This window comes from Rickettsia endosymbiont of Nabis limbatus (assembly GCF_965196655.1).
Classification (GTDB): Bacteria; Pseudomonadota; Alphaproteobacteria; order Rickettsiales; family Rickettsiaceae; genus Rickettsia.
Window position 1 is genome coordinate 1210172 of sequence record NZ_OZ239771.1, and the last position, 230686, is coordinate 1440857.

Genomic DNA, 230686 nt, shown 5'->3' on the forward strand with positions numbered 1-230686 from the left:
TCTATTATTATTGAAGCTATCAGATGTTATCTAAAATATAAAAATAGATATCGTACAATAAATATGTTAAGGGATAAAAGTAGAAGTTTAGTAGATGGCGTAAGCGATCAATTTTCGGATTTAATTCCTAATAAAACCTTGATTAAATATTTACCAACAATTATCCGCTATGTTCCAACCACCATGTTAACATTTTTAATAGGTGTTTATATAAAAAGAAAATTTGTAAAAAATATCACAAATCCACTTTTAGGTAAATGGTAATAAAATAAGATAATAGTAATTTGAAAGTTACTATTATCTTATAAATTATATTCCTCCTCCTTGAGATTGCTTTGATTGTTATCTTGTGCCAATAACCTTTCTTGATGAGTAGCCTTACTGACTTCTTTTTGCTCTAAAGGTTTATTATGTGTTGGTGATTTTCCAGCAAGGGCATAGGCACCGTCAAGTTAAGAGAGATGTAAATTAAGTATTGAGCAAATGCATGGAATAATTTATAGAATAGCAGTAACCATTTATCTCTAAATTTCACCATTATGCGTATTACTCAAGCTCCGAAGAGACATCGTTTTCCAGCAAGCATCATTAGCCATGCAGTATGGTTATATCATCGTTTTAATAGTAGCTACCGAGATGTTCAAGAACAGATGGCATATCGAGGTATTATTTTGAGTCATGAGACAGTAAGATTTTGGTACAACAAATTTGCAGTTTATTTTCAAGATGTTATCAGAAGGAGAGAGCGGAAGCCAACTGATAAATGGCATTTAGATAAAATGAACATTAAGATTAAAGGTGAAGTATTCATACTATGGAGGGCTGTTGACTCTGAGGGACATGAATTAGAAGTATTGCTACAGAAGCGACGCAACAAGAAATCAGCTATTCGCTTTTTATTAAGATTATTGGGCAATTACCCAGCTCCAAGAGTAATTGTTACTGATAAGCTCAAGAGTTACATTAAACCGATTAAGCTTATGTGTCCTAGGACTAAACATCGAACTAATAAGAGATTAAATAATCGCGTTGAGAATGCACATCAACCAACTAGGCGAAAAGAGAAGATATTGATTAAATTTAAGCATCCTAATGCAGCACAATGTACATTATCACTGATGGGAAAAGTTAGAAATATATTTGCCGTAAATGTTGGAAGATATACTAAAACAGCACCTGACCAAAGAATTGCATTTGCATCCGCTAAATCCATTTGGGATGAAGCTACTCAAAGACTTCTTGCTGCCTGAAATCTAAAAATATTACTCTTTTTGACACTATGTTACTTAACTTGATGGTATGGACGCCAATGATAAGAAAGAACTTATCAACGGTTTTAAGTGATATTAAGATATCAAAGAACCAAAACCTAAGATAGGTTTGTAATTTTTAATAATTTTATAAAGGAGTCCATACCATGAGTAATTATAAAGTAATAGGAATTGATTTAGCAAAAAGAAAGTTGCATTTTGCAGCAATAAATTTAGACAATAAAGTTGTATTAAAAAAAGCAATGGATCGAAGAAGCTTTTTTGAAAATTTATCAACAATGTTTCCAGAGTCAGAAACCTTTGTATTTGAAGCTTGTGGTGGAGCTCATTATATGGCTCAAAGGCTTGAATCAATAGGACATAAAGCCATCTTGCTTAAACCTAAAGATGTGAAAGCATATGCAAAAACTCGACAAAAAAATGACATTAATGATTCAATTGCAATTTGCAAAGCATCATGTGATCCCGATTTAATACACGTCAAAGCTAAAACAATAGAAGAGCAAGAAATATCTTACCTGCATAAAGCAAGACAAAATATAATACAACAAAGGATTCAGTACAGCAACTCTCTGATGACTTCATTATTTGAATTTGGCTATTTGGTAACATGCGGAAAATCTACATTTGCAAAATCTTGTCAAAATTTTGTAAATTTTGCCCTAGAAGAAGGATTTATTAACAACACTATTGCTGAACAAATGTTGCTGGATTGTAAAGAAATTGAACAATTGATGATTCGTGAACAAAGCTTAGATAAAGAATTAGCAGCAAAGAATCGGAGTTCCAAGAAGGCAAAAATTTTAGAAACTATTCCAGGAATTGGTACAATTAACGCAAGTATTTTAAGCATCAAACCGGTTGAAGCATACGATTCTGCTAAGGATTTTGCTGCTTCACTTGGAATTGTCCCGAAACAAAATAGCACTGGAGGTAAGATTATTCTAGGAAGAATAACCAAGCAAGGTGATAGATATGCAAGAACAATGCTAATACAGGCTGGTAGGTCTTTATTGATGAGAAGCTATAAAACTAATCAGACATCAGGAGCGTTATCAGAATTTATTGAAAGATTAAAAGAAAAAGGGAAATCGTTCAATGTAATTGCAGTAGCTACAGCTAATAAATTGGCTAGAATCGCTTATGCCTGTCTGGTAAAGAACAGAAATTACCAATTGGTATAATAGTACTTAAGATTTAGGATAAATTATAAACTATATAATTTTTAAACTAGATAGGGGTAAAGAAATAAAAACAAAGTAGAATAATAAAACGGCGGGTTAAAGAGATAATACATAATCATTCTGGATGAAATCCGAGCTAACGTCATGGTACCTAGATACCGCTAACTTGAGTGAATCTCTCTAGGATCTTAGGCAGAATGCAGAAACCATTATGGCACTTTGATGCCGAATATATGACTGCTTCATTTATCATTAACTGTTTTTTATTTTTAGTACTTGTTTTTAACCAGGCGTCCATATATGACGATGCCGTATGTTGTTATGAGTAAGTTTTTTAAATTCAATATTATTTGTATATTTTATTATGTTAGTTATTTTACAAAATCCAGAAGAAGTACAAGGAGCAGATTTAGTCCTAGATAGAAATGATGAAAAAATTTTTACGCATATATATGATAATCAAATATGGCAAAAAGGTTCTGGAACTGGTTCTTATAAAGAATATACAGAGGAATATAGAAAAATTTTACAAGAATATTTCTATGATCCAAAATTTCATACTATTGTTGATTACGGTTGTGGGGACTTCCAAATAATGGAATTAATAGATATTCCAAACGATAAAGTTTATATAGGTCTTGATGTAGTAAAAAGTGTTATAGAGAATAACAAAAAGTTATTTGCTAAGGATAATGTAAGGTTTTATAAAATATATGATTTTGATAAAATTGAAGACCTAAATTTACTATCAGGGGATTTATTAATAGTTAAAGATGTTTTTATACATTGGCCAAATGCTAAAATTCAAAAATTTTTAGACACAGTTTTACCAAATTTTAAATACGCTTTAATAACTAACGATTCACTAAAAGAAGAATTTACTAGGGATATACAATTAGGGAATTTTAGGGCGATAGATATTACAAAAGAACCTTTCAATTTTAATAAAAATATTAGGCTAATTAAAGAATATTCTTATTATAGTACTGAATATAACCAAGATATACCAAAAACTATTTACTTATATACTAACCCTTCTCAAATCCAAAATTGATATTTAAAGATGCACTAAAATTTATAACATAGGTAGCATTATGAGTATTTTAATTAAAGAGTTAATTACGAATCTAGAGAATTTTGTTTATTGTTTTCAAATCGAGTTAGCTAGCGGTGAAGAGCTAAACTTAACAAACAGCGATCACATTATAAAAAATGAAGAGATAATTTTTTTACCTAATTCTGGTTTAGATTTAAAAGAAGCAGAATTCAATGATTCAGCACAAAATCAAGTAATTATTGAGGGTGTTTTTGAAGAAAAAGGCATTACGGCAGAAATGAATTTAAATAATGCTGTTGTTAAAATAACAATACAAAACTTACGCTATGAGTGGAAGAGTGATAAATTATTGTAAGAATAAATGATACTCCTCGCAGCAGAGCTACGAGGTATCTATCCAAAAAGTTTTAACTGTTTTTGTTGAAATGCTTTATAAGAAGGTTTGCCTGAACCTTGATTTTTTACATAATTAACGCGAGTTTCGTATTCAAAAAGTCGCTGTATAGCTGATAAACAGTGGGTTACGGGGATATTGATAATACTGTTTTTGTTATAAAGTGAGTACAAAATACAAATTGCTAATTAAAATATGGTATTTATAGTATAAGAAAAAAGTTTATAGGTTATTGAAAAAACTTTAAGAGCAATAACCTATGATAATGGATTTTACAGAAATATTTTGTTACGTCGATGATTTTTTTCAAGAATTAGACAAGCATACAAATTCAATTACTAACCATAACAACAAATCTGGTCCTAAAAGTCGACTTAACAGAAGTGAGGTAATAACAATTATAATAGGCTACTGGCAGTCATCTTATGATTGTTTTAAGAATTATTATCTGAAGCAAATATGGATTTATCATCAAAGAGATTTTCAATTAGTAAGCTATAGTCAATTTATAAAAATAATAGGTCCACATTTACCACTATTAGTACTGATATTCAATTCTATTTTGGATCAGTGTGATGGCCTTTCTTTTGTAGATTCAAGTAGTATAGAGGTATGTAAGAGATACCGTATTTCAATGAATAAAGTGTTCGCCGGCATAGCAGCACGCAGTAAGACAACAAAAGGTTGGTTCTATGGACTTAAACTACATCTAATAATTAATAGAGCCGGTGGTATAGTTAAAGCATCTTTTAGCCCTGGCAATAAGGATGATAGAAAACAGCTGGAACTGATGATCAAAAATCTTTTTGGTAAAGTATTCGGAGATCGTGGTTATATTTCACAACAATTATTTCAACAACTTTTAGAGCAAGGAATTTTTATGGTAACTAGGGTAAAGAAAAATATGAAAAATAAACTTATGTCTATGTTGGATAAAATATTATTGCTTAAAAGAGCATTAATAGAATCTGTGTTTAGTAAAATTAAACTATTGGGGAAGTTTGAGCATTCAAGGCATAGATCAGTTACAAATGCCTTTGTGCATATGGTTGCAGCACTGATAAATTATCAAATGTCTGATAATAAACCTTCTATTACATCTCTCTTGATATGCTAAATCCTATGCTATATTAATTCGAAACTCGCGTTAATTACGTAATTTCCGCTCATCACCATGTTTACATACTGTGCTCATAAAATATCCTTTACTCCAAAACTCACTTCCCCATAATTTTTCTTTAAGATTTGGATATTTCTTAAACATTTCCTTAGATGTAATACTTTTTATGATTTGAGTTATTTTTGTTGGGCTATACATTGGTATTGACTGTAGTAAAAAATGTACATGATCTTTATCTACTCCTATTTCCAAAAATCTAATTTCATAACGAGCTTCTATGTCCTCACAAATTTTACATAAATAATCGTCTAGTTCCTCTTTGAATATTACTCTTCTATACTTTGCCGGTGTTACTAAATGATATATTAGTACTGTGACATTATCACTTTTATGTATATAACTGCTTTCTTCCATGCATCTAGTATATCACGAAGCAGAGCTTCGGGGAATTAAACCCTAAGAGATTAAACATGTCAAAGAGGAACAGATTGCAAGCAATACCAATTAATAGAACAGATTACTGTCAATTTTTAACAATTAGCCAAAAGAATTATAGGGACTGTTGCGAGATGAGAGGGTAGCAGGTATAATAAAAAAATAAAAAATATGTTTATATGTCAGAGTATCAAATGCTAATGGTAAGTTTAGATGAGTTAGTAAATGCGGATCATCAATATCGTAAATTCAAAAGTTTATTCAAATTCAAAGCAGTTGAAGCTGAGTTATTAGCATTAGAATGCGAAGCTAATTATAAAGGATATGGTATAGAGAGGCTGTTTAAATGTTTGCTGCTACAATTTATGGAAGACTTATCTGATCGGGAATTAGAACGTTATTTAGCTGATAGCACAGCGGCGAAATGGTTTTGTAATTTTGCTCTTACAGAAAAGACACCTGATTATAGTGTATTTAGTAAAATACGTAAAAAAATAGGTACTAATTTACTATCAAAAATATTTACAAAATTCCGCGATCAACTACGAGTACAAGGCTATATGGGTGAAGTATTTACCTTTGTAGATGCTTCTCATTTAATCTCAAAAGCTAATCTCTGGGAGGAACGTGATAAACTAAGAGCACAAAAATATGATAAATTGAATAATGAGACTTTGCCTAAGGTTGCAAAGGATAAACAAGCCAAAATTGGCTGTAAGGGAGGGAATAAATTTTGGTATGGTTATAAAAAACATGTGAGTGTTGATATTCAATCAGGCATGATCAATAAGGTTGCAGTTACCCCTGCAAATGTTACCGATAGCAAAGGTTTTAAGCATGTTATGCCAAGTTCTGGTGCTACATATGTTGATAAAGGTTATTGTACAATCTCTACCAAGAATGCAGCAGCTAAAAAGGGAGTCCATCTTTGTGCAATAAAGAAAAATAATATGAAAGATAAGAATTTTGACCTTGATAAATATTATACGAAAATCAGAGCACCTTTCGAGATGGTATTTTCAAAAGATAATAAGCGGGTTAGATATATAGGAATTGCCAAAAATCAATTCTCCGAATTTATGAATGCCATATGTTTTAATTTAAAACGATTAGTGGTTTTAACAACTTTAATGGCTTAAAGAAATTTATTAATAAAAATTCTAACTCTGTAAACAAATCTCTATTAAATTACTACACTATTGAATAACATTTATCTCTATATTAAACAGAATTTCTTTTTTAAAATATTTATTACCTCCTTTCCTCTTATTTTACTATCAAAAATTATCTTTCAACGACCCCTTATAGTTTAACCTACTACGCTGAACATGCCAAGAAATGTAGCCATGATGTTATTAATAGATTTTTAGAAAATGAAAAATATACTCCTTCTTTGTTATGGGAACACATTAAGAATGATGTTATCTTTTCATCTAACGGATATACAATATTTGATGATACGGTGTTAAACAAAAGGAACACAAAGAAAATAGAGGTTGCTAGATCGCAGTATAGTGGAGCTACAGGTGGAGTTACTACCGGTATAGGAGTAGTGAGTCTTGTATATTATAACCCCGATATTGATAAGTTTTGGGTAATAGATTATCGCATTTTTTCACCTGATCATGATGGAGCGACGAAACTAGATCACCTACTAAAGATGTTCAATAATGCTGTTTATAGTAAAAAGATTCCTTTTCAAACTGTACTTTTTGACACATGGTATGCTACACACAAAATTATGCAACATGTTGACTCCTTGGGCAAATATTATTATGCCCCTATTAAAGCCAATAGAAATGTTAGTAAAACGTGTGATTACGAGCCTTATAAAGCTGTTAGCAAGTTGATGTTTTTAGATGAAGAAATTAAGAATGGAATGGAGATTCATATAAAAGGATTTGCCAAAAATAAGCATGTTAATTTGTTTAACATTTACTGTTTCTACCAACAGAGTTGATTATGTTGTTACCAATAACAAAACTCAAAAATCTTCTAAAGCTGCACAAGATGAGTTTGGCTTGCGATGGGTAATTGAGAGCATGCATAGAAAAATTAAGCAACTGACTGGTATAGAACGTTACCAATGCAGAAAACAGCGTATCCAACGTAATCACATTAGTTGTGCATTTCTAGTTTGGGCTTTTCTCAAAAGAACTGCAAATAAAATAGGTAAAACGGTCTACCAAATAAAGTTAGGGCTTTTAGATGACTATATGCAACAACAGCTTCGTTCTCCATCTTTACGATATTTAGAACCAAACATAGCGTAAGTTTTGAAAGTTTAAGAATAGAAAATTAAGATAAAGAAAATGGCTATTATAACGGTGGTCAAATTATATTTTGTGATAATAATTTTAGTAGTAAAGTTTTAAGCAACTTCGGTAATTTGTTTATATTAGAAGATGTTATACCTGATTATGCTAAGGATGCTAGAGAAGTAAAAATTATATCAGGATGTGATAAAAATTTTATAACTTGTTGCAATAAATTCAATAATGCTATAAATTTTAGAGGCGAACCGCTAATACCTGAGAAAGATTTTATAAATTCACATTTAATATAATAATGAAACAAAGCTTTATAAAAGTGATTTTTAATGAATTAAAGACTATATTCAAAACAAGCAACAATATAGAGCAAAAGAAAGAAGTAGCATTGTTTGACTATTTTGAGGTAGTAAGAGATAATTTAGCATGTGCGTTTCAAAAAATAATAAGAGAATATGAAAGAGACTAAAAGTTTTTTTACAAAAAATAATAGATTAAACAAAGGCTATGCTAAGAATTTTAATTCTAATGAAATAGATAAAAATTTTTATCGTAAAAAGTTTGAGCATATATTGCCGCCAATTGATACAGTTACCGAATATGAAAATATTTATCCAGGTACTTTGGAAAAATTAGTAAATATGGCACAAAAAGAGCAAGCTCATAAGCATGAGATAGAATTACAAAATTTAAAAATAAAGGAAAAAGTTGCAAAATTAACTAGAGTTTGTCTAACAATATTTGGTATTGTCGCTGTATTAGTATTTGGATTTGCTTAATTATATCTTTCCCATTTTTTTAATAGAATATATAAAAATAAAGATAAAATATTTTATTTACTTGTAATTTAGAGTAAAATAAGTTAAATGCAATATAAAACAACATAAGACGGAGTAGTTTTATTTCTAAAAATAATTTTCCTAAAGCTAATAGAGAAATCAGAGCTAGAGAGGTTCGTTTAGTAGGCGAAAATGGTGAAATGTATGGCATCGTAAATATTAGGCAAGCACTTGACATGGCTGAAAGAGTCGGTCTTGATTTGGTTGAGATATCGCCTAATGCTGAGCCTCCTGTATGTAAAATTTTAGATTTTGGTAAATTTAAGTACGAAAGCAAAAAGCGTTTGCATGAAGCACGTAAAAAGCAAAAAATAGTCGTACTTAAAGAAATGAAATTCAAACCTAATATTAGTATAGGTGACTTTGAAACTAAACTAAGGAAAATAAAAGAATTTCTAAAAGATGGTGATAAAGTAAAAATCTCTTTATGGTTTAAAGGTAGAGAAATTCTTCATAAGGATGTTGGTGAGGAATTATTTAAACGTATAGAAGTAGGATTAGAGGGGCTTGCTAAGATCGATCAGCAAGCTAAAATGGAAGGCAAACAAATGATAATGATAGTTAGTCCTGACAATAAAGTGTGATGGGGGTGTAATACTGTCATCCTGTGGCTTGTCCACGGGATCTTAAGACACGGATTGTGATACAAGATACCGCAATCAAGTTGCGGTATGACAAATACTAAGCAAAGAAGACAACAATAAAAAAATCAAACTATAATAAATTATGCCAATCAAACTTTTAATGCCTGCTTTATCTCCAACTATGACGGAAGGGAATTTAGCAAGGTGGTTAAAAAAAGAAGGGGATAAAATCAATCCCGGGGAAGTAATCGCTGAAATCGAAACTGATAAAGCAACTATGGAGGTGGAGGCGGTAGATGAAGGCACTCTTGCTAAAATAATCATTCCTCAAGGTAGCCAAAACGTCCCTGTGAATTCGTTAATTGCAGTATTAACCGAAGAGGGAGAAGAATTATCCGGAATTAAAGAATTTATAGCGAAAAATAGCATTAACTCATCTAAAAAAGAAGAAATATCAAAATCTGTTGAAACTACAACTTCTCAAACTGTTAAAGAAGAAAATGTACCGATCGCTTTAGATCAAAACAATCTCAAGGTGTTTGCTTCGCCGTTAGCTAAGAGACTCGCAAAAATTCAAAATGTAAGACTTGAAGATATCAAAGGTAGTGGACCGCATGGCAGAATAATCAAACAAGATATGTTATCGTATAAAGGTGGATCAAAAGCCTTAAGCAATAAAATAGTCAGTAGAAATCCTGAAGAATATCGTTTAGTGCCTAATAATAATATACGTAAAATTATAGCTAAGCGTCTTCTTGAGTCAAAACAAACAGTTCCACATTTTTATTTATCAATAGAATGTAACGTTGATAAGTTAATAGATATAAGAGAAGATATTAATAGGTCTTTTGGTGATGATAAATCCGCAAAAATATCAGTTAATGACTTTATTATCCTAGCTGTTGCTAAGGCTTTGCAGGAAGTGCCGAGTGCTAATGCATCGTGGGGGGATGATGCTATTAGATATTACAATAATGTTGATATTTCAGTAGCGGTAGCAATTGAAAATGGACTTGTTACTCCGATAATTAGAAATGCTAACCAGAAAAATATTATAGAGCTATCTAGTGAAATGAAAGGGCTAATCAAGAAAGCTAGAGAAAATAAATTAACTCCTGAAGAATTCCAAGGCGGAGGGTTTACTATTTCAAATCTTGGTATGTATGGTATTAAAAATTTCAATGCTATAATTAACCCGCCACAAAGTTGTATAATGGGTGTTGGCAGTAGCTCAAAACGTGCTTTAGTCAAAAATGATCAAATAAGTATAGCAACAATTATGGACGTAACTCTTTCTGCTGACCACAGAGTAGTAGATGGAGCAGTTGGAGCAGAATTCTTAGCTGCGTTTAAGAGGTTTATAGAAAGCCCTGCTCTAATGTTGTTGTATACTCGATAAACTTCAAAAATTGGCTACGTCGTCCTATAAGCACGCAGGTAGCTCACGTACCAAGCGTACGCTCCGCTCCTCGTCTTATGGACTCTTTGCTCTTTTTGAAGTTGATCTTCGTCTACCTATGCTTTATTAAATAATAAGCAATCTCACAATAAATCACAAATTAAATAATATGAATATTTCAAGTTTTTCGGATAATCTGACAAAAATTTTAAGTAAGTATGAGGATTTAAGTGAAAAACTATCTTCAGGAATAGGAGGGGAAGAATTTGTTAAAGCTTCCAAGGAATATGCTGACCTTGAAGATATTGTTCAAAAAATTAGAGAGTATAATAAAGCTAAAGCTGAACTTGAAGAGGCTAATAATTTTAAGCAAGATCCTAGTTTAGATAAAGCAACTCTAGAAATGATTGAGGAAGAAATACACAATCTTGAAGATTCATTACCAGGTCTTGAGCGCTCGGTAAAAATAGCATTATTGCCAAAAGATGAAGCGGATAGTAAAAGTGCTATTATTGAAATTAGAGCAGGAACAGGTGGTGAAGAGGCAGCGCTTTTTGCGGCTAAGCTGTTTAATATGTATCAGAGATATGCAGAGTTAAAAGGGTGGCGTTTTGAAATATTATCTATTGATGAGACAGGCATAGGTGGATATAAAGAGGGTTCGGCATCTATAAGAGGTAAAGATGTATTCTCTAAGCTTAAATTTGAATCAGGAGTCCATAGAGTACAACGTGTTCCGGAAACTGAATCACAGGGGCGTATTCATACTTCGGCTGCTACTGTTGCTGTACTTCCTGAAGTAGAAGATGTTGATATTAAGCTTGAGGAAAAAGATTTAAGAATTGATACTTATAGAGCTTCAGGAGCAGGAGGACAGCACGTTAATACAACTGATTCTGCTGTTCGAATAACACATATACCTACCGGTATTACTGTAGCACTGCAAGATGAAAAATCCCAACATAAAAATAAAGCTAAAGCATTAAAGATCTTACGTGCTAGAATATATGAAGAAGAACGTAGGAAAAAAGATCAAGAAAGAGCAGATAATAGACGTGAGCAAATAGGATCTGGGGATCGTTCGGAGCGTATACGTACTTATAATTTCCCACAAGGACGTGTATCGGATCATCGAATAAATCTTACTCTTTATAAAATAGATGAAGTAATTAACGGACAGTTAGACGAATTTATCGAGGCTTTAATTGCAAATGATGAGGCTAAAAAACTTTCAGATATATAGGGGTTTCATATGGGGAAACGTAAAATATTGGAAGACTCTCAGAATAAGATAAGCAAAGAGTAAATTGCAAAACTAAAATTTAAAGCTGAAAAGCTTGGCTTTGAATTAGATAATAGTACGATAAAACAGTTATCAGTAGTTTGTTCAAATTATAGAAGAAAAAACAAGCTGCAAAAATGCTGGATTTATAGATGAAGACGGTAAAGTAAATGTCAAAGCTTATAGTAAGTAGATAATTATCCAAATATAAATAAATCGTATTATTTAGACATAGAAGAAGAAAGCTATTTAATTTTAGCTGGAATGAGTCAAAATTTTAGTTCTAAAAGTATGTAAAAATGGAACAAATCAAATCTACAAAAGGTAAAGTATGGATAAAGATAATATAACAATATATACATATGATTGTCAAGGTAGAATGTCTAACGTGTCAATTGGAAAGGTAAAAATAGAAAAAACTCATTCTAATAATAGTTTAGATAGTAGTGAATCAATTCTGTTAAATGAAATAGAAGAGAAAAAAGACAACCACAATAATATAGATTTAGAAATAATTAGTATCTCTACTAATACAGATTCATTAAAAGAGAGCAAGGATAGTGATAATAATAGTCAAACAAAAATTTTAGATTCAGAAAAGGAAAGTGATTGTGGCACGTTTGATTGTATGGGTAAAAATGATGATTTTTGTTGTGTAATTACCTAAAAATGCATCATATGAAAATGTTTAAACAATTTAGGTAATTAATGAAATCGCAAGCATCTATAAATGGTAAAATATGGCAGCGGAGAAGCGTTAACGAGGAGATAGTTGTAAAATTATGCCGTAGTTTTAAAATCAGTGATTTGCTTGCTAGAATGATATCTTTAAGGATTGATGATATAGCTAAAGCAGAAGATTTTTTAATGCCAAAAATCAAAAACTTGCTTCCTGATCCTTTCCATTTACTTGATATGCAAAAGGCAGTGGATAGAGCTATTAAAGCTATCTTAAGTAAGCAAAAAATATGTATATTTGCTGATTATGATGTTGATGGTGCTACTTCGTCAGCATTACTTAAAAATGTTTTCAAAGATTTAAATATTATTTGTGATATTTATGTCCCTGATCGTATAGCTGAGGGGTATGGTCCTACTCCTTCTGCTATGCAAAAAATTAAAGATAATGGCACTGAATTATTAATAACAGTTGATTGCGGTGCGATGGCTCATGAAGCTTTAAAATATGCAAAGGATGCAGGGCTTGACGTAATCGTTATTGATCATCATATAGCTACTGAAATATTACCTGAAGCGGTAGCTATAGTAAATCCGAATCGTGTTGATGAGACAAGTGAATGTAAACATCTTGCAGCTGTAGGGGTTGCTTTTTTATTTGCAACTGGGATATTATCAGATTTAAAGAAGCAGAATTATTTTGAAAAGATTCTTCCGCCTAATTTGATGAAGTATTTGGATTTAGTGGCTCTTGGTACTGTGTGCGATATGGTAAAGCTTATTGGATTAAATCGTGCTTTTGTATCGAGCGGTTTAAAAATAATGCATCAAAGGCAAAATATCGGTATTAAAACATTATATGATATGGCAGGGCTTAATGAAGTCCCAAAGTATTATCATTTAGGTTTTATTTTAGGTCCGCGTATTAATGCTGGCGGTAGGGTGGGAAAATCAAGTTTAGGTGCTAATCTATTATCTACCGATTGCTCTAATGAAGCTTTTAAATTAGCTGAAGAGCTTGAGAAGCATAATAATGAGCGTAAGGTCATTGAAATGTTGATGATAGAAGAAGCAATGGAAATGGCTAAGACGCAGCAAGATGATAGTTTATTATTTATTGTTAAAGAAGGGTGGCATCCTGGTGTTATAGGTATTGTTGCAGGGAGACTTAAAGAGAAGTTTGATAAGCCGGTAGCAGTTATAGCCTTAAATGACGGAATCGGTAAAGCATCATGTCGTTCTATTTTAGGTATTGATTTTGGTGCTGAGATTATCAATGCTAAGGTCAAAGATTTACTAGTTGCAGGCGGAGGGCACGCCATGGCAGCAGGTTTTACAGTAGCTGCCGAAAAAATACAAGAATTACAAGAATTTTTAAATAACGCTTTTAGAATTAGTCTAAATAAATTAGAAAACTATAAGCAAGCAGAATATGATCTTGACTTAAGTCTTAGTAGCGTCCATTTACCTTTAATGGAAGAATTAAGTGCTTTAGAACCTTTTGGTCAGGGTAATTATGAACCTATATTTAAATTTGATAATTTATTTGTATTAAAAGCGGATATAGTAGGAAGTAAGCATATCAGATGCTTGTTTGCTCCGAATAAGAAAAGTTCTAGTAGTAAAGCATTACAAGCTATTGCTTTTAATTCGTTAGGTACTTCATTTGAAGAGGTATTACTTAGTCCTAAAGCACATAATATTTCAGTATTAGGAACATTAAAGACAAATAATTGGCAAAATAATTATACTATTCAGTTAATTATAAAAGATGTAATAATAACTTAAAAATGATGTTTATAAGCAATTTTAAAAAAATAAAAGATGCTTCTACAAAAATTTCAAAAAATTTAGCCAAAGTCGAAGAGCATCATCAAAATTATCCCCATCCATTTAGAGATTCAAATCAAGAAAAAGAACGTTTGCTTACTGTTTGCGGTGAGTTTCTAGGAGAGTTAAATCATTTTTTATATAAAGGTAAAGAAAATTTTGATAATGGTTTTAGATGTCTAATAGTGGGTGGTAATGCAGGTGATTCGGCTATTTATCTTGCAGATCAGCTGAAAAATAAAAATGCTGAGATAATATATTTGGATTTAAACAGATCTAGTATGGAAGTAGTACAAAAACGTGCTGAAATACGTGGTCTTAAAAGTATCAAATGGGTTAATGACTCTATATTGTCATTGCTAAAGTAAAAGGGACCAGTAAATTGCACGAAAAAGGGACCAGAGAATTTGGTGTAACCTAATAAGGTTATAATGTGCAATATTCACTAGATAATTAATTAAAATAAATATCTAGTGATACAATGATAAGAATAAATATGTACACAACAATTATCACCCTTTATAAGCAAGGCAATAGTCAAAGAAATATTGCCAAACTAACGAGAATAGACCGTAAAACAGTAAGAAAAATAGTAAACCGTTATGTAGAGTCTGGTACAGAATCTCCTGCACCCTATGAACGATCTTCAGCACTGGATTCTTGGCACGAACAAATAATTGAGTTATTAGAAAAGAATCTAAGTTACATAAGAATTTTTGAAGAGTTAAAAATTCAAGGTTATACAAAAAGTTATGGTTCGCTAACCCGTTATATCAAAAAATATAAGATACAAAATAACAGTTGCATTCGTTTTCATACTTTAGCAGGAGAGGAAGCACAAGTAGATTTTGGTGACATAGGCTTACAGTATAATTCTAAGGGGCGTAGAGTTAAAGCATATGTATTTAATATGCGTTTAAGTTATAGTCGCCTTGATTATTATGAAGTAGTGTTTGATCAAAGTTGTCAAACATGGATACAATGTCATATCAATGCATTTAATTATTTTGCTGGCAGTCCAAAAGTAATAAAACTTGATAATCTTAAAGCTGGAGTGGTAGATAGCAATTTCTATGAGCCCGTATATCAGAAGGAATACAAACGTTTAGCTGATCATTATGGAATTTTACTTTCTCCTTGTCGTGTATATCAACCTCAAGAAAAAGGCAAAGTAGAATCAGGAATAAAGTATGTCAAAAATAATTTTTTTGCTGGACGTAAATTTCATAGATATGAAGAATTAACACATGATCTTGCTAACTGGTTAAATAAAGCAAATAACCGAATACATGGTACTACTAAAAAAATTCCTCAGGAACTATTTGAGCAAGAAGAAAGTAATAATTTAATGCCTTTACCATTAGAAACGTTTGATTTGTCATCGTGGCATAATCGAAAAGTAGCAAAAGATTGTCATATCACCATAGATAATAATTATTATTCCGTACCGGCAAAATATATATACAGTGAGGTACTGGTACAATTATCACCAAAACTTGTTCAAATATTTTCTATCCAAAATGATTTAATAGCAAGGCACGTTAGAACAGATGGCAAAGGAATATTTACCACTAATCCGTCTCATTATGCCAAATATAAACGTCTATGCCCAGGTTTTATAGAATATAGTGAACATTATCAACAACAAATGCAGCAGATAGGAAATAATTGCAGTTTATTATTAGAGTTATTACAACAAACACGAGTAAATGATTGGCAACGTTGTGCTAGAGGTATTATTTCTTTACGTAAGGTTTACAATGATGAGTTAATAGATAAAGCTTGTCATAGAGCATTACATTACGGTATAAGTTCTTACTCTAAAATTAAAAATATCTTAAATAGTAATGCAGTAAACTTACCATTGCCAGAGTTTGGAGGTCAGAATGCAGAACTTGCTTAATGACCTACGTAGTTTTAGATTATCAGGTATAGTCAATAGCTTAAATGAAAGGATTATTTATGCTCAAAATAATAAACTAGGATTTAAAGAATTTCTCTCACTATTATGTGAAGATGAAAAATCTCACCGTAAGGATAATAATTACCGTCGTCGTAAAAGTGCTGCTAAATTACCAGTCACTAAAAATTTAGAAGACTTTGATTTTCAGTTCCAACCAAGTATTGATGCCAAAGTAATAAGTGATTTATCTACTTGTGATTATATTAATACTAAGGGCAATGTCATATTCATAGGTAATTCTGGAACTGGCAAAACTCATCTTGCTATTGGATTAGCATTAAAAGCTTTAACACGAGAATACTCTGTATATTTTACTACGGTATCGGATATGCTTTATAATTTACATATTGCAAGAGCAGATAATAGCTATCACAAAAAAGTTAAATTACTCTTATCATTTGACTTATTAATTCTTGATGAGTTAGGTTTTAAGCAATTACCAAAACATTCAGTAGATGATTTTTTTAATATTATTGCTAAACGATATGAAAATAAATCTACCATTATTACCACAAACAAGGATTTTGAAAGATGGAATGAAATATTTGCTGATGAGTTATTAACTCATGCAATTATTGATCGAGTAGTACATCATGCACATATACTAAACATCACAGGTAAAAGTTATCGTATTAATAACTATAAATTTGGAGGTCATTTGACATAAAAATTTTTACATATAGTGGTCCCTTTTTCGTGCAATTTACTGGTCCCTTTTTATTTGACAATGACATATATTAAATATACCTAATTTAGAGCTTGGAAAATTTGATTATATAAATTGTACTGATGCACTTAATCATTTAGCAAATCCCGATATAGGATTAAAAAATTTAAAGGATTCTTTAAAGCCAGAAGGTGGTATGGGCTTGATGGTATACGCAAAATATGGTCGTACCGGTGTTTATCAGATTCAAGATTTAATGAAAATGGTGAATAAAGAGGCTAGAAGCCGTGCTGAAGAGGTAATAAACGGAAAACTAATTTTAGGTAATTTGCCTGCTACTAATTGGCATAAAAGAGGTTGGGAGTTATTTCCAAATTATAAAAATTTGAGTGAAGCTGAAGTTTATGACACGTTTTTGCATAAACAAGATAAAACTTATTCTATTCCTGAATTATATAAATTTGTAGAAAATGCCAATTTAAATTTTGCAAAACTTACGCTATGTTTGGTTCTAAATATCGTAAAGATGGAGAACGAAGCTGTTGTTGCATATAGTCATCTAAAAGCCCTAACTTTATTTGGTAGACCGTTTTACCTATTTTATTTGCAGTTCTTTTGAGAAAAGCCCAAACTAGAAATGCACAACTAATGTGATTACGTTGGATACGCTGTTTTCTGCATTGGCAACGTTCTATACCAGTCAGTTGCTTAATTTCTCTATGCATGCTCTCAATTACCCATCGCAAGCCAAACTCATCTTGTGCAGCTTTAGAAGATTTTTGAGTTTTGTTATTGGTAACAACATAATCAACTCTGTTGGTAGAAACAGTAAATTTAAACAAATTAACATGCTTATTTTTGGCAAATCCTTTTATATGAATCTCCATTCCATTCTTAATTTCTTCATCTGAAAACGTCAACTTGCTAACAGCTTTATAAGGCTCGTAATCACACGTTTTACTAACATTTCTATTGGCTTTAATAGGGGCATAATAATATTTGCCCAAGGAGTCAACATGTTGCATAATTTTGTGTGTAGCATACCATGTGTCAAAAAGTACAGTTTGAAAAGGAATCTTTTTACTATAAACAGCATTATTGAACATCTTTAGTAGGTGATCTAGTTTCGTCGCTCCATCATGATCAGGTGAAAAAATGTGATAATCTATTACCCAAAACTTATCAATATCGGGGTTATAATATACAAGACTCACTACTCCTATACCGGTAGTAACTCCACCTGTAGCTCCACTATACTGCGATCTAGCAACCTCTATTTTCTTTGTGTTCCTTTTGTTTAACACCGTATCATCAAATATTGTATATCCGTTAGATGAAAAGATAACATCATTCTTAATGTGTTCCCATAACAAAGAAGGAGTATATTTTTCATTTTCTAAAAATCTATTAATAACATCATGGCTACATTTCTTGGCATGTTCAGCGTAGTAGGTTAAACTATAATTCTTTTGGCTAATTGTTAAAAATTGACAGTAATCTGTTCTAATGATACTCCTCGCAGCAGAGCTACGAGGTATCTATCCAAAAAGTTTTAACTGTTTTTGTTGAAATGCTTTATAAGAAGGTTTGCCTGAACCTTGATTTTTTACATAATTACGTAATTTCCGCTCATCACCATGTTTACATACTGTGCTCATAAAATATCCTTTACTCCAAAACTCACTTCCCCATAATTTTTCTTTAAGATTTGGATATTTCTTAAACATTTCCTTAGATGTAATACTTTTTATGATTTGAGTTATTTTTGTTGGGCTATACATTAGTATTGACTGTAGTAAAAAATGTACATGTTCTTTATCTACTCCTATTTCCAAAAATCTAATTTCATAACGAGCTTCTATGTCCTCACAAATTTTACATAAATAATCGTCTAGTTCCTCTTTGAATATTACTCTTCTATACTTTGCCGGTGTTACTAAATGATATATTAGTACTGTGACATTATCACTTTTATGTATATATAGTAAATTAAGTTGAGGTTTGAGTATAGGGATGATATATATAAAGGAAAATGCCAAGATCATATAGTCAAGATTTTAGAAAAAGAGTTATAGGATATGTAGAAAGAGGTAATAGCTGCAATAGCACTGCGATAAGATTTGAAATAGCAGCAAACACAGTAAGGAATTGGTATAAGAGATATAAGTCCGAAGGACATTATTTAGCAAGAAGAATAGGAGGCAAAAAAGGACGGGTAACAAGTCAAGATGTTGAGTTGTACGTGAGTTCTAATCCTAATTTCACATTATTAGAAATGGGTACGTATTTTAATATGAGTTCTGTGGGTGCGTATTATTGGTTAAAGCAACTAGGTTTTAGCTATAAAAAAAAGACTTTTCCTACTTGGAAGCAAGTCAAGAAAAGCGAGATAAGTACCAAGAGGTCATAAAAGATACACCAATAGAACATCTTGTATATATTGATGAAAGTGGTATTGAGATAAATATCTGCAAAGATAGAGGATGGGGCAAAAAAAGCGAAAAACTTATTGGTAAAAAAAGCGGTAAATATTACAACAGAACAAATATCATAGCTGGTTATGTTAATAAAGAGTGTATAGCACCGATGATATTTAATGGAACATGTAATAGACAATTATTTGAAAGTTGGGTTGGAGAATTTTTAATAAAAGAGCTAAAACCTGGACAAGTTGTAGTGATGGATAACGCTGCTTTCCATAAGTCTCAAAGGACCAAAGAACTAATAGAATCAGTAGGTTGTAGGATAATATTCTTACCACCTTACTCCCCTGATCTAAATCCAATAGAGAAATTTTGGGCCAATATGAAGCGATGGATTAAAGCTACAATTACTCAATTTGATCAATTATATAATGCTTTAATTCAATTCTTTAATACGCAAACTTCAACTTAATTTACCATAACTGCTTTCTTCCATGCATCTAGTATATCACGAAGCAGACCTTCGGGGAATTAAACCCTAAGAGATTAAATGAAGTCAAAAATGTATTTGCCCCGCTACTTAGTACAAATATTTTGTTATTAAAGTCAAAAAGTTTATAAAGAGTATTATTGACATTTCTGAAATCTTAATTATCTTTAAGTAAATAATTTTGGAGTAAAAAAATGGCAAAAGAAATTACTATAGGGGGACAAGAACCCGAAAAACAAAATAAAGAAGAAATAAAATTTAACAATATCGGAATAAAATTAACGGAGGTTAATAATAATTTTGATAAAATAATAGAGAGCTTAAAGAAAGCAATAAGTAAAGATCCAACAAATAAAGCTCTTTTAAATGCTATGAAAGATTTCAATATTATTAGTGAAGAATTCAAAAATCATACTGAAAATGTTAAAAATAATATTGATGAAATTATCTCGTCACCTATAAAAAATTTAGCTGAACATTTAGAAAAAAATACCCCTATTGGTAAGTTACAAAAATTTGTAACTGATCAAGCAGAAAGAGCACAAGAAAAGTTACACGGTTCTATAGGTGAAAATAAGGTTCTGAAAGCTGCGTGGGGAGTTGTACTTGCTGTATGTGAAGTAATAAAGGTTACTGTTAGTGCAGTTATAAATTCTGCCATAGCCAATGGTAAGCTTGCTACAAGTGTAAAGGATTTTGGAGCAGTAGTTAGTGATTCACTTCAAAAAAGCCCAGCAACTAGTAGAGTACATTAATTTATTTGCTGTCACCCTGTGATGGCATTGCCCGCGTGGATCGGTTTTCCAGTTGTCATCCCGCGACTTGATCGCGGGATCCAACTTAAAATACTAAAATTATTAGTACTTTTTACTTTTTTCTGGATCCCGTGGTCAAGCCACGGGATGACACCGAGAACGTTTTTTGATCCACGCAAGTAACTCCTAAGCAGTAATAGCATCTTTTTCAAGTATATATTCTACAAACATTTGTCTTATCTCAGGCTGTCTATGATTATGGAACAAGTATCTATTAAAGAAGTAACTTGTTAAACTTAAAGCTTGCCTTTTTTCTTCTGAGTTAATTTTGTCATTGTCAGATAGCAAAAATTTTGGCAAAGGTAATAATTTCTCTTTATAAGGTGCTCCTACATCATATGATACAGCTCTGCCTGATTTAGGTGATAGATAAGCTAAATCTTGTGTAGTATTGCTAACGCCGCATTTAGTGAAATCAAGTTCATAACCCATTTCAGCAAGCAGTGCCAGCTCAAAATTAATATAATCACGAAAACAAAAATGCTTTGCTAGATTATCCAGATAGTTTATTAGCAGTGAGAAAAAATTATAATGTTCTTCTCTTTCATGAAATAACTCTTTAATTAACGATATAACAGAATTAAAAGCATACAGCTTAACTTTGTTTATAATAAAATGACCAGTGTAAGATTTGACCAGTTCACATTTGGCAATTCCGATATGCTCATGAAGTCTTGCTTGCCATAAAAAATCTACTACATTACCTCCTTGATATATAAACTTGCTTTTCTTAGAAGATTCTTTTGCCACACCTGAGTATAAACCATGATTTTTAGTAAAAACTGTAATGATAAACGTATTTTCCTTTAATGGTTTTTTGGCAATTATTACTCCTATATCTTTTATATTCATAGTTTTTTTATTACTTAATGTCACCCCGTAGCTTGCACGGGGTCTTTTATTACAGGTTATAAGATCCCGCTACAAGCTCGCGGGATGACAGATACAGCTGTTTCTTCGCCTCGTCCGAGTTACCAGTATATACTATATTTTTATAATTTAGTTTGATTGCAGTAAATAAAGCCGCATGGTCATCATCAATATCGGCAATAAGATCTATGACTTTTTCAGGAAATTCTTTTTGTAAAGTTTTAAGCATATGATCAACTACTAACATACCATAATATTTTACACTGCTTTTTGGGTTTGTTAATATATACTCACCTTGTGCAGAAGATAAAAAATCTCGTGCATCTTCCAAATTTTCCACCTTATAAACTACACTCATTTTATTATCTCTTTTAAGTCTTTCAAGTGAGCTACTGAAGATATAAAATCGTAACTTAAATTTTCTGATTTAGAACAAATAATTTTATTAAAACCAAGTTTTTTGGCTTCTTTTATTCGTGCTTCTGCTTTGGCAGTTTTTCTTATTTCACCTGATAGGCTTATTTCACCGAAAAATACGCTATGTTCTGGTAGAGGCTTATTTGTGGCTGCGGAAATAAGGCTAGCTGCTACCGCTAAATCTGATGCAGGTTCATTTATTTTAAGACCGCCTGCGATACTTAAATATACTTCGTAACTGGCAAGATTTAGTCCTATTCTGCTACTTAATACTGCAAGTATCATTGATAGCCTGTTAACATCCCAGCCGACAGCAGAGCGTCTAGGCGTTACCATATTTGATGGCACTATTAAAGCCTGCACTTCCATAAGTAGCGGTCTTGAACCTTCAATTCCAGCAAAAATTGCAGTACCTATAACATTCTGCTCTCGCTTCATCAAAAATAATTCAGATGGGTTTGTTACCTCAATAAGCCCGCTACTGCTCATCTCAAACACTCCTATTTCTCCTACTCCGCCAAAACGATTTTTATAAGAGCGTAAAATACGGAAATGGTTATTATGATCACCTTCGAAATATAGCACAGTATCAACTAAATGCTCTAGTAATTTAGGACCAGCTAGCTGCCCATCTTTGGTTACATGACAGCTAAGTAAAATAATTATGTTATTTTGTTTAGCATAATTAACAAGCTCATGAGCACATGTACGAATTTGGGAAACAGTACCAGGGGGGGAAGATAATTCCCGTGTTGCAATTGTTTGAATAGAGTCGATAACCACTAAATCGATATTGCCTTTATTAGCCTCAAGGCTTGCTATAATATCTTCTAAATTATTAGCAGCTAAAATATTTGTTTTATCATTAACTAAATCTAACCTCAAAGCTCTTAGCTTTATCTGATCAAGCGATTCTTCACCTGTTATATATAAACATTTTATTTTTGAAGCAAAACTGCCAGCAACCAGCTGTAATAATAAAGTGGATTTCCCAATACCAGGATCGCCACCTATTAATATTGCAGAACCAAGCACAAGCCCACCACCTAGTACCCTATCTAACTCACCTATTGGCGTAGAAATACGTACCTGGTCAGTTACATTATTAGATAATTTTTCAAAATCTTGCTTACTTCCTATTTTGGCAATATTCTTATTTGAAATTACTTTCTCTTCAACAATACTACCCCATACCCCACAATCAAAGCATTGCCCCGACCATTTGGGACTAGTGTTCCCACAATTAGAACAAATATAATGCTTTTTCTCTTTGGTCATATTATTTCTCATCAAGTAAAAATAATATAGTCAATTAAGAAAATAATTTCAATTTAAGAATTTATAAACGCTAGTATAGGATAAGATTTTAAAAAACCTTATCCTGTATTCACTATATAATACAACAAAGGATTCAGTACAGCAACTCTCTGATGACTTCATTATTTGAATTTGGCTATTTGGTAACATGCGGAAAATCTACATTTGCAAAATCTTGTCAAAATTTTGTAAATTTTGCCCTAGAAGAAGGATTTATTAACAACACTATTGCTGAACAAATGTTGCTGGATTGTAAAGAAATTGAACAATTGATGATTCGTGAACAAAGCTTAGATAAAGAATTAGCAGCAAAGAATCGGAGTTCCAAGAAGGCAAAAATTTTAGAAACTATTCCAGGAATTGGTACAATTAACGCAAGTATTTTAAGCATCAAACCGGTTGAAGCATACGATTCTGCTAAGGATTTTGCTGCTTCACTTGGAATTGTCCCGAAACAAAATAGCACTGGAGGTAAGATTATTCTAGGAAGAATAACCAAGCAAGGTGATAGATATGCAAGAACAATGCTAATACAGGCTGGTAGGTCTTTATTGATGAGAAGCTATAAAACTAATCAGACATCAGGAGCGTTATCAGAATTTATTGAAAGATTAAAAGAAAAAGGGAAATCGTTCAATGTAATTGCAGTAGCTACAGCTAATAAATTGGCTAGAATCGCTTATGCCTGTCTGGTAAAGAACAGAAATTACCAATTGGTATAATAGTACTTAAGATTTAGGATAAATTATAAACTATATAATTTTTAAACTAGATAGGGGTAAAGAAATAAAAACAAAGTAGAATAATAAAACGGCGGGTTAAAGAGATAATACATAATCATTCTGGATGAAATCCGAGCTAACGTCATGGTACCTAGATACCGCTAACTTGAGTGAATCTCTCTAGGATCTTAGGCAGAATGCAGAAACCATTATGGCACTTTGATGCCGAATATATGACTGCTTCATTTATCATTAACTGTTTTTTATTTTTAGTACTTGTTTTTAACCAGGCGTCCATATATGACGATGCCCTTATTTCTAAGTATCGAAGGTATAGAACATACTATTACTAAAGCATATTCTCCTCAAACAAATGGTATGTGTGAACGTTTTAATAAAACTATGAAACAAGAATTCTTTGATACAGCTATGCGGAAAAAGATCTACACTGATCTTGATGATTTACAATTAGATCTTGATATTTGGTTAGAGCATTTCAATAATGAGCGACCACATTCAGGAAAATATTGTTATGGTAAAACGCCTATGCAAACTTTTAAGGATAGTAAGAAATTAGCTATTGAAAAGAACAATGAAATCTTATATCTTGAATACTCATCTGACAGTCATAATTTATCAGATATTCAGATATAATTTTTATAGTGCCTGTAAGATCAAATCTTGACTTCTACATTTTAGTATACCTTCCAACATTTACGGCAAATATATTTCTAACTTTTCCCATCAGTGATAATGTACATTGTGCTGCATTAGGATGCTTAAATTTAATCAATATCTTCTCTTTTCGCCTAGTTGGTTGATGTGCATTCTCAACGCGATTATTTAATCTCTTATTAGTTCGATGTTTAGTCCTAGGACACTTAAGCTTAATCGGTTTAATGTAACTCTTGAGCTTATCAGTAACAATTACTCTTGGAGCTGGGTAATTGCCCAATAATCTTAATAAAAAGCAAATAGCTGATTTCTTGTTGCGTCGCTTCTGTAGCAATACTTCTAATTCATGTCCCTCAGAGTCAACAGCCCTCCATAGTATGAATACTTCACCTTTAATCTTAATGTTCATTTTATCTAAATGCCATTTATCAGTTGGCTTCCGCTCTCTCCTTCTGATAACATCTTGAAAATAAACTGCAAATTTATTGCACCAAAATCTTACTGTCTCATGACTCAAAATAATACCTCGATATGCCATCTGTTCTTGAACATCTCGGTAGCTACTATTAAAACGATGATATAACCATACTGCATGGCTAATGATGCTTGCTGGAAAACGATGTCTCTTCGGAGCTTGAGTAATACGCATAATGGTGAAATTTAGAGATAAATGGTTACTGCTATTCTATAAATTATTCCATGCATTTGCTCAATACTTAATTTACATCTCTCTTAACTTGACGGTGCCCTTTCAACCGCTGTTTCTATCGAAATTTTTATAATATCATCAGGAACCGGTAGTAACTTTAACTTCTTCAGGTTCTAGGATAATAGGTGGTTGACTACATGGTAAAGATACAGGGTTGTTATCTTTTATTTTGACTGTTTCAGTATTAACTAACTCAACTTTTTCTTCAAATTCTTTTATTTCTTTATATCTATTTTTAATGTGTAAAAAGGTTTTAGCTTCTAGATTCAGCATTAAATTACTTAGTTTTAATTATTACGAGGCAAAAAAATATAAAAAACGTTAAATTATTTCAATCAGTTTTTGCCACAAACTTAACAATGATAATTATAATACTTGCCAAAGTTTCATAAGATAAATAGAATTATCTAGGAAAATGTTAATAAGGAAAAACAAATATGTTAAATGTAAATTTTACTGACGAAGAATCATTAAACACTCACTCATTAATAGTGTTTATTGATGACAAATTAAAACTTGATAGTGACCTAATAAACCTTGACCAACAACATCATGGTTTGATATCTAAAACCATTGCCAATAAATTACAATTTACTGGTAAATATGGACAAATCAAAATTATTCCCTCCGTTGTCAAATCAGGGGAAGTAAAATATTTAATATTAGCAGGACTTGGAAGCGAAGAAAAACTAACCGAAGTTAAGATTGAAGAGTTAGGCGGTAAAATATTACAGAATGTTACTAATGCTAAAATCACTACTATTGGCTTAAAAGTTAAGAATAGAATAAGCAGTTTTACATCATCTCTTGTTGCATCTTTAATTGCTAGCGGTGCATCACTTGCTTCCTACAGATTCGATAAATATAGAACAACTTTAAAGGAAGCAGATAAGTTTGTTGTAGAGTCATTTGAAATTTCTACAGATAATAACGTAGAAGCAGCAAAGTTATTTGAAGTTAAAAAATTAATTGCTGAAGGAGTCTTTTTCACAAGAGATGTTAGTAACGAGCCATCAAATATTAAAACTCCGCAAATGTATGCTGAAAGAATAGCAGATACACTTGAAGAATTAAATGTTGATGTTTCTATTCTTGGTGAAAGAGAAATGAAAAATCTTGGCATGGGTGCTCTTCTTGGAGTTGGTCAAGGTTCACAAAATGAATCAAAACTAGTGGTAATGGAATATCAAGGTGCAAATAAAGATGCTCCTTATATTGCTTTGGTTGGCAAAGGAGTAATTTTTGATACTGGCGGCATATCTCTAAAGCCATCGAGTAATATGCATTTAATGAGATATGACATGTGTGGTTCTGCCGCAGTAGTTGGTGCTATGATTGCGGTTGCTAGTCAAGAATTGCCGGTAAATATCGTAGGTGTTGTAGGACTTGTTGAAAATATGCCGTCAGGTAATGCACAACGTCCTGGTGATGTTGTAACTACTATGTCAGGGCAAACTGCCGAAGTTTTAAATACCGATGCAGAGGGGCGTTTAGTTCTTGTTGATGCCGTTTGGTATGCACAAGAGAAATTCAAACCTAAATGCGTGATTGACGTTGCTACTTTAACTGGTGCTATAGTCGTGTCTTTAGGTCCTACATATGCTGGTTGTTTTTCCAATAATGATGAGCTTGCTGATAAACTAATAAAAGCTGGTGAGGAAGTAAATGAAAAATTATGGAGAATGCCGCTTCATGAGGATTATGACGCAATGATTAACTCCGACATAGCTGATATGGCAAATATCGGTAATGTGCCAGGAGCTGCCGGAAGTTCTACCGCTGCTCATTTTATTAAACGCTTCATTCAAGAGGGAGTAGAATGGGCACATTTAGATATAGCAGGTGTTGCAAATAGCAACAAATCTTCATCGCTCGGTCCGAAAGGTGCTGTAGGTTATGGTGTAAGGCTACTTGAGAAATTTATAAAGGAAAATTATGAACAGTAAGCCTTATATATTTGTTATAGGTAATGAAAAAGGAGGGGCAGGTAAAACAACCTGCTCTATCCATTTAATAGTGGCACTACTTTATCAAAAATATTCAGTAGTAAGTATAGATACTGATTCTCGCCAAAGTTCTTTAACTAATTACCTAAAAAATCGAGATTTATATAATGAGCAAAATCCTGACAAACCAATATTAGTACCAAGGCATTTCCATGTCAAAGAAAGTTCTGAAGAAGAACAGGCAAATAGTTTTGAGCAGATATTAAAAGACAATATGGATGCTGATTATATAGTAATCGATACGCCAGGTAGCCATACTGCCTTATCAAGGCTTGCTCATTCTTATGCTGATACAATTATTACACCGATAAATGATAGCTTTTTAGATTTAGACGTAATAGCAAAAGTTGATAATAAAGATGAAATTATTAGCCCGTCAATTTATAGTCAAATGGTGTGGGAACAGAAAATACAGCGTGCTAGCCGTGATAGAGGAAGTATAGATTGGATAATTTTGCGGAATCGTTTAAGTAACCTTGATGCTCTAAATAAGAGACGTGTTAGTAATGTCTTAAATAAGCTTGCTAAAAGAATCAATTTTAAACTTACTGAAGGTTTTAGTGAGCGTGTGATATATAGGGAGTTATTTCTACAAGGCTTAACTCTACTTGATTTAAAAGTCGCAAATTATGACCGAGCATTTAATAGTTCACATATAGTTGCTCGTCAAGAACTAAAAAACTTCTTAAAATTCCTAAATATTACTTTTGTATCCTAGATAATTTTATTGCAGGATTTAGCTATTTTGATTATAGTGAGTTGATTTAAAAAGAAAAATTAAGATGCATAAATATAGAACTCATAATTGTAACGAATTAAAAATTTCCGATGTTGGAGCTGAAGTAAAACTATCTGGTTGGGTACATAGAAGAAGAGATCATGGCAATCTAGTTTTTATAGATTTACGTGATCATTATGGTATAACGCAAATAGTCTTTACTGATCAAAATCCACAGCTTATGGAAGATGCTAGCCGTTTACGTTATGAGTCAGTTGTTACAGTAATTGGAAAAGTAGTAGCAAGATCAGAAGAGACTATTAATAATACGCTTCCAACTGGTCATATAGAAGTTTTAGCTGGTGAGTTTATTATTGAATCAGCTGCTGATACTCTGCCATTTGTTATTAATACGGAAAAAGATGCACCAGAAGATTCAAGACTTAAGCATCGCTTTTTAGATTTAAGACGTGAAAAGCTGCATAATAATATTATGCTTCGTTCTCAAATTATTTCTTACATTCGTCATTTAATGACCGCAAGAGGATTTACCGAGTTCCAAACGCCTATTCTAACTTCTAACTCGCCCGAAGGGGCTAGAGATTTCTTAGTACCTAGTAGGATGCATCCAGGCAAGTTCTATGCATTACCGCAAGCACCGCAACAATTCAAACAGCTGTTGATGGTATCAGGGTTTGACCGCTATTTCCAAATCGCCCCATGTTTTCGTGATGAAGATGCAAGAGTCGATAGATCACCAGGCGAGTTTTACCAGCTAGATATTGAGATGTCGTTTGTCACACAAGAAGATATATTCTGCACAATCGAGCCAGTCATGTATGAGTTATTTACTAAATTTACAGATAAGAAAGTATCAGAAGCACCTTTTATCCGTATTCCATATAATGAGTCTATGTTAAAATATGGCTCTGATAAGCCTGATTTGCGTAATCCTATTATTATTGCCGATGTAACAGAAATATTTAAAGATTCCGATTTTACTATTTTTAGAGAAAATATCAAAAAAGGTAGTATTGTGCGAGCAATCCCTGCTCCAAGTGCTGCCGGTCAACCTCGTAGTTTTTTTGATAAAATGATAGAATTTGCAATATCAGAAGGAGCTGGTGGGCTTGGTTATATTCAATTTAGCGAAAGCGGTGAAGCAAAAGGACCGGTAGCAAAGTTTTTAACTAAAGAGCAGTTAGAAAATTTAAAAGCTGCTGCTAGTATTAGCAATGGTGATGCAGTATTTTTCGCAAGCGACAAAAAAGATAAAGCAGCAAAACTTGCCGGTAAGGTGAGAATTAAGCTTGCCGACGAGTTAGATTTACTTGAAAAAAATTGCTTTAAATTTTGCTGGATTACTGATTTCCCATTCTATGAATTAAACGGGGAAACCGGTAAAATTGATTTTAGTCATAATCCGTTTTCTATGCCGCAAGGGGGGGTAGAAGCTCTTGAGAATGCAAAAACAACGGAAGAACTACTTGAGCTTACTGCGTATCAGTATGATATTGTTTGTAATGGTATAGAACTTTCTAGTGGTGCTGTTAGAAATCATAAACCGGAAATAATGTATAAGGCATTTGCCATAGCCGGTTATAGTGAAGAGGAAGTAGATAAAAGATTTGGTGGCATGATTAGAGCGTTTAAATTTGGTGCACCACCGCACGGTGGTATAGCTCCAGGCATCGACCGAATCGTTATGTTACTTGCAGAAGCTACTAATATAAGAGAGATAATTGCTTTCCCATTAAATCAGCAAGCTGAAGATTTACTAATGAATGCCCCGAATTACGTTGAGGATAAGGCATTAAAGGAGCTAAATGTCATGCTATCCCCATCTGCTAGAAAGAATGCGGAGAAAGAGTAAGGGTTTATAGTTATCATCGCATCAGTAGCATTCGATCAACGGAATTTAGTGAAATATATTAAAGGCATCGTCAAGTTAAGTAACATAGTGTCAAAAAGAGTAATATTTTTAGATTTCAGGCAGTAAGAAGTCTTTGAGTAGCTTCATCCCAAATGGATTTAGCGGATGCAAATGCAATTCTTTGGTCAGGTGCTGTTTTAGTATACCTTCCAACATTTACGGCAAATATATTTCTAACTTTTCCCATCAGTGATAATGTACATTGTGCTGCATTAGGATGCTTAAATTTAATCAATATCTTCTCTTTTCGCCTAGTTGGTTGATGTGCATTCTCAACGCGATTATTTAATCTCTTATTAGTTCGATGTTTAGTCCTAGGACACATAAGCTTAATCGGTTTAATGTAACTCTTGAGCTTATCAGTAACAATTACTCTTGGAGCTGGGTAATTGCCCAATAATCTTAGTTAACCACCCTGCATTGCAAATGCAGGGCTTAAGATTACGGCATCAATGCCTTAGCTATAGCTAGTTTTCAACTTGAAAGTTTCCAAACTTATCATCTCTCGATTCATGTTTATCAATATAATCCTTGATCATTTGGTCAGTCACATTGCCTGTGGTTCTGACAAAATATCCAACAGCCCATAAGTGTTTACCCCAATACTGTTTCCGTAATTCTGGAAATTCCTGCTGAATCTTCCTTGAACTCTTTCCTTTTAGATACTGTACCACCTTACTAATACTTTGATAAGGTGGCACAGATACATAGATATGTACGTGATTTGAAGCTATCTCCCCTCTTAATATCTCTACTCCATTATCCTTACATATCTCTTGGGTTAGGTCCTTGACTCTCCTACCAATATCACCAACCAATATATTATATCGATATTTAGTCACCCATACTATATGATAAGTGCAATCGTAAACTGTGTGGCTTATCTTCTTGTAATACTGCATCTCTACATTCTATATGTTAAAACGACGCACTGCAAGTGCGGGGTTTTTCTCCCAAATTTGGGACAATAAAAAGCGAATAGCTGATTTCTTGTTGCGTCGCTTCTGTAGCAATACTTCTAATTCATGTCCCTCAGAGTCAACAGCCCTCCATAGTATGAATACTTCACCTTTAATCTTAATGTTCATTTTATCTAAATGCCATTTATCAGTTGGCTTCCGCTCTCTCCTTCTGATAACATCTTGAAAATAAACTGCAAATTTGTTGTACCAAAATCTTACTGTCTCATGACTCAAAATAATACCTCGATATGCCATCTGTTCTTGAACATCTCGGTAGCTACTATTAAAACGATGATATAACCATACTGCATGGCTAATGATGCTTGCTGGAAAACGATGTCTCTTCGGAGCTTGAGTAATACGCATAATGGTGAAATTTAGAGATAAATGGTTACTGCTATTCTATAAATTATTCCATGCATTTGCTCAATACTTAATTTACATCTCTCTTAACTTGACGGTGCCCTTTGCAATCCTTAGGCTCAGCTAAAAAATTATTTTAATCAATTTAGTAAATTTGACCATTCAGGATCAGATGCATCATCAGGGGTTTTAATTTCTCGCTCGTTATGACCGGTTAAGTCAATTGCATAAATTCTATTTTTGCCGGAAGATTTTCCGTTTGATGACCAACCTTTAGCAAACATAATAACCCGTCCATTAGGTGACCAACAAGGGCTTTCAACTAAATAACCACTTGCTATTATTCTCTCGCCATTTTCATCATCTTGCAAATCAGGTTTAATAACTCCAATAGTAAATCCTGCACCCCTGGTAATTTTGGTAAATGCTATATAATCACCTCTTGGTGACCAACTAGGTGCGGCATAAGCACCTCCACCAAAGCTAATACGTCGAACATCACTACCATCAGAATTCATTATATATAATTGACGGGTACCATTTCTATCAGAATTAAAAACAATTCTGCGTCCGTCCGGTGAATAGCTTGGAGAGGTATTAATTCCAAGACCATCAGTTAGTTTATGAAGCCTTTTAGTTGCAAGATCAATTTCATAAATATGGGTTGAACCATTCTTAGCTATAGACATTACGGCTTTTCTGCTATCAGGGGCAAATCTTGGAGCAAAAGATATTCCAGCAAAATCGCCAACTATACTTTCTTTGCCTGTTTTTAAATCCTTTTCATAAACAAGAGTTCGTCTTTTAGTAGCATAGGAAACATAAAAAATCTTATCTACTGAACCAGAAAATCTTGGAGTTAGAACTAGCGATTTACCATCGGTAATATATCGGTTATTAGCCCCATCATAATCCATTAAAGCAATTCTTTTTACCTTTTTTAAATCAGGACCACTTTCAGCTACATATATTATTTTACTATCAAAATAACCAGTATCACCTGTGATTTTTTCATAGATTTTATCAGCAATTTTATGGGCTGCTCTTCGCCATAAATTTTCAGGTAGTTCAAGTACTTCACCACCAAGCTGTTTTTCAAGCAATGTATCCCATAATATAAAACTAATTCTAAGCTTACCATTTTCAAGCTTTTTTACTGCCCCATTAACTAATAAACTAGCATTAATTTGACGCCATGCAGCAAAAAGCGGTTTATACCCAATGCCAGTTTTTTCTTCTATAAAAGAAGCAGAAGAAATAGGATGAAACAACCCACAAAGTTTTAAATCGTTAGATATAACTTTCACTATTTCATGACCTACTGTATTATCCGAAGCAGAATCAGCCTCAAAATTGTTCACTGCTATAGGAGTAGGATCAGCCTTTCCATGCTCGATATTTATTGTCTCAAGAGCATAGCTATTGAAATGAAATAATAGTATTATAAAAGATATAATGTTTTTCACTAAATTACTCCGTATGATTTTTTTTGTGGTATACACTATTGTCATCCCGCAGCTCGACCGCGGTATCTTAGGATACAATCGTGACACAAGATCCCGCTACAAGAACGCGAGATGACAGGTTATAAGCGACTAGGGTCGAAGTTAAAATTAATTTCTTTCCAATGATTAAATCTTGCAGGGTCAAGATTTTCGATAGGGCTTGCTTTCCATACTGCCCTAACTGCACTATCTGCTAGTGCTTCACAAACACTTGCTGAAATATTAGGGCAAATTTTTTCTTTAACTTTTGCTTGCTCTACATTGCCTGCTTTATCTAATGTAATACTGAGAATTATTTTTACCTTGTTATTACCTCTAGCACCTGCCGGAATATTATTCCAGTGTCTTTCAATCTGACGCTTTATTAGTGAGCTTTCGCTATCAGAAAGGGGTAATCCTTCCGTATAAACTCCTTTAGCTTCTTTCTTATTATCAACCTGCTCTGACCTTTTGTACTTATTTGATTTAACATTATCACCTTCTGAAGATTGTTCTAAGTTCTTTAATAAAGAATCAAGCTCATCTGTTTTAGGTTCTTGCTTTTTTTTCTCTTTAGGTTTCTCTATCGGTTTTTTTTCTTCTTTCTTTTCTTCAATTTTTTTTGCTTCTGCTACTTGTTTTTTTTTCTCTTCTTTAGGCTTTTCTTCTTTAATTTCTTCTTTTTTGTCAGGTAAATTTTCTTCTGGCTTTGGCTCGATGATAGGTTTATTTTCTTCTATTTTAGGCTTTTCCTCTACCTGCTTAGTCTCAGGTTCTTTTGCTTTTTCCTCTTTAGGTAAATCTTTAGGCTTCTCTTCTTTAGGTTTAGTCTGCTCTGATTTTTTAGCATCTTCATTCTCTACTGGAGCTTCTTTTTGCTTTGTTTGCGTTATGATATTAGGTTTGTCACTAACAGGTAGCATTTCAAAAGTTATTGTTTGCTCTTCAGGTAATTTTTCAAAAAGAGATGGCATACCAAATAGAAAAAAATATAAAAGAAGTAAGTGTAGTGCAATAGAGCAGCTAAGGAAAACTGTGAAATTATCCTTATTGTTTGTATCGTTACTTTTCATTATTTTTAATATTTGAAATAAGAGCTACACGAGAAAATCCAGCTGTATGAATTTCTGATACTATTTCTACCACTTCACCATAAGAAACGTTTTTATCACCTCTTACAAAAATTCTAGCGTCCTTTTTCTCTTTAGTGATATTTACAAGCTTATCAGTTAAATGCTTTCTTTCAATTGGCGTTTCAAGCAGGAAAACTTCACCTTTATTGTTGATGGTAACGACTAGAGGCTCATCCTGCCCTAAAATTGGGCTTAAATTTGTTTCAGGTAAATCGACATTTACGCCTGAAACTAACATCGGGGAAGTAATCATAAAAATAATTAGTACCACAAGCATCACATCAACAAGCGGCGTAACGTTGATTTCACTAACTACAGCTCTTTTACTTTTTCTATTACTTCCGGCAAGCTTAATAGCCATTACATCTTCTCCTGGTCGATTGCCTTAGAAAGTATAGAGTTCAACTCGCTAATAAAATCCTCAATTTTATTATTGATCAGAGTAATACGGGAAATAAGATAATTGTAGAAAATCACCGCAGGGATAGCTGCAAATAAGCCTATTGCAGTTGCAAGTAACGCTTCAGCAATACCAGGGGCTACTACTGCAAGCGAGGTATTTTTAGAAGTAGCGATCGACTGAAAACTATGCATAATTCCCCAAACAGTACCAAATAGCCCGATAAAAGGACTACTAGAGCCGACAGTTGCTAGAAAGCTTAAGTTTTTCTCAAGTTTTTCGATTTCTCTGTTTTGAGCAAGATACATAGAATTTGTAATACGCTCTTTATGATTATTTTTTAATAACTCAGGAAGACCTTTAGTATTTATGCTTTTGCACTCATCCATAGCTGAGACGAATATTAAAGCTAACGGATTATTAACTGATCTTTTTATGCTATCATATAGCTGCTCTAAAACACCACCTGACCAAAAAGTATTTTCAAATGCTCGCATTTTTCTTTGCACTTGCATTAGCTTAAATACTTTATCCAAAATAATAGCCCACGACCAAATAGAAGCAATAAGCAGCATTAGCATAACTGACTTACCAATAATATCAGATGAACTTATTAAAGAAAAAATCGATAAATGATCTTGCACAGCGACTTCTAAACCATCGCTAATATTAGTATCTGCACTCATTGAATATATATTATTTAATTATCCTGAACTTAAAATAATATATCGTTATTTTAATTTTGTCATTAGGTTAAATAAAAATTTTTGAGTTTCCGCAGGACTAAGATACAAAAATATTGTATAAATTAGAAATTGGATTTATAATTTGTACAATAATTAATATGGCACCGTCAAGTTAAGAGAGATGTAAATTAAGTATTGAGCAAATGCATGGAATAATTTATAGAATAGCAGTAACCATTTATCTCTAAATTTCACCATTATGCGTATTACTCAAGCTCCGAAGAGACATCGTTTTCCAGCAAGCATCATTAGCCATGCAGTATGGTTATATCATCGTTCTAATAGTAGCTACCGAGATGTTCAAGAACAGATGGCATATCGAGGTATTATTTTGAGTCATGAGACAGTAAGATTTTGGTACAACAAATTTGCAGTTTATTTTCAAGATGTTATCAGAAGGAGAGAGCGGAAGCCAACTGATAAATGGCATTTAGATAAAATGAACATTAAGATTAAAGGTGAAGTATTCATACTATGGAGGGCTGTTGACTCTGAGGGACATGAATTAGAAGTATTGCTACAGAAGCGACGCAACAAGAAATCAGCTATTCGCTTTTTATTAAGATTATTGGGCAATTACCCAGCTCCAAGAGTAATTGTTACTGATAAGCTCAAGAGTTACATTAAACCGATTAAGCTTATGTGTCCTAGGACTAAACATCGAACTAATAAGAGATTAAATAATCGCGTTGAGAATGCACATCAACCAACTAGGCGAAAAGAGAAGATATTGATTAAATTTAAGTATCCTAATGCAGCACAATGTACATTATCACTGATGGGAAAAGTTAGAAATATATTTGCCGTAAATGTTGGAAGATATACTAAAACAGCACCTGACCAAAGAATTGCATTTGCATCCGCTAAATCCATTTGGGATGAAGCTACTCAAAGACTTCTTGCTGCCTGAAATCTAAAAATATTACTCTTTTTGATACTATGTTACTTAACTTGATGGTATGGACGCCAATGATAAGAAAGAACTTATCAACGGTTTTAAGTGATATTAAGATATCAAAGAACCAAAACCTAAGATAGGTTTGTAATTTTTAATAATTTTATAAAGGAGTCCATACCATGAGTAATTATAAAGTAATAGGAATTGATTTAGCAAAAAGAAAGTTGCATTTTGCAGCAATAAATTTAGACAATAAAGTTGTATTAAAAAAAGCAATGGATCGAAGAAGCTTTTTTGAAAATTTATCAACAATGTTTCCAGAGTCAGAAACCTTTGTATTTGAAGCTTGTGGTGGAGCTCATTATATGGCTCAAAGGCTTGAATCAATAGGACATAAAGCCATCTTGCTTAAACCTAAAGATGTGAAAGCATATGCAAAAACTCGACAAAAAAATGACATTAATGATTCAATTGCAATTTGCAAAGCATCATGTGATCCCGATTTAATACACGTCAAAGCTAAAACAATAGAAGAGCAAGAAATATCTTACCTGCATAAAGCAAGACAAAATATAATACAACAAAGGATTCAGTACAGCAACTCTCTGATGACTTCATTATTTGAATTTGGCTATTTGGTAACATGCGGAAAATCTACATTTGCAAAATCTTGTCAAAATTTTGTAAATTTTGCCCTAGAAGAAGGATTTATTAACAACACTATTGCTGAACAAATGTTGCTGGATTGTAAAGAAATTGAACAATTGATGATTCGTGAACAAAGCTTAGATAAAGAATTAGCAGCAAAGAATCGGAGTTCCAAGAAGGCAAAAATTTTAGAAACTATTCCAGGAATTGGTACAATTAACGCAAGTATTTTAAGCATCAAACCGGTTGAAGCATACGATTCTGCTAAGGATTTTGCTGCTTCACTTGGAATTGTCCCGAAACAAAATAGCACTGGAGGTAAGATTATTCTAGGAAGAATAACCAAGCAAGGTGATAGATATGCAAGAACAATGCTAATACAGGCTGGTAGGTCTTTATTGATGAGAAGCTATAAAACTAATCAGACATCAGGAGCGTTATCAGAATTTATTGAAAGATTAAAAGAAAAAGGGAAATCGTTCAATGTAATTGCAGTAGCTACAGCTAATAAATTGGCTAGAATCGCTTATGCCTGTCTGGTAAAGAACAGAAATTACCAATTGGTATAATAGTACTTAAGATTTAGGATAAATTATAAACTATATAATTTTTAAACTAGATAGGGGTAAAGAAATAAAAACAAAGTAGAATAATAAAACGGCGGGTTAAAGAGATAATACATAATCATTCTGGATGAAATCCGAGCTAACGTCATGGTACCTAGATACCGCTAACTTGAGTGAATCTCTCTAGGATCTTAGGCAGAATGCAGAAACCATTATGGCACTTTGATGCCGAATATATGACTGCTTCATTTATCATTAACTGTTTTTTATTTTTAGTACTTGTTTTTAACCAGGCGTCCATATATGACGATGCCATAAAAAGTATTACATCTAAGGAAATGTTTAAGAAATATCCAAATCTTAAAGAAAAATTATGGGGAAGTGAGTTTTGGAGTAAAGGATATTTTATGAGCACAGTATGTAAACATGGTGATGAGCGGAAATTACGTAATTATGTAAAAAATCAAGGTTCAGGCAAACCTTCTTATAAAGCATTTCAACAAAAACAGTTAAAACTTTTTGGATAGATACCTCGTAGCTCTGCTGCGAGGAGTATCATTAAGTCAATGGTAATCCAAAAGCTCAGGGGCGAAGGTGATGCAAAATGTATGTAGTATCAAGCTTGCGCATTCTAGATATGAAGCCGCTATTAGAGATTATGAGAAATCTAAAGAGCTAGATCCTAATGATGCTGGCTACTACAATCAAGCTATGTGCCTCCTATATCTTGGAAGATATGAAGAAGCAATTAACAATTTGAATAAGGCTATAGAGTTAAATCCTAATGCGGCATCAAGATACTACCACAAGGGTCAATGTCTATACAAACTGGGAAGATTAGAGGAGGCAATTGAGGCTTACGACAATGCGATAAGCTTAAGACCTCGTGACGCAAAAGCCTATAATAATAAAGGCAAGTGTTTGTATGAGCTTGGAAGACTCGCGGAGTCAAGGATTGCTTTAGAAAAAGCGGTTAAATTACGTCCCTATTATGGTATTGCAAAACATAATAGAAATATCCTTATCTGCAAAATTGGAAAAAATTTTATTGATCAAAAAAAGATTGCAAGTATTTTTCTTTTACAGATATAGCGGGGGAGTCCCGAGGGGGTTAGCATAACCCCTCTCATAATCTTTCAAGTAAAATAACATGACGGATAAGATGTAAACAACAAAAAGGATTAAAAACGATAAAAAGGAGTAAGAATAAATGTTTAAAATAACAAGAGCAGCAAGACAAATATTAAAAAGTACGAGCAATATTAAGGCTTTTACGTTAAGCAGTATTAAAGCAATAGATCAGTACCTAAATCCTAGTAAATCTGAAAGGTTTGAGGATGCAAGGCATGAGTTCTACTTTGAGTCTTTTACAAAGATACTACCACAGCAGTCAGTAAGCAAAGATCACTTTAGGGCTTCTGCACCTATTTTTCAAGAAACTAACAAACTAAACTCTACAAGTCCATACAACACTCTAGAAGCATCAGATATCAGAAAGCTCATATATGCAAGATTTGCAAGTGAGATAGTAGCTAAGTCCAAGAATGCTGAAGGAAGCAAGAACTTTGAGACTAAGAGCTATGATACAAAAGAGCATACAGCAACTTTTACTACTTACGACATTGCTAATGAGTTTAATGACTTAAGAACCCAAGGATACGATTTTGCAGGAGCACGGAAAGCAATAGAGAATCAAAATGTTATGAGTATAGCTGAGCGTATAAAAGAGCTATCTATATCAGGTTATCTATCGAATTACGCAGGTCATCTGCAGCTAAGAGAGGATATAGAAAAGGTCATTATTCAGAAAGACTTAGTAATTAATGAGTTTATGGCAAGAGTTGTTGGCAAGGTAGAAGAGCTAGAAGAATATAGTAGTGAATTACTAGGTTAAGAGAGGAAGAGGTAAAAATGAAATTAGAAAGCAGTACCGGCATGAGTTTTTCTGAAGGGTATATGCATTTAGAGAATGGAAGATACGCAGAAGCAGCAAGGATATTTAGAAGTATAGTAAAGTCTGATCCATTAGATGCAACTAGCTATTACCATTTAGGCAATGCTTTAAGAGGAGTAGGCAAGCAAGGACAAGCATTAGAAAGCTATATTGCAGCAATAAAGCTCGATGGTAGTGAAGGAGCCTATTACTATGGAGCTGCAAGTTGTTGTTTTTCATTAGGTTTTCATGAGTATGGTGTATCTGCACTACAGTTAGCGGTTGCAGCTCCAAGTCAGAAGCAGAAAATATTTTGCAAAATCACGAATAAACATGAAACAAGCACTAACCAAATAGCAAACCAAAATCAGCATGTAAGGAGGTATTTAGATGAAGCAAGACGAGTCCAGTACAGTTAAGCAGCCTGAAAATGGCAAGAGATGGAAAGAACAAAGCGTGCAAGAATTAATGGAATTAAGACAGAAATTGTTAAGTCAGAAAGAATACAAAACAAAAGTAATACAAGAAAAATTAATTAAGGAAATTTAAACTATGATTACGGATATAGGGCAGAAGCAAGCGACAAAATCATCAAAAGAGCAAGGAAAGGAACAAGTAAAAGAGCAAGGACATGCCACGCTAGCACATGATAGCATGTTAATAGTTGGTGGAGAGGAGCATGATCTAAATGTGCAGCAGCTAAGTTTCAACGACGCTAATATAGAACTAGATTCAATTACGGAAAGCATACGCAAAGAGATACTAGAGAAGCAGAGAGAGCAATTGAGGTTATATTTAGCTACTTTATCTGATACGTATCCTGAACTTGCAGAGCATATTTTAGATGACGAGAGATTTAGCAAATTCTTAGCTAACCTAAAGGGCTTACTATTACCCACAAATTTTACCACTAACAATTGATAGCATCATTACGCTCTCTTGAAGGATTTCATATCCCCGCCATAAAGACATTGCTCCGGGCAACCCATCACTCTTTCTTGCCATAAAGCCTCCTAATTTACCAAGCAAAATAATAGCTTCTTTTATATTTGGAGGCTTGCCAGGAGTATTATTTGTTCTGTGCACGCGCATATAAAGCGTTTTCCATTCTTGGGTGGTAAGTATGCTATCGCAGCTCTCTTCAGGACAAGTTGAGGCTATTTTTGATAAATATAAAATTTTAAAAGCAATGAGGCTTTTTATGGCAATTAATTTTTGTAGCTTTGTTTCGGCAGATAAGCGAGAGGCTTCTATCTTGCATCCTGATTTCAGAACTCTAAAATATTCTTCTATTTTCCATCTTAGCTTATACCAAGTTATACGCTCAACAGCATCTTCAAAGCTACTCACGGGGATGTTGGTCAGTATAGTCCAATCGATTGCCTCTACTCCAACAGGGGCATTAATTTCTTTAGCGCTTACAACATAAACAGCTAATTTGTCACTGATTTTGTGATCAGTATTTTCAGGGCCATATAAAGATACAGACCTAATTGGTATGTGCCCATATGTGTATTTAATTTCAACATTTGCTTTTCTTGCTTTATGAAGTCCATTGCCTGGGATTTTCAGTCTAATCTCTTTCTTGGACTGTAGCTTACTTATTTTCGTTTGTATTTTTGTTTTACCATTTTCCGGGCAAATAAATTTCCTATCCTGTCTGTTGCGAATTACAAATTCTGCAGCTGATTCTTCAATTTTCCATAACAAATCAAAGATATCTGCTTCTCTATCTCCAACCGTAATAACTCTAGTATTTTCAGGAATATTGGCAATTGTTTCCTCAAACGCGTTAATCCATTTATAGCTTTCTTTATCTTTGATGTGAGTGATATACTTACGCCTTGCTTTTTCCTTCTGATCCTCTTCCCTTGCGATACGTGCCCAACATTGCTGAGAGGTAAGGCCTAAAGGCAGACCTCCTGGCGTCACTATAATAGTACTATGCATAATAAGACCCTGTTTGTGCTTTGTATAAGCTTTGGAGATACTGCCTAGCCCTTTTGTCTTAATATGAGTGTCATAATCCAGGTAAGTTGTATCCTGAATTGCAAACACTAAATTTTTGCCTTGGATTCTATTTTGTGTTTCCACATGATGCGAAGAATAGACTTCATCTATATCAAACTTATCATTGCTAAATAGTCTGTAAGCTCCCTTCGCATCTTTCCAGGATCTGCAACTTTGATTTATTGTGCCGGATGCTTTGCTATCAAGTAAGTTACTGGTTTTAATAAGCCGATTTATAAGTCTTTTATCTTTAAAGTCAACATGCCTGAGCTCATTCTCTAACCAACCAGTGCTTGATATATTTATCCCGTATGTTACTATATCTTGCATATCGCCTATCCTTCTTATTTAAAATGATCAGTGAATACTCTAGCAGCATTTTATAATTGTGGGTAATAGTAAGCCTAAAGGGTGAGCATAGGCTACTTGTTAACGATGCACTTGCAAGCGAGAAAGTAAAGGCTGCAATGGAGGAAATAGAGCTAGTTGGCTATCGTAATATTCACAATAACTTCAGAGCAAGTACCTTAAATCCTAATGGTCTTAAGCCAATGGATTGGAGCGGATTTGCTGAAGTAAATAGCAGATCACAGATAGTTAAAAATGGTGTTGGAGATGAGATATGCACCTTAAAGGAGCAGACACACAAAACAACACCGCTGACAATCAGCAAGCAAGATGGTGCTGAGATAATAGTGAACTCGTATAGAACTATTGATTTGCCAGTTAATCTAGAAGAGCCAGCAAGCGGCACTATGCATTTGTCGCTCGTTGCAAGAGACAAGGACGGAAAAGCTCCACCACTCACGAAGGCAATATATTTTACAGCACACTATGAGGCAACGCCTAAGCCGAATGGAGTACCGAAACTAAAAGAGGTAAGTAGTCCAGTACCTATTAAGTTTTTAGGAAGTAGCATGGATGCTATAGGCTACATAGAGCATGGCGGTGAGATTTACACTTTGCCAGTAACTAAAGGCAAATATCAAGAGATGATGAGAGAGGTAGCAAAAAACAAGGGTCAGGCTATAGATGTATCTCAAGAAGTAGAGCAAAGAGCACAAGATTTGATTGGAGTAGCATCAGGAGTATCAGAGACGAGAGCAGATAAGGCGTTAAAAGCTATTCCTGATTTGAAAGAAGAGCAAATTAAGCACCATAAAGCACAGATTGCAAGATACAAAAAGATATTAGAAGAGCATATAGAGCAGGCATTAAACGCACGTGATCAGGAAAGAGAGAAGATATTAGCACTAACCAAGAAATGTTTTACTGATGCTAAATACAAGGAGTTAACGCCATACATTAGAAAGACAGCGAAGCAGCATATCGAGGCTCACCATGAGGCATATTTAAAAGAAGCAGATGGAGGCAAAGCTTTAAAGGAGCTTACTGAAATCATGAATAATATAGGCTTCAAGGGTTTTACATCAGAGAACAGTCAGGATAGTTCTAGGGGAGCAGTAGGAAAAATCAAAGATGTTTTAAAAGCAGGTGGAAAATTGGGTTTTAATGTTGTGTTAGAAAGCTTGAAAGCTGGTGGTTTTGAGAATTATGTAAAGCAGCAGGCTATAGAGGGGTCGAAGAAAGTAGGAAGCTACGTTGCAAACAGTATAGCTGACCGAATCAAGGCAACTTTATCGGGTAAATCTACAACCTTGAGTAATAATAGTGTGTCTGCTGAACCCTGCAAGTCGTATGTGGTTGGTATTAATCAATGTGCATCTAAATCTTCAGGAGTATCAAGATGATATTACCAACCAAATTCATTGAGGAAGAAGATACTTTACTACAAGTAGGCATAGACCTACTTGAGTGTCATTGTCAAATAAAAAGGGACCAGTAAATTGCACGAAAAAGGGACCACTATATGTAAAAATTTTTATGTCAAATGACCTCCAAATTTATAGTTATTAATACGATAACTTTTACCTGTGATGTTTAGTATATGTGCATGATGTACTACTCGATCAATAATTGCATGAGTTAATAACTCATCAGCAAATATTTCATTCCATCTTTCAAAATCCTTGTTTGTGGTAATAATGGTAGATTTATTTTCATATCGTTTAGCAATAATATTAAAAAAATCATCTACTGAATGTTTTGGTAATTGCTTAAAACCTAACTCATCAAGAATTAATAAGTCAAATGATAAGAGTAATTTAACTTTTTTGTGATAGCTATTATCTGCTCTTGCAATATGTAAATTATAAAGCATATCCGATACCGTAGTAAAATATACAGAGTATTCTCGTGTTAAAGCTTTTAATGCTAATCCAATAGCAAGATGAGTTTTGCCAGTTCCAGAATTACCTATGAATATGACATTGCCCTTAGTATTAATATAATCACAAGTAGATAAATCACTTATTACTTTGGCATCAATACTTGGTTGGAACTGAAAATCAAAGTCTTCTAAATTTTTAGTGACTGGTAATTTAGCAGCACTTTTACGACGACGGTAATTATTATCCTTACGGTGAGATTTTTCATCTTCACATAATAGTGAGAGAAATTCTTTAAATCCTAGTTTATTATTTTGAGCATAAATAATCCTTTCATTTAAGCTATTGACTATACCTGATAATCTAAAACTACGTAGGTCATTAAGCAAGTTCTGCATTCTGACCTCCAAACTCTGGCAATGGTAAGTTTACTGCATTACTATTTAAGATATTTTTAATTTTAGAGTAAGAACTTATACCGTAATGTAATGCTCTATGACAAGCTTTATCTATTAACTCATCATTGTAAACCTTACGTAAAGAAATAATACCTCTAGCACAACGTTGCCAATCATTTACTCGTGTTTGTTGTAATAACTCTAATAATAAACTGCAATTATTTCCTATCTGCTGCATTTGTTGTTGATAATGTTCACTATATTCTATAAAACCTGGGCATAGACGTTTATATTTGGCATAATGAGACGGATTAGTGGTAAATATTCCTTTGCCATCTGTTCTAACGTGCCTTGCTATTAAATCATTTTGGATAGAAAATATTTGAACAAGTTTTGGTGATAATTGTACCAGTACCTCACTGTATATATATTTTGCCGGTACGGAATAATAATTATTATCTATGGTGATATGACAATCTTTTGCTACTTTTCGATTATGCCACGATGACAAATCAAACGTTTCTAATGGTAAAGGCATTAAATTATTACTTTCTTCTTGCTCAAATAGTTCCTGAGGAATTTTTTTAGTAGTACCATGTATTCGGTTATTTGCTTTATTTAACCAGTTAGCAAGATCATGTGTTAATTCTTCATATCTATGAAATTTACGTCCAGCAAAAAAATTATTTTTGACATACTTTATTCCTGATTCTACTTTGCCTTTTTCTTGAGGTTGATATACACGACAAGGAGAAAGTAAAATTCCATAATGATCAGCTAAACGTTTGTATTCCTTCTGATATACGGGCTCATAGAAATTGCTATCTACCACTCCAGCTTTAAGATTATCAAGTTTTATTACTTTTGGACTGCCAGCAAAATAATTAAATGCATTGATATGACATTGTATCCATGTTTGACAACTTTGATCAAACACTACTTCATAATAATCAAGGCGACTATAACTTAAACGCATATTAAATACATATGCTTTAACTCTACGCCCCTTAGAATTATACTGTAAGCCTATGTCACCAAAATCTACTTGTGCTTCCTCTCCTGCTAAAGTATGAAAACGAATGCAACTGTTATTTTGTATCTTATATTTTTTGATATAACGGGTTAGCGAACCATAACTTTTTGTATAACCTTGAATTTTTAACTCTTCAAAAATTCTTATGTAACTTAGATTCTTTTCTAATAACTCAATTATTTGTTCGTGCCAAGAATCCAGTGCTGAAGATCGTTCATAGGGTGCAGGAGATTCTGTACCAGACTCTACATAACGGTTTACTATTTTTCTTACTGTTTTACGGTCTATTCTCGTTAGTTTGGCAATATTTCTTTGACTATTGCCTTGCTTATAAAGGGTGATAATTGTTGTGTACATATTTATTCTTATCATTGTATCACTAGATATTTATTTTAATTAATTATCTAGTGAATATTGCACATTATAACCTTATTAGGTTACACCAAATTCTCTGGTCCCTTTTTCGTGCAATTTACTGGTCCCTTTTACTTTAGCAATGACACTTGAGATTTTAGGCAAGCAGCCGAATATAGAAAATCTTTGGGAGGAAGCAAAAGATATACCAAGTATTACAACATATGAAAGGTTTATTCTTGGTTTAGACTTACTATTTTGCTTTGGACTAATAGATATTGAAAACAATTTAATCTCTTAGGGTTTAATTCCCCGAAGGTCTGCTTCGTGATATACTAGATGCATGGAAGAAAGCAGTTATATACATAAAAGTGATAATGTCACAGTACTAATATATCATTTAGTAACACCGGCAAAGTATAGAAGAGTAATATTCAATGAGGAACTAGACGATTATTTATGTAAAATTTGTGAGGACATAGAAGCTCGTTATGAAATTAGATTTTTGGAAATAGGAGTAGATAAAGAACATGTACATTTTTTACTACAGTCACGCGAGTTTCGTATTCAAAAAGTCGCTGTATAGCTGATAAACAGTGGGTTACGGGGATATTGATAATACTGTTTTTGTTATAAAGTGAGTACAAAATACAAATTGCTAATTAAAATATGGTATTTATAGTATAAGAAAAAAGTTTATAGGTTATTGAAAAAACTTTAAGAGCAATAACCTATGATAATGGATTTTACAGAAATATTTTGTTACGTCGATGATTTTTTTCAAGAATTAGACAAGCATACAAATTCAATTACTAACCATAACAACAAATCTGGTCCTAAAAGTCGACTTAACAGAAGTGAGGTAATAACAATTATAATAGGCTACTGGCAGTCATCTTATGATTGTTTTAAGAATTATTATCTGAAGCAAATATGGATTTATCATCAAAGAGATTTTCAATTAGTAAGCTATAGTCAATTTATAAAAATAATAGGTCCACATTTACCACTATTAGTACTGATATTCAATTCTATTTTGGATCAGTGTGATGGCCTTTCTTTTGTAGATTCAAGTAGTATAGAGGTATGTAAGAGATACCGTATTTCAATGAATAAAGTGTTCGCCGGCATAGCAGCACGCAGTAAGACAACAAAAGGTTGGTTCTATGGACTTAAACTACATCTAATAATTAATAGAGCCGGTGGTATAGTTAAAGCATCTTTTAGCCCTGGCAATAAGGATGATAGAAAACAGCTGGAACTGATGATCAAAAATCTTTTTGGTAAAGTATTCGGAGATCGTGGTTATATTTCACAACAATTATTTCAACAACTTTTAGAGCAAGGAATTTTTATGGTAACTAGGGTAAAGAAAAATATGAAAAATAAACTTATGTCTATGTTGGATAAAATATTATTGCTTAAAAGAGCATTAATAGAATCTGTGTTTAGTAAAATTAAACTATTGGGGAAGTTTGAGCATTCAAGGCATAGATCAGTTACAAATGCCTTTGTGCATATGGTTGCAGCACTGATAAATTATCAAATGTCTGATAATAAACCTTCTATTACATCTCTCTTGATATGCTAAATCCTATGCTATATTAATTCGAAACTCGCGTTAATGTATAGCCCAACAAAAATAACTCAAATCATAAAAAGTATTACATCTAAGGAAATGTTTAAGAAATATCCAAATCTTAAAGAAAAATTATGGGGAAGTGAGTTTTGGAGTAAAGGATATTTTATGAGCACAGTTTCTTATAAAGCATTTCAACAAAAACAGTTAAAACTTTTTGGATAGATACCTCGTAGCTCTGCTGCGAGGAGTATCATTTTATACGAGATAACCTATTCAAGACTTTTTGAGTACGAAGTAATAAGGTAATTATGTGTTTTATAATGTCTGTAAATGTAATGCGTATAAATTGCTACACTCAATTATTAAGATGCTCGAACTTTTCTTCTTTCAGGATTTTATAAACAGCAGCACGGCTTATTTTCATTTCTTTAGCTAATGCTACACCTTTAATTCCATCTGCATTTAATTGTAACAATTTATCTCGATCTATACTACGATTGCGACCAAACTTAATACCTTTATTTTTTGCTTCTAACCGACCTTCATTAGTTCTTTCAAGTATCCTGACTCTCTCGGCTTCTGCTATTGCACTAAGGATTGTAATAACCATTTTGCCCGTGCTGCCTTCTGTACTAATTCCATCATCAAGAAAACGCATAGCTACACCTATTTTAGTAAACTGTTTAATTAAGCAAATCATGTCGGCAGTATCTCTTCCTAAACGATCTAACTTGGTAACCAATATTACATCTCCTTCTTCTACTTTATGTAATAAATTATTTAATCCCGCTCTATCTAAATTACTACCTGTAGCTTTGTCATAGAATATTCGTGATTCTTTTACTCCGGCATCTTTTAAACATTTTATCTGTGTGTTTAAAAGTTGCTGATTTGTTGATACCCTAGCATAACCAAATAATCTCATACTGCTTCTAATATATTGTACATTATATCGATTAGTAGACAATAATGTCTACTAATCGTGTTTTTACGATTTAGTATACAGTTCACTTAATTCCATTGATACTCCACAACCTCAATTCCCTACTCACTCAGTTTGTAAAATCTAATTAACGCTGTTCCAAAAACGAACGTTTTTGGAATATACTAACGTTTTTTACTTACCTAGTAAAGGTGTCGTATCATCATTACTCAAGTAACTTAGATCCAAAATAGACTCAGTCCAAATATCATCATTGCTATGAAATAACTGATTTTGAAATAAATCTATCTCTTTTGTTGGCATGTTATCCTTATAAGCTCCTATCTCCTTAAAATGATTATATATATCATCACTACTTAATGCTCGCACCTCTTTGCCAGCAATATAGGCTGTTTTAAAGATTTCCTTGGTTATCTTCTTAACTAAGTGCTGCTCTTCAAGTTGCGTCTTACTATAATGTATTCCCCCATTTACCCAAAAGTTTCTAATATATTCAATAAATGATACATTGTCGCATATATAATTCTTAACGCTGCTAAACCAACTCTCCTCTTCTTTTTGGATCAAAGCATTATCTTCTTTCCACTGCTCTAATATATTATTTGTTATATCACGTAGCTCTGCTTCATTGGTATTATCAAGTCCTTGTAATATCTTCTTTGAAATACCTTGATCCATCTTTTTTAAAAGAATAAGTGGTATATTGACCATTTCCTTAACTGCCACTACTTCAAAATTTGTGAATATTTTAATTACATTCAATACAGCAACTAATGGTATTGCCATGATCTTTAATACCGCACTTAAAGCACTATATCTATATTCATGCGAAGTTAAACTGTAGATATCGCTATATTTCTTATGCTCTCCTATACTAAAACTATTTAACGTCTTTAGATTTAAGCCGATTTTATTTTCTATGTACTTGTTTGTATTATTACTATAATCTGTCATTGTTTTTATTATTGGTATAATATAACAATAAAACTTATAATGCAAAGTGTAAGAAGCATTAAGCCTCTACACCTATATCGATATGATGTGATAATTCTGATCCTCTACCATCACATGCTACTTCAGCAGTATATTCTTGGGTAGCATTTAATGATACTTCAGATCCAAACTCATCTTGGTTAGTAAACATATTGCTAAAAACCTGCAAAAACTTATTCTGAAATATATTCATCTCTTCTATTTGAGTATCCTTAAATTCACCGTCAGCAATTACAGGCAGTAGCTTAGATAAAGCTATAACTTGATCATTATTAAGGTTGTGTAAAAATGCTTCTACCATTTCACTTTCTTTGGAACTTAAGCTTGCAAGTGCCCTTTCGATAGTAGCTACCTGCTGCTCATTTAAATTGGCTCCTAATTTTTGTACTAATTCTTCGGATATTATTACTTTGTCTATTGTTTTATCTGCAACGAACATATCATCTATAGTAGCTGCAGTATCAGCATCACCCTCCATATTTTGTTCGTGATTATAATGATAGAGTAAATTATCACATAACTTCTGTAATTGCTGATCATGCTCCTTTATATACTGACGACCTACTTCTTCTAAAGCAGCTATATTTTTTACTTTTGCATTATCTAAACTTGATGTTTCTTTAGTAATTGGAAGCTTTACCTCTATAAACTCATCTGTACCCGGTAAATCACTCCTGACCGCAGAGTTTACATTTTCTTCGCTTGCGTGCATTAATCTATCTATTAGCTTGCCCTTAGACATCCACCCTATTGCTCCATCATCATGCGTACTCTCAAATAACTTCGATAGCCCATCATATATTAGTAATGCTGGACTTGCATACTTTATATACTTCCAAATACCATTACTGGTTGGTTTATCACTTACAGGTATTGCTTCATGAAAATTCAGGGCATCATCAAAATCTAGTGAACACACCATCGTTTTATCTAATATTTCTTTTTTCTGCTCACGATTATTATTGCCTTTTAATATCTTTAATGCCTCATATGCTGGACGGTTAGCAGCTAACCCTCCATCTGCATAGGCATATAATGCTTCTTTTGATACAGATGTACCTGTAATAGCACTCGCATTTGTTACTGCCTTAAAATAAGTAGGGGCTGCTGTAGTTGCAAGCAGCACATCCTTAAGGCTTGGATCACTATGCCCGCTTGTCCCAAATAGATTATGGCTATCAAAGACTTCTACTTCCCGACCATCTGTATTTAAATTTGTCACCGGTATCATTAAGCGTGATGTTGCCTCACTTAAACGCATACCTCCTAAATGTTCATCTAATATTTTCTCTAATGGCTTTTGACTGTATTTATGTGTAAATACTTGCTTCACTCCGCTTAATAACTCATCTGGAAATATTTGCGGGGCTGCTTCCTTAAATATCTCTAAAGCCTCTTTGGCACTATATTTTGGTATACTACTTCCTGATTCTTTGGGAATGGTTAGCAATCCTGCAATAAGTCCGCCAACACTAGTGCCTGTTATTATTGGAAATAACTCCGTTATAGACTTACCCGTACGCTCCTCTATCTCAGCGAGCACCACTAGCTCTGCTATTCCTTTTACTCCGCCTCCTGATAAGGATAATACGCGATTACTCTTCACAATATCAGTTTCTATATTTGATGTTACATTTTGTTCTTTATGGCTCATTTTCTCGCTCCTATCTTTTTTGATAATTTTAATTGATATTTATATAATGTTTTTTAAAAATTACTAGCAAAACTTACGCTATGAGTGGAAGAGTGATAAATTATTGTAAGAATAATTAAACATGTCAAAGAGGAACAGATTGCAAGCAATACCAATTAATAGAACAGATTACTGTCAATTTTTAACAATTAGCCAAAAGAATTATAGTTTAACCTACTACGCTGAACATGCCAAGAAATGTAGCCATGATGTTATTAATAGATTTTTAGAAAATGAAAAATATACTCCTTCTTTGTTATGGGAACACATTAAGAATGATGTTATCTTTTCATCTAACGGATATACAATATTTGATGATACGGTGTTAAACAAAAGGAACACAAAGAAAATAGAGGTTGCTAGATCGCAGTATAGTGGAGCTACAGGTGGAGTTACTACCGGTATAGGAGTAGTGAGTCTTGTATATTATAACCCCGATATTGATAAGTTTTGGGTAATAGATTATCGCATTTTTTCACCTGATCATGATGGAGCGACGAAACTAGATCACCTACTAAAGATGTTCAATAATGCTGTTTATAGTAAAAAGATTCCTTTTCAAACTGTACTTTTTGACACATGGTATGCTACACACAAAATTATGCAACATGTTGACTCCTTGGGCAAATATTATTATGCCCCTATTAAAGCCAATAGAAATGTTAGTAAAACGTGTGATTACGAGCCTTATAAAGCTGTTAGCAAGTTGACGTTTTCAGATGAAGAAATTAAGAATGGAATGGAGATTCATATAAAAGGATTTGCCAAAAATAAGCATGTTAATTTGTTTAAATTTACTGTTTCTACCAACAGAGTTGATTATGTTGTTACCAATAACAAAACTCAAAAATCTTCTAAAGCTGCACAAGATGAGTTTGGCTTGCGATGGGTAATTGAGAGCATGCATAGAAAAATTAAGCAACTGACTGGTATAGAACGTTGCCAATGCAGAAAACAGCGTATCCAACGTAATCACATTAGTTGTGCATTTCTAGTTTGGGCTTTTCTCAAAAGAACTGCAAATAAAATAGGTAAAACGGTCTACCAAATAAAGTTAGGGCTTTTAGATGACTATATGCAACAACAGCTTCGTTCTCCATCTTTACGATATTTAGAACCAAACATAGCGTAAGTTTTGCTAGTAAGTCATTATTAATAGCTAAATTAATGATACTCCTCGCAGCAGAGCTACGAGGAGTATCATTAATGAGTTGTGCCACTCTTTAAATCTTGTTCAGATAGCTGAAAATTATTTTGATATCGTACAATCCTCTAGGTCTATCAGCAGTATAGGTGCTAAAATTCCTAATAGGTCCAATACTAAAGATCGTGCAAGGAGCGGCAAAGTTGAGAAGTTTAAACAGGAAAATTTTTTATATTTTCTTCATATATTTTTTGAGCTTCCGATAACGATAATTTTGAATAAATCTCTAGAGACTTGCGGGTTTCATTACCAGAGTATGGTTGAATAAGTGCGTCGTCTACTCCTCTTTTTTTAAGCCAAGTAAACAAAAAATGACGTAATTTGTGTGGAGAAATGTTTTGCTGCCTACTAATTATATTCTGATCAATGATTTATCAAAATATGATTTTATAACTTAATTCAATATAGATCAAAAGCTATACCATCTAAGGCATCGGTGGTAAATATGATTAGTATTTACCAAAAACTTTCTGAAAGCGGTATAACACTATTGTATTTTCCCGTTTTGGTGCAATAAAAAGTTCCTATAATTCCCAGTCTCGGTACATTTTTAACCAAAACTGCAAAAAATCTGAAAACTTTTATAACACAATTACCCTAACTATGAAAGCTATTTCTTAACTCGGTACTTTCTTTAACTTTGCCGCTCTTTGCACGATCTTTAGTATTGGGTCTATGTATCTATAATGTCATATTTGGAATTGCTGTCTTTTTGACGTAATTTACTGCTCCCTTTTAGTTTAGCAATGACACTAGTAAAGGCGGTCTAGTAAAAAGCTAGCAATATATATTACTTCTATAGTGACAATAATAAAAGAATAATATAGTATGAAAAATATCAAAGGCTCAACTATAACATCAATCAATAATTTAATAAGGATTATGGAAGAGATAAAAGACTGGGAGAAAGATTTTGAGATGTGTATTTATGCTAAGAAATTACTAGGTAAAGTAATATATTTAAATAGCATAGTAAAAGTATCACCGGTTGATGTGCTAGAAGTAAAGAAAGCGATATACTACGCCAGGAAATATCATGGAAGTCAAATGCGTCGATCAGGAGAGCCATATTACTCTCATCCGATAGAGGTAGCATATATGGTATCAGATTATTTATTTAGAACAGATATTTTAGTGACCGCAATACTACACGATACATTAGAAGATACAGAACTAACCAAGGATCAGATAACACAAAAATTTGGGTGGAAAGTAACCAATCAAGTAATGGATTTAACAAGGATTAAAGAGGACGGCATAAAGATTAGTGCTGCTGAAACAGTAGAGATCTTATATAAAGAAAAGAAACATGATGTACTGTTAATAAAACTCTTTGATAGGCTGCATAATATGCAGACAATAGGGGCTAAATCTCCTGAGAAAATTAGTAACACTGTAGAAGAAACTATGCATTATTTTTTAGTGTTATCTAAATACTTAGAATTATTAGATATAGAAATTAATCTTTTAGAATTATGTGCTACTACTCTTACAGTACCGAATTATTATTTAGATCATTATCACTTATTTTCTTTGGATAATTACCAACTTCCTTTTCAAGTTTTTCAAAATGATATAGACCAAAAGTATATCCTACAATTAAAGGAATTAGTATAATCAATAATCCGTAGTGTCCAAAAATATGTACAAAATATGTGATCCCAAAAGATGTTACAATGTACATGAGAGCATGTGCTATTGCATATGTTACATTTACATAAGTAAAACGTTTAAAAATGGGAAAATGTTTAAAAAATATTGGCATAGCTGGTGTTTGTGCGAGTCCGCATGTTATAGGTACTAATTGTATTAATAATAAATGTAAAGGTGATGTTATATTATCTAATAAGTAAGGACAAAATATCATTATAAATGTAAATATTAATAATTTAACTTTTAATATTATTAATGGATATATCTTATAACTAAGATATATCATTATACAGTAGATTACTAATCCGATTGTTGAAACTATAAAATTTTGATGTATTACTTGTGCTGCAGTATAATGGAAAGAGTTTTTTAGAATATTTCCACAATGGATATAAGTAAAATATAAAGAGACTGGTCCTCCACATAATGTGAAAAAATTTGCAATTATTGTTTTCTTACTTACATTTTCTTGCATAATAGGATTAATCTTTTGAGCTTTTAATTTAGTTGCATCTAAGATATTTGTGATTCGTCGTTTTGCATTAACAAATTCTGCTGTTTCGCGAAGAGATGTTCTTGCTAAAAAGCCGATAACTGCTACAACTGCACCAATCCAAAAAGCGATCCGCCAATTAAAACCTTGTGAAGTTACTAGAGAAGCTACAGCTAAAGCAAAAGTACCACCTAAAGCAGATAAACAACCTGTTAATGTAACAGCGGCATATTGTATTGGAGGTTTTGTGATTTCAGTAATATAAATTCCAGCTCCAATTCTTTCTCCCATTGATGAGATACCTTGTATCATGCGGCATACTGTCATAATGACAACAGCCTTCATTCCAATTTGGTCGTAAGTTGGTAAATTAGCCATAACAATACAAGAAATAGCCATCATAAATGTAGTAATAATAACAGTTACTTTTCTACCTATGGTATCACCTATATAGCCAAAAATTAATGCTCCAAAAGGTCTTAAGGCATAAGTGGAGCAAAAAGCAGCAGCAGACAAAAATGCTGCTACATTTGGATCAGATTTTGGAAAGAATAATTCATTAAGAAGTACTGCCATGTGCACATAGAGCATAAGGTCAAAGTACTCTAAGAAAGTACCAATTGAAAGTAATCCTACTGCCTCTTTTTGTTGTTTTGTTAGAGAAGCAAATGTCCCTTCACCATGTCTAATATATTCTGGCATATATGATTTTATTTGATTAATTATCTATCTAACTGTAATAGTAATAGTAGTTACTTAATTTGTCTATTTTTTTTTGCAAGAGGATTTATAGAGGGGCTCAGATAGCAATAGATTTATTCTTTTGTGTTGCTCAAGGGTATCAGAAAGTTTGTTTTATAGCGACTAGAAGTCGCATATCAAGCTAAAGCTTATTCAAGCCGTATGTGAGAGAGATCATGTCTGGTTCATGTACCTCAATATGTCTTTAATCTCTTAGGGTTTAATTCCCCGAAGGTCTGCTTCGTGATATACTAGATGCATGGAAGAAAGCAGTTATATACATAAAAGTCATAATGTCACAGTACTAATATATCATTTAGTAACACCGGCAAAGTATAGAAGAGTAATATTCAAAGAGGAACTAGACGATTATTTATGTAAAATTTGTGAGGACATAGAAGCTCGTTATGAAATTAGATTTTTGGAAATAGGAGTAGATAAAGAACATGTACATTTTTTACTACAGTCAATACTAATGTATAGCCCAACAAAAATAACTCAAATCATAAAAAGTATTACATCTAAGGAAATGTTTAAGAAATATCCAAATCTTAAAGAAAAATTATGGGGAAGTGAGTTTTGGAGTAAAAGGGTATTAGGAAGAATCGTGCGTAAATACACGCTAAGAAACGCGAGTGTCGTATTAAGATGCCTAATTATGGTTAATTAACTTGAAAAATCCTTGTTACTCCAATCTTTTAAGCACTTTGATAAGTTTCACACCTCAATACTTGAACATAAAAAATGCAATTTATGATTTTTAGCTAATTTTATAACAAAAATAGTATTATCAATATCCCTGTATCCTAGTATTTATCAGCTATTCCGCTCCTTTGTGAATACGAAATTCGCGTTAAGAAATTAGCTGCTATTTGATTAAACTTTTATCCAGTATATATTCTCCGTATAAAATAACGCGAGTTTCGTATTAAGATGCCTAAATTATAGTTAAGGAATTTGCCACAATCCTGATTTTTTAAGGCTTTTGGGAGATTGGATAAGTTTCATACTGTAATAATTGGAGTCAAAAAAGACAAATTGCTGAAAATTTATGCATTTTAAGCCCATTTTATAACAAAAACAGTATTATCAATATCCACCGTAACCCAGTATTTATCAGCTATACAGCGACTTTATGAATACGAAACTCGCGTTACAGTCAATACCAATGTATAGCCCAACAAAAATAACTCAAATCATAAAAAGTATTACATCTAAGGAAATGTTTAAGAAATATCCAAATCTTAAAGAAAAATTATGGGGAAGTGAGTTTTGGAGTAAAGGATATTTTATGAGCACAGTATGTAAACATGGTGATGAGCGGAAATTACGTAATTATGTAAAAAATCAAGGTTCAGGCAAACCTTCTTATAAAGCATTTCAACAAAAACAGTTAAAACTTTTTGGATAGATACCTCGTAGCTCTGCTGCGAGGAGTATCATTTGAATAAATTTTTAGTTATGTTATACCAGCAGTTTTCAGGAATATTTGATTTGTTACTAAAACCACATATAATTAAATGATCTTTAGCCCTAGTCATTGCAACGTAGAGCAGTCTTATATATTCTTGTAAATCCTTTAACTTTTCTGCGTCTTTCATTTTTTGTAAAAATTCAGGAGTGTCAGCAGTATTAGCAGAAAAGAACATTCGACCACTTGTATAACTTGCTTCTAAAGGTAATTTATGGGTCAATCCGGTACTCACATCCTCACGTACTAAAGTGTACGCTGCGGTGCTGCGTTCCGTGTTTCCTATAAATTCCTCTTTATTAGCTGCGTTTTCCAAATGCTCTATTCCCCCATTATCATGCCAAATAAATTTACTACTGCTTATAGGTAGGGTAGTGGAGTCGCATAATATAACAATTGGGGCTTCCAAGCCTTTAGAGCCATGTACTGTCATCACTCCTATTTTATCAGAATGCTCCATATCACGTTTAATCCAAATATCGTTATTCTCAAACCAGGCTACAAAGCTTTGCAGCGAATTATCCATATCATTTGCGTAATTACTGCTTAGTGTTAGCAGCTCATTTACCATATCATCAATATGTAAATCTAGAGTATTCACGATTAAATTAAAAAAATTATCGAGAGTGGAATTTTGATAAAGCTCAATAAAAGAAGTAAGCCTATTATATATATCCAAATGCGAGGATAGATTTTCCCACAAACTTCCATCGTTTTTATTCATCAAAAGTTCATATAATTGTCGTTCGCTAATGCCGATAATCGGTGATTTAAGTAATGCTGCAAGATTTAAGTCATCGTAAGGTAAAAGTACAAATTTAGCTACCGAAATTAAATCCATTATCGGCAAATGCTCTTTAAGATTTACTTTATCGCTTGCCTCAACTTTAAGTTCAGCTTTGTTAAGCTCTTTTATCAAATTATTGCTAAATTCATCTCGCTTTCTTACCAAAATCATAAAATCTTTTTCAGATATAGGGTTACCGGTCGAGGGCAGAATTTCTTTGCTAGCTATTTTTTCCTTTATAAAGCTAACAATTTTTTCTACAAGTAAATTAGCTGACGAAAGAGCATTGGCATAATCTTGTGGCAATGCCCAAAAAAGTTCTTCTTGTTTTTCGCTTGTCATCAAAGACCAAATCGTTACAGAACCAGTATGTGTACGAAATGCAGAAATTACCGGATTATCGGACAAAAAAAAAGTAGGGTAATGAGCTTTTATATATTTAAAAACTTGATGAGTAAATTGTAAAATTTCGCCGCTTGATCTATAAGAATATTCAAGCGTAATATTCTTAAATTTTTTATTTGCTTTAGCGAGATTTGCTTGTAATTTTTCATTCACTAAATTAAAATTCGTAAGATTAGCACCTTGAAAGCTATATATAGATTGCTTGTCATCCCCAACGATAAAAATACTACTATCAGGTCTATTAAACTCGGTTATTAGAGTGGTGATTATATTCCATTGTTCATGGCTCGTATCTTGTGCTTCGTCGACAAGTATATGATCAATCTCGCTTTCAAGCTTATGCAATAACCACTCATGTATAGCCTTATTCTGGAATAATTTTTCAGTATGGTAAATTAAATCATCATAATCAAGCAAGTTATTTTCTTCTTTAAATTTTTCATATTTTTCTAGTAAAATATAAGCAAGTTTAGAAAGTAAATTAGTATGATATTCTAGCTCTTCTATGCGATATTCTTCGTCTAATTTATAAATTTGAGATGTTAGCTTCTCTAGCTCTAACAGCAATTTAGGATGTTTCTGGGTTAGCTCTTTTGATAAAAGGCTTTTACGTTTTTTTCCATCTTTAGTAAAAAATAGTTCTTTTGGCTCTATTTCTAAATCGTAATCTGCAAATAAATTTTTTACCTTATCATAGATATTATTTAGCTCGGATAGTGCTAGTCGCTTATTATTTATTTCTGCCGGAATAGTTTTATAAGAGAATAATTTTTTAAATTTAATTTTTTGGTCAATAATCTCACTAAAAATATCCTGCAAAGTTATTTCATGAAAACGATTTAATAAAATTTTAATTAAATCATTATGCTCATCACTTAAATAAATTTCATTTCGTATTTGTAGAAAAATATCATGTAATTTCGTCTCTTCAAGAATCTGAAATTCTGGTGTTATACCAGCTTCTACAGGGAAAGTTTTAAGGATTTTTTGACAAAATGCATGAATGGTGTAGATATTTAGAGGTTCATTATTGTTGAGTAATTTACTATATAGATTTTTTGCATTTTCCAGTTCTAAGGCAAGTGGCTTCTGACCGCTCATTGAGAAAAGTTCTTCTTCTAGTTTTTGAGAATCGCAAAGAGAAAAAGTTTTGAGTTTGTTGCTAATTCTTAGCTGCATCTCTACGCTGGCTGCATTAGTAAAAGTAAGGCACAAAATGTTTTGAAAATTTACTCCTTTAATTAATAACCGCAAAAACCTATCAGTTAAGATTTTGGTTTTACCTGTGCCGGCAGACGCCGACACCCACACAGAATAATCAGGATCAGATGCTTGTTGTTGTAGGTTGTTCATTTGTTTTTGCGTGTGAATGACAGAGAGCGCCTATAAATCCTATAAATTACAATTAAAGATGCAGCAAGTCCAAACCAAGTAAGAGCATATTCTAAATGATCGTTTCTAATGACTGCTAGATGATTTATTGAAAGTGGTAGTAAAATATCTAAATTACTTATGTCCTTGCTTTCTTCAATAAGATAAAAATTCTCAAGATTTAATCCTAAAACTTTAGATGCTTCTTGTAAGTCTAGGGTTAACCAAACGTTGTTTTTAATGTCGTTAGCCAGCAAGTAGCTGCGGGTTTTTTCGGACGGCATAGTAACGCCGATAAGCTCATGGGGTTGGTCATTGGTTGCTTGTGTAATAATATTTTTATTGCGGTTGCTAAACCAACCTCGTGCTACTAAAATAACCTTATTATCATTAGTTTCAAATGGTGTTACTAAATAATAACCATCTTTCTCGCTCGACATTGAACGCCTACCATATAAATATATATCTTTATCAGGTAAAAAATGCCCATGAAGTTTTATTTTTTGATAAGGTAAGTTGTCATGAATTTCAGCAAAATCAATTGCAGGGGAGGTAAGATTTTCTTGCATCGATGCTAAAAATATTTTCTTTTCTTTTAAGCGGTTAAGCTGCCAAAAACCTAAAGAGACAAGTATTATAAAGGTTATTAGTACAGTGATGTTTGTTTTCATAATTGGGTTTTAGGAATGTTAATAATCGTCATTGCGAGGAAATTACGTAGTAACTTGTACGTACGCAATCTCATGCAATAGTATAAAATTCCTGAGATTGCCACGTCGATGCTATGCATCGTCTCGCAATGACGCTTTACGAAGCCGGTTTTAAAATCTTGCTCAAGAATTCCTTATGTTTTTGTAATTCTTCTTTTGTTGGTTTAATAACGGGAATATTCTTATGTGCTTGAGAATCTAAGCGATTATAGCATAAGTTATTTATTTTAGCAGCTTTATCAAGTATCTTAAAAGCTGACTGCCTACCGCCGGTTAGTTCTACATATACCTCAGCAAGTAAAGCTGCATCTTTAAGAGCACCATGAAGTTGCCTACCGGAATTATCTACCTTAAATCTTTTACATAAAGCATCAAGGCTATATTTTGATCCAGGAAACATACTCCTAGCCATCACTAAGGTATCAATAGCATGTTCAAGCTCTAGAAGTTTAATTTCAGCTCTTTTTAATAATAATAATTCATGATTTAAAAATTTAACATCGAAAGGTGCATTATGAATAACAAGTTTACTATCGGCAATGAACTCTAAAAAATCATCTGCAATAGTATGAAATAGTGGCTTATCTTTTAAAAACTCACCGGCAATGCCGTGAATTCTATAAGCCTCAAACGGCATGTCTCGCTCTGGATTAAGATAGAAATGAAAATGTCTGCCGGTTAGTACCTTATTTACCATTTCAATAGCACCGATCTCAACAATTCGGTGACCACCTTTTGGATCAAGACCTGTAGTTTCCGTATCCAAAATTATTTCTCTTAAACTCGACATTCTAAATTTGTTATTAGGTTATTTATTTGTTTGTTCAAGTCTAACATATCAACGCCACTATTTATAGCAAAATCTGCTTTTGCTATTTTGCTCTCTTGCGAAAGCTGAATTTCTTTAATCTTATTATAGATTTCCATATCAAAAGAAGATCTAGTTGTTGCCCTTTGTATTCTTATTTCTTCAGAGCAATGTACTGTCACGACAAAATCGAAATATTTATCAAATTTAGCTTCGTATAATAGCGGTATTTCAGCAAACCCAAATTTGGAATTTGCATTTTCCTGTTTAAATTGAATTAGCTTATCTATTAGCAGTGGATAGATAAAATTTTGTAATTTCTCACGTGCAAGATCATTGTTATAGATTAAATTACTAATCTTTCCAATGTTAAAAGTTTCAAGCTCCGGCAATAATTTTAAAATAACAGCTTGTATTTTTAAGTCCTGATATAATTCTTTTATACATCTATCGGCACAAAAAGTTTTATATCCTTTTTCTGCTAAATAATCCAAAATAAAAGTTTTGCCCGATGCATAGCTACCGGTAATGCCTATTGCTAACATTTTGTTATAAAAATTTTATGTTCATTAGCGAGTTTTATAGTTTTCTCTTCTTCAGCTATAATTACTTGGTTTTTTTGAATTGCGACGCCTTTGTAATTATATTTAGCAAGATTTTTTATAGTATTAATGCCGATAGTAGGCAAATCTAGCCTATTATCCTGTCCTATTTTTGAAAGCTTAATAAGCACTCCCCCATGAGATTTTTTACGTAAGTCTGTACATCTAGCTATTAAATTATCTGTTCCCTCGGCCGCTTCTATGCCAAGTACATAACCATCTTCAACTATAACCGACTGACCAATATCAAATTTACTTAAATGATTCAGTAATTTTACTCCAAATTCAATATCTTTTTTATCAGAACTTGTAGGGATAGTATCAGTTATAATATTAGAATCACATTGTTGATTTTGGTATATCTCACTACTTGAAATTACCTTAAAGCCATAACTCTCAAAAAAACTAGCTACTATTCTTAATAAATTATCATCCCCACGAATTTTCTGGCTGATCATTTTCAGAAGTAATAAACCGCCTATTGAATCTACAGCTAAGTTTTTAAAATTTGGTCTATCGACTCCGCCTATAAAAATAATATTTTTTACGTTGTGTTGTGTAAAATACTTAATAGCTGCTCCAACCATACCGATTTTAAGAGGTTGATACTCGAAGTCCTTAATTAATTCTATATCAGCTTCGCCCTCTATCGCAGCTATATAACAATTACCACCCTGTTTTCTATAGTTACCTGCTATTAAAGAAGGCAATGAACCTTTACCGGCAATAATTCCAAGATTTGGTAGCATAGAAGATTTTTTAATTTAAGTAATATTTATTATAAGTATACAAGTATATAAATAATATTTATTATTGAATATATTTAAAACATAAATCTAAAAACCTTTACAAATTAATCAAATTAAGCGATAATAGTAAGTGCTAATATAGCTATAGTAATAAACGTAATTTAGAATAGAGGTTGCGGACTCGGGGGCAGTACCCGACGCCTCCACCAATACTCATACTCGATGAATTTCAAAAATTGGCTACGTTGTCCTACAAGTACTCCGGTACTCACGTATTAAGTATACGCTCCGTTCCTCATCTTGTGGACGCCTTGCTCTTTTTGAAATTGATCTTCGTATAATAATATGATGCAAATACTGCTTGTATTTTAAAAATTGAATTTTATTTTGATGTGTGAGTGAGCGGAGCGTATACTTAATACGTGAGCATCACGAATCCCTGATAAAATGAAAGAGCAATTTTTAAAACACAAGTAGTATTTTGAGGGGGCGAAATAGGATCGACGTGCCTAAAAAAAATTGCTTTTACTCGGGATGATTCCGCCGCAGGCTTTTGCCTTACGGGTCAAAACAAAGAAACGCAAACGATAATCGTTTTGTAAGAGCTCCAGCTTTAGCTGTAGCATAACCTTACGCGGCTTGGGGGTTTGCCGGGCAACAGAAAAACCCTCAAATATACTCGTTTTATTTGAAATACGCTGAATGTTGTTTTTTGCTTTTAATCTCAGGTATTAAGTATATGTAGCTAGTAAAAGCTTCAAAACGCCTGGCTCTTTTCCAAATAAAACTTCGTCTACTTACTTATATTATTTATTTCTTCTATATATGAATATCGAATATAAAAAATTTTTAAATGAATCTATGCTGGAATTTATAAAAAAGGTTTTGGCAAGGATTCAGCATGAAAATTTATATTGGGATCAATTGATATATATATCATATAAGACCGATCATCCAGCTGTCATTTTGCCTTTAAAAGTTAGACAAGCATATCCGAAAGAAATAACAATAGTACTTCAGAATCAATTTGAGAATATAATAGTAAAAGATACCGGATTTTCTGTAATGTTGAGTTTTAGCGGTATTAAGGAAACAATCTATATACCATTTGATGCCCTTATTAGTTTTGTTGATTCAAGCAATAGCTATAGTTTTACTTTTAATCAGCAATTAAATATTCAAAATAATAATACAGCTGAAATATTGAAAATAGAAAAGCAAATTCTGGAAAAAGAAAATAATGATAAAATTGATGAAGCTTTACTGTCAAAAAATGTTATTATGCTAGATAAATTCCGTAACTCTCCCAAATCTAAACCTATTAAACCTAGTTAAAATATTGAAAGAAGATATATCGAAAGTAGTTATATATACTGATGGTGCCTGTTCTGGCAATCCAGGTCCAGGAGGATGGGGAGCATTACTTCAATTTAATGAGGTGAATAAGGAAATATTTGGGCATGAGCTTGAGACTACTAATAACCGTATGGAAATTACAGCAGCTCTTGAAGCACTAAAAATTCTAAAAAAACCTTATCATGTGGAAATTTATACTGATAGTAAGTATTTGCAGCAAGGTATTACCGTTTGGATCCATAATTGGATAAAAAACAACTGGTGTAAAAGCAACAATGAACCCGTTAAAAATGCTGATTTATGGCAAAATTTGTACGAAGAATTAAGCAAACATACTATCATTTGGAAATGGGTGAAAGGACATGCAAGTAATAGCGGTAATATTGCTGCTGATAAACTTGCAGTACAAGGAAGACAAACTGCTATAGAAATTTTAAAATGTCATGGATAAATAAGTTTTTTATTACTTTTTTTCATAAAAAAGTAGGAGAAGATGAGTTACTAAACCAATATTACGAAAGTAAGAAGCTTGACTATTTAGGGCGTCCTAAAAGATCTGTTATTTATAAAAATGCTAACGAACCAACAAAAATTTCACCAAGTTGGCATGCATGGTTGCATCATTTAGTAAATGAAGTACCAAGAAATATTAAGCTTTTTTCTTGGCAAGAAAGTAATAAAATAAGCCAAAAATCGTCTAAATCGTCAAATGCTAGATATAGCAGATGGCAACCATAAATTAACTATTTAGTATAAAAAACAATGAAACAAAATATTATTGAAACAATTATCGGTTTTGCAGTATTAATTATTGCTTTCCTATTCTTAATTTTTGCTTATAAAACTGGCAGTTCTATGACTAACGCCAAAGGCTATCAGCTCACTGCCAGCTTTCAAAGTGCTGAAGGGATATCAGTCGGAAGTGATGTGATGATTTCAGGTATAAAAATCGGAAATGTTAAAAAGATTTTTTTAGATCCAACCAGCTATTTTGCTATTGTATATTTAAATGTCAATGAGAATGTTAAAATACCTAAAGACTCAAAAGCTCAAGTAGTTACTAGTGGTCTACTCGGAGGTAAATATATTGCAATCGTACCAGGAAATGATAACGATGATTTAACGCCTAATGAGGAAATAAAATATACTCAATCGGCTATTAATATCGAATCTTTAATTAATAAAATTGTTTCTTCATTCGGTAGGAAGTAAATCCCTTAATATCTGGGCTTTACTTCCTCTTTTTGGAATTACAAATTTAGTTTTTATATCATATAGTTTTTTAAGAGAATTAATTAATCTCTTAGGGTTTAATTCCCCGAAGCTCTGCTTCGTGATATACTAGATGCATGGAAGAAAGCAGTTATATACATAAAAGTCATAATGTCACAGTACTAATATATCATTTAGTAACACCGGCAAAGTATAGAAGAGTAATATTCAATGAGGAACTAGACGATTATTTATGTAAAATTTGTGAGGACATAGAGGCTCGTTATGAAATTAGATTTTTGGAAATAGGAGTAGATAAAGATCATGTACATTTTTTACTACAGTCAATACTAATGTATAGCCGAACAAAAATAACTCAAATCATAAAAAGTATTACATCTAAGGAAATGTTTAAGAAATATCCAAATCTTAAAGAAAAATTATGGGGAAGTGAGTTTTGGAGTAAAGGATATTTTATGAGCACAGTATGTAAACATGGTGATGAGCAGAAATTACGTAATTATGTAAAAAATCAAGGTTCAGGCAAACCTTCTTATAAAGCATTTCAACAAAAACAGTTAAAACTTTTTGGATAGATATAGCTTAATGCGATAAGGTAATGACTTTTTTAAGAGCATAGTAAACCGCATCAAAAAAGTGCTCAAAATTAGAAACAGTTTTTCTTATTTCGTTCTTGATTTTAAACCAGTAATGCTCAATAGGGTTTAAATCTTACTATTACCCACAAATTTTACCACTAACAATTGATAGCATCATTACGCTCTCTTGAAGGATTTCATATCCCCGCCATAAAGACATTGCTCCGGGCAACCCATCACTCTTTCTTGCCATAAAGCCTCCTAATTTACCAAGCAAAATAATAGCTTCTTTTATATTTGGAGGCTTGCCAGGAGTATTATTTGTTCTGTGCACGCGCATATAAAGCGTTTTCCATTCTTGGGTGGTAAGTATGCTATCGCAGCTCTCTTCAGGACAAGTTGAGGCTATTTTTGATAAATATAAAATTTTAAAAGCAATGAGGCTTTTTATGGCAATTAATTTTTGTAGCTTTGTTTCGGCAGATAAGCGAGAGGCTTCTATCTTGCATCCTGATTTCAGAACTCTAAAATATTCTTCTATTTTCCATCTTAGCTTATACCAAGTTATACGCTCAACAGCATCTTCAAAGCTACTCACGGGGATGTTGGTCAGTATAGTCCAATCGATTGCCTCTACTCCAACAGGGGCATTAATTTCTTTAGCGCTTACAACATAAACAGCTAATTTGTCACTGATTTTGTGATCAGTATTTTCAGGGCCATATAAAGATACAGACCTAATTGGTATGTGCCCATATGTGTATTTAATTTCAACATTTGCTTTTCTTGCTTTATGAAGTCCATTGCCTGGGATTTTCAGTCTAATCTCTTTCTTGGACTGTAGCTTACTTATTTTCGTTTGTATTTTTGTTTTACCATTTTCCGGGCAAATAAATTTCCTATCCTGTCTGTTGCGAATTACAAATTCTGCAGCTGATTCTTCAATTTTCCATAACAAATCAAAGATATCTGCTTCTCTATCTCCAACCGTAATAACTCTAGTATTTTCAGGAATATTGGCAATTGTTTCCTCAAACGCGTTAATCCATTTATAGCTTTCTTTATCTTTGATGTGAGTGATATACTTACGCCTTGCTTTTTCCTTCTGATCCTCTTCCCTTGCGATACGTGCCCAACATTGCTGAGAGGTAAGGCCTAAAGGCAGACCTCCTGGCGTCACTATAATAGTACTATGCATAATAAGACCCTGTTTGTGCTTTGTATAAGCTTTGGAGATACTGCCTAGCCCTTTTGTCTTAATATGAGTGTCATAATCCAGGTAAGTTGTATCCTGAATTGCAAACACTAAATTTTTGCCTTGGATTCTATTTTGTGTTTCCACATGATGCGAAGAATAGACTTCATCTATATCAAACTTATCATTGCTAAATAGTCTGTAAGCTCCCTTCGCATCTTTCCAGGATCTGCAACTTTGATTTATTGTGCCGGATGCTTTGCTATCAAGTAAGTTACTGGTTTTAATAAGCCGATTTATAAGTCTTTTATCTTTAAAGTCAACATGCCTGAGCTCATTCTCTAACCAACCAGTGCTTGATATATTTATCCCGTATGTTACTATATCTTGCATATCGCCTATCCTTCTTATTTAAAATGATCAGTGAATACTCTAGCAGCATTTTATAATTGTGGGTAATAGTAAGGGTTTAAATCAGGAGAGTAAGTTGGTAAAAATAAAATACTGCAACCAAAAGATTCAATTAACGTTTTCACTTTTGTACTTTTATGAAAATTAATATTATCCATTACTACTATCTGACCAGGCTTTAACTCTTTGATCAATATCTCTTGTACATAAGTTTCAAAAATGTCCTTATTACATGTCCCATCAAATATTATTGGGGCAATAATATCTTTGGCAGACACCCCAGCAATCATACTAATCAGTGATTTATGTTGATAGACCCTTTCACCATAACATCTTTGACCGATAATGCTCCACCCGTGTTCTCTACAGCTATTATCTTCTATCCCAGATTCATCGATAAATACTAAATCTTGTTTGTCTATAGTTTTTAGTTTCAATATAAACTCATTCCTTAGACCAACATCTCTTTTGGGATGAAGAAAAGTTTTTTTTATAACTATAACCTAATTTAACGCGAGTTTCGTATTCAAAAAGTCGCTGTATAGCTGATAAACAGTGGGTTACGGGGATATTGATAATACTGTTTTTGTTATAAAGTGAGTACAAAATACAAATTGCTAATTAAAATATGGTATTTATAGTATAAGAAAAAAGTTTATAGGTTATTGAAAAAACTTTAAGAGCAATAACCTATGATAATGGATTTTACAGAAATATTTTGTTACGTCGATGATTTTTTTCAAGAATTAGACAAGCATACAAATTCAATTACTAACCATAACAACAAATCTGGTCCTAAAAGTCGACTTAACAGAAGTGAGGTAATAACAATTATAATAGGCTACTGGCAGTCATCTTATGATTGTTTTAAGAATTATTATCTGAAGCAAATATGGATTTATCATCAAAGAGATTTTCAATTAGTAAGCTATAGTCAATTTATAAAAATAATAGGTCCACATTTACCACTATTAGTACTGATATTCAATTCTATTTTGGATCAGTGTGATGGCCTTTCTTTTGTAGATTCAAGTAGTATAGAGGTATGTAAGAGATACCGTATTTCAATGAATAAAGTGTTCGCCGGCATAGCAGCACGCAGTAAGACAACAAAAGGTTGGTTCTATGGACTTAAACTACATCTAATAATTAATAGAGCCGGTGGTATAGTTAAAGCATCTTTTAGCCCTGGCAATAAGGATGATAGAAAACAGCTGGAACTGATGATCAAAAATCTTTTTGGTAAAGTATTCGGAGATCGTGGTTATATTTCACAACAATTATTTCAACAACTTTTAGAGCAAGGAATTTTTATGGTAACTAGGGTAAAGAAAAATATGAAAAATAAACTTATGTCTATGTTGGATAAAATATTATTGCTTAAAAGAGCATTAATAGAATCTGTGTTTAGTAAAATTAAACTATTGGGGAAGTTTGAGCATTCAAGGCATAGATCAGTTACAAATGCCTTTGTGCATATGGTTGCAGCACTGATAAATTATCAAATGTCTGATAATAAACCTTCTATTACATCTCTCTTGATATGCTAAATCCTATGCTATATTAATTCGAAACTCGCGTAATTTATTAAGCAATCTTGATATCGTACTTGCAGATACTTTTTGACTCCAGTTGTTAGCTAGTTCCATGGTGGTTTTATCAAAATTTAATTCTATAAATTTTTTAAATCCCTCTATGTCTCTTATTATTCTACGATGTCCTGTATGATAACCACTTTTTGCTTTGATATCGCCGGTTTGTTTCTTTAATTTTTTCCATTCTATTATAGTCTTCCTACTAATAGAGTATATCTCAGAAGTCTCTTTTATTGTTTTACCATCTGTTAAACTTTTTATTACTCATATTCTTAAATCGTATGAATATGCCTTTGCCATAAGTTTTTCATTTAGTATAATCTAACTCATACTCTAAGTCACTATCTTATCGCATTAAGCTATACCTCGTAGCTCTGCTGCGAGGAGTATCATTCTTAATGTTCATTTTATCTTAATGCCATTTATCAGTTGGCTTCCGCTCTCTCCTTCTGATAACATCTTGAAAATAAACTGCAAATTTGTTGCACCAAAATCTTACTGTCTCATGACTCAAAATAATACCTCGATATGCCATCTGTTCTTGAACATCTCGGTAGCTACTATTAAAACACGCGAGTTTCGAATTAATATAGCATAGGATTTAGCATATCAAGAGAGATGTAATAGAAGGTTTATTATCAGACATTTGATAATTTATCAGTGCTGCAACCATATGCACAAAGGCATTTGTAACTGATCTATGCCTTGAATGCTCAAACTTCCCCAATAGTTTAATTTTACTAAACACAGATTCTATTAATGCTCTTTTAAGCAATAATATTTTATCCAACATAGACATAAGTTTATTTTTCATATTTTTCTTTACCCTAGTTACCATAAAAATTCCTTGCTCTAAAAGTTGTTGAAATAATTGTTGTGAAATATAACCACGATCTCCGAATACTTTACCAAAAAGATTTTTGATCATCAGTTCCAGCTGTTTTCTATCATCCTTATTGCCAGGGCTAAAAGATGCTTTAACTATACCACCGGCTCTATTAATTATTAGATGTAGTTTAAGTCCATAGAACCAACCTTTTGTTGTCTTACTGCGTGCTGCTATGCCGGCGAACACTTTATTCATTGAAATACAGTATCTCTTACATACCTCTATACTACTTGAATCTACAAAAGAAAGGCCATCACACTGATCCAAAATAGAATTGAATATCAGTACTAATAGTGGTAAATGTGGACCTATTATTTTTATAAATTGACTATAGCTTACTAATTGAAAATCTCTTTGATGATAAATCCATATTTGCTTCAGATAATAATTCTTAAAACAATCATAAGATGACTGCCAGTAGCCTATTATAATTGTTATTACCTCACTTCTGTTAAGTCGACTTTTAGGACCAGATTTGTTGTTATGGTTAGTAATTGAATTTGTATGCTTGTCTAATTCTTGAAAAAAATCATCGACGTAACAAAATATTTCTGTAAAATCCATTATCATAGGTTATTGCTCTTAAAGTTTTTTCAATAACCTATAAACTTTTTTCTTATACTATAAATACCATATTTTAATTAGCAATTTGTATTTTGTACTCACTTTATAACAAAAACAGTATTATCAATATCCCCGTAACCCACTGTTTATCAGCTATACAGCGACTTTTTGAATACGAAACTCGCGTTAAAACGATGATATAACCATACTGCATGGCTAATGATGCTTGCTGGAAAACGATGTCTCTTCGGAGCTTGAGTAATACGCATAATGGTGAAATTTAGAGATAAATGGTTACTGCTATTCTATAAATTATTCCATGCATTTGCTCAATACTTAATTTACATCTCTCTTAACTTGATGGTATGGACGCCAATGATAAGAAAGAACTTATCAACGGTTTTAAGTGATATTAAGATATCAAAGAACCAAAACCTAAGATAGGTTTGTAATTTTTAATAATTTTATAAAGGAGTCCATACCATGAGTAATTATAAAGTAATAGGAATTGATTTAGCAAAAAGAAAGTTGCATTTTGCAGCAATAAATTTAGACAATAAAGTTGTATTAAAAAAAGCAATGGATCGAAGAAGCTTTTTTGAAAATTTATCAACAATGTTTCCAGAGTCAGAAACCTTTGTATTTGAAGCTTGTGGTGGAGCTCATTATATGGCTCAAAGGCTTGAATCAATAGGACATAAAGCCATCTTGCTTAAACCTAAAGATGTGAAAGCATATGCAAAAACTCGACAAAAAAATGACATTAATGATTCAATTGCAATTTGCAAAGCATCATGTGATCCCGATTTAATACACGTCAAAGCTAAAACAATAGAAGAGCAAGAAATATCTTACCTGCATAAAGCAAGACAAAATATAATACAACAAAGGATTCAGTACAGCAACTCTCTGATGACTTCATTATTTGAATTTGGCTATTTGGTAACATGCGGAAAATCTACATTTGCAAAATCTTGTCAAAATTTTGTAAATTTTGCCCTAGAAGAAGGATTTATTAACAACACTATTGCTGAACAAATGTTGCTGGATTGTAAAGAAATTGAACAATTGATGATTCGTGAACAAAGCTTAGATAAAGAATTAGCAGCAAAGAATCGGAGTTCCAAGAAGGCAAAAATTTTAGAAACTATTCCAGGAATTGGTACAATTAACGCAAGTATTTTAAGCATCAAACCGGTTGAAGCATACGATTCTGCTAAGGATTTTGCTGCTTCACTTGGAATTGTCCCGAAACAAAATAGCACTGGAGGTAAGATTATTCTAGGAAGAATAACCAAGCAAGGTGATAGATATGCAAGAACAATGCTAATACAGGCTGGTAGGTCTTTATTGATGAGAAGCTATAAAACTAATCAGACATCAGGAGCGTTATCAGAATTTATTGAAAGATTAAAAGAAAAAGGGAAATCGTTCAATGTAATTGCAGTAGCTACAGCTAATAAATTGGCTAGAATCGCTTATGCCTGTCTGGTAAAGAACAGAAATTACCAATTGGTATAATAGTACTTAAGATTTAGGATAAATTATAAACTATATAATTTTTAAACTAGATAGGGGTAAAGAAATAAAAACAAAGTAGAATAATAAAACGGCGGGTTAAAGAGATAATACATAATCATTCTGGATGAAATCCGAGCTAACGTCATGGTACCTAGATACCGCTAACTTGAGTGAATCTCTCTAGGATCTTAGGCAGAATGCAGAAACCATTATGGCACTTTGATGCCGAATATATGACTGCTTCATTTATCATTAACTGTTTTTTATTTTTAGTACTTGTTTTTAACCAGGCGTCCATATATGACGGTGCCAGAGAAGCCTATGGAATTTAATGCAAGGAAAAACAACGATAGTAATTGCCCATCGTTTATCAACGCTTTTGCATATGGATAGGATTATAGTTTTCGATAAAGGTAGAATTATTGAAGACGGCAACCATGATGAGCTACTTGATCATAACGGATTATATAAGACTTTATGGAATTCTCAAATAGGCGGTTTTCTACCTGATAAGGCGTAGAGTTGCTGTATGCATGTCAAATTCTCATTGTGAACGAATGCAAGGAGCGTGGCAATCTTAAAAATCCTGAGATTGCCTCTGCCCTCTTCTACGAATCTCCTTGCAATGAAGCAGCTTATGCAAAAATAATTCCTTACTTTCCAGCTCTCTTACGATCATTAGGATCAAGTAGAGCTTTACGTAATCGGATAGATTTCGGTGTTACTTCAACTCGCTCATCGTCCTGTATATAGCTGATTGCTTGCTCTAAGGTTAAAAGCATTGGTGGGGTTAATTTAATAGCCTCATCTTTACCGGATGCTCTAACGTTACTTAGCTGTTTAGCCTTAAGCGGGTTCACCTCTAAATCGTTATCACGGCTATGTTCACCAATAATCATCCCTCTATATACTTTGTCGCTTGGATTGATAAACATTTTTCCCCTATCTTCCAGATTCCATAGAGCGTAAGCAACTGCCTCACCATCGCCGTTAGAGATAAGCACGCCCTTAGTTCTTCCTTCAATAGTGCCTTTATAATCAGCATAACCATGGAAAATACGGTTCATGATACCGGTACCACGAGTTTCAGTTAAAAATTGGCTGTGATAACCGATCAAACCTCTTGATGGACCGATAAAAGTAACGCGGCTTTTGCCGCCGCCTGATGGTCTCATATCAGTCATTTCGCATTTTCTAAGTGATAAGGAGCTTACGACCACACCAACATAATCGTCATCAACGTCAACTTGAATTTCTTCCATAGGTTCTTGTTTATTGCCGTTTTCGCCTGTTTGGAATAATACTTCCGGTCTACTAATTGATAATTCAAAACCCTCACGTCGCATAGTCTCGATTAAGATACCAAGTTGTAATTCCCCACGTCCTGCAACTTGGAAAGCATTTGATCCGGCTGCTTCGGTCACTTTAAGTGCTACGTTACTTTCAAGTTCACGCATTAATCTGCTACCGATTAAACTCGATGTGACTTTTGTGCCCTCTTTTCCTGCAAGTGGTGAGTCATTAACGCTAAAGGTCATAGATAGAGTTGGTGGATCAATTGGTAGTGATGGCAGGGCTTCAGTTACTTCAGGTGCACATATTGTATCGGCAACGTTAGCATTTTCAGCACCAGCAATAGCGATAATATCACCAGCTGTAGCCTCATCTATAGCAATTCTCTCGAGTCCTCTAAAGGCTAATATTTTAGTGATTCGTCCATTTTCAAGTACTTTATTTTCACGGTTTAGTACTTTAATATTTTGGTTAACCTTAACGCTACCGCTTTGTACTCTACCAGTTAAAATTCTACCGAAGAAAGGATTAAATTCTCTAGTAGTAACAAGCATAGAAAAAGGTGCTTTAGCATCAGCTATAGGAGCATGTACATGCTTTACTATCAGGTCAAATAGCGGTGCTAAATCATCTGCTAGATTGTCTAAAGGATTTATACTCTCGTCAAAATTTAAGGAAGCTCTTCCTGCTCTACCTGAAGCATAAACTATTTTATCTATGAAATTAAGCTGATCATCATTTGCTTCTAATGCTACAAATAGCTCATATACTTCATCAATAACTTTGTTGATCCTTTGATCATCTCTATCAATCTTATTAATAACAACGATAGGTTTTAAACCAAGCTTTAGAGCTTTAGATAGCACAAATTTTGTTTGTGGCATTGGTCCTTCTGATGCATCAACAAGTAATACAACGCCGTCAACCATACTAAGTATGCGTTCTACTTCACCGCCAAAGTCAGCGTGTCCTGGTGTGTCTACTATATTGATACGTACATCACCCCACATAAGGGCGGTACATTTGGCAAGTATGGTAATCCCACGTTCACGCTCAAGGTCGTTAGAGTCCATAGCACGCTCTGCTACTTGTTGGTTAGCTCTAAAAGTACCGCTTTGTTTAAGCATATTATCAACAAGCGTGGTTTTCCCATGATCAACGTGGGCAATAATTGCTATATTACGAATAGATGTCATCTTTAAAAATTCTCACAAGTTTACAATAGTTTTCTGCATTATATACCAAAATAGCAAAAAATGGAATAAACTTCTTGTAAAACTCATGAATTCAATTTAAAGAACAATATATATTAACTTTTACAATTCCATTTATGAAGAAAAAAAATATTATGTCTTGATGTTGACGGAACAATATTTTTAAAGAGTTTGCATAATTACCTTGGTGAGAAATTAATGATAGCCCATAAATTGGGGATGTCTATCACCGATGAGCTAATAATACAATATACAGATGAATTTTTAAGAAATCCGTCTTTAGGTTGGAGGAATAAAGAAAGATTAGTTACTTTAATAAAAAAAGCTTGGTCATCTGAATATGAAGTGGTACTAGTATCATTTAACGATTATCCGCAAGCCGTGAAATATGCTATGACAAAAATACTTAAAGAAGATGTGGAAAAGCTACATATAGTGTCTTATTTACCGGCAGCTTTGAAGAAATATTATATGGTTCATCCCGTTTGTGACAAACAGAAGCATATAGAAGAAGCTATGCAAAAAGCAGGAGTAACAGATCCGGCAAATGTATTATTAATTGAAGATACACCACACAACGTGGAAGCTGCAAAAAAAGCTGGAATGAAAGCTGTATTAATAGAGCCACAAGATACGAGTTTTAAGATTGCTTTTGACGCTTTAATCTCTTAGACGCGAGTTTCGAATTAATATAGCATAGGATTTAGCATATCAAGAGAGATGTAATAGAAGGTTTATTATCAGACATTTGATAATTTATCAGTGCTGCAACCATATGCACAAAGGCATTTGTAACTGATCTATGCCTTGAATGCTCAAACTTCCCCAATAGTTTAATTTTACTAAACACAGATTCTATTAATGCTCTTTTAAGCAATAATATTTTATCCAACATAGACATAAGTTTATTTTTCATATTTTTCTTTACCCTAGTTACCATAAAAATTCCTTGCTCTAAAAGTTGTTGAAATAATTGTTGTGAAATATAACCACGATCTCCGAATACTTTACCAAAAAGATTTTTGATCATCAGTTCCAGCTGTTTTCTATCATCCTTATTGCCAGGGCTAAAAGATGCTTTAACTATACCACCGGCTCTATTAATTATTAGATGTAGTTTAAGTCCATAGAACCAACCTTTTGTTGTCTTACTGCGTGCTGCTATGCCGGCGAACACTTTATTCATTGAAATACGGTATCTCTTACATACCTCTATACTACTTGAATCTACAAAAGAAAGGCCATCACACTGATCCAAAATAGAATTGAATATCAGTACTAATAGTGGTAAATGTGGACCTATTATTTTTATAAATTGACTATAGCTTACTAATTGAAAATCTCTTTGATGATAAATCCATATTTGCTTCAGATAATAATTCTTAAAACAATCATAAGATGACTGCCAGTAGCCTATTATAATTGTTATTACCTCACTTCTGTTAAGTCGACTTTTAGGACCAGATTTGTTGTTATGGTTAGTAATTGAATTTGTATGCTTGTCTAATTCTTGAAAAAAATCATCGACGTAACAAAATATTTCTGTAAAATCCATTATCATAGGTTATTGCTCTTAAAGTTTTTTCAATAACCTATAAACTTTTTTCTTATACTATAAATACCATATTTTAATTAGCAATTTGTATTTTGTACTCACTTTATAACAAAAACAGTATTATCAATATCCCCGTAACCCACTGTTTATCAGCTATACAGCGACTTTTTGAATACGAAACTCGCGTTCTCTTAGGGTTTAATTCCCCTAAGGTCTGCTTCGTGATATACTAGATGCATGGAAGAAAGCAGTTATATACATAAAAGTGATAATGTCACAGTACTAATATATCATTTAGTAACACCGGCAAAGTATAGAAGAGTAATATTCAAAGAGGAACTAGACGATTATTTATGTAAAATTTGTGAGGACATAGAAGCTCGTTATGAAATTAGATTTTTGGAAATAGGAGTAGATAAAGAACATGTACATTTTTTACTACAGTCAATACCAATGTATAGCCCAACAAAAATAACTCAAATCATAAAAAGTATTACATCTAAGGAAATGTTTAAGAAATATCCAAATCTTAAAGAAAAATTATGGGGAAGTGAGTTTTGGAGTAAAGGATATTTTATGAGCACAGTAGGTAAACATGGTGATGAGCGGAAATTACGTAATTATGTAAAAAATCAAGGTTCAGGCAAACCTTCTTATAAAGCATTTCAACAAAAACAGTTAAAACTTTTTGGATAGATACCTCGTAGCTCTGCTGCGAGGAGTATCATTTGAGCTTAATAAAATTCATGGGGTTGATGTTGATTTGGAAGAACCTTTGACAGAACCAAAACTTGAGAGTAGTGATAGTGATGAGGATGTTAGTATGGGTGATGATCAAGAAGATTATAAATTTGATGAAGAATATACAGGATGGCAGCAGGATGTACCAATGTTAGGGGAACATTCAGACTAGACAAATCATAGTATGTTATTTATTCTTGATTAATAGAGCTTTTATGTACAGTAGTGTCATCACGTGGACAAGCCACGGGATGGCATGTGCACAATCTTCTAACCAACAAATAAACAGAGTTATATCGTGCAGTATAGATTATTAGGGTTGCTTTTAATAATAAGTTTTTCATATTTTGCTCAAGCAGAGTTGCCAAATAAAGAAGATAATTTTAAAGTTAGAGTGGCTATTGTTGATGTTCAATCGATTTTAGAAGGATCAATGGCTATAAAAAATTTGCGTAATAAAGTTGAAAAAATTAATCAAAAAATTCAAGAAGATATTAACGCAAAAGAAGCAGAATTTAAGCCTATGGAAGAAAACGTGATGAAAGAACGTTCTTCTTTAAGCGAAGATGAATTTGAAAAGAAAGTAAGCGAATTTTATGAAAAGGTTACCGAAGTAAAAAAAGAAATTCAGAGTAAAAAAGCAAGACTTGAACAAGCTCATGCCGAAGCTATGAGTAAAATTCATGAATTAACGATTACAATAATTAGTGAGCTTGCAGAAAAATATAGCGTTAATTTAGTCATTCCAAGTGCTCAAATTTTATATGCAAAAGATAATTTAAATATAACTTCTGAAGTAACTTTTATATTGAATGAGAGATTAAAAGAAGTCCAAATCAACTATAACTATTAATAAGTATCAATATGGCAGAATTCATACCGATTACAATTGCATACGGGGACGGGATAGGTCCTGAAATAATGGAAGCTGTGCTTTATATATTACGTAAAGCTGAAGCACGAGTCCGCTTAGAGACTATAGAAGTAGGGGAAAAACTCTATGTAAAGCACTATAGTTCAGGTATAAGCGAAGAAAGCTGGGCATCGATAGAACGTACGGGAATTATACTTAAAGCTCCGATTACTACCCCGCAAGGAGGAGGATATAAAAGCCTAAATGTTACGATTCGTAAAACATTACAGCTTTTTGCCAATATTCGTCCGTCTGTTTCGTTTCATCCTTTTACTAAAACTCAGCATCCAAATCTAAACCTAACTATCATACGTGAGAATGAGGAAGATTTATATGCTGGTATAGAATACCGTCAGACGCATAATATGTATGAGTCGGTTAAGCTTATTAGCCGTACGGGTTGTGAGAAAATTATTAGATACGCCTTTGAATATGCAGTAAAAAATAATCGTAAAAAAGTTACTTGCTTAAGTAAGGATAACATCATGAAATTTTCTGACGGGATTTTTCATAAAGTATTTAACGAAATTGCTAAAGAATATCCGCAAATTAAAAATGAGCATTATATTATTGATATCGGTACGGCAAGGCTAGCAACTAAGCCGGAAATATTTGACGTAATAGTAACCTCTAATCTCTACGGTGATATTATTTCCGACGTTGTTGCCGAAACTTCCGGTTCTGTAGGGCTTGCCAGTTCTGCGAACATCGGTCAGCATTATGCAATGTTTGAAGCAGTACACGGCAGTGCTCCCGATATCGCAGGTAAGAATATTGCTAATCCGTCAGGGTTGTTAAATTCCGCTATAATGATGCTGGTGCATATAGGGCAGGGTGATATCGCAACTATAATCGAGAATGCTTGGAAGAAGACTATAGAAGATGGCATACATACGGCAGATATATATAACAAAGACCATTCTACTAAAAAGGTCGGCACAAAAGAATTTGCCGAGGAAGTAGTAAAAAGATTAGGTCAGAAGCCAGAAAAATTACCTAAAGCAGATTATCCGTTGGTTACTAAAAAACAAGAAAGTAATACTAATTATGAAATTGACACTAAAGAGGTAAAAAAATTAGTCGGCACGGATGTATTTGTAAACATGAATGTCGCTTCTGCTCATGATATAGCAGATAAGATAAACAAGCTTGATATCGCTAATTTTGAGCTGAAAACAATCTCTTCCAAAGGACTAAAATTATGGTCTCGTGATACAAGATTTGAGACCATATCCGATCATTGGTGTTGTCGTTTTATGGCTAAAGATGAGTCAGAGCTTAAACATTTAGATATAACAAAATTACTTGAGACATTAAGCAAAGCAAATATCGATTTTATTAAAGTAGAAAATCTTTTTGAGTTTGATGGTGTGGCTGGTTATAGTTTGGCTCAAGGGGAGTAATACTCGATGAACTTCAAAAATTGGCTACGTTGTCCTACAAGTACTCCGGTACTCACGTACTAAGTGTACGCTCCGTTCCTCGTCTTGTGGACGCCTTGCTCTTTTTGAAGTTGATCTTCGTATTACAAAACTATTTATTTTATTTCTGAATATTATATGCCCAATCATACCCTCAAATTTCCAACTGCTAGCTCAGCTTTAGAAATACTTGAATTATTAAAAACCACACCCGCTGAAGCATCAATATTTTTAGATGTGGACGATACTATTATAACGCCGCAATCAGTTACTTTTAGAAAACCGCCATATAATCAAATGATTGATAGGATCAAGGCAAACAAAAATAATTATGATAATTTTGAAGAGATTATCAGTAATTGGCGTTTGCAGCGGAAAGTGATGCTGATTGATGAAGAATGGGTGCAGGTTTTAAATACTTTAAAAAATGATTATTCTGTTTATGCTATTACCCAGATTAATACAGGGCAGTCTGGTAATATTGATTCTGTAGAAGATTGGCGATATAAAGAATTGAAAAGTTCAGGTATAGAATTTTCTGGTAATGAAAAACTAACAAATTCTGGTTCAACTAAAAAAGATGACGCTGTTTTTTATAAGGGAATATTTATAACCGGTAACCATTCAAAAAGTGGTACTTTAGCAAAATTTTCTAAAGATTTACAAGCTAACTTTATTGTATTTGTTGATGATCGAAAAGATCATTTAAAAGATGTTAAGGAATATTGCGAAAAGAATAAAATCGGCTTTTTAGGTATTTGTTTGATGGGCTCAAGAATTTATCAGGTGAATCTGATCCAAAACTTGCCGAATTTCAAGAACAATATTTAATCTCTTAGGGTTTAATTCCCCGAAGGTCTGCTTCGTGATATACTAGATGCATGGAAGAAAGCAGTTATATACATAAAAGTGATAATGTCACAGTACTAATATATCATTTAGTAACACCGGCAAAGTATAGAAGAGTAATATTCAATGAGGAACTAGACGATTATTTATGTAAAATTTGTGAGGACATAGAAGCTCGTTATGAAATTAGATTTTTGGAAATAGGAGTAGATAAAGAACATGTACATTTTTTACTACAGTCAATACCAATGTATAGCCCAACAAAAATAACTCAAATCATAAAAAGTATTACATCTAAGGAAATGTTTAAGAAATATCCAAATCTTAAAGAAAAATTATGGGGAAGTGAGTTTTGGAGTAAAGGATATTTTATGAGCACAGTATGTAAACATGGTGATGAGCGGAAATTACGTAATTATGTAAAAAATCAAGGTTCAGGCAAACCTTCTTATAAAGCATTTCAACAAAAACAGTTAAAACTTTTTGGATAGATACCTCGTAGCTCTGCTGCGAGGAGTATCATTAGTTAAATACTTCTTTCTATCGATATTGTTAACTCTTTGGATAAAATTCTGATTTTTTGATTCTATCAATTAGAATTATCTATCCCCTTTACTCCAGTAGTTGTAACTTTATTAAAGTTAACATTTTTAATTTCTGCCTCGGTAAAGTCGGCATTAGTTAAGTTGCTACCAGTGAAATTAGCTTGATCAATTTTAGCCGACTTGAATATGCTATCCGTTAATATAGAGTTTGAAAAATCTGTTTTACTAACTATTGCATTAGAAAAATCGGCTTTCTCTATATTAGAGTTTTGAATTGCCGTATTTGTTAAATTAGCGTTTTTGAAAATAGCACCAGAAAAATTAACTGTATTAAATATTAAATTACTTAAATCAAAATTTGCTAAATTCATATTTGCTAGATTAGTAGTTTTTTGCAAATCTTTTACAGAAGTAATTACTGTGTTTGAGGGAAATTTACTAAAATCTTCACTATTTAAAATGATGTTGCTTGCAAAGTTAGTATTAACAAAAGTCGAATTCGTATAGTGAGTATTATTTATTTGTGAATTATAAAAAGAAGAATTGTTAAATGTAATATTTGTTAAATTAGACCCTATTAAAGCTATCTGATTTAAATTTCCTGAAGTAATTTTCACATCCGAAAAATTTACGTTTTGCATTAATGTTTTAGAAAAATTTACATTGTTGAACTGACTATTGCTTATATTCGAGTTTGATAATTCACTATTATTTAAATCGGTATTAATTACTGTGAACTGCTTGACATCGTTATTGCTAAAGACGTTATTAGTCCAGCTTAAGTTATTAAAAGTAATATTTACTCCAGCCATTTTATTAAGTCTTGCAAAATTAGCATTACTATTTTTTATCGATAAATTGTTAAATTTAATATCATTTAGGCTTACATTATTTAATAAGCTAGTATCTACTTTAAACTGAGTTAAAGTAGAGCCGCTAATTACACTACTTTGTAAATCGCATTTAACTATACTGATATTTTGCAGGGTTGAACCTTGAAAAGTAGTATAAGAAAAAATAGAGTTATTAGCCTGCACATTATTAAAATTTATCTCATTAAATATACTTTGTGTAAAATTAGAATCCTTAATTATTACGGCAGTTAATTTCGCTCTACTTAAGTCGCTAGATTCAAAATAATTATTAGTAAAATTAGTACTATTTATGATGCTTCCTTCTAAATCTGCACCATAAAATATTGAATTTTCTATATTAGTATTTTTTAAACTATTGTTTTTAAGAATGGCTTTTTGAAAATTAACTCCATCAATAGTATCATTATTCCATAATACATTTTCAAGCCTAGCATTTTCAAAATTTACATTTTTAATATTAGTCTTGCTAAAAGCAGTATTACTAAAATTTGCCTGAACAAAATTTATATCTTGCAGAGTAATATTATTAAAAATTGAGCCTTGGAAATCAGAGTTATATCCTGAAACATTTTGTATTGTCCCATTTGCAAAATTACTTTCTTGTATGATAGCATTTGTTAAGATAGCTTTTTGTAAATTAGCTCCAGTAAAATCAGCACGTAATATTTCGCATGAAGTTAAATCTACCTCTGACAAATCTTCATCTATTAACTTTACTCCAATTAGTTTTAATCCTCTTAGATTTGAGCCAAATTGTCCTTTAAGATTAACTTTAAGGTTTTTAGCATTTTGTGACATTATGTAATTCCTAATTACAGTACTTTGGTTATCAGTTAGTAAACCATTCGTATCACGTGTAGGTTCAGAGCAATTAGTCAAGGATAAAGAAATAGTAAAAATAATTATAGTTTTAAACGTTTGCTTCTTCATATTCCTCCTCATTGATTCTTCCAGTTGGAGGTATATGCAAGCTTAATAATTTTAATTTACGATGCAAAGCTGATCGCTCCATACCGACAAATGAAGATGTTTTTGAGATATTATTGTTAAACCTGCTCATTTGTGCTGATAGATATTGGCGTTCAAAAACTTCTCTAGCTTCTCTAAGGGGCATAGATAGCATATCAAAGCTATCTTCAAGTTTAGTTAAATTAACGCTGTTTGCTAGAATCTCTGAGGGTATCATATAGGGTTTAATGATTTCATTATTTCCTGAGGTGATAGGATTCATAATTAAAGTCCACTCAACAACATTGCGTAACTGTCTAATATTACCTGGCCACTCGTAAGATTGTAATGCAGCTATAGTTTCATCAGCAAAAACACGTTCTTTTAAACCTGAAAATTTTGAAAGTTGTTTAACAAAATATTTAACTAACAGCGGTATATCTTCTTTTCTGTCAAATAATGATGGTACTTTTAATGACGATACATTTAGGCGATAATATAAATCTTCTAAAAACCTACCATTATTAACTTCTTCTTGAATATTTTTAGAAGTGCCGGTGATGATTTTTATGTCAACTTTGACAACTTTCCCACAAGGTTTTTTAATAGTATGATCTTTTAAAAACTTTAATAATTTTATTTGAATTGGAACTGGGATATTGCTAACTTCATCTATATATAAAGTGCCGTTATTAGCAAACTCTAAAATAGTAGGTCGTTTGTTACTGTTATTATTACTTTCTTGCTTTTCTGCTTCACCGAATAACTCTTGATTAATTTTTTCTAAAGTCATGCAGGTAGGGCTGAAAATAATGAATGGATTATTAAATCTCTTTGATTTTTTATGAATTAACCTTGCTGTTAACTCTTTACCACTGCCTACTTTACCATGAATCATAATACGGCTGCTGGAGCTTGCCGCTTTATCTATTTCTGCTTTATATTTTAAAGTAACAGTGGAGTTACCTACTAGCTCAGTCTTATCTATAACTTTTGATTTTAAATCTATATTCTCACGCTTTAGTTTCGTGACTTCACAAGCTCTTTTAAGCAAAATAACTAATTTATCATTATTAAAAGGTTTTTCTAAATAGTCGTAAGCACCCATTTTTATAGCATTTACTGCTGTCTCTATTGTACCATGACCACTAATAATTATTACTGGCATTAAAGGATAGCGTTTTTTAATCACTTCTAGGATACCAAGACCATCCATTTCGCTTCCTTGAAGCCAAATATCAAGTACTACCGCAGATACCGGCTTTTCAGCAAGTATTTTAAGAGCTTGTGTACTATTAGCTGCAACTTTAGGACTAAAACCTTCGTCTTTCAAAATTGCCGCACAGAGATCCCGTATATCTTCTTCATCGTCTACTATTAAAACATCGATTGATGACATTGTGACCTACCCTAAAATGTTGACATAAATATATACGTTAATACCGAATTTAAAAGAAAGCAACATTTTTTTATAACATTTTTGTCACAATGTTTATGGATAGTTTAATATTTAGGTAAAATATGACAATTTGTTAGGTTATTATAAGATGTCATTCCATGGTGGTTTGTCCACGGGATCTTAGAACACAGATTGTGAGACAAGATCCCGTGATCAAGCCACGGGATGATAAATTGCGTGATGAGAATCTTCAACAAATGATATTTATGATCTTTTTAGGAACAAGGATAATTTTTTTAGGTTCTTTGTTTTCTAAAAATTTTTGGATTTTCGGTAAAGCAATAGTAATTTGCTTTATTTCATCTTCATTTGCGGATGTATTGAACTCATAAGTATCACGAAGCTTACCATTAACCTGAACTGCCATAACATATGTGTCTAGTTCTAACATCGATTCATCAAAAGTAGGAAATACTGCATTGTATAGAAATGTTTTGTGACCAAGCTTTTGCCAAATTTCTTCTGTAATATGTGGGATGAAAGGATTTAACAGCTGAATTAATACATTAAAGCCGTGCTTTGCGTTTTGCACGTCAACTTCTTCTTTATTAATCTCACTCGATATAGCATTAAAAAGCTCACGCATACGTGCTATTGCTCTATTTAAAGCAAAATGTTTTATATCCTCAGCAACATGTTTGATGGTAAAATAAATCAACCTCTTTAACTCTTTATTAGTATTATTATTATCTGAAAGCTTTATTATCGCTTCTTGCATTTGCTCAAGTTTATTGATAAAACGTGCACACCCCTCAATACTGCTTGCTGACCATTCTAAATCTTTTTCCGGTGGACTGTCAGATAATACAAAAAATCTTATCGCATCTGCACCATATTGTTGTTGCATAGTTTCAAGATCAATGAGGTTCTTTTTGGATTTACTCATTTTCTCGATGCGACCTTGTGTAACTAAACCACCATTGTCTTTATGGAAAAATTCATTACCTTTTTTAATTACTTCTTCAGGATATAGCCAATTATTATGCTCGTCTTTATAAGTAGCATGCAATACCATGCCTTGCGTGAATAACCCTTTAAAAGGTTCACGGACACTAACATAATCCTGCTCGTTCATTACCTTAGTAAAAAATCTTGCATATAGTAAATGCATTACGGCGTGTTCAATGCCGCCAATATATTTATCAACTGGCAACCAATAATCGCAAGCTTTTTTATCGGTCATTTCTAGAGCCTGGCTATTACAATATCTTGTGAAATACCAAGAAGATTCGAAAAACGTATCAAAAGTATCAGTTTCACGAATAGCAGGCTTGCTACATTTCGGGCAGTTAACATGTTTCCAAGTTGGGTGATTGTCTAAAGGGTTGCCGTGACCATCAAATTTCACGTCATCAGGTAGAGTAACTGGTAAATCCGAATCAGGTACAGGTACTAAACCACAAGAATCACAATGAATTATAGGGATAGGACAGCCCCAAAAACGTTGCCTTGAGATCCCCCAATCCTTCAGGCGATAATTTATTGTGCGTTTGCCTATGCCTAATTTCTCAAATTCTTCTATAATTCTTTGCTTAGCTTCATTATTAGTTAAGCCGTCTAAAAAACCTGAGTTAACTAAAATACCATCTTCAGTATATGCAGCTTCCTGCACATCAGTGTCTGTTTCAATTACCTGCTTTATAGGTAAATTCATTTTAACAGCTAATTCATGGTCACGTTGATCATGAGCAGGGCAACCAAAAACTGCTCCTGTGCCGTAATCCATCAACACGAAATTAGTAATAACAACAGGTAAAGTTATATTTGAGTCAAAAGGATGAATGACGTAAAGACCGGTAAATATTCCCTCTTTCTCAGCTTTATCAAGCTCAGCAGAGCCGTTTATATTAGAGCATTTAGCGATAAAATTTTCTATTGCAGGAGTTTTGGAAACTAACTCCTCTATTATTGGATGATTAAAAGCAATGCCTACAAAGCTAGCTCCAAATATAGTTTCCGGTTTAGTCGAAAATACCTCTATGGCATCTTCATTATCCTTAATTTTGAAATGAAAGTTAGCACCTATAGATTTACCGATCCATTTTTCTTGCATAGAGCGGACTGCTTCAGACCATTCGGTTAAGCTAGGAATCTCATTTAGTAACTCTTCAGCATAATTCGTGATTTTTAAAAACCATTGCTTTAAATAATGTTTTTCAACTATTGCACCTGAACGCCAACCACGTCCGTCAACAACCTGCTCGTTTGCAAGTACAGTATTATCAACCGGATCCCAATTAACAAGCGATTCTTTTTGATAAGCAAGATTTCTTTCATAAAGCTCTAAGAAGAATTTTTGCTCATGTTTATAATAATCAGGGTCGCAACTATTTATCTCTCTAGACCAATCATAGGAAAAGCCCATCGATTTCAGCTGCTTTTTCATATTTTCGATATTCGAATAAGTCCATTCTTTTGGATGAGAATTATTTTTTATTGCTGCATTTTCTGCCGGCAAGCCGAAAGAGTCCCAGCCCATAGGATGAAGTACGTTAAAGCCTTGCATTGTCATAAATCTGGCAACCACGTCACCTATAGAATAATTACGTACGTGACCTACGTGAATTTTACCGGATGGGTAAGGTAGCATCTCTAAAACGTAATATTTAGGTTTGCTGCTTTCGTTTGATACTTCAAAGGCTTTTTCTTCTTGCCAAATCTGTTGCCATTTTTGTTCAATACTCATGTTTTTCAATTATTTCGTACTACTAATATATATTTCCCTTGCTCTTCTTAAAATTTTGTCTTCAAGTGTGATAGCAAGATTCGAAGTATTTTCATTCATTACCCATTGTTTATTCTTCAGCACTTCTTCAAATACTTTTACTTCAATTGCATCAGGATGTATCACATCCTCCTTAATAAATATGTTTATTTTAAAACGAAAATTGGGGGTGGCGGGAGGGCTATACCATTCTGTAATTATAACGCCACCATTTGAGTCAGCTGATGCAAGAGGAATAAAACTTACAGTATTTATTGATGCTTGCCATAGATATTTATTAATTGAACAACCAGCTGCTTTAGTAGATTCATTTTTAACTCTGCCTGGTCTAAAAACTAGCCCTTCTTCTCCAGCTATTGAACCTACTTCATCCCATTTCTGTTCTTGTTTACTTTTGGGATAATCTTCAGCCAAGATAATGTTATTTCCTATACTGAATACAATAAAAATTGCTGTAAAAAATAGTTTTATATTTTTGTTCATAACTAGAATTCTATTTGTGATTATATCTTGATCAAGATAATAGAGGAGCTTTATCTGTTAGTCAAATTTTATATCCTCTCTTAGTGCTATAGCTTAATGCGATAAGATAGTGACTTAGAGTATGAGTTAGATTATACTAAATGAAAAACTTATGGCAAAGGCATATTCATACGATTTAAGAATATGAGTAATAAAAAGTTTAACAGATGGTAAAACAATAAAAGAGACTTCTGAGATATACTCTATTAGTAGGAAGACTATAATAGAATGGAAAAAATTAAAGAAACAAACCGGCGATATCAAAGCAAAAAGTGGTTATCATACAGGACATCGTAGAATAATAAGAGACATAGAGGGATTTAAAAAATTTATAGAATTAAATTTTGATAAAACCACCATGGAACTAGCTAACAACTGGAGTCAAAAAGTATCTGCAAGTACGATATCAAGATTGCTTAATAAATTAGGTTATAGTTATAAAAAAAACTTTTCTTCATCCCAAAAGAGATGTTGGTCTAAGGAATGAGTTTATATTGAAACTAAAAACTATAGACAAACAAGATTTAGTATTTATCGATGAATCTGGGATAGAAGATAATAGCTGTAGAGAACACGGGTGGAGCATTATCGGTCAAAGATGTTATGGTGAAAGGGTCTATCAACATAAATCACAGATTAGTATGATTGCTGGGGTGTCTGCCAAAGATATTATTGCCCCAATAATATTTGATGGGACATGTAATAAGGACATTTTTGAAACTTATGTACAAGAGATATTGATCAAAGAGTTAAAGCCTGGTCAGATAGTAGTAATGGATAATATTAATTTTCATAAAAGTACAAAAGTGAAAACGTTAATTGAATCTTTTGGTTGCAGTATTTTATTTTTACCAACTTACTCTCCTGATTTAAATTCTTACTATTACCCACAATTATAAAATGCTGCTAGAGTATTCACTGATCATTTTAAATAAGAAGGATAGGCGATATGCAAGATATAGTAACATACGGGATAAATATATCAAGCACTGGTTGGTTAGAGAATGAGCTCAGGCATGTTGACTTTAAAGATAAAAGACTTATAAATCGGCTTATTAAAACCAGTAACTTACTTGATAGCAAAGCATCCGGCACAATAAATCAAAGTTGCAGATCCTGGAAAGATGCGAAGGGAGCTTACAGACTATTTAGCAATGATAAGTTTGATATAGATGAAGTCTATTCTTCGCATCATGTGGAAACACAAAATAGAATCCAAGGCAAAAATTTAGTGTTTGCAATTCAGGATACAACTTACCTGGATTATGACACTCATATTAAGACAAAAGGGCTAGGCAGTATCTCCAAAGCTTATACAAAGCACAAACAGGGTCTTATTATGCATAGTACTATTATAGTGACGCCAGGAGGTCTGCCTTTAGGCCTTACCTCTCAGCAATGTTGGGCACGTATCGCAAGGGAAGAGGATCAGAAGGAAAAAGCAAGGCGTAAGTATATCACTCACATCAAAGATAAAGAAAGCTATAAATGGATTAACGCGTTTGAGGAAACAATTGCCAATATTCCTGAAAATACTAGAGTTATTACGGTTGGAGATAGAGAAGCAGATATCTTTGATTTGTTATGGAAAATTGAAGAATCAGCTGCAGAATTTGTAATTCGCAACAGACAGGATAGGAAATTTATTTGCCCGGAAAATGGTAAAACAAAAATACAAACGAAAATAAGTAAGCTACAGTCCAAGAAAGAGATTAGACTGAAAATCCCAGGCAATGGACTTCATAAAGCAAGAAAAGCAAATGTTGAAATTAAATACACATATGGGCACATACCAATTAGGTCTGTATCTTTATATGGCCCTGAAAATACTGATCACAAAATCAGTGACAAATTAGCTGTTTATGTTGTAAGCGCTAAAGAAATTAATGCCCCTGTTGGAGTAGAGGCAATCGATTGGACTATACTGACCAACATCCCCGTGAGTAGCTTTGAAGATGCTGTTGAGCGTATAACTTGGTATAAGCTAAGATGGAAAATAGAAGAATATTTTAGAGTTCTGAAATCAGGATGCAAGATAGAAGCCTCTCGCTTATCTGCCGAAACAAAGCTACAAAAATTAATTGCCATAAAAAGCCTCATTGCTTTTAAAATTTTATATTTATCAAAAATAGCCTCAACTTGTCCTGAAGAGAGCTGCGATAGCATACTTACCACCCAAGAATGGAAAACGCTTTATATGCGCGTGCACAGAACAAATAATACTCCTGGCAAGCCTCCAAATATAAAAGAAGCTATTATTTTGCTTGGTAAATTAGGAGGCTTTATGGCAAGAAAGAGTGATGGGTTGCCCGGAGCAATGTCTTTATGGCGGGGATATGAAATCCTTCAAGAGAGCGTAATGATGCTATCAATTGTTAGTGGTAAAATTTGTGGGTAATAGTAAGATTTAAATTCTATTGAGCATTACTGGTTTAAAATCAAGAACGAAATAAGAAAAACTGTTTCTAATTTTGAGCACTTTTTTGATGCGGTTTACTATGCTCTTAAAAAAGTTACTACCTTATCGCATTAAGCTATACATGATCTTTATCTACTCCTATTTCCAAAAATCTAATTTCATAACGAGCTTCTATGTCCTCACAAATTTTACATAAATAATCGTCTAGTTCCTCTTTGAATATTACTCTTCTATACTTTGCCGGTGTTACTAAATGATATATTAGTACTGTGACATTATGACTTTTATGTATATAACTGCTTTCTTCCATGCATCTAGTATATCACGAAGCAGAGCTTCGGGGAATTAAACCCTAAGAGATTAATTTGTTGTGTTTGCGGCTTGCTTCTTTTGCTCAAGTAAACTTTTTACTCTTCTATTTAATTCTTCTCTTCTTTTTTTGTAACAAATCTTGTTTTTGGTCAAATAATTATTAAATGGAGATAAGAAATGAACTTAAATCAAAAAATAATAAAGCCAAAATTAGGATTACTAGAACTCGCTAAGAGTCTTGGTAGCATATCATCAGCATGTAAAGCGATGGGCTATAGCAGAGATAGTTATTACAGATTTAAAGAACTGTATGAAACTGGTGGTGAAGAAGCGTTGTATGAGATTAGCCGGAAGAAGCCAATAATAGCGAATAGAGTTGATCCAGCGATAGAGAAGGCAGTAATGGATATGGCAATAGAATATCCAGCATATGGACAGATTCGAGTATCAAATGAGCTTAAGAAGAGCGGTATACTTGTATCACCTGGAGGAGTGAGATCAATTTGGTTACGTAATGATTTAAACAATATCAATAAAAGGCTTAAAGCATTAGAAGCAAGGATGGCTCAGGATGGTATTGTACTTACTGAATCTCAGTTACAAGTACTAGAGAAACGACGTAGCGAAAAAGAAGCCCATGGCGAGATTGAGACACAGCATTCAGGTTATCTAGGATGCCAAGATACATATTATGTAGGAAATTTTAAGGGTATAGGTAAGGTTTATAGTCCCTTTGGTGGTTAAAACCTCCATCTTCCAGATGGAAAAGCTTTAGCTTGCCATGTGCGCCATGATGCATTGCATCATAAGCACCATGAGTTCAACACTTCAGGAAATCACCTAACAGTTTACTATCGTCTTTATCACACAGTGTGGTAGAAATTGTTTGTGCACGCAGTGACTGTAGATCTAATAGTGGTAATGTACCGATTATATGATTAAAGACATATTGAGGTACATGAACCAGACATGATTTCTCTCACATACGGCTTGAATAAGCTTTAGCTTGATATGCGACTTCTAGTCGCTATAAAATAAACTTTCATCTCTCAGATGAAAGTGATTGATTCTCAGGTATTTATTGATAGCTATAGCAGAGTAGCTGATGCTAAACTATATATACTGATAAAACAGCTTTAACTGCTGCTGATATGCTTAATGACCGCGTGTTACCATGGTATGAAACTCAAGGCATACCAATACTTCGTATTCTGACAGATCGCGGGTCAGAATATAAGGGAAATATAGAGCATCATGCTTTTGAATTATTTCTAAGTATCGAAGGTATAGAACATACTATTACTAAAGCATATTCTCCTCAAACAAATGGTATGTGTGAACGTTTTAGTTAACCACCCTGCATTGCAAATGCAGGGCTTAAGATTACGGCATCAATGCCTTAGCTATAGCTAGTTTTCAACTTGAAAGTTTCCAAACTTATCATCTCTCGATTCATGTTTATCAATATAATCCTTGATCATTTGGTCAGTCACATTGCCTGTGGTTCTGACAAAATATCCAACAGCCCATAAGTGTTTACCCCAATACTGTTTCCGTAATTCTGGAAATTCCTGCTGAATCTTCCTTGAACTCTTTCCTTTTAGATACTGTACCACCTTACTAATACTTTGATAAGGTGGCACAGATACATAGATATGTACGTGATTTGAAGCTATCTTCCCTCTTAATATCTCTACTCCATTATCCTTACATATCTCTTGGGTTAGGTCCTTGACTCTCCTACCAATATCACCAACCAATATATTATATCGATATTTAGTCACCCATACTATATGATAAGTGCAATCGTAAACTGTGTGGCTTATCTTCTTGTAATACTGCATCTCTACATTCTATATGTTAAAACGACGCACTGCAAGTGCGGGGTTTTTCTCCCAAATTTGGGACAATAAAACTATGAAACAAGAATTCTTTGATACAGCTATGCGGAAAAAGATCTACACTGATCTTGATGATTTACAATTAGATCTTGATATTTGGTTAGAGCATTTCAATAATGAGCGACCACATTCAGGAAAATATTGTTATGGTAAAACGCCTATGCAAACTTTTAAGGATAGTAAGAAATTAGCTATTGAAAAGAACAATGAAATCTTATATCTTGAATACTCATCTGACAGTCATAATTTATCAGATATTCAGATATAATTTTTATAGTGCCTGTAAGATCAAATCTTGACTTCTACAGACCAAAGAATTGAATTTGCATCCGCTAAATCCATTTGGGATGAAGCTACTCAAAGACTTCTTGCTGCCTGAAATCTAAAAATATTACTCTTTTTGACACTATGTTACTTAACTTGATGGTATGGACGCCAATGATAAGAAAGAACTTATCAACGGTTTTAAGTGATATTAAGATATCAAAGAACCAAAACCTAAGATAGGTTTGTAATTTTTAATAATTTTATAAAGGAGTCCATACCATGAGTAATTATAAAGTAATAGGAATTGATTTAGCAAAAAGAAAGTTGCATTTTGCAGCAATAAATTTAGACAATAAAGTTGTATTAAAAAAAGCAATGGATCGAAGAAGCTTTTTTGAAAATTTATCAACAATGTTTCCAGAGTCAGAAACCTTTGTATTTGAAGCTTGTGGTGGAGCTCATTATATGGCTCAAAGGCTTGAATCAATAGGACATAAAGCCATCTTGCTTAAACCTAAAGATGTGAAAGCATATGCAAAAACTCGACAAAAAAATGACATTAATGATTCAATTGCAATTTGCAAAGCATCATGTGATCCCGATTTAATACACGTCAAAGCTAAAACAATAGAAGAGCAAGAAATATCTTACCTGCATAAAGCAAGACAAAATATAATACAACAAAGGATTCAGTACAGCAACTCTCTGATGACTTCATTATTTGAATTTGGCTATTTGGTAACATGCGGAAAATCTACATTTGCAAAATCTTGTCAAAATTTTGTAAATTTTGCCCTAGAAGAAGGATTTATTAACAACACTATTGCTGAACAAATGTTGCTGGATTGTAAAGAAATTGAACAATTGATGATTCGTGAACAAAGCTTAGATAAAGAATTAGCAGCAAAGAATCGGAGTTCCAAGAAGGCAAAAATTTTAGAAACTATTCCAGGAATTGGTACAATTAACGCAAGTATTTTAAGCATCAAACCGGTTGAAGCATACGATTCTGCTAAGGATTTTGCTGCTTCACTTGGAATTGTCCCGAAACAAAATAGCACTGGAGGTAAGATTATTCTAGGAAGAATAACCAAGCAAGGTGATAGATATGCAAGAACAATGCTAATACAGGCTGGTAGGTCTTTATTGATGAGAAGCTATAAAACTAATCAGACATCAGGAGCGTTATCAGAATTTATTGAAAGATTAAAAGAAAAAGGGAAATCGTTCAATGTAATTGCAGTAGCTACAGCTAATAAATTGGCTAGAATCGCTTATGCCTGTCTGGTAAAGAACAGAAATTACCAATTGGTATAATAGTACTTAAGATTTAGGATAAATTATAAACTATATAATTTTTAAACTAGATAGGGGTAAAGAAATAAAAACAAAGTAGAATAATAAAACGGCGGGTTAAAGAGATAATACATAATCATTCTGGATGAAATCCGAGCTAACGTCATGGTACCTAGATACCGCTAACTTGAGTGAATCTCTCTAGGATCTTAGGCAGAATGCAGAAACCATTATGGCACTTTGATGCCGAATATATGACTGCTTCATTTATCATTAACTGTTTTTTATTTTTAGTACTTGTTTTTAACCAGGCGTCCATATATGACGATGCCCTTTCAACTAGTCTTACTTAAAATCATATCAACCTTATTATCCAAAATACCAATTTTACTATACAAGATAGCAGTAAAGTTGATAACAATCCCGTAAGCCATAGGACAATAAACCACTGCCATCTATTCAAACGGGAAGTCATTCTGAGATATAAATTTTTAATACATTGGATGATGTGAAGATTTGCCACGGAATATATAATAACAATAAAAAGTGTAACCAAGTATAACGGGCAAGAATATTCCAGCCCCGACTAATAACAAAGATTGTGACTGCGATACTGCCGCTGCATTTGCAAGCGTCACTTTATAAGGCACTATAAACGACCATATACTTATAGCAAGTCCTAAATATCCTAATAAAAACAAAGAAATAGTATATATAAATGGAGCTACTTCTTTTTTATCTCTTACAGCTTTAATTAACCTAATAAATATTATAGCTGTTAAAATAGGAACAACAGATAAGTAGTAAATATTTGGTATACTAAACCAACGATAACGTATTTGATCATTTAAGAAAGGCACCCAGAGACTTACTAACCCCATAAAAAGAGCTACATAAAACAAAATATATACAGTAGATTTATATGCCCAATCTTGCGTTTCTTTTTCGGTTTTCATGATAAGCCACGTACCACCTAAAAGAGCATAACCGAATATCAACGCTATTCCCGTCATCACTGAAAAAGGAGTAAGAAAATCAAAAGCACTCCCTGCAAATTTTCGTCCCTCTACTTCTATACCTTGCACAAACGTGCCAAGCATTAAACCTTGACAAAAAGCAGCAAGCATAGAACCAAAATGAAAAGCATAATCCCAAATATAACGATGACCTATATGAGCTTTAAACCGAAATTCAAAAGCCACACCTCGAAATATTAGCCCAAGCAACATTAAAATAATGGGAATATATAAAGCTGGCATTAATAAGGAATATGCAAGAGGGAAAGCAGCAAACAAACCACCACCGCCAAGCACTAACCAAGTTTCATTACCATCCCAAAAAGGAGCAATGGAATTGATCATCTTATGACGACAATCATCAGTTGGAGCAAACGGGAATAATATACCAATTCCTAAATCGAAACCGTCTAACAAGACATATAAACAAATAGCAGTCGCTATAAGCCCGCCCCAAACAAGCGGTAAATCTATATAAGCAGAGAAATCAAACATAAGATTTTTATTTTTATAATATGTTATTTATTTAGATATATCAATATAATGATGAGTTTTAGTAAAAATGATACTCCTCGCAGCAGAGCTACGAGGTATCTATCCAAAAAGTTTTAACTGTTTTTGTTGAAATGCTTTATAAGAAGGTTTGCCTGAACCTTGATTTTTTACATAATTACGTAATTTCCGCTCATCACCATGTTTACATACTGTGCTCATAAAATATCCTTTACTCCAAAACTCACTTCCCCATAATTTTTCTTTAAGATTTGGATATTTCTTAAACATTTCCTTAGATGTAATACTTTTTATGATTTGAGTTATTTTTGTTGGGCTATACATTGGTATTGACTGTAGTAAAAAATGTACATGTTCTTTATCTACTCCTATTTCCAAAAATCTAATTTCATAACGAGCCTCTATGTCCTCACAAATTTTACATAAATAATCGTCTAGTTCCTCATTGAATATTACTCTTCTATACTTTGCCGGTGTTACTAAATGATATATTAGTACTGTGACATTATCACTTTTATGTATATAACTGCTTTCTTCCATGCATCTAGTATATCACGAAGCAGACCTTCGGGGAATTAAACCCTAAGAGATTAATAAATAAAAATTTACTATTTTTTTATAAAAAACTCTTTTACTTTTTCAATTTTTTATTAATATCTAAGCATTAATATACTTAGGAATAAAAATGCAAAAAAAATGTTCACAAATATTTGACGAATTCTTGCAAATAATACATAACAATATAATTGGAGAAGATAGAGCTATAGTAGATCTAATGATACTCCTCTTAGCTCTGCTGCGAGGAGTATCATTAACTTCAAGCCTTTACTACCTAGTATAACTTTACCTAGAGATGTAAATGAAACTGCTTCAGTTATATCTCTAGCACCTCTTGGACGCAAGCGTAAAACAAGCACAGAACCGGAAGATAATGCAAAAAAACACAAAACTATGATTTCAAAAAATTCTGAGGATAGTACTGATATTTTATATTCATCTATTGCAAATAATAGATTAGATAAAAACCTAAACCCTATACACAACAAAATAACTACTGATTTAGAGAAGTTATCTTTTATAATTTCTAATGCAAATAACGATGCTATAAATACAGATGAAGTAGAATTAATTGGGAATAAATTTACTTAATGTAGCAAACTTTTTTAATTGCTTCTATTACATCCTTTTCGCTTGGTAGAGCTAGCTTTTCTAGATTCACGGCATAAGGAAGCGGTACGTCTTTACCGCTTACGATCTCCACTGGTGCATCTAAATAATCAAATGCTTCTTTCATAATAATAGCTGCAATGCTTGCACCGATACCGGCAAAAAACCACCCCTCTTCAACCACAACTAAACGACCGGTTTTTTTTACCGACTCTATTATTGTATCCGTATCAAGCGGTTTGATAGTGCGTAAATCTATAACTTCACAATTAATATTATCGTTTTGTAAGATATTTGCAGCATCTAATGCAAGTTTCACCTGAATCGAGAATGTCACTATAGTAACGCTATCACCCTCTTTTAAGATTTTTGCCTTACCAAAAGGAATAGGCTCAACATTTTCAGAAATGTCAAAACTGTGACCATATAAAATCTCATTTTCTAAGAAAATAACAGGATTATCGTCTCTAATAGCTGTAATCATCAGCCCTTTATGATCTTCAGCACTATAAGGAGCTATTACTTTTAGTCCCGGGATATGAGCATAACAAGCTGCGTAATTTTGACTGTGTTGAGCAGCTACTCTACTTGCTGCTCCGTTTGGACCTCTAAATACTATCGGACATCTGACTTGTCCGCCTGACATGTAGTGCGTTTTAGCAGCCGAGTTAACTATGTGATCCATCGCTTGCATAGCAAAGTTAAAGGTCATAAACTCAACGATCGGACGAAGCCCTGCAAATGCTGCTCCAACACCAAGACCAGCAAAACCATATTCCGTTATTGGTGTATCGATTACCCTTTTAGGACCAAACTGCTCAAGTAATCCTTGCGTTACTTTATAAGCTCCTTGATACTCAGCGACTTCTTCACCCATGACGAAAACTTTATCGTCTCTTATCATCTCTTCTTGCATTGCATCACGCAATGCTTCTCGTACAGTAGTTATTTGCATCTTTCTTTTTAGTTAATTAATATCAAAATAAGATAGAACACACGACGATCAACTTCAAAAAGAGCAAGGTGTTCACAAGACGAGGAACGCAGCGTATACTTAATACGTGAGTACCGCAGTACTTGTAGAACAACGTAGCCAATTTTTGAAGTTCATCGAGTGTATATATTAGTATACAACTCTTCCTCATCAGGTAGTGGGGAATTTTCTGAAAACTCTACCGCTTCTTTAATAATCTCTTTAACTGATTGCTCTATTTCTTTTAAATCAGCTTCACTTGCATAATTATTTTCTAATATTATCTTGCGTATCTCAGTAATAGAATCACGCTCTTTATACGTCTCTACTTCTTCTTTACTGCGGTATTTTGCGGGATCAGACATTGAATGCCCACGATAACGGTAGGTTTTCACCTCTAATATCAAAGGCATACTATTCTCTCTAACATATTCCGCTGCCTGCTTAACACCGTTATACATTTCTTCAAAATCCATGCCGTTTAATTGAAATCCTTTAATCCCGAACGATTCGCCCTTTTTATAAAGATCACGCATAAAGGTTGAGCGAGCAACCGAAGTACCCATAGAATATTCATTATTTTCAATAATATAAACTACCGGTAAGACCCATAAAGCAGCCATATTAAAAGCTTCATACACCTGTCCTTGATTAACCGCACCATCACCTAAGAAAGTAAAGCAAATATTGTTCGTGCCATTATATTTCTCAGCAAAAGCAAGCCCTGTACCTATCGGCACTTGAGCTCCTACTATACCGTGTCCGCCGTAAAACTTATTCGGCACGTCAAATAAATGCATCGACCCGCCTTTGCCTTTTGAGCAACCTGTAGCACGCCCCATAAGCTCAGCTAACACATATTTTGGCTCGGTGCCTGCTAGAATAATATGAGCATGATCACGATAGCTAGTAATAGTACTGTCTTCTTTCTGCTTAATCATATCTACGGCAGAAATTACTGCCTCCTGTCCGATATATAAATGGCAAAAACCACCTATTTTACCCATACCATATAACTGACCACATTTTTCTTCAAAACGCCTAAGTAACAACATATCTTTGAAAGCTTTTAAACTTTCTTCTTTGTTCGGTTTATATTTTTGGGATTTAATTTCCACTAATTTCTCCTTATAATCTTAAACGTCATTGCGAGGAGGCGAAGCCGACGCGGCAATCTCATGAAACATCCTGAGATTGCTTCGTCGAAACTGATAGTTTCTCCTCGCAATGACTACACACTACAATTTTTTCAAGTTCACAAAATATGGCACATGATCAGAAGGTGGTGTCCAGTCTCTTGCTTCTGACAATAAATGTATGGAAAATAATTCATCTTTTAAATTATTACTAACCCAAATATGATCAAGCCGCCTACCTCTGTTAGATTTTTTCCAATCTACGTTTCTATAGCTCCACCAAGTATAAAACTTTTCATCAAGTGGCACAAAATGCCTACTACTATCAATAAACTCTAACGAATTTTGCAATTCTACTAATAAAGAACGCTCAATATCAGTATGACTAATAACATTTTGCAGCTGCTTGCTAGACCATACATCATGCGGGTGTGGGGCAATATTTAAATCACCTGCAATTATAATCTTATCATTTTTACTACGGTTATTAGTTAACCAATCTTGCATTAACCTTATATATTCTAACTTATGCTTAAACTTTGAATTTAGCTCTATGTCAGGTATATCACCCCCAGCAGGAACATAAAAATTATGTATCTCAATATCATTAACAGTAGCTGCTATATGCCTTTTATCGCCGTTATATAGCTCAAGTGAAAAAACATTTTGCAGTGGAAGTTTTGAGATAATAGCAACGCCGTTATATGATTTCTGCCCCGAATATATTACATATTCATAACCTATATTTTTGATTACTTCAAGAGGAAATAACGGATCATCTACTTTTGTCTCTTGCAATAAAATAATATCAGGTTGATGTTCATATGCCAATCTTTTTAATAAATCAATACGCAAACGCAACGAATTAATGTTCCACGTAACTATCTTCATTTAGTTTTTGTCATCTCTTATAGCTGCATTTACTATTGCATCTCTGAAATAAATTATTCCAATTTGATTTAAAGGATTTTTCATATCAATCAAAACTTACGCTATGTTTGGTTCTAAATATCGTAAAGATGGAGAACGAAGCTGTTGTTGCATATAGTCATCTAAAAGCCCTAACTTTATTTGGTAGACCGTTTTACCTATTTTATTTGCAGTTCTTTTGAGAAAAGCCCAAACTAGAAATGCACAACTAATGTGATTACGTTGGATACGCTGTTTTCTGCATTGGCAACGTTCTATACCAGTCAGTTGCTTAATTTTTCTATGCATGCTCTCAATTACCCATCGCAAGCCAAACTCATCTTGTGCAGCTTTAGAAGATTTTTGAGTTTTGTTATTGGTAACAACATAATCAACTCTGTTGGTAGAAACAGTAAATGTTAAACAAATTAACATGCTTATTTTTGGCAAATCCTTTTATATGAATCTCCATTCCATTCTTAATTTCTTCATCTGAAAACGTCAACTTGCTAACAGCTTTATAAGGCTCGTAATCACACGTTTTACTAACATTTCTATTGGCTTTAATAGGGGCATAATAATATTTGCCCAAGGAGTCAACATGTTGCATAATTTTGTGTGTAGCATACCATGTGTCAAAAAGTACAGTTTGAAAAGGAATCTTTTTACTATAAACAGCATTATTGAACATCTTTAGTAGGTGATCTAGTTTCGTCGCTCCATCATGATCAGGTGAAAAAATGCGATAATCTATTACCCAAAACTTATCAATATCGGGGTTATAATATACAAGACTCACTACTCCTATACCGGTAGTAACTCCACCTGTAGCTCCACTATACTGCGATCTAGCAACCTCTATTTTCTTTGTGTTCCTTTTGTTTAACACCGTATCATCAAATATTGTATATCCGTTAGATGAAAAGATAACATCATTCTTAATGTGTTCCCATAACAAAGAAGGAGTATATTTTTCATTTTCTAAAAATCTATTAATAACATCATGGCTACATTTCTTGGCATGTTCAGCGTAGTAGGTTAAACTATAATTCTTTTGGCTAATTGTTAAAAATTGACAGTAATCTGTTCTATTAATTGGTATTGCTTGCAATCTGTTCCTCTTTGACATGTTTAATTATTCTTACAATAATTTATCACTCTTCCACTCATAGCGTAAGTTTTGCAATTTTATCTTGCATGTCTTCAGGAATTTTTACCATAGTGTTACTGAGTATAGCAAAATAAAGATTATTGGGCAAAATATATCCCATTTCGCTTTGCACTCCTAAAGCTTTACCAGAAAAATGAATCATTGTATGTTTAGAATCAAGATCAGTAATATAGATACCATACCCCATGTAAGTCTTACGTCCGTCTATTTCTTTTGCAGGAAAATACTTAGTAGTCATAAGCTTATATGACTTTGTAGAAAGAATTTTGCCGCTATTTAATGCTCTATACCACTTAATAAGGTCACTTGGAGTTGATATAATCCCACCATCAGCACAAGGAAGTGCTACAAAATCAGCAGTTACAGGGTTAAATATAGGTTTATTACTATTATTTGGGGTTATAAAATATCTTACCGGATAATTAGAACTAATAACATTTCTTTGAATTCTAGCCGCTTCACTATATAAAGCAAAACTGGTAGATTTCATATTTAATGGTCTAAAAAATTTATCTTGAAAAAAGTTGTACAAATCTTTTTTAGTCAAAACTTACGCTATGAGTGGAAGAGTGATAAATTATTGTAAGAATAATTAAACATGTCAAAGAGGAACAGATTGCAAGCAATACCAATTAATAGAACAGATTACTGTCAATTTTTAACAATTAGCCAAAAGAATTATAGTTTAACCTACTACGCTGAACATGCCAAGAAATGTAGCCATGATGTTATTAATAGATTTTTAGAAAATGAAAAATATACTCCTTCTTTGTTATGGGAACACATTAAGAATGATGTTATCTTTTCATCTAACGGATATACAATATTTGATGATACGGTGTTAAACAAAAGGAACACAAAGAAAATAGAGGTTGCTAGATCGCAGTATAGTGGAGCTACAGGTGGAGTTACTACCGGTATAGGAGTAGTGAGTCTTGTATATTATAACCCCGATATTGATAAGTTTTGGGTAATAGATTATCGCATTTTTTCACCTGATCATGATGGAGCGACGAAACTAGATCACCTACTAAAGATGTTCAATAATGCTGTTTATAGTAAAAAGATTCCTTTTCAAACTGTACTTTTTGACACATGGTATGCTACACACAAAATTATGCAACATGTTGACTCCTTGGGCAAATATTATTATGCCCCTATTAAAGCCAATAGAAATGTTAGTAAAACGTGTGATTACGAGCCTTATAAAGCTGTTAGCAAGTTGACGTTTTCAGATGAAGAAATTAAGAATGGAATGGAGATTCATATAAAAGGATTTGCCAAAAATAAGCATGTTAATTTGTTTAAATTTACTGTTTCTACCAACAGAGTTGATTATGTTGTTACCAATAACAAAACTCAAAAATCTTCTAAAGCTGCACAAGATGAGTTTGGCTTGCGATGGGTAATTGAGAGCATGCATAGAAAAATTAAGCAACTGACTGGTATAGAACGTTGCCAATGCAGAAAACAGCGTATCCAACGTAATCACATTAGTTGTGCATTTCTAGTTTGGGCTTTTCTCAAAAGAACTGCAAATAAAATAGGTAAAACGGTCTACCAAATAAAGTTAGGGCTTTTAGATGACTATATGCAACAACAGCTTCGTTCTCCATCTTTACGATATTTAGAACCAAACATAGCGTAAGTTTTGTAGTTATTTTCTCAATAATCATATCAAGTATAACAAAATTAGTATTATATTTAAACTTTTTTCCTATAGGTGCTTCTAAAGGCTTAGACGCAACATATTGTAATATTTTTTTACGTGCATCTTTTCTAGTCATATTTAAATCTAGTTTTACAAAACCAAAATATTCAGTAATACCACTACTATGGGTTAATAAATTATGAATCCGATATTTTATATGCCCAATCAGGTACTTTACCTTACCACATTTCCAAATCAATATATTTATATATCTTGTCATTGACGTTTAATAATTTTTGCTCTTGTAACCTTAAGATTCCTGCGGCAGTTATGGGTTTCGTAGCAGAAGCAATAGGCATCATTTCATTTGCTTTTAACTGCTCACCATTTAAAGCGAAAATGCCTTTAGCTCCTGTTAGGAGTTGTTTATAATCATCGGCAAACATAAAAACAGCATTTACAAACCTATTGCTTATATATTCTTTTTCTGCCTCACTAATTCTTTGCTGAATATCTGCAAAACTATCAGCACAATTAACTATTAAAATAACCAATAATAAAATATACCTACGAAACATAATAACTTTAACTCTATACAAACTGAAACTTAAATTCTCTTAAAATAAGAAGGCAACTTTGCTTCTAAATTAATTTCTTTGCCAAAAATTTTTTCAGATAATACTATATTACTAGCATGCAAAAACATATATTTACTATACGGCATTAATTTTTCATTTCCATATTTATTATCACCAAATATTGGACAACCTAATAATTTAGCATGCAACCTTAATTGATGCATTCTACCCGTAATCGGATTAAATTCAACCAAAAATAAGTTATTGGCAAATGATTTAAGTAATTTATAATAAGTAATGGCAAGTTTACCATTATTGTCCTCTATATCAGTAATTTTTGATATACTGCCCTTACTTTTTTCTATCTTAGTTTTAACTTCTCCTGTATTTTTAGTTGGCTTTCCGCAGGTTACAGCGAGATAGGTCTTTTTAACCAATTTTTCTTTAAAAGCATCATGAAGCTTTACACTACTTACATAATTTTTAGCAATTAAAAGCAAGCCGCTCGTTTCTTTATCTAATCTATGTACTAACTTAAAATCAGCTCCTTGACTGTTTAAATATTTTAACGCAGAATCAACCGATAAATTAATTTTACTACCACCTTGCGTTGCAAGCCCTGCTGGCTTATTAATCGCTATTATATTATCATCCTCATATATTAAATATTCAGTGGTAATTTTCTTTGCTAATGTAATTTCAGCATCAGTAAAAACTAGTTTAGTTGGTTGAGCTATAGGTAAATTAAACTTATCATGGATAAAAATTTCATCACCCTCCACTACTCTTAAACTTGCTTCTGCTTTTTTAGAATTAACAATTATTTGCTTTTGACGCAATGCTTTCTCTATCACTCCTTGAGTCAAAAGAGGATATAGACGTCTTAAATATTTATCTAACCTTGAGGCGATAGGGCTGTTTACAGTAATGATCATTAAGAATTTTTTATTAGAGAATAACACCAAATCAGCATAGATAAAAGCACTATAGCAAAAAATTGATGCATAGAAGCTGCTATTATAGGAACGTAATATAAAAGTGTAATTACACCAGTGGATAATTGTAACAATAAAGCGATAGTCAAATAGAATGCTACTTTATTTAATTTCGGATGTTTAACTTTTAATAAACAAATAATTAAGGTTACGATGATTACAGACAGACTATAAGCACCTAGACGGTGCACAAATTGGACAAAAACCGGATCATACCAATTTTTGAAACTTAAAAAATTGTCCTTTATTTCTATAGGAATAAAATTGCCACCCATCAATGGAAAGCTATTATATATTAGCCCTGCATCAAGCCCTGCAACTAAAGCACCTAAAAAAATCTGCACATATATTATAGCAAGACTGGCAAGACAGAATATAAGGGGTAATTTTAAATTTGTTTGTGATGGAATTAATAAAATATCGCAGTAATTTTTGACTAATTTGTAAAAAAGCAAATAATAAATAATTACGGCAATAATTAGATGAAAAGCAAGACGAAAATGGCTAACAGACGGATGATTAACTAAACCGCTTTTAACCATATACCATCCCATAAAACCTTGCATGCAGAATAACAGCAAGACAATTATATAAGGTAATATATCACGATTTTTTATGACCCCTTTAAAATAAAAATACATTAAAGGTAATACATATATTAAACCTGTAGCCCTACCAAGCAGGCGATGCACAAACTCTAATAGATAGATGAATTTAAACTCTGATAAAGTCATCCCGTAATTAACTGCATTATACTCAGGGAATAGCTGATATTTAGCAAACTCGGCTTGCCAAGCACCAAGACTAAAAGGTGGTAATATACCTGTTACCGGACGCCACTCAACTATCGATAAACCAGAACCAGTAAGCCTTGTTATCCCCCCTACAATAATCATCGCCACGACCATTATACAGCAAGTTAATAGCCATTTTGTGACTCTATTGATGTCATTCCTGCGTAGGTAAGAGTATAGAAACAAATTTGAGAACATAGATTATAGAGATTTTTGAATTAAATATAAAGCTGTTGCTGTGTGAATCAGCTCTGTCATCCCGTGGCTTCCACGGGATTCAGCTCTTTGTCATTCCCGCGTGGATAGAAAAACGCCCTAAGGTAGTCATACCGTGGCTTGTCCACGGTATCCAGAAAATAATAAAAAATACTAATTTTATTAGTATTTTTAACTAGATCCCGTGAATAAATCACGGGATGACACACTACCTACTAATCCTTGCTATACAAATCCTTTCAGTGATTTCTTTTAATTTTTCTATTCGCTCAATAAGATAAAGCAACTGCTCTTTGCTAATCTTATAATTTTTGTCATATCTTGCTTTAACATATGCTTCTTTTAGTAGCTCAAAACATTTTTTTTGCTCAGGAGTTGCTATAGGAAAAACTTGTAATAACTCACTGCTATAATTTTCTGCTTTGCTTCCTAACTTTTTTATATCATGTAATTTTGGTTTATAATTAGAAAAAACTAATAAAATAGTATTATAAAAACTTTCAGTAGCTTGATGAAGATAAAAAGCACTCTTGTTCAATTCTCCTCTTTCAAATGGATATTTACAATCTATCAGAAACCCGCACCCTTCTCTAAACCACTGTTCAAAATAATCTTGAGCTATTTCTTTCATCTCGCTCCAAGGTAAATCTTTAGCCTCACTTAAAATATATTCACCACTATCATACAAAAGAATGCCTTCTTTTTTAATATCGGTATAGAAATAACGTCCTTTTTCTAACTGTCTATTTATTTCTTCTATTGATTCAAGAATTATAGATATCCGTGAATCATACGGAATAATTTGTTTAGGGTTTATTACTCCTGTCTTTATTAATCTTTTATATATATTATCTTCTAAATTTAAAGTAGCATGACCTTTATACTTACCTTTTTTCAAAATAATCAAAATATCTGTATCGCTATGATAGCCATTAGGTAGATCACGTACCCAATCACCTCGTGCAAAAGAGCCATACAAGATAATCATAGCGATTTTATCTTGTGCGAGTTTTAAAATTTGCTGCACTATAAAATTTAGCCTGCGCCTAATATGTAAAGAGCGTTCAGGTAGTTCGGTTTTCATTGAAATATTTATTTTCTATAGCCAAGGTGGTGTTACCTGCTTCTTATGTAATTCCTGCATAGGCAGATATGTATCAACTTAAGGATCGGTGTCATCCCGTTGCGGCATTGCCCGCGTGGATCAGTTTTCCAGTTGTCATCCCATTTTTTATAATATTTGAAGTTTCTCCAATATATAAGGTTCCATTATGCTGGCTTGCTAATATATATAATATTATTTCATTATATTAATGATACTCCTCGCAGCAGAGCTACGAGGTATCTATCCAAAAAGTTTTAACTGTTTTTGTTGAAATGCTTTATAAGAAGGTTTGCCTGAACCTTGATTTTTTACATAATTACGTAATTTCCGCTCATCACCATGTTTACCTACTGTGCTCATAAAATATCCTTTACTCCAAAACTCACTTCCCCATAATTTTTCTTTAAGATTTGGATATTTCTTAAACATTTCCTTAGATGTAATACTTTTTATGATTTGAGTTATTTTTGTTGGGCTATACATTAGTATTGACTGTAGTAAAAAATGTACATGTTCTTTATCTACTCCTATTTCCAAAAATCTAATTTCATAACGAGCCTCTATGTCCTCACAAATTTTACATAAATAATCGTCTAGTTCCTCATTGAATATTACTCTTCTATACTTTGCCGGTGTTACTAAATGATATATTAGCAAAACTTACGCTATGTTTGGTTCTAAATATCGTAAAGATGGAGAACGAAGCTGTTGTTGCATATAGTCATCTAAAAGCCCTAACTTTATTTGGTAGACCGTTTTACCTATTTTATTTGCAGTTCTTTTGAGAAAAGCCCAAACTAGAAATGCACAACTAATGTGATTACGTTGAATACGCTGTTTTCTGCATTGGCAACGTTCTATACCAGTCAGTTGCTTAATTTCTCTATGCATGCTCTCAATTACCCATCGCAAGCCAAACTCATCTTGTGCAGCTTTAGAAGATTTTTGAGTTTTGTTATTGGTAACAACATAATCAACTCTGTTGGTAGAAACAGTAAATTTAAACAAATTAACATGCTTATTTTTGGCAAATCCTTTTATATGAATCTCCATTCCATTCTTAATTTCTTCATCTGAAAACGTCAACTTGCTAACAGCTTTATAAGGCTCGTAATCACACGTTTTACTAACATTTCTATTGGCTTTAATAGGGGCATAATAATATTTGCCCAAGGAGTCAACATGTTGCATAATTTTGTGTGTAGCATACCATGTGTCAAAAAGTACAGTTTGAAAAGGAATCTTTTTAACGCGAGTTTCGAATTAATATAGCATAGGATTTAGCATATCAAGAGAGATGTAATAGAAGGTTTATTATCAGACATTTGATAATTTATCAGTGCTGCAACCATATGCACAAAGGCATTTGTAACTGATCTATGCCTTGAATGCTCAAACTTCCCCAATAGTTTAATTTTACTAAACACAGATTCTATTAATGCTCTTTTAAGCAATAATATTTTATCCAACATAGACATAAGTTTATTTTTCATATTTTTCTTTACCCTAGTTACCATAAAAATTCCTTGCTCTAAAAGTTGTTGAAATAATTGTTGTGAAATATAACCACGATCTCCGAATACTTTACCAAAAAGATTTTTGATCATCAGTTCCAGCTGTTTTCTATCATCCTTATTGCCAGGGCTAAAAGATGCTTTAACTATACCACCGGCTCTATTAATTATTAGATGTAGTTTAAGTCCATAGAACCAACCTTTTGTTGTCTTACTGCGTGCTGCTATGCCGGCGAACACTTTATTCATTGAAATACGGTATCTCTTACATACCTCTATACTACTTGAATCTACAAAAGAAAGGCCATCACACTGATCCAAAATAGAATTGAATATCAGTACTAATAGTGGTAAATGTGGACCTATTATTTTTATAAATTGACTATAGCTTACTAATTGAAAATCTCTTTGATGATAAATCCATATTTGCTTCAGATAATAATTCTTAAAACAATCATAAGATGACTGCCAGTAGCCTATTATAATTGTTATTACCTCACTTCTGTTAAGTCGACTTTTAGGACCAGATTTGTTGTTATGGTTAGTAATTGAATTTGTATGCTTGTCTAATTCTTGAAAAAAATCATCGACGTAACAAAATATTTCTGTAAAATCCATTATCATAGGTTATTGCTCTTAAAGTTTTTTCAATAACCTATAAACTTTTTTCTTATACTATAAATACCATATTTTAATTAGCAATTTGTATTTTGTACTCACTTTATAACAAAAACAGTATTATCAATATCCCCGTAACCCACTGTTTATCAGCTATACAGCGACTTTTTGAATACGAAACTCGCGTACTCTTCTATACTTTGCCGGTGTTACTAAATGATATATTAGTACTGTGACATTATGACTTTTATGTATATAACTGCTTTCTTCCATGCATCTAGTATATCACGAAGCAGACCTTCGGGGAATTAAACCCTAAGAGATTAAAGTTAAAAGCTCGATTTCTCTCGCTTTATGCTGGATACCGTGGACAAGCCACGTATGACAGAGAAAAAACTGATCCACGCGGGCAATGCCCCACAGGCTTACTACCTTAGGATGATACGCATCTCCTCGCAATGACGTATATTACCCCTCACCGCCCCCACTATTCTCTACAACAGAATTATCTTTACTAGCCGCAGGGCGGTTCTTATTCGATTTTCTATTACGATATCTGCGTTTTGTCTTTTTTGGTAGCGGTTTCTCTTCTACTACTACACCATCATCCGTAATCTCTACTTCTTCTTTTACAACACTTATTACCTGATCTTTTGCTTCTTTTACTTCAGGCGTTTTCTTCTTTTCTTCACTGACAACATTATTATTATTGGCAGTTTTCCATTTATGCTTATTTTTACGTAGCTGCTGTTCTTTTTTAGGCTCTTCTTCAGTATAATCAGCACTATGATTTTGAATTACTGGCTTACCAGCATTAAGGTTATTATTATTTCTTTTCAACAATTTTACTTTCTCGATTGAATAACTATCAGAAGTAGCATTAGGATCAGAATAAAAATTAAGCCTTATATTATATTTCTCTTCAATAGATTTTATTTCCTGACGTTTATTATTAAGTAGGTAAATGACTGAAGAAACGTTAGCAAAAACATTTATTACGTCAATTTTATCTTCAAAAATTTCATTTTCGATAGTACGTAAGATTAGCATAGCATTAGATTCATCAGCTCTAACAACACCTTTACCATTACAATGAGAACAAATTGAAGAATTAGTTTCTAGGAAAGAAGAACGTAATCTCTGCCTTGACAATTCAAGCAATCCAAACTGACTTATATTACCGGTTTGTATACGCGCACGATCACGACTTAAGAATTCTTTAAAAGATCTTTCAATAATTTTACGATTTTTTATTTCATCCATATCAATGAAATCAACAACTATTAAACCTGATAAATCTCTAAGCTTAACTTGCCTTGCTATTTCTTTTGCTGCTTCTAAATTAGTTTTTAGTGCTGTTTCTTCAATATTTTTCTCAGAAGTTGATCTACCTGAGTTTACATCTATAGAAATAAGAGCTTCAGTTGGATTAATAACAATATATCCTCCTGAAGGCAAAGTTACCACAGGCTGGTATAGCTTAATTAACTGTTCCTCTACTTGAAACTTAGTAAATATAGGGGTTTTACTTTTATGCTCTTTAAGCTTTGATGCTTCTGACGGCAATAAGTCCTGCATAAATTTTGCAGCATCTTCATATGCTTCTTGCCCCTGAATTATGACCTCTTTAACATTATGATCACACATATCACGTATAGTTTTACGTATTATGCTGTCTTCTTCATGAATAAAGCATGGAGCTGGAAATTTAACAGTACTCTTACGGATTTTATTCCATAACCTTGATAAATAGCTATAATCTTTTTTCAGGTCTAAAGTACTGCAACCTCTACCTGCTGTCCTAATAATTACGCTATAAGGACTCTTGTCACCATTTACTACCTTGTTTAAAATATTCTTAAGCCTTTTTCTTTCATCACCATTTGATATTTTACGAGATATACCATTTTGTGCTGCTTTATTAGGCATTAAAACACAATATTTACCCGCTAAAGATACATAAGTAGTAAAAGCTGCACATTTATTTCCACGTTCCTCTTTAGTAACCTGAACTAATAATATTTGGTTTTTTCTTATTACGTCCTGTACTTTATATTGCTTATATTGCGGAACATTTTCTTCCTTATCGCTTTGGATAATTTCAATATCATCAGCTGCTTCTAAATTAAGCTCTGACTGAAATTTACTCTCTACTAACTCCTCTATTGCTTTTAGATCGATTTCCTCACCATCAATTAATGGGTCATATGAAGTAGCTACTGGTGTTTCATCTTCATCATCAATGACAATATTAGGTGGCACTATCTCAGGAAATGCGTTAATTGGAAAATTTTTCTCTGACGCAGGTAAATTGTAATAATTAGGATGTATTTCGCCAAAAGGCAAAAAGCCGCTTTTATCCATACCATATTCTATGAACACAGCTTGTAAAGATGGCTCTATTCTTGTTACTTTTGCTAAATAAATATTACCTTTATTTTGTTGTTTTCTTGTTGTTTGAAATTCAATATCTTCTATATTATTGCTTTGTCCCAATAAAACTACTCTTGTTTCATTTGAGAAATTAGCATCAATTATTATTTTTTTATTCATTAATCTCGCTCACTAACTCGAAGAATAAATAATTAATATAACACCTTAAGCATATCTTGTATTAATCTATTTAAATAAGTACCTATCTTTCTTTGGATTCTGTGCATAACCATAGGTAAATTAAGTAGCGAATTATATTATTATTTTTCTTACATTAAATTATTTATCATATATAAAAACTACATTAGATATTTATTTTATATATCTAATGCTATATAAGCTCATCATACTAAAATAATGATACTCCTCGCAGCAGAGCTACGAGGTATCTATCCAAAAAGTTTTAACTGTTTTTGTTGAAATGCTTTATAAGAAGGTTTGCCTGAACCTTGATTTTTTACATAATTACGTAATTTCCGCTCATCACCATGTTTACATACTGTGCTCATAAAATATCCTTTACTCCAAAACTCACTTCCCCATAATTTTTCTTTAAGATTTGGATATTTCTTAAACATTTCCTTAGATGTAATACTTTTTATGATTTGAGTTATTTTTGTTGGGCTATACATTAGTATTGACTGTAGTAAAAAATGTACATGATCTTTATCTACTCCTATTTCCAAAAATCTAATTTCATAACGAGCTTCTATGTCCTCACAAATTTTACATAAATAATCGTCTAGTTCCTCTTTGAATATTACTCTTCTATACTTTGCCGGTGTTACTAAATGATATATTAGTACCGTGACATTATCACTTTTATGTATATAACTGCTTTCTTCCATGCATCTAGTATATCACGAAGCAGACCTTCGGGGAATTAAACCCTAAGAGATTAACTATAAATATCTTAATGAAATTACAAATCTCTTTAATTATTTAGAATAACTATCTATACTAAATTTTGTGTATCTAAAATAGTTTTAACCTTTGTATCGTATCTTGATACAGTAAACTTATTAACTATGAGTTATATACCATGTATGTATGTTTAGCAAACACTTAATTTATGACTTTAAAAAACGATTATAGGACAATATTATTTTCACTTTTGGGAATATTTATTTTTTTTGTATTAACGCTACAAATTTTTGCACTTCTAAGATTTTCTTACTTATAAATAAAGGTTTAGGTGGGGAAGAGATAAATAACATCAATCAAACTAAATTTCTAGGCTCAATAATTGCTGCTTTTGCTTTAACCCAGCTAATTAATAAATTAAGTAATAAAGTAATTATTATTACTAGCTTAATATTACTCATTCTTTGTACCATTAACTTAGTTTTGCTAGATGATTTTACTTTCATTAAAATTAACTTTATTATAATCAACGCAGGAATATTTGCATATTTCACCTCAACAGTACTAGAGATTATTGAAACTTCCGGTGAGAAGAAATATCTTTTCTTAGCTTGTGTAATATTATTATGGGCATGTGGAAATTTAATAATAAACCTAATAAGTCAATTCATCAACCCAACAAATAATACTATAATAATTGGTGCTTTATTATACTGTATTAATATTTTAACTGAGTTTCTACATTCTAATCCCACTATCCACACTTTGAAATTGGACTCAAAATTTTCATCTTTGATAAAAAATGTGGAGTTACAGATATTAACAGGATTTGTAGTATCTTATGTTACCTTAGATATATTTTGGTATTATGAAGCATTTGCTTTAAAAAAAGAATTAGCATTAATTAACCTATCACTAATATTGAAATATATTTTTATGGGAATATTATTTTCTATAATACCTATTTGTTATATAATAAATAAAGTAAATAAATATTTAGCTAATTTCGTATTAACTTTAATCCTACTTATATGCTTTATTTTACTATCACTACATGGTGGGAATAAAAACTTAAACATATTATATATTATATTGATTGGAAGTTGTTTAGGATCGATTTTTATCTGCAATATTTTAATATTGATTGATAAATTTAAAGGATATGAATTTAGAACAGCATTATTTTCATATTTTTCTATGTGTAGTGTAGGTATTTACGCCGGTGCTTTATCTTCTAGCGTTCCGTATGGCACAGTTAATGGCAGTGATTTCCTATTTTCTATTTCTGCCGTAGTTGGTAGCTTCGTCGTTTATCATGCTTGGTATCTTATTAGCTACAGATTATATAATATGCCTACAAAATGAAAAACTCCTTAAATAAAAGAGACATCTCAATATTAATCGGTAATGCACTCGATCATTTTGATACCGCACTTTACGGATTTCTTGCTCCACTTCTTGCCGGCATTTTCTTTCCGAATCACGATAAAATAGTAGCGTTAATTTTAACTTATAGCGTTCTTGCTACTTCCTTATTTACTCGCCCTATAGGTTCTTACTTCTTTGGAGCTATTGCTAAAAAATACGGCGGGGTTTTTGCATTATCTCACTCTTTAATCGGCGTTGCTTTAACCACTGCTTTAATAGGATTGATACCCTCACATGCTCAAATAGGGTGGCTTGCACCGCTGTTATTAGTCATAATCAGGACTATGCAGGGTATATATTCTGAAGGAGAATGTGCGATTGCTAAGCTATTTATTTTAGAAAATAAGGGAGAAAAAAAGGCATTTAAAGCTTCTTATCTTTATAATACCTCTACCATATTTGGGATTATCTTTGCATCCTTTATCAGTACTATAGTTTTAAATGCAGATTATAACAAATACTGGCGAATATGCTTTATATTTGGCGGACTTACTGCACTTGCCGGTTATTTTTTAAGGAAGAGCGAGGCGGTTATTCTGTCATCCCGTGGCTTGGGAACTAGATCCAGTAAATCAACAGATAATAATGCAGTAGCTGGTTTTATGGATCTAGTTCCCAAGCCACGGGATGACACTAGGATAACACCTATTTTTCCTCGCAATGACGTAATAAATGACCTACTCACAATATGGAATAATAAACTAAATATCATACGAATCAGCTTTGCCGTAGGCTTTTCATACATGACCTACATAGTGCCTTTTGTCTTTATGAATAGCTTTATTCCTCTAATTACTGATATTTCACTAGAAACAATAATGAGGTTTAATACGGAATTTCTGATTTTTGACATGGTTATGATTCCGATAATTGGGGGGCTGACCAAAAAATTCCATTACCTTAAAATATTAAGAGGTACTCTTATATTAATGATTTTAAGTTTAATCCCTCTATGGTGGTTTTTAAACAACTCATCAATATGGTATGTTAATTTTGTCCGTATATTTATTATATTAGTCGGAGTTAGCTTTCTTGCACCATTAAATTGCTGGCTAAATGATCTGTTTAAAACTACCAATAAATATATGCTCGTTGGTATCGGCAGTAGTATAGGCTCTTCGCTGATTGGGCGGCTTGCCCCATCTACCTGCTTAATGCTTTGGCATATCACAAATAGCAGTATATCGATTGCGATTTATATAACCGTGATATCGCTTATAGCTTTGTGGTGTGTTAAGCCAAAAGTGAACTAAGATATTCGTCAGGCGTCATACCTATAATTTTCGTTAGCTCATCATAACAATCATTATGGACAAGATTGCTAAATTTAGTTTTGTCGTGATCGACCAACGGAGCATATAAGTGAGCATTTTCTTTTATAAAAGAAATACCTTTTTTAAACTCATTTTTATTGTTAATACGATATTTTTTTGCTATTTCATCAAATATAAAACTATTTATGTCTTGCATTCTATAGTTATAAATACCAAAACTACCCGCAAGTAAACCATAAGTAATATCATTCTTTTTATATTCGATAATTTCTTTAATGTCATGTAACAACAAATCCCTAATATTCGTATTTAAGTTTTGTTTATATGTGTCATTCTTTAACATAATTAATATCCTTTTTATATTTTGTATACAATATAAGTACTACTAAAAATATAAAAAGTAAATTAGTTTTCTACTATAAATAAAAATATTTATAGAGCTTTCACAAAATAATAATAATTTTAATCTACGAGTTAATTGCAACTTTTTTAGGCTGTAGAAGTCAAGATTTGATCTTACAGACACTATAAAAATTATATCTGAATATCTGATAAATTATGACTGTCAGATGAGTATTCAAGATATAAGATTTCATTGTTCTCAGGAGTTTCGCACTTAGAGCCTGTCTTGAAAGTGTATTGAGAACAAAAACAATACACTAATTCATAGCAAGCAGTTTACAATTTGTATAAAAAAGCAGTAATTTTGCTAAAAATTGTAAATTTTTTGATACATCAAACAGTGCTAAAGTAATATGTTGCAGTACTATTTAATGAGCATATTCGTCTTTCAAGATAGGCTCTTAGCAAAGAATATGGTAATCTAGAGAAAAATAGTTTTAGATAAAAATGACAAGCTCAACCACTACCGGCTGAGAGCCGGTAGGTTGATGATAGGCACTAGAAGTGCCGTAGAGTTTAAGCTAAAGCTTATTCCAATCTAATGTTAGAAATAGAAGTTGGTTTATGAGCTTCTGTATGGTTATTTATATACTCATTAATTACTTCATCTGTGATATGACCACTTGTTGTACTAAAATAACCTCTTCCCCAAAAATGCTTCCCCCAATATCTCTTTTTTAATTCTGGGAATTCTTGTTGTATTCTACGTGAAGTTCTACCTTTTGCTCTTTGTACAAATTCACTTACTGCTATATTAGAAGGTATCGATACTAAAATATGTACATGATCAGATGATATCACCCCATTTACTATCCTAATATTCATTTCCTCTGAAACTTGAGCTATGATTTCCCTAATCCTTTCTTTGATAACTTGGGTTAATACTTTATAACGGTATTTTGTTATCCATACTATGTGATACCTGTGATAATATACCGTATGTTTCCCTTTTTCATATTCTGTCATAGTCATCCTATAAAATAAGTCCTACTTACTTATTTTATATAAGACGACTATGACTTATTCAAACTAAAGTTTCTCCACCTGAAGGTGGAGGTTTGAACCATCAGCTGGATAATCAAAATGTAGCAAAGATTTATATCAATCGTTTTTACAAGCAAGTAGTGTAAGATATACTGGCAAAGCATTATCTGAAGTAAGCCCAGTAGATCTATCGCACGATAGTGCAAGTCGATGGTTAAAGAGTAAAGATTTTCGCCCTAGCGAAATCTATAGCAAAGTGTCAAAATATCTTGATCTAGAGGAGCCTTGTTTATTAGTAGGAGATGACACCTTATTGTCAAAGCAATACAGTAAGAGGATCGAGCTTGTAAAGTATCAATATTCTGGGGCTGTACATGATGTTATACCTGGTATAGGAATGGTAAACTTACTGCATTACAATACTCAAATTGATCAATCTACTCCTGTAGATTATAGAATATATGATAAAGAAACTGATGGCAAAACAAAGAACGAGCATTTTTGTGATATGCTTACTTTAGCTAAAGAAAGAGGTATCAATCCTGATGCCATAGTCATGGATGCTTGGTATAGTGGTTTGGATAATTTAAAACATATACGTAATTTAGGTTGGATATGGGTTACTAACCTAAGAAGAAATAGAAAAGTTAATCGTAATGTTAGCTTGGACACTTTGGAGATTCCCGATGAAGGGCTAAAAATTCATCTACGTGGATACGGTTGGGTAACGGTATTTAAGTTTGTGGCAAAAAATGGTCGCATTGATTACATAACAACTAATTTAGAAAACCCTACACGTGAGCAAATAGAGAAAATTGTTAAGGCACGTTGGTCTATAGAAGTTTATCATCGAGAATTAAAACAAACTTGTGGTATTGAAAGCTGTCAGGCACGCACGGGTCGAGCTCAAAGAAATCATATTTGCCTTGCTGTATTGGCATGGCTTGATATGAACAAAAGGAGGATAAATGAAAAAATTACTTTATATCAACAAACTTGGGAAGTTATAAAAACATCAATTCAGAATAACATTAGATGGCTTCTAACTGATATGCAATTTTCCTAAGTGCGAAACTCCTGGTTCTTTTCAATAGCTAATTTCTTACTATCCTTAAAAGTTTGCATAGGCGTTTTACCATAACAATATTTTCCTGAATGTGGTCGCTCATTATTGAAATGCTCTAACCAAATATCAAGATCTAATTGTAAATCATCAAGATCAGTGTAGATCTTTTTCCGCATAGCTGTATCAAAGAATTCTTGTTTCATAGTTTTATTAAAACGTTCACACATACCATTTGTTTGAGGAGAATATGCTTTAGTAATAGTATGTTCTATACCTTCGATACTTAGAAATAATTCAAAAGCATGATGCTCTATATTTCCCTTATATTCTGACCCGCGATCTGTCAGAATACGAAGTATTGGTATGCCTTGAGTTTCATACCATGGTAACACGCGGTCATTAAGCATATCAGCAGCAGTTAAAGCTGTTTTATCAGTATATAGTTTAGCATCAGCTACTCTGCTATAGCTATCAATAAATACCTGAGAATAAACCTTACCTATACCCTTAAAATTTCCTACATAATATGTATCTTGGCATCCTAGATAACCTGAATGCTGTGTCTCAATCTCGCCATGGGCTTCTTTTTCGCTACGTCGTTTCTCTAGTACTTGTAACTGAGATTCAGTAAGTACAATACCATCCTGAGCCATCCTTGCTTCTAATGCTTTAAGCCTTTTATTGATATTGTTTAAATCATTACGTAACCAAATTGATCTCACTCCTCCAGGTGATACAAGTATACCGCTCTTCTTAAGCTCATTTGATACTCGAATCTGTCCATATGCTGGATATTCTATTGCCATATCCATTACTGCCTTCTCTATCGCTGGATCAACTCTATTCGCTATTATTGGCTTCTTCCGGCTAATCTCATACAACGCTTCTTCACCACCAGTTTCATACAGTTCTTTAAATCTGTAATAACTATCTCTGCTATAGCCCATCGCTTTACATGCTGATGATATGCTACCAAGACTCTTAGCGAGTTCTAGTAATCCTAATTTTGGCTTTATTATTTTTTAATTTAAGTTCATTTCTTATCTCCATTTAATAATTAATTTATTTTACTAAATGCAAGATAAAATCTCAACTATTACAGATAACCTGCTTAAGTCTAAATCTTAACTATTCTTTTTGGAAAGTAGTAGCCTCTACTACTTTCATCTATATTTCTACTTGATTCTTTGTTCTCGTGTTCTGTCGCTGTTAATTACTCTGTACGAAAAACAAGTGTTTTTCGTACTACTACCTCTTTGTACTTTTTTACTTCTAAAAAATATTAAAATTATGTACGACAAACACTGTCGTATTACTTTGATGTGCGACAAATGATACTCCTCGCAGCAGAGCTACGAGGTATCTATCCAAAAAGTTTTAACTGTTTTTGTTGAAATGCTTTATAAGAAGGTTTGCCTGAACCTTGATTTTTTACATAATTACGTAATTTCCGCTCATCACCATGTTTACCTACTGTGCTCATAAAATATCCTTTACTCCAAAACTCACTTCCCCATAATTTTTCTTTAAGATTTGGATATTTCTTAAACATTTCCTTAGATGTAATACTTTTTATGATTTGAGTTATTTTTGTTGGGCTATACATTGGTATTGACTGTAGTAAAAAATGTACATGTTCTTTATCTACTCCTATTTCCAAAAATCTAATTTCATAACGAGCTTCTATGTCCTCACAAATTTTACATAAATAATCGTCTAGTTCCTCTTTGAATATTACTCTTCTATACTTTGCCGGTGTTACTAAATGATATATTAGTACTGTGACATTATCACTTTTATGTATATAACTGCTTTCTTCCATGCATCTAGTATATCACGAAGCAGACCTTCGGGGAATTAAACCCTAAGAGATTAACGCTGTTCCAAAAACGAACGTTTTTGGAACATACTAACGTTTTTTACTTACCTAGTAAAGGTGTCGTATCATCATTACTCAAGTAACTTAGATCCAAAATAGACTCAGTCCAAATATCATCATTGCTATGAAATAACTGATTTTGAAATAAATCTATCTCTTTTGTTGGCATGTTATCCTTATAAGCTCCTATCTCCTTAAAATGATTATATATATCATCACTACTTAATGCTCGCACCTCTTTGCCAGCAATATAGGCTGTTTTAAAGATTTCCTTGGTTATCTTCTTAACTAAGTGCTGCTCTTCAAGTTGCGTCTTACTATAATGTATTCCCCCATTTACCCAAAAGTTTCTAATATATTCAATAAATGATACATTGTCGCATATATAATTCTTAACGCTGCTAAACCAACTCTCCTCTTCTTTTTGGATCAAAGCATTATCTTCTTTCCACTGCTCTAATATATTATTTGTTATATCACGTAGCTCTGCTTCATTGGTATTATCAAGTCCTTGTAATATCTTCTTTGAAATACCTTGATCCATCTTTTTTAAAAGAATAAGTGGTATATTGACCATTTCCTTAACTGCCACTACTTCAAAATTTGTGAATATTTTAATTACATTCAATACAGCAACTAATGGTATTGCCATGATCTTTAATACCGCACTTAAAGCACTATATCTATATTCATGCGAAGTTAAACTGTAGATATCGCTATATTTCTTATGCTCTCCTATACTAAAACTATTTAACGTCTTTAGATTTAAGCCGATTTTATTTTCTATGTACTTGTTTGTATTATTACTATAATCTGTCATTGTTTTTATTATTGGTATAATATAACAATAAAACTTATAATGCAAAGTGTAAGAAGCATTAAGCCTCTACACCTATATCGATATGATGTGATAATTCTGATCCTCTACCATCACATGCTACTTCAGCAGTATATTCTTGGGTAGCATTTAATGATACTTCAGATCCAAACTCATCTTGGTTAGTAAACATATTGCTAAAAACCTGCAAAAACTTATTCTGAAATATATTCATCTCTTCTATTTGAGTATCCTTAAATTCACCGTCAGCAATTACAGGCAGTAGCTTAGATAAAGCTATAACTTGATCATTATTAAGGTTGTGTAAAAATGCTTCTACCATTTCACTTTCTTTGGAACTTAAGCTTGCAAGTGCCCTTTCGATAGTAGCTACCTGCTGCTCATTTAAATTGGCTCCTAATTTTTGTACTAATTCTTCGGATATTATTACTTTGTCTATTGTTTTATCTGCAACGAACATATCATCTATAGTAGCTGCAGTATCAGCATCACCCTCCATATTTTGTTCGTGATTATAATGATAGAGTAAATTATCACATAACTTCTGTAATTGCTGATCATGCTCCTTTATATACTGACGACCTACTTCTTCTAAAGCAGCTATATTTTTTACTTTTGCATTATCTAAACTTGATGTTTCTTTAGTAATTGGAAGCTTTACCTCTATAAACTCATCTGTACCCGGTAAATCACTCCTGACCGCAGAGTTTACATTTTCTTCGCTTGCGTGCATTAATCTATCTATTAGCTTGCCCTTAGACATCCACCCTATTGCTCCATCATCATGCGTACTCTCAAATAACTTCGATAGCCCATCATATATTAGTAATGCTGGACTTGCATACTTTATATACTTCCAAATACCATTACTGGTTGGTTTATCACTTACAGGTATTGCTTCATGAAAATTCAGGGCATCATCAAAATCTAGTGAACACACCATCGTTTTATCTAATATTTCTTTTTTCTGCTCACGATTATTATTGCCTTTTAATATCTTTAATGCCTCATATGCTGGACGGTTAGCAGCTAACCCTCCATCTGCATAGGCATATAATGCTTCTTTTGATACAGATGTACCTGTAATAGCACTCGCATTTGTTACTGCCTTAAAATAAGTAGGGGCTGCTGTAGTTGCAAGCAGCACATCCTTAAGGCTTGGATCACTATGCCCGCTTGTCCCAAATAGATTATGGCTATCAAAGACTTCTACTTCCCGACCATCTGTATTTAAATTTGTCACCGGTATCATTAAGCGTGATGTTGCCTCACTTAAACGCATACCTCCTAAATGTTCATCTAATATTTTCTCTAATGGCTTTTGACTGTATTTATGTGTAAATACTTGCTTCACTCCGCTTAATAACTCATCTGGAAATATTTGCGGGGCTGCTTCCTTAAATATCTCTAAAGCCTCTTTGGCACTATATTTTGGTATACTACTTCCTGATTCTTTGGGAATGGTTAGCAATCCTGCAATAAGTCCGCCAACACTAGTGCCTGTTATTATTGGAAATAACTCCGTTATAGACTTACCCGTACGCTCCTCTATCTCAGCGAGCACCACTAGCTCTGCTATTCCTTTTACTCCGCCTCCTGATAAGGATAATACGCGATTACTCTTCACAATATCAGTTTCTATATTTGATGTTACATTTTGTTCTTTATGGCTCATTTTCTCGCTCCTATCTTTTTTGATAATTTTAATTGATATTTATATAATGTTTTTTAAAAATTACTAGTAAGTCATTATTAATAGCTAAATTATTAACTTAATACTCCACCTCGATTAATATACTGCTCTATCTCTTTTGTAATATGACCCTCTATTTCTGCGCTATTCTCTAAAGTCATTTCTGCTTCACTTTCGTTTATCACTTCATCGAACATATCCTCATATCTCTTAGGATTAAGGTCCATTGCTTTGTCATAATACTCCAAAGCCAACTCGTTATAACCAAGACCAGCAAGAGATAGTGCTTTGTTATGATATGCATGATGGTCATCAGGATTTACGCTTATAGCTTTATTATAACATTTGATGGCATCATCAAGTTAAGTAACATAGTGTCAAAAAGAGTAATATTTTTAGATTTCAGGCAGTAAGAAGTCTTTGAGTAGCTTCATCCCAAATGGATTTAGCGGATGCAAATGCAATTCTTTGGTCAGGTGCTGTTTTAGTATACCTTCCAACATTTACGGCAAATATATTTCTAACTTTTCCCATCAGTGATAATGTACATTGTGCTGCATTAGGATGCTTAAATTTAATCAATATCTTCTCTTTTCGCCTAGTTGGTTGATGTGCATTCTCAACGCGATTATTTAATCTCTTATTAGTTCGATGTTTAGTCCTAGGACACTTAAGCTTAATCGGTTTAATGTAACTCTTGAGCTTATCAGTAACAATTACTCTTGGAGCTGGGTAATTGCCCAATAATCTTAATAAAAAGCAAATAGCTGATTTCTTGTTGCGTCGCTTCTGTAGCAATACTTCTAATTCATGTCCCTCAGAGTCAACAGCCCTCCATAGTATGAATACTTCACCTTTAATCTTAATGTTCATTTTATCTAAATGCCATTTATCAGTTGGCTTCCGCTCTCTCCTTCTGATAACATCTTGAAAATAAACTGCAAATTTATTGCACCAAAATCTTACTGTCTCATGACTCAAAATAATACCTCGATATGCCATCTGTTCTTGAACATCTCGGTAGCTACTATTAAAACGATGATATAACCATACTGCATGGCTAATGATGCTTGCTGGAAAACGATGTCTCTTCGGAGCTTGAGTAATACGCATAATGGTGAAATTTAGAGATAAATGGTTACTGCTATTCTATAAATTATTCCATGCATTTGCTCAATACTTAATTTACATCTCTCTTAACTTGACGGGTGCCATATAAATAGCGAATTACTTCTGTAATTTGCTATTTATGGTGCTTATTTTAGCATCAGGTGGGCGGATATAAAGCGGTTCTATAGCACTGTTTAACTCCGCACTGTTTGCAAGCAAACTTGCTACATATCTACAAATAATAAAAGCTTTGACTCTGGCAAAACGTGGCAGAATTATTATATTTGGTAGATTTTTAACTTGAGTATATATAAATTCAAGACCACTACCGCAACAAACTATATTCCCTTCCTCATTCTTAAGCAGCTCTATAGCATAATCAAAATCTATTAACAGCGGCTCATTTGCTTTACCTGATTTATCAAAAATTTTTAGATAAAGCTGACTACGATAGGCATTTAAAAATACATATATTTTATCGTAATCTTTAACCTGCCTTATAGCTCTAAAATAAGCATGCTCAAAATTACTAACCGCTATACCTTTAATATTTTCTTTGGCAAATAATATACCCTTAGCACAAGCAAGCCCTATTCTAATACCAGTAAAACTACCAGGACCATTTGTTACCGCTAGATAATCCAGCTCATCATACGAACAGTGAGAAGCTTTCATTACTTGTTCTATCATCGGCATTAGATTTTCTGCCTGCATAGACGGATGTAATTCTTCAGCATATGCTAGGATATTATCGTTATATGAAAGTGCGACCGATGCCGTATTATTTGCCGTATCAAATGCTAAAATTTTCATGAATTATAATGACTGAATCTATAACCCAGTAGAACCGAAACCGCCACTACCTCTTGCAGTCTTTTCAAGAGTTTCGCTTTCTTTCCATGATATACGCTCATATTTTGATATTATCATTTGAGCAATTCTCATACCTTTTTCTATAACAAAATCATCTTTGCCTAAATTAATAAGAATAACTTTTATCTCACCACGATAATCAGCATCAATAGTACCAGGGGAATTAGCAACTGTAATACCATTTTTTGCAGCAAGACCCGAACGTGGTCTTATCTGTGCTTCAAATAATTCCGGTAGTGCAATAGCGATACCAGTTGGAACTAGCTGTATCTCACCTGTTTTTATAGTTATAGGTTGCTCGTTTGCTGCCGTTAAATCCATACCTGCACTGTGATCTGTAGCGTATTCGGGCAATTTACCGAAAAAATTATCTAATTTCTTAATTTTAACTTGTGTTATAGTCATGTTACTTTATATCAAATTTATCGTTAATAATCTTATTTTCAACTGCATTAATTAAGGAGTCAGCAAAATTATCAGTTAATATTTTACTTGCCATACCAAGCTTCTTTTTAATCCATGGTTGTTTAGCACAAAGATATTGAAATTTGATATTATCACCAAATTTAGCTTTCATAGTACTATACATATCGCCAAGGTCATCAATTAAACCATAATCAAGAGCTGTTCGCCCTGCCCAAAATTCGCCATTAAATAAAATATCGTCTTGCTGAGTTAATTTACCGACTCTTCTTGTTTTTACATAATCAACAAAATGTTCATAAACTTGCTTTTGTAGATCTTTAATGATTTTTACATCCTCTTTATTAATAGGTTTGAAAGGATCTAAAACTGCTTTATTTTTCCCCTCTGTATAAACTCTTCTTTCTATTCCAAGCTTATTAATTGCTTCATGGAAGCCAAAACCACTTGAGACTACACCGATACTACCTATAATCGAACTATGCAAGGCATATATTTGATCACCAGCACAAGCCAGCCAATAGCCGCCCGATGCTGCCATATCTTCTATAAAGCTATAAATTTTGATTTTGTGCTCTTTAGCAAGCGTGCGAATACGTTTTGCAATAAGTTCCGATTGTACAGGTGACCCGCCTGGGGAGTTGATAATAAGACACAAGGCTTTTAACTTTTTTATTTTAAAAGCTTTTTCTATTAGCTCATTTAGTGACTCTAAAGTAAGCCCTGACTGCACAGTACTAACTTTACCTATAACGCCGTTTAAACGTAAAACGGCAACTACTTCTTTAGAATCACCAAAGATCGAAGCAAATAATTGCTCTAATTTACTTATCTGAGGTTTAGCTATTATTGGTTCAAACTCTGCATTTGCAATAGTTGATTTATTTACTTCGTTCATTATCTTGCTCATTGTTATCTTTTGGTGCTTCTTCAGCAGGTGCTTCTAAAGGATTTATTAGATCTTTTACTGTTCCTTTTTTTATAGGCTGCAAAGGCTTTGCTGGTTTATTCAGAGATTGTCCATTATAGCTATTTTTAGGTTCTGGATGATTTCCTGGTATAGCAGATAAAATAGTTTCTCTAATTTTTTCATCATACCAATTAGTATTACCTATAAAACTAGTTACTATTTTACCATTTGGATCTATTAATATGCTTGTAGGTAAACTAATTACTCCTAAAGCCTTAAATAGCTGATTTCTATAATCTTGATAAATTGGTAAATATCTTATCTGGTAACTTTTATAATACTCCATAATAACTTTTACATCTTGATAATCTTCTGAAACCGGAATCACTGAGAAAGGCAGCTTCCTAAAATCTTTCTGTAATGTATCAAGATCTGGCATCTCTTTTACACAATTAGCACTCCAAGTAGCCCAAAATACTAATAATATAGTTTTTCCCTCGAACTGATCAAGAGAATATTGATTTTTTTCTTCATCAAAAAAAATTATATCATCAGGAACATTTGAGCCATTCTTAGGATTTGCATAAATTTTAGGAGTAAAGACTGTTATTAATAATAAAAATACTGTAATGGTAAAAAAATATTTATTATAATTACTTAAACCCATAAAATAATTTATTATTGTAATGAAAAAATTTGATTTTGTTGTACTTTTACTTTTATACACTATGTTATGTAGCTGCGGCATAAAAAAACCTTTAGAACCACCGGTGAATGTCATTCCCGCAAAAGCAGGAATCCAGGAAAAAGCGGGATAAACTAAATTTTTTTAGTTTTAAAAACTTATTATATACTGGATTCCCGCCTATGCGAGAATAACACTAATACCTCTTCAATGTCGTACCTTGTAATACTAAGTCAAAACAAAATGATTTCAGATGTTGTTGAGACTCAACCAAAGCAGGATTAATCTCACCACATTCATTGCTACATATATTTTTATTAGATAAGTCTAAACGTGTATCTAATGTTTTAAGATCTGCATGCTCTACCCTTATATTGACACTTTTTAAATTACCAGCAGATTTATAAGGTAACATGCTGACAAAGTAATATTCCCCTTTATTATTAGTAGTAGCAGTGCCGCTACCAGTGAAGCTAGAATCCTTTTTACCGGTAAATCTCCTTTTATCAACACGTGTTTTTAAAGGTTCATAAGGATATTTACCACCGCTACCTGCTTGCCATAAATAAACTTTAGCATCTGCAACTGGCACACAATTTTGATCCAGTACTATTCCTTTAATTATGATTTTTTCACCATAAAACCTAGATATCTGTCCTGTTTTACGTAATAAATTATTGGTAGGCTCAAAAACTTTTGGTTCATAATCATTAAATATATTTCTTGTAATTTTACAACGATTAAGCTTATTAGGATAGCCTTTGGAAGCTGCAAATATATTTAATGTCCAGAAACATAAAAAACAAAATATAAACTTTTTCACTTTTCACCACTTTATTTTTTGTTATCTTTCGTCATTACGAGATGATGCGTAGCATCGATGCGGCAATCTTAGGAATTTTATATTTCTTTCATGAGATTGCTTCGTCGCTACTCTCCTCGCAAGGCATTGCCCGCGTGGATCGGAAAACGCCCTAAGGTAGTCATACCGTGGCTTGGGAACTAGATCCAGAAAATAATAAAAAATACTAATTTTATTATTATTTTTAACTGGTTCTAGTTCATAAATCACGGGATGACAGGGGAGAATGATCCACGTAGGCAATGCCACCTCGCAATGACGACTTCCGATTTATACTATAATCAAATTAAAACAATTATTCATATTAATCAAATTATTTTTATTCTCATTTGATTATTAAATAATTGATTGTTATAGTAAATTTAATTGTAATAATAATATTATTAATATGCAAAAACTTCTATCTTTAATAATTGTAGCTTTAGTACTTTATAACATAGCAAAGTTAAAACTCTCTTCTGATGATAATGCTACGATTGTAGAACAAGCAAGCGTAAATAACTCTACTAATGACGAAAATCAAGTTAGTATTAATAACGACCCTCCTGTCTCTTTAAATGGTAATTTATTTGAACGAACAATTTCCAAAATAGTAATTAATGCTCTTAAAACTGAGGAAGGTAAAGCGTTTTTTGAAAATATTTTGCAGCCGCTAAATAAACCTATAGATACTAAAGATTATACCATTCCTGTACATAAAGACTTAATAACTTCTCTATTTAAAATTAATACTATCGGTACTGGTAATGTTGGACCTGCTTCTTGTGGTCATGTAGTTACAGTATTTTACCAAATATCGGATATGAGTAATAATTTAATATCAGAAGATACTAAAACTTTTACCATAGGTTCAGGTGCTGTAATGCCTGGTCTTGATAACGTAATAGTAGGGATGAATGTAGGGCAAGCAAGAGAAGCTATTATTCCTGCTAAATACGCTGCTAGTGTCGGTGCTAATAATGATAATGCCGACAGTGCATATAGAGTTAATGTCATGCTTAAATCTATATTGCCACAAAATTTTATTAAAAGTAATGAAGTTAAAATTTATGATAATGAAATAGCTTATCGTATTCCTTTATTATGCGGTGAAAAAATAGCTTTTAATGCTAAGATTACTCGCCTTGCAAATGGCGAAGTGTTATATGACTCAAAAACTAAGGGGCAAAAAGTTGATATGAAAATTGGTGATATTACCTATCCTCTAATTTTTTCTTATGCTTTGCAAGGTAAAGTACCAGTAGGTACTCGAACTGTTATTGCTAAAGGACAGACTTTTAAGGCATTAGGTTCTAATATAAATAAGATAATTTCACAGGAATCATTACCTTTAAATGAATATCTAATGCTTGAAATTAATGATTTTAAATAATAAATATGAAACAACGTAAAATATCTGATATTAAAAAACAAAAAAATTATATTTTATTATCTGTGCTTGTCATTATGATAATAATTGTATATCTTGTAGCTTTAATAAAATTTGCAGGGTGAATTTTATAATTATTAAAGATACAAAATTTAATTGATATGTGAGAACGTTAAAAATTTTATAAACAAAAATTTGTTTTAAACTTTATTTAAGCTGGGAGTTTAATATGCAAACGAATCAAAAGAATAAAAATATTATTATATTGGCAAGTTTAATATTTTTATTAATAGCAGGAATAGTTTTTTTTATTTCAGCAAATAAAAATTCTAACAATAATGATGAGATATTAGAAATAAAAATAGTTATAAAGGATCATAAATTTGTTCCAGACATAGTAGAAGTGCCAAAATCTACTAAAATAAAGCTAGTTATTCATAATGAAGATGATACTGTAGAAGAATTTGAAAGTCATGATTTACATCGGGAAAAAATCGTGATGCCACATGATTCTATAAAAATTATACTTGCTCCTTTAAAGTCGGGAAAATATGATTTTTTTGGAGATTTTCACCAAGATACAGCACAAGGGTTTTTAATTGTTAAGGATTAAGTAAAAATATGTTTAAAATTGCTTTAATAGTATTTCGTGAATGTTTAGAAATATCTTTGTTAGTTGGTATAATACTTGCAGTAACAAAGCATATAGAAAAATCACGTATTTATATTATTGCTGGTGGAATGCTTGGGGTAGTATCCGCTTCAATTTTTGCCTTTTTTACTCGTAAGTTATCTTTATCTTTCGGCGGTATAGGGGATGAATTATTCGACTCCGGAATTATGATATTAATCACTATTTTACTTAGCTGGACAATAATATGGATGCAAGGCTATGGAACAAAAGTAAAGCAGCATATAAACAATATCTCAACAAAAATTCATGAAGGTAATTCCAGCTATTTAATGTTAGTTTTTTTAGTTGCTAGCACTATATTACGAGAAGGTGCAGAAATTATTATTTTAGTATATAGTATTTCATCAGTAGAAACGATAACAAGTAGTCATTATATACAAGGCTTAATCATAGGTGCTACAAGCGGCTTTCTACTCGGTCTAATAATATATTTCGGTTTAATTAAAATAGCTAATCAAAAATATATTTTTAAAATCTCTACTATATTATTAATGTTGATCGCAGGTGGTTTTGCAGCGAGTGCGGCAGGAATTTTAACCTCATCTGGTTTAGTTATGTTCTTATCTGATCAAGTTTGGGATAGCTCTTGGTTAGTAGCAGATAGAAGTATGATAGGTAAAATTTTACATATTGTTACTGGTTATATTGCAAGACCTAATGGTTTACAAGTACTTGCTTACTTTACCACTATATTATTAATAAATATTTTTATACAAGTGCGACTAAGGTACTCTAAAAATACCTTAGCACCATTACCAAAAGAAAATACACAACAAATAAGTTAAGAAATATCAAAATATGTTTAAACTTTTATCAGAAATTGGTCCAGTAGTAGCATTCTTTGCAGGATTTTTTTATGGTGGCGGTATACAAAGTGCTACCCTTTATATGCTTATTACTTCTGTTATTTGTATTACCCTTTGTTATATTATAGACAAAAAAGTGTCGAAGCTTTCCATTATTTCTACAGCTGTATTACTTGTTTCGGGTATTATAACTTTAATTAGTGGTGATTCAATGTATATAAAAATCAAGCCAACTATATTATATGTTATTTTTGGAATAATTTTCCTTACAAGCGGTATAAAGAAAAATCCTTTTATTAAATATGCTTTAGAAAGCATAATCCGCCTTAAAGAAGAAAGCTGGATAACTTTAAGCTATAGAACAGCAACTTTTTTCTTTTTCATGGCTATAGTTAACGAAATAGTTTGGCGTAATTTCTCAGATGAAACATGGGTTAAGTTTAAAGTATTCGGCGTAGTGCCGATTACTTTTGTATTCATTTTACTTCAACTGCCTCTGCTATTGAAAAATAAGTTGCCCGATAGTAAAATATAGTTATATATACCGCAAATACGAATTCCGAAATTTGGCTTGCCAAATCTTGAAGTATTAAAGGTATACTTGTCCACCAACTTTTCATTTATTAGTAATACTATGTTAAGAATTTTAGTTTTCATAGCTCTAGCCTTTAATCTTTCAGGCTGTCTGCCTGCTATCTTTACCGCAGCAACTACTACTGGTATTGTTGCTTCAAAAGATCAGCCAATATCTGGAACATTAAATGATTCAAGAATTTCAGCTGGTATTAAAGCTGGTCTAGTAAAAAATAATTTTAAAGAGTTAGGTGCTAAAATCAAAGTTGAAGTGTCTGAAGGTAGAGTACTGTTAACAGGAAATATTCAGAAAGAGGAAGATGAGTTAAAGGCATTAGAGATTGCTTGGAATCAAAAAGGTGTAACTGAAGTAATTAATGAGTTAAAGGTAAGTAAAAATAGTAATCACTTCGATTTAGCACAATATACTAGAGATAGTATGATAACAGCACAGATTAAAGCTAAAAATCTAGTCAGAAAAGATATTAAATTTGCTAATTATACTGTTTTAACAGTAGATAACGTGGTTTATTTATTTGGAATTGCAAGGTCAGAAGAAGAGCTAGAAAACTTTGCTGATCTTGCCTCAAAAATAAAAGGTGTTGAAAAAGTTGTGTGTTATGCTAAAATAGCAGATAATTTAAATAGTAATACTGATAGTGATGATGAATCGTAAGTATAGTTTACTAATTTTATTAATATTTTATTGTTTTTTCTTAAGTGGTTGTAATAATTCAAAAAAGCTACCATGTTCTCGTAAGCATTCACATAAAGAACTCTCAAAAGACGATCCTCATAATTTAGTATATAAGGGATATTATAAGGTTGGTAACCAATATAAAATAAAGGGTAGAACTTATAAACCTAATGCTCCAAAAAGCTTTACTGAAACAGGCTACGCTTCTTGGTACGGTGGAGGTGGTGACAAATTCCATGGTAAAAAAACTGCTAATGGGGATATGTTTAATAAAAATTTATTAACAGCTGCTCATAAAACTCTTCCTCTTCCATGTTTAGTTAAAGTCACTAACAAAGCTAACAATAAATCAGTAATTTTAATGGTTAATGATCGTGGACCTTTTAAGTCAAATCGTATAATAGATGTATCCGCAAAAGCAGCAGAAGTTTTAGCCTTTAAAAAGCAAGGTTTAGCTAAAGTAAAAATAGAATATTTACATGCTGAAACAGAAAAGTTTTTGAAAAATATTAAAGTAAATAAACCTTCTAATAAAACCTTGGCTAAAAGCTCTAAAAAACCTTCTTCCACTAAGGAAGCAAACAATAAATGTAGTATTAACTGTCATATAAAACTGGTTAATTTAAAATATAAGCTAGCCGTAAATTAGATTATTTGTTGCGTGGCAGCAAAATCATGAGCCAAACTAAATTCAGCATAAAAAAATAATAAAGTGCAAAGGTTAGCCAAATTAATTAGTAATGCAGGAGTTTGTTCTAGGCGAGATGCCGAAAAACTAATTCTTGACGGACAAGTAAAAGTAGACGGCATTACAGTTACGTCGCCCGCTACAAATGTTAATATTGACAATCAAATTGAGGTATCAGGTTCATTAATTACCTCTTCTCAAAAATCAAGGCTATGGATTTACTACAAGCCTGTTGGTTTAATTACTACTCATAAAGATCCACTATCTCGTAAAACTGTATTCGAACAATTAACTGGGTTACCGCGTGTCATTTCGATAGGTAGGTTAGATCTAAATAGCGAGGGTTTATTATTACTAACCAATAATGGCGATTTAGCTCGGCAGTTTGAGTTACCCTCAAGCAAGTTAAAACGAGTATATCATGTTAGAGCTTATGGAAATCCTGATCCTCTATTAAAAAGTAATTATAAAAACTTAGAAATTGACGGAATATTTTATAATCCGCAATCAATAAAGTTGATTAAAAAGAGCTCTAGTAATGCTTGGTTTGAGGTGGTCTTATTTGAGGGCAAAAATCGGGAAATTAGAAGAATATTCGAGCATTTTGGATTAAAAGTTAATAAGCTAATTAGAACTGAGTATGGTGATTTTAAACTAGATAATCTTAAGCCGAGTGAATATCGAGAAGTAACTAAAAAATTATACAAGTGTTAAAAATAATAACAGGTAAATTTCAAAACCAAAAAATACCTATTGCTAAAAATATAAAATACCGTCCCTCTACCGGTAAACTCAGGGAAGCAATATTTAGTATATTAACTTCCGGTGAGTTTATAGGTAATAAATTATTTAATGAAAATATTAAGGTGCTGGATTTATTTGCCGGTAGCGGTAGCCTTGCTTTTGAGAGTCTATCAAGGGGAGCAGGTTTTGCTACTTTAATTGATATTGATGCATTTTCATTAAAAATAGTAGAAGAATTTGCCAAAACCTTAAATATTCATGACAAAGTTAATTTCATCAATATTAACGCCTTAAATCTGCCAAAAGCAAATACAGCTTTTGATCTCATCTTCGTTGATCCCCCTTATCATAATAAGATAGTACAGAAAGTAATGAAGCTGCTTATAAAAAATAACTGGCTCAATACAGGTGCTATAATAGTCGTTGAAATGGCTAAAACAGATGATTATAACTTAAACGAAAATATTGAAATATTGCGTGAAAAACTATATGGAAATACTAAATTATTGGTTTTGAAATATATCCATCATCTAGTTTCTTGATTAATATTATTACCTCTCTTATATCGCTCCTAAAAATAATATTAAAATGATACTCCTCGCAGCAGAGCTACGAGGTATCTATCCAAAAAGGTTTAACTGTTTTTGTTGAAATGCTTTATAAGAAGGTTTGCCTGAACCTTGATTTTTTACATAATTAACGCGAGTTTCGTATTCAAAAAGTCGCTGTATAGCTGATAAACAGTGGGTTACGGGGATATTGATAATACTGTTTTTGTTATAAAGTGAGTACAAAATACAAATTGCTAATTAAAATATGGTATTTATAGTATAAGAAAAAAGTTTATAGGTTATTGAAAAAACTTTAAGAGCAATAACCTATGATAATGGATTTTACAGAAATATTTTGTTACGTCGATGATTTTTTTCAAGAATTAGACAAGCATACAAATTCAATTACTAACCATAACAACAAATCTGGTCCTAAAAGTCGACTTAACAGAAGTGAGGTAATAACAATTATAATAGGCTACTGGCAGTCATCTTATGATTGTTTTAAGAATTATTATCTGAAGCAAATATGGATTTATCATCAAAGAGATTTTCAATTAGTAAGCTATAGTCAATTTATAAAAATAATAGGTCCACATTTACCACTATTAGTACTGATATTCAATTCTATTTTGGATCAGTGTGATGGCCTTTCTTTTGTAGATTCAAGTAGTATAGAGGTATGTAAGAGATACCGTATTTCAATGAATAAAGTGTTCGCCGGCATAGCAGCACGCAGTAAGACAACAAAAGGTTGGTTCTATGGACTTAAACTACATCTAATAATTAATAGAGCCGGTGGTATAGTTAAAGCATCTTTTAGCCCTGGCAATAAGGATGATAGAAAACAGCTGGAACTGATGATCAAAAATCTTTTTGGTAAAGTATTCGGAGATCGTGGTTATATTTCACAACAATTATTTCAACAACTTTTAGAGCAAGGAATTTTTATGGTAACTAGGGTAAAGAAAAATATGAAAAATAAACTTATGTCTATGTTGGATAAAATATTATTGCTTAAAAGAGCATTAATAGAATCTGTGTTTAGTAAAATTAAACTATTGGGGAAGTTTGAGCATTCAAGGCATAGATCAGTTACAAATGCCTTTGTGCATATGGTTGCAGCACTGATAAATTATCAAATGTCTGATAATAAACCTTCTATTACATCTCTCTTGATATGCTAAATCCTATGCTATATTAATTCGAAACTCGCGTTAATTACGTAATTTCCGCTCATCACCATGTTTACCTACTGTGCTCATAAAATATCCTTTACTCCAAAACTCACTTCCCCATAATTTTTCTTTAAGATTTGGATATTTCTTAAACATTTCCTTAGATGTAATACTTTTTATGATTTGAGTTATTTTTGTTGGGCTATACATTAGTATTGACTGTAGTAAAAAATGTACATGTTCTTTATCTACTCCTATTTCCAAAAATCTAATTTCATAACGAGCTTCTATGTCCTCACAAATTTTACATAAATAATCGTCTAGTTCCTCTTTGAATATTACTCTTCTATACTTTGCCGGTGTTACTAAATGATATATTAGTACTGTGACATTATCACTTTTATGTATATAACTGCTTTCTTCCATGCATCTAGTATATCACGAAGCAGACCTTCGGGGAATTAAACCCTAAGAGATTAATAGAACAGATTACTGTCAATTTTTAACAATTAGCCAAAAGAATTATAGTTTAACCTACTACGCTGAACATGCCAAGAAATGTAGCCATGATGTTATTAATAGATTTTTAGAAAATGAAAAATATACTCCTTCTTTGTTATGGGAACACATTAAGAATGATGTTATCTTTTCATCTAACGGATATACAATATTTGATGATACGGTGTTAAACAAAAGGAACACAAAGAAAATAGAGGTTGCTAGATCGCAGTATAGTGGAGCTACAGGTGGAGTTACTACCGGTATAGGAGTAGTGAGTCTTGTATATTATAACCCCGATATTGATAAGTTTTGGGTAATAGATTATCGCATTTTTTCACCTGATCATGATGGAGCGACGAAACTAGATCACCTACTAAAGATGTTCAATAATGCTGTTTATAGTAAAAAGATTCCTTTTCAAACTGTACTTTTTGACACATGGTATGCTACACACAAAATTATGCAACATGTTGACTCCTTGGGCAAATATTATTATGCCCCTATTAAAGCCAATAGAAATGTTAGTAAAACGTGTGATTACGAGCCTTATAAAGCTGTTAGCAAGTTGACGTTTTCAGATGAAGAAATTAAGAATGGAATGGAGATTCATATAAAAGGATTTGCCAAAAATAAGCATGTTAATTTGTTTAACATTTACTGTTTCTACCAACAGAGTTGATTATGTTGTTACCAATAACAAAACTCAAAAATCTTCTAAAGCTGCACAAGATGAGTTTGGCTTGCGATGGGTAATTGAGAGCATGCATAGAGAAATTAAGCAACTGACTGGTATAGAACGTTGCCAATGCAGAAAACAGCGTATCCAACGTAATCACATTAGTTGTGCATTTCTAGTTTGGGCTTTTCTCAAAAGAACTGCAAATAAAATAGGTAAAACGGTCTACCAAATAAAGTTAGGGCTTTTAGATGACTATATGCAACAACAGCTTCGTTCTCCATCTTTACGATATTTAGAACCAAACATAGCGTAAGTTTTGATTGCTGTGATAAGTAAAATATAAGTTGTATTTAGAGCTTGCATGATAATATATTTAATGAATTAAAAATTGTATTTTACTGTTACGTAGATCAAAAAACACTTTCGGTGTCATGCCCGCTTAAGGCTTGCTTGCGTGGATCGAAAAACATCCTATATGTCATTATTTGATTTTCAACAACCTAACACTATGCCTACCGCCTTCGAATTTAGTGACTAAAAATTTATCTATAATATTAAATACCTCTCCTTGATCTAAGGTTTTTGCACCTAATACCAAAATATTGGCATCGTTATGAGCTTTAGCACTCTCAGCACTTGACACATTACCACATAAAGCTGCTCTTATTTCTGAACTACGATTAGCAGCAATCGACATACCAATACCTGTATCACCGATTAAAATACCAATGCGAGCGAGCTTTTCAATAATATTATTCACTACTTTTTTAGCATAATCGGGATAGTCAACGGATTGTGTATTATGAGTTCCGCAATCATAAACACTCAAAGATTTTTTTTGTAGATAATCGATAATTTTGGATTTAAGTTCATAACCGGAGTGATCACTTGCTATAACAATATCGTAAGTTTTCATAATTAATTTTTTTAATGGAAAATGAATGATAAGAATTATATAATAAGTATAGTTTATTGACTAACACAATATAATAATCTTATTAAATATATGAAATACCCTATTGCACTAAGTAGTCTAATATTCTTTTGTTTAGCTGCTTGCGTTGATCAACCTCCTGCCCCAATCGAGTATAAAGAAAGAGGAATTACCCTTAGTAATTCTGGTAATGTTATTGATAATGATGAGGGGATAATAACTAGTAGTACTATAGAAGAAGCTCCTAAATCAGAAGCAAGCGGCTCTTTAGAAGAGCCTGCAATAGAAACTACCGAAGATGATAATGATGTTGTTGAGATCCCGACCACAAAACATGATGAGGAAATAACAAAGTCAATTTTTGAGAAACCTCTGAACGGCGAAATTGTCACCGAATTTAAAGCTGGTAAGAATAAAGGCATAGATATTGCTGTTTTAGAAAAAAGTAGCGTTAATTCTATAGGCTCAGGAACTGTTATATTCTCAGGAAATAATGCACAATTTGGTAATTTAGTAATCGTTAAATTAGACAAAGAAGATCTAGAAGTAGCTTATGCAGGCTTAAAAGATTTATCAGTTAAAAAAGGTGATAAGGTTACTAAAACTAGTATAATCGGGCATGTAGAAGATAAGCTGTATCTTGCTATGCGTAAAGGTAAAGTAGCAGTCGATCCTACTAAGTACATTGAATTTTAATATGGAACTTATTACCTTAACTAAATATGGTGAACCGCAGAATGTAGCAATTAGGAGAAGCGTACAAGCCAAAAATATAAGTATTCGAATTACGCATAAAGGAGCTGAGCTTGTATTACCTCTTAAGGTAAAAGCTAAAAAGGGTTATAATTTTTTGCTAAGTAAAGAACATTGGGTTAGACAAAAATTACGCCGTAATGTAACTAAATCTGTCAATGAAGAAAATAAGATTTCTATTTTAGGAAAAGATTATCAAATAATTCATACTGATTCACCTGAAAATCAGGTAAAATTACAAAATGATGCATTAGAAGTATATTGCAGCAGGGTACTTAAGAAAATCAGCATTGAAGTATTTTTGAAAAAGAAATTATTATCAGAGATAAAAGCTATAGTAGAAACCATTTCCAAAAAGCATAATTTAATTTATTCTAATATTAGAATAATGGAAAATGTAACTACAAAATGGGGCAGCTGTTGCAGTCGAGGCAACCTTTCTTTCAACTGGCGAATAGTCTTTGCTCCTTACGAAGTTCTAAAATATTTAGTAGTTCACGAGATGGCACATTTAAAAGAAATGAACCATAGCAAAAATTTTTGGCAGCTAGTTGAGGATATTTATCCCGAGTACCAACCGGCTAAATTATGGCTCAAAAGAAACGGCAGAAATTTATATAGTTATTTGTCATAACTTGTCATCCCGTGATGGCATTATTGCATGGATCATTTTTCTCTGTCATCCCGTGATTTATACACAGAATCCAGTTAAAAATACTAATAATATTAGTATTTTTTATTATTTTTTGGATATCGTGGACAAGCAACTAGATGACACCAAGGGTGCTTTCCGATCCACGCAGGCAATGCCGCCACAGAGTGACAACTATACACTTATAAAACAAAAAACACAGAGGAATAAATGAATAACGCAACAAAAAGAGCAGTAGTTCCGGTACTTGAAGAGATTTTATATGAGCCTATAAAGGTATTAGATCACGGTTTTATTAGAGTGATAGACTATATGGGTGATGATAGTGCCATAGTACAAGCTGCTAGAGTGTCATATGGCAAAGGTACAAAACAGTTAAACCAAGATAAAGGGTTGATTAATTATTTGCTACGTCACTATCATACTACGCCTTTTGAGATGTGTGATATTAAGTTTCATATTAAATTACCGATCTTTATTGCAAGACAATGGATTAGGCATAGAACAGCAAGTGTTAATGAATATTCAGCTAGATACTCCATTCTAGGCAATGAGTTTTATTTACCTGAGCCGCAAAATATCGCCCCACAATCTAGTACTAACAAACAATGTCGAGAGAGCGATAGCCTACCAAAAGAAGTAGCTGAAAAAGTCCTTAACATATTAGAAGAAGATGCCCGTAACTGCTATAAGCACTATACGGAGCTAATGAATACAGATGAAGAAGGTAACGTTATAGATGAGAATAATACCGGTATAGCTAGAGAGCTTGCCCGTATGAATTTGACCTTAAATTATTACACTGAGTGGTATTGGAAAATCAATTTACATAATTTGCTTCACTTCTTAAGGCTGCGTGCTGATCCGCACGCTCAATATGAAATTAGAGTTTATGCCGAAAAGATGCTTGATATAGTCAAAGCTTGGGTGCCCTTTACTTATAAGGCTTTTGAAGAATATCGTATGCAGGGAGCAAATATTTCTCGCAAAGGTTTGGAAGTAATTAAGAAGATGATAAACGGCGAAAAAGTTATTCATGAAACTAGCGGAATGACTAAAAGGGAATGGGAAGAGCTAATGAAAGTTCTCAAATAGTAAATATTTATTAACTATTTCTTGATAAATAATTAATTTTTCTTTATAATACCTCTTTTATTAATTAGGAGAGGTTTATGATGAGAAAAAAAATTAATTTTAACTTTAAGCATTTGTTCTATTATTTCTTTTAATAGCTATGCTTTTAATGAGTCGTCTAATGCGGATAAGGTTCAAAGTACAAAAACACAATAAACAAATAAAATCTCTCCTATTAACATGCAAAATCTTCACAAGCTAGCAATATCATTAAAAGACGAGAATTTCTCCAATAAAATATTAGCATATTCTGACTATTTCATAGGTAAACCTTATGATACAGAAATAGGCACAAATTTAATTATTTGGGATAAGAATAGAGATAAGAATGAGCTAATTAATCTAGAAACTTTTGACTGCTTTAGCTATATAGAAATGGTTATAGCATTAGCAGAAATAAAAGAACCAAATGCGGATTCTGAAAAATTTAAAGAACAGTTAGCAGAAGCTTTAGCAAAAATTATGTTTCTTTCTGACGACATATCATATGTTAATAGAAATCATTTCATGGATGAATGGTTAAAGAATAATAGTAAATATTTTACAATGGAAAATGTATTTACAAAGCTTCCATATGCTAAAGTTAAAACTGCGATGATTAATAAAGCAGGTTTACTTGAAACACAACTTAATAATTACATTAAAGATAATGTATCTAAAGACGAATGTTTTTCATTTGGTGAAAAATATAATCAGATAAAATCCATCAAACCTTTTAAATCTGATATTAGTTATATAAGCTTTACAGATTTCTTAGATCATAAGCAGAAACTGACAAAGCAATTTGCAGGAAAAATATATCTTATGGTTATGACAATGGATAACCCCAAATTACTTGAATTAACAAAATCAGAACATAATATAGCTCACGTTGGATTTGTATTTACCAAAAATGACAAGCTTTATTTCAGACATGCAACTCCAGTAGGTTCTAAAGAAATTGTTGAAGTTACATTAGAAGAATATGCAACCGGTAAAAAAGAAAGCAAAATCTTTACAGGCTTCACTTTATTTAGTTTAGAGCAAAAAGATAAACCTTCTAATAAGTAAAAAGGCACCGTCAAGTTAAGAGAGATGTAAATTAAGTATTGAGCAAATGCATGGAATAATTTATAGAATAGCAGTAACCATTTATCTCTAAATTTCACCATTATGCGTATTACTCAAGCTCCGAAGAGACATCGTTTTCCAGCAAGCATCATTAGCCATGCAGTATGGTTATATCATCGTTTTAATAGTAGCTACCGAGATGTTCAAGAACAGATGGCATATCGAGGTATTATTTTGAGTCATGAGACAGTAAGATTTTGGTACAACAAATTTGCAGTTTATTTTCAAGATGTTATCAGAAGGAGAGAGCGGAAGCCAACTGATAAATGGCATTTAGATAAAATGAACATTAAGATTAAAGGTGAAGTATTCATACTATGGAGGGCTGTTGACTCTGAGGGACATGAATTAGAAGTATTGCTACAGAAGCGACGCAACAAGAAATCAGCTATTCGCTTTTTATTAAGATTATTGGGCAATTACCCAGCTCCAAGAGTAATTGTTACTGATAAGCTCAAGAGTTACATTAAACCGATTAAGCTTATGTGTCCTAGGACTAAACATCGAACTAATAAGAGATTAAATAATCGCGTTGAGAATGCACATCAACCAACTAGGCGAAAAGAGAAGATATTGATTAAATTTAAGCATCCTAATGCAGCACAATGTACATTATCACTGATGGGAAAAGTTAGAAATATATTTGCCGTAAATGTTGGAAGATATACTAAAACAGCACCTGACCAAAGAATTGAATTTGCATCCGCTAAATCCATTTGGGATGAAGCTACTCAAAGACTTCTTGCTGCCTGAAATCTAAAAATATTACTCTTTTTGACACTATGTTACTTAACTTGATGGTATGGACGCCAATGATAAGAAAGAACTTATCAACGGTTTTAAGTGATATTAAGATATCAAAGAACCAAAACCTAAGATAGGTTTGTAATTTTTAATAATTTTATAAAGGAGTCCATACCATGAGTAATTATAAAGTAATAGGAATTGATTTAGCAAAAAGAAAGTTGCATTTTGCAGCAATAAATTTAGACAATAAAGTTGTATTAAAAAAAGCAATGGATCGAAGAAGCTTTTTTGAAAATTTATCAACAATGTTTCCAGAGTCAGAAACCTTTGTATTTGAAGCTTGTGGTGGAGCTCATTATATGGCTCAAAGGCTTGAATCAATAGGACATAAAGCCATCTTGCTTAAACCTAAAGATGTGAAAGCATATGCAAAAACTCGACAAAAAAATGACATTAATGATTCAATTGCAATTTGCAAAGCATCATGTGATCCCGATTTAATACACGTCAAAGCTAAAACAATAGAAGAGCAAGAAATATCTTACCTGCATAAAGCAAGACAAAATATAATACAACAAAGGATTCAGTACAGCAACTCTCTGATGACTTCATTATTTGAATTTGGCTATTTGGTAACATGCGGAAAATCTACATTTGCAAAATCTTGTCAAAATTTTGTAAATTTTGCCCTAGAAGAAGGATTTATTAACAACACTATTGCTGAACAAATGTTGCTGGATTGTAAAGAAATTGAACAATTGATGATTCGTGAACAAAGCTTAGATAAAGAATTAGCAGCAAAGAATCGGAGTTCCAAGAAGGCAAAAATTTTAGAAACTATTCCAGGAATTGGTACAATTAACGCAAGTATTTTAAGCATCAAACCGGTTGAAGCATACGATTCTGCTAAGGATTTTGCTGCTTCACTTGGAATTGTCCCGAAACAAAATAGCACTGGAGGTAAGATTATTCTAGGAAGAATAACCAAGCAAGGTGATAGATATGCAAGAACAATGCTAATACAGGCTGGTAGGTCTTTATTGATGAGAAGCTATAAAACTAATCAGACATCAGGAGCGTTATCAGAATTTATTGAAAGATTAAAAGAAAAAGGGAAATCGTTCAATGTAATTGCAGTAGCTACAGCTAATAAATTGGCTAGAATCGCTTATGCCTGTCTGGTAAAGAACAGAAATTACCAATTGGTATAATAGTACTTAAGATTTAGGATAAATTATAAACTATATAATTTTTAAACTAGATAGGGGTAAAGAAATAAAAACAAAGTAGAATAATAAAACGGCGGGTTAAAGAGATAATACATAATCATTCTGGATGAAATCCGAGCTAACGTCATGGTACCTAGATACCGCTAACTTGAGTGAATCTCTCTAGGATCTTAGGCAGAATGCAGAAACCATTATGGCACTTTGATGCCGAATATATGACTGCTTCATTTATCATTAACTGTTTTTTATTTTTAGTACTTGTTTTTAACCAGGCGTCCATATATGACGGTGCCTTTTTTATTGTCATCCCATAACTTGATCACGGAGTTTTGTGTTGCAGACCATATCCTGAGATACCGCAATCAAGTTGCGGTATGACAAAATATTGGATCATGTGGTCAAGCCACGAGATGACACATAAATAGCACCAATAATATAACAATAAATTTAAATGATAAATTCTATCAGGATAGGGACTAGAAAAAGTAAGCTTGCTTTAACACAAACTAAACTAGTTATTGAGCAAATCAAACAGCATTTTCCTAATATTAATTGTGAGATAGTAGAAATCACTACTAGCGGTGATTTGATCCAAAATAAACCTTTATATGATATAGGCGGTAAGGCTTTATTCTTGAAAGAAATAGAGCAGGCTTTGCTTGATAAAAAAATTGATTTAGCTGTTCATTCTTTGAAAGATGTTCCAGGAATAATACCTGAAGATTTGAGCATTGAAGCTGTTTTAGAGCGGGAAGATTCAAGAGATGTGTTTGTTTGTCTAACACATAAATCCATAGAAGAGCTGCCAAAAAATGCCGTAATAGGGACTTCATCAGTACGCCGAAAATTATGTGTACAAAGAATAAGACCGGATTTAGAAATAGTAATGTTTAGAGGCAATGTTGACTCGAGAATCAACAAGCTAATTAATAAGGAAGTTGACGCAACAATCCTTGCATATGCCGGCTTAAAAAGGCTTAATGCATTTAATCCGGAATATTGTCATTTGATAGAGCATTCACAGATGTTGCCATGTATAGGACAAGGAGTTATTGCGATTGAAATACGAAAAGACAATCATGCTATGATTGAGATATGCAAACAAATTAACCACCTACCGACTTTTGAACTAATAAAACCGGAAAGAGCACTTTTAGAATATTTAGATGCAAATTGTCGCACGCCTATAGGTGCTTATTCGAAATATTTAGATAATGGTGATATACAAACCGATTTTATGCTCGGTAACCTTGATGGTAGTAAAATAGCTTTCCATACCGAAATATCTAACACAAGAATCTCAAAAGAAGCAGGTATAAAAGCTGCTAAAGTGATGTTGTTCTCATTATCTCAATAATCTTCATTATATGAATGTTTAATGGAAGATTCTTCGCCGGCTAAGTTATATTCTTGGTGTTCAGCTTCATTTATAAAACTTGGGGTTAAATCATGCGATGAAATATCTACAGTATTATAATAAACTATATGTTCATTTATTTTTTGTATAGTTTCATTACTTAACGCGAGTTTCGAATTAATATAGCATAGGATTTAGCATATCAAGAGAGATGTAATAGAAGGTTTATTATCAGACATTTGATAATTTATCAGTGCTGCAACCATATGCACAAAGGCATTTGTAACTGATCTATGCCTTGAATGCTCAAACTTCCCCAATAGTTTAATTTTACTAAACACAGATTCTATTAATGCTCTTTTAAGCAATAATATTTTATCCAACATAGACATAAGTTTATTTTTCATATTTTTCTTTACCCTAGTTACCATAAAAATTCCTTGCTCTAAAAGTTGTTGAAATAATTGTTGTGAAATATAACCACGATCTCCGAATACTTTACCAAAAAGATTTTTGATCATCAGTTCCAGCTGTTTTCTATCATCCTTATTGCCAGGGCTAAAAGATGCTTTAACTATACCACCGGCTCTATTAATTATTAGATGTAGTTTAAGTCCATAGAACCAACCTTTTGTTGTCTTACTGCGTGCTGCTATGCCGGCGAACACTTTATTCATTGAAATACGGTATCTCTTACATACCTCTATACTACTTGAATCTACAAAAGAAAGGCCATCACACTGATCCAAAATAGAATTAAATATCAGTACTAATAGTGGTAAATGTGGACCTATTATTTTTATAAATTGACTATAGCTTACTAATTGAAAATCTCTTTGATGATAAATCCATATTTGCTTCAGATAATAATTCTTAAAACAATCATAAGATGACTGCCAGTAGCCTATTATAATTGTTATTACCTCACTTCTGTTAAGTCGACTTTTAGGACCAGATTTGTTGTTATGGTTAGTAATTGAATTTGTATGCTTGTCTAATTCTTGAAAAAAATCATCGACGTAACAAAATATTTCTGTAAAATCCATTATCATAGGTTATTGCTCTTAAAGTTTTTTCAATAACCTATAAACTTTTTTCTTATACTATAAATACCATATTTTAATTAGCAATTTGTATTTTGTACTCACTTTATAACAAAAACAGTATTATCAATATCCCCGTAACCCACTGTTTATCAGCTATACAGCGACTTTTTGAATACGAAACTCGCGTTAAAATACTATGATTTACTAGTTCAGGATTTAAATTATTTAATATATTATCTCGAATATCTGCCACTTCATCGTTAACTTTCATATCTTTGTAAGTAGTCACAGTAATTAAGTTCATTACTGTACCGGTAATATAATTTTTTACATCTAAGTCTTAGAGACTGTCTTGAAATTAAGGTTTAGTCAATTTTTTAAGCATAAGTGTAATCATATTGATATAAATAATATGTTCAGAAGTTTTATAGTTATGCTCATAGTCTTTACTCATACGACGAAAAGGCATCGTCATATATGGACGCCTGGTTAAAAACAAGTACTAAAAATAAAAAACAGTTAATGATAAATGAAGCAGTCATATATTCGGCATCAAAGTGCCATAATGGTTTCTGCATTCTGCCTAAGATCCTAGAGAGATTCACTCAAGTTAGCGGTATCTAGGTACCATGACGTTAGCTCGGATTTCATCCAGAATGATTATGTATTATCTCTTTAACCCGCCGTTTTATTATTCTACTTTGTTTTTATTTCTTTACCCCTATCTAGTTTAAAAATTATATAGTTTATAATTTATCCTAAATCTTAAGTACTATTATACCAATTGGTAATTTCTGTTCTTTACCAGACAGGCATAAGCGATTCTAGCCAATTTATTAGCTGTAGCTACTGCAATTACATTGAACGATTTCCCTTTTTCTTTTAATCTTTCAATAAATTCTGATAACGCTCCTGATGTCTGATTAGTTTTATAGCTTCTCATCAATAAAGACCTACCAGCCTGTATTAGCATTGTTCTTGCATATCTATCACCTTGCTTGGTTATTCTTCCTAGAATAATCTTACCTCCAGTGCTATTTTGTTTCGGGACAATTCCAAGTGAAGCAGCAAAATCCTTAGCAGAATCGTATGCTTCAACCGGTTTGATGCTTAAAATACTTGCGTTAATTGTACCAATTCCTGGAATAGTTTCTAAAATTTTTGCCTTCTTGGAACTCCGATTCTTTGCTGCTAATTCTTTATCTAAGCTTTGTTCACGAATCATCAATTGTTCAATTTCTTTACAATCCAGCAACATTTGTTCAGCAATAGTGTTGTTAATAAATCCTTCTTCTAGGGCAAAATTTACAAAATTTTGACAAGATTTTGCAAATGTAGATTTTCCGCATGTTACCAAATAGCCAAATTCAAATAATGAAGTCATCAGAGAGTTGCTGTACTGAATCCTTTGTTGTATTATATTTTGTCTTGCTTTATGCAGGTAAGATATTTCTTGCTCTTCTATTGTTTTAGCTTTGACGTGTATTAAATCGGGATCACATGATGCTTTGCAAATTGCAATTGAATCATTAATGTCATTTTTTTGTCGAGTTTTTGCATATGCTTTCACATCTTTAGGTTTAAGCAAGATGGCTTTATGTCCTATTGATTCAAGCCTTTGAGCCATATAATGAGCTCCACCACAAGCTTCAAATACAAAGGTTTCTGACTCTGGAAACATTGTTGATAAATTTTCAAAAAAGCTTCTTCGATCCATTGCTTTTTTTAATACAACTTTATTGTCTAAATTTATTGCTGCAAAATGCAACTTTCTTTTTGCTAAATCAATTCCTATTACTTTATAATTACTCATGGTATGGACTCCTTTATAAAATTATTAAAAATTACAAACCTATCTTAGGTTTTGGTTCTTTGATATCTTAATATCACTTAAAACCGTTGATAAGTTCTTTCTTATCATTGGCGTCCATACCATCAAGTTAAGAGAGATGTAAATTAAGTATTGAGCAAATGCATGGAATAATTTATAGAATAGCAGTAACCATTTATCTCTAAATTTCACCATTATGCGTATTACTCAAGCTCCGAAGAGACATCGTTTTCCAGCAAGCATCATTAGCCATGCAGTATGGTTATATCATCGTTCTAATAGTAGCTACCGAGATGTTCAAGAACAGATGGCATATTGAGGTATTATTTTGAGTCATGAGACAGTAAGATTTTGGTGCAATAAATTTGCAGTTTATTTTCAAGATGTTATCAGAAGGAGGGAGCGGAAGCCAACTGATAAATGGCATTTAGATAAAATGAACATTAAGATTAAAGGTGAAGTATTCATACTATGGAGGGCTGTTGACTCTGAGGGACATGAATTAGAAGTATTGCTACAGAAGCGACGCAACAAGAAATCAGCTATTCGCTTTTTATTAAGATTATTGGGCAATTACCCAGCTCCAAGAGTAATTGTTACTGATAAGCTCAAGAGTTACATTAAACCGATTAAGCTTATGTGTCCTAGGACTAAACATCGAACTAATAAGAGATTAAATAATCGCGTTGAGAATGCACATCAACCAACTAGGCGAAAAGAGAAGATATTGATTAAATTTAAGCATCCTAATGCAGCACAATGTACATTATCACTGATGGGAAAAGTTAGAAATATATTTGCCGTAAATGTTGGAAGATATACTAAAACAGCACCTGACCAAAGAATTGCATTTGCATCCGCTAAATCCATTTGGGATGAAGCTACTCAAAGACTTCTTGCTGCCTGAAATCTAAAAATATTACTCTTTTTGACACTATGTTACTTAACTTGACGATGCCAAAAACTCCTCTTCTTACTAGCAAAATCGACCGAAACCAAATAATAACTAATATACAGAAGCTTTTAGATAATAAGTTTGCAGCATCAAAATTTATGGGCGTAAAAGAAGATCTTGAGGAATTAATAGAACATCAAAATATAGCTGACGATATTAGCATGTCAGGAGCATGTGGTGATAGCACGTTTGGATAAATTTTCCTCCGCCCCTTAAATTTTTATGCTGCTTGTGAATTTTGTTGCATAGTAAAAGCATCATTTATATACTGTCGTTTGGTGGTATTGGTTAGTAAATCGTACTAATTACCTCCACCACGCTAAACTTTACATACTTTATCAGTTCTTTATTAACAAATTAGTGATAATTTTTCTAAATCTTTAACACAAATCTCATGAAATTATCCGATTTTGACTTTGACTTACCTTTAGAGCTAATCGCTCAAAATCCAGTAAGCAAACGTGATGAGTCAAATTTATTAATTGCTTCTACACAGCAACATGTCAAAACCAAATTTTACAATATTATTGATCATTTAAAAGAAGGGGATCTATTAGTTTTTAATAACAGTAAAGTGATAAAAGCAAAATTGAATTTAAATGGAAAAATCACTATAAACTTAAATCAAAGACTTAAGGATAATAGGATAGCAACGAGCGATGATGTAGGCAAGCTTAAATCAATCGACTATTGGTCAGCTTTTGCAAAACCTGTACGTAAGCTAAAGGTAGGCGATGAGTTTTATTTTGATGATCATAAAATAATTATCACCGAAAAGCTCGAAATGGGTGAGATTAAAATTAAATTCGAACTTGCTGATATTTCGGTGTTTGAGTTTTTAGATAAATACGGCGAAATGCCATTACCGTTTTATATTAAACGTCCTGAAACACAAAAAAGCGACAATGAACGTTATCAAACAGTTTATAGCAATATTCAAGGTTCAGTTGCTGCACCAACAGCAGGCTTACATTTCACAAACGATATAATAAATAAGCTTAAAGAAAAGGGCGTGCAAGTGGCGTTTGTAACTCTACATGTCGGAGCAGGAACTTTTATGCCAGTTAAAACCGAGAATATTAACGAGCATAAAATGCATACGGAATATTGCTCTATCACTCCTGAAACCGCTGCAATTATAAATAAAGCTAAACAGGAAAAAAGGCGTATTATAGCAGTCGGCACTACAAGCCTTCGAACTCTTGAAAGCTCTAGTATAAATAGCAATGTAAATTCTGGTGAGTTTGAAACCGATATCTTTATAACTCCAGGATTTAAATTTCAAATAGTCGATATGTTGCTTACTAATTTTCATTTCCCAAAATCTACTTTATTTATGCTAGTCTGTGCTTTTGCTGGCTTTAAAGAAATGCACGAGCTATATAAATACGCCATAAAAGAACAAATGCGTTTTTTTAGCTATGGCGATGCAACACTTTTGTATAGAAAAATATAAACTATAATTTTTAGTAACATAATAACACTTTACATCATCAATAAAATATTTATAATCGTGATTAAATGATACTCCTCGCAGCAGAGCTACGAGGTATCTATCCAAAAAGTGGCATCGTCAAGTTTAAGTAACATAGTGTCAAAAAGAGTAATATTTTTAGATTTCAGGCAGCAAGAAGTCTTTGAGTAGCTTCATCCCAAATGGATTTAGCGGATGCAAATGCAATTCTTTGGTCAGGTGCTGTTTTAGTATATCTTCCAACATTTACGGCAAATATATTTCTAACTTTTCCCATCAGTGATAATGTACATTGTGCTGCATTAGGATGCTTAAATTTAATCAATATCTTCTCTTTTCGCCTAGTTGGTTGATGTGCATTCTCAACGCGATTATTTAATCTCTTATTAGTTCGATGTTTAGTCCTAGGACACATAAGCTTAATCGGTTTAATGTAACTCTTGAGCTTATCAGTAACAATTACTCTTGGAGCTGGGTAATTGCCCAATAATCTTAATAAAAAGCGAATAGCTGATTTCTTGTTGCGTCGCTTCTGTAGCAATACTTCTAATTCATGTCCCTCAGAGTCAACAGCCCTCCATAGTATGAATACTTCACCTTTAATCTTAATGTTCATTTTATCTAAATGCCATTTATCAGTTGGCTTCCGCTCTCTCCTTCTGATAACATCTTGAAAATAAACTGCAAATTTATTGCACCAAAATCTTACTGTCTCATGACTCAAAATAATACCTCAATATGCCATCTGTTCTTGAACATCTCGGTAGCTACTATTAAAACGATGATATAACCATACTGCATGGCTAATGATGCTTGCTGGAAAACGATGTCTCTTCGGAGCTTGAGTAATACGCATAATGGTGAAATTTAGAGATAAATGGTTACTGCTATTCTATAAATTATTCCATGCATTTGCTCTATACTTAATTTACATCTCTCTTAACTTGACGGTGCCAATTAGGTGTTACTCAAAAGCAACTTATCAATCAATGGGCTTTCTAAGTTAAGTTTATATTTTTGATATATTTTAAATTTATTATATTATTTACATATCATTATTATAAAGGAATTAATATGTATCAGATTGAAGAAGGGATTGAATTAGTTACTCAAAAATTTCTTACTTTATGGAAATATGAATTATTTCCTATTGCTAATAACCAAATTACAGTAAGCAATATTTGTATTTTCATACTAGTTTTATTGTTGGGCATTAAATATTCAGAACGCTTATCGAGATCTGTTAATAACTTTGTAAATCATAAATTTAAGGGTAATAATACTAGTGCAAGTATTATAAGTAAGCTAATTATATATTCAATACGTATTTTATATATAATTATTGCTATGTCTTTAGCCAATATTCCTATGGAAAGTTTAGCTATTTTAGGAGGAGCATTAGCATTCGGATTAGGATTTGGCACACAAACGTTAATCACCAATTTTATTAGTGGAATTATTATAATGATCGAGCAACCGATTAAAGTGGGAGATATAATTGAAATAAAAGGTGTAATTGGAAAAGTAAAAACAATAGGGATTAGATGTATTATTCTAAAGACTACTACTAATCATTCTATCCTTATTCCTAGTAGTGAAATTATTTTAAATAATGTAACAAATTGGACTCTAGACAATGATATAGTAAAATATCAAGTAGAAATAACATTCCCGAGTAGCGAAACTAAACTTAATCCTGAAAATTTGATGGATAAACTTAAAACATCAATCGGCAAATTAGATTTTATAATTCCTAATGAAGAAGCGAATGTATTTTTAACAAAAGTAGATAATAACGGCTTAACTTTCTATATTAGATTCAATATTGATATCAAGAAAAACTCTGAATTTGAATATATTAAAAATAATTTAAATATTGCTTTATATTCACAACTTAAAAATTATAATATTGTTTTAAATCACTTAGATTGTACAAAAATATAATGGAAATTGAAAGGTTAAAAAGGCATCGTCAAGTTAAGTAACATAGTGTCAAAAAGAGTAATATTTTTAGATTTCAGGCAGCAAGAAGTCTTTGAGTAGCTTCATCCCAAATGGATTTAGCGGATGCAAATGCAATTCTTTGGTCAGGTGCTGTTTTAGTATATCTTCCAACATTTACGGCAAATATATTTCTAACTTTTCCCATCAGTGATAATGTACATTGTGCTGCATTAGGATGCTTAAATTTAATCTCTTAGGGTTTAATTCCCCGAAGGTCTGCTTCGTGATATACTAGATGCATGGAAGAAAGCAGTTATATACATAAAAGTGATAATGTCACAGTACTAATATATCATTTAGTAACACCGGCAAAGTATAGAAGAGTAATATTCAAAGAGGAACTAGACGATTATTTATGTAAAATTTGTGAGGACATAGAAGCTCGTTATGAAATTAGATTTTTGGAAATAGGAGTAGATAAAGAACATGTACATTTTTTACTACAGTCAATACCAATGTATAGCCCAACAAAAATAACTCAAATCATAAAAAGTATTACATCTAAGGAAATGTTTAAGAAATATCCAAATCTTAAAGAAAAATTATGGGGAAGTGAGTTTTGGAGTAAAGGATATTTTATGAGCACAGTAGGTAAACATGGTGATGAGCGGAAATTACGTAATTATGTAAAAAATCAAGGTTCAGGCAAACCTTCTTATAAAGCATTTCAACAAAAACAGTTAAAACTTTTTGGATAGATACCTCGTAGCTCTGCTGCGAGGAGTATCATTTCAATATCTTCTCTTTTCGCCTAGTTGGTTGATGTGCATTCTCAACGCGATTATTTAATCTCTTATTAGTTCGATGTTTAGTCCTAGGACACATAAGCTTAATCGGTTTAATGTAACTCTTGAGCTTATCAGTAACAATTACTCTTGGAGCTGGGTAATTGCCCAATAATCTTAATAAAAAGCGAATAGCTGATTTCTTGTTGCGTCGCTTCTGTAGCAATACTTCTAATTCATGTCCCTCAGAGTCAACAGCCCTCCATAGTATGAATACTTCACCTTTAATCTTAATGTTCATTTTATCTAAATGCCATTTATCAGTTGGCTTCCGCTCTCTCCTTCTGATAACATCTTGAAAATAAACTGCAAATTTGTTGTACCAAAATCTTACTGTCTCATGACTCAAAATAATACCTCGATATGCCATCTGTTCTTGAACATCTCGGTAGCTACTATTAGAACGATGATATAACCATACTGCATGGCTAATGATGCTTGCTGGAAAACGATGTCTCTTCGGAGCTTGAGTAATACGCATAATGGTGAAATTTAGAGATAAATGGTTACTGCTATTCTATAAATTATTCCATGCATTTGCTCAATACTTAATTTACATCTCTCTTAACTTGATGGTATGGACGCCAATGATAAGAAAGAACTTATCAACGGTTTTAAGTGATATTAAGATATCAAAGAACCAAAACCTAAGATAGGTTTGTAATTTTTAATAATTTTATAAAGGAGTCCATACCATGAGTAATTATAAAGTAATAGGAATTGATTTAGCAAAAAGAAAGTTGCATTTTGCAGCAATAAATTTAGACAATAAAGTTGTATTAAAAAAAGCAATGGATCGAAGAAGCTTTTTTGAAAATTTATCAACAATGTTTCCAGAGTCAGAAACCTTTGTATTTGAAGCTTGTGGTGGAGCTCATTATATGGCTCAAAGGCTTGAATCAATAGGACATAAAGCCATCTTGCTTAAACCTAAAGATGTGAAAGCATATGCAAAAACTCGACAAAAAAATGACATTAATGATTCAATTGCAATTTGCAAAGCATCATGTGATCCCGATTTAATACACGTCAAAGCTAAAACAATAGAAGAGCAAGAAATATCTTACCTGCATAAAGCAAGACAAAATATAATACAACAAAGGATTCAGTACAGCAACTCTCTGATGACTTCATTATTTGAATTTGGCTATTTGGTAACATGCGGAAAATCTACATTTGCAAAATCTTGTCAAAATTTTGTAAATTTTGCCCTAGAAGAAGGATTTATTAACAACACTATTGCTGAACAAATGTTGCTGGATTGTAAAGAAATTGAACAATTGATGATTCGTGAACAAAGCTTAGATAAAGAATTAGCAGCAAAGAATCGGAGTTCCAAGAAGGCAAAAATTTTAGAAACTATTCCAGGAATTGGTACAATTAACGCAAGTATTTTAAGCATCAAACCGGTTGAAGCATACGATTCTGCTAAGGATTTTGCTGCTTCACTTGGAATTGTCCCGAAACAAAATAGCACTGGAGGTAAGATTATTCTAGGAAGAATAACCAAGCAAGGTGATAGATATGCAAGAACAATGCTAATACAGGCTGGTAGGTCTTTATTGATGAGAAGCTATAAAACTAATCAGACATCAGGAGCGTTATCAGAATTTATTGAAAGATTAAAAGAAAAAGGGAAATCGTTCAATGTAATTGCAGTAGCTACAGCTAATAAATTGGCTAGAATCGCTTATGCCTGTCTGGTAAAGAACAGAAATTACCAATTGGTATAATAGTACTTAAGATTTAGGATAAATTATAAACTATATAATTTTTAAACTAGATAGGGGTAAAGAAATAAAAACAAAGTAGAATAATAAAACGGCGGGTTAAAGTGTCATTGTCAAATAAAAAGGGACCAGTAAATTGCACGAAAAAGGGACCACTATATGTAAAAATTTTTATGTCAAATGACCTCCAAATTTATAGTTATTAATACGATAACTTTTACCTGTGATGTTTAGTATATGTGCATGATGTACTACTCGATCAATAATTGCATGAGTTAATAACTCATCAGCAAATATTTCATTCCATCTTTCAAAATCCTTGTTTGTGGTAATAATGGTAGATTTATTTTCATATCGTTTAGCAATAATATTAAAAAAATCATCTACTGAATGTTTTGGTAATTGCTTAAAACCTAACTCATCAAGAATTAATAAGTCAAATGATAAGAGTAATTTAACTTTTTTGTGATAGCTATTATCTGCTCTTGCAATATGTAAATTATAAAGCATATCCGATACCGTAGTAAAATATACAGAGTATTCTCGTGTTAAAGCTTTTAATGCTAATCCAATAGCAAGATGAGTTTTGCCAGTTCCAGAATTACCTATGAATATGACATTGCCCTTAGTATTAATATAATCACAAGTAGATAAATCACTTATTACTTTGGCATCAATACTTGGTTGGAACTGAAAATCAAAGTCTTCTAAATTTTTAGTGACTGGTAATTTAGCAGCACTTTTACGACGACGGTAATTATTATCCTTACGGTGAGATTTTTCATCTTCACATAATAGTGAGAGAAATTCTTTAAATCCTAGTTTATTATTTTGAGCATAAATAATCCTTTCATTTAAGCTATTGACTATACCTGATAATCTAAAACTACGTAGGTCATTAAGCAAGTTCTGCATTCTGACCTCCAAACTCTGGCAATGGTAAGTTTACTGCATTACTATTTAAGATATTTTTAATTTTAGAGTAAGAACTTATACCGTAATGTAATGCTCTATGACAAGCTTTATCTATTAACTCATCATTGTAAACCTTACGTAAAGAAATAATACCTCTAGCACAACGTTGCCAATCATTTACTCGTGTTTGTTGTAATAACTCTAATAATAAACTGCAATTATTTCCTATCTGCTGCATTTGTTGTTGATAATGTTCACTATATTCTATAAAACCTGGGCATAGACGTTTATATTTGGCATAATGAGACGGATTAGTGGTAAATATTCCTTTGCCATCTGTTCTAACGTGCCTTGCTATTAAATCATTTTGGATAGAAAATATTTGAACAAGTTTTGGTGATAATTGTACCAGTACCTCACTGTATATATATTTTGCCGGTACGGAATAATAATTATTATCTATGGTGATATGACAATCTTTTGCTACTTTTCGATTATGCCACGATGACAAATCAAACGTTTCTAATGGTAAAGGCATTAAATTATTACTTTCTTCTTGCTCAAATAGTTCCTGAGGAATTTTTTTAGTAGTACCATGTATTCGGTTATTTGCTTTATTTAACCAGTTAGCAAGATCATGTGTTAATTCTTCATATCTATGAAATTTACGTCCAGCAAAAAAATTATTTTTGACATACTTTATTCCTGATTCTACTTTGCCTTTTTCTTGAGGTTGATATACACGACAAGGAGAAAGTAAAATTCCATAATGATCAGCTAAACGTTTGTATTCCTTCTGATATACGGGCTCATAGAAATTGCTATCTACCACTCCAGCTTTAAGATTATCAAGTTTTATTACTTTTGGACTGCCAGCAAAATAATTAAATGCATTGATATGACATTGTATCCATGTTTGACAACTTTGATCAAACACTACTTCATAATAATCAAGGCGACTATAACTTAAACGCATATTAAATACATATGCTTTAACTCTACGCCCCTTAGAATTATACTGTAAGCCTATGTCACCAAAATCTACTTGTGCTTCCTCTCCTGCTAAAGTATGAAAACGAATGCAACTGTTATTTTGTATCTTATATTTTTTGATATAACGGGTTAGCGAACCATAACTTTTTGTATAACCTTGAATTTTTAACTCTTCAAAAATTCTTATGTAACTTAGATTCTTTTCTAATAACTCAATTATTTGTTCGTGCCAAGAATCCAGTGCTGAAGATCGTTCATAGGGTGCAGGAGATTCTGTACCAGACTCTACATAACGGTTTACTATTTTTCTTACTGTTTTACGGTCTATTCTCGTTAGTTTGGCAATATTTCTTTGACTATTGCCTTGCTTATAAAGGGTGATAATTGTTGTGTACATATTTATTCTTATCATTGTATCACTAGATATTTATTTTAATTAATTATCTAGTGAATATTGCACATTATAACCTTATTAGGTTACACCAAATTCTCTGGTCCCTTTTTCGTGCAATTTACTGGTCCCTTTTACTTTAGCAATGACATTAATGTGTTGTGTGTTCCTTCTTCAATAATTTTACCTTTATTTAAAACAATAATTCTATCCATATGTTTTAGAGTAGAGAGACGATGTGCAATAGCAATAACAGTCTTTTTATGATCTGCAATTAAAACACTCAGGCTTCTTTGAATCATTTTTTCTATTTGACCATCAAGTGATGAAGTTGCTTCATCAAGAATAAGGATAGGAGAGTTTTTTAGAATAGCTCTTGCAATTGCAATTCTTTGTCTTTGTCCCCCTGATAATTTTATACCCCTTTCTCCAACACAAGTATTGTATTGATTAGGTAGATTTATAATAAACTCATGTATAAAAGCTTTCTTACTAGCTTTAATCACTTCTTCATCTGAAGCATCTGGTTTGCCATATTTTATATTTTCCATAAGAGTTCTGTTAAATAACAGAATATCTTGAGGAATTAATGCAATATTTTCTCTCAATGAATCTTGTGTCACATTATCAATATTTTGGTTATCAATAAGAATTTGTCCTTTAGTACTTTTAAAATACTTCAATAAAAGATTTATTAAAGAAGATTTGCCAACACCTGACTTGCCAACTAATCCTACTTTTTCACCTGCCTTTATAACCAAGTTAAGATCATTAAAAATAGAATCAGTTCTATCATAACCAAAACTAATATTTTTAAATTCTATTTTTGGTTCTTTAATTATAAGTTGTTGTACATTTTGTCTATCTAAATTTTGTTGTGGCACATATAAAACGGTAAGAGCACTTTTTAGCTCACCTACTACATGTGTAAAATCCTGTAAAGAGATTGTTGTATGCCAAATATCTTCTACCATAATCAAGGAAATACCAAATACAAAAGCAAAGTCTCCAATAGAAATTAATTCATGTATTCTTAAATGAATCATGTAAAATAAGATAAATGCAAACATAATAAAGTAGAGAATCCCACTAATGATTTGAATAACAAAATTATGTTTATAAACTTGAATTTGCTTTGGAATAAAATCATTAAATAATTTGTTATCTAATGCTTGCATCTCTCTTTTTTTTGCAGAAAATAATATAATAGAAAAGATATTAGTAATTTTATCTGAAATTTGTCCAATTAAATTATGTCTACTTTCTGTTTCTTCAAAAGATAATTGGTTTAGTTTTATTGACAGTTTATACATGACAGAAACATATATAGCACTCCAAATAAAGATAAATAATCCTAGATTAGGATGTACCATAAAAAGTACAAAAAAATTAATAATTATTGTTAAGATTTTTGCTAATAATCCATGATGCATTTCAGCAAACAAACGATCATAACAATCTAAAATGCCTTTTATTTTACTACTAATCACTCCAGAAAAATTATCTTGAAAAAAAGAGTAAGAATGGTGTTGAATATAATCATAAGTTTTTAGGAAAATTGATCTTCTAACATAAGGTATCGTTTTCCATTCTATTATATCACTTATTCTCCATATAATTGTTAAAGATAATTGTGTTGTAAGAAAAAGGAAGATAGGAAACATGATATCATGGTAGGCTAGATTATCACTAATTGACATGTTATCTAAAAATAATTTTATAGAATAGTTATATGCAAAAGGATGAAAACTGCTTACAATAGTAGCAGAAAACATCAACATATAAAAGAATAAACTTATTACTAAGATACATGAAAGTATATTATATTATTAATATTTAAAAACTAAATAAAATGTTAATTTCTCTTATGCGTAAATATTATCACTTAATTATTATATTATTTATATTGAGTAGTTGTACAGAAATAAAAAAGACTGTTCCATTATCTGACTCCAGTAGTCAGAAAATATATATAATGAGACCAACACAATTGAGATTTGATGAACAGATCAAAAAGCAGGTAATAGTAATTATTGATGTATTCCGTGCTTTTACTACAGCTGCTTATGTACTAGATCATAATCCAGTGACATATATATTAGCAAGTGATAGTGCTGTTGTTTCTCGTTTGATATCAAATTTTAATAATCCTGTATTAATTGGAAAAGCAGAAAAAGGAGTAAATCTTACTTATGATGTTCCAAATTCGCCAACAAGAGTTCAAGATATTACTATAATTGGTAAAAATGTATTACATAGAACAGCAGCAGGAGCTAGTGGAATCTTGTTAGCCAAAGAAGCAAACATAGTACTTGCTGCAGGTTTTATAAATGCAAGTGCTACTGCTGAATATATTAAAACACTCCCAAATACAGAAATTATAATAATTCCTATGGGACATGAGGGAAATACACCTTCCCTAGAAGACAATATTTGTGCTGAATATATTAAGGCCTTAATTCATGGGAAGGAGTTAGAATTAATCAAATTTTTACCTATTCTTCTAGAAGGTTCAGGAAAATACTTTTTTTCCCAGGACCAATGGCAATATCCAAAAGAAGATTTTTTTCGCTGCCTTGAAGTAGACCGATTTGATTTTATAATGAAGGCAACTATTATGAATGATTATGCAATCTTAACTCGTGGTAATTAATGACTTCAAAGATGAAGTTTTTGGTACTATCTCTAATAATTCAGTAATAAAATTTCTTATTCCATAGCCTTCCCATCGTAGTTTATTAATGGTATATTTAGTCATATTTTGCCATTCTTTCCGACTTACTGATTTTTTGATATCATACATGTAAGCAAAATAAGGGGTGTTTATAGTAAAATGCATAGGATGGATCACAATAACTTTAATTAATTGATCTAAAATAGTATTCATTAACTCTTTATCTATTTGCATAGGATGGTTACGCCATAAATATCCACCATCTTCTAAAAAAATAGGAACTTCAAGTAAACCAAATCTATCTTTAAAAGGAGTAATGACTTCTAGATCTGTACATACATTTGATGAAATTAACATACCAGCTTCAAACATAAGTTTCTTAGATAAATTACATGTAGCAAATCTATGACAACGAAAAGCTGCTAAATTATGTGGTAAATTCATAACATATTTTACTACTTCTGAAAATGTAGTTCCATGTGATGAATTTGAATTAAAATATGGATGGAGTCCTACTTCAATTTTATTTAGCATAGATTCTACTATGGATGAATTATGAGTACTAAAAATAGTAGGAACAATCTTTCTATCTTCTAAAAAAGCTAAGGTTTCCTCTATAGCATATTCACATGCCCAATCAAGATCAACAGTTACTATAACACTCATAAGCATATCTCATGAAACTTATGGAAACGTTCTTTGTTAATATCATGTTTTGTAAATAATTCTGACATTGAATTATATGAGCGCAAGTCTTCAGTACGTTTACTAGTTGACCATGTATCATCATCTCTCATATATTGGGCGTTACCATAAGATAAGATATTAAATAGTGAAGCATTCATTTCGTTATTATCCTTAAAATGCAACCTTGTTTTTCTTCCTGATAAGGCTTTCATAGTATTATCTTTAAACTTTTTATACATTGTAGGTGATATTGCATGAATATTATCCTTTTCAGGATTATCATATGACATATACTGATAGAATTTCCAGCAGGATAAGTTACCCCCAACACTTTCTAAAGCATTAAGAATATCTTTTACTTGACTTGACAATACTAAATGATTTTTAGTACTAATAACACTGTGAAACTTTAGTTCAATACCAGCTTTTGAAATTAAGCTACATTTATTCATTATATTTTTATAATACTCTTTATATCTACCAAAATTTCTCCCAATTTCTGTTAAAAAGCTATCTTCAGTACTATCAATCGTAACAGCAACAATATCAACTACCCCTTTCATTTCATTAACAACATTTTCATCTAAATAAGTACCATTCGTATAAAGTTCTATTCCTAAGTTTTTAACTGGATCATCTGAACGAAATGTTCGAATATGGCGAAGTAATTCAATGCATTCTTTTGGTGGATGTTTACCAAAAATAATTACTTCTCCACCTGATAATGTAAGACGACGAAATTTAAGTTTATGATATAAATGACTCACTAGTTCTTTCTTAGATTCTAGATCAAGTTCTGCTTTAAGTTGGTGAGGTGCATCTTCGAGTACACAGTAACTACATCTTAAATTACAACGATTTGTTACCATCCAATAACCTTTATAATACGTATTACTCATAAAATTCCTCCATATTTATTAAGCCATGAATTAATTTTATGCCTTATTATTGGTTTTAACAAGCGTTCCATCAAAATAAGTTAAAAATTCTTGGTCATATTTGCTATCTCCAAACGCTTCTACTGTTCCAGACCAATTAATATGATTTAAAAGTTTATTAATTGCACGTAATTTTGAAGAATGCCAACTTGCAACAAAAGCAGTTCCCTGATAAATTTCAACATTTAAATCAAAAATATCTGGCACTAAATGTGCTGACATTGACATTTGGACTATTTTATCTTCTATAATTACTCTTTTTGCTTCCGGTACCATCGCTTCTAATCTTCTAACATCTTCTAAATCAATTGGTGTAATAAATAATATATTACCTTCACCATCAGATATTACAGCACCACTATAAGATATAATCCAATTTACTTTTAAATTAATATGTTTAATTTCTTGCACTAAATAGTCAAGTGGACGTGCACTACATATAACTTTTTTTGAAAATTGCTGAAACTTTAATACACAGTTTTTTGTTTTTTCAGAATTGTTTTTATGAAATAGTGTGCCGTCAAAATCGCTTATAGCTATTACTTCTTTATTACAAATCTTTGCTACAAGTAGTTTACCAAGGATTGTATCACTGTATAATTTGCCAATTTCAAGTGCCATTTCTGATAATTTAGGAAGATTATTAAAGACCTGTTCTATAGCATCTAGTGCTTCACTTGTATCATTTACAAATTTTGCATAAGGCAAATTTAATAAAAATTCAGCAGCAGCATTATTTTGTACCATTACTATATTTGGTATACCAGAAGCAAGTGTTTCAAAAATTGAGCGACCAAATGTTTCACACATTGAGGTGGATATGTGAATATGTGCATTTTCAATAATAGATGCAAGTTTAGCTGAAGGTATATAGCCTGTAAATTCTATAACCTTATCAAGACCTAATTTTTCAATTTTATTTTTAACTGCATTATAATATCCCTGATTCTGAACTGGTCCAACTACACGAAGTATTGCTTCAGGCAATCTATTTTTTACTGTAGCAAATAAATCTATTAATCCGAGAATATTTTTTTGAGGTTTGATACTACCAACGCTACAAAACTCTGGGACTGTATTTAAAAAACGAATTTTAGGTATTAGTAAACTTGTATCTACACCTCTAGGCACTACTTGAATTTTTTGTTTTGGAACAGAATAAAATTCTATTAATTGTTTTTTTTCTAAGTAACTTGGTGTTAAGATGTTTTGAGTGTCAGCTAGAGTTAAAAATTCCCTCTCTGTATATTTAAGTGGCACATCTTCACCAGATGCTTGGTAAGAAGGGGTCAAGAACATAGGAAATGTCCATGTTTTTATTTTTTCTCGTAATTTAATATCAATAAAACCAAATTGCATTGATATATGGATAAAAACTATATGAGTAAATTGTTGTTCAACAGCTTTTACTTTTTGTGCAATAAACTCAGCATTAGCAAGTCTTTTTTCAAATCGATTATCCACATTCACAGGATAATCAAAACTCCAAGTTGCTGGTGAATTAGTTTGTCCTCCAAACTGCATTATACTTAAGTGATTTTTAAAACCTTGTTTTAGGGTGTCTACCAGCCTAGCACCACCATCACGCTGGGTGTTATCAGGACTAAATTTTTCTGTAACTAATAATATTTTCATTTGTGATGCTTAAATAATTCTTCATAACCTTTGAAAATTTTTAACCAACAAAATTTATCATCCAAAGGCTTTTTAACTTTAGGATATTTTAAAATCTGTTCAACTTGATTAACTATTTGTTGAAAATCATTAAAGTCAAGTAATAATCCATTATTAGATGTAATAATCTCTGGTAAAGCTCCACTATTACCAGCTATTACAAAAGTGCCTGCTGTTAAAGCCTCTAAAATAGAACGCCCCATTCCTTCTGAATGAATATATGAACCACCAGGAACTTCTGTTACTTTATCACAACTTAATTGCATGTAAATATCTGCATTAATGATCTCTTCACATATTTTTTCATTTTCTAGTACTCCAAGAAACTCTATAATTGAATTCAGATTATTCTTATCCACCTGTTTTTTAACTTGTGCTAGTAAAGGTCCTTCTCCAGCTAATCTCACTTTAAAGCTATAACCTCTTAATACTAACTCGTGAACCAAAGATATCATTAATGAATGATTTTTATATGGAACAAAACGAGCAGCACAGAAGATAGTAAAAGGTTTATTATCTAAAATTCTTGCTGCTTTTAATACAGATACATTGACCCCGCCTACAAAACGGGTAAAAGGACATTTTATGCCAATTTGACTTAAACGAGTTTCCGTATAAGTAGAATTTGTTATTAATAAATCTATAGTGTTATTTAAAATATCGACCCAATATGATCGACGCATAATATAATTTGGAATTGTTTTGCTAATCAGAGAAGCTTTTAAAATTTCATTCCCACCCGTACGGTATATAAATTTCGCTTTTGGGAATATATCACGAAGTTCTTTAAGGTCCTCTATCCATCTGCCGCTATTAAAAAATATAATAGCTGGATTAAATAAACTAGCTAATTTATTTAAATTTATTACCTTAAGTTTTCCATCTAATATAATACAATCTTGTCCTTTAAGATTTTTTGTAATTATACTTAAAATAGGAAATTGAGAATGATTAATAAAATATTCTATGAAATATTTTGCATGCATTTCCATTCCTCCAATTAAAGGAGGAAGACGATCAGCAAAAAATAAAATACCTAATTTTGTCATATTTAGTTCTTTTTTAATTCTTGTTCTAAGATATTAACTATTTTCTTTGCTGCGTAACCATCTCCATAAGGAAAACATATTTTTGACATTACAGCTAGCAAATCCGGATTTTTTAATAACCTATTGCAGATATTTATAATATCAACTGCTTTTGTTCCTACTAATATAGCTATGTTATTTTCAATTACTTCTGGTCTTTCAGTGATATCTCTAACAATAAGTGCAGGCTTTCCAATAAATGTTACTTCTTCTTGTATGCCCCCAGAATCAGTTATTACAAAAAGACATTCTTTTAGAAGCTTAATAAATGATATATGATTTATTGGTGAAATTAAATTAATATTACTTATATTTGATAATAATGTTTTTACATGTTCACTTATAGAAGGATTGGGGTGTAAACAGAACATTATGTTTATATCTAGAAATTGTTTCGCAATATTACGTAAAGCATTACATACTTCTTTTAGTGGTTCGCCATAGTTTTCTCTTCTATGAATTGTAACTAAGATAAATTTAGTTTTATAATCTGGTTTTAATCCACATAATTTTTTATTTATAAGTCTTACTGCATCTATGGATGTATTACCTACTACCCAAATTTTATCAATTGGTACTCCTTCCTTAATAAGATTAATTTTTGCTCGATTAGTTGGTGCAAAAAAATAAGTACTTAGTTTATCTATAAAACATCTATGTATCTCCTCAGGCCATGGTGAATATATGTTATCTGTTCGTAAACCTGCTTCAATATGTGCTACTGCTATCCCTGAATAAAAACTAGCAAGAGCTGCTACAAAAGCTGTTGTAGTATCTCCCTGAACAATAATTAAATCTGGTCTTGATTTTTCTAATGTATTACTAAATCCTGACAACATATGTGTTGCACTGTGGCACAGAGATCCTTTGCTTTCTGTAGATTGAAATTTATAACTGACTTTAATGTTCATATCTGAAAGAACAGAATCAAGTAAAGACGTATGTTGTCCAGTCATACATATCTCATAAGAGAAATATTTATTATTTTCAAAAGCTGCAATGATAGGTGCAAGTTTTATTGCCTCAGGTCGTGTTCCTATTACTATCATTATTTTTTTCATTTTATTAATACTCCAGTAAAATCAAGAAAAATTTTTTCATGAAATAAATAATGAGGTATATCTAAAAATTCATTATGGGCAACTAATATAACTATCATATCTACTTTTAGTAGCGTATTATTTATTGATTTTATATTTTTAACATATGGATCAAAAACAATAACATCAAATTCTTGTTTCAGGGTCTCAGTTATTATTATAGCCGGTGATTCTCTGGTATCAGGTACATTAGGTTTGTAAGTAAGACCCAAACAAGCTATAATGCGAACATTATTTTCTTTTGCTACTTTTTTTATTTTCTGAATTACCCAACTAGCTTTATTAATATTAACTTCCCTTGCTTTTAATGTTAACTGGGCAAATTCTGATGCTGAGTGTGCCAAAAAATATGGATCTATAGCTATACAATGACCTCCAACTCCTGGACCTGGTTGTAAAATATTTACACGAGGATGTTTGTTCGCTAGACTAATGAGTTCATTTATATTCACATTAATATGATCGGCAATCATAGACAATTCATTAGCATAGGCAATGTTAATATCGCGATAGGTATTTTCTGCTAACTTAACCGCTTCTGCTGTTTTTGAATCAGTTACTTCTATCTCACCATGAATAAATGATCTATAAAAATCAGCTGCTCGTGTCCCAGATTTATTATCTATGCCCCCTACAATTCTATCATTATATATTAATTCAGAAAGAATATTACCTGGTAATATTCTTTCTGGACAATAAGCTATAAATATATTAGAACAAACTATGCGAAGTTGTTTAGCCATCATCTCGGTCGTCCCTATAGGACATGTCGATTCAATAAGAATTAAATTATCAGTTTTAAGATACGGTATAATAGATTCAATCGCTGCACTGACGTAAGAGATATCTGGTTTATTTTCTAAATTTAGAGGAGTCTGTACAGTAATTACATAGATATCGGAATGTTCAACCTTTGTTGATATTTTAAGATTTCTCTTACATATTCCTTTAATAAATAAATCCTTTAATGCTGTTTCATGAGTCATGTAATTAACTGCATTGATTTTTGATACTACTTTTTTATCAATATCTACTCCAAGAACTGAATAACCAGAATTTGCTAAAATACACATAATGGGAAAACCTATATGACCTAAGCCTATAACACAAACTTTTTTATTCATTTTACTAACAATAGAATGTTATCATAATGAAGTATGACATAGAACGAAGAGGGTGAAAACAAATTTTTAAGTTTCTACAAACAGATTAAAGAAATTCATACTGAAGATGATGTGGATTTGAAACTCATTATTGAAGTGTGAGGTGATATGGTTTATAGTGTGTAACAGGCTATCTATAACCTATGGGGTATTGGTAAATTTTCCTTTGGATCGCTCTGGCTTCATTAAAAATAATCGTAACAAGCCATAGGGAATACAACCTAGGAGGGATTGAATCATTTATAAGTTGTAATTAAAATTTCTTTTTCTTATTGTTTTTATATATGGTATAGCTTAAATCACTTTATCTTTAAAAAATTCTTAATATCACCACTTTTTTCCTGCTTTGTGTTAAATGATACCTTTAAATATTTTACTATATACTATCTAATTTATTCTATAATTGTAATAACAACATATTTTTCATATAATATATTTTAAATCCTTGCTATATTATTATATAAATTTGATTCTTTGTAACTTATAATTATATTTAAGCAATGTGTGCGTAATTGATTTGTGACTATTGGCACTTTGAGATAAGTAGCAATAGTTAAGAAAGATTGTAAAGTTTCTAAAATCGTTTTCCACCCTTTTTTAGGAGATTTAGCTCCTACTGTTTGTATATTATGTAATCGGTCACATAATTTAATTAATAGCAACTCTTTTTTCTTTTGCTGATATAATATCTTAACTATTTCTGCTGAACTAATTTTTTTATCATTTTTAATTCGTGTTAAATCTTCAACCTGATTGGCAATTTTATAACCAAATTCTTTTATAATCATTTCTTTAGTAAGTAACGTATCTTCAATACAATCGTGCAATATGCTAGTTACTATGATATCTGTTCTAAATAAATAATCAGAAACCATATATGCTACTTCTAAAGGATGTGAATAATAAAATTCTCCTGTTTCTCGTTTTTGCCCACCATGATATTTTTTAGCAAAATAAATTGCTTTTTTAATTTTACTAAGATCAACTTTGTTCTCAGAAATCTTATTAATAAGCATGATCTTAGTCAATAGCCTTTTACTATATCGGCAATTTGATAGATCTATAATTTTTACTTTGTCTAGCTCAATATCTATACCTTTAGGTAAGTTTAACTTTTCTACAATAGGAGCTATAGTTTTTTGATGATTTTCTTGATTTTTTGCCATCTATCCATCCCTAATATTATTTTAAGTGTAGTAAGAATCATAGCAATAATCAAGAAAATCATACTTGTTAATTAATAGAGTACTTTTAAAACTCTACTTTTAGAGATAATTTGTGTGTGTATTATCATCAAAACCTTATCAATATCAATATTATGTATCATAAATCAGATCATCAAGAAGAGGCAACTTAATTGGTATATTACAGACGATAGTAGTACTTTTACCTTTTTCACTTGTTACTTCAATCTCTCCATTGAGCTCACCAATTAGACGTTTTACAAAACTTAATCCTGAGCCAAGTCCATGATATTGACTAGCAACATCAAATTTATCAATCTTTTCATGAAGATGTTGCCTGATTTCTTTAGACAGACCAATGCCACTATCATGCACCATAAATTGGAATACCATTTCTCTGTTTTGTTGTTCTGATTCTGAAACGGCTGGACTAATAGCAAACATGTTCACTGTTACCACAACTTTTCCTGCTTTAGTAAAGTTAATAGAATTATCTATTAACTGTTCTAATATTGCTCCTATTCTATAAGTATCACTAATTATAGCATTTGTTAAATCATACTGAAAATTACAAGATAAATTTAATCCCTTACGTTGAGCTATTGGCATCGCTTTATCAATAATCTTATTTACCAACTGTTTTGGATCAAACTTATTTAAAACTATAGGAGGTAGTCCAGAATTATTCTGTAGATAACTAAGTATATTGTTATAATAATCCAGTAATTCTTCAGCACAACTTACCACACTAGCTAAATAATCCTTTTTTTCAGGATTATCTTCTATTTCATAAAGAGCTGTTACTAATGAAAAAATCCCATTACATGGAATCTTTAATCCATGTACCATATTTTGCACCACATCTCTTTTAAATAACTCAGATTCTTTCAATTTATTATTTGCTTCTTGTAATTCTAATTTATATTTAATTATATCAGTATAATTTGTGATCGTCGAGTTAATGATATTCTCTTCTTGCTGATATGGTATTAATGTGACAGATATGGGAGATAATTGAAGATTCCAATTTGTTTTAGTAATATTATGATTATCTTTTGGTTGATCTTGATTATTAATTGTCATAGCATTTCCTTGCTGTTGAAGTTAAAAAAAACAGCTCAGAGGTTAAAGTGCTAAAATTTTACAGTTTTAATTTAACCTCTGAACTAGAGCTGCACCATGCAGCCCTCACAAGGACAGATATCCTAACTATTCCATGAAGTACAGAGGATTTAAGAGCTTTTTTGACAGATTTTTATACAATTGGGCAAAGAGCTGCATAAATGAGACATAGCTAAATTGTATTATTTGTTAGCTCAGCTCTTTATCTATTACATGCAAATCAAAATCAGCATTAATGATGCTACAGCAAGCATCAAGAATTCCTTTGAATACAGCATTTTGCTGGCATTTAAGCCTACTTTATACTATAATTATAGTATAAATATTTTAATCATAATTTCATGTCAGTAAATAACTCAAACAAAACACAACCATTTCTACAATGGGTTGGCGGTAAAAGAAAAATAGTTGATCAATTAATTAAATTTATTCCTGCGAAATTAAACAACTACTATGAACCATTTCTTGGTGGTGGGGCTTTATTTTTTCAAGTTAGAGATAAATTTAAACATTGCTTCCTATCTGATATTAATCTAGAGCTAGTGACGTCCTATAATGCGGTTAAGAAGAATCCAGATAAGGTCAGTAAGCTATTAGACTCTCATAAAGAAAAACATTCTAAAGAGCATTATTACCAAGTTAGAAGTAATAATGACAGTAACGATCCAGCGAAGATTACTGCAAGATTTATCTATCTTAATAGATATTCATTTAAAGGCATTTACCGGATTAATATTGATGGCAAACCAGCTCAAACTTTCTCTGGTAGGAATTATAGTAAATCTGATCTTGCCTTTAGATTAAAACAGTGCAGTCAGCTTTTAGCTGGCACATCTATTTGTGCTATGGATTTTTCTTTCATTGAACCACAAAAAGGTGATTTTGTTTATTTTGATCCTCCTTATCATAAGTCAGGTGAGAAATTTTATACCAGATTACCCTTTGATGAAAATGAGCAAACGAGACTTCGAGATTTTGCTACAGAACTCAATGATAAAAATGTTAACATAATGATTTCTAATAGTGACACTCCTTTTATTAGAAACTTATACAAGAATTTTAATATTAGTACTATTAAGGTTAAATATTCCATGCCTGAACATAATAAAATATCTGACGAAGTAGTTATTACAAATTATCAATTACCACAATAGCTTAGTTATATTCAAACTTGATTAATTCAAAGTAATAATCTTGAGTCTTAAAAGCTTCTTCTAGATCTTGCATATGACGATTTCTAACATAGTAATCATTAAAAGCCGTTGTTGATTTGAGGATTACCTTTTTGTTGACTATATCTTCCTGTACCACCACTAATTTACTTAATACCCCAAAATCAATATATTGGTTATAACGTTCAATGAGAAATTTCCGTACCCTGTACCATACTGAATCACGATTTAATTGTTTGCTTAGCTGCAATAGATAATTTTGTTTTTCATCTTCAGTATTATTCTGCTTCGCTTCAAGCTCAGCAAATTGTATGATTTGCAACTGTCCAATATTACTGCCATAGATCATTTGTACTTGCTGTAGTATTTTATCTTGTGCATTTTCTGAAAGCGTAATAGTTTTAAGCAGTTTTATTTGATAGCTATTACCTACTACCCCAATAAATAAGCAGGAGCTTAGTAATTTATAAGCTGAATCAGGATCAAAACTACCAACAATTTTACGTTTTAGCTGAGCTTGCAAGCTAGTATCAAGGCTACTTTCTATCTTATCTAGATATTGTTCTTTAGTGTTGTTTAAGTCACTAGATTTAAACTGAAATGTAGCATTATTAGCTTTAGTAGTTTCACGTAACTCATGAGCTAAAGCTTTAGCCATATAGTTTAGTAACACTTTCTTATGGCCAAAATGGTGATTGGAATATTCTCCTGCAAGCTTTAAGAGTAATTTATTAATAAATTCCAGATTAAATTCACGATTTGATTTTACTTGCAGTAAATCAGCATCTTCTTGGCTTAATGGATAAAAATCTGCTAATTTCTTTCTTTTGAACCAGCTTTTATGATTAATAGCACTAATTGCAGCATTATTGCTACTTGATTCTGTAGGATTATATTTTTTAACGCGAGTTTCGAATTAATATAGCATAGGATTTAGCATATCAAGAGAGATGTAATAGAAGGTTTATTATCAGACATTTGATAATTTATCAGTGCTGCAACCATATGCACAAAGGCATTTGTAACTGATCTATGCCTTGAATGCTCAAACTTCCCCAATAGTTTAATTTTACTAAACACAGATTCTATTAATGCTCTTTTAAGCAATAATATTTTATCCAACATAGACATAAGTTTATTTTTCATATTTTTCTTTACCCTAGTTACCATAAAAATTCCTTGCTCTAAAAGTTGTTGAAATAATTGTTGTGAAATATAACCACGATCTCCGAATACTTTACCAAAAAGATTTTTGATCATCAGTTCCAGCTGTTTTCTATCATCCTTATTGCCAGGGCTAAAAGATGCTTTAACTATACCACCGGCTCTATTAATTATTAGATGTAGTTTAAGTCCATAGAACCAACCTTTTGTTGTCTTACTGCGTGCTGCTATGCCGGCGAACACTTTATTCATTGAAATACGGTATCTCTTACATACCTCTATACTACTTGAATCTACAAAAGAAAGGCCATCACACTGATCCAAAATAGAATTGAATATCAGTACTAATAGTGGTAAATGTGGACCTATTATTTTTATAAATTGACTATAGCTTACTAATTGAAAATCTCTTTGATGATAAATCCATATTTGCTTCAGATAATAATTCTTAAAACAATCATAAGATGACTGCCAGTAGCCTATTATAATTGTTATTACCTCACTTCTGTTAAGTCGACTTTTAGGACCAGATTTGTTGTTATGGTTAGTAATTGAATTTGTATGCTTGTCTAATTCTTGAAAAAAATCATCGACGTAACAAAATATTTCTGTAAAATCCATTATCATAGGTTATTGCTCTTAAAGTTTTTTCAATAACCTATAAACTTTTTTCTTATACTATAAATACCATATTTTAATTAGCAATTTGTATTTTGTACTCACTTTATAACAAAAACAGTATTATCAATATCCCCGTAACCCACTGTTTATCAGCTATACAGCGACTTTTTGAATACGAAACTCGCGTTTTTTAGAAATGTTATCAATAACTGCTTGCAGTGCAGTATTAATCGGTGTAGCACCTGTTGTGATATTAGCACTAGATGAACTGGTATTATCAGTTTGTTGTTGAGTGTTGCTTGAGCTTGCTGTTTTGAATTGTAAATTTGTTTCAAGTTGTTGTTCTTGTAACTGAGTTTGGTTATTGTAATTAGATTCATTTTTTTCATTTTGAAAAATTGTAGATTCGGTAGATCTAGATTTATTAGATATATTTTTATTATTATCTATATATATTGTCTTATCCAAACTTTTTTGGGGTTGAGGCAAAATTTCTTTGGGTTTGACCCCAAAGTTTTTTGGAGTAGGTACAAAATTTTTTTCATTTTCAGATGGTATTTTGTTAGAAGCAGGCTGGAAATTTCTAGCTAACTTAATACAAGGAGTATTACGGCATTTAATACCATATTTCACGATTGTTGCATTATAAACTTTAATAAAGCTACTTTTTTGTAATTCAAGTAAGCATTGTCGTACTCGTTCTTGACACACACCTAGGGACTCTTGAAAGAAGTGATAAGTTTCCTGAAGTTCATCAATGCTATTATTATGATAGATTTGCAAGCGAAAGACTATTAGAGATAGTAGCTGTCTTGCAGTTTTGCTTAAGATTTTACCATTATTAGAGGTCAGATTATTCCATTCAGGTGGAATAAAATTACCAACAAAATTGTAGAAAATAGTGGGATTTTTATCACTCTCATTATGGATTACACAATCAGGAGTGAAATGTGAGCAGCATATAGTGTGCATAAGACCTCAACTTAAACATCAGTTTATAAGAGGCACACAAGGCAATTATAGTACTATTTTTCAAAACGTGATGAGCATATAGTGAGCATACGAGGTATGAGGCTAAAATTAGTAGATTATGAAAACCCTGGAGGAAAGGTGGTGGGCGATAGAGGGATCGAACCTCTGACCTTTACGATGTCAAGGTATAGCTTAATGCGATAAGATAGTGACTTAGAGTATGAGTTAGATTATACTAAATGAAAAACTTATGGCAAAGGCATATTCATACGATTTAAGAATACGAGTAATGGGGTCGTTGAAAGATAATTTTTGATAGTAAAATAAGAGGAAAGGAGGTAATAAATATTTTAAAAAAGAAATTCTGTTTAATATAGAGATAAATGTTATTCAATAGTGTAGTAATTTAATAGAGATTTGTTTACAGAGTTAGAATTTTTATTAATAAATTTCTTTAAGCCATTAAAGTTGTTAAAACCACTAATCGTTTTAAATTAAAACATATGGCATTCATAAATTCGGAGAATTGATTTTTGGCAATTCCTATATATCTAACCCGCTTATTATCTTTTGAAAATACCATCTCGAAAGGTGCTCTGATTTTCGTATAATATTTATCAAGGTCAAAATTCTTATCTTTCATATTATTTTTCTTTATTGCACAAAGATGGACTCCCTTTTTAGCTGCTGCATTCTTGGTAGAGATTGTACAATAACCTTTATCAACATATGTAGCACCAGAACTTGGCATAACATGCTTAAAACCTTTGCTATCGGTAACATTTGCAGGGGTAACTGCAACCTTATTGATCATGCCTGATTGAATATCAACACTCACATGTTTTTTATAACCATACCAAAATTTATTCCCTCCCTTACAGCCAATTTTGGCTTGTTTATCCTTTGCAACCTTAGGCAAAGTCTCATTATTCAATTTATCATATTTTTGTGCTCTTAGTTTATCACGTTCCTCCCAGAGATTAGCTTTTGAGATTAAATGAGAAGCATCTACAAAGGTAAATACTTCACCCATATAGCCTTGTACTCGTAGTTGATCGCGGAATTTTGTAAATATTTTTGATAGTAAATTAGTACCTATTTTTTTACGTATTTTACTAAATACACTATAATCAGGTGTCTTTTCTGTAAGAGCAAAATTACAAAACCATTTCGCCGCTGTGCTATCAGCTAAATAACGTTCTAATTCCCGATCAGATAAGTCTTCCATAAATTGTAGCAGCAAACATTTAAACAGCCTCTCTATACCATATCCTTTATAATTAGCTTCGCATTCTAATGCTAATAACTCAGCTTCAACTGCTTTGAATTTGAATAAACTTTTGAATTTACGATATTGATGATCCGCATTTACTAACTCATCTAAACTTACCATTAGCATTTGATACTCTGACATATAAACATATTTTTTATTTTTTTATTATACCTGCTACCCTCTCATCTCGCAACAGTCCCGTAATAAAAAGTTTAACAGATGGTAAAACAATAAAAGAGACTTCTGAGATATACTCTATTAGTAGGAAGACTATAATAGAATGGAAAAAATTAAAGAAACAAACCGGCGATATCAAAGCAAAAAGTGGTTATCATACAGGACATCGTAGAATAATAAGAGACATAGAGGGATTTAAAAAATTTATAGAATTAAATTTTGATAAAACCACCATGGAACTAGCTAACAACTGGAGTCAAAAAGTATCTGCAAGTACGATATCAAGATTGCTTAATAAATTAGGTTATAGTTATAAAAAAAACTTTTCTTCATCCCAAAAGAGATGTTGGTCTAAGGAATGAGTTTATATTGAAACTAAAAACTATAGACAAACAAGATTTAGTATTTATCGATGAATCTGGGATAGAAGATAATAGCTGTAGAGAACACGGGTGGAGCATTATCGGTCAAAGATGTTATGGTGAAAGGGTCTATCAACATAAATCACTGATTAGTATGATTGCTGGGGTGTCTGCCAAAGATATTATTGCCCCAATAATATTTGATGGGACATGTAATAAGGACATTTTTGAAACTTATGTACAAGAGATATTGATCAAAGAGTTAAAGCCTGGTCAGATAGTAGTAATGGATAATATTAATTTTCATAAAAGTACAAAAGTGAAAACGTTAATTGAATCTTTTGGTTGCAGTATTTTATTTTTACCAACTTACTCTCCTGATTTAAATCCTTACTATTACCCACAAATTTTACCACTAACAATTGATAGCATCATTACGCTCTCTTGAAGGATTTCATATCCCCGCCATAAAGACATTGCTCCGGGCAACCCATCACTCTTTCTTGCCATAAAGCCTCCTAATTTACCAAGCAAAATAATAGCTTCTTTTATATTTGGAGGCTTGCCAGGAGTATTATTTGTTCTGTGCACGCGCATATAAAGCGTTTTCCATTCTTGGGTGGTAAGTATGCTATCGCAGCTCTCTTCAGGACAAGTTGAGGCTATTTTTGATAAATATAAAATTTTAAAAGCAATGAGGCTTTTTATGGCAATTAATTTTTGTAGCTTTGTTTCGGCAGATAAGCGAGAGGCTTCTATCTTGCATCCTGATTTCAGAACTCTAAAATATTCTTCTATTTTCCATCTTAGCTTATACCAAGTTATACGCTCAACAGCATCTTCAAAGCTACTCACGGGGATGTTGGTCAGTATAGTCCAATCGATTGCCTCTACTCCAACAGGGGCATTAATTTCTTTAGCGCTTACAACATAAACAGCTAATTTGTCACTGATTTTGTGATCAGTATTTTCAGGGCCATATAAAGATACAGACCTAATTGGTATGTGCCCATATGTGTATTTAATTTCAACATTTGCTTTTCTTGCTTTATGAAGTCCATTGCCTGGGATTTTCAGTCTAATCTCTTTCTTGGACTGTAGCTTACTTATTTTCGTTTGTATTTTTGTTTTACCATTTTCCGGGCAAATAAATTTCCTATCCTGTCTGTTGCGAATTACAAATTCTGCAGCTGATTCTTCAATTTTCCATAACAAATCAAAGATATCTGCTTCTCTATCTCCAACCGTAATAACTCTAGTATTTTCAGGAATATTGGCAATTGTTTCCTCAAACGCGTTAATCCATTTATAGCTTTCTTTATCTTTGATGTGAGTGATATACTTACGCCTTGCTTTTTCCTTCTGATCCTCTTCCCTTGCGATACGTGCCCAACATTGCTGAGAGGTAAGGCCTAAAGGCAGACCTCCTGGCGTCACTATAATAGTACTATGCATAATAAGACCCTGTTTGTGCTTTGTATAAGCTTTGGAGATACTGCCTAGCCCTTTTGTCTTAATATGAGTGTCATAATCCAGGTAAGTTGTATCCTGAATTGCAAACACTAAATTTTTGCCTTGGATTCTATTTTGTGTTTCCACATGATGCGAAGAATAGACTTCATCTATATCAAACTTATCATTGCTAAATAGTCTGTAAGCTCCCTTCGCATCTTTCCAGGATCTGCAACTTTGATTTATTGTGCCGGATGCTTTGCTATCAAGTAAGTTACTGGTTTTAATAAGCCGATTTATAAGTCTTTTATCTTTAAAGTCAACATGCCTGAGCTCATTCTCTAACCAACCAGTGCTTGATATATTTATCCCGTATGTTACTATATCTTGCATATCGCCTATCCTTCTTATTTAAAATGATCAGTGAATACTCTAGCAGCATTTTATAATTGTGGGTAATAGTAAGATTTAAATCCTATTGAGCATTACTGGTTTAAAATCAAGAACGAAATAAGAAAAACTGTTTCTAATTTTGAGCACTTTTTTGATGCGGTTTACTATGCTCTTAAAAAAGTCACTACCTTATCGCATTAAGCTATAACAGTTCGTTTTTTTAGATATTATCTGAACAATTTTATAAAAATAAAATACAACACTATAGTGCTGCATCACGCCTAGTGAAAGCCTTATATTCATAGCTACCTCTTCGAGGTGTAAAGAAATAATTTTACTGTAGTTAACTTTGAATGACCTGTTAAATACTTATTAACATATACTAACAACTTACACTGACAGGAGAACATATGGAGCATTAATATTATCAACCATTATCTAATTTCGGTGATTATTCTTATATGATTTGCTACCATAGCCAAAGCATATTATAACCAAAACTTACGCTATGTTTGGTTCTAAATATCGTAAAGATGGAGAACGAAGCTGTTGTTGCATATAGTCATCTAAAAGCCCTAACTTTATTTGGTAGACCGTTTTACCTATTTTATTTGCAGTTCTTTTGAGAAAAGCCCAAACTAGAAATGCACAACTAATGTGATTACGTTGGATACGCTGTTTTCTGCATTGGTAACGTTCTATACCAGTCAGTTGCTTAATTTTTCTATGCATGCTCTCAATTACCCATCGCAAGCCAAACTCATCTTGTGCAGCTTTAGAAGATTTTTGAGTTTTGTTATTGGTAACAACATAATCAACTCTGTTGGTAGAAACAGTAAATTTAAACAAATTAACATGCTTATTTTTGGCAAATCCTTTTATATGAATCTCCATTCCATTCTTAATTTCTTCATCTGAAAACGTCAACTTGCTAACAGCTTTATAAGGCTCGTAATCACACGTTTTACTAACATTTCTATTGGCTTTAATAGGGGCATAATAATATTTGCCCAAGGAGTCAACATGTTGCATAATTTTGTGTGTAGCATACCATGTGTCAAAAAGTACAGTTTGAAAAGGAATCTTTTTACTATAAACAGCATTATTGAACATCTTTAGTAGGTGATCTAGTTTCGTCGCTCCATCATGATCAGGTGAAAAAATGCGATAATCTATTACCCAAAACTTATCAATATCGGGGTTATAATATACAAGACTCACTACTCCTATACCGGTAGTAACTCCACCTGTAGCTCCACTATACTGCGATCTAGCAACCTCTATTTTCTTTGTGTTCCTTTTGTTTAACACCGTATCATCAAATATTGTATATCCGTTAGATGAAAAGATAACATCATTCTTAATGTGTTCCCATAACAAAGAAGGAGTATATTTTTCATTTTCTAAAAATCTATTAATAACATCATGGCTACATTTCTTGGCATGTTCAGCGTAGTAGGTTAAACTATAATTCTTTTGGCTAATTGTTAAAAATTGACAGTAATCTGTTCTATTAATTGGTATTGCTTGCAATCTGTTCCTCTTTGACATGTTTAATTATTCTTACAATAATTTATCACTCTTCCACTCATAGCGTAAGTTTTGAAATTAAACTATTGGGGAAGTTTGAGCATTCAAGGCATAGATCAGTTACAAATGCCTTTGTGCATATGGTTGCAGCACTGATAAATTATCAAATGTCTGATAATAAACCTTCTATTACATCTCTCTTGATATGCTAAATCCTATGCTATATTAATTCGAAACTCGCGTAGATTACTGTCAATTTTTAACAATTAGCCAAAAGAATTATAGTTTAACCTACTACGCTGAACATGCCAAGAAATGTAGCCATGATGTTATTAATAGATTTTTAGAAAATAAAAAATATACTCCTTCTGTCATTGCTAAAGTAAAAGGGACCAGTAAATTGCACGAAAAAGGGACCAGAGAATTTGGTGTAACCTAATAAGGTTATAATGTGCAATATTCACTAGATAATTAATTAAAATAAATATCTAGTGATACAATGATAAGAATAAATATGTACACAACAATTATCACCCTTTATAAGCAAGGCAATAGTCAAAGAAATATTGCCAAACTAACGAGAATAGACCGTAAAACAGTAAGAAAAATAGTAAACCGTTATGTAGAGTCTGGTACAGAATCTCCTGCACCCTATGAACGATCTTCAGCACTGGATTCTTGGCACGAACAAATAATTGAGTTATTAGAAAAGAATCTAAGTTACATAAGAATTTTTGAAGAGTTAAAAATTCAAGGTTATACAAAAAGTTATGGTTCGCTAACCCGTTATATCAAAAAATATAAGATACAAAATAACAGTTGCATTCGTTTTCATACTTTAGCAGGAGAGGAAGCACAAGTAGATTTTGGTGACATAGGCTTACAGTATAATTCTAAGGGGCGTAGAGTTAAAGCATATGTATTTAATATGCGTTTAAGTTATAGTCGCCTTGATTATTATGAAGTAGTGTTTGATCAAAGTTGTCAAACATGGATACAATGTCATATCAATGCATTTAATTATTTTGCTGGCAGTCCAAAAGTAATAAAACTTGATAATCTTAAAGCTGGAGTGGTAGATAGCAATTTCTATGAGCCCGTATATCAGAAGGAATACAAACGTTTAGCTGATCATTATGGAATTTTACTTTCTCCTTGTCGTGTATATCAACCTCAAGAAAAAGGCAAAGTAGAATCAGGAATAAAGTATGTCAAAAATAATTTTTTTGCTGGACGTAAATTTCATAGATATGAAGAATTAACACATGATCTTGCTAACTGGTTAAATAAAGCAAATAACCGAATACATGGTACTACTAAAAAAATTCCTCAGGAACTATTTGAGCAAGAAGAAAGTAATAATTTAATGCCTTTACCATTAGAAACGTTTGATTTGTCATCGTGGCATAATCGAAAAGTAGCAAAAGATTGTCATATCACCATAGATAATAATTATTATTCCGTACCGGCAAAATATATATACAGTGAGGTACTGGTACAATTATCACCAAAACTTGTTCAAATATTTTCTATCCAAAATGATTTAATAGCAAGGCACGTTAGAACAGATGGCAAAGGAATATTTACCACTAATCCGTCTCATTATGCCAAATATAAACGTCTATGCCCAGGTTTTATAGAATATAGTGAACATTATCAACAACAAATGCAGCAGATAGGAAATAATTGCAGTTTATTATTAGAGTTATTACAACAAACACGAGTAAATGATTGGCAACGTTGTGCTAGAGGTATTATTTCTTTACGTAAGGTTTACAATGATGAGTTAATAGATAAAGCTTGTCATAGAGCATTACATTACGGTATAAGTTCTTACTCTAAAATTAAAAATATCTTAAATAGTAATGCAGTAAACTTACCATTGCCAGAGTTTGGAGGTCAGAATGCAGAACTTGCTTAATGACCTACGTAGTTTTAGATTATCAGGTATAGTCAATAGCTTAAATGAAAGGATTATTTATGCTCAAAATAATAAACTAGGATTTAAAGAATTTCTCTCACTATTATGTGAAGATGAAAAATCTCACCGTAAGGATAATAATTACCGTCGTCGTAAAAGTGCTGCTAAATTACCAGTCACTAAAAATTTAGAAGACTTTGATTTTCAGTTCCAACCAAGTATTGATGCCAAAGTAATAAGTGATTTATCTACTTGTGATTATATTAATACTAAGGGCAATGTCATATTCATAGGTAATTCTGGAACTGGCAAAACTCATCTTGCTATTGGATTAGCATTAAAAGCTTTAACACGAGAATACTCTGTATATTTTACTACGGTATCGGATATGCTTTATAATTTACATATTGCAAGAGCAGATAATAGCTATCACAAAAAAGTTAAATTACTCTTATCATTTGACTTATTAATTCTTGATGAGTTAGGTTTTAAGCAATTACCAAAACATTCAGTAGATGATTTTTTTAATATTATTGCTAAACGATATGAAAATAAATCTACCATTATTACCACAAACAAGGATTTTGAAAGATGGAATGAAATATTTGCTGATGAGTTATTAACTCATGCAATTATTGATCGAGTAGTACATCATGCACATATACTAAACATCACAGGTAAAAGTTATCGTATTAATAACTATAAATTTGGAGGTCATTTGACATAAAAATTTTTACATATAGTGGTCCCTTTTTCGTGCAATTTACTGGTCCCTTTTTATTTGACAATGACATAAAGGATTCATATGGATATCGTCCAAATAAATCAGCCTTAGAAGCTATAGAGGTAACAAGGCAGAGATGCTGGAAAAATAATTGGGTACTGGAGTTTGACATCAAGGGATTATTCGACAATATACAGCATGCACTTATCATGAGCGCATTGAAGAAACACAATAATAATAAATGGATAGAATTATACATAGGAAGATGGTTAAAAGCAGCAATGCAAAAATCAGATAGGAAAATAGTTACTAAGAGTTGTGGTGTACCTCAAGGAGGAGTAATTAGTCCAATGCTAAGTAATTTGTTCATGCATTATGCATTTGATAAATGGATGGAAAGAAATTATCCAAAAGTTGAATGGTGTCGATATGCAGATGATGGTCTTGTTCACTGTAAAACAGAAAATCAAGCGAAAGAAATATTATCTAAGCTAGTTGAAAGATTTATAGAGTGTGGCATTGAAATGAATTTAGAGAAGACAAAGATAATCTACTGTAAGGATAATAGACGGAAGGATAATTATCCAAGCATATCTTTTGACTTTCTTGGATACACTTTCAGACCTAGAACAGTAAAGAATAGTAAAGAGAATAGGATTTTTACTGGATTTAATCCAGCAATTAGCAAACAGTCTTGTAAAGAAATACGCCAAAAGATAAGAACCTACCAAATATATAAAAGAAGTGGATCAAGCTTAGAAGATATTGCTAGGGTATGTAACCCTAAACTAGTAGGTTGGATTAACTATTATGGTAAGTATGGTATATCAGAATTGGCATGGGTTTTACAACATTTTACTAAGATCTTAGTAAAATGGGCAATGAGAAAATATAAACGGTATACGAGGCATAAAATTAAAGCAATAAAGTATATCCAAAATATTGCGTTGCATAACCCAAATTTATTTGCACATTGGAAAATAGGGATAACAAGAGTGGTTGTTTAATGGAAGCCGTATAAGCTGAGAGGTTTACGTACGGTTTTGAGAGAGGCTAGGGGGAAGAAAATTCTACTGGCCTACTCACCAAATTTCCCAAAGGTTATATAAAAGAAAATATAACAAAAAGAGAAATTACAATGACAGAGAAACAAAATGCTGCAATGGATCAAGCGATAGATTTATTGATCAATAATGATACAGATGTATCAACTTTATTTGCGTAGGATGGTTTATTAAAAGAACTGACCAAGCGTCTTGTAGAGAGAGCTTTACAGTCTGAGATGAATAATCATTTAGGATATATAGCAAGTATAATCAAAGTGCTGCCCAGAATTCACGTAATGGTTATAATACAAAGAATCTAATTACAAAGAATGGTGCTGTTGAGATTGAGGTACCAAGAGATAGAAATAGTAGCTTTGAACCATCATTGGTAGCAAAGCGTCAAAGAAGACTTGATGGTTTTGATGATAAAGTACTATCTTTGTATGCTAAAGGTATGAGTTTATCAGATATAAAATTACAGCTTCAGGAGTTATATGGAGCTGATGTAAGCGAGAGTTTAATTAGCGGGATCACAGATGATATAATAGAGGATGCTAAGCTATGGCAGAGCCGTCCATTAGATCCAGTATATGCTATAGTATTTTTTGATTGTTTAATAGTAAAAGTGCGTCAAGATAAACGTATTATGGGACTGTTGCGAGATGAGAGGGTAGCAGGTATAATAAAAAAATAAAAAATATGTTTATATGTCAGAGTATCAAATGCTAATGGTAAGTTTAGATGAGTTAGTAAATGCGGATCATCAATATCGTAAATTCAAAAGTTTATTCAAATTCAAAGCAGTTGAAGCTGAGTTATTAGCATTAGAATGCGAAGCTAATTATAAAGGATATGGTATAGAGAGGCTGTTTAAATGTTTGCTGCTACAATTTATGGAAGACTTATCTGATCGGGAATTAGAACGTTATTTAGCTGATAGCACAGCGGCGAAATGGTTTTGTAATTTTGCTCTTACAGAAAAGACACCTGATTATAGTGTATTTAGTAAAATACGTAAAAAAATAGGTACTAATTTACTATCAAAAATATTTACAAAATTCCGCGATCAACTACGAGTACAAGGCTATATGGGTGAAGTATTTACCTTTGTAGATGCTTCTCATTTAATCTCAAAAGCTAATCTCTGGGAGGAACGTGATAAACTAAGAGCACAAAAATATGATAAATTGAATAATGAGACTTTGCCTAAGGTTGCAAAGGATAAACAAGCCAAAATTGGCTGTAAGGGAGGGAATAAATTTTGGTATGGTTATAAAAAACATGTGAGTGTTGATATTCAATCAGGCATGATCAATAAGGTTGCAGTTACCCCTGCAAATGTTACCGATAGAAAAGGTTTTAAGCATGTTATGCCAAGTTCTGGTGCTACATATGTTGATAAAGGTTATTGTACAATCTCTACCAAGAATGCAGCAGCTAAAAAGGGAGTCCATCTTTGTGCAATAAAGAAAAATAATATGAAAGATAAGAATTTTGACCTTGATAAATATTATACGAAAATCAGAGCACCTTTCGAGATGGTATTTTCAAAAGATAATAAGCGGGTTAGATATATAGGAATTGCCAAAAATCAATTCTCCGAATTTATGAATGCCATATGTTTTAATTTAAAACGATTAGTGGTTTTAACAACTTTAATGGCTTAAAGAAATTTATTAATAAAAATTCTAACTCTGTAAACAAATCTCTATTAAATTACTACACTATTGAATAACATTTATCTCTATATTAAACAGAATTTCTTTTTTAAAATATTTATTACCTCCTTTCCTCTTATTTTACTATCAAAAATTATCTTTCAACGACCCCATTATCAATAAATCAGTATATGTTGCCTTAGGCGTTGATTTAGAGGGACGGAAAGATATTTTAGGATTGTGGATCAGCGAGAATGAAGGAGCTAAATTTTGGCTTGGTAATTTTACTGAGATGAAAAATAGAGGTATGCAAGACATACTGATAGCATGTAGCGATAACCTTAATGGTATGTCTGAAGCTATAGGTGCTGTTTTTCCAAAGACGGAGCATCAATTATGTATTGTACATCAAATTAGAAATAGTTTAAGATATGTATCATACAAGGACCGGAAAGAGCTTGCTGGTGATTTAAAACCTATAGTCATCTAAAAGCCCTAACTTTATTTGGTAGACCGTTTTACCTATTTTATTTGCAGTTCTTTTGAGAAAAGCCCAAACTAGAAATGCACAACTAATGTGATTACGTTGGATACGCTGTTTTCTGCATTGGCAACGTTCTATACCAGTCAGTTGCTTAATTTTTCTATGCATGCTCTCAATTACCCATCGCAAGCCAAACTCATCTTGTGCAGCTTTAGAAGATTTTTGAGTTTTGTTATTGGTAACAACATAATCAACTCTGTTGGTAGAAACAGTAAATTTAAACAAAATGATACTCCTCGCAGCAGAGCTACGAGGTATCTATCCAAAAAGTTTTAACTGTTTTTGTTGAAATGCTTTATAAGAAGGTTTGCCTGAACCTTGATTTTTACATAATTACGTAATTTCTGCTCATCACCATGTTTACATACTGTGCTCATAAAATATCCTTTACTCCAAAACTCACTTCCCCATAATTTTTCTTTAAGATTTGGATATTTCTTAAACATTTCCTTAGATGTAATACTTTTTATGATTTGAGTTATTTTTGTTGGGCTATACATTGGTATTGACTGTAGTAAAAAATGTACATGTTCTTTATCTACTCCTATTTCCAAAAATCTAATTTCATAACGAGCTTCTATGTCCTCACAAATTTTACATAAATAATCGTCTAGTTCCTCATTGAATATTACTCTTCTATACTTTGCCGGTGTTACTAAATGATATATTAGTACTGTGACATTATCACTTTTATGTATATAACTGCTTTCTTCCATGCATCTAGTATATCACGAAGCAGACCTTCGGGGAATTAAACCCTAAGAGATTAATTAGTTCAGATTGGAAAAGAGCTAGAAGCCTGTAAGCCGAGAGGAGCGACAGCACGACAGCAGTTACTTAATATGTGAGCATCCGACGAGTTACAAAGATGATAACGTCAATTTTTCAAGCAGGGCAAATAATACTTTAAATATTTAAAGAATTAGACTTTATTTTGCATGGTGAGCGAACGGAGTGTACACTTAGTACATGAGTACGTGAATCCATGATAAAATGAAGAAATAATTCTTTAAAGACGACAAGTATTTATACGTTGAATCTAAAATGTACTATATCCCCATCCTGCATTTTATATTCTTTACCCTCTAGTCGCATTTTTCCCACTTCTTTAGCTTTTGCTTCACTACCAAGATTTATGTAATCTGCGTAACCTATTACTTCTGCTCTGATAAAGCCCTTTTCAAAATCAGTATGGATAATACCGGCAGCCCCTGGTGCAAGAGTGCCATCTTTAAAAGTCCAGCTATGAGCTTCTTTCGGACCGATCGTAAAAAAGCTTTTAAGGTTTAAGAGATTATACCCTTCTTTAATTACTCTACTTAAGCCCGTTTCTTCAAGGTCAATACTATTTAGGAATTTTTTTTTCTCTTCCTCATCTTCAAGCAAAACAATATCTGCTTCTATTTTTGAGGAAATAATAACGCTTTTAGCATCTTCTTTTTTTGCCTGCTCTGCTACTAATTTTGTAAGCTCGTTACCACTTGCTGCATCTTTTTCAAGCACATTACACACATATAGCACAGGCTTAGAGGTAAGCAGCTGTAACTGCTTTAGATTATCAGCTCCTAAAGTTTTATTTAGCACTCTTGCAGGTTTACCGTCAGCTAACACTTTATGAACTTCTTTTAATAGCTCTATCTGATCTGCTAAAGTCTTATCACCTGATTTCAAACGTTTTTCACTTGTAGCTAGTCGCTTTTCCATCGATTCTATATCGGCAAGTATTAGCTCCATCTCAATTATTTCAAGGTCATGAATCGGATCAACCTTATTATGCACGTGCGTTACGTCTTCATCCTCAAAACAACGTAACACATGCAATATTGCATCTACTTCTCTAATGTTTGATAAGAACTTATTACCAAGCCCCTCCCCTTTGCTTGCACCTTTAACAAGACCTGCAATATCGACAAATTCTATGTAAGACGGGATGATTTTGTTACTGCCTACAAGCACTGCTAATTTATGTAAACGTTCATCCGGCACTGAAACAACGGCACTATTTGGCTCAATCGTGCAAAACGGATAATTAGCAGCTTCCGCTGCCACGCTTGCCGTTAAAGCATTAAATAACGTTGACTTACCGACATTCGGCAAACCTACAATTCCTAATTTTAATGTCATAAATCTTTCCTTAGTAAATACATAACTGAATCTTTTTCATAGCCGTGTCTTGTAAATTCTAGCTTATATCCTAATTTTTTATAAAATGGTTTAGCCTGAAAATCCATAGTTGATAAAACAACAAAATTACAGCCACGCTCACGTGCTAGATTTTCAGCTTTTTCTATTAATAAACTTCCGTAATTTTGATTTCTATAATTTTCATCTACAAATAATGAACTAATATATAAACCACCCCAAAAACTTACACCGCCAATTCCGGCAATAAAATTTTTATCTTGATCTAAACATGAAAACGAAAAAGATTTTAAATCTCCTGTTAAGCCTTTTATTTTGCGTACATCTTTATTAAAAGCTTCCTGAATTATAGCTGAATAGGTTTTATCCATTTCTTCAGCATATATAATTTCAAAATTTCGTGTCATAATTTTTTTTTAGCTAATTTGGTGTTGTTTTATAATTCCAGTGTCATCCCGTGGAGGCATTGTTGCGTGGATCATTCTCTTCTGTCATCCCGTGATTTATTCACGGGATCCAGTTAAAAATACTAATAAAATTAGTATTTTTTATTATTTTCTGGATCTAGTTCCCAAGCCACGGTATGACTACCTTAGGGCGTTTTTCGATCCACGCAACAAAGCCTCCCGTCGCTTAACCAAGGGATGACAGGAGCGATACCTAAACCATCTTACTCTTAAACTCTTCTAGTTTATTCTCTAGTATTAAATTAAAGTTATCAGTTATTTTATCTATAGCCTGCTCTGCTATTACATATTCAGATTTAGAGAAATTATTAAGTACATAATCTGCTACATCTTGACTATTTTGTGGTCTACCAACTCCAATCCTAATACGATTATAATTATTTCCTATAATTCCATCAATGGACTTCAAACCATTATGCCCACCGTTTCCACCACCAATTTTAAACTTTATTCTACCAGAATCTAAATCAATATCATCATGAATAACAAAGATTTTTTCAAGAGGAATATTATAATATGTTTTTACCGCTATTACCGACTTACCCGATAAATTCATGTAAGTAGTAGGTTTTATGAATATTAGCTTTTGCCCGTTATTAGTACTTTCAGCAATTTCACAATGAAATTTCTTCTTTATACTAAATGATGTATCATATTGCTTTGCTATATTCTCTAAAGCAATAAATCCTATATTATGACGTGTATGCTCATAATCTTTACCTGGATTACCAAGACCAATAATAAGCATCATAGTGTTACCTAAATGTAATGAAAAGTTTTTGAAGATAGATATGATTTGAAATAGGATGAGGTGTTGCGTATGCCATTCCAATGTGGATCGTATGTTATTGTATAGCTTGAAAAAAGTGTTCAATGTCATTCCTGCAAAAACAGGAATCCAGCATACAGCAAGAGTAACCAACCTTTTATTTTTCAAAACTTATTGTGTGCATATTTATTTTTCATGGATCCTTACCTTTGCAAGAATGACATGAGTATGGCATCAAGAGCCATGTAACAAAAGCGATTTGCTAACTAAATTTCTTAAAAAATATACTGGATACCGTGTCGGGACCACGGTATGACATCGAGTGCCTTTTTAGAGCCACGCAACGTCCTAAGCCAATATTACTTCGCTGCTTCAGCAGTTTGTTCGCCCTCGGCTTCAGTTTTTGCACCTCTACGTCCTATTATAGTTGCAAGCACAAATTCTTTTTTTGTAGTAAAGCTACAACCTTCTGGTAGTTTTACTTTTGAAGATTTTAATGAAGTAGCAATCGGCATATTAGTAACGTCAATAGTTACATTTCTCGGGATATTATTAACATCACATAATAAAGTAACTCTTCTTTTTACTATATTGAAATATCCGCCTCTTTTAACGCCTAATGCTCTTTCTTTTCCTTCATATACTACAGGAACTTCCATTTTTTGGGTTTTATCTTCTAAAAAAACAAAATCAACGTGGCGTACTATATCTGTAACAGGATGTAATTCTACAGCTTTCGGCAATACTTTATATTGCGTGCCTTCAATTGTTAAATTAATTAACTGAGATATAAAAGCTGGCTTTCTATAATATTTTGTTATTTCTTTTTCTTCTAAAGAAATACTAACTGGGGTTTTCTTTGCACCATAAATAATAGCAGGAACACGCCCTTCTCTTCTTAAGGCTCTTGCTGCACCCGTACCAAATTCATTGCGAGACTTTGCTTCAAGTTCTAATATTTCACTCATTATTTCAACACTTTAAACTTTATAAAAAGGTTATAATAGTACTAATTAATCTAAAATTCAAGATATATTTGTAATTACTCTATGCCTACAAATTTATGTATTTGTACTGACAACCTAGCACCGCTCTCTAAAACTAATTTTACTGCTAATTTGTTATTTTCTTTGTTAAGTTTTTGATCATTTTGATCCATAGGCTGAACAAAAACTGGTATATTATAAGCTGTTTGTCCTATTTCAGGTATTAAGCTATACTCTAAAATATTCTTAGCAACGATAAATTTTATAGCACTAATTTTAGGCAATAAATCTTCTCTGATTTTGCTATAGCCATTTTTACCTGCTTTAGGCGAGCATATTATAGATACTTCATCTGACAAAGAACGATATAACGTGCCGTTAGTTTCTATCTGCACCTTAAAACCTTGTTCTAATAATTCTTGGCATAATAACTCTATAGGTTGACGCATCGGCTCACCACCGGTTATCACTATTAGCTTAACTGACCACTTGTTTTTAGAGTTTAAAGCCATTAGATTAACCTTAGATAAAATATCATCTGTTTTGATTGTTTTAAAATCTTCAAATTCTGTATCACAAAAATCGCATGCAAGGTTACACCCTCCAAGCCTAATGAAAATAGCAGGAACACCTACAAATATCCCCTCCCCTTGGATCGTCTTAAAAATAGACTGCACTTGCAATTCCGTTCCGTCACCTTTTAATATTCCTCTTTTAGGATTCTGCCCAAACATTATATTTAATAAATAAGTACTAATCTTAGCAATTATAGCATATATTATAAAAAACGTCTTGCAATAAATCGTAAAAAAACTATTATGTAGCTTCTAATCGGTAACATGGCTTTGGTATGCCTAATAATTACCGGCAAAATACTAAAATCTTAGTAAATACCAATTAAAGGAAAAATCATGCCTAAATTAAAGACAAAATCTGCTGTAAAAAAGCGTTTTAAACTTACTGCTAGTGGTAAGGTCATTGCAACACAAGCACGTAAAAATCACTTTAGACGTCGTCGTACTAAAGCTCAAATTCGTAATCTTCGAGGAACTACTATTCTTTGCCCTCAAGACGGAGATAATATTAAAAAATACTTTTTACCATATGGTATCAATTAATTTAACTAAGGAGCTATAAGTAATGACACGTGCAAAATCAGGAAAAATTTCCAAAAATCGCCATAAAAAAATCCTCAAACTTGCAAAAGGTTATAGAGGTAGAGCAAGTACTTGCTTTAGAGTAGCTATTGAAAAAGTAGAAAAAGGGCTACAATATGCTTATAGAGATCGTAGGAATCGTAAGCGTGATTTCAGAGGTCTGTGGATTCAAAGAATAAATGCCGCAGTAAGAGAGCATGGTTTAGTATATTCTCAGTTTATGGGAGCTCTTAAAAAAGCAGAAATCGATATAGATCGTAAAGTCCTTGCAGAACTTGCTGTAAATAACGATGAAGGATTTGCAAGTATCGTTGAACAAGCAAAGGCACATATTTAATATAGACAACGTCGTTGCGAAGCCACTTTGCTGCTGTGGCAATCTCAGGATTTTTTCACCAGATTGCTTCATCAAAACTTATAGTTTTTCCTCGCAATGACATTTATTTCATTATAAAGTAATTAATTTTCGTTTGGTATAAATATTATGAAGCGTACATTTCAACCTAGTAATTTAGTAAGAAAAAGAAGACATGGTTTTAGAGCTAGAATGGCTACTGCCTCTGGAAGAGCAATTTTAAGAAACCGTCGTGCTAAAGGCAGAAAAAAACTATCCGCATAAATAATAATCTGACCTATTCAATTGTTTATCACCTCTTTAAAAAATCAAAAGGAATTTGAGCTTATAAATAAGCTTGGCAAAAAATTTCATGAAAAATATTTTATTTTGGTGATAGCAAAGAATATCCCAAAAATCTTTCTTGAATCAAAATATAATATCTTTCTAGGAATAAAAGTTAGCAAAAAGCTAAATAAAAAGGCTGTAGTGCGTAATAAAATTAAAAGACGCATAAAACATCTTATTAGGCTTATTTGTAACAATTCTAATCTTAAAAAGCTTGCGATGATAATTATTCCAAGAGAGGGCTTCGATACGGCAGACTTTTCAGTATTAAATCACGAATTAAGCAAAGCAATTTTAGATTTTTACAATTCAAAAAAATAACACACTGAATTTTGTGACAGGCATGAGAGTAGGCTTTACCTGCATGGATCATTTCTTCCTGTCATCCCGCGGCAGCATTGTTGCGTGATTCCGATGTCATTCTTAGCTAAAAGCAGGAATCCAGGAAAAAAATCATAAATACAGCAAATTTTAAAATTAAAAGCGTAGGTTATCTCGCTTTATATGTAGAAGTCAAGATTTGATCTTACAGGCACTATAAAAATTATATCTGAATATCTGATAAATTATGACTGTCAGATGAGTATTCAAGATATAAGATTTCATTGTTCTTTTCAATAGCTAATTTCTTACTATCCTTAAAAGTTTGCATAGGCGTTTTACCATAACAATATTTTCCTGAATGTGGTCGCTCATTATTGAAATGCTCTAACCAAATATCAAGATCTAATTGTAAATCATCAAGATCAGTGTAGATCTTTTTCCGCATAGCTGTATCAAAGAATTCTTGTTTCATAGTTTTATTAAAACGTTCACACATACCATTTGTTTGAGGAGAATATGCTTTAGTAATAGTATGTTCTATACCTTCGATACTTAGAAATAATTCAAAAGCATGATGCTCTATATTTCCCTTATATTCTGACCCACAATCTGTCAGAATACGAAGTATTGGTATGCCTTGAGTTTCATACCATGGTAACACGCGGTCATTAAGCATATCAGCAGCAGTTAAAGCTGTTTTATCAGTATATAGTTTAGCATCAGCTACTCTGCTATAGCTATCAATAAATACCTGAGAATAAACCTTACCTATACCCTTAAAATTTCCTACATAATATGTATCTTGGCATCCTAGATAACCTGAATGCTGTGTCTCAATCTCGCCATGGGCTTCTTTTTCGCTACGTCGTTTCTCTAGTACTTGTAACTGAGATTCAGTAAGTACAATACCATCCTGAGCCATCCTTGCTTCTAATGCTTTAAGCCTTTTATTGATATTGTTTAAATCATTACGTAACCAAATTGATCTCACTCCTCCAGGTGATACAAGTATACCGCTCTTCTTAAGCTCATTTGATACTCGAATCTGTCCATATGCTGGATATTCTATTGCCATATCCATTACTGCCTTCTCTATCGCTGGATCAACTCTATTCGCTATTATTGGCTTCTTCCGGCTAATCTCATACAACGCTTCTTCACCACCAGTTTCATACAGTTCTTTAAATCTGTAATAACTATCTCTGCTATAGCCCATCGCTTTACATGCTGATGATATGCTACCAAGACTCTTAGCGAGTTCTAGTAATCCTAATTTTGGCTTTATTATTTTTTGATTTAAGTTCATTTCTTATCTCCATTTAATAATTAATTTATTTTACTAAATGTAAGATAAAATCTCAACTATTACACTAAAAAATATTAAAATTATGTACGACAAACACTGTCGTATTACTTTGATGTGCGACAATTAAACCCTAAGAGATTAAAAAGTGTAATACAACAAGTTTTTAAAACTAAAAACTCGCTTCGTCTTGTGCTTTATGCTGGATCTAATTTCCAAGCCATCAGGATGGTAGAGATAAATGATTGACGCAGGCAATGCCTTTGTGGGAATGATGTAAAAGCCTTATTGCATAGATCAAAAAACACTTTCGGTATAATCCCGTGGCTTATCCAATAGTGCAAATAAATATAGTGATAAAGGTGGGATTCTTCTTTCACCCTTATCACTGACTATCAAAATGTTATTTCAAACTCAAGATTTTTAACACAACATTTATATCTAACGTGTTGGGCTATTTCTCCCTGCTAAAGTTTTTCTTAGATCATCTTGAAAATTATTATTTCCTTGCTGCTTATTTCCATCTTGAGGTGTTTGCATAGTTTTTAATTTCTCTTGCAATTTCGGTGGAATATCAGGCATTTGAGATGACTTTTGAGCATCCCCACCCTTTCCTGGCATTGGAGAAGAAGGCGGTGGTGGCGGAATAGGAGCACCTTGTCCTGGCATTGGAGGCGGTGGTGGTGGCGGAATAGGAACACCTTTCCCTGGAGGAGGCGGTGGTGGTGGCGGTATAACACCAGGTTTTAGAGGTTGTGTAGCTGGATTACCAGCGATTATAGCCTTACTAGCAGTTTCTTCTTTTAATCTTTGCTCTTTTTTAAGCCTAATTGCTTCCATAGCACCTTGTTGCTGCTTATCAGCCGCTGTAGGCTCGCCTTTTAAAGCAGTAGATTGTGAGGTTTTATTAAACTGCTTCTCTCTTTCTTCAGAAGTACTTATAGTATTATATTCTTTTTTTATGCTTTCAATATGCTTACTAATTCCATCTAATTCCTTGCCAATTCTCCATTTTTCTTCTTTAGGAGTATTAGAATCAGCCTTTTTTTCTTCAAGCTTTTTCTTTTTATTTTGTAGCTCTTCCTGCTTTTGCTTTAGTTCCTCTAAACGTTTTTTGTGATTATCTATTTGTACTTTAGGTTCTTCGTTTTTAGTTACTGGAGCATCAATAGCTTGCTTTTTTTGTGCATTTTTCCAAGCTAACTCTTCTGCAAAAGTATTAAATTTTGGCTTTTCTACTGGTTGAGTTTTTGCCGGCTGCATGCCTATCTCTGCTTGTTTGAGATCCTGAAAGTTTGTTACAGAAGCCAAAGGAATGTTTTTAGTATCAGGTATTTCTGGATCAGCTTGTTGTACTTTTGCGGTAGTTTCTTTTATTTGATTATGAAGATCTACCACTGAATTTGCTTTTCTTAGTTCTTGTTCAGGATTATTATAATAATTTTCTAAGTCCTGTTTCAAATAATCATATGTTGCTTTGATAGAAGTAACTTTAGTTTCAAAGCTTGCTGCAATTTGAGCTGCTAATTTTAAAGATTGCTCTGATCCACCTTTAGGCTGAATCACAAGTTTACTTTTTTCTCCTAAAAACCATTTTGATAAAATATTTGGCTTATAAACTTGTATTTCTACTTCTGCATTATCTGCTTTAACTGATATGCTACCCTCATAACCTGTGAATTTATTAAGCCATGTTTTTGGTTGTTTATGCTCTGCAGTTACATTATTTCCTAGATTAGAAAAAACGTTTTTTATATCTGTTTTTGCTGTTAAAAAATTATCTAGTTTTTTAAAAGTTTTATCATTTTGAGAACTTATACCAGCTATCTCGTAACCAGTAGCAGTTTCTATAAAATTTGATTCAAAAGGCTCTGCTTTTATTCCATTATAAATATTTTCTAAGAACTCATTGCCAAAATTTTTACCACTCTTAATTCCTTGTAATTTACTTTCTGTATTTAAACCTTTTAGTTGATCCTTAAACTGATCAATGGTCCATTTATCTTTTACGCTAGGATTATGAAGATTAGTATTAAGACCTACAGTAGCATAAGCTGATATAAAAGCTGCATCTGCATGATTTATTTCGTTAGCAGCATTTTGCTCGTAATATTTAGAGGCAAAGCTTTCAACTAACCTATCTATTTTTTGAGCCTCACCTGGTAATTTAAAAGCCTTTAAAAACTCTCTTAAACTTTTCAAATAATTTTTATCTTTAAAATCAAATTGTTTAATAAAATGATCCAATACTTTTTTATTATCTTCTCCATCTGTTCCAAGATAATCTCCAACAGCTACTAAATCTAAATTATTTTTTTCCTCACGAAAAAACTTAGCTGTCTCTTCTGCAAAATCTTTATTATTACTAGCACACCATTCTTTGATCTTATTAATTCCATCTTTAGGTTTATCATTAAAGGAACTTATTACTTCTCTTTTTATTAACGGATCCATAACTATCTCTCATAAGTTAATTATTATTAATCTTTAATATAGCTATTTTATAGCTTCAACACAAGCAAAAGTTGCGATTTTTAATATTTCACTTGCTGATAGCGTGGCTTGCAGGATTTGAACAGGTTTTTCAAAACCATTTGTTATAGGACCTATAAAGCTATTTGAAGAAAACTCTTGAAGTAGTTCAGTAGAGATAGCGGCAGAGTTTAGACCAGGCATAATAAGGACGTTAGCAGGACCGGATAACCTACAAAATTTATATAATTTACGTAAATTAGAATCCAAGGCAACCTTAACTGACATTTCGCCATCATATTCAAAATCTACTTCCATATCATTAAGCTTTGATTTATCTTCACTAAAATTATCAAGTATATTTACTGCTTCACGAATACGAGCTGTTTTTTCCTTAGAAGAATTGCCAAAACTTGAAAATGAAAGAAGAGCAACACGCGGAATAACTCCCATATCTCTAGCTATTTCTGCTGTTTGAGCTGCTATTTCTGCGAGCTCGTGACTATTTGGATATTCAGTAATGCAGTTGTCAGAAATAATAATATTATTGTCTTTTGCAATCATAATAGAATAACCTAGAATTCTACGATTAGGTTTTCGTGAAATGACTTTTAGTATATCTTCTAAACTATCAACATAGCTTTTTGTAATACCTGTTAAAAGTGCATCACCATCACCACAGGCAAGCATACAAGCAGCAAAAATATTCTTATCAGTTTTAACAAGCTTAGCACAATCTCGGTATAAATAACCTTTGCGTTGCAACCTTTTATATAAATAATCAATATATATTTCAAGCTTATCGGTTAGAGCGGCATTCATTACAGTAATACCATCTAGGCTAATATCCTGCCCTAATTGTTTTAGCTTTGCTTCAATTCGTTCCATGCGACCGATCAAGATGGGATTTCCATATTTCTCATCCCGCATCATTATTGCAGCAACGATTATTTCTTCTTCTTCTCCTTCAGCGAAAATAATTCTCTTAAATGGTGCGTTATGGATTTTTTCAGATAAGAAATTCTTATAGTTAGAAGTAGGGTTTAATCTACTTTCTAATTCTTTTTTATATTTATTGAGATTAAAATCAGAAATTTTAGCCACATCACTATCTATTGCTGCTTTAGCTACCGCCACCGGCACTACTGTAATTAAACGAGGATCAAACGGAACAGGGATAATATATTCATTACCGAAAATCATCTTGCGACCAGCATATGCCTTATATACTTCCTCAGGCACAGGCTTGCGTGCAAGCTCTGCTATAGCTTTTGCTGCTGCTATTTTCATTTCTGTATTGATAGTTTTAGCTCTAACATCTAATGCTCCCCTAAAAATATAAGGGAAACCCATAACGTTATTAATCTGATTATTATAATCAGAACGACCTGTTGCGATAATTGCATCTGTACGAACCTGCCTTACTTCTTCCGGCGTAATTTCCGGATCGGGGTTAGCCATAGCAAAAATAATCGGATTATTTGCCATTTTGCTGACCATTTCTTTAGTGACTGCACCTTTTACAGATAATCCTATAAATACATCTGCATCTTTTAATGCACTTTCTAAAGTCCGCAAGGCAGTGTTATTTGCATGCAATTCTTTCCATTTATTCATACCATCCGTGCGACCTTGATAGATAACGCCTTTGGTATCACATAGAATAATTTTTGATTTATCTGCTCCGAGAGCAATCAATAGATCAATACAAGCAATAGCAGCAGCACCCGCCCCATTAACTACTATTTTTAAATTCTCTAACCTGCGGTTAGTAATATGAGCAGCATTAATTAGCCCTGCTGCGGTGATAATTGCTGTTCCGTGCTGATCATCATGAAATACCGGTATATCCATTAAAGATTTTAACTTCTCTTCAATAACAAAACATTCTGGAGCTTTGATATCTTCGAGGTTAATTCCGCCGAAACTATAACCAAGATATTTTACGGCATTAATAAACTCTTCTGGATCTTTAGTATCTACTTCTAAATCTATTGCATCAATATCAGCAAACTTTTTGAAAAGTACTGCTTTACCCTCCATTACTGGCTTTGAGGCAGCAGCTCCTAAATTACCAAGCCCAAGCACCGCAGTACCATTAGAAATCACAGCAACTAGATTTCCACGTGCCGTATATTTATACATCTCATCAGTATCCTTAGCGATCTCAAGACAAGGAGCAGCAACACCTGGAGAATAAGCAAGCGATAAATCATGCTGCGTAACAAGCGGCTTAGTTGCAGAAATAGCAATTTTACCTGGTTTATCTTTTTGATGATACTCAAGTGCTTCAGTGTAATTTATTTTGTTCATTTCATCCATTTTTTAGATATTCCTGTTTTATTTATTAATTTTGTCATTGCGAGGAGATGCGTAACATCGACGCGGCAATCTCATTAAGCATCCTGAGATTGCTTCGTCGCTACGCTTCTTGCAATGACGCTCATCCTACTAAATACATAATAATCGATATAGTAACTACCGAGAAGAAAGTTGTAAATGTTATAATCGATGCCATCAAATCAGGATCACCGCCAAGCTGACGTGATAAAACATAAGCAGTGCTTGCACATGGCAGTGAGCTATATAATATCCCTACCGATCTATCTATTCCACTAATTGACATCATCCACAGTATTACTACACTCACTAACGGAAAAGCAATTAACTTAATAAAACTTGTAAATACTATGCTATGTAAAAGCTCTTGCCTAATAGTAAAATTAAGCCCTGCCCCAACATTTAACATACCAATTGCTAAAGCAGCGTTAGAAAGGCTATCTAAAGTTTTCTTAAGACCTAAATGTAGTTCAAGATTTGAGTAATTAAAAACAAACCCTACTAGGCTGGCAATAATAAGCTGGTTACGTATAATTAGCTTGATCATTAAAACCAAACTTGTTCTAATAGTGGTAGTGACAGACTTATCAGGAACGTAATATGCAAAAATCATTACCGATAAAATATTTGTGATGATAATCATATAAGAAGAAATAACAGCGACGATAGAAAGACCGCTAGGACCAAGTAAGGGACTCGCTGCTCCAAAAAAAATGTAGCTATTATAACGAATTGATCCTTGAAAAATAGAAGTGAATTCTATTTTATCAATATTATATTTTCTTTGATAAATTATTAGACCTAAGGTAATAAGAAGTGTAGAAATAATAAGAGCGATTACTAGCTTGATTATTGAAGCAACACTTAAATCAGCTGTAGAGATATAGTTAAAAAGCATTGCAGGAAACAATACAAAATAGGATAACTTCTCTATGCCTCGCCAAAATTCTTCTGAAGTTAGCCATTTATTTTTTATAATACTACCAAGTAAGGTAATTAAAAAAATCGGCAACGTACTGCAAAAAATATCATTCATATTCGATGTCATGCCGCGACTTGATCGCGGTATCTAAAAATTAACTTATCGAGATACCACGGTCAAGCCGTGGTATGACAAAAATTATCCTCTACAACTTCTCTTCAATCAACTTCATAGTTTCATTTATACCATAAAGCTTTATGAAAGTGCCAAGTCTTGGACCGTCGCTCTGCCCGAGTAGTATCTGATATAAATCTTTGAAATAATCACGCAAATTTTCATATCCTGCTTTCATTCCGATGTCATAAATTCCTTTTTGGATACTTTCCGATTCTATTTGCTCAGGCAAGCTTTTTAGCATGTCTAAAATATCTTGCAAAATAGCTTTATGCTTTTCAGACGGAGCTAAATATGATTTATGTGCTTTAACAAAATCATTATAATATCTTATAGCAAATTCTGCTAAATGGTCAAGATAAGGACTATTATCTGGTGTAGCTTTTGGTTCATATCTGCTAATAAAACCCCAAAGTACCGATTTATCGGACGGATTACACACAGAAGTTAGATTTAATAACAGGGAGTAAGTAATACCAAAAGTCTCAATTTTTGGTACATTTCCATGATGAATATGATAAACGGGATTTGCAAAACGCTTTGATCTATCTTCTTCTAAATGATATTTCTGATTAAAGGTAATATATTCATCAACATTTTTAGGAATTACATCGAAAAATAACCTTTTAGCTCTAGTAGGGTTTTGATACATGAATAAAGCCATACTTTCAACAGGAGCATATTTAAGCCAATCATCAACACTAATACTATTACCTTTTGACTTCGATATTTTCTCACCATTTTCGTCTAAAAATAACTCATAACATAGCTGCACTGGCGGCTTTCCACCTAAAATTCGACAAATCTCAGAGTAAAGTCTACCATTTGCTAAGTGATCTTTGCCGTACATTTCATAATCAACTTTCAGAGCTGCCCAACGCATACCGAAATCCGGCTTCCATTGTAATTTACAATGACCTTTTGTCACCGGCACTTCTATTATCTCACCGTTTTCATCTTTATAAGTTATTGTACCAAGTTTTGCATCCCATTTATGTATAGGTACTTGCAACACTTTACCAGTTTTCGGACAAATAGGCATAAAAGGTGAATAGGTAGCTTTCCGCCCTTCTCTAAAAGTTGGCAGCATCAGCTCCATTATCTCGTCATATTTTTCAAGCACTTTTATCAGCATTTCATCAAACATTCCGGCTTTATACATTTCCGTACTGCTGTAAAATTCATACTTAAAGCCAAATTTATCAAGGAATGAGCGAAGCTTTGCATTCATATAATCCCCGTAGCTCTCACATTCACCGAAAGGATCAGGGATAGAGGTTAGTGGCATATCCATATACTGCCTTACCATTTCAGGATTTGGGATATTACTTGGCACTTTACGTAAGCCATCCATATCATCAGAAAAGCATATTAGTTTAGTCGGAATGTCAGATAATTGCTCAAACGCTTTCTGCACCATTACCATACGGGCATTTTCACCAAAAGTCCCAATATGTGGCAATCCTGATGGACCATAGCCGGTTTCAAACAATACATAACCTTTTTCAGGTGGCTTACCATTTAAGCTATCTAGTATTTTTTTAGCTTCTTCAAAAGGCCAAGCTTTTGATTTGATTGCATCTTCCCAAATTTCTGACATTTATTTTTCTTACACTTGTAATTAATTATCAGTGACAATATACTATATTTAGCTAATTGTAAAATATCACTTGAAGTTTTTGTAATTTTAAACGATAAAATAACATCATTGCGTAGTCTCTTACTTCATGAGATTGCTTCGTCGCTACGCTCCTTGCAATGACGTTTTATAAAATAAAAATATGCCATTTAATACCATTATAAACTACATAAGAAAAGACAGCTATAAAATGCTGCATATAGGCTTAATTGCAATTTCTATAACAGCTCTTGCTACTGCTTATTTTGCTGAGTATATAATACATTACACCCCCTGCCCTTTATGTGTTTATGAAAGATTTCCTTATTTAACATTAATAAAAATTTGCCTAACTGCTTTAATTATCAGGCAATTAAGCAAATATACTTTAATATTTATTTTCTTAACAATTTTTAGCTCCTGTATATTATCAACCTATCATAGTATGGTAGAGCGAGGCATAGTTCAACCAAGCAGCCTTTGTTCGTCCATGATTCGCTTCCCAAAAGGCTTATCTGTCGAGCATATTAGACAGATGCTTTATTCACAGCCAATAACTTCCTGCACCAAACCAGCAATTAAAATCCTTGGTATTTCTATGACCGAGTATAATCTACTCTTAAACCTTGGTCTTTTAATTGGATTACTAATAGTTTGGCTTTATCCTAAAGAATCTTCATTATAAACTTTTATCTCTAATATCTTTTTCAATTCTCTCATAGAAAAAGCCGGTGGTTTTAGGTAGTCTTGTACTACCTTACCATTATCTAAAACTATAAGTCTTTTTCCGTAATTTACAGCATCTTCTAAATTATGTGTGATCATTACGGCAGTTATTTTATGCTCATCTATAATCTCTGCCGTTTTTTTTCATTACCTCATGCGAAGCTTTAGGGTCAAGGCTTGCAGTATGTTCATCTAGAAATAATATTTTAGGCGGATGAGAAATAGCTAGTGCCAATAATATGAGTTGTTTCTCCCCACCAGAAAAATTACTAAGCGGCTGTGTCAAGCGTGATAAAAATCTTTTAGATAAGCCGGTGAGTTCTAACACTTCCACATCTGTTTTACGCTCATTTGCTGGAAAGCGGCTTTCCCATAAAGTAATATTTTCTTCTAATGTTAACTCCGGAAATAATCTATCTTCTGCTTTTTGGGTTATAGTTAGCAACATATTAGCTTTTTGGGATTGCGGTAATTTATCAATTCGCACTTGATCTAAAAACACTCGCCCGCTAGTCGGTTTCAAATAACCGGCTAAAATCTTGATTAAAGTAGATTTACCGCTGCCGTTAGTTCCAAGCACTACAACAAACTCTTCTTCAACAATATTTAAAGTAGTTTCCGACATTATCGGCTCATTACGCTCTTTTACCTTAAATTGGATTTTTTCTGCATATAAATAAGGTTTCATGCCGCCTCCCGCTTCATAGAACTTAGGGAAATAAACAATACAACCCCCAAAATAAGCTTAAGATTTATGGGATCAATACCGATACGGAGTAAAATACTTAAAGTTATGAAGTAAAATAATATACCTATAAAACAGGAAAATATTTCTTTAACAGTATTAAAGCTATTTTTACGAATTAGTCAAAACTTACGCTATGTTTGGTTCTAAATATCGTAAAGATGGAGAACGAAGCTGTTGTTGCATATAGTCATCTAAAAGCCCTAACTTTATTTGGTAGACCGTTTTACCTATTTTATTTGCAGTTCTTTTGAGAAAAGCCCAAACTAGAAATGCACAACTAATGTGATTACGTTGGATACGCTGTTTTCTGCATTGGCAACGTTCTATACCAGTCAGTTGCTTAATTTCTCTATGCATGCTCTCAATTACCCATCGCAAGCCAAACTCATCTTGTGCAGCTTTAGAAGATTTTTGAGTTTTGTTATTGGTAACAACATAATCAACTCTGTTGGTAGAAACAGTAAATGTTAAACAAATTAACATGCTTTGTTTCTTTTTCAATTTTATCCATTGCGTTTATTTGATTTCGTACATATTCACGAATTACCTCATCATTAACGTTACCTACAGTTTCTACAAAAAAACTTTGCGTCCAAAGTTTACCACCCCAAAAATATTTACGCTTTATTTTTGGATAAAGCTTGAAAAAATTTCTTGCAGATATGCTTTTTATTATTTGCATAATATACGACGGAGAAACTTTTGGCTCAGATTTTACTACCATATGAATATGATCAGTAGGTATCTCTAACTCCACTATTTCTATATTATAATCGTAACCAATCTTCTTTATTATTAACCTTAAGCTTTCTCTATAAGGTTCAATAAACACTTTATGACGATATTTTGGTATCCACACAAAGTGATACATTATTCTAAAAACATGATGACTATTACGCCTCAATTCCATTCTACTAAATTATAATATGCCAACGCTTATATTATAACGCTATCCATCTAGGGAGCAAGCTCCCTAGATTTTCGCTATGCGGTTAAATTTACTGTTTCTACCAACAGAGTTGATTATGTTGTTACCAATAACAAAACTCAAAAATCTTCTAAAGCTGCACAAGATGAGTTTGGCTTGCGATGGGTAATTGAGAGCATGCATAGAAAAATTAAGCAACTGACTGGTATAGAACGTTACCAATGCAGAAAACAGCGTATCCAACGTAATCACATTAGTTGTGCATTTCTAGTTTGGGCTTTTCTCAAAAGAACTGCAAATAAAATAGGTAAAACGGTCTACCAAATAAAGTTAGGGCTTTTAGATGACTATATGCAACAACAGCTTCGTTCTCCATCTTTACGATATTTAGAACCAAACATAGCGTAAGTTTTGCAGATTTAAAGAACTGTATGAAACTGGTGGTGAAGAAGCGTTGTATGAGATTAGCCGGAAGAAGCCAATAATAGCGAATAGAGTTGATCCAGCGATAGAGAAGGCAGTAATGGATATGGCAATAGAATATCCAGCATATGGACAGATTCGAGTATCAAATGAGCTTAAGAAGAGCGGTATACTTGTATCACCTGGAGGAGTGAGATCAATTTGGTTACGTAATGATTTAAACAATATCAATAAAAGGCTTAAAGCATTAGAAGCAAGGATGGCTCAGGATGGTATTGTACTTACTGAATCTCAGTTACAAGTACTAGAGAAACGACGTAGCGAAAAAGAAGCCCATGGCGAGATTGAGACACAGCATTCAGGTTATCTAGGATGCCAAGATACATATTATGTAGGAAATTTTAAGGGTATAGGTAAGGTTTATTCTCAGGTATTTATTGATAGCTATAGCAGAGTAGCTGATGCTAAACTATATACTGATAAAACAGCTTTAACTGCTGCTGATATGCTTAATGACCGCGTGTTACCATGGTATGAAACTCAAGGCATACCAATACTTCGTATTCTGACAGATCGCGGGTCAGAATATAAGGGAAATATAGAGCATCATGCTTTTGAATTATTTCTAAGTATCGAAGGTATAGAACATACTATTACTAAAGCATATTCTCCTCAAACAAATGGTATGTGTGAACGTTTTAATAAAACTATGAAACAAGAATTCTTTGATACAGCTATGCGGAAAAAGATCTACACTGATCTTGATGATTTACAATTAGATCTTGATATTTGGTTAGAGCATTTCAATAATGAGCGACCACATTCAGGAAAATATTGTTATGGTAAAACGCCTATGCAAACTTTTAAGGATAGTAAGAAATTAGCTATTGAAAAGAACAATGAAATCTTATATCTTGAATACTTATCTGACAGTCATAATTTATCAGATATTCAGATATAATTTTTATAGTGTCTGTAAGATCAAATCTTGACTTCTACAAATAATCAAGGCAAAAGCAAAATATCCTAGTATTATCAAATTTTTTGCAGATAGTGGTTATGCTGGAGCATTACAAATTTGGTGTTTTTTAACTGTAAGAGCATTACTGACAATTTCTCGTAAAATTGTTGATCAAGTGGGGTTTAAAGTGATTCCCAAGCGTTGGATAGTTGAACGTACTTTTGGCTGGCTCAATAATTTTCGTCGTATGAGTAAAGACTATGAGCATAACTATAAAACTTCTGAACATATTATTTATATCAATATGATTACACTTATGCTTAAAAAATTGACTAAACCTTAATTTCAAGACAGGCTCTGAGATTATATCTAATTTCATTAATAATTTTTCTTCATCTATTTCATTAAATTTTTTTGCCATCTTTATTGTTTCTTGATGGTTTGTTAAATTAGCATTTCTGACCAAATATTTTTTGATATTTTTACATTCTGCTACTTCTAACGGATCCCATGCTAAATTAAGAAAAATAAGAGTAGTATTTGTTTTTAAAACTTTCTTAATCTTGCTTGCTCCTATTTTATCTATATCGTTATTCCCAAGGTCAAGACCAATAAGAGTTTTATTAAGCTTAAGCAGTTTCGCAAGCTCTATAGCTCCGTTTGTATTTATTTTATTACCGAATAAGTCAAGTTGGATAATATTAGTATCATTTGCTAATAATTCAGAGATTTCTTTAACATCTTTATTTGTTAGGTTTTTCTCAGCAAGATTAAGAATATCACTTCCGTTTTTTAAATTTATTGCTTCTTCTATAAAATCTTTTTCTTCTAAAAACTTTATTAAATTATCCATATATTTTGAGTTATATTATTATATTTACATGCTTCTTTATCTATTTAAACCTTAGATTGTATCAATCAAATTCATATTCTTAAGGCTATTATAGCTATTTATATTGTATTTGCAATGATATTAATATAATTTTCTCTACTTTTGGTTTACAGTTGAATAGAGTATCAAAAATTATAAATTATCTTATAAATAGTGAGATAAAACAGGAAACTAAAAAAGACTTACAAATAAAGAATTTAGGGGGAAATTTACAAGTTAAAAGTGGAGATCTTCTATGTATTTATAACACGTGGTACCCGCGACCGGACTTGAACCGGCAAGAGCTTACGCTCCACGGATTTTAAGTCCGTTATGTCTACCATTCCATCACGCGGGCAATATAAATATAGCTACTATATTTTGCTAAGTGGACAGATTAATGAAAAAAAGAAAAAAAAGCAAGAACTTTTATTTATTAATTACATAATAATAAAAGTCCAATGTAGGTAAATCAAATTTTACTATAATATATTAACTAAAATAGTGACAAAATAGTAATAATATGATCTAATTAACCTTAGAAAGTAATACTTTCTTTTGCATGTTATTGACAAATGCCGCAAGGTAAGCTAGTTTTGCATAGTGAATTTTTTATTAATCTTAATATTAAATGTAAGTCTGATCTTTAATTTTTTATTAAGCATAATTTAAATTCCAATAAGCAATTTCTATCTAAAAAGGTTTTTATGACTACAAATATAGTAGGTAAAGTTAAATGGTTTAATCTGACGAAAAATTTTGGATTTATTGAACAGGAAAATGGCGGCAAGGATGTGTTTGTACACAGATCTGCCGTAGACGCAGCAGGTCTTGCAGGTCTTAATGAAGGACAAGATGTAGTTTTTGATCTTGAAGACAAGAATGGTAAAATTTCTGCAGTTAACCTCAGAATTAAATAAATATATTTGTACCAAAAACAGCTATCCAAAGTTTTTAAATTTTGGATAGCCTCGTCACCTTTTACAACAAAATATTAGATATTTTGTTTTGTCTTATAATAACCTTATACATGTCTTAAGCATTGGAATGGTTTAATGCTTAAAAGTAAAAAAATATCATAATTATGGTATTATTAACAAATAATTTTAAAGCTAATTAAAATTTTTATTTGCTGTAAATTATAAGATTTTTTTGAAATAGATTCGCTATTACTTCGAATCAATTAAAGCTATTTTGTTGATGATGCTATAGATAATTTAATGGCTGCTATTAGTATATTTTTGTAATACAAAGATACTAAAGTCATTATTTTTTGCTGTGAGTTATTTTTATACAATCAATAATGTGCATATTTTAACTTAAACTTTATTGGATTATATAATGAAAAATTTTAATTTACCTGAAGAATTAACTACTACGCTTGAAGCGATGAAGATAACAGAGCCGACCGAAATACAAAAACAATCGATTCCGGTTGCTATTGCAGGTTCTGATATACTTGCTTCTAGCCAAACTGGTTCAGGCAAGACTTTAGCTTACTTGTTACCGGTGATTAATGCATTTATTAAAGATAAAACTACTACTTTAATATTAGTGCCGACAAGAGAGCTTGCAACACAAATCTGTTCTACCTTAAACAAAGTAACTACATCTTTTAAAATAAATAATGCAGTTTTGATAGGTGGTGAACCTATGCCTAAACAATTTATGCAATTAAAGAAAAATCCTAAAGTAATTATAGGAACTCCAGGACGTATTATTGATCATTTAAATCGTGGAAGCCTAAAAATTGATCGTATAGGTATAACTGTACTTGACGAAATGGATAGAATGCTAGATATGGGTATGAAAGAGCAGTTAGAAGAAATCAATAAATTCTTGCCGGAAAAAAGACAAGTTTTAATGTTTTCTGCTACCATGCCCAAACATATTGTCTCTCTTTCACAAAAATATTTAAATAATCCTGTACGTATTACAGTAGGTGCTACTAATAAAGCAGCAGCAGAAATAAAACAGGAGTCAGTACATATTACAGATAAAGAAAAATTTACTGAATTAAATAAGCAGCTTGGTGATAGAGAAGGATCAGTAATCATTTTTGTAAAAACAAAACGTTCTGCTGATCAGTTAGCTAAAATGTTAAGATATGAAAATCATAAAGCAGAAGCTATACATGGTGATTTAAGTCAGCGTCAACGTGATAGAGTAATTTTATCATTCCGTAAGTCAAATCATAGAATAATGGTAGCAACTGATGTGGCTGCTCGTGGTCTTGATATTCCGCACACTCAGCACGTAATTAATTATGATTTACCGATGTGTCCGGAAGATTACCTGCATAGAATAGGTAGAACTGGTAGAGCTGGTGCTAAAGGTAATGCATTGTCATTTATTTCACCTGATGATGTGGTTAGATGGCGTGCTATTGATCGTTTAATAAATCAAGGAGAATCTACTCCTAGAGAGAGCTTTAGAAGTAACAAAAATAATCATAAAAGATCATTTGGTAATAATAGAAGAGGCGATAACTCTAATAAAAGATTCGGTTCTGGCAATAAGAGAAGTTCTGAGAGTAATAGTAATAATTACGGTCAAAGAAGAAGTAAAGTGTAATAGTTGAGATTTTATCTTACATTTAGTAAAATAAATTAATTATTAAATGGAGATAAGAAATGAACTTAAATCAAAAAATAATAAAGCCAAAATTAGGATTACTAGAACTCGCTAAGAGTCTTGGTAGCATATCATCAGCATGTAAAGCGATGGGCTATAGCAGAGATAGTTATTACAGATTTAAAGAACTGTATGAAACTGGTGGTGAAGAAGCGTTGTATGAGATTAGCCGGAAGAAGCCAATAATAGCGAATAGAGTTGATCCAGCGATAGAGAAGGCAGTAATGGATATGGCAATAGAATATCCAGCATATGGACAGATTCGAGTATCAAATGAGCTTAAGAAGAGCGGTATACTTGTATCACCTGGAGGAGTGAGATCAATTTGGTTACGTAATGATTTAAACAATATCAATAAAAGGCTTAAAGCATTAGAAGCAAGGATGGCTCAGGATGGTATTGTACTTACTGAATCTCAGTTACAAGTACTAGAGAAACGACGTAGCGAAAAAGAAGCCCATGGCGAGATTGAGACACAGCATTCAGGTTATCTAGGATGCCAAGATACATATTATGTAGGAAATTTTAAGGGTATAGGTAAGGTTTATTCTCAGGTATTTATTGATAGCTATAGCAGAGTAGCTGATGCTAAACTATATACTGATAAAACAGCTTTAACTGCTGCTGATATGCTTAATGACCGCGTGTTACCATGGTATGAAACTCAAGGCATACCAATACTTCGTATTCTGACAGATCGCGGGTCAGAATATAAGGGAAATATAGAGCATCATGCTTTTGAATTATTTCTAAGTATCGAAGGTATAGAACATACTATTACTAAAGCATATTCTCCTCAAACAAATGGTATGTGTGAACGTTTTAATAAAACTATGAAACAAGAATTCTTTGATACAGCTATGCGGAAAAAGATCTACACTGATCTTGATGATTTACAATTAGATCTTGATATTTGGTTAGAGCATTTCAATAATGAGCGACCACATTCAGGAAAATATTGTTATGGTAAAACGCCTATGCAAACTTTTAAGGATAGTAAGAAATTAGCTATTGAAAAGAACAATGAAATCTTATATCTTGAATACTCATCTGACAGTCATAATTTATCAGATATTCAGATATAATTTTTATAGTGCCTGTAAGATCAAATCTTGACTTCTACAAGTAAAGTATCTTAAGAGAAAAGTCTGTCATCCCGCAACTTATTTGCGGGATCTTAGGATGCAGACCTCTGTAATCAAAGAAAGAGCATGACGCTTTCAATCAACTTAATAACACATATTATAAGAGGATAAATTCATAATTTCTAATTTTTCACGATTACAAAATATATATAGTATTTTATTTATATTATTTATTTCTCTTCCTGGTGGTTTAATTTATCTACTTACCGGTTCGACGCTTTCTTTTTGGCTTCGAGAATCTGGTTTTGATAAAATTACCATCGGTCTTTTTAGTCTGGTTAATTTCATTCACATATTTAAATTTTTATGGGGCACATTACTTGAAAAAATAAGCTTTATACCCTCATCTAGTCGTGGATATAAATATTGTTTAATCTTTTCACTGCTTAGCTGTATTTGTTGCGTATATATTCTAACTGGCTTTAATCCCACTACTAATTTTATATCATTCTCTTTGTGTTTGATAATTCTAGCATTTTTTTCCTCTATTTATGATATGCTTTTGCAATCTTCCCAAATGCTACTTATTACTAATGAAAATTGGGGAATAAGTGAGGCAGCTTGCACTAGTGGATTTAGGATCGGTATACTTATATCAGGTTCTGGTGCATTATATTTATCAACTATTATATCTTGGCAAGAAGTTTATCGCACTATGGCGATTTTATGTGTGCCGTCATTATTACTAATTATTTTCTATCCGCTAAAATTTAAAGAAAAAATAGCTGTTAATAATTTTGATAGATTTTGGCACGCTTTTTATGATTTTATCAAAAAGCCTAAATGGTTAATAATTGTTGGCTTTATGCTTCTATATCGCTTGCAGGATAATTTTCTTTCGGTTATGCCAAATATGTTCTATCTTGATATCGGATATGCAAAAAAAGATTTAGCTCTTGGATATAAGGCTTTTGGTATGTGTGCTACTATAGCTGGAGGATTTATAGGCGGTTTTCTATGCCGAAAATATGAATATGCTTATATTTTTAAAAGAGTATTGGTTTATCATGCCTTATCTAGTATAACTTTTTTATTGCTCTATTCTTACAGTCAAACTATTACAACTCTTTATATAGCAGTCTTTTTTCAGGAATTTACCAAAGGGCTAACTATGTCGCCATTTTTTTCTTACCAATTAAGATGTTGTAGCTCTAAATATTGCATAACGCAGATCGCCTTGATTACGTCTATTGCTTATATTAGTACTGTATTGTTTGGAAGTATTTCCGGTTACGCCGCTACTTACTTAGGCTGGGGATACTTTTTTGCTATTGCAAGTTTCTGTTTTATACCAGCATATATTCTAATCAGATATTTACCTAGAGTATAACTTTGATACTTCAAGATTTGGTAAGCCAAATTTCGAGATTCGCCTTTGCTCACGCACTATTTATACGCCTAGCTTAGCTCACCGCTTATTGACTTACCAACTTTTGAAGTATCTTCAGTATATAGATTTTTTTATCAATGTGTGCTTTTGCGGCTTTTTGAAGTAATGTAATCAGGGCTGGATCATCAATTTCTTGATGTTTTTCAAAATTATCTTCAATATCTTGTTCGTAAAAATCTAATTTAATGTTCATATATTTAATACTTAAAATTTATTGCTCACATATTATATTGTAAAAATAGCCTTAGTAAGTTATAATAACAAGCAAATTTATTAAAGTAATTTTACTATGTTTATTCAAACTGAAGATACCCCAAATCCTGATGCAATAAAGTTTTTTCCTGGGCAAGAAATAAGCAGCAGTCAGCCTGTATTTTTTAGCGAGCTTGCCGAAGTAAAAGGCAGAAGTAAACTTGCAGAATCGTTATTTAATATTAATAATGTAAAATCAATATTTTTCGGTAGTGATTTTATAACTGTTACTAAAGAAGCTGAAAGTGATTGGCAAGTGATAAAGCCAGAAATTTTAATGGTTATTATGGATCATTTCGTTGCGGGCTTTCCAGTATTTGAAGAAAGTGCTAAAGTAGATGCTGTAATTCTTGAGGGGCTTTCAGAAATAGAAAAGCAAATTATCGAAATTATTGAGACAAGAGTGCGTCCCTCTGTTGCACAAGATGGAGGTGATATAATTTATAAAGGTTTTGAAAATGGTGTAGTAAAGCTAGCATTACGTGGTGCATGTCTTGGTTGCCCAAGCTCTACTATTACCTTAAAAAACGGTATTGAATCGATGCTGAAACATTTCGTACCAGAGGTTATAGAAGTTGAAGCTGTTGAAGAGGAATAAATTTCTTTTCTTTGAGGAATCGTATTTACACGATTCTTTAAAGAGGCTTTAATATAATGAATATTCAAGGTGGAAAGCGGTTCCCATCTTGAATATAAATTTAGTTTTATCTATTCTTCTTTCGCGTCATTAATTATATCATCTTGATTCCAAATAACATACTGTAACTTAACATCTTTTGGAGCATAAACTACAATAGGTAATTTGCTATTATATCGTATAAATGCTTTATCACCCAAATATACATTTACAGGCTGCATAGTTGCTTTTACGTTCGGGCATGCCATCATTGTACTCATGGCATGATTGCCAGCTGTGATTAAGTAATAATTATACCCCCATCCACTTAAAGTTTTTTCCTCTAGCTTACCGCCAAACCAGACATGATTACAATCTTTCATTGCCTCTTTTGTAGCTTGTAATTTTACTTTTAAATTTTCTTCATTAGGCTTATTAGGTAAGTAAATTACATAACATTTTTGATCGTTGAGAGGTTCAGGGTAGGGTGCAATATCCTTTAACGATTTATTAGTATCAGCTAATAAATTAGTGCTAAGAAAGCATAGTATAAAAAATGATATAATCTTATTTGTCATAATTGTTAACTCAGTAATATAGTTAATTTAGTTGGATTCAGTATAATCAAAAGTATGTTGATAAACTTCATTAATAGGAAGCCCTATTGCATTAATATCAAATTTAAGCGACGGTTCAACTCTACTACTTGCATTATGAATTCTAAAATTAATACTAAAACCACGATTAAACACGATAGTTTTAGAATAAATTCCTCCGTTCTTGGTATTTATAGCATAAATATGGTTAGGATAATTAGTCTTTTTGGTGTTAAGAGTATTATTAAAATTATATGCTTGAATAATAACTCTATTTGAACCGGAGCATATTACTTTATAAAAATCATATTTCCCTACTAAATACGATACTAGTGTCATTGTCAAATAAAAAGGGACCAGTAAATTGCACGAAAAAGGGACCACTATATGTAAAAATTTTTATGTCAAATGACCTCCAAATTTATAGTTATTAATACGATAACTTTTACCTGTGATGTTTAGTATATGTGCATGATGTACTACTCGATCAATAATTGCATGAGTTAATAACTCATCAGCAAATATTTCATTCCATCTTTCAAAATCCTTGTTTGTGGTAATAATGGTAGATTTATTTTCATATCGTTTAGCAATAATATTAAAAAAATCATCTACTGAATGTTTTGGTAATTGCTTAAAACCTAACTCATCAAGAATTAATAAGTCAAATGATAAGAGTAATTTAACTTTTTTGTGATAGCTATTATCTGCTCTTGCAATATGTAAATTATAAAGCATATCCGATACCGTAGTAAAATATACAGAGTATTCTCGTGTTAAAGCTTTTAATGCTAATCCAATAGCAAGATGAGTTTTGCCAGTTCCAGAATTACCTATGAATATGACATTGCCCTTAGTATTAATATAATCACAAGTAGATAAATCACTTATTACTTTGGCATCAATACTTGGTTGGAACTGAAAATCAAAGTCTTCTAAATTTTTAGTGACTGGTAATTTAGCAGCACTTTTACGACGACGGTAATTATTATCCTTACGGTGAGATTTTTCATCTTCACATAATAGTGAGAGAAATTCTTTAAATCCTAGTTTATTATTTTGAGCATAAATAATCCTTTCATTTAAGCTATTGACTATACCTGATAATCTAAAACTACGTAGGTCATTAAGCAAGTTCTGCATTCTGACCTCCAAACTCTGGCAATGGTAAGTTTACTGCATTACTATTTAAGATATTTTTAATTTTAGAGTAAGAACTTATACCGTAATGTAATGCTCTATGACAAGCTTTATCTATTAACTCATCATTGTAAACCTTACGTAAAGAAATCAGGAGTTTCGCACTTAGGAAAATTGCATATCAGTTAGAAGCCATCTAATGTTATTCTGAATTGATGTTTTTATAACTTCCCAAGTTTGTTGATATAAAGTAATTTTTTCATTTATCCTCCTTTTGTTCATATCAAGCCATGCCAATACAGCAAGGCAAATATGATTTCTTTGAGCTCGACCCGTGCGTGCCTGACAGCTTTCAATACCACAAGTTTGTTTTAATTCTCGATGATAAACTTCTATAGACCAACGTGCCTTAACAATTTTCTCTATTTGCTCACGTGTAGGGTTTTCTAAATTAGTTGTTATGTAATCAATGCGACCATTTTTTGCCACAAACTTAAATACCGTTACCCAACCGTATCCACGTAGATGAATTTTTAGCCCTTCATCGGGAATCTCCAAAGTGTCCAAGCTAACATTACGATTAACTTTTCTATTTCTTCTTAGGTTAGTAACCCATATCCAACCTAAATTACGTATATGTTTTAAATTATCCAAACCACTATACCAAGCATCCATGACTATGGCATCAGGATTGATACCTCTTTCTTTAGCTAAAGTAAGCATATCACAAAAATGCTCGTTCTTTGTTTTGCCATCAGTTTCTTTATCATATATTCTATAATCTACAGGAGTAGATTGATCAATTTGAGTATTGTAATGCAGTAAGTTTACCATTCCTATACCAGGTATAACATCATGTACAGCCCCAGAATATTGATACTTTACAAGCTCGATCCTCTTACTGTATTGCTTTGACAATAAGGTGTCATCTCCTACTAATAAACAAGGCTCCTCTAGATCAAGATATTTTGACACTTTGCTATAGATTTCGCTAGGGCGAAAATCTTTACTCTTTAACCATCGACTTGCACTATCGTGCGATAGATCTACTGGGCTTACTTCAGATAATGCTTTGCCAGTATATCTTACACTACTTGCTTGTAAAAACGATTGATATAAATCTTTGCTACATTTTGATCTTGTCATTTTTATCTAAAACTATTTTTCTCTAGATTACCATATTCTTTGCTAAGAGCCTATCTTGAAAGACGAATATGCTCATTAAATAGTACTGCAACATATTACTTTAGCACTGTTTGATGTATCAAAAAATTTACAATTTTTAGCAAAATTACTGCTTTTTTATACAAATTGTAAACTGCTTGCTATGAATTAGTGTATTGTTTTTGTTCTCAATACACTTTCAAGACAGGCTCTAAGTGCGAAACTCCTGGAAATAATACCTCTAGCACAACGTTGCCAATCATTTACTCGTGTTTGTTGTAATAACTCTAATAATAAACTGCAATTATTTCCTATCTGCTGCATTTGTTGTTGATAATGTTCACTATATTCTATAAAACCTGGGCATAGACGTTTATATTTGGCATAATGAGACGGATTAGTGGTAAATATTCCTTTGCCATCTGTTCTAACGTGCCTTGCTATTAAATCATTTTGGATAGAAAATATTTGAACAAGTTTTGGTGATAATTGTACCAGTACCTCACTGTATATATATTTTGCCGGTACGGAATAATAATTATTATCTATGGTGATATGACAATCTTTTGCTACTTTTCGATTATGCCACGATGACAAATCAAACGTTTCTAATGGTAAAGGCATTAAATTATTACTTTCTTCTTGCTCAAATAGTTCCTGAGGAATTTTTTTAGTAGTACCATGTATTCGGTTATTTGCTTTATTTAACCAGTTAGCAAGATCATGTGTTAATTCTTCATATCTATGAAATTTACGTCCAGCAAAAAAATTATTTTTGACATACTTTATTCCTGATTCTACTTTGCCTTTTTCTTGAGGTTGATATACACGACAAGGAGAAAGTAAAATTCCATAATGATCAGCTAAACGTTTGTATTCCTTCTGATATACGGGCTCATAGAAATTGCTATCTACCACTCCAGCTTTAAGATTATCAAGTTTTATTACTTTTGGACTGCCAGCAAAATAATTAAATGCATTGATATGACATTGTATCCATGTTTGACAACTTTGATCAAACACTACTTCATAATAATCAAGGCGACTATAACTTAAACGCATATTAAATACATATGCTTTAACTCTACGCCCCTTAGAATTATACTGTAAGCCTATGTCACCAAAATCTACTTGTGCTTCCTCTCCTGCTAAAGTATGAAAACGAATGCAACTGTTATTTTGTATCTTATATTTTTTGATATAACGGGTTAGCGAACCATAACTTTTTGTATAACCTTGAATTTTTAACTCTTCAAAAATTCTTATGTAACTTAGATTCTTTTCTAATAACTCAATTATTTGTTCGTGCCAAGAATCCAGTGCTGAAGATCGTTCATAGGGTGCAGGAGATTCTGTACCAGACTCTACATAACGGTTTACTATTTTTCTTACTGTTTTACGGTCTATTCTCGTTAGTTTGGCAATATTTCTTTGACTATTGCCTTGCTTATAAAGGGTGATAATTGTTGTGTACATATTTATTCTTATCATTGTATCACTAGATATTTATTTTAATTAATTATCTAGTGAATATTGCACATTATAACCTTATTAGGTTACACCAAATTCTCTGGTCCCTTTTTCGTGCAATTTACTGGTCCCTTTTACTTTAGCAATGACATTATCTACTCCTATTTCCAAAAATCTAATTTCATAACGAGCTTCTATGTCCTCACAAATTTTACATAAATAATCGTCTAGTTCCTCTTTGAATATTACTCTTCTATACTTTGCCGGTGTTACTAAATGATATATTAGTACTGTGACATTATCACTTTTATGTATATAACTGCTTTCTTCCATGCATCTAGTATATCACGAAGCAGACCTTCGGGGAATTAAACCCTAAGAGATTAAAATTCTCTTCTCTTGAGGAAATTAATACATTTGAAGAAAATCAAACCTCTTTAGGTGGTGAAACGGATATAGTTGAATCTGAGTTTTTTGATAGTTAGTTTAAATCTGCTTTTTCATCCTAATAACCATATGTCATTCCTGCACGAGGCTTGCCCCGTGTGGATAAAAAAACGTGATTGATGTCATACCGTGGCTTGGGAACTAGATCCAGAAAATAATAAAAAATACTAATTTTATTAGTATTTTTAACTGGATCCCGTGAATAAATCACGGGATGACAGGGGAAAATGATCCACGCAGGGCAAGCCTTAAGCGGGAATGACATACTATTTGCTTCTAGTTCGGTAGGATGAAGCCTTATTATTTGTAGAAGTCAAGATTTGATCTTACAGGCACTATAAAAATTATATCTGAATATCTGATAAATTATGACTGTCAGATGAGTATTCAAGATATAAGATTTCATTGTTCTTTTCAATAGCTAATTTCTTACTATCCTTAAAAGTTTGCATAGGCGTTTTACCATAACAATATTTTCCTGAATGTGGTCGCTCATTATTGAAATGCTCTAACCAAATATCAAGATCTAATTGTAAATCATCAAGATCAGTGTAGATCTTTTTCCGCATAGCTGTATCAAAGAATTCTTGTTTCATAGTTTTATTAAAACGTTCACACATACCATTTGTTTGAGGAGAATATGCTTTAGTAATAGTATGTTCTATACCTTCGATACTTAGAAATAATTCAAAAGCATGATGCTCTATATTTCCCTTATATTCTGACCCACAATCTGTCAGAATACGAAGTATTGGTATGCCTTGAGTTTCATACCATGGTAACACGCGGTCATTAAGCATATCAGCAGCAGTTAAAGCTGTTTTATCAGTATATAGTTTAGCATCAGCTACTCTGCTATAGCTATCAATAAATACCTGAGAATAAACCTTACCTATACCCTTAAAATTTCCTACATAATATGTATCTTGGCATCCTACAAAACTTACGCTATGTTTGGTTCTAAATATCGTAAAGATGGAGAACGAAGCTGTTGTTGCATATAGTCATCTAAAAGCCCTAACTTTATTTACGCGAGTTTCGTATTCATAAAGTCGCTGTATAGCTGATAAATACTGGGTTACGGTGGATATTGATAATACTGTTTTTGTTATAAAATGGGCTTAAAATGCATAAATTTTCAGCAATTTGTCTTTTTTGACTCCAATTATTACAGTATGAAACTTATCCAATCTCCCAAAAGCCTTAAAAAATCAGGATTGTGGCAAATTCCTTAACTATAATTTAGGCATCTTAATACGAAACTCGCGTTTATTTGGTAGACCGTTTTACCTATTTTATTTGCAGTTCTTTTGAGAAAAGCCCAAACTAGAAATGCACAACTAATGTGATTACGTTGGATACGCTGTTTTCTGCATTGGCAACGTTCTATACCAGTCAGTTGCTTAATTTTTCTATGCATGCTCTCAATTACCCATCGCAAGCCAAACTCATCTTGTGCAGCTTTAGAAGATTTTTGAGTTTTATTATTGGTAACAACATAATCAACTCTGTTGGTAGAAACAGTAAATTTAAACAAATTAACATGCTTATTTTTGGCAAATCCTTTTATATGAATCTCCATTCCATTCTTAATTTCTTCATCTGAAAACGTCAACTTGCTAACAGCTTTATAAGGCTCGTAATCACACGTTTTACTAACATTTCTATTGGCTTTAATAGGGGCAAATAATATTTGCCCAAGGAGTCAACATGTTGCATAATTTTGTGTGTAGCATACCATGTGTCAAAAAGTACAGTTTGAAAAGGAATCTTTTTACTATAAACAGCATTATTGAACATCTTTAGTAGGTGATCTAGTTTCGTCGCTCCATCATGATCAGATGAAAAAATGCGATAATCTATTACCCAAAACTTATCAATATCGGGGTTATAATATACAAGACTCACTACTCCTATACCGGTAGTAACTCCACCTGTAGCTCCACTATACTGCGATCTAGCAACCTCTATTTTCTTTGTGTTCCTTTTGTTTAACACCGTATCATCAAATATTGTATATCCGTTAGATGAAAAGATAACATCATTCTTAATGTGTTCCCATAACAAAGAAGGAGTATATTTTTCATTTTCTAAAAATCTATTAATAACATCATGGCTACATTTCTTGGCATGTTCAGCGTAGTAGGTTAAACTATAATTCTTTTGGCTAATTGTTAAAAATTGACAGTAATCTGTTCTATTAATTGGTATTGCTTGCAATCTGTTCCTCTTTGACATGTTTAATTATTCTTACAATAATTTATCACTCTTCCACTCATAGCGTAAGTTTTGTAGGTATCTTGGCATCCTAGATAACCTGGATGCTGTGTCTCAATCTCGCCATGGGCTTCTTTTTCGCTACGTCGTTTCTCTAGTACTTGTAACTGAGATTCAGTAAGTACAATACCATCCTGAGCCATCCTTGCTTCTAATGCTTTAAGCCTTTTATTGATATTGTTTAAATCATTACGTAACCAAATTGATCTCACTCCTCCAGGTGATACAAGTATACCGCTCTTCTTAAGCTCATTTGATACTCGAATCTGTCCATATGCTGGATATTCTATTGCCATATCCATTACTGCCTTCTCTATCGCTGGATCAACTCTATTCGCTATTATTGGCTTCTTCCGGCTAATCTCATACAACGCTTCTTCACCACCAGTTTCATACAGTTCTTTAAATCTGTAATAACTATCTCTACTATATCACATCGCTTTACATGCTGATGATATGCTACCAAGACTCTTAGCGAGTTCTAGTAATCCTAATTTTGGCTTTATTATTTTTTGATTTAAGTTCATTTCTTATCTCCATTTAATAATTAATTTATTTTACTAAATGTAAGATAAAATCTCAACTATTACACGTATGACACCGAGGGCGTTTTTTGATCCACGCGGGCAATGTCTTCCCGCGTAGGCGGGAATCCAGTATAAAGCGAGATAACCTAAACTTTTAATCTCTTAGGGTTTAATTCCCCGAAGGTCTGCTTCGTGATATACTAGATGCATGGAAGAAAGCAGTTATATACATAAAAGTGATAATGTCACAGTACTAATATATCATTTAGTAACACCGGCAAAGTATAGAAGAGTAATATTCAAAGAGGAACTAGACGATTATTTATGTAAAATTTGTGAGGACATAGAAGCTCGTTATGAAATTAGATTTTTGGAAATAGGAGTAGATAAAGATCATGTACATTTTTTACTACAGTCAATACCAATGTATAGCCCAACAAAAATAACTCAAATCATAAAAAGTATTACATCTAAGGAAATGTTTAAGAAATATCCAAATCTTAAAGAAAAATTATGGGGAAGTGAGTTTTGGAGTAAAGGATATTTTATGAGCACAGTATGTAAACATGGTGATGAGCGGAAATTACGTAATTATGTAAAAAATCAAGGTTCAGGCAAACCTTCTTATAAAGCATTTCAACAAAAACAGTTAAAACTTTTTGGATAGATACCTCGTAGCTCTGCTGCGAGGAGTATCATTTTATTTTACTAAATGTAAGATAAAATCTCAACTATTACAGCTTATTCATCCCCTATCTTCAACGCAGCAATAAAGGCAGATTGTGGGATATCGATATTGCCATACTGCCTCATTCTCTTCTTACCAGCTTTTTGCTTCTCGAGCAGCTTACGCTTACGGCTTATATCACCGCCGTAACATTTAGATAACACATCTTTACGCAATGCCTTAATAGTTTCACGGGCAATAATACGACTGCCGATACTTGCCTGAATTGCAATATCAATCTGCTGTCTTGGTATCAAATCCTTTAGCCTTACACACAAAGCCCTACCCCTCTGCTCAGCACGAGAGCGATGTACGATTGTCGATAACGCATCAACTGCCTCTCCGTTAACCAAAATCCCAAGTTTAACAAGCTCAGATGGTTCGTATGTATCCATTTGCCACTCAAAACTTGCATAACCTTTGGAGCAACTTTTTAAACGATCGTAAAAGTCATATACTATTTCATTTAGGGGTAATTTATATACTACTTTTGTCCTATTTGCTATATAGCTATGATCCAGCTGCATGCCTCTTTTTTCAGTACAAAGCGTTAATACTGCACCTAAAAACTCATCAGGTACCATTATAGTTGCTTTTATCCAAGGTTCTTCCATTGAATCGATTTTTTGCAAATCAGGTAAATCGGCAGGATTATGAATCTCTAGACTTTCACCCTCCCGCATATGAATTTTATATACCACACTTGGAGCAGTAGTGATTAAATCTAAATCAAATTCTCTACTTAAACGCTCTTGTATAATCTCTAAATGTAGCAATCCTAAAAAGCCGCACCTAAAACCAACCCCCAAAGCAGAAGAACTTTCCATTTCATACTCAAAACTGGCATCGTTAAGACGTAACTTTGCCAGCGAATCCTTTAAATGCTCAAATTCCGAGCTATCTGTCGGATAAAGCCCGCAGAATACTACCGGCAAGTTTGGTTTAAACCCGGGCAGAGCTTGCTCACAAGGCTTCTTCTCATCGGTAATAGTATCACCAACTTTACAATCTGCTACCTGTTTTATAGAAGCAGTAAAAAAGCCGATTTCCCCTGCATTTAAAACATCTGAAATATGTTTTTTGGGAGTAAAATATCCAACATTCTCTATTGTATAAACTGAATTCGTTGCCATCATTTTGACTTTCATATTCTTACGTAACGATCCATCAATAACACGCACTAAAATAACCACACCAAGATACGGGTCATACCAACTATCAACAAGCAGTGCTTTTAAAAAATCCGTATCACTCTCTTTTGGCGGAGGCAACTTATTTACGATCGCTTCTAAAACTAAATCAATACCTATACCACTTTTGGCAGAAATCAATACCGCCTCACTCGCATCAATCCCTATTATGTCCTCTATTTGCTGCTTTACCTGCTCAGGTTCTGAAGCCGGTAAGTCAATCTTATTAAGTACCGGTACTATTTCATGATCATTCTCAATTGCCTGATAAACATTAGCAAGAGTTTGAGCCTCCACCCCTTGCGTACTATCAACCACTAATAATGAACCCTCACATGCTGCAAGCGATCTACTAACCTCATAAGCAAAGTCAACATGCCCAGGGGTATCCATCAAATTTAAATAATATGTGTTGCCGTCTTTAGCCTTATATACAAGCCGTACAGTTTGGGCTTTAATCGTTATACCACGCTCCTTTTCAATATCCATCGAATCTAGTACTTGCTGGCTCATTTCTCTAGCTTGCAAGCCACCACAATACTCAATTAACCGATCAGCTAAAGTAGATTTACCGTGATCGATATGAGCGATTATTGAGAAGTTTCTTATATATTTTTGATTATTCATAATTATTGTGATATAATTTGCGTTTTGTCACCATACGTCATTGCGAGGAGATGCAACGCATCGACGCGGCAATCTCATAAAATAGAATATAAATCCTGAGATTGCTTCGTCAAAACTTATAGTTTTTCCTCGCAATGACGGCTATAGTCACGATAATATACAATAAAACTAAAATATATAACAGGAAAAAATAATGCGAGCGGAAATAGAGAATTACGTTAAGAAAATTGAGCACTCTTTAGAACTGCTTCGGAGGTCACTTTGACGTCGAAACATCAGCAGCTAGATTAGCAGAGTTAGAAGAGCTAACAGCAAATCCTGATCTATGGAATGATCAGGCTAGTGCTAAAAAATTACTGCGAGAAAAAAGCACTCTAGAAGAACAATTAGGAGCTTATAATAAAATTAAATCTAATCTAAAAGATGCGTTAGAGCTTGAAGAAATGGCTGAAGCCGCAAATGATCTAGAGATAATGCAGCAAGTTGAGAAAGATTTACAATCCTTAAGCACTATTGCAGCAAAATTTGAAACTGAATGTTTGTTTTCAGGTGAAGCCGATAATAATAACTGCTTTTTGGAAATAAATGCCGGAGCCGGCGGAACAGAAAGCCATGATTGGGCGTCTATCATGATGCGTATGTATTTACGTTTTGCCGAAAGATTAGGCTTTAAAACTGAGATAATCAATATGATTAACGGCGAAGAAGCAGGCATCAAATCATGCACGATTAGGATAATCGGCAAGCGTGCTTATGGCTGGCTTAAAACTGAAGCAGGGGTGCATAGGCTGGTGCGTATTTCGCCGTTTAATGCAGCAGGTAAACGCATGACCAGCTTTGCAAGTAGTTGGGTATATCCGGAAATTGACGACAATATAGCAATTACTATTGAGGATAAAGATTTAAGAATCGATACTTTTAGAGCATCAGGAGCGGGAGGACAACACGTTAATACCACCGATTCAGCTGTGCGTATCACTCACATACCGACCGGCATAGTTACACAATGCCAAAGTGACAGATCGCAACATAAAAATAAAGCTCAAGCTATGAAAATGCTACAAGCAAAGCTTTATGAGCTTGAAATGCAAAAACGTACTGATAGCGTCAATGAGCAGAATGCCGCTAAAACTGATAACAGCTGGGGACATCAGATTAGATCGTACGTGTTGCAGCCATACCAAATGGTGAAAGATTTACTCACCGATTACGAAACATCTGACACTAAGGGCGTACTTGATGGCGATCTTGAAAAATTCGTCTCAGCAAGTCTAGCTATGAATGCTGGCAGTGAGAAATAATAATGAACAAATTCTCCAACAGGCAGTTGGATAAATCCCGTGGAGTCAATCTTGCTACTATCATCCCGTGGCTTGTCCACGGGAGGTATTGTTGCGTGGATCAAAAAACGTCTTGGATGTCATTCCTGCGAAAGCAGGAATCTAGTATAAAGCAAGATAACCTAAGCTTTTAATTTTAAAAATTTGCTGTATTTATGCTTTTTTTCCTGGATTCCTGCTTTTAGCTAAAAATGACATCGGAGCCACGCAACAATGCCATAACAGATAGACGAAATTTAATTTGGAAAAGAGTGAGGAATCCTTTTCAAATTAAACGAACATATCATTGATAGGGGTAAGGAAATCTCACCCCTATATCACCTACTATACTAACTTCATACTTTTCACTTGTTTCTTCTTCTAAATCTTTTAATTGACCCAATATATTTTCATCATCCTTTTTTTTCTTTAATATTATATTTATTAGGAACATATTTTGACATAATTGGTATTTTTAAATTTTATTATGATGGGGTCGTTGAAAGATAATTTTTGATAGTAAAATAAGAGGAAAGGAGGTAATAAATATTTTAAAAAAGAAATTCTGTTTAATATAGAGATAAATGTTATTCAATAGTGTAGTAATTTAATAGAGATTTGTTTACAGAGTTAGAATTTTTATTAATAAATTTCTTTAAGCCATTAAAGTTGTTAAAACCACTAATCGTTTTAAATTAAAACATATGGCATTCATAAATTCGGAGAATTGATTTTTGGCAATTCCTATATATCTAACCCGCTTATTATCTTTTGAAAATACCATCTCGAAAGGTGCTCTGATTTTCGTATAATATTTATCAAGGTCAAAATTCTTATCTTTCATATTATTTTTCTTTATTGCACAAAGATGGACTCCCTTTTTAGCTGCTGCATTCTTGGTAGAGATTGTACAATAACCTTTATCAACATATGTAGCACCAGAACTTGGCATAACATGCTTAAAACCTTTGCTATCGGTAACATTTGCAGGGGTAACTGCAACCTTATTGATCATGCCTGATTGAATATCAACACTCACATGTTTTTTATAACCATACCAAAATTTATTCCCTCCCTTACAGCCAATTTTGGCTTGTTTATCCTTTGCAACCTTAGGCAAAGTCTCATTATTCAATTTATCATATTTTTGTGCTCTTAGTTTATCACGTTCCTCCCAGAGATTAGCTTTTGAGATTAAATGAGAAGCATCTACAAAGGTAAATACTTCACCCATATAGCCTTGTACTCGTAGTTGATCGCGGAATTTTGTAAATATTTTTGATAGTAAATTAGTACCTATTTTTTTACGTATTTTACTAAATACACTATAATCAGGTGTCTTTTCTGTAAGAGCAAAATTACAAAACCATTTCGCCGCTGTGCTATCAGCTAAATAACGTTCTAATTCCCGATCAGATAAGTCTTCCATAAATTGTAGCAGCAAACATTTAAACAGCCTCTCTATACCATATCCTTTATAATTAGCTTCGCATTCTAATGCTAATAACTCAGCTTCAACTGCTTTGAATTTGAATAAACTTTTGAATTTACGATATTGATGATCCGCATTTACTAACTCATCTAAACTTACCATTAGCATTTGATACTCTGACATATAAACATATTTTTTATTTTTTTATTATACCTGCTACCCTCTCATCTCGCAACAGTCCCATGATTGACTATACCGAAATAGTCATTGCAAGAATTAAAGGGCATTGTTGCATGGCTCGATTTTTTTGTTGTCACCCCGTAATGGTATTATTGCGTGGATACCAATTAGTCATTGCTAGCGAATAAAAGGAGCGTGGCAATCCAGAAAAAATAATAAAAAATGCTATAAGTTAGCATTTTTTATACTTCCTTGCTTTGTCAATTACTTCATAATTTCCTCGCAATGACAAATCACATATAAGACTTCAATTATTCTGCAATTTCAGTACTGCGTACTACGTCACCCAATGCATCAACTTCATCAGAATCTTGTGAATTACTTACTTCCTCCTCACCAGTTTCAGATGAAATCACCATAGAAGCATCAGTAAGCTTTTCAGCTTCAGGTTTATCATCACCCTGCTCACTTTCTTTTAATGAGTTAAGCTCTTTCTCAATAACTGCTATTGCTTCAAGACTTAATTCAGAAGCTACAACCGCCTCACTTTTATTTTCATCAGCTCTAAAATCCTCAGCTATTTCATCTTTTACTTTTGTTTCAATACCATCATTAATTTTCTCTTTCGACATAACTTAACCTTTATATAAATTAGCATTTATGTAAAAATAAACTTACAAAACTTACGCTATGTTTGGTTCTAAATATCGTAAAGATGGAGAACGAAGCTGTTGTTGCATATAGTCATCTAAAAGCCCTAACTTTATTTGGTAGACCGTTTTACCTATTTTATTTGCAGTTCTTTTGAGAAAAGCCCAAACTAGAAATGCACAACTAATGTGATTACGTTGGATACGCTGTTTTCTGCATTGGCAACGTTCTATACCAGTCAGTTGCTTAATTTTTCTATGCATGCTCTCAATTACCCATCGCAAGCCAAACTCATCTTGTGCAGCTTTAGAAGATTTTTGAGTTTTGTTATTGGTAACAACATAATCAACTCTGTTGGTAGAAACAGTAAATTTAAACAAATTAACATGCTTATTTTTGGCAAATCCTTTTATATGAATCTCCATTCCATTCTTAATTTCTTCATCTGAAAACGTCAACTTGCTAACAGCTTTATAAGGCTCGTAATCACACGTTTTACTAACATTTCTATTGGCTTTAATAGGGGCATAATAATATTTGCCCAAGGAGTCAACATGTTGCATAATTTTGTGTGTAGCATACCATGTGTCAAAAAGTACAGTTTGAAAAGGAATCTTTTTACTATAAACAGCATTATTGAACATCTTTAGTAGGTGATCTAGTTTCGTCGCTCCATCATGATCAGGTGAAAAAATGCGATAATCTATTACCCAAAACTTATCAATATCGGGGTTATAATATACAAGACTCACTACTCCTATACCGGTAGTAACTCCACCTGTAGCTCCACTATACTGCGATCTAGCAACCTCTATTTTCTTTGTGTTCCTTTTGTTTAACACCGTATCATCAAATATTGTATATCCGTTAGATGAAAAGATAACATCATTCTTAATGTGTTCCCATAACAAAGAAGGAGTATATTTTTCATTTTCTAAAAATCTATTAATAACATCATGGCTACATTTCTTGGCATGTTCAGCGTAGTAGGTTAAACTATAATTCTTTTGGCTAATTGTTAAAAATTGACAGTAATCTGTTCTATTAATTGGTATTGCTTGCAATCTGTTCCTCTTTGACATGTTTAATTATTCTTACAATAATTTATCACTCTTCCACTCATAGCGTAAGTTTTGAATGTTTATTTCCTTGAGTCACTTGCTCAAGATGAAAAGAGCTGGATTGCTCATTTAAAAGGCGGCGAATCTGCCTCAATTTATACTTGTGATAATATTCATTGTTTAAATCCAGCGCTAAGACGCAATATTGTTATTTCGCCAGATCAATCATATCAAGGCAAGGCTAAAACCAAGCTAGATGAATTAAAGAGTAAACTGGCAAGCAACAATGAGTTTAGTAATGCCGATATTACTTTCCTATCTTCAATAGGGGAAGCATTTCCAATATATGATTATATTACTTTAGAAGCAATATCAGGAGTTACTATTTTAGATAGCTCCTCAGAATTAGTGGCTAGTTACAGCTTGTTGCAGCATTTAAAGGAGGTAGTCTCTGAGGTCAGAAAAGCAGTAACTATGCTAAAATCCAAGCAAGTAGCAGATCATCATTTAACTGCCTACTTAAAAGCTTTAGATCGAGTGCAATTTTTTGCCAGAGATAAATGGAGTCATATGTTAACTAGTAGCGATCAGATTGATAGAAGAGCAAGATTAATAGAGCAACATTTAATCGCCAAAGAGAAGGCTTAAAAATTAATAATAAATTAAATTAGCAAGCAGATAAGCAAGCACAAAAATAAGCAAAGCAGATAAAAATATAAAAAGAATATGGCAGATTACGTAATACATACATTTGGTGGAGGAGGTATATTATGGCAAGTTTTTAATGGCATAGGAAGAGTATTTAGCTCAAATAGTGAGTATTTTACACCGGTAGGTAAATTTGCATTGACAATTGGTGGAATTTGGGCAGCAACAAGAGCTATTTTTAGAGGCAATATTGGTATTTTTGCTATGGAGTGGTTTTTTCCATCTTTTTTTATTTTTGTATTTTTATTTGCTCCAAAAGCAAATGTGTGGCTTAAGGATGAAATATCAATGCAGGCTCCTGTGAAAATTGATAATATTCCAGTAGGTGTTGCTTTTTTTGCTTCTATATCATCAAAAATAAGTTATTCCTTATCAGAAACGCTAGAAAAGCATTTACTGCCACCTGATGAAGGTTTATCTAGCAGAAAGAATGGGATTATGTTTGGAGCAAAAGCTATCGGTAAAATCAAGGATATTCAAATAGAGGATCCAGTAACTTTGACCAACTCAAAAGAATTTTTAAGACAATGCTTTATGAAACCTTATATAATTGGTAATATTTTAGGTAAAAAAGCAGAAGCACAAAGAGCTAGTGATATCATTGTGTTTATCGAACAAAATATGCCCAATAATTTTGGTATTTATTATAAGGATCCAAGCAGCTCTGCTATTTTTTTTAAAACCTGCAAACAAGTAACTCCTTTAATTAAGGCAGCTATTAATAAAGAATTAAATGATGGCTTGTTAACTCAATTTGCAAATGGCATAGGGATTACCTCTGATAGGCAAGAGATATTAGCGAGTAGATTAAAAACTATGACCTCTGACACTCTAAAATATCTGAAAAAAGAACAGACAGATATTCATCAGTGGATGAGGCAAGCAATGTTACTTAATGCTAATCGTGAAGCTTATGATGACTTGCGAGAAAAATTCTCACTCTCTAGAATATATCCTCAGTTAGTTAGTATGAATGCTACCCGCGGATTATTTCAGCAATCATTTTCTTATCTGGTTGCAGGAGAAATGGCAGCAAATATAATGCCTATCTTACAATCAGTATTTTTTGCCTTGGTGATTTGTCTCATTTTCGTAGTATTTCCAATGTCGCTGCTGCCAGGCGGTTATACTATCTTTAAGACCTGGATAACCTTGATTATTTGGGTAACTAGCTGGCCAGTATTTTTTACAGTAATTCATTGTTTAGGGATGATTAGCCTATCTGGTAAATCTGGCACGAGTCACTTTACTGGTTTAAATATCATATCACAGGGGAGTTTTTCAGAAATTCTGTTGCATGAGTTTGCAACGTTTCAGATGTTAGCTGCCTCAGTTCCGATGTTATCCTGGGCAGTATTAAAGGCTTGTGCTCATGCAACTACCACTTTGGCTAATCAATTTTCTCCGGTACCGGTTGCAAGTAATATTGGTACTAATATTGCTGATAATAACCTCTCTATGGATAATTATAGCATCGGTAATAGAACAATTGCCCAGCAGAATCTTACCCCAACGCTGCAATTGGCAGGAGGAATTATTGATGATGGTGGAATGAGAGTGACTAGCACCGATAACGGCAGACAAGTGCTGACTCAAGCAGTAGACTCACTTGTTAACAACTACCGCTCTTCTAAATTATTACAGGATAGTTATCAATCTCAGTTTATGAGTTCACAAAGTTATCTTGACTCATTAAATGATAGATATAGTGATTTAACTACTACAGGAAATTCCATAGCAACTGAAATAGGAAAAAGATTAAGCTATGAAGAAGCAAAATCTATAGGTATTACTGATAGCCAGTATCTAGCCTTGCAACAGATGAATTCAGATAGCACATCTGCTACTGATCATACAGGTAGTAGTAATAGAAAAGGCACTGGTACTAATACAAATATAGGTTTAAATGTACCTAGTATAGGAGGAGTAAATGTTGGATCAAATAATACACAAGATCAAACTCAAGAAAAATCAATTAATCAGCAACAATCATATAATGAAGCATTATCTAAGATTAAGAGTGCTACTAAAGATGGCAGATTAGGTCACACAAATAGTGATCTGCATTCACTTAGTAATAATCTAAATAATAATTTTTCTGAGCAACAATCTGTAGGACAAGAAATAGCAAGAACTAAGCAAAATATAGAGCAATTAAGCTATAATATGAATTATATATCACAAAATTCTGCTTCTATTGATCGTAATTTAAATGAACCGGTATTAAATAGCATCATTGCCAAAAATATTCCTGGGGTAAGTAGTAAAGAACAGGCTGCTATGTGGGCAAGTACTCACCAACAAGAAGCTGAACAAATAGCTTTAGATATAGCCAAAATTAATAATACTATACCGCAAAATTTAAGTTCTGAAAGTAGCATCAATATTCCATCTAAAGAAAGCTTGCGATCAAGTTTTGATGAAAATAAACAACGATTAAATGATCAAGCTGCTATTAGTAGTATTGATGATAGAAAAAATGATATTTATGATAAAAATGTAGAACAAATGCTTATTCAAAGTGCAGATAATAATGAAGCAGAAAAAGTAAAGCTTCTTGATCAGTTATCTGCTAAAGTAGAAGATAAGAGGGAACAGATTCAAGATGAATTTGATAAAACTCCTGAATCAATGATTGTCAGAACTGGTCAGCAAGTAGCAGATAATATTGGTATAAGTGATGAGGCAATTAAGAAAAGAAATATTAAATTACCAGGCTATAAAAATGAAAATAATTAAGAAGAAATTTATGCAAAATATAAAAAAATTAGCGATTTCATCTATCTTGCCATTAATACTTTTTAACATTGTTTTAGTAGAAGGCTCAAATAACTATGTTAATGAAAAACTACAACCAATAGATCCACAAAGCAAGATTCAAGATCCAAATATTTTAGCAGAAGAGTATTTTAATATTGGAAGATCTCTTTATAAATTAGGGAAATATGAGAAAGCTATTAAAAACTATGACTTAGCGATTAAATATAAAACTGATTGTGCTAAGTGCTATAATAATAAAGGTATGGCTTTCAATGAGTTAGAACATCATCAAGAAGCCATTACAAATTATGATTTAGCTATAAAATATGATATTGATTTTGCAGAAGCATATAATAACAAAGGAGTATCATATAAAAAATTAGGTAAATACCAAGAAGCAATTAGATTATATAATATAGCTATAAAGTACAAACTAAGTTTTGCAGCAGCATATAACAATAAAGGAGATGCCTTAAATGACTTAAGAAAATATCAAGAAGCCATAGAAAATTTTAATCTTGCTCTTAAATTTGACCCAAAATACCCAGAAGCATATTATAATAAGGGAATATCTTTAATGTCTTTATGGCAACATCAAGAAGCGATAAAGAATTATAATTTGGCCATTAAATATAAACCTAACTACACTCAAGCTTATAATAATAAAGGAATATCTTTGATGCATTTAGGAGAATTTCAAAAAGCAATAAAAAATTATGATTTAGCCATTAAATACCTACACAGTCATGTAACAGCATACTATAATAAGGCAATCTGTTTTAACATATTAAAAAAATATCAGGAAGCAATAACAAACTGTGATTTAGCAATAAAATATGATCCTAATTATATTGCAACGTATTTGGAAAAAGGTATAGCTCTTAGAAAATTAGGTAAATATCAAGATGCAATTAAGAGCTACGACTTAGCTATTAAGTATAAATCTGATTATGCTGAAAGTTACTTAGAAAAAGTGATTACTTTAATTAGTATGGGAAAAGAAAAAGAAGCTAAAGAAAATCTTAATTTAGCTATTAAATATAAACCTAATCTTATAGAAGAATATACAGCAATAATTAAAGTTTTAAGAAAATTAGGTAATGATCTTATGGCTGATGAGTTTGAAGAAAAATTAAAGATAATGCAAGATAATTTGTAATTGGATGCAACAAAATCAAAATAATTTTACTCGTGGTTCACAGATTTTTGCTCATCAGATGAGAATGCTTGGGCAAGGCAGTATTAATGCTTTAATAGCTGGGTTGGTATCAGCTGTAGTTTGGCTAATGTGGCGTATATATCAAAAATTATCCTTAGTAAGCTTATATTATTTTATTATAGAGAGATATGTATGGTTAAAACTTGCTATAGGAGAGTATTTTTATCCTATAGATCAAATAGGTATTCAATTCTATTATTTAGAGCAAAAAGCTTGGGTTTACCGTAATGCTGAAGAATTTGTTCATAAATTCTGGCATATTACACCGCATTCGCATAATATCAATCAATTTGAGCAATTTTTATTGCATTCAGCTTGGCAAGAAGGTATTATTACTTTTACTGTAGGCATGTTTACTGCTATCGTCTTTTTTATGTATCGAGGTAAAAAAGCTGTTATCCAAGATAAGATTAGGGGAGCAGATTTTGTCGAAGCTAAAACTTTAGCTGCAATGCTGTATAAAAACAAACAGGCTGCTAATATTTGCTTTTCTGGACTGCCATTGGTTAAAGATAGCGAGAGAAGACATATTCTTATTACCGGTACTACAGGTAGCGGTAAAACCAATATGTTAAATGAGCTATTGCCTCAGATTAGAAAAGAGGGTGGTAGAGCCATCATTGTTGATTTAACAGGTAGCTTTACTGATCGATTTTTTGATCCCAAATGTGATAAGATACTTAATCCTTTGCAAGAGAATAGTTCAGCATGGCTACCGTGGAATGATTGTCATGAAATTTGGGATTATAATGATATGGCAAGTAACTTTAGTAATTATAATCCAAAATTAGATGATTTTTTTGCTAAAAGTGCTGAGTTAGTACTCGCTGAAGGATTAAGATTATATCAGGATAGTAAAGATATCAAAAAGCTAATAAATACTATTCTTTATGCAAATAATAAGGAATTTGTTAGGATCTTTAAAAATAGTGCAGTAGCCGGTATAATTAGCAGTAGTGCACCTGAGACTTCCTCAGGTATTCAAGCAACTATTAGTAAAAATATTGAAGTGTTGCAACATTTAAAACCTGATGGTAGTTTTAGTATTAAAAAGTGGTTTACTGCGGACAAAGGTTGGTTATTTATAACTAGTACTCCTAATCAAAGAGTAATGCTTCGACCACTTATTGCTGCATGGATTAGCATAGCGATAAAAGCATTAATGAATAGGAACATCAATAATACTCATAGTAATATGTGGTTTGTGATTGATGAGCTACCAGCACTGCAAAAGATATCTTCACTTCCTATAGCTTTAGCTGAAAGCCGGAAATATGGTGGCTGCGTTGTTGCAGGCATGCAGAATATCCATCAATTAGAGGAAATATATGGTCATGCAGGAGCAGCTTCAATGCTTGATTTATTTGGCAGTAAATTTATCTTTCGAGTAAGTGACTGGCAAACAGCACATAAATCAGCTTTAATGCTTGGTGAGCAAGAAATAATCGAGACTCAAGAGAATCTCTCTTATGGTGCTAACTCTATGCGTGATGGAGTTAATATGCACAGCTTAGAGAAAAGGAAATTATTAGTAATGCCTTCTGAAATCATGAATCTAGAAGATCTTACCTGCTATGTAAAACTTGCGGGTAATTTCCCTATTACTAAATTACAAATGAATTTACAGAGTTGATTTAAATCTAAAAACATAAAAGCCATTTTAATGGTATTTTTAAAAGATTTTAATTGTTTGATAGGAGACTTTTACCTTATAAAGAAATATTCTATCATAATGCCCCTTTAAATCGCTAATTTAGTATTACGAGTTTTAGAGGTAGTCCGTCCGCCAAAAATACTTAAAATTTCCATCATCTGTGATTGAGTAAAATTTTTATAAAAAAAATCTAATATTTTTGCCAAAATTAAAAATTGTTTTAATTTTTATTAAATTTTACTGATAAATTTCTGTGTTAGTCAAATTTTTATATGAACCTTTTGTTAACGATTTTTTTAATCGTTCATCTAATTTTTAAATGATGATTTTTTTTTGATTTATGTGGAGTTAGTAACTATGTGTAAGTGATTGGCAATACGTCGTAAATTCAAACCTATAGCAGAGATTATTGGATTGATCACATCTCCTATCACACCCTTCAAAAAGTTCCTGCCCATCCTGCCATATTGTTTCAAGTGCCCTATTATTGGTTCTATGGCACTGCGTCTCCTGATCATAAACTTGTCTTCTTTCAATAACTTCTTCTGAGTTTTTGGGGTATATACCTTACTCTTCTCTTTAACATTGCTGCCAGTATAACCAAGATCAACAAATGATTTCTTTATCTTTATTCCAGTTACACTTTCTACCGCTTCAAAGCTCTGCTGCAATGTATGACCATCATAAGGATTATTATGAAACGATTTTGCTGACAGTACAAAATTTCTACGACCACTTACTACTACCGCAACTTTATTGCCAAACTCATATGGCTTGTTTCGTTTTCCCTTCCCTATACACTCTACCTCAGGAGCATGAAAACTATACAATATTTTATTCTGTTCTTTGTATTTCTTTTTCTCTTCTCTTTTTAAAACAGATTGGCTATATATTTGTTTCACTTTTTTCAATACTTCTTGATCTATGATAGATAAGTTTAATTTCTTACTTTTTATCTCACGTTCACATACTCTAATCAAACGACCAAGTAACGTTTTTAAATGCTTCATTATTTTCCAACGCTTCTTGGCTTTGCTATGTTCTGTATACTTCCATAGCTTTTTTATATCTCGCTTATAAGTTCTAGCGTATGTTTCGTTTAAACTTATACCCAAACTGTGGCAAATCTTCACAATGCTCAGCCTAGCTTTATCCATTAAATAAACATCGTGGGGGTGCTTGATATTCTTAATTTATACCGTTGTATCAGCGATTATCAATTCCAAATCTTTTTTTTTACTGTGTTAGTCTTTATACCAATCCTTATCAACTCCGCTAATATTTCGTTATATCCAGCTTCACCTAATAAACTACGAAATCTTCTTATACTAGTTTCCGATATAGCTATATCTGTTTCTATATATTCCCACCCACAGAAATATTGCCAATACATGTTCTCTTTTAGTTCTTCCTCTGCTAATAAATCTGAAAAATTATACATTGCTTGTAGCATAGTAACACCAAGCATCACTCTATAACATTTTCTATTTCTACCAAATCTATTAATAGGAACATTTTTTGATAACCAGTCTTCTAGGAGAGACCAATTTATTAATTCTCTTAATTTATATAGCTTATTATTAGGGTTTAATTCTTCTTTTAATTTATAACCAAAAAGTTTTCCTTGTTTTTGTGATTTGATGACATTTTCTATTGGCATATTTACTAAAATCCATAAGGTTTATTACCATATCTTAACATTTTCTTATGGATTCTTTTATTCTTTTTGACATAAAACACTATTGCCTATAAGGCTTGTAGAGTTTTGGCGGACGGACGAGGTAAGCCGTGTATAAAAAACTTTTTTGTTATTTCAGAATTTTTTATAAATGATTTTTTAAACAGCAGAGTAAATTTTACAAGAAATAGGTTTACTCTAAAGAACTAATAAAAGCTTCATCAAGACCGGTTACACTAGAAATTAAAGAAACATTACAACCTTGAGCTAACATTTTCTTTGCTATCTCTACTGCTTTATTATATTCCCCTTCAGCTTTTCCTTCAGCTTTTCCTTCAGCTTTTCCTTCAGCTTTTCCTTCAGCTTTTCCAATTTGGATACCTTGAGCTTTACCAACTTGTAAGCCTTCAAGAATACCTATTTCTTTCCCTTCTTGTTGCCAATGCTCTGCTAAACTTCTCATAAGCCTTGTCCCTATTTCTGGATTTAACTTTGTTGATAATAAATTCTCTAATTTTATTTTATCAGCTTGCTCTATCTTCGTCAATGTATAATATAATATCATTTCTAGATAATCATAGCCTATCGTTATTTTGGTTAATTCCGGTAATATATCTGATATTTCTTGCCATCTCTTTAATAATTCCCTCTCATGTATATGCTTGAGAAAAAATTCTAATATCCCTGACCATATCCTTTGTTTAAACTCTTCATCTGGTATTTCATGGACATTCACTAACTGGTAATCATTAATCCATAATTCTTTTGCTAATTTGTTATTAGCGAACAAATCCCATAAATTCCTTGAAACATTATATTTTTCCTGACCATTATAAAATATCATCGGGTATACCAACGGTAAAGTCTTAGATTTAGGATTTTGTATTAAATATCGCTCACAAATATTAATCATATATTTAAATAGCCTAAAAGCCATAAAATGATCTGCTGTTGATTGATGTTCGACAAGCAAAAATAAATATCCGTCTTGTTTATCAAATTTGCATGAAAATAAAACATCAGAGATAGAATCTTTTAAAGAGCTTTCTACAAATGTGGTGTTTTCCATTGCTAAACTAGGAAAATCTATTAAACTTTTAATATTTGGGGGCAAATGTGCATTAAAGAACTCATTAGCAACTAGAGGATTCTCTAGTGCCTTACGAAATATCTTATCATGCTTAGCTTTCTTCTTATCCTTATCTGGATCACCCAGCAGGTTTCCTTGTTCACTCATATATTTATATTTTTTGAATTGGTAAAATATTATTACACTACACTCTAAACTCTTATTCCTTGACTAAGCTTATGCTCAGACACTTGCTTTATCACACTTCTTATTTCTTTACCTATTTCTGAACTTGGACTTATATATTGCATTACTTGTTTATCCCTTCCTATAGCATTTAAATAATCTTCAGCAACGAGATGACTTTTGCCTTGAAAATCATATATTACTATATCAGAAAATTTTTTATCACCAAGATTATAATTAGGATCAAATTTATTTTTCATAATTTGTAAATCTTCTTGTATCTTCTTCTCTATTGCTGCTATGCAAATCTTATTACTATAAGCAGTACAAGAATCTATACCTTTTTCTCTGTAGAGTTGCATAGCAGTATCGATATTTTCTGCTGTGCCAAACTTTGCTAGAGCTGTTATTTGCTGTTGCTGCAAATTATTTAGTCCGTTATTATCATTATTTGCAAATTTTGAAAATAGTAATTCTATAGACTTAATTTGTGATTTGCTATTATCATTTGCTTTTAAGGATGATTTAAGTTCTGTTGCCTTACTAGCTACTGTTAATTTTGCTATTTCAGGCTCTAGAAGATTTCTAATAGATTCTGCCCCTTGGGATTTTAACATATCATTAAAATCGCCTTTTTCCGGTGGTCGTATTATTGCTACCGTCGCTCCTTGCCTAATTAATTCTTCCTGTGCTTTAATTACAGTATTAACTGATACTGCATCTTTGCCATCATTATCAGCAGCAATTATTATTCTCTCACCTTTGATAGGCTCATAGTTCCTGATGTTACTTACACCTAAACTACAAAGAATTTTGCCTTTAATACCAGCTTCCCTAATACTTAAAGCGGTTTCTACCCCTTCTGCTATAACCGTTACATTACTTGCTGAATTATTGCCATCTTTACTGCTTTGTACATTCCTGCTTTGTACGTTCTGCTGTTCGTTATTTTTATTAATCTCAACAAAAGAACCTTTAATTTTTCCAAATGAACGTTTATTAACCTCAATATCAGCTTTATTATTTGTGTCTTTGTTTAAATAAATTGATTGTCCACCGGTAATATTACCATCTTTATTTCTAGCAAAAGCAATTAATGCAGGATAATATTTCTTACTGCTATTATCCCACATCATATCAGTTCTAAGATCGTTACTTAGTTGGTATCTTGTTAATACTTCTTTAATTCCACGATGTTCTGATAAATATCTTTTTGCTACATTATTGGGCATAGAATATTTTACAGAGTCTGATTTTTCATATAATATTTCTGCCCTCTTAATTTTTAC

At 32.4% G+C, this 230686-nt stretch carries 221 protein-coding genes, 1 tRNA gene, 1 other RNA gene and 40 pseudogenes (2 of these 263 cut by a window edge); 131 read left to right on the forward strand and 132 right to left on the reverse strand.

The window, feature by feature from the left end:
• The 6 genes from ACOAL3_RS06990 to ACOAL3_RS07015 form a co-directional block, all read left to right on the forward strand.
• Positions 1-264, forward strand: partial view of a hypothetical protein gene (locus tag ACOAL3_RS06990; RefSeq protein ID WP_419234674.1) — the 3' portion only. Its footprint begins 192 nt before the window's first position; only the last 264 of its 456 coding nucleotides appear in the window; the start codon falls outside the window, past its left edge; the stop codon is at positions 262-264.
• A 275-nt stretch (positions 265-539) separates the two neighbouring features.
• On the forward strand, positions 540-1250 hold the full coding sequence (locus tag ACOAL3_RS06995) for an IS6 family transposase (protein WP_419234675.1): 711 nt from the start codon (positions 540-542) through the stop codon (positions 1248-1250).
• A 167-nt stretch (positions 1251-1417) separates the two neighbouring features.
• Complete coding sequence (locus ACOAL3_RS07000; RefSeq protein ID WP_419234517.1) at positions 1418-2455, forward strand: IS110 family RNA-guided transposase; 1038 nt, start codon at positions 1418-1420, stop codon at positions 2453-2455.
• A 197-nt stretch (positions 2456-2652) separates the two neighbouring features.
• A complete protein-coding gene (locus tag ACOAL3_RS07005; protein WP_419234676.1) occupies positions 2653-2784 on the forward strand; it encodes a hypothetical protein in 132 nt (43 codons plus the stop codon).
• Between the two features lie 35 nt (positions 2785-2819).
• Positions 2820-3509 carry a hypothetical protein gene (locus tag ACOAL3_RS07010; RefSeq protein WP_419234677.1) on the forward strand — a complete coding sequence of 230 codons (690 nt, stop codon included), beginning with the start codon at positions 2820-2822 and terminating at the stop codon, positions 3507-3509.
• A 40-nt stretch (positions 3510-3549) separates the two neighbouring features.
• A complete protein-coding gene (locus tag ACOAL3_RS07015) occupies positions 3550-3867 on the forward strand; it encodes a baseplate hub domain-containing protein (RefSeq protein WP_419234678.1) in 318 nt (105 codons plus the stop codon).
• A 38-nt stretch (positions 3868-3905) separates the two neighbouring features.
• On the opposite strand, the gene ACOAL3_RS07020 is transcribed toward ACOAL3_RS07015, so the two are convergent.
• Entirely contained in the window at positions 3906-4079 is a 174-nt protein-coding gene (locus tag ACOAL3_RS07020; RefSeq protein ID WP_419234679.1) for a hypothetical protein, read from the reverse strand.
• Positions 4080-4165: 86 nt separating this feature from the next.
• Here ACOAL3_RS07020 and ACOAL3_RS07025 point away from each other — a divergent pair, with 86 nt between their 5' ends.
• Positions 4166-5023, forward strand: coding sequence for an IS982 family transposase (locus ACOAL3_RS07025; RefSeq protein WP_419234519.1), 858 nt, complete (start codon positions 4166-4168; stop codon positions 5021-5023).
• A gap of 39 nt (positions 5024-5062) precedes the next feature.
• On the opposite strand, the pseudogene tnpA (ACOAL3_RS07030) reads toward ACOAL3_RS07025, so the two are convergent.
• Positions 5063-5440, reverse strand: a pseudogene (gene tnpA / locus ACOAL3_RS07030) (IS200/IS605 family transposase); the annotation flags it as partial.
• A 200-nt stretch (positions 5441-5640) separates the two neighbouring features.
• On the opposite strand from tnpA (ACOAL3_RS07030), the gene ACOAL3_RS07035 reads away from it, so the two are divergent.
• The 14 genes and pseudogenes from ACOAL3_RS07035 to ACOAL3_RS07105 all read left to right on the forward strand — a co-directional run.
• Positions 5641-6600: a transposase gene (locus tag ACOAL3_RS07035; protein ID WP_419234543.1), complete on the forward strand. Its 960-nt coding sequence runs from the start codon at positions 5641-5643 to the stop codon at positions 6598-6600.
• A gap of 107 nt (positions 6601-6707) precedes the next feature.
• A pseudogene (locus tag ACOAL3_RS10925) lies at positions 6708-7734 on the forward strand (IS701 family transposase).
• A gap of 65 nt (positions 7735-7799) precedes the next feature.
• Entirely contained in the window at positions 7800-8027 is a 228-nt protein-coding gene (locus ACOAL3_RS07050; protein ID WP_395477768.1) for a phage BR0599 family protein, read from the forward strand.
• 2 nt (positions 8028-8029) lie between these two features.
• Positions 8030-8200, forward strand: coding sequence for a hypothetical protein (locus ACOAL3_RS07055; RefSeq protein WP_419234682.1), 171 nt, complete (start codon positions 8030-8032; stop codon positions 8198-8200).
• On the forward strand, positions 8187-8510 hold the full coding sequence (locus ACOAL3_RS07060) for a DUF2335 domain-containing protein (protein WP_419234683.1): 324 nt from the start codon (positions 8187-8189) through the stop codon (positions 8508-8510). Before ACOAL3_RS07055 ends, ACOAL3_RS07060 begins: the two co-directional genes overlap by 14 nt.
• Positions 8511-8668: 158 nt before the next feature.
• Entirely contained in the window at positions 8669-9154 is a 486-nt protein-coding gene (infC, locus tag ACOAL3_RS07065) for a translation initiation factor IF-3 (RefSeq protein ID WP_395477770.1), read from the forward strand.
• A 142-nt stretch (positions 9155-9296) separates the two neighbouring features.
• Positions 9297-10553: a pyruvate dehydrogenase complex dihydrolipoamide acetyltransferase gene (locus ACOAL3_RS07070; RefSeq protein ID WP_419234684.1), complete on the forward strand. Its 1257-nt coding sequence runs from the start codon at positions 9297-9299 to the stop codon at positions 10551-10553.
• 169 nt (positions 10554-10722) lie between these two features.
• A complete protein-coding gene (gene prfA, locus ACOAL3_RS07075; protein WP_419234685.1) occupies positions 10723-11796 on the forward strand; it encodes a peptide chain release factor 1 in 1074 nt (357 codons plus the stop codon).
• A gap of 370 nt (positions 11797-12166) precedes the next feature.
• The gene (locus ACOAL3_RS07080; RefSeq protein WP_419234686.1) at positions 12167-12502 is read left to right on the forward strand and encodes a hypothetical protein; all 336 of its coding nucleotides are present in this window, start codon (positions 12167-12169) and stop codon (positions 12500-12502) included.
• 41 nt (positions 12503-12543) lie between these two features.
• Positions 12544-14301 (forward strand): single-stranded-DNA-specific exonuclease RecJ, encoded by a 1758-nt coding sequence (recJ, locus tag ACOAL3_RS07085; protein WP_395477214.1) that lies wholly within the window; start codon positions 12544-12546, stop codon positions 14299-14301.
• A gap of 5 nt (positions 14302-14306) precedes the next feature.
• A pseudogene (locus ACOAL3_RS07090) lies at positions 14307-14702 on the forward strand (class I SAM-dependent methyltransferase); the annotation flags it as partial.
• Positions 14703-14839: 137 nt separating this feature from the next.
• A complete protein-coding gene (gene istA / locus ACOAL3_RS07095; RefSeq protein WP_419234561.1) occupies positions 14840-16246 on the forward strand; it encodes an IS21 family transposase in 1407 nt (468 codons plus the stop codon).
• Positions 16230-16973 (forward strand): IS21-like element helper ATPase IstB, encoded by a 744-nt coding sequence (gene istB, locus ACOAL3_RS07100; RefSeq protein ID WP_419234522.1) that lies wholly within the window; start codon positions 16230-16232, stop codon positions 16971-16973. Before istA (ACOAL3_RS07095) ends, istB (ACOAL3_RS07100) begins: the two co-directional genes overlap by 17 nt.
• A 67-nt stretch (positions 16974-17040) precedes the next feature.
• A pseudogene (locus ACOAL3_RS07105) lies at positions 17041-17508 on the forward strand (class I SAM-dependent methyltransferase); the annotation flags it as partial.
• Here the strand turns inward: ACOAL3_RS07105 and ACOAL3_RS07110 are convergent.
• Positions 17468-18511, reverse strand: coding sequence for an IS701 family transposase (locus tag ACOAL3_RS07110; protein WP_473198148.1), 1044 nt, complete (start codon positions 18509-18511; stop codon positions 17468-17470). The pseudogene ACOAL3_RS07105 and the gene ACOAL3_RS07110 overlap by 41 nt on opposite strands.
• Positions 18512-18982, reverse strand: coding sequence for an IS200/IS605 family transposase (gene tnpA / locus ACOAL3_RS07115; RefSeq protein ID WP_419235623.1), 471 nt, complete (start codon positions 18980-18982; stop codon positions 18512-18514).
• A 23-nt stretch (positions 18983-19005) separates the two neighbouring features.
• On the opposite strand from tnpA (ACOAL3_RS07115), the gene ACOAL3_RS07120 reads away from it, so the two are divergent.
• The 3 genes from ACOAL3_RS07120 (at position 19006) to ACOAL3_RS07130 (ending at position 20641) form a co-directional block, all read left to right on the forward strand.
• Complete coding sequence (locus ACOAL3_RS07120; RefSeq protein WP_395476240.1) at positions 19006-19383, forward strand: IS630 transposase-related protein; 378 nt, start codon at positions 19006-19008, stop codon at positions 19381-19383.
• Positions 19338-19868 (forward strand): IS630 family transposase, encoded by a 531-nt coding sequence (locus tag ACOAL3_RS07125; RefSeq protein ID WP_395476342.1) that lies wholly within the window; start codon positions 19338-19340, stop codon positions 19866-19868. Before ACOAL3_RS07120 ends, ACOAL3_RS07125 begins: the two co-directional genes overlap by 46 nt.
• A 212-nt stretch (positions 19869-20080) precedes the next feature.
• Positions 20081-20641 carry a hypothetical protein gene (locus ACOAL3_RS07130; RefSeq protein ID WP_419234687.1) on the forward strand — a complete coding sequence of 187 codons (561 nt, stop codon included), beginning with the start codon at positions 20081-20083 and terminating at the stop codon, positions 20639-20641.
• A gap of 186 nt (positions 20642-20827) precedes the next feature.
• Here the strand turns inward: ACOAL3_RS07130 and recO are convergent, their stop codons facing one another.
• Genes recO through radA form a run of 3 tightly spaced genes read right to left on the reverse strand, consistent with a single transcriptional unit; the run spans position 20828 to position 23266 of the window.
• Entirely contained in the window at positions 20828-21553 is a 726-nt protein-coding gene (gene recO / locus ACOAL3_RS07135) for a DNA repair protein RecO (protein ID WP_419234688.1), read from the reverse strand.
• Positions 21554-21602: 49 nt separating this feature from the next.
• Complete coding sequence (locus tag ACOAL3_RS07140; protein WP_395477216.1) at positions 21603-21929, reverse strand: hypothetical protein; 327 nt, start codon at positions 21927-21929, stop codon at positions 21603-21605.
• Positions 21926-23266, reverse strand: coding sequence for a DNA repair protein RadA (gene radA / locus ACOAL3_RS07145; protein ID WP_419234689.1), 1341 nt, complete (start codon positions 23264-23266; stop codon positions 21926-21928). Before radA ends, ACOAL3_RS07140 begins: the two co-directional genes overlap by 4 nt.
• 152 nt (positions 23267-23418) lie before the next feature.
• Between radA and ACOAL3_RS07150 the strand changes: the two genes are divergently transcribed.
• A complete protein-coding gene (locus ACOAL3_RS07150) occupies positions 23419-24027 on the forward strand; it encodes a transposase (RefSeq protein ID WP_419234690.1) in 609 nt (202 codons plus the stop codon).
• Positions 24028-24339: 312 nt separating this feature from the next.
• A pseudogene (locus ACOAL3_RS07155) lies at positions 24340-24681 on the forward strand (integrase core domain-containing protein); the annotation flags it as partial.
• Between the two features lie 34 nt (positions 24682-24715).
• Here the strand turns inward: ACOAL3_RS07155 and ACOAL3_RS07160 are convergent.
• Together ACOAL3_RS07160 and ACOAL3_RS07165 are read right to left on the reverse strand one after the other, a co-directional pair.
• Positions 24716-25351 (reverse strand): IS6 family transposase, encoded by a 636-nt coding sequence (locus ACOAL3_RS07160; protein WP_419234691.1) that lies wholly within the window; start codon positions 25349-25351, stop codon positions 24716-24718.
• Positions 25352-25489: 138 nt separating this feature from the next.
• A complete protein-coding gene (locus ACOAL3_RS07165) occupies positions 25490-25684 on the reverse strand; it encodes a hypothetical protein (RefSeq protein ID WP_395477239.1) in 195 nt (64 codons plus the stop codon).
• A gap of 164 nt (positions 25685-25848) precedes the next feature.
• Between ACOAL3_RS07165 and ACOAL3_RS07170 the strand changes: the two genes are divergently transcribed.
• The 3 genes from ACOAL3_RS07170 (at position 25849) to aspS (ending at position 30008) form a co-directional block, all read left to right on the forward strand.
• Complete coding sequence (locus ACOAL3_RS07170) at positions 25849-27357, forward strand: leucyl aminopeptidase (RefSeq protein ID WP_419234692.1); 1509 nt, start codon at positions 25849-25851, stop codon at positions 27355-27357.
• Entirely contained in the window at positions 27347-28135 is a 789-nt protein-coding gene (locus ACOAL3_RS07175) for a division plane positioning ATPase MipZ (RefSeq protein WP_419234693.1), read from the forward strand. Before ACOAL3_RS07170 ends, ACOAL3_RS07175 begins: the two co-directional genes overlap by 11 nt.
• 64 nt (positions 28136-28199) lie before the next feature.
• On the forward strand, positions 28200-30008 hold the full coding sequence (aspS, locus tag ACOAL3_RS07180) for an aspartate--tRNA ligase (RefSeq protein ID WP_419234694.1): 1809 nt from the start codon (positions 28200-28202) through the stop codon (positions 30006-30008).
• A gap of 115 nt (positions 30009-30123) precedes the next feature.
• On the opposite strand, the gene ACOAL3_RS07185 is transcribed toward aspS, so the two are convergent.
• The 7 genes from ACOAL3_RS07185 to tolQ form a co-directional block, all read right to left on the reverse strand.
• Positions 30124-30465 (reverse strand): DDE-type integrase/transposase/recombinase, encoded by a 342-nt coding sequence (locus ACOAL3_RS07185; RefSeq protein ID WP_419234695.1) that lies wholly within the window; start codon positions 30463-30465, stop codon positions 30124-30126.
• Positions 30466-30535: 70 nt separating this feature from the next.
• Positions 30536-30970, reverse strand: a complete 435-nt coding sequence (gene tnpA, locus ACOAL3_RS07190) for an IS200/IS605 family transposase (RefSeq protein ID WP_419234651.1) — start codon at positions 30968-30970, stop codon at positions 30536-30538.
• Positions 30971-30979: 9 nt separating this feature from the next.
• Positions 30980-31396: an IS6 family transposase gene (locus ACOAL3_RS07195; protein ID WP_419234696.1), complete on the reverse strand. Its 417-nt coding sequence runs from the start codon at positions 31394-31396 to the stop codon at positions 30980-30982.
• 137 nt (positions 31397-31533) lie between these two features.
• The gene (gene tolB / locus ACOAL3_RS07200) at positions 31534-32859 is read right to left on the reverse strand and encodes a Tol-Pal system beta propeller repeat protein TolB (RefSeq protein WP_419235624.1); all 1326 of its coding nucleotides are present in this window, start codon (positions 32857-32859) and stop codon (positions 31534-31536) included.
• Between the two features lie 119 nt (positions 32860-32978).
• Complete coding sequence (locus tag ACOAL3_RS07205; RefSeq protein ID WP_419234697.1) at positions 32979-33950, reverse strand: cell envelope integrity protein TolA; 972 nt, start codon at positions 33948-33950, stop codon at positions 32979-32981.
• Positions 33940-34371, reverse strand: a complete 432-nt coding sequence (locus ACOAL3_RS07210) for an ExbD/TolR family protein (protein ID WP_419234698.1) — start codon at positions 34369-34371, stop codon at positions 33940-33942. The genes ACOAL3_RS07205 and ACOAL3_RS07210 overlap by 11 nt, the downstream gene beginning before the upstream one ends.
• The gene (gene tolQ / locus ACOAL3_RS07215) at positions 34371-35096 is read right to left on the reverse strand and encodes a protein TolQ (protein ID WP_011476958.1); all 726 of its coding nucleotides are present in this window, start codon (positions 35094-35096) and stop codon (positions 34371-34373) included. Before tolQ ends, ACOAL3_RS07210 begins: the two co-directional genes overlap by 1 nt.
• A 259-nt stretch (positions 35097-35355) precedes the next feature.
• Here tolQ and ACOAL3_RS07220 point away from each other — a divergent pair, with 259 nt between their 5' ends.
• From ACOAL3_RS07220 to ACOAL3_RS07250, 7 genes are all read left to right on the forward strand, one after another.
• A complete protein-coding gene (locus ACOAL3_RS07220; RefSeq protein WP_419234536.1) occupies positions 35356-36066 on the forward strand; it encodes an IS6 family transposase in 711 nt (236 codons plus the stop codon).
• Between the two features lie 167 nt (positions 36067-36233).
• Positions 36234-37271 (forward strand): IS110 family RNA-guided transposase, encoded by a 1038-nt coding sequence (locus ACOAL3_RS07225; protein WP_419234517.1) that lies wholly within the window; start codon positions 36234-36236, stop codon positions 37269-37271.
• A 197-nt stretch (positions 37272-37468) separates the two neighbouring features.
• On the forward strand, positions 37469-37795 hold the full coding sequence (locus ACOAL3_RS07230) for a transposase (protein ID WP_419234699.1): 327 nt from the start codon (positions 37469-37471) through the stop codon (positions 37793-37795).
• A 70-nt stretch (positions 37796-37865) separates the two neighbouring features.
• Positions 37866-38360: a tetratricopeptide repeat protein gene (locus ACOAL3_RS07235; protein ID WP_419234700.1), complete on the forward strand. Its 495-nt coding sequence runs from the start codon at positions 37866-37868 to the stop codon at positions 38358-38360.
• A 118-nt stretch (positions 38361-38478) separates the two neighbouring features.
• On the forward strand, positions 38479-39162 hold the full coding sequence (locus ACOAL3_RS07240; protein WP_419234701.1) for a hypothetical protein: 684 nt from the start codon (positions 38479-38481) through the stop codon (positions 39160-39162).
• 17 nt (positions 39163-39179) lie between these two features.
• Positions 39180-39620, forward strand: coding sequence for a tetratricopeptide repeat protein (locus ACOAL3_RS07245; RefSeq protein ID WP_419234702.1), 441 nt, complete (start codon positions 39180-39182; stop codon positions 39618-39620).
• A 133-nt stretch (positions 39621-39753) separates the two neighbouring features.
• Complete coding sequence (locus tag ACOAL3_RS07250; RefSeq protein ID WP_419234703.1) at positions 39754-40122, forward strand: hypothetical protein; 369 nt, start codon at positions 39754-39756, stop codon at positions 40120-40122.
• Here the strand turns inward: ACOAL3_RS07250 and ACOAL3_RS07255 are convergent.
• Positions 40093-41541, reverse strand: a complete 1449-nt coding sequence (locus tag ACOAL3_RS07255) for an IS4 family transposase (protein ID WP_419234585.1) — start codon at positions 41539-41541, stop codon at positions 40093-40095. The two genes, ACOAL3_RS07250 and ACOAL3_RS07255, sit on opposite strands and share 30 nt — an antisense overlap.
• A 56-nt stretch (positions 41542-41597) precedes the next feature.
• Between ACOAL3_RS07255 and ACOAL3_RS07260 the strand changes: the two genes are divergently transcribed.
• Positions 41598-42962, forward strand: coding sequence for a Sca4 family protein (locus tag ACOAL3_RS07260; RefSeq protein WP_419234704.1), 1365 nt, complete (start codon positions 41598-41600; stop codon positions 42960-42962).
• Between the two features lie 131 nt (positions 42963-43093).
• On the opposite strand, the gene istB (ACOAL3_RS07265) is transcribed toward ACOAL3_RS07260, so the two are convergent.
• On the reverse strand, positions 43094-43837 hold the full coding sequence (gene istB / locus ACOAL3_RS07265; protein WP_419234522.1) for an IS21-like element helper ATPase IstB: 744 nt from the start codon (positions 43835-43837) through the stop codon (positions 43094-43096).
• A complete protein-coding gene (gene istA, locus ACOAL3_RS07270; RefSeq protein ID WP_419234561.1) occupies positions 43821-45227 on the reverse strand; it encodes an IS21 family transposase in 1407 nt (468 codons plus the stop codon). Before istA (ACOAL3_RS07270) ends, istB (ACOAL3_RS07265) begins: the two co-directional genes overlap by 17 nt.
• Positions 45228-45366: 139 nt before the next feature.
• Here istA (ACOAL3_RS07270) and ACOAL3_RS07275 point away from each other — a divergent pair, with 139 nt between their 5' ends.
• The 4 genes and pseudogenes from ACOAL3_RS07275 to ACOAL3_RS07290 all read left to right on the forward strand — a co-directional run bounded on the left by ACOAL3_RS07275 (position 45367) and on the right by ACOAL3_RS07290 (position 47028).
• Positions 45367-45525 (forward strand): ABC-three component system middle component 6, encoded by a 159-nt coding sequence (locus ACOAL3_RS07275; RefSeq protein WP_419234705.1) that lies wholly within the window; start codon positions 45367-45369, stop codon positions 45523-45525.
• A 42-nt stretch (positions 45526-45567) separates the two neighbouring features.
• Positions 45568-45777 (forward strand): annotated as a pseudogene (locus ACOAL3_RS07280) (transposase); the annotation flags it as partial.
• Between the two features lie 180 nt (positions 45778-45957).
• Entirely contained in the window at positions 45958-46815 is an 858-nt protein-coding gene (locus ACOAL3_RS07285; RefSeq protein ID WP_419234519.1) for an IS982 family transposase, read from the forward strand.
• A gap of 33 nt (positions 46816-46848) precedes the next feature.
• Positions 46849-47028, forward strand: a complete 180-nt coding sequence (locus tag ACOAL3_RS07290; RefSeq protein WP_419234706.1) for a transposase — start codon at positions 46849-46851, stop codon at positions 47026-47028.
• Between the two features lie 133 nt (positions 47029-47161).
• Here the strand turns inward: ACOAL3_RS07290 and ACOAL3_RS07295 are convergent, their stop codons facing one another.
• From ACOAL3_RS07295 to ACOAL3_RS07305, 3 genes are all read right to left on the reverse strand, one after another.
• Positions 47162-47731, reverse strand: coding sequence for a recombinase family protein (locus ACOAL3_RS07295; RefSeq protein WP_419234707.1), 570 nt, complete (start codon positions 47729-47731; stop codon positions 47162-47164).
• A gap of 192 nt (positions 47732-47923) precedes the next feature.
• Positions 47924-48703 (reverse strand): hypothetical protein, encoded by a 780-nt coding sequence (locus ACOAL3_RS07300; RefSeq protein ID WP_419234708.1) that lies wholly within the window; start codon positions 48701-48703, stop codon positions 47924-47926.
• 58 nt (positions 48704-48761) lie between these two features.
• The gene (locus ACOAL3_RS07305; protein ID WP_419234709.1) at positions 48762-50396 is read right to left on the reverse strand and encodes a patatin-like phospholipase family protein; all 1635 of its coding nucleotides are present in this window, start codon (positions 50394-50396) and stop codon (positions 48762-48764) included.
• Positions 50397-50535: 139 nt separating this feature from the next.
• Here ACOAL3_RS07305 and ACOAL3_RS07310 point away from each other — a divergent pair, with 139 nt between their 5' ends.
• The gene (locus ACOAL3_RS07310) at positions 50536-51567 is read left to right on the forward strand and encodes an IS701 family transposase (RefSeq protein ID WP_473198140.1); all 1032 of its coding nucleotides are present in this window, start codon (positions 50536-50538) and stop codon (positions 51565-51567) included.
• Positions 51568-52521: 954 nt separating this feature from the next.
• Complete coding sequence (locus ACOAL3_RS07315; protein ID WP_419234710.1) at positions 52522-53256, forward strand: HD domain-containing protein; 735 nt, start codon at positions 52522-52524, stop codon at positions 53254-53256.
• Here ACOAL3_RS07315 and ACOAL3_RS07320 read toward each other — a convergent pair.
• Positions 53174-54487, reverse strand: a pseudogene (locus tag ACOAL3_RS07320) (MFS transporter); the annotation flags it as partial. The gene ACOAL3_RS07315 and the pseudogene ACOAL3_RS07320 sit on opposite strands and share 83 nt — an antisense overlap.
• 298 nt (positions 54488-54785) lie before the next feature.
• Between ACOAL3_RS07320 and tnpA (ACOAL3_RS07325) the strand changes: the two are divergent.
• Together tnpA (ACOAL3_RS07325) and tnpA (ACOAL3_RS07330) are read left to right on the forward strand one after the other, a co-directional pair.
• Positions 54786-55196 (forward strand): IS200/IS605 family transposase, encoded by a 411-nt coding sequence (gene tnpA / locus ACOAL3_RS07325; RefSeq protein WP_419234711.1) that lies wholly within the window; start codon positions 54786-54788, stop codon positions 55194-55196.
• A gap of 465 nt (positions 55197-55661) precedes the next feature.
• The gene (gene tnpA / locus ACOAL3_RS07330) at positions 55662-55937 is read left to right on the forward strand and encodes an IS200/IS605 family transposase (RefSeq protein ID WP_419234712.1); all 276 of its coding nucleotides are present in this window, start codon (positions 55662-55664) and stop codon (positions 55935-55937) included.
• Positions 55938-55965: 28 nt separating this feature from the next.
• Here tnpA (ACOAL3_RS07330) and ACOAL3_RS07335 read toward each other — a convergent pair whose 3' ends face one another.
• From ACOAL3_RS07335 to ACOAL3_RS07355, 5 genes are all read right to left on the reverse strand, one after another.
• A complete protein-coding gene (locus ACOAL3_RS07335; protein ID WP_419234713.1) occupies positions 55966-58542 on the reverse strand; it encodes a UvrD-helicase domain-containing protein in 2577 nt (858 codons plus the stop codon).
• Positions 58539-59231 carry an SURF1 family protein gene (locus ACOAL3_RS07340; protein ID WP_419234714.1) on the reverse strand — a complete coding sequence of 231 codons (693 nt, stop codon included), beginning with the start codon at positions 59229-59231 and terminating at the stop codon, positions 58539-58541. The genes ACOAL3_RS07335 and ACOAL3_RS07340 overlap by 4 nt, the downstream gene beginning before the upstream one ends.
• Before the next feature lie 136 nt (positions 59232-59367).
• Entirely contained in the window at positions 59368-60060 is a 693-nt protein-coding gene (gene dnaQ, locus ACOAL3_RS07345; protein ID WP_419234715.1) for a DNA polymerase III subunit epsilon, read from the reverse strand.
• Entirely contained in the window at positions 60048-60623 is a 576-nt protein-coding gene (coaE, locus tag ACOAL3_RS07350) for a dephospho-CoA kinase (RefSeq protein ID WP_419234716.1), read from the reverse strand. The genes dnaQ and coaE overlap by 13 nt, the downstream gene beginning before the upstream one ends.
• A complete protein-coding gene (locus ACOAL3_RS07355; RefSeq protein ID WP_419234717.1) occupies positions 60617-61429 on the reverse strand; it encodes an LpxI family protein in 813 nt (270 codons plus the stop codon). Before ACOAL3_RS07355 ends, coaE begins: the two co-directional genes overlap by 7 nt.
• Before the next feature lie 92 nt (positions 61430-61521).
• Here ACOAL3_RS07355 and ssrA point away from each other — a divergent pair.
• The 6 genes from ssrA (at position 61522) to tnpA (ACOAL3_RS07385) (ending at position 64593) form a co-directional block, all read left to right on the forward strand.
• Positions 61522-62101: a transfer-messenger RNA gene (gene ssrA, locus ACOAL3_RS07360) on the forward strand.
• Positions 62102-62254: 153 nt separating this feature from the next.
• Positions 62255-62764: a ClpXP protease specificity-enhancing factor SspB gene (locus ACOAL3_RS07365; protein WP_395477256.1), complete on the forward strand. Its 510-nt coding sequence runs from the start codon at positions 62255-62257 to the stop codon at positions 62762-62764.
• Positions 62765-62768: 4 nt separating this feature from the next.
• The gene (gene rnhA / locus ACOAL3_RS07370) at positions 62769-63236 is read left to right on the forward strand and encodes a ribonuclease HI (protein ID WP_395477257.1); all 468 of its coding nucleotides are present in this window, start codon (positions 62769-62771) and stop codon (positions 63234-63236) included.
• Entirely contained in the window at positions 63224-63523 is a 300-nt protein-coding gene (locus ACOAL3_RS07375; protein WP_419234718.1) for an NADH-ubiquinone oxidoreductase subunit NDUFA12 family protein, read from the forward strand. The genes rnhA and ACOAL3_RS07375 overlap by 13 nt, the downstream gene beginning before the upstream one ends.
• Positions 63524-63547: 24 nt before the next feature.
• On the forward strand, positions 63548-63997 hold the full coding sequence (gene mlaD, locus ACOAL3_RS07380; protein WP_419234719.1) for an outer membrane lipid asymmetry maintenance protein MlaD: 450 nt from the start codon (positions 63548-63550) through the stop codon (positions 63995-63997).
• Between the two features lie 137 nt (positions 63998-64134).
• Entirely contained in the window at positions 64135-64593 is a 459-nt protein-coding gene (gene tnpA, locus ACOAL3_RS07385; RefSeq protein ID WP_419234720.1) for an IS200/IS605 family transposase, read from the forward strand.
• 142 nt (positions 64594-64735) lie between these two features.
• Here tnpA (ACOAL3_RS07385) and ACOAL3_RS07390 read toward each other — a convergent pair whose 3' ends face one another.
• Together ACOAL3_RS07390 and ACOAL3_RS07395 are read right to left on the reverse strand one after the other, a co-directional pair.
• Positions 64736-66184: an IS4 family transposase gene (locus ACOAL3_RS07390; protein ID WP_419234585.1), complete on the reverse strand. Its 1449-nt coding sequence runs from the start codon at positions 66182-66184 to the stop codon at positions 64736-64738.
• Between the two features lie 71 nt (positions 66185-66255).
• Positions 66256-66718 (reverse strand): annotated as a pseudogene (locus ACOAL3_RS07395) (IS630 family transposase); the annotation flags it as partial.
• Between the two features lie 176 nt (positions 66719-66894).
• On the opposite strand from ACOAL3_RS07395, the gene ACOAL3_RS07400 reads away from it, so the two are divergent.
• Positions 66895-67752 carry an IS982 family transposase gene (locus ACOAL3_RS07400; protein ID WP_419234519.1) on the forward strand — a complete coding sequence of 286 codons (858 nt, stop codon included), beginning with the start codon at positions 66895-66897 and terminating at the stop codon, positions 67750-67752.
• Between the two features lie 646 nt (positions 67753-68398).
• On the opposite strand, the gene ACOAL3_RS07405 is transcribed toward ACOAL3_RS07400, so the two are convergent.
• Positions 68399-69256 carry an IS982 family transposase gene (locus tag ACOAL3_RS07405; RefSeq protein ID WP_419234545.1) on the reverse strand — a complete coding sequence of 286 codons (858 nt, stop codon included), beginning with the start codon at positions 69254-69256 and terminating at the stop codon, positions 68399-68401.
• A 477-nt stretch (positions 69257-69733) separates the two neighbouring features.
• Here ACOAL3_RS07405 and ACOAL3_RS07410 point away from each other — a divergent pair, with 477 nt between their 5' ends.
• The 3 genes and pseudogenes from ACOAL3_RS07410 to ACOAL3_RS07420 all read left to right on the forward strand — a co-directional run.
• Positions 69734-70771 (forward strand): IS110 family RNA-guided transposase, encoded by a 1038-nt coding sequence (locus ACOAL3_RS07410; RefSeq protein ID WP_419234517.1) that lies wholly within the window; start codon positions 69734-69736, stop codon positions 70769-70771.
• Between the two features lie 197 nt (positions 70772-70968).
• The gene (locus ACOAL3_RS07415; RefSeq protein WP_419234721.1) at positions 70969-71103 is read left to right on the forward strand and encodes a hypothetical protein; all 135 of its coding nucleotides are present in this window, start codon (positions 70969-70971) and stop codon (positions 71101-71103) included.
• A pseudogene (locus tag ACOAL3_RS07420) lies at positions 71082-71291 on the forward strand (ABC transporter ATP-binding protein); the annotation flags it as partial. The gene ACOAL3_RS07415 and the pseudogene ACOAL3_RS07420, both read left to right, overlap by 22 nt.
• Positions 71292-71424: 133 nt before the next feature.
• Here ACOAL3_RS07420 and typA read toward each other — a convergent pair.
• Positions 71425-73260: a translational GTPase TypA gene (typA, locus tag ACOAL3_RS07425; RefSeq protein WP_419234722.1), complete on the reverse strand. Its 1836-nt coding sequence runs from the start codon at positions 73258-73260 to the stop codon at positions 71425-71427.
• A 189-nt stretch (positions 73261-73449) separates the two neighbouring features.
• Here typA and ACOAL3_RS07430 point away from each other — a divergent pair, with 189 nt between their 5' ends.
• Entirely contained in the window at positions 73450-73950 is a 501-nt protein-coding gene (locus tag ACOAL3_RS07430; RefSeq protein WP_419234723.1) for an HAD-IA family hydrolase, read from the forward strand.
• A 31-nt stretch (positions 73951-73981) separates the two neighbouring features.
• Here ACOAL3_RS07430 and ACOAL3_RS07435 read toward each other — a convergent pair whose 3' ends face one another.
• Complete coding sequence (locus ACOAL3_RS07435; protein WP_419234519.1) at positions 73982-74839, reverse strand: IS982 family transposase; 858 nt, start codon at positions 74837-74839, stop codon at positions 73982-73984.
• Between the two features lie 231 nt (positions 74840-75070).
• Between ACOAL3_RS07435 and tnpA (ACOAL3_RS07440) the strand changes: the two genes are divergently transcribed.
• The 6 genes from tnpA (ACOAL3_RS07440) (at position 75071) to tnpA (ACOAL3_RS07465) (ending at position 79248) form a co-directional block, all read left to right on the forward strand.
• Positions 75071-75529 carry an IS200/IS605 family transposase gene (gene tnpA / locus ACOAL3_RS07440; protein WP_419234618.1) on the forward strand — a complete coding sequence of 153 codons (459 nt, stop codon included), beginning with the start codon at positions 75071-75073 and terminating at the stop codon, positions 75527-75529.
• Complete coding sequence (locus tag ACOAL3_RS07445) at positions 75522-75746, forward strand: hypothetical protein (protein ID WP_419234724.1); 225 nt, start codon at positions 75522-75524, stop codon at positions 75744-75746. The genes tnpA (ACOAL3_RS07440) and ACOAL3_RS07445 overlap by 8 nt, the downstream gene beginning before the upstream one ends.
• A gap of 126 nt (positions 75747-75872) precedes the next feature.
• Positions 75873-76427 (forward strand): OmpH/Skp family outer membrane protein, encoded by a 555-nt coding sequence (locus tag ACOAL3_RS07450; protein ID WP_395477194.1) that lies wholly within the window; start codon positions 75873-75875, stop codon positions 76425-76427.
• 11 nt (positions 76428-76438) lie between these two features.
• On the forward strand, positions 76439-77890 hold the full coding sequence (locus ACOAL3_RS07455; RefSeq protein ID WP_419234725.1) for an NADP-dependent isocitrate dehydrogenase: 1452 nt from the start codon (positions 76439-76441) through the stop codon (positions 77888-77890).
• Between the two features lie 156 nt (positions 77891-78046).
• Positions 78047-78739 (forward strand): DUF2608 domain-containing protein, encoded by a 693-nt coding sequence (locus tag ACOAL3_RS07460; RefSeq protein ID WP_419234726.1) that lies wholly within the window; start codon positions 78047-78049, stop codon positions 78737-78739.
• Between the two features lie 50 nt (positions 78740-78789).
• Positions 78790-79248, forward strand: a complete 459-nt coding sequence (gene tnpA, locus ACOAL3_RS07465; RefSeq protein WP_419234544.1) for an IS200/IS605 family transposase — start codon at positions 78790-78792, stop codon at positions 79246-79248.
• Positions 79249-79346: 98 nt separating this feature from the next.
• On the opposite strand, the gene ACOAL3_RS07470 is transcribed toward tnpA (ACOAL3_RS07465), so the two are convergent.
• The 4 genes from ACOAL3_RS07470 to ACOAL3_RS07485 all read right to left on the reverse strand — a co-directional run bounded on the left by ACOAL3_RS07470 (position 79347) and on the right by ACOAL3_RS07485 (position 85792).
• Entirely contained in the window at positions 79347-81119 is a 1773-nt protein-coding gene (locus ACOAL3_RS07470; protein WP_419234727.1) for a pentapeptide repeat-containing protein, read from the reverse strand.
• A complete protein-coding gene (locus ACOAL3_RS07475; RefSeq protein ID WP_395477199.1) occupies positions 81088-82524 on the reverse strand; it encodes a sigma-54-dependent transcriptional regulator in 1437 nt (478 codons plus the stop codon). The genes ACOAL3_RS07470 and ACOAL3_RS07475 overlap by 32 nt, the downstream gene beginning before the upstream one ends.
• 250 nt (positions 82525-82774) lie before the next feature.
• Positions 82775-85270, reverse strand: coding sequence for a leucine--tRNA ligase (gene leuS, locus ACOAL3_RS07480; RefSeq protein WP_419234728.1), 2496 nt, complete (start codon positions 85268-85270; stop codon positions 82775-82777).
• A gap of 9 nt (positions 85271-85279) precedes the next feature.
• Positions 85280-85792: a DUF3576 domain-containing protein gene (locus ACOAL3_RS07485; RefSeq protein ID WP_419234729.1), complete on the reverse strand. Its 513-nt coding sequence runs from the start codon at positions 85790-85792 to the stop codon at positions 85280-85282.
• A gap of 244 nt (positions 85793-86036) precedes the next feature.
• On the opposite strand from ACOAL3_RS07485, the gene ACOAL3_RS07490 reads away from it, so the two are divergent.
• Genes ACOAL3_RS07490 through ACOAL3_RS07500 form a run of 3 tightly spaced genes read left to right on the forward strand, consistent with a single transcriptional unit; the run spans position 86037 to position 88229 of the window.
• Positions 86037-86318: a COG3415 family protein gene (locus ACOAL3_RS07490; RefSeq protein ID WP_419235585.1), complete on the forward strand. Its 282-nt coding sequence runs from the start codon at positions 86037-86039 to the stop codon at positions 86316-86318.
• Positions 86319-86325: 7 nt separating this feature from the next.
• Positions 86326-86730 (forward strand): IS630 family transposase, encoded by a 405-nt coding sequence (locus ACOAL3_RS07495; protein ID WP_419234730.1) that lies wholly within the window; start codon positions 86326-86328, stop codon positions 86728-86730.
• Positions 86731-86780: 50 nt separating this feature from the next.
• Positions 86781-88229: an IS4 family transposase gene (locus ACOAL3_RS07500; protein WP_419234585.1), complete on the forward strand. Its 1449-nt coding sequence runs from the start codon at positions 86781-86783 to the stop codon at positions 88227-88229.
• 139 nt (positions 88230-88368) lie between these two features.
• On the opposite strand, the pseudogene ACOAL3_RS07505 reads toward ACOAL3_RS07500, so the two are convergent.
• Positions 88369-88560: pseudogene (locus ACOAL3_RS07505) on the reverse strand (transposase); the annotation flags it as partial.
• A 179-nt stretch (positions 88561-88739) separates the two neighbouring features.
• On the opposite strand from ACOAL3_RS07505, the pseudogene ACOAL3_RS07510 reads away from it, so the two are divergent.
• Together ACOAL3_RS07510 and ACOAL3_RS07515 are read left to right on the forward strand one after the other, a co-directional pair.
• Positions 88740-89288: pseudogene (locus ACOAL3_RS07510) on the forward strand (helix-turn-helix domain-containing protein); the annotation flags it as partial.
• A 345-nt stretch (positions 89289-89633) separates the two neighbouring features.
• A pseudogene (locus ACOAL3_RS07515) lies at positions 89634-89908 on the forward strand (IS481 family transposase); the annotation flags it as partial.
• Positions 89909-89971: 63 nt separating this feature from the next.
• On the opposite strand, the gene tnpA (ACOAL3_RS07520) reads toward ACOAL3_RS07515, so the two are convergent.
• Positions 89972-90406 carry an IS200/IS605 family transposase gene (gene tnpA / locus ACOAL3_RS07520; RefSeq protein WP_341794258.1) on the reverse strand — a complete coding sequence of 145 codons (435 nt, stop codon included), beginning with the start codon at positions 90404-90406 and terminating at the stop codon, positions 89972-89974.
• Between the two features lie 64 nt (positions 90407-90470).
• On the opposite strand from tnpA (ACOAL3_RS07520), the pseudogene ACOAL3_RS07525 reads away from it, so the two are divergent.
• The 3 genes and pseudogenes from ACOAL3_RS07525 to ACOAL3_RS07535 form a co-directional block, all read left to right on the forward strand.
• Positions 90471-90731 (forward strand): annotated as a pseudogene (locus ACOAL3_RS07525) (integrase core domain-containing protein); the annotation flags it as partial.
• Positions 90732-91009: 278 nt separating this feature from the next.
• Entirely contained in the window at positions 91010-92047 is a 1038-nt protein-coding gene (locus ACOAL3_RS07530; protein ID WP_419234517.1) for an IS110 family RNA-guided transposase, read from the forward strand.
• A 197-nt stretch (positions 92048-92244) separates the two neighbouring features.
• Entirely contained in the window at positions 92245-92379 is a 135-nt protein-coding gene (locus ACOAL3_RS07535; RefSeq protein WP_419234731.1) for a hypothetical protein, read from the forward strand.
• Positions 92380-92517: 138 nt separating this feature from the next.
• Here the strand turns inward: ACOAL3_RS07535 and cydB are convergent, their stop codons facing one another.
• Together cydB and tnpA (ACOAL3_RS07545) are read right to left on the reverse strand one after the other, a co-directional pair.
• Complete coding sequence (gene cydB, locus ACOAL3_RS07540; protein WP_419234732.1) at positions 92518-93537, reverse strand: cytochrome d ubiquinol oxidase subunit II; 1020 nt, start codon at positions 93535-93537, stop codon at positions 92518-92520.
• 99 nt (positions 93538-93636) lie between these two features.
• Entirely contained in the window at positions 93637-94095 is a 459-nt protein-coding gene (gene tnpA / locus ACOAL3_RS07545; RefSeq protein ID WP_419234544.1) for an IS200/IS605 family transposase, read from the reverse strand.
• A gap of 411 nt (positions 94096-94506) precedes the next feature.
• Here tnpA (ACOAL3_RS07545) and ACOAL3_RS07550 point away from each other — a divergent pair, with 411 nt between their 5' ends.
• The gene (locus tag ACOAL3_RS07550) at positions 94507-94704 is read left to right on the forward strand and encodes a hypothetical protein (RefSeq protein ID WP_419234733.1); all 198 of its coding nucleotides are present in this window, start codon (positions 94507-94509) and stop codon (positions 94702-94704) included.
• Here the strand turns inward: ACOAL3_RS07550 and ACOAL3_RS07555 are convergent.
• The 5 genes and pseudogenes from ACOAL3_RS07555 to ACOAL3_RS07580 all read right to left on the reverse strand — a co-directional run.
• Positions 94697-95677, reverse strand: coding sequence for a pyruvate dehydrogenase complex E1 component subunit beta (locus ACOAL3_RS07555; protein ID WP_419234734.1), 981 nt, complete (start codon positions 95675-95677; stop codon positions 94697-94699). The genes ACOAL3_RS07550 and ACOAL3_RS07555 overlap by 8 nt on opposite strands.
• A gap of 152 nt (positions 95678-95829) precedes the next feature.
• Positions 95830-96813 (reverse strand): pyruvate dehydrogenase (acetyl-transferring) E1 component subunit alpha, encoded by a 984-nt coding sequence (gene pdhA / locus ACOAL3_RS07560; protein WP_419234735.1) that lies wholly within the window; start codon positions 96811-96813, stop codon positions 95830-95832.
• Between the two features lie 120 nt (positions 96814-96933).
• Complete coding sequence (gene xth, locus ACOAL3_RS07565) at positions 96934-97722, reverse strand: exodeoxyribonuclease III (RefSeq protein ID WP_395477173.1); 789 nt, start codon at positions 97720-97722, stop codon at positions 96934-96936.
• A 96-nt stretch (positions 97723-97818) separates the two neighbouring features.
• Positions 97819-98851 (reverse strand): annotated as a pseudogene (locus tag ACOAL3_RS07575) (IS701 family transposase).
• Between the two features lie 73 nt (positions 98852-98924).
• A pseudogene (locus ACOAL3_RS07580) lies at positions 98925-99458 on the reverse strand (serine hydrolase domain-containing protein); the annotation flags it as partial.
• A gap of 69 nt (positions 99459-99527) precedes the next feature.
• On the opposite strand from ACOAL3_RS07580, the gene ACOAL3_RS07585 reads away from it, so the two are divergent.
• Complete coding sequence (locus ACOAL3_RS07585; RefSeq protein ID WP_473198140.1) at positions 99528-100559, forward strand: IS701 family transposase; 1032 nt, start codon at positions 99528-99530, stop codon at positions 100557-100559.
• A 1-nt stretch (position 100560) separates the two neighbouring features.
• Here ACOAL3_RS07585 and ACOAL3_RS07590 read toward each other — a convergent pair.
• From ACOAL3_RS07590 to tnpA (ACOAL3_RS07630), 9 genes and pseudogenes are all read right to left on the reverse strand, one after another.
• Positions 100561-101140, reverse strand: a pseudogene (locus tag ACOAL3_RS07590) (serine hydrolase domain-containing protein); the annotation flags it as partial.
• Positions 101141-101169: 29 nt separating this feature from the next.
• Entirely contained in the window at positions 101170-102075 is a 906-nt protein-coding gene (locus ACOAL3_RS07595; protein WP_419234738.1) for an RluA family pseudouridine synthase, read from the reverse strand.
• Entirely contained in the window at positions 102075-103127 is a 1053-nt protein-coding gene (locus tag ACOAL3_RS07600; RefSeq protein ID WP_419234739.1) for a COX15/CtaA family protein, read from the reverse strand. Before ACOAL3_RS07600 ends, ACOAL3_RS07595 begins: the two co-directional genes overlap by 1 nt.
• A gap of 226 nt (positions 103128-103353) precedes the next feature.
• A complete protein-coding gene (locus ACOAL3_RS07605) occupies positions 103354-104229 on the reverse strand; it encodes a HEPN domain-containing protein (protein ID WP_419234740.1) in 876 nt (291 codons plus the stop codon).
• Between the two features lie 261 nt (positions 104230-104490).
• Positions 104491-104907, reverse strand: coding sequence for an IS200/IS605 family transposase (gene tnpA, locus ACOAL3_RS07610; RefSeq protein WP_419234741.1), 417 nt, complete (start codon positions 104905-104907; stop codon positions 104491-104493).
• 3 nt (positions 104908-104910) lie between these two features.
• Positions 104911-105498 (reverse strand): annotated as a pseudogene (locus ACOAL3_RS07615) (transposase); the annotation flags it as partial.
• 32 nt (positions 105499-105530) lie between these two features.
• Entirely contained in the window at positions 105531-106388 is an 858-nt protein-coding gene (locus ACOAL3_RS07620; RefSeq protein ID WP_419234519.1) for an IS982 family transposase, read from the reverse strand.
• 462 nt (positions 106389-106850) lie between these two features.
• Positions 106851-108935, reverse strand: a complete 2085-nt coding sequence (locus tag ACOAL3_RS07625; protein WP_419234743.1) for an Rne/Rng family ribonuclease — start codon at positions 108933-108935, stop codon at positions 106851-106853.
• A 269-nt stretch (positions 108936-109204) separates the two neighbouring features.
• Positions 109205-109663: an IS200/IS605 family transposase gene (gene tnpA / locus ACOAL3_RS07630; protein ID WP_419234744.1), complete on the reverse strand. Its 459-nt coding sequence runs from the start codon at positions 109661-109663 to the stop codon at positions 109205-109207.
• A 224-nt stretch (positions 109664-109887) separates the two neighbouring features.
• Here tnpA (ACOAL3_RS07630) and ACOAL3_RS07635 point away from each other — a divergent pair.
• Positions 109888-111044 (forward strand): annotated as a pseudogene (locus tag ACOAL3_RS07635) (hypothetical protein).
• Positions 111041-112360 (forward strand): MFS transporter, encoded by a 1320-nt coding sequence (locus tag ACOAL3_RS07640; RefSeq protein WP_419234745.1) that lies wholly within the window; start codon positions 111041-111043, stop codon positions 112358-112360. The pseudogene ACOAL3_RS07635 and the gene ACOAL3_RS07640 overlap by 4 nt, the downstream one beginning before the upstream one ends.
• Here the strand turns inward: ACOAL3_RS07640 and ACOAL3_RS07645 are convergent.
• Positions 112341-112724 (reverse strand): hypothetical protein, encoded by a 384-nt coding sequence (locus tag ACOAL3_RS07645; RefSeq protein WP_419234746.1) that lies wholly within the window; start codon positions 112722-112724, stop codon positions 112341-112343. The two genes, ACOAL3_RS07640 and ACOAL3_RS07645, sit on opposite strands and share 20 nt — an antisense overlap.
• 587 nt (positions 112725-113311) lie before the next feature.
• On the reverse strand, positions 113312-113749 hold the full coding sequence (gene tnpA / locus ACOAL3_RS07650) for an IS200/IS605 family transposase (RefSeq protein WP_419235618.1): 438 nt from the start codon (positions 113747-113749) through the stop codon (positions 113312-113314).
• A gap of 112 nt (positions 113750-113861) precedes the next feature.
• Here tnpA (ACOAL3_RS07650) and ACOAL3_RS07655 point away from each other — a divergent pair.
• Positions 113862-114833: pseudogene (locus ACOAL3_RS07655) on the forward strand (IS701 family transposase); the annotation flags it as partial.
• On the opposite strand, the gene ACOAL3_RS07660 reads toward ACOAL3_RS07655, so the two are convergent.
• The 12 genes and pseudogenes from ACOAL3_RS07660 to ACOAL3_RS07715 all read right to left on the reverse strand — a co-directional run bounded on the left by ACOAL3_RS07660 (position 114830) and on the right by ACOAL3_RS07715 (position 124067).
• On the reverse strand, positions 114830-115852 hold the full coding sequence (locus tag ACOAL3_RS07660; RefSeq protein WP_419235625.1) for an IS481 family transposase: 1023 nt from the start codon (positions 115850-115852) through the stop codon (positions 114830-114832). The pseudogene ACOAL3_RS07655 and the gene ACOAL3_RS07660 overlap by 4 nt on opposite strands.
• Before the next feature lie 344 nt (positions 115853-116196).
• Positions 116197-116655: an IS200/IS605 family transposase gene (gene tnpA, locus ACOAL3_RS07665; protein ID WP_419234618.1), complete on the reverse strand. Its 459-nt coding sequence runs from the start codon at positions 116653-116655 to the stop codon at positions 116197-116199.
• Positions 116656-116752: 97 nt separating this feature from the next.
• Complete coding sequence (locus tag ACOAL3_RS07670) at positions 116753-117532, reverse strand: hypothetical protein (RefSeq protein ID WP_419234708.1); 780 nt, start codon at positions 117530-117532, stop codon at positions 116753-116755.
• A gap of 58 nt (positions 117533-117590) precedes the next feature.
• Positions 117591-119225 carry a patatin-like phospholipase family protein gene (locus ACOAL3_RS07675; protein WP_419234709.1) on the reverse strand — a complete coding sequence of 545 codons (1635 nt, stop codon included), beginning with the start codon at positions 119223-119225 and terminating at the stop codon, positions 117591-117593.
• Between the two features lie 92 nt (positions 119226-119317).
• A complete protein-coding gene (locus tag ACOAL3_RS07680; protein WP_419234748.1) occupies positions 119318-119440 on the reverse strand; it encodes a hypothetical protein in 123 nt (40 codons plus the stop codon).
• 57 nt (positions 119441-119497) lie between these two features.
• Positions 119498-119593, reverse strand: a pseudogene (locus tag ACOAL3_RS07685) (tetratricopeptide repeat protein); the annotation flags it as partial.
• A 52-nt stretch (positions 119594-119645) separates the two neighbouring features.
• The gene (locus ACOAL3_RS07690) at positions 119646-120356 is read right to left on the reverse strand and encodes an IS6 family transposase (protein ID WP_419234749.1); all 711 of its coding nucleotides are present in this window, start codon (positions 120354-120356) and stop codon (positions 119646-119648) included.
• A 114-nt stretch (positions 120357-120470) separates the two neighbouring features.
• Positions 120471-121166 (reverse strand): tRNA (adenosine(37)-N6)-threonylcarbamoyltransferase complex dimerization subunit type 1 TsaB, encoded by a 696-nt coding sequence (gene tsaB / locus ACOAL3_RS07695; protein WP_419234750.1) that lies wholly within the window; start codon positions 121164-121166, stop codon positions 120471-120473.
• 18 nt (positions 121167-121184) lie between these two features.
• Positions 121185-121631 (reverse strand): dUTP diphosphatase, encoded by a 447-nt coding sequence (gene dut, locus ACOAL3_RS07700; RefSeq protein ID WP_395477229.1) that lies wholly within the window; start codon positions 121629-121631, stop codon positions 121185-121187.
• Position 121632: 1 nt separating this feature from the next.
• Complete coding sequence (locus ACOAL3_RS07705; RefSeq protein ID WP_011477023.1) at positions 121633-122547, reverse strand: S49 family peptidase; 915 nt, start codon at positions 122545-122547, stop codon at positions 121633-121635.
• Positions 122531-123226, reverse strand: a complete 696-nt coding sequence (locus tag ACOAL3_RS07710; protein ID WP_395477227.1) for a TlpA disulfide reductase family protein — start codon at positions 123224-123226, stop codon at positions 122531-122533. The genes ACOAL3_RS07705 and ACOAL3_RS07710 overlap by 17 nt, the downstream gene beginning before the upstream one ends.
• A gap of 214 nt (positions 123227-123440) precedes the next feature.
• A complete protein-coding gene (locus tag ACOAL3_RS07715; RefSeq protein WP_395477226.1) occupies positions 123441-124067 on the reverse strand; it encodes a dioxygenase family protein in 627 nt (208 codons plus the stop codon).
• A 427-nt stretch (positions 124068-124494) separates the two neighbouring features.
• On the opposite strand from ACOAL3_RS07715, the gene ACOAL3_RS07720 reads away from it, so the two are divergent.
• From ACOAL3_RS07720 to rsmD, 8 genes are all read left to right on the forward strand, one after another.
• Positions 124495-125478, forward strand: coding sequence for an FKBP-type peptidyl-prolyl cis-trans isomerase (locus ACOAL3_RS07720; RefSeq protein ID WP_395477225.1), 984 nt, complete (start codon positions 124495-124497; stop codon positions 125476-125478).
• Positions 125479-125704: 226 nt separating this feature from the next.
• Positions 125705-126088, forward strand: coding sequence for a cupredoxin domain-containing protein (locus ACOAL3_RS07725; protein WP_419234751.1), 384 nt, complete (start codon positions 125705-125707; stop codon positions 126086-126088).
• Between the two features lie 8 nt (positions 126089-126096).
• Positions 126097-126954: an FTR1 family protein gene (locus ACOAL3_RS07730; protein ID WP_419234752.1), complete on the forward strand. Its 858-nt coding sequence runs from the start codon at positions 126097-126099 to the stop codon at positions 126952-126954.
• Positions 126955-126967: 13 nt separating this feature from the next.
• A complete protein-coding gene (locus ACOAL3_RS07735; protein WP_419234753.1) occupies positions 126968-127510 on the forward strand; it encodes a septation protein A in 543 nt (180 codons plus the stop codon).
• A 99-nt stretch (positions 127511-127609) separates the two neighbouring features.
• Entirely contained in the window at positions 127610-128224 is a 615-nt protein-coding gene (locus ACOAL3_RS07740; protein ID WP_419235626.1) for a BON domain-containing protein, read from the forward strand.
• Complete coding sequence (locus ACOAL3_RS07745; protein ID WP_419234754.1) at positions 128211-128894, forward strand: septal ring lytic transglycosylase RlpA family protein; 684 nt, start codon at positions 128211-128213, stop codon at positions 128892-128894. Before ACOAL3_RS07740 ends, ACOAL3_RS07745 begins: the two co-directional genes overlap by 14 nt.
• Positions 128895-128957: 63 nt before the next feature.
• Positions 128958-129647 (forward strand): pseudouridine synthase, encoded by a 690-nt coding sequence (locus ACOAL3_RS07750; protein ID WP_419234755.1) that lies wholly within the window; start codon positions 128958-128960, stop codon positions 129645-129647.
• Positions 129641-130219, forward strand: a complete 579-nt coding sequence (gene rsmD, locus ACOAL3_RS07755; protein ID WP_419234756.1) for a 16S rRNA (guanine(966)-N(2))-methyltransferase RsmD — start codon at positions 129641-129643, stop codon at positions 130217-130219. The genes ACOAL3_RS07750 and rsmD overlap by 7 nt, the downstream gene beginning before the upstream one ends.
• A gap of 78 nt (positions 130220-130297) precedes the next feature.
• Here the strand turns inward: rsmD and ACOAL3_RS07760 are convergent, their stop codons facing one another.
• Complete coding sequence (locus ACOAL3_RS07760; protein ID WP_419234757.1) at positions 130298-130471, reverse strand: hypothetical protein; 174 nt, start codon at positions 130469-130471, stop codon at positions 130298-130300.
• An 86-nt stretch (positions 130472-130557) separates the two neighbouring features.
• Here ACOAL3_RS07760 and ACOAL3_RS07765 point away from each other — a divergent pair, with 86 nt between their 5' ends.
• A complete protein-coding gene (locus ACOAL3_RS07765; protein WP_419234519.1) occupies positions 130558-131415 on the forward strand; it encodes an IS982 family transposase in 858 nt (285 codons plus the stop codon).
• A gap of 39 nt (positions 131416-131454) precedes the next feature.
• Here ACOAL3_RS07765 and tnpA (ACOAL3_RS07770) read toward each other — a convergent pair.
• Positions 131455-131832: pseudogene (gene tnpA / locus ACOAL3_RS07770) on the reverse strand (IS200/IS605 family transposase); the annotation flags it as partial.
• Positions 131833-131881: 49 nt separating this feature from the next.
• Between tnpA (ACOAL3_RS07770) and ACOAL3_RS10930 the strand changes: the two are divergent.
• Positions 131882-132899: pseudogene (locus ACOAL3_RS10930) on the forward strand (IS701 family transposase).
• A 168-nt stretch (positions 132900-133067) separates the two neighbouring features.
• On the opposite strand, the gene rpiB reads toward ACOAL3_RS10930, so the two are convergent.
• Positions 133068-133502: a ribose 5-phosphate isomerase B gene (gene rpiB, locus ACOAL3_RS07785; RefSeq protein ID WP_395477188.1), complete on the reverse strand. Its 435-nt coding sequence runs from the start codon at positions 133500-133502 to the stop codon at positions 133068-133070.
• Positions 133503-133592: 90 nt separating this feature from the next.
• Here rpiB and ACOAL3_RS07790 point away from each other — a divergent pair, with 90 nt between their 5' ends.
• From ACOAL3_RS07790 to hemC, 8 genes are all read left to right on the forward strand, one after another.
• Complete coding sequence (locus ACOAL3_RS07790; protein ID WP_419234759.1) at positions 133593-134216, forward strand: murein hydrolase activator EnvC family protein; 624 nt, start codon at positions 133593-133595, stop codon at positions 134214-134216.
• A gap of 1 nt (position 134217) precedes the next feature.
• Positions 134218-134907, forward strand: coding sequence for a M48 family metallopeptidase (locus tag ACOAL3_RS07795; protein ID WP_419234760.1), 690 nt, complete (start codon positions 134218-134220; stop codon positions 134905-134907).
• 228 nt (positions 134908-135135) lie between these two features.
• Positions 135136-136020 (forward strand): FAD-dependent thymidylate synthase, encoded by an 885-nt coding sequence (gene thyX / locus ACOAL3_RS07800; RefSeq protein ID WP_419234761.1) that lies wholly within the window; start codon positions 135136-135138, stop codon positions 136018-136020.
• Between the two features lie 219 nt (positions 136021-136239).
• On the forward strand, positions 136240-137109 hold the full coding sequence (locus ACOAL3_RS07805) for an N-acetylmuramoyl-L-alanine amidase-like domain-containing protein (protein ID WP_419234762.1): 870 nt from the start codon (positions 136240-136242) through the stop codon (positions 137107-137109).
• 102 nt (positions 137110-137211) lie between these two features.
• A complete protein-coding gene (locus ACOAL3_RS07810; protein WP_419234763.1) occupies positions 137212-137922 on the forward strand; it encodes an IS6 family transposase in 711 nt (236 codons plus the stop codon).
• A gap of 167 nt (positions 137923-138089) precedes the next feature.
• On the forward strand, positions 138090-139127 hold the full coding sequence (locus tag ACOAL3_RS07815) for an IS110 family RNA-guided transposase (RefSeq protein WP_419234517.1): 1038 nt from the start codon (positions 138090-138092) through the stop codon (positions 139125-139127).
• Between the two features lie 197 nt (positions 139128-139324).
• On the forward strand, positions 139325-139459 hold the full coding sequence (locus ACOAL3_RS07820; RefSeq protein ID WP_419234764.1) for a hypothetical protein: 135 nt from the start codon (positions 139325-139327) through the stop codon (positions 139457-139459).
• Positions 139460-139596: 137 nt separating this feature from the next.
• Positions 139597-140502: a hydroxymethylbilane synthase gene (gene hemC / locus ACOAL3_RS07825; RefSeq protein ID WP_419234765.1), complete on the forward strand. Its 906-nt coding sequence runs from the start codon at positions 139597-139599 to the stop codon at positions 140500-140502.
• A 194-nt stretch (positions 140503-140696) separates the two neighbouring features.
• Here hemC and ACOAL3_RS07830 read toward each other — a convergent pair whose 3' ends face one another.
• From ACOAL3_RS07830 to ACOAL3_RS07840, 3 genes are all read right to left on the reverse strand, one after another.
• Entirely contained in the window at positions 140697-141554 is an 858-nt protein-coding gene (locus ACOAL3_RS07830) for an IS982 family transposase (protein WP_419234519.1), read from the reverse strand.
• Between the two features lie 440 nt (positions 141555-141994).
• Positions 141995-142126, reverse strand: a complete 132-nt coding sequence (locus tag ACOAL3_RS07835) for a hypothetical protein (protein ID WP_419234766.1) — start codon at positions 142124-142126, stop codon at positions 141995-141997.
• 197 nt (positions 142127-142323) lie between these two features.
• Positions 142324-143361 carry an IS110 family RNA-guided transposase gene (locus ACOAL3_RS07840; RefSeq protein ID WP_419234517.1) on the reverse strand — a complete coding sequence of 346 codons (1038 nt, stop codon included), beginning with the start codon at positions 143359-143361 and terminating at the stop codon, positions 142324-142326.
• Between the two features lie 214 nt (positions 143362-143575).
• On the opposite strand from ACOAL3_RS07840, the gene ACOAL3_RS07845 reads away from it, so the two are divergent.
• The 4 genes from ACOAL3_RS07845 (at position 143576) to queA (ending at position 145790) form a co-directional block, all read left to right on the forward strand.
• Positions 143576-143698 carry a hypothetical protein gene (locus tag ACOAL3_RS07845; protein WP_419234670.1) on the forward strand — a complete coding sequence of 41 codons (123 nt, stop codon included), beginning with the start codon at positions 143576-143578 and terminating at the stop codon, positions 143696-143698.
• A gap of 9 nt (positions 143699-143707) precedes the next feature.
• Positions 143708-144286: an IS6 family transposase gene (locus tag ACOAL3_RS07850; protein WP_419234669.1), complete on the forward strand. Its 579-nt coding sequence runs from the start codon at positions 143708-143710 to the stop codon at positions 144284-144286.
• A gap of 41 nt (positions 144287-144327) precedes the next feature.
• A complete protein-coding gene (locus ACOAL3_RS07855; protein ID WP_419234767.1) occupies positions 144328-144531 on the forward strand; it encodes a hypothetical protein in 204 nt (67 codons plus the stop codon).
• 197 nt (positions 144532-144728) lie between these two features.
• The gene (queA, locus tag ACOAL3_RS07860; RefSeq protein ID WP_419234768.1) at positions 144729-145790 is read left to right on the forward strand and encodes a tRNA preQ1(34) S-adenosylmethionine ribosyltransferase-isomerase QueA; all 1062 of its coding nucleotides are present in this window, start codon (positions 144729-144731) and stop codon (positions 145788-145790) included.
• A gap of 163 nt (positions 145791-145953) precedes the next feature.
• On the opposite strand, the gene ACOAL3_RS07865 is transcribed toward queA, so the two are convergent.
• Together ACOAL3_RS07865 and ACOAL3_RS07870 are read right to left on the reverse strand one after the other, a co-directional pair.
• Positions 145954-146532, reverse strand: a complete 579-nt coding sequence (locus ACOAL3_RS07865) for an IS6 family transposase (RefSeq protein WP_419234669.1) — start codon at positions 146530-146532, stop codon at positions 145954-145956.
• Positions 146533-146541: 9 nt separating this feature from the next.
• Positions 146542-146664 carry a hypothetical protein gene (locus tag ACOAL3_RS07870; RefSeq protein WP_419234769.1) on the reverse strand — a complete coding sequence of 41 codons (123 nt, stop codon included), beginning with the start codon at positions 146662-146664 and terminating at the stop codon, positions 146542-146544.
• A gap of 218 nt (positions 146665-146882) precedes the next feature.
• Here ACOAL3_RS07870 and ACOAL3_RS07875 point away from each other — a divergent pair, with 218 nt between their 5' ends.
• Complete coding sequence (locus tag ACOAL3_RS07875) at positions 146883-147752, forward strand: mechanosensitive ion channel family protein (RefSeq protein ID WP_419234770.1); 870 nt, start codon at positions 146883-146885, stop codon at positions 147750-147752.
• 73 nt (positions 147753-147825) lie between these two features.
• On the opposite strand, the gene ACOAL3_RS07880 is transcribed toward ACOAL3_RS07875, so the two are convergent.
• Positions 147826-147957: a hypothetical protein gene (locus tag ACOAL3_RS07880; protein WP_419234771.1), complete on the reverse strand. Its 132-nt coding sequence runs from the start codon at positions 147955-147957 to the stop codon at positions 147826-147828.
• Between the two features lie 94 nt (positions 147958-148051).
• On the opposite strand from ACOAL3_RS07880, the gene tnpA (ACOAL3_RS07885) reads away from it, so the two are divergent.
• Entirely contained in the window at positions 148052-148510 is a 459-nt protein-coding gene (gene tnpA / locus ACOAL3_RS07885) for an IS200/IS605 family transposase (RefSeq protein ID WP_419234618.1), read from the forward strand.
• A gap of 28 nt (positions 148511-148538) precedes the next feature.
• Here tnpA (ACOAL3_RS07885) and ACOAL3_RS07890 read toward each other — a convergent pair whose 3' ends face one another.
• Positions 148539-149078, reverse strand: coding sequence for an IS6 family transposase (locus tag ACOAL3_RS07890; protein ID WP_419234772.1), 540 nt, complete (start codon positions 149076-149078; stop codon positions 148539-148541).
• Positions 149079-149292: 214 nt separating this feature from the next.
• Between ACOAL3_RS07890 and ACOAL3_RS07895 the strand changes: the two genes are divergently transcribed.
• The gene (locus tag ACOAL3_RS07895) at positions 149293-150330 is read left to right on the forward strand and encodes an IS110 family RNA-guided transposase (protein ID WP_419234517.1); all 1038 of its coding nucleotides are present in this window, start codon (positions 149293-149295) and stop codon (positions 150328-150330) included.
• Positions 150331-150498: 168 nt separating this feature from the next.
• Here ACOAL3_RS07895 and istB (ACOAL3_RS07900) read toward each other — a convergent pair whose 3' ends face one another.
• From istB (ACOAL3_RS07900) to ACOAL3_RS07910, 3 genes are all read right to left on the reverse strand, one after another.
• Entirely contained in the window at positions 150499-151242 is a 744-nt protein-coding gene (gene istB, locus ACOAL3_RS07900) for an IS21-like element helper ATPase IstB (RefSeq protein WP_419234522.1), read from the reverse strand.
• The gene (istA, locus tag ACOAL3_RS07905) at positions 151226-152632 is read right to left on the reverse strand and encodes an IS21 family transposase (RefSeq protein ID WP_419234561.1); all 1407 of its coding nucleotides are present in this window, start codon (positions 152630-152632) and stop codon (positions 151226-151228) included. Before istA (ACOAL3_RS07905) ends, istB (ACOAL3_RS07900) begins: the two co-directional genes overlap by 17 nt.
• Before the next feature lie 128 nt (positions 152633-152760).
• Positions 152761-154407 carry an ABC transporter ATP-binding protein gene (locus ACOAL3_RS07910; RefSeq protein ID WP_419234773.1) on the reverse strand — a complete coding sequence of 549 codons (1647 nt, stop codon included), beginning with the start codon at positions 154405-154407 and terminating at the stop codon, positions 152761-152763.
• Positions 154408-154601: 194 nt separating this feature from the next.
• On the opposite strand from ACOAL3_RS07910, the gene ACOAL3_RS07915 reads away from it, so the two are divergent.
• Positions 154602-155279 (forward strand): 2-phosphosulfolactate phosphatase, encoded by a 678-nt coding sequence (locus tag ACOAL3_RS07915; RefSeq protein ID WP_419234774.1) that lies wholly within the window; start codon positions 154602-154604, stop codon positions 155277-155279.
• Here the strand turns inward: ACOAL3_RS07915 and ACOAL3_RS07920 are convergent.
• The 8 genes from ACOAL3_RS07920 to ACOAL3_RS07955 all read right to left on the reverse strand — a co-directional run bounded on the left by ACOAL3_RS07920 (position 155262) and on the right by ACOAL3_RS07955 (position 164217).
• The gene (locus tag ACOAL3_RS07920) at positions 155262-155966 is read right to left on the reverse strand and encodes a polysaccharide deacetylase WbmS family protein (protein WP_419234775.1); all 705 of its coding nucleotides are present in this window, start codon (positions 155964-155966) and stop codon (positions 155262-155264) included. The genes ACOAL3_RS07915 and ACOAL3_RS07920 overlap by 18 nt on opposite strands.
• Complete coding sequence (locus ACOAL3_RS07925) at positions 155963-156886, reverse strand: radical SAM protein (RefSeq protein ID WP_419234776.1); 924 nt, start codon at positions 156884-156886, stop codon at positions 155963-155965. Before ACOAL3_RS07925 ends, ACOAL3_RS07920 begins: the two co-directional genes overlap by 4 nt.
• Positions 156887-156922: 36 nt before the next feature.
• Entirely contained in the window at positions 156923-158560 is a 1638-nt protein-coding gene (locus ACOAL3_RS07930; protein ID WP_419234777.1) for a glycosyltransferase, read from the reverse strand.
• Complete coding sequence (locus ACOAL3_RS07935; RefSeq protein WP_419234778.1) at positions 158557-159648, reverse strand: glycosyltransferase family 4 protein; 1092 nt, start codon at positions 159646-159648, stop codon at positions 158557-158559. Before ACOAL3_RS07935 ends, ACOAL3_RS07930 begins: the two co-directional genes overlap by 4 nt.
• 2 nt (positions 159649-159650) lie before the next feature.
• A complete protein-coding gene (gene wecB, locus ACOAL3_RS07940; RefSeq protein ID WP_419234779.1) occupies positions 159651-160748 on the reverse strand; it encodes a non-hydrolyzing UDP-N-acetylglucosamine 2-epimerase in 1098 nt (365 codons plus the stop codon).
• Entirely contained in the window at positions 160745-161911 is a 1167-nt protein-coding gene (locus ACOAL3_RS07945; RefSeq protein ID WP_419234780.1) for a nucleotide sugar dehydrogenase, read from the reverse strand. The genes wecB and ACOAL3_RS07945 overlap by 4 nt, the downstream gene beginning before the upstream one ends.
• A gap of 476 nt (positions 161912-162387) precedes the next feature.
• Positions 162388-163116, reverse strand: coding sequence for an HD domain-containing protein (locus ACOAL3_RS07950; RefSeq protein WP_419234781.1), 729 nt, complete (start codon positions 163114-163116; stop codon positions 162388-162390).
• Positions 163117-163266: 150 nt separating this feature from the next.
• Positions 163267-164217: a sensor histidine kinase gene (locus ACOAL3_RS07955; protein WP_419234782.1), complete on the reverse strand. Its 951-nt coding sequence runs from the start codon at positions 164215-164217 to the stop codon at positions 163267-163269.
• Positions 164218-164597: 380 nt separating this feature from the next.
• On the opposite strand from ACOAL3_RS07955, the gene ACOAL3_RS07960 reads away from it, so the two are divergent.
• On the forward strand, positions 164598-165410 hold the full coding sequence (locus ACOAL3_RS07960; protein ID WP_419234783.1) for a DNA adenine methylase: 813 nt from the start codon (positions 164598-164600) through the stop codon (positions 165408-165410).
• Position 165411: 1 nt separating this feature from the next.
• Here the strand turns inward: ACOAL3_RS07960 and ACOAL3_RS07965 are convergent.
• From ACOAL3_RS07965 to ACOAL3_RS07980, 4 genes and pseudogenes are all read right to left on the reverse strand, one after another.
• Positions 165412-166269: pseudogene (locus ACOAL3_RS07965) on the reverse strand (hypothetical protein); the annotation flags it as partial.
• A gap of 92 nt (positions 166270-166361) precedes the next feature.
• Positions 166362-167219, reverse strand: coding sequence for an IS982 family transposase (locus ACOAL3_RS07970; RefSeq protein ID WP_419234519.1), 858 nt, complete (start codon positions 167217-167219; stop codon positions 166362-166364).
• Positions 167220-167396: 177 nt separating this feature from the next.
• Positions 167397-168185 (reverse strand): annotated as a pseudogene (locus ACOAL3_RS07975) (hypothetical protein); the annotation flags it as partial.
• Positions 168186-168639: 454 nt separating this feature from the next.
• Entirely contained in the window at positions 168640-169599 is a 960-nt protein-coding gene (locus ACOAL3_RS07980) for a transposase (protein WP_419234543.1), read from the reverse strand.
• A gap of 116 nt (positions 169600-169715) precedes the next feature.
• On the opposite strand from ACOAL3_RS07980, the gene ACOAL3_RS07985 reads away from it, so the two are divergent.
• Both ACOAL3_RS07985 and ACOAL3_RS07990 read left to right on the forward strand, forming a co-directional pair.
• Positions 169716-169997 (forward strand): COG3415 family protein, encoded by a 282-nt coding sequence (locus ACOAL3_RS07985; RefSeq protein WP_419235585.1) that lies wholly within the window; start codon positions 169716-169718, stop codon positions 169995-169997.
• 7 nt (positions 169998-170004) lie between these two features.
• Positions 170005-170445, forward strand: coding sequence for an IS630 family transposase (locus tag ACOAL3_RS07990; RefSeq protein ID WP_419234784.1), 441 nt, complete (start codon positions 170005-170007; stop codon positions 170443-170445).
• Here ACOAL3_RS07990 and ACOAL3_RS07995 read toward each other — a convergent pair.
• Both ACOAL3_RS07995 and ACOAL3_RS08000 read right to left on the reverse strand, forming a co-directional pair.
• Entirely contained in the window at positions 170394-171842 is a 1449-nt protein-coding gene (locus ACOAL3_RS07995) for an IS4 family transposase (RefSeq protein ID WP_419234585.1), read from the reverse strand. The genes ACOAL3_RS07990 and ACOAL3_RS07995 overlap by 52 nt on opposite strands.
• Positions 171843-172343: 501 nt before the next feature.
• On the reverse strand, positions 172344-173375 hold the full coding sequence (locus ACOAL3_RS08000; RefSeq protein ID WP_473198142.1) for an IS701 family transposase: 1032 nt from the start codon (positions 173373-173375) through the stop codon (positions 172344-172346).
• 71 nt (positions 173376-173446) lie between these two features.
• Here ACOAL3_RS08000 and ACOAL3_RS08005 point away from each other — a divergent pair.
• The 8 genes and pseudogenes from ACOAL3_RS08005 to ACOAL3_RS08035 form a co-directional block, all read left to right on the forward strand.
• Positions 173447-173584: pseudogene (locus ACOAL3_RS08005) on the forward strand (IS982 family transposase); the annotation flags it as partial.
• A 53-nt stretch (positions 173585-173637) separates the two neighbouring features.
• Positions 173638-173748, forward strand: a pseudogene (locus tag ACOAL3_RS10935) (IS701 family transposase); the annotation flags it as partial.
• A 138-nt stretch (positions 173749-173886) separates the two neighbouring features.
• Positions 173887-175293, forward strand: coding sequence for an IS21 family transposase (gene istA, locus ACOAL3_RS08010; protein WP_419234561.1), 1407 nt, complete (start codon positions 173887-173889; stop codon positions 175291-175293).
• Entirely contained in the window at positions 175277-176020 is a 744-nt protein-coding gene (gene istB / locus ACOAL3_RS08015) for an IS21-like element helper ATPase IstB (RefSeq protein ID WP_419234522.1), read from the forward strand. Before istA (ACOAL3_RS08010) ends, istB (ACOAL3_RS08015) begins: the two co-directional genes overlap by 17 nt.
• Before the next feature lie 29 nt (positions 176021-176049).
• Positions 176050-177024 (forward strand): reverse transcriptase domain-containing protein, encoded by a 975-nt coding sequence (locus ACOAL3_RS08020; protein ID WP_419234785.1) that lies wholly within the window; start codon positions 176050-176052, stop codon positions 177022-177024.
• Between the two features lie 131 nt (positions 177025-177155).
• A pseudogene (locus ACOAL3_RS08025) lies at positions 177156-177712 on the forward strand (transposase); the annotation flags it as partial.
• A gap of 58 nt (positions 177713-177770) precedes the next feature.
• Entirely contained in the window at positions 177771-178730 is a 960-nt protein-coding gene (locus tag ACOAL3_RS08030) for a transposase (protein WP_419234540.1), read from the forward strand.
• Between the two features lie 160 nt (positions 178731-178890).
• A pseudogene (locus tag ACOAL3_RS08035) lies at positions 178891-179202 on the forward strand (transposase); the annotation flags it as partial.
• On the opposite strand, the pseudogene ACOAL3_RS10940 reads toward ACOAL3_RS08035, so the two are convergent.
• The 7 genes and pseudogenes from ACOAL3_RS10940 to ACOAL3_RS08070 form a co-directional block, all read right to left on the reverse strand.
• Positions 179191-179502 (reverse strand): annotated as a pseudogene (locus tag ACOAL3_RS10940) (transposase); the annotation flags it as partial. The pseudogenes ACOAL3_RS08035 and ACOAL3_RS10940 overlap by 12 nt on opposite strands.
• A 21-nt stretch (positions 179503-179523) precedes the next feature.
• Positions 179524-179981 (reverse strand): annotated as a pseudogene (gene tnpA / locus ACOAL3_RS08045) (IS200/IS605 family transposase).
• Positions 179982-180291: 310 nt separating this feature from the next.
• Positions 180292-181389, reverse strand: coding sequence for a redox-regulated ATPase YchF (ychF, locus tag ACOAL3_RS08050; RefSeq protein WP_419234786.1), 1098 nt, complete (start codon positions 181387-181389; stop codon positions 180292-180294).
• Positions 181386-181814 (reverse strand): GNAT family N-acetyltransferase, encoded by a 429-nt coding sequence (locus ACOAL3_RS08055; protein ID WP_419234787.1) that lies wholly within the window; start codon positions 181812-181814, stop codon positions 181386-181388. The genes ychF and ACOAL3_RS08055 overlap by 4 nt, the downstream gene beginning before the upstream one ends.
• A 253-nt stretch (positions 181815-182067) precedes the next feature.
• The gene (pth, locus tag ACOAL3_RS08060; protein ID WP_395476480.1) at positions 182068-182625 is read right to left on the reverse strand and encodes an aminoacyl-tRNA hydrolase; all 558 of its coding nucleotides are present in this window, start codon (positions 182623-182625) and stop codon (positions 182068-182070) included.
• Between the two features lie 377 nt (positions 182626-183002).
• Complete coding sequence (locus ACOAL3_RS08065) at positions 183003-183611, reverse strand: 50S ribosomal protein L25/general stress protein Ctc (protein WP_011477528.1); 609 nt, start codon at positions 183609-183611, stop codon at positions 183003-183005.
• Positions 183612-183685: 74 nt separating this feature from the next.
• Positions 183686-184363, reverse strand: a complete 678-nt coding sequence (locus tag ACOAL3_RS08070; RefSeq protein WP_419234788.1) for a 7-carboxy-7-deazaguanine synthase QueE — start codon at positions 184361-184363, stop codon at positions 183686-183688.
• A 177-nt stretch (positions 184364-184540) separates the two neighbouring features.
• Here ACOAL3_RS08070 and rpmI point away from each other — a divergent pair, with 177 nt between their 5' ends.
• The 4 genes from rpmI (at position 184541) to rnpA (ending at position 185789) form a co-directional block, all read left to right on the forward strand.
• Positions 184541-184747: a 50S ribosomal protein L35 gene (gene rpmI / locus ACOAL3_RS08075; RefSeq protein ID WP_395476482.1), complete on the forward strand. Its 207-nt coding sequence runs from the start codon at positions 184541-184543 to the stop codon at positions 184745-184747.
• A 22-nt stretch (positions 184748-184769) separates the two neighbouring features.
• Positions 184770-185123, forward strand: a complete 354-nt coding sequence (gene rplT, locus ACOAL3_RS08080) for a 50S ribosomal protein L20 (protein ID WP_395476483.1) — start codon at positions 184770-184772, stop codon at positions 185121-185123.
• 147 nt (positions 185124-185270) lie between these two features.
• Positions 185271-185405: a 50S ribosomal protein L34 gene (rpmH, locus tag ACOAL3_RS08085; protein ID WP_011477532.1), complete on the forward strand. Its 135-nt coding sequence runs from the start codon at positions 185271-185273 to the stop codon at positions 185403-185405.
• A 21-nt stretch (positions 185406-185426) separates the two neighbouring features.
• Entirely contained in the window at positions 185427-185789 is a 363-nt protein-coding gene (gene rnpA / locus ACOAL3_RS08090; RefSeq protein WP_395476484.1) for a ribonuclease P protein component, read from the forward strand.
• 223 nt (positions 185790-186012) lie between these two features.
• Here the strand turns inward: rnpA and ACOAL3_RS08095 are convergent, their stop codons facing one another.
• The 5 genes from ACOAL3_RS08095 to ACOAL3_RS08115 all read right to left on the reverse strand — a co-directional run bounded on the left by ACOAL3_RS08095 (position 186013) and on the right by ACOAL3_RS08115 (position 194603).
• Positions 186013-187098 carry an IS481 family transposase gene (locus ACOAL3_RS08095; RefSeq protein ID WP_419234789.1) on the reverse strand — a complete coding sequence of 362 codons (1086 nt, stop codon included), beginning with the start codon at positions 187096-187098 and terminating at the stop codon, positions 186013-186015.
• A 438-nt stretch (positions 187099-187536) separates the two neighbouring features.
• A complete protein-coding gene (gene ralF / locus ACOAL3_RS08100; RefSeq protein ID WP_419234790.1) occupies positions 187537-189549 on the reverse strand; it encodes a T4SS guanine nucleotide exchange effector RalF in 2013 nt (670 codons plus the stop codon).
• 42 nt (positions 189550-189591) lie between these two features.
• Positions 189592-191889 carry an NADP-dependent malic enzyme gene (locus ACOAL3_RS08105; RefSeq protein ID WP_419234791.1) on the reverse strand — a complete coding sequence of 766 codons (2298 nt, stop codon included), beginning with the start codon at positions 191887-191889 and terminating at the stop codon, positions 189592-189594.
• Positions 191890-192010: 121 nt separating this feature from the next.
• Entirely contained in the window at positions 192011-192943 is a 933-nt protein-coding gene (locus tag ACOAL3_RS08110; protein ID WP_419234792.1) for an AEC family transporter, read from the reverse strand.
• Between the two features lie 91 nt (positions 192944-193034).
• The gene (locus ACOAL3_RS08115; protein WP_419234793.1) at positions 193035-194603 is read right to left on the reverse strand and encodes a lysine--tRNA ligase; all 1569 of its coding nucleotides are present in this window, start codon (positions 194601-194603) and stop codon (positions 193035-193037) included.
• A gap of 181 nt (positions 194604-194784) precedes the next feature.
• Here ACOAL3_RS08115 and ACOAL3_RS08120 point away from each other — a divergent pair, with 181 nt between their 5' ends.
• Positions 194785-195306: a disulfide bond formation protein B gene (locus tag ACOAL3_RS08120; protein WP_419234794.1), complete on the forward strand. Its 522-nt coding sequence runs from the start codon at positions 194785-194787 to the stop codon at positions 195304-195306.
• On the opposite strand, the pseudogene ACOAL3_RS08125 reads toward ACOAL3_RS08120, so the two are convergent.
• The 4 genes and pseudogenes from ACOAL3_RS08125 to tnpA (ACOAL3_RS08140) form a co-directional block, all read right to left on the reverse strand.
• A pseudogene (locus ACOAL3_RS08125) lies at positions 195282-196035 on the reverse strand (ATP-binding cassette domain-containing protein). The gene ACOAL3_RS08120 and the pseudogene ACOAL3_RS08125 sit on opposite strands and share 25 nt — an antisense overlap.
• A pseudogene (locus tag ACOAL3_RS08130) lies at positions 196032-196214 on the reverse strand (ABC transporter permease); the annotation flags it as partial. The pseudogenes ACOAL3_RS08130 and ACOAL3_RS08125, both read right to left, overlap by 4 nt.
• A gap of 7 nt (positions 196215-196221) precedes the next feature.
• Positions 196222-196557: pseudogene (locus tag ACOAL3_RS10945) on the reverse strand (transposase); the annotation flags it as partial.
• Positions 196535-197005: an IS200/IS605 family transposase gene (gene tnpA, locus ACOAL3_RS08140; protein ID WP_473198134.1), complete on the reverse strand. Its 471-nt coding sequence runs from the start codon at positions 197003-197005 to the stop codon at positions 196535-196537. The gene tnpA (ACOAL3_RS08140) and the pseudogene ACOAL3_RS10945, both read right to left, overlap by 23 nt.
• An 84-nt stretch (positions 197006-197089) precedes the next feature.
• Between tnpA (ACOAL3_RS08140) and ACOAL3_RS08145 the strand changes: the two are divergent.
• From ACOAL3_RS08145 to ACOAL3_RS08155, 3 genes and pseudogenes are all read left to right on the forward strand, one after another.
• Positions 197090-197431: pseudogene (locus ACOAL3_RS08145) on the forward strand (IS701 family transposase); the annotation flags it as partial.
• A gap of 1 nt (position 197432) precedes the next feature.
• Positions 197433-198407, forward strand: a pseudogene (locus ACOAL3_RS08150) (IS481 family transposase); the annotation flags it as partial.
• 115 nt (positions 198408-198522) lie between these two features.
• Positions 198523-198750, forward strand: coding sequence for a transposase (locus ACOAL3_RS08155; protein WP_419235628.1), 228 nt, complete (start codon positions 198523-198525; stop codon positions 198748-198750).
• Positions 198751-199550: 800 nt separating this feature from the next.
• Here ACOAL3_RS08155 and ACOAL3_RS08160 read toward each other — a convergent pair.
• Positions 199551-199636 (reverse strand) — tRNA-Leu (locus ACOAL3_RS08160).
• 349 nt (positions 199637-199985) lie between these two features.
• Between ACOAL3_RS08160 and ACOAL3_RS08165 the strand changes: the two genes are divergently transcribed.
• The 4 genes from ACOAL3_RS08165 to ACOAL3_RS08180 all read left to right on the forward strand — a co-directional run bounded on the left by ACOAL3_RS08165 (position 199986) and on the right by ACOAL3_RS08180 (position 204387).
• Positions 199986-200198, forward strand: coding sequence for a cold-shock protein (locus ACOAL3_RS08165; protein WP_419234797.1), 213 nt, complete (start codon positions 199986-199988; stop codon positions 200196-200198).
• Positions 200199-200619: 421 nt separating this feature from the next.
• Positions 200620-201852 carry a DEAD/DEAH box helicase gene (locus tag ACOAL3_RS08170; RefSeq protein WP_419234798.1) on the forward strand — a complete coding sequence of 411 codons (1233 nt, stop codon included), beginning with the start codon at positions 200620-200622 and terminating at the stop codon, positions 201850-201852.
• Positions 201853-201911: 59 nt separating this feature from the next.
• Positions 201912-202997, forward strand: coding sequence for an IS481 family transposase (locus ACOAL3_RS08175; RefSeq protein ID WP_419234799.1), 1086 nt, complete (start codon positions 201912-201914; stop codon positions 202995-202997).
• 175 nt (positions 202998-203172) lie between these two features.
• Positions 203173-204387 carry an MFS transporter gene (locus ACOAL3_RS08180; protein WP_419235629.1) on the forward strand — a complete coding sequence of 405 codons (1215 nt, stop codon included), beginning with the start codon at positions 203173-203175 and terminating at the stop codon, positions 204385-204387.
• A gap of 85 nt (positions 204388-204472) precedes the next feature.
• On the opposite strand, the gene ACOAL3_RS08185 is transcribed toward ACOAL3_RS08180, so the two are convergent.
• Entirely contained in the window at positions 204473-204640 is a 168-nt protein-coding gene (locus ACOAL3_RS08185; RefSeq protein WP_419235674.1) for a hypothetical protein, read from the reverse strand.
• A 96-nt stretch (positions 204641-204736) separates the two neighbouring features.
• On the opposite strand from ACOAL3_RS08185, the gene ACOAL3_RS08190 reads away from it, so the two are divergent.
• Positions 204737-205297, forward strand: coding sequence for a NifU family protein (locus tag ACOAL3_RS08190; protein ID WP_395476555.1), 561 nt, complete (start codon positions 204737-204739; stop codon positions 205295-205297).
• A 110-nt stretch (positions 205298-205407) separates the two neighbouring features.
• Here ACOAL3_RS08190 and eco read toward each other — a convergent pair whose 3' ends face one another.
• The 9 genes and pseudogenes from eco to ACOAL3_RS08240 all read right to left on the reverse strand — a co-directional run.
• Positions 205408-205893, reverse strand: coding sequence for a serine protease inhibitor ecotin (gene eco, locus ACOAL3_RS08195; RefSeq protein WP_419234800.1), 486 nt, complete (start codon positions 205891-205893; stop codon positions 205408-205410).
• Between the two features lie 27 nt (positions 205894-205920).
• The gene (locus ACOAL3_RS08200; RefSeq protein ID WP_419234801.1) at positions 205921-206250 is read right to left on the reverse strand and encodes a HaeIII family restriction endonuclease; all 330 of its coding nucleotides are present in this window, start codon (positions 206248-206250) and stop codon (positions 205921-205923) included.
• 60 nt (positions 206251-206310) lie between these two features.
• A complete protein-coding gene (gene istB / locus ACOAL3_RS08205) occupies positions 206311-207054 on the reverse strand; it encodes an IS21-like element helper ATPase IstB (RefSeq protein WP_419234522.1) in 744 nt (247 codons plus the stop codon).
• A gap of 162 nt (positions 207055-207216) precedes the next feature.
• Positions 207217-208197 (reverse strand): IS701 family transposase, encoded by a 981-nt coding sequence (locus ACOAL3_RS08210; protein WP_419234551.1) that lies wholly within the window; start codon positions 208195-208197, stop codon positions 207217-207219.
• A 186-nt stretch (positions 208198-208383) separates the two neighbouring features.
• Positions 208384-209691 carry an IS21 family transposase gene (gene istA, locus ACOAL3_RS08215; RefSeq protein WP_419234802.1) on the reverse strand — a complete coding sequence of 436 codons (1308 nt, stop codon included), beginning with the start codon at positions 209689-209691 and terminating at the stop codon, positions 208384-208386.
• Between the two features lie 147 nt (positions 209692-209838).
• Positions 209839-210018: pseudogene (locus ACOAL3_RS08220) on the reverse strand (transposase); the annotation flags it as partial.
• A gap of 458 nt (positions 210019-210476) precedes the next feature.
• Positions 210477-211070: pseudogene (locus ACOAL3_RS08225) on the reverse strand (integrase core domain-containing protein); the annotation flags it as partial.
• A 293-nt stretch (positions 211071-211363) separates the two neighbouring features.
• Positions 211364-212352: pseudogene (locus tag ACOAL3_RS10950) on the reverse strand (IS701 family transposase).
• 71 nt (positions 212353-212423) lie between these two features.
• A pseudogene (locus tag ACOAL3_RS08240) lies at positions 212424-212936 on the reverse strand (helix-turn-helix domain-containing protein); the annotation flags it as partial.
• Between the two features lie 208 nt (positions 212937-213144).
• Here ACOAL3_RS08240 and tnpA (ACOAL3_RS08245) point away from each other — a divergent pair.
• Complete coding sequence (gene tnpA / locus ACOAL3_RS08245) at positions 213145-213603, forward strand: IS200/IS605 family transposase (RefSeq protein ID WP_419234805.1); 459 nt, start codon at positions 213145-213147, stop codon at positions 213601-213603.
• Positions 213604-213677: 74 nt separating this feature from the next.
• On the opposite strand, the gene lepA is transcribed toward tnpA (ACOAL3_RS08245), so the two are convergent.
• A complete protein-coding gene (lepA, locus tag ACOAL3_RS08250; protein WP_395476321.1) occupies positions 213678-215480 on the reverse strand; it encodes a translation elongation factor 4 in 1803 nt (600 codons plus the stop codon).
• 193 nt (positions 215481-215673) lie between these two features.
• On the opposite strand from lepA, the gene prfB reads away from it, so the two are divergent.
• Positions 215674-216781, forward strand: a protein-coding gene (prfB, locus tag ACOAL3_RS08255) for a peptide chain release factor 2 (RefSeq protein WP_419234806.1) whose coding sequence is annotated in 2 segments (ribosomal slippage) — positions 215674-215742 and positions 215744-216781 — 1107 coding nt in all. Because the reading frame shifts where the segments join, the coding sequence is not laid out codon by codon here.
• A 322-nt stretch (positions 216782-217103) separates the two neighbouring features.
• Here the strand turns inward: prfB and ACOAL3_RS08260 are convergent.
• From ACOAL3_RS08260 to ACOAL3_RS08275, 4 genes are all read right to left on the reverse strand, one after another.
• Complete coding sequence (locus ACOAL3_RS08260) at positions 217104-217253, reverse strand: hypothetical protein (protein ID WP_419234807.1); 150 nt, start codon at positions 217251-217253, stop codon at positions 217104-217106.
• 201 nt (positions 217254-217454) lie between these two features.
• The gene (locus tag ACOAL3_RS08265; protein ID WP_419234543.1) at positions 217455-218414 is read right to left on the reverse strand and encodes a transposase; all 960 of its coding nucleotides are present in this window, start codon (positions 218412-218414) and stop codon (positions 217455-217457) included.
• A 308-nt stretch (positions 218415-218722) separates the two neighbouring features.
• Complete coding sequence (locus ACOAL3_RS08270; protein WP_419234808.1) at positions 218723-219043, reverse strand: hypothetical protein; 321 nt, start codon at positions 219041-219043, stop codon at positions 218723-218725.
• 51 nt (positions 219044-219094) lie between these two features.
• Positions 219095-220126: an IS701 family transposase gene (locus ACOAL3_RS08275; RefSeq protein ID WP_473198140.1), complete on the reverse strand. Its 1032-nt coding sequence runs from the start codon at positions 220124-220126 to the stop codon at positions 219095-219097.
• Positions 220127-220198: 72 nt separating this feature from the next.
• Here ACOAL3_RS08275 and ACOAL3_RS08280 point away from each other — a divergent pair.
• From ACOAL3_RS08280 to ACOAL3_RS08295, 4 genes and pseudogenes are all read left to right on the forward strand, one after another.
• A pseudogene (locus tag ACOAL3_RS08280) lies at positions 220199-220771 on the forward strand (conjugal transfer protein TraH); the annotation flags it as partial.
• 78 nt (positions 220772-220849) lie between these two features.
• Complete coding sequence (locus ACOAL3_RS08285) at positions 220850-223570, forward strand: conjugal transfer protein TraG N-terminal domain-containing protein (protein WP_419234809.1); 2721 nt, start codon at positions 220850-220852, stop codon at positions 223568-223570.
• Positions 223571-223580: 10 nt separating this feature from the next.
• Complete coding sequence (locus tag ACOAL3_RS08290) at positions 223581-224750, forward strand: tetratricopeptide repeat protein (protein ID WP_419234810.1); 1170 nt, start codon at positions 223581-223583, stop codon at positions 224748-224750.
• Between the two features lie 4 nt (positions 224751-224754).
• Complete coding sequence (locus ACOAL3_RS08295; protein ID WP_419234811.1) at positions 224755-226443, forward strand: type IV secretion system DNA-binding domain-containing protein; 1689 nt, start codon at positions 224755-224757, stop codon at positions 226441-226443.
• A 359-nt stretch (positions 226444-226802) separates the two neighbouring features.
• Here the strand turns inward: ACOAL3_RS08295 and ACOAL3_RS08300 are convergent, their stop codons facing one another.
• The 4 genes from ACOAL3_RS08300 to ACOAL3_RS08315 all read right to left on the reverse strand — a co-directional run.
• Complete coding sequence (locus ACOAL3_RS08300) at positions 226803-227579, reverse strand: transposase (RefSeq protein ID WP_419234812.1); 777 nt, start codon at positions 227577-227579, stop codon at positions 226803-226805.
• 101 nt (positions 227580-227680) lie between these two features.
• Positions 227681-228124: a transposase gene (locus ACOAL3_RS08305; protein WP_419234813.1), complete on the reverse strand. Its 444-nt coding sequence runs from the start codon at positions 228122-228124 to the stop codon at positions 227681-227683.
• A gap of 211 nt (positions 228125-228335) precedes the next feature.
• On the reverse strand, positions 228336-229379 hold the full coding sequence (locus ACOAL3_RS08310; protein ID WP_419234814.1) for an Rpn family recombination-promoting nuclease/putative transposase: 1044 nt from the start codon (positions 229377-229379) through the stop codon (positions 228336-228338).
• Positions 229380-229423: 44 nt separating this feature from the next.
• Positions 229424-230686: the 3' end of an AAA family ATPase gene (locus ACOAL3_RS08315; protein WP_419234815.1), read on the reverse strand. 2886 nt of this gene lie beyond the right edge of the window; 1263 of the gene's 4149 nt are visible here — the last part of the coding sequence; its start codon lies off the right edge, out of view — the gene reads right to left on this strand; the stop codon is at positions 229424-229426.

Excerpts from the sequence above, each read along its gene's own strand:
- ACOAL3_RS07680 (WP_419234748.1), bottom strand. The coding sequence starts at position 119,440 with ATGTTCGATGAAGTGATAAACGAAAGTGAAGCAGAAATGACTTTAGAG.
- ACOAL3_RS07535 (WP_419234731.1), top strand. The coding sequence starts at position 92,245 with ATGCAGAAACCATTATGGCACTTTGATGCCGAATATATGACTGCTTCA.
- ACOAL3_RS07740 (WP_419235626.1), top strand. The coding sequence starts at position 127,610 with ATGTTAAGAATTTTAGTTTTCATAGCTCTAGCCTTTAATCTTTCAGGC.
- ACOAL3_RS07820 (WP_419234764.1), top strand. The coding sequence starts at position 139,325 with ATGCAGAAACCATTATGGCACTTTGATGCCGAATATATGACTGCTTCA.
- ACOAL3_RS07880 (WP_419234771.1), bottom strand. The coding sequence starts at position 147,957 with ATGGGAAAAGTTAGAAATATATTTGCCGTAAATGTTGGAAGATATACT.
- ACOAL3_RS07130 (WP_419234687.1), top strand. The coding sequence starts at position 20,081 with ATGGCAAAAGAAATTACTATAGGGGGACAAGAACCCGAAAAACAAAAT.
- ACOAL3_RS07365 (WP_395477256.1), top strand. The coding sequence starts at position 62,255 with ATGAATATCGAATATAAAAAATTTTTAAATGAATCTATGCTGGAATTT.
- ACOAL3_RS07220 (WP_419234536.1), top strand. The coding sequence starts at position 35,356 with ATGCGTATTACTCAAGCTCCGAAGAGACATCGTTTTCCAGCAAGCATC.
- istA (WP_419234561.1), bottom strand. The coding sequence starts at position 45,227 with ATGTACACAACAATTATCACCCTTTATAAGCAAGGCAATAGTCAAAGA.
- ACOAL3_RS07070 (WP_419234684.1), top strand. The coding sequence starts at position 9,297 with ATGCCAATCAAACTTTTAATGCCTGCTTTATCTCCAACTATGACGGAA.
- ACOAL3_RS07175 (WP_419234693.1), top strand. The coding sequence starts at position 27,347 with ATGAACAGTAAGCCTTATATATTTGTTATAGGTAATGAAAAAGGAGGG.
- ACOAL3_RS07895 (WP_419234517.1), top strand. The coding sequence starts at position 149,293 with ATGAGTAATTATAAAGTAATAGGAATTGATTTAGCAAAAAGAAAGTTG.
- ACOAL3_RS07235 (WP_419234700.1), top strand. The coding sequence starts at position 37,866 with ATGCAAAATGTATGTAGTATCAAGCTTGCGCATTCTAGATATGAAGCC.
- ralF (WP_419234790.1), bottom strand. The coding sequence starts at position 189,549 with ATGGATCCGTTAATAAAAAGAGAAGTAATAAGTTCCTTTAATGATAAA.
- ACOAL3_RS07935 (WP_419234778.1), bottom strand. The coding sequence starts at position 159,648 with ATGACAAAATTAGGTATTTTATTTTTTGCTGATCGTCTTCCTCCTTTA.
- ACOAL3_RS07460 (WP_419234726.1), top strand. The coding sequence starts at position 78,047 with ATGCCCAATCATACCCTCAAATTTCCAACTGCTAGCTCAGCTTTAGAA.
- istB (WP_419234522.1), top strand. The coding sequence starts at position 175,277 with ATGCAGAACTTGCTTAATGACCTACGTAGTTTTAGATTATCAGGTATA.
- ACOAL3_RS07035 (WP_419234543.1), top strand. The coding sequence starts at position 5,641 with ATGTCAGAGTATCAAATGCTAATGGTAAGTTTAGATGAGTTAGTAAAT.
- rpmI (WP_395476482.1), top strand. The coding sequence starts at position 184,541 with ATGCCTAAATTAAAGACAAAATCTGCTGTAAAAAAGCGTTTTAAACTT.
- ACOAL3_RS07735 (WP_419234753.1), top strand. The coding sequence starts at position 126,968 with ATGTTTAAACTTTTATCAGAAATTGGTCCAGTAGTAGCATTCTTTGCA.
- cydB (WP_419234732.1), bottom strand. The coding sequence starts at position 93,537 with ATGTTTGATTTCTCTGCTTATATAGATTTACCGCTTGTTTGGGGCGGG.
- ACOAL3_RS07920 (WP_419234775.1), bottom strand. The coding sequence starts at position 155,966 with ATGAGTGTTATAGTAACTGTTGATCTTGATTGGGCATGTGAATATGCT.
- ACOAL3_RS07600 (WP_419234739.1), bottom strand. The coding sequence starts at position 103,127 with ATGTTCTCAAATTTGTTTCTATACTCTTACCTACGCAGGAATGACATC.
- tnpA (WP_419234618.1), bottom strand. The coding sequence starts at position 116,655 with ATGGAAGAAAGCAGTTATATACATAAAAGTGATAATGTCACAGTACTA.
- ACOAL3_RS07010 (WP_419234677.1), top strand. The coding sequence starts at position 2,820 with ATGTTAGTTATTTTACAAAATCCAGAAGAAGTACAAGGAGCAGATTTA.
- ACOAL3_RS07410 (WP_419234517.1), top strand. The coding sequence starts at position 69,734 with ATGAGTAATTATAAAGTAATAGGAATTGATTTAGCAAAAAGAAAGTTG.
- ACOAL3_RS07415 (WP_419234721.1), top strand. The coding sequence starts at position 70,969 with ATGCAGAAACCATTATGGCACTTTGATGCCGAATATATGACTGCTTCA.
- radA (WP_419234689.1), bottom strand. The coding sequence starts at position 23,266 with ATGACCAAAGAGAAAAAGCATTATATTTGTTCTAATTGTGGGAACACT.
- ACOAL3_RS07250 (WP_419234703.1), top strand. The coding sequence starts at position 39,754 with ATGATTACGGATATAGGGCAGAAGCAAGCGACAAAATCATCAAAAGAG.
- ACOAL3_RS08210 (WP_419234551.1), bottom strand. The coding sequence starts at position 208,197 with ATGACAAGATCAAAATGTAGCAAAGATTTATATCAATCGTTTTTACAA.
- ACOAL3_RS08265 (WP_419234543.1), bottom strand. The coding sequence starts at position 218,414 with ATGTCAGAGTATCAAATGCTAATGGTAAGTTTAGATGAGTTAGTAAAT.
- typA (WP_419234722.1), bottom strand. The coding sequence starts at position 73,260 with ATGACATCTATTCGTAATATAGCAATTATTGCCCACGTTGATCATGGG.
- ACOAL3_RS07710 (WP_395477227.1), bottom strand. The coding sequence starts at position 123,226 with ATGGGTTTAAGTAATTATAATAAATATTTTTTTACCATTACAGTATTT.
- istA (WP_419234561.1), top strand. The coding sequence starts at position 173,887 with ATGTACACAACAATTATCACCCTTTATAAGCAAGGCAATAGTCAAAGA.
- ACOAL3_RS08170 (WP_419234798.1), top strand. The coding sequence starts at position 200,620 with ATGAAAAATTTTAATTTACCTGAAGAATTAACTACTACGCTTGAAGCG.
- ACOAL3_RS07625 (WP_419234743.1), bottom strand. The coding sequence starts at position 108,935 with ATGAATAAAAAAATAATAATTGATGCTAATTTCTCAAATGAAACAAGA.
- ACOAL3_RS07485 (WP_419234729.1), bottom strand. The coding sequence starts at position 85,792 with ATGAACAAAAATATAAAACTATTTTTTACAGCAATTTTTATTGTATTC.
- istA (WP_419234561.1), top strand. The coding sequence starts at position 14,840 with ATGTACACAACAATTATCACCCTTTATAAGCAAGGCAATAGTCAAAGA.
- ACOAL3_RS07405 (WP_419234545.1), bottom strand. The coding sequence starts at position 69,256 with ATGATAATGGATTTTACAGAAATATTTTGTTACGTCGATGATTTTTTT.
- ACOAL3_RS07950 (WP_419234781.1), bottom strand. The coding sequence starts at position 163,116 with ATGGCAAAAAATCAAGAAAATCATCAAAAAACTATAGCTCCTATTGTA.
- recJ (WP_395477214.1), top strand. The coding sequence starts at position 12,544 with ATGAAATCGCAAGCATCTATAAATGGTAAAATATGGCAGCGGAGAAGC.
- ACOAL3_RS08120 (WP_419234794.1), top strand. The coding sequence starts at position 194,785 with ATGCCATTTAATACCATTATAAACTACATAAGAAAAGACAGCTATAAA.
- ACOAL3_RS07690 (WP_419234749.1), bottom strand. The coding sequence starts at position 120,356 with ATGCGTATTACTCAAGCTCCGAAGAGACATCGTTTTCCAGCAAGCATC.
- istA (WP_419234802.1), bottom strand. The coding sequence starts at position 209,691 with ATGTACACAACAATTATCACCCTTTATAAGCAAGGCAATAGTCAAAGA.
- ACOAL3_RS08290 (WP_419234810.1), top strand. The coding sequence starts at position 223,581 with ATGCAAAATATAAAAAAATTAGCGATTTCATCTATCTTGCCATTAATA.
- tnpA (WP_419234711.1), top strand. The coding sequence starts at position 54,786 with ATGGAAGAAAGCAGTTATATACATAAAAGTCATAATGTCACAGTACTA.
- ACOAL3_RS07165 (WP_395477239.1), bottom strand. The coding sequence starts at position 25,684 with ATGCTGAATCTAGAAGCTAAAACCTTTTTACACATTAAAAATAGATAT.
- queA (WP_419234768.1), top strand. The coding sequence starts at position 144,729 with ATGAAATTATCCGATTTTGACTTTGACTTACCTTTAGAGCTAATCGCT.
- ACOAL3_RS07595 (WP_419234738.1), bottom strand. The coding sequence starts at position 102,075 with ATGATCATTACTGTAAACAGCCCTATCGCCTCAAGGTTAGATAAATAT.
- istB (WP_419234522.1), bottom strand. The coding sequence starts at position 43,837 with ATGCAGAACTTGCTTAATGACCTACGTAGTTTTAGATTATCAGGTATA.
- istB (WP_419234522.1), bottom strand. The coding sequence starts at position 207,054 with ATGCAGAACTTGCTTAATGACCTACGTAGTTTTAGATTATCAGGTATA.
- ACOAL3_RS07815 (WP_419234517.1), top strand. The coding sequence starts at position 138,090 with ATGAGTAATTATAAAGTAATAGGAATTGATTTAGCAAAAAGAAAGTTG.
- dut (WP_395477229.1), bottom strand. The coding sequence starts at position 121,631 with ATGACTATAACACAAGTTAAAATTAAGAAATTAGATAATTTTTTCGGT.
- ACOAL3_RS07730 (WP_419234752.1), top strand. The coding sequence starts at position 126,097 with ATGTTTAAAATTGCTTTAATAGTATTTCGTGAATGTTTAGAAATATCT.
- ACOAL3_RS07500 (WP_419234585.1), top strand. The coding sequence starts at position 86,781 with ATGCAAGATATAGTAACATACGGGATAAATATATCAAGCACTGGTTGG.
- ACOAL3_RS07890 (WP_419234772.1), bottom strand. The coding sequence starts at position 149,078 with ATGCGTATTACTCAAGCTCCGAAGAGACATCGTTTTCCAGCAAGCATC.
- ACOAL3_RS07980 (WP_419234543.1), bottom strand. The coding sequence starts at position 169,599 with ATGTCAGAGTATCAAATGCTAATGGTAAGTTTAGATGAGTTAGTAAAT.
- ACOAL3_RS07435 (WP_419234519.1), bottom strand. The coding sequence starts at position 74,839 with ATGATAATGGATTTTACAGAAATATTTTGTTACGTCGATGATTTTTTT.
- ACOAL3_RS07670 (WP_419234708.1), bottom strand. The coding sequence starts at position 117,532 with ATGACAGATTATAGTAATAATACAAACAAGTACATAGAAAATAAAATC.
- ACOAL3_RS08175 (WP_419234799.1), top strand. The coding sequence starts at position 201,912 with ATGAACTTAAATCAAAAAATAATAAAGCCAAAATTAGGATTACTAGAA.
- ACOAL3_RS07335 (WP_419234713.1), bottom strand. The coding sequence starts at position 58,542 with ATGAACAACCTACAACAACAAGCATCTGATCCTGATTATTCTGTGTGG.
- ACOAL3_RS08285 (WP_419234809.1), top strand. The coding sequence starts at position 220,850 with ATGGCAGATTACGTAATACATACATTTGGTGGAGGAGGTATATTATGG.
- ACOAL3_RS07245 (WP_419234702.1), top strand. The coding sequence starts at position 39,180 with ATGAAATTAGAAAGCAGTACCGGCATGAGTTTTTCTGAAGGGTATATG.
- ACOAL3_RS07225 (WP_419234517.1), top strand. The coding sequence starts at position 36,234 with ATGAGTAATTATAAAGTAATAGGAATTGATTTAGCAAAAAGAAAGTTG.
- ACOAL3_RS08030 (WP_419234540.1), top strand. The coding sequence starts at position 177,771 with ATGTCAGAGTATCAAATGCTAATGGTAAGTTTAGATGAGTTAGTAAAT.
- ACOAL3_RS07375 (WP_419234718.1), top strand. The coding sequence starts at position 63,224 with ATGTCATGGATAAATAAGTTTTTTATTACTTTTTTTCATAAAAAAGTA.
- ACOAL3_RS07790 (WP_419234759.1), top strand. The coding sequence starts at position 133,593 with ATGAAATACCCTATTGCACTAAGTAGTCTAATATTCTTTTGTTTAGCT.
- ACOAL3_RS07080 (WP_419234686.1), top strand. The coding sequence starts at position 12,167 with ATGGATAAAGATAATATAACAATATATACATATGATTGTCAAGGTAGA.
- ACOAL3_RS07205 (WP_419234697.1), bottom strand. The coding sequence starts at position 33,950 with ATGAAAAGTAACGATACAAACAATAAGGATAATTTCACAGTTTTCCTT.
- ACOAL3_RS07795 (WP_419234760.1), top strand. The coding sequence starts at position 134,218 with ATGGAACTTATTACCTTAACTAAATATGGTGAACCGCAGAATGTAGCA.
- ACOAL3_RS07945 (WP_419234780.1), bottom strand. The coding sequence starts at position 161,911 with ATGAATAAAAAAGTTTGTGTTATAGGCTTAGGTCATATAGGTTTTCCC.
- ACOAL3_RS08185 (WP_419235674.1), bottom strand. The coding sequence starts at position 204,640 with ATGAACATTAAATTAGATTTTTACGAACAAGATATTGAAGATAATTTT.
- ACOAL3_RS06995 (WP_419234675.1), top strand. The coding sequence starts at position 540 with ATGCGTATTACTCAAGCTCCGAAGAGACATCGTTTTCCAGCAAGCATC.
- ACOAL3_RS07555 (WP_419234734.1), bottom strand. The coding sequence starts at position 95,677 with ATGCAAATAACTACTGTACGAGAAGCATTGCGTGATGCAATGCAAGAA.
- tolQ (WP_011476958.1), bottom strand. The coding sequence starts at position 35,096 with ATGAGTGCAGATACTAATATTAGCGATGGTTTAGAAGTCGCTGTGCAA.
- ACOAL3_RS07295 (WP_419234707.1), bottom strand. The coding sequence starts at position 47,731 with ATGAGATTATTTGGTTATGCTAGGGTATCAACAAATCAGCAACTTTTA.
- tnpA (WP_419234618.1), top strand. The coding sequence starts at position 148,052 with ATGGAAGAAAGCAGTTATATACATAAAAGTGATAATGTCACAGTACTA.
- ACOAL3_RS08110 (WP_419234792.1), bottom strand. The coding sequence starts at position 192,943 with ATGAATGATATTTTTTGCAGTACGTTGCCGATTTTTTTAATTACCTTA.
- xth (WP_395477173.1), bottom strand. The coding sequence starts at position 97,722 with ATGAAGATAGTTACGTGGAACATTAATTCGTTGCGTTTGCGTATTGAT.
- ACOAL3_RS07960 (WP_419234783.1), top strand. The coding sequence starts at position 164,598 with ATGTCAGTAAATAACTCAAACAAAACACAACCATTTCTACAATGGGTT.
- mlaD (WP_419234719.1), top strand. The coding sequence starts at position 63,548 with ATGAAACAAAATATTATTGAAACAATTATCGGTTTTGCAGTATTAATT.
- ACOAL3_RS07455 (WP_419234725.1), top strand. The coding sequence starts at position 76,439 with ATGGCAGAATTCATACCGATTACAATTGCATACGGGGACGGGATAGGT.
- thyX (WP_419234761.1), top strand. The coding sequence starts at position 135,136 with ATGAATAACGCAACAAAAAGAGCAGTAGTTCCGGTACTTGAAGAGATT.
- ACOAL3_RS08165 (WP_419234797.1), top strand. The coding sequence starts at position 199,986 with ATGACTACAAATATAGTAGGTAAAGTTAAATGGTTTAATCTGACGAAA.
- ACOAL3_RS07140 (WP_395477216.1), bottom strand. The coding sequence starts at position 21,929 with ATGAGTGTAGTTTATAAGGTGGAAAATTTGGAAGATGCACGAGATTTT.
- ACOAL3_RS07300 (WP_419234708.1), bottom strand. The coding sequence starts at position 48,703 with ATGACAGATTATAGTAATAATACAAACAAGTACATAGAAAATAAAATC.
- ACOAL3_RS07705 (WP_011477023.1), bottom strand. The coding sequence starts at position 122,547 with ATGAACGAAGTAAATAAATCAACTATTGCAAATGCAGAGTTTGAACCA.
- ACOAL3_RS07810 (WP_419234763.1), top strand. The coding sequence starts at position 137,212 with ATGCGTATTACTCAAGCTCCGAAGAGACATCGTTTTCCAGCAAGCATC.
- ACOAL3_RS07875 (WP_419234770.1), top strand. The coding sequence starts at position 146,883 with ATGTATCAGATTGAAGAAGGGATTGAATTAGTTACTCAAAAATTTCTT.
- rpiB (WP_395477188.1), bottom strand. The coding sequence starts at position 133,502 with ATGAAAACTTACGATATTGTTATAGCAAGTGATCACTCCGGTTATGAA.
- ACOAL3_RS07060 (WP_419234683.1), top strand. The coding sequence starts at position 8,187 with ATGAAAGAGACTAAAAGTTTTTTTACAAAAAATAATAGATTAAACAAA.
- ACOAL3_RS08270 (WP_419234808.1), bottom strand. The coding sequence starts at position 219,043 with ATGTCGAAAGAGAAAATTAATGATGGTATTGAAACAAAAGTAAAAGAT.
- tnpA (WP_419234618.1), top strand. The coding sequence starts at position 75,071 with ATGGAAGAAAGCAGTTATATACATAAAAGTGATAATGTCACAGTACTA.
- ACOAL3_RS07470 (WP_419234727.1), bottom strand. The coding sequence starts at position 81,119 with ATGAGGAGGAATATGAAGAAGCAAACGTTTAAAACTATAATTATTTTT.
- ACOAL3_RS07210 (WP_419234698.1), bottom strand. The coding sequence starts at position 34,371 with ATGGCTATTAAGCTTGCCGGAAGTAATAGAAAAAGTAAAAGAGCTGTA.
- rpmH (WP_011477532.1), top strand. The coding sequence starts at position 185,271 with ATGAAGCGTACATTTCAACCTAGTAATTTAGTAAGAAAAAGAAGACAT.
- ACOAL3_RS07305 (WP_419234709.1), bottom strand. The coding sequence starts at position 50,396 with ATGAGCCATAAAGAACAAAATGTAACATCAAATATAGAAACTGATATT.
- ACOAL3_RS08260 (WP_419234807.1), bottom strand. The coding sequence starts at position 217,253 with ATGTTCCTAATAAATATAATATTAAAGAAAAAAAAGGATGATGAAAAT.
- ACOAL3_RS07390 (WP_419234585.1), bottom strand. The coding sequence starts at position 66,184 with ATGCAAGATATAGTAACATACGGGATAAATATATCAAGCACTGGTTGG.
- tnpA (WP_419235618.1), bottom strand. The coding sequence starts at position 113,749 with ATGACAGAATATGAAAAAGGGAAACATACGGTATATTATCACAGGTAT.
- ACOAL3_RS07400 (WP_419234519.1), top strand. The coding sequence starts at position 66,895 with ATGATAATGGATTTTACAGAAATATTTTGTTACGTCGATGATTTTTTT.
- ACOAL3_RS07840 (WP_419234517.1), bottom strand. The coding sequence starts at position 143,361 with ATGAGTAATTATAAAGTAATAGGAATTGATTTAGCAAAAAGAAAGTTG.
- ACOAL3_RS08305 (WP_419234813.1), bottom strand. The coding sequence starts at position 228,124 with ATGCCAATAGAAAATGTCATCAAATCACAAAAACAAGGAAAACTTTTT.
- ACOAL3_RS07765 (WP_419234519.1), top strand. The coding sequence starts at position 130,558 with ATGATAATGGATTTTACAGAAATATTTTGTTACGTCGATGATTTTTTT.
- tnpA (WP_419234720.1), top strand. The coding sequence starts at position 64,135 with ATGGAAGAAAGCAGTTATATACATAAAAGTCATAATGTCACAGTACTA.
- ACOAL3_RS07015 (WP_419234678.1), top strand. The coding sequence starts at position 3,550 with ATGAGTATTTTAATTAAAGAGTTAATTACGAATCTAGAGAATTTTGTT.
- istA (WP_419234561.1), bottom strand. The coding sequence starts at position 152,632 with ATGTACACAACAATTATCACCCTTTATAAGCAAGGCAATAGTCAAAGA.
- ACOAL3_RS07720 (WP_395477225.1), top strand. The coding sequence starts at position 124,495 with ATGCAAAAACTTCTATCTTTAATAATTGTAGCTTTAGTACTTTATAAC.
- prfA (WP_419234685.1), top strand. The coding sequence starts at position 10,723 with ATGAATATTTCAAGTTTTTCGGATAATCTGACAAAAATTTTAAGTAAG.
- tnpA (WP_419234712.1), top strand. The coding sequence starts at position 55,662 with ATGAATACGAAACTCGCGTTACAGTCAATACCAATGTATAGCCCAACA.
- ACOAL3_RS07645 (WP_419234746.1), bottom strand. The coding sequence starts at position 112,724 with ATGTTAAAGAATGACACATATAAACAAAACTTAAATACGAATATTAGG.
- ACOAL3_RS07275 (WP_419234705.1), top strand. The coding sequence starts at position 45,367 with ATGACACTTGAGATTTTAGGCAAGCAGCCGAATATAGAAAATCTTTGG.
- ACOAL3_RS07000 (WP_419234517.1), top strand. The coding sequence starts at position 1,418 with ATGAGTAATTATAAAGTAATAGGAATTGATTTAGCAAAAAGAAAGTTG.
- ACOAL3_RS07240 (WP_419234701.1), top strand. The coding sequence starts at position 38,479 with ATGTTTAAAATAACAAGAGCAGCAAGACAAATATTAAAAAGTACGAGC.
- tnpA (WP_341794258.1), bottom strand. The coding sequence starts at position 90,406 with ATGCAGTATTACAAGAAGATAAGCCACACAGTTTACGATTGCACTTAT.
- ACOAL3_RS07930 (WP_419234777.1), bottom strand. The coding sequence starts at position 158,560 with ATGAAAATATTATTAGTTACAGAAAAATTTAGTCCTGATAACACCCAG.
- tnpA (WP_419234651.1), bottom strand. The coding sequence starts at position 30,970 with ATGCAGTATTACAAGAAGATAAGCCACACAGTTTACGATTGCACTTAT.
- rplT (WP_395476483.1), top strand. The coding sequence starts at position 184,770 with ATGACACGTGCAAAATCAGGAAAAATTTCCAAAAATCGCCATAAAAAA.
- ACOAL3_RS07970 (WP_419234519.1), bottom strand. The coding sequence starts at position 167,219 with ATGATAATGGATTTTACAGAAATATTTTGTTACGTCGATGATTTTTTT.
- ACOAL3_RS07830 (WP_419234519.1), bottom strand. The coding sequence starts at position 141,554 with ATGATAATGGATTTTACAGAAATATTTTGTTACGTCGATGATTTTTTT.
- ACOAL3_RS07640 (WP_419234745.1), top strand. The coding sequence starts at position 111,041 with ATGAAAAACTCCTTAAATAAAAGAGACATCTCAATATTAATCGGTAAT.
- ACOAL3_RS07845 (WP_419234670.1), top strand. The coding sequence starts at position 143,576 with ATGCGTATTACTCAAGCTCCGAAGAGACATCGTTTTCCAGCAAGCATC.
- ACOAL3_RS07805 (WP_419234762.1), top strand. The coding sequence starts at position 136,240 with ATGCAAAATCTTCACAAGCTAGCAATATCATTAAAAGACGAGAATTTC.
- ACOAL3_RS07725 (WP_419234751.1), top strand. The coding sequence starts at position 125,705 with ATGCAAACGAATCAAAAGAATAAAAATATTATTATATTGGCAAGTTTA.
- ACOAL3_RS07475 (WP_395477199.1), bottom strand. The coding sequence starts at position 82,524 with ATGTCATCAATCGATGTTTTAATAGTAGACGATGAAGAAGATATACGG.
- ACOAL3_RS08065 (WP_011477528.1), bottom strand. The coding sequence starts at position 183,611 with ATGAGTGAAATATTAGAACTTGAAGCAAAGTCTCGCAATGAATTTGGT.
- ACOAL3_RS07170 (WP_419234692.1), top strand. The coding sequence starts at position 25,849 with ATGTTAAATGTAAATTTTACTGACGAAGAATCATTAAACACTCACTCA.
- tsaB (WP_419234750.1), bottom strand. The coding sequence starts at position 121,166 with ATGAAAATTTTAGCATTTGATACGGCAAATAATACGGCATCGGTCGCA.
- ACOAL3_RS07055 (WP_419234682.1), top strand. The coding sequence starts at position 8,030 with ATGAAACAAAGCTTTATAAAAGTGATTTTTAATGAATTAAAGACTATA.
- ACOAL3_RS07150 (WP_419234690.1), top strand. The coding sequence starts at position 23,419 with ATGACTTCATTATTTGAATTTGGCTATTTGGTAACATGCGGAAAATCT.
- pth (WP_395476480.1), bottom strand. The coding sequence starts at position 182,625 with ATGATGCTTATTATTGGTCTTGGTAATCCAGGTAAAGATTATGAGCAT.
- tnpA (WP_419234544.1), bottom strand. The coding sequence starts at position 94,095 with ATGGAAGAAAGCAGTTATATACATAAAAGTGATAATGTCACAGTACTA.
- ychF (WP_419234786.1), bottom strand. The coding sequence starts at position 181,389 with ATGACATTAAAATTAGGAATTGTAGGTTTGCCGAATGTCGGTAAGTCA.
- coaE (WP_419234716.1), bottom strand. The coding sequence starts at position 60,623 with ATGTTAGCAATAGGCATTACCGGTAGCTATGCATCGGGCAAAACTTTT.
- ACOAL3_RS07120 (WP_395476240.1), top strand. The coding sequence starts at position 19,006 with ATGCCAAGATCATATAGTCAAGATTTTAGAAAAAGAGTTATAGGATAT.
- leuS (WP_419234728.1), bottom strand. The coding sequence starts at position 85,270 with ATGAGTATTGAACAAAAATGGCAACAGATTTGGCAAGAAGAAAAAGCC.
- ACOAL3_RS07160 (WP_419234691.1), bottom strand. The coding sequence starts at position 25,351 with ATGCGTATTACTCAAGCTCCGAAGAGACATCGTTTTCCAGCAAGCATC.
- eco (WP_419234800.1), bottom strand. The coding sequence starts at position 205,893 with ATGACAAATAAGATTATATCATTTTTTATACTATGCTTTCTTAGCACT.
- ACOAL3_RS07910 (WP_419234773.1), bottom strand. The coding sequence starts at position 154,407 with ATGTTGATGTTTTCTGCTACTATTGTAAGCAGTTTTCATCCTTTTGCA.
- ACOAL3_RS07255 (WP_419234585.1), bottom strand. The coding sequence starts at position 41,541 with ATGCAAGATATAGTAACATACGGGATAAATATATCAAGCACTGGTTGG.
- ACOAL3_RS07745 (WP_419234754.1), top strand. The coding sequence starts at position 128,211 with ATGATGAATCGTAAGTATAGTTTACTAATTTTATTAATATTTTATTGT.
- ACOAL3_RS08070 (WP_419234788.1), bottom strand. The coding sequence starts at position 184,363 with ATGTTTGGGCAGAATCCTAAAAGAGGAATATTAAAAGGTGACGGAACG.
- tnpA (WP_419234744.1), bottom strand. The coding sequence starts at position 109,663 with ATGGAAGAAAGCAGTTATATACATAAAAGTGATAATGTCACGGTACTA.
- ACOAL3_RS08190 (WP_395476555.1), top strand. The coding sequence starts at position 204,737 with ATGTTTATTCAAACTGAAGATACCCCAAATCCTGATGCAATAAAGTTT.
- ACOAL3_RS08115 (WP_419234793.1), bottom strand. The coding sequence starts at position 194,603 with ATGTCAGAAATTTGGGAAGATGCAATCAAATCAAAAGCTTGGCCTTTT.
- dnaQ (WP_419234715.1), bottom strand. The coding sequence starts at position 60,060 with ATGTCGAGTTTAAGAGAAATAATTTTGGATACGGAAACTACAGGTCTT.
- ACOAL3_RS07915 (WP_419234774.1), top strand. The coding sequence starts at position 154,602 with ATGAGACCAACACAATTGAGATTTGATGAACAGATCAAAAAGCAGGTA.
- ACOAL3_RS07620 (WP_419234519.1), bottom strand. The coding sequence starts at position 106,388 with ATGATAATGGATTTTACAGAAATATTTTGTTACGTCGATGATTTTTTT.
- ACOAL3_RS07005 (WP_419234676.1), top strand. The coding sequence starts at position 2,653 with ATGCAGAAACCATTATGGCACTTTGATGCCGAATATATGACTGCTTCA.
- ACOAL3_RS07675 (WP_419234709.1), bottom strand. The coding sequence starts at position 119,225 with ATGAGCCATAAAGAACAAAATGTAACATCAAATATAGAAACTGATATT.
- ACOAL3_RS07835 (WP_419234766.1), bottom strand. The coding sequence starts at position 142,126 with ATGCAGAAACCATTATGGCACTTTGATGCCGAATATATGACTGCTTCA.
- ACOAL3_RS08310 (WP_419234814.1), bottom strand. The coding sequence starts at position 229,379 with ATGAGTGAACAAGGAAACCTGCTGGGTGATCCAGATAAGGATAAGAAG.
- lepA (WP_395476321.1), bottom strand. The coding sequence starts at position 215,480 with ATGAATAATCAAAAATATATAAGAAACTTCTCAATAATCGCTCATATC.
- ACOAL3_RS07925 (WP_419234776.1), bottom strand. The coding sequence starts at position 156,886 with ATGAGTAATACGTATTATAAAGGTTATTGGATGGTAACAAATCGTTGT.
- ACOAL3_RS07290 (WP_419234706.1), top strand. The coding sequence starts at position 46,849 with ATGTATAGCCCAACAAAAATAACTCAAATCATAAAAAGTATTACATCT.
- ACOAL3_RS07355 (WP_419234717.1), bottom strand. The coding sequence starts at position 61,429 with ATGCTACCAAATCTTGGAATTATTGCCGGTAAAGGTTCATTGCCTTCT.
- istB (WP_419234522.1), top strand. The coding sequence starts at position 16,230 with ATGCAGAACTTGCTTAATGACCTACGTAGTTTTAGATTATCAGGTATA.
- ACOAL3_RS07315 (WP_419234710.1), top strand. The coding sequence starts at position 52,522 with ATGGAAGAGATAAAAGACTGGGAGAAAGATTTTGAGATGTGTATTTAT.
- ACOAL3_RS07995 (WP_419234585.1), bottom strand. The coding sequence starts at position 171,842 with ATGCAAGATATAGTAACATACGGGATAAATATATCAAGCACTGGTTGG.
- tnpA (WP_419234805.1), top strand. The coding sequence starts at position 213,145 with ATGGAAGAAAGCAGTTATATACATAAAAGTGATAATGTCACAGTACTA.
- ACOAL3_RS08105 (WP_419234791.1), bottom strand. The coding sequence starts at position 191,889 with ATGGATGAAATGAACAAAATAAATTACACTGAAGCACTTGAGTATCAT.
- ACOAL3_RS07870 (WP_419234769.1), bottom strand. The coding sequence starts at position 146,664 with ATGCGTATTACTCAAGCTCCGAAGAGACATCGTTTTCCAGCAAGCATC.
- ACOAL3_RS07230 (WP_419234699.1), top strand. The coding sequence starts at position 37,469 with ATGCAGAAACCATTATGGCACTTTGATGCCGAATATATGACTGCTTCA.
- ACOAL3_RS07550 (WP_419234733.1), top strand. The coding sequence starts at position 94,507 with ATGATTTCAAAAAATTCTGAGGATAGTACTGATATTTTATATTCATCT.
- ACOAL3_RS07340 (WP_419234714.1), bottom strand. The coding sequence starts at position 59,231 with ATGAAAACAAACATCACTGTACTAATAACCTTTATAATACTTGTCTCT.
- ACOAL3_RS07955 (WP_419234782.1), bottom strand. The coding sequence starts at position 164,217 with ATGACAATTAATAATCAAGATCAACCAAAAGATAATCATAATATTACT.
- ACOAL3_RS07605 (WP_419234740.1), bottom strand. The coding sequence starts at position 104,229 with ATGAAAACCGAACTACCTGAACGCTCTTTACATATTAGGCGCAGGCTA.
- ACOAL3_RS08200 (WP_419234801.1), bottom strand. The coding sequence starts at position 206,250 with ATGACACTAGTATCGTATTTAGTAGGGAAATATGATTTTTATAAAGTA.
- ACOAL3_RS08055 (WP_419234787.1), bottom strand. The coding sequence starts at position 181,814 with ATGACACGAAATTTTGAAATTATATATGCTGAAGAAATGGATAAAACC.
- istB (WP_419234522.1), bottom strand. The coding sequence starts at position 151,242 with ATGCAGAACTTGCTTAATGACCTACGTAGTTTTAGATTATCAGGTATA.
- aspS (WP_419234694.1), top strand. The coding sequence starts at position 28,200 with ATGCATAAATATAGAACTCATAATTGTAACGAATTAAAAATTTCCGAT.
- ACOAL3_RS08095 (WP_419234789.1), bottom strand. The coding sequence starts at position 187,098 with ATGAACTTAAATCAAAAAATAATAAAGCCAAAATTAGGATTACTAGAA.
- ACOAL3_RS07195 (WP_419234696.1), bottom strand. The coding sequence starts at position 31,396 with ATGCGTATTACTCAAGCTCCGAAGAGACATCGTTTTCCAGCAAGCATC.
- tnpA (WP_473198134.1), bottom strand. The coding sequence starts at position 197,005 with ATGGAATTGAGGCGTAATAGTCATCATGTTTTTAGAATAATGTATCAC.
- ACOAL3_RS07285 (WP_419234519.1), top strand. The coding sequence starts at position 45,958 with ATGATAATGGATTTTACAGAAATATTTTGTTACGTCGATGATTTTTTT.
- ACOAL3_RS07530 (WP_419234517.1), top strand. The coding sequence starts at position 91,010 with ATGAGTAATTATAAAGTAATAGGAATTGATTTAGCAAAAAGAAAGTTG.
- ACOAL3_RS08295 (WP_419234811.1), top strand. The coding sequence starts at position 224,755 with ATGCAACAAAATCAAAATAATTTTACTCGTGGTTCACAGATTTTTGCT.
- tnpA (WP_419234544.1), top strand. The coding sequence starts at position 78,790 with ATGGAAGAAAGCAGTTATATACATAAAAGTGATAATGTCACAGTACTA.
- ACOAL3_RS07025 (WP_419234519.1), top strand. The coding sequence starts at position 4,166 with ATGATAATGGATTTTACAGAAATATTTTGTTACGTCGATGATTTTTTT.
- hemC (WP_419234765.1), top strand. The coding sequence starts at position 139,597 with ATGATAAATTCTATCAGGATAGGGACTAGAAAAAGTAAGCTTGCTTTA.
- wecB (WP_419234779.1), bottom strand. The coding sequence starts at position 160,748 with ATGAAAAAAATAATGATAGTAATAGGAACACGACCTGAGGCAATAAAA.
- recO (WP_419234688.1), bottom strand. The coding sequence starts at position 21,553 with ATGAATATAAAAGATATAGGAGTAATAATTGCCAAAAAACCATTAAAG.